We start from the raw sequence: 186,693 nt of genomic DNA, 5'->3' as shown, positions 1-186,693 counted from the left end.
AGGACATCTCATGTCGAGCATACTTACAAACACGTCCGCGATGACGGGGTTCGCGGCGCTTATGCACACACAATCGAATTTGGCCAAGATCCAGACACAGATTTCGACCGGCCTGCGCATTTCGACTGCCGCCGACAATTCTTCCTATTGGTCTGTTGCGACAAAAATGAATTCCAACATAGGCGCTCTCGGCGCTGTTTCGGACGCGCTAAGCGAAAGCTCATCGCTTGTATCGACGATGAGTTCGGCATTGACGAGCGCGCTTTCGGTCGTCAGCGTCATCAAGAACGATCTCGTGTCCGCGTCCAATCCTGGCGCCGACTTGACCAAGATCCAGAGCGACATCTCGGCGCAGCAGGCGATCTTGATCAGCATTGGCAGCTCGGCGAGTTTCAACGGCCAGAATTTTCTCCAGACCACTGGTGGGATCGTCAATCTTGTCTCTTCTTACGATCCGACGGCAGGCGTCAGCTTTCTCAGCGTCGACACGTCAAGCACCGCGCTCTTTGACGCGACTAACGGTGCGACGAGCGGCATTCTTGGCGCGAGCGGCGCAAATTTTTCGTCGGCGTCGATCTTAACGCTTAACGTTACCCAAGCGACGTCTGCCGACATCGCCAACATGTTGAAAGATGTCGATGCGGCCTATAGTTCAATTACGACCGCGGCGACCACGCTCGGCGCGATGACGACGAGTCTTTCGACGCAGCAAGCGTTCATCTCCAATTTGACCGATTCGCTGACGACAGGCGTCGGTTCGCTCGTCGACGCCAACATGGATGAAGCTGCGACCAAGCTTGCTGCGCTTCAGGTGCAGCAGCAACTCGGCGTACAGGCTCTGAGCATTTCGAACTCGAACACGCAGCTCATCTTGAAATTGTTTCAGTAGTCTTTCGGCGGCATGGTCTGATTGAAGGTGCGAAACCTGTAATTTTGTCAGCGCGGAGACAAATTGCGCCAAATGCTGGCAAAAAAGTGTGCCCGTCGGTTCTGGTGCAAACGGCACAAGCGCGGGATATTTAGAGTGACCACGCTTTTGGAGGACTGGAGCCCGGATGCTAAACTTTGACGATATTTTCAAAGGGCGCCATTTCGACCGCGAGATCATCGTCCTCTGCATCCGGTAGTATCTAAGGTTCAAGCTTAGCTTTCGGGATCTCGTGGAAATGATGGCCGAACGCGGGGTTTCCGTCGCCCATACGACAATCATGCGCTGGATCTAGCGCGATGTCCCAGAACTCGAAAAGCGGTGGAACCGCTTCGCATGACGAGTTGGCGCCTCTTGCCGCGTCGACGAAATCTACGTGAAGATTAAAGGCGGCCGGACATATCTTTACCGTGCCGTCGGTAAAGAGGGAAAAACTGTCGATTTCCTGCTCCGCGCCCAGCGGGATGTCGCCGCAGCCAAAGCATTCTTCCGGCGGGCGTTCAAGCGCCAGGGTCGGCTGCCGCGCGCCATCACGCTCGACGGCTACTAACCCATCTTATTCATGAGTGCCGAGTTTGAGGCTGGCGAGCGTGGCGCAATACGCTGATATAGCGTAGGATTCGGTTGCTTAGTCCAACCCTTCGCGCAAATCGCGGCAGCCACGCCCGCCATGAATGACACTACGATTCTCCCGTTCTTGTTTCCAGCTGTCGTGCGCAAGAAAGTCACAGCGGATTTCGATGGCGGCCGCCTGACTTCGGACGGCGGCGTCATGCTGCTTGCGATGGCGGAGCGGCGGCTCGGTCTCGCCGAGCGCCTGGCCCGTTGTTTTCCGGATCGGCGCGACCCGACGCGGATCACGCATACGCTGGAGGACATGATCCGCGCCCGCGTCTTCGCCATCGCCTGCGGTTACAAGGACGCCGACGACCTCGACTTTCTCCGCGCCGATCCGGCGTTCAAGCTGGCCTGCGGGCGTCTTCCTGACAGCGGCCGCGACCTGTGCTCGCAGCCGACCTTATCGCGGCTGGAGAACGCGCCGGGGCTGAAAGACGTGATCCGGCTGTCCTACGCCCTCGTCGATCAGTGGATGGATTCCTATGAAAAAGAACCGTCCTCGGTCACGCTCGATATCGACGACACCTGCGACGTCGCGCACGGCCATCAGCAACTCTCGCTGTTCAATGCCCATTATGACGAGCGATGCTTTCTGCCAATCCACGTCTATGACACGGAAAAATCACGACCCGTCGCCGTCGTGTTGCGGCCAGGCGAGACGCCCGGCGGCGTCGAGGTTCGCGCCCATTTGCGCCGCCTGACGCGCCGGATCCGCGCGCGCTGGAAGAAAACCCGCATCCAGTTCCGCGGCGACAGCCATTACGCCCGGCCCGAAGCGATGGCGTGGTGCGAAGACAACAACGTCGATTACGTCTTCGGGCTTGCCGGATCAAAGCCTTTGGCGCGCAAGGTCGAGGAAACGGCCGACGCCGTGCGCACCGACCGCGCGCAAGGCGACAAGCCCGTCGTGCGCGGCTATGCCGAAACCCGCCACAAGGCCAAGTCGTGGAGCAAGGAGCGACGCGCCATCGCCCGCATCGAAGCGACGAAGCTTGGCCTCGACATCCGCTCATCGTCACCAATCTGACCCATGGCTCAGCGAAGTGGCTCTACGACAGCCTTTATTGCGCGCGCGGGCAGGCGGAAAACCTGATCAAGCTGCACAAACGCCAGCTTGCCTCCGACCGCACGTCGTGCCGGTCCGCCGTCGCCAATCAGGTCCGGCTCGTCCTGCACACAGGAGCCTATTGGCTGATGCTCGCCATCCGCGACGCCATTCCCGCAGCGCGCGATTTGGCCCGAGCCGAGTTCAACACTTTGCGGCTGAGGTTGCTGAAAATCGCCGCACGCGTCATCGAAACGGCAAGCCGTGTGCGTCTGGCCTTTGCCGCCTCCTGCCCCGAGGCCGATCTCTTCCGCTCGATGCCCGCCGCGCTCATGCCAGCAGGGCCGTGACTCCCGCAGCCGAAGCCCCGATCGCCCGTCCCACTCTCCTCCAACGCGTAAAAAAAGTGCGATCCGGAAAACGGCCGAAAGCCGAATGATGGCGAGCGCCCAGCATCCCAGAAACGCGAAATCATCCCGTCAAGTTGCCGCCTCGTGAATAGGATGGGCTAAGCATCTCATCGGTCGGCGCGGGAAGTTCTCGGCGAACGTCCGCGCGGCGGACGGACCAAAATACGGTCCTCAAAATACTTGAATAACCTCATTGAACAGGATCATCGATCGATCAAACCTCGCTTGTGCCCGATGCTTGGCTTTAAGCGGTTCCGAAACGCCTCGATCACCATCGCGGGCATCGAACTCATGCATCGGATCAGAATAGGCCAGTTCAAACTCGGAAAGCTTCGCATCAAAGACAACCGGGCGCCCGAAATCTGGAAGGCAGTGCTCGCCGCATGACTTGGTTCATGCCCCTGCCGTGTCGTTGTGCTCTCCCGGAAACTTTGCCCCACAGCCTTCTGGCCGGGTCCGCCTTACGGTGATCGCCGACAACACGGCGGCCTCGATCGAGGCTTTCGTGCGAGCTAACGTAAAACCCGGCGCGACGTTGCTGACGGACGGCCAGGCCTCGCATCCAGGATTGACCGGCCACCAGCGCGATCCGCGCGTGGTTGGCAAGATGGCACGTCGCGCCGCCCTGGATGCATCGGGTCTTCGCCCTGGTGAAGCGTTGGGGATTGGGCACGTATTACGGACTACGCCGCAAGCACGCCGATACATATCTCAACGTGTTCATGTTCCGATACAGCTGCCGCTTTTACCGTCACGCTTCGTTCGAAACAGTGCTCTGCCTTACCGCGCGCCACGCGCCGGCAAGCTATTGGGACATCGTCGGCCGGGCCAACCCGCGAAAGGGAAACGCGGCGCCCCGCGGGGCGCCGAGAAGCAGAAAGACCGCGACCGGAATGCGTAGCGACGGCATCGGCGGCTCGGAAAACACCGGCCAGATCAAGCCGCTGTCATGTCCCGTTACTAAATATGGATGAGCCTGGGACAACGCGATAAGCCTCTTCAAGATCGTGATCATCATGCTCATCGTGATGATCTTCCTTTTTCACCTTCGGCTTGATCAGCGTCTTGGCCAGAAAGGTCTCGCAGCCCATCACGCCGTCGTCATCGATCACATGCCCAATCCCTATACGTGACATGCTTTTGACCGGCGCATCCAAAGCCTTCAAAGCCTCTTTCGTTTTGGTCATGGCGGCGAGCGGCGCGACGGGATCGGCGTCGCCATGAACGAGCAGAATTTGCGGCTTGGCCGCGATCTCGGCGCCCGCGGCTGCGCCGGCGCTATATGTGCCCGAAAAGGCGACGACGCCTCCCATGGTCTTGGGGCGGCGCAGGCCGACATGGAGCGCCATATCCGCACCTTGCGAGAATCCGACCAAGGCTAGATGATTGTCGTCGAGACGGCGTTTGGCCAGCATTTCATCCAGAAATATGTTCAAGGCCGCGGCGGCCTCCTCGATCCCGGCGCGGATCTCGTCAGGGCTTTTGCCTTCGGTTTCGAACCATTTCCAGCTATTGGGCTTTTTTCCAGGCAAGGGAGCCTCGGCCAGGAGAAAATCGGCCTTGAGCATGGTCGGCTGCCAGTTGATCGCTATGTCGACGAGCTTGGCCTCCGCCGCGCCCGGCTCATCGAGCAGCACGACAAGATAAGCAGGCTTGCCGCAGGACATGGCCGCGAGGCAGGTTCCTTCCTTGATTTCCATGTTCTTGATCCTCGCCGAACGCGCTCACAGCTTCTGATAGCGGCGATGGCATCTTTGGCCAATCCGCGTCAAAACCTCATAGCCGCTGACTCCGGCCGCGGCCGCAAAATCGTCGATCGTGATCGACGGGCCAATCAATTCGACAATGTCGCCGCGCTCGACATAGCCGGAATCGCTGGTGTCGACCGCGACGAGATCCATGCCGACCCCGCCTATATAGGGGCAGCGTTTGCCTTGCACGATCGCAGCACCGCCCGCGCCAGTCTTGGTTTTGGTGAGGCTTTGCGGAATGCCGTCGGCGGTTCCCGCGCTGATGGTCGAGATGCGCCTTGGCCCGCGCGCGACCCAACCCTGATCTTCGCCGACCCGCTCGCCAGGCTCCAGAATGCGCACTTGGATCACTTGCGATTGAAGCCTTACGACTGGCTTCATGGGATTGGGCCGTCCAGGCGCCGGATTGCCGCCGTAGAGCGCATAGCCCGGCCGCACCACATCGTAGAGAGAATTGGCTTCGAGAAAGATCGCCCCCGAATGGGCGATTGAGGCGCGCGCATTCGGCAATCTCGCCCGCATGATTTCGAACCTTTTGATCTGCTTGGCGATCATCTCCTCACGCTCGGCGCAGGCGAGCTGCGTCATGACGAGCTTCACATCGAAGAGGTGCGAAAGATGAATTCCATGCTCGAGATCGTAAGGCTTGAGACCAAGCTGATTTAGGCCGGTCTCGAGACGAAAGGCGGCAGGAAGCAAGCCGCCTTCCGGCGTGCGCCGCGCCGTCACCGCGCAATATTGCGCCCAATCCTCGATCTCCGGCACGGAGCAGAGCACTGGCGCGAGCGCGAAATCGGCGTAAAGGGGCGCGGTGTCTGGCCGCAATCCGCTCAGCACGAAGATTGCGGCGTCAGGCGCAATTGCGCGGGCGGCGCGGCCCTCGAAAGCATGAGCGACGAAAAACGTCTTGCAGCCGGCTTCATTGAGCGCCCCGACGACGGGACGCAGCCCGAGGCCATAGGCGTCGGCCTTGACCACGGCGGCACATTCGGCCTCGCCGCAGACGACCCGCAAGGTCCGCCAATTGGCCACGATCGCGGCGAGGTCGACCGTCAGGATCGTGCCGGCTTCGCTGGCGGTGACTTCCGTTGCGATGTCCATTCCTGTCCGCAGTTATGCTTTGGCCGACTGGGCGATACTTTACAGAGCAAAAACTCTGCCGGCTTATTCGTCGGCGCGGCGCCTCGGCCTCCCGAGCCGGCTGAGGACTGCCTGATTACCGGCAACTGAGCTGAGGATTGCTCAGTTTGCGTCCACAGAAACAACCCGACGAGATCGCCATGGTTCATCATCGGCGGTAAACGACGAGCTCCAAGGATCAATGAAGGGTCTCAATGGGAAAGCGCGCATCTGGTAGATCCAGAACGTCGAAGCCGAGCTCTCTCAACGCCGGGACGGGACCATCGAGCGCGCATCTGGGAAGCGGCCCCGAGAGAGAATACTCAGGCCCAAAAGGACGCGGATCACGGACGCGCTCGAAACGAAGGCGAAGCGGCCGAACCAATCGCGCCGGGCTTCGCGCTCTTTCGAGGCGGCGTTCGAGCCATCCGACGACGAGCCAAAGCGCGCCGTCGTGCAAGATCGCGGCGCGAAGCTCCATCTCCGGCGGGTTGTTGTAACGAATGAGCACGTTGAAGATTTTATCCGAACAGGCGCCCTGTGCGCTCATGTGCGCCGTCCTTCCGATAAAGGATAATTGCCGCGCAGCCCGCCGGGCGTTGGCGCGCTGCGCCAACTATGAATTCCCGCGCCCGCTCCCGCAAGAGGGAGGATTACGCTAAATCGCCGGCGGACTCTGCCGACCGCCGCGAGCCCGGCGCCGTTCGGGGCGCTGCCGCGCATAACGTCTTCGCTTATAAGGGAGGATGATTTCCAGCTTTTCGGAAGCCGGATATCTCATTCGTCGCTTGAGACCGTCTCAAACTTAGGGGTTGAACCGCCCCGGTGCTCCTGCACCATTCGAACCGCCCGAGCCCGGACTTCGGGTAAAAATTTGTTCGACGTCTGTTTCTTCGTTTCCATGACGCCATCCTCTCAAGAGTTGGGGCCTCCGGGAATCCCGGGGCGTGTGTGGATGCCCCCGCTTTTGCAAGGCGATATTTCGGCGATATTTCGGCGTGGCGCTTCTATCGGTCGTGTGTCAGGCCTCTCATCGTGGTCTGATATGCGCCGCGGGCCGGCATGCAGTTCGAAGAACAGGGTCCTCATCGGTTCAGAGATCTTGGGTGGCTCGAGCCCCGGGACTGATTTTCCCATTCCGAACATTGAAGTCCTTGCCGCATATATCGTCGGTCGATCTCGTTGCCCGAGCCGGCTCCAAGCCGGCCCTTTCAGCGCTTCTCCGCCTTTCTCCTTTCGGAAGCGAACGGATCACGCCATCCGATAATTCTGTTCGTGCGTCATCATGTCCCAGATGATACGGGCCATCTTGTTCGCCAATGCGACGGCCGCGACCATGCGCGGCTTGCGCCCGAGAATGCGGCCCAGCCAATTGTCGGGCAGCACGCCCTTGCGGACGATCCAGCGGATCCGGCTCATAGCGCCGACAATCAGCAGCTTTCGAATGTCGTGTTGCCCCATTTTGCTGACCGAGCCCAGCCGCGCTTTTCCGCCTGTCGAATGCTGCCGCGGCACGAGGCCGAGCCAGGCGGCGAAATTCCTGCCGCTGGAAAAAGCGCGCAGGTCGGGCGCGAAAGCGAGGACCGCGCCGGCCGTGATGGGACCGACGCCGGGAACCGTGCATAGACGCCGCATCTCGACGGTCTCGCGCACCGCATCGCGTAGGCGCAAGGTGAGCTCGTCGACCTTATGTGTGAGCAATTCGATCTGCTCGAGATAGAGCCGAACGATATCCCGCGCCGTCTCCGGCAAATCTACAGTTGCATCATCCATCATTTCCATGAGGCTCTTCAGGTTCGCTGGTCCCTTGGCGACGACGATCCCGAACTCCGCCAGATGGCGGCGCAGCGAATTGATCAATTGCGTTCGCCGTGTGACGAAACATTGATGCGTCCGAAACGCGACCGCCCGCGCCTGATGTTCGGCGCTTTTGACCGTCACGCAATGCATATTCGGTCGCAGAGCTGCCTCGGCGATAGCCGTTGCGTCCGCCGCGTCATTCTTCTGGCGCTTGACGAACGGCTTTACGTAAATCGGAGGAATAAGGCGGACCTCATGGCCGAAGGCATGCGCTACGCGACCCCAATAATGGCCAGTGGCGCAGGATTCCATCGCGACGATGCAGGGCGTCTGCCCCCGCAAGAGTTGCTCGAGCTTCGAACGCGAAACTGTGCGATTGAATAGTACCGCCCCGCCGCGAGCCGTTCCGGAGACCTGAAAGCTGCGCTTTGCCAAATCGATCGCCAAGACATGGACTTCCGCCATAATGACCTCCTTCCCCGCGCCTCCCTTCAGGGCGCCCTCCGACATCATACGATGCCGGCCGAAGGGGGCATCCACCCCATCAGTTCACTTCGCCTGAACGGCAAGTTTGGCGAAGTCCGCATCCGGGATTGCGGTCTCATCCGGTCCCGGCTGGGAATTGACTTCCGGTGGGCAGCAAAACCAGTTTCAGCGCTCCGATGTTCGCGCCAAAGTAGATTTCCGTTTTACCGCACTTGTCCTGGGTGTCTAGGTCCCGTTGACAAATAGGATTCCCATTAGGGTAAGGTTCTGATTCAAGGTCGCTTTCGGAAGGAGGCGGGCTTGATTCGGGGATTGATGTCGGATGAGGAATGGGCGTGTTTCGAGCCGTTCGTGACGGTTCGCGGCGCGCATAGCGGGCGACGGCCGAAGGACCACCGCCTCGTTCTCGATGGGATTTTCTGGATTGCCCGCACCGGCGCGCAATGGCGGGACCTGCACGAGCATTTCGGCAAATGGTCGTCGGTCTATCGGCAGTTCCGGCGCTGGACTCTCAGTGGGCTGTGGGAGCTCCTTCTGGAAGCCCTGAATGAAACCGAGGGCGTTGGCGAGACCGTCCAGATGATCGACTCGACCATCATCCGGGCGCATCACTGCGCCGCCGGCGCTAAAGGGGGACTCCGCGTCAGGGTCTTGGCCGCTCGAGAGGTGGCTTCACGACAAAGATTCACCTCCGCACGAACGGCGAAGGACTGCCGATAGCCGCAAAGATCACCGCAGGCGAGGTCTCGGATTATTCGGGCTTCGCCCCCTTGATGGAAGCGGAAGGACCTGAGGCCAAAGTCCTGCTCGCCGATCGTGGTTATGATTCCGATCATATTCGCGAAACGCTGGAGAAAACAGGCGCTGCGGCCATCATTCCGACGCGCCGAAACCGCAAGATCCAAATCCAGATCGACAGTCACATCTATGCCTTGCGCAACCGCGTCGAGCGTTGCTTCAACAAGCTCAAAAACTCTCGGCGCCTCGCAACCCGCTACGACAAAACCGCAGCCAGCTATCTCGGGTTCGTCCAAATCGCCGCGATCAGGATCTGGATGCGCATATTTGTCAACAGGACCTAGGCTGCTGCGAACGACATTACAATAAGCGCCACGCTTTGCGTCAAGGGATAAGCCAGCCGGCCGCTCGAAGCGAGAACCATGCGCGCTGGCCTGTTCCGCCGTGAGCTTCTCGCCTGTGGTCTATGCCGCGCGCAAGCGAGGGACGGCATTCTGATGCTTCATCGGCGTTGCAGCTCCGCCGCATCTGTGATTTGTGCGTTGAGGCCGGCGAACATGGCGCGCATCGGCTCGGCAATAGAGGCCGGGGTGGTCTTGAGTGTGCCGCCCGCGAAAGGAGGCTCGGGCCGGTATTCGGCCACGAGCATCTGCGCCTGCGCATTAAGACGCCCGCGCAGCGCCTCCACGACCGTGAGCGCCAAGTCGAGACCGGCGGTAACGCCCGCGCCGGTGATGAAGCGCCCGTCGGCCACGACGCGCGCGTCGACCGGGGTCGCGCCGAAAAGTGGCAGCAGTTCGCGGGTCGCCCAGTGCGACGTCGCCTGCCTGCCGTTGAGCAACCCCGCCTGGCCAAGCAACATCGAGCCGGTGCAGACGCTGGTCACGTACTTCGCCCGCCCGCCGCGATCGGCGAGCCACGTGACAATGTCCGCACGCCTCATCGCGTCGACCGTGCCATGGGAGCCGCCGGGGACGAACAGAAGGTCGAGGTCGGAGGGGACATCCGCCATCGTCACCGTCGGCCGGATTGCCATGCCCTGTTCCGAAGAGACGTCCGCGCCCGCTGTGCCGGCCGTCACCAAATGCACGGTAGCGCCCATCATGCCGGCGAAGAAACCATACGGTCCTACGAGATCGAGCGCAGTGAAACCCGGATAAACCAGCATAGCGATTTGCTCGTTGCCGCGCATGGCGAGGCCAGGCACCGCCGCTAACGCTTCGTGAGCGGCCATGGAACGGGCCTCTGCCTCGGCTACACGGTCGGCTACGGCCGCGGCCGCGCGTTCGAGCGGCAGAAGGGGGGCGAGCAGTGCCGCGGTCCCTAGCTCGGTTAGGTACAGAAAATCGCGGCGGTCCATTATCATATCCTCCATTGGAATTCGAGGTACAGGGTGGCCGGTGTGGGCCGCCGTTTGTCGGGCCTTCAACGTGATGACTTCGGACCCGCCAGCATGCAATGCGGTCCAGCCATGTCGAGAGCGGTGAATTGTGGATAGATGAGGAAGGCGATCTGCTCCCTACCGGTCCACGACGCCGGCAGCGACGACATATCATGCGTTAGGTTTTCTGGGGAGGCCGAGATCCTGCCTTGCACACGCGCATCGCTGGCCCGACCGCCGAGAAAGGCGAGAAGACCAACAAGGCCGAGCGTTCGCCTAGAGATATCCATCACGACCTCCCTATTGAAACTTCCAGGAGACTTTGCCGACAACGCTTCTGGTGTCGCCGGTCCAAACGCGTCCGCCATAGTAATTATACGGGACAAAATAATGCTCGCCGGTCAAATTCTTGACTGTAATCGAAGCTGAAAGATTATCCTTCACATACCCAAGGTTGGCGTCGACAGTGAAATAACCGTTCGTCTTGTACACATTGGCGAGGTCGACATAGGCGCCCGATGCGGCGTAGACGCCGGCGCCAATGCTCCAGCCGTCGAGCGGACCGGGGCCGAAACTATAATTGACCCACAGACGGCCGGAATGGGGCGGCACGATATTGAGCGTGCTTCCGGCAGGGGCCGTGCCCGGAATGTCGTTGAGGAGGATGGCGTTGACGTAGGCGTAACTGGCCAGCACCTTCCAGTGGCTGTCCGGTTGCCACAACAGATCCGTATCGGCTCCGCGTGACCGCTGCTTTCCGATGCCCTCATAGCCCACGCCGGTAAAGACCGGGACGCCGGTGCGGTTGATCTCGTACGCGGCGGCCGAACCGGTAAAGCCGTAACCCAGATCGAACTTGGCGCCCGCCTCGACCTGTTCGGAGTGCTCGGGCGTCGGAGCGCCGACATAGAAAGTGAACGGGTTGCCGTTCAGGCCCTGGCTATAGTCGGCGAAGAGGGAAAAGCCGCCCACGATGTCGATCACAGCTCCGGCCCGCGGAAGAATCGCGCTGGCGTTGGCATTCTGTGAAGTCTGTTGTGAAGTCGGTGTAGCCGGCGAGACATTCTCGATGTCAAGATTTGCGACCCGCAGCCCGCCAAGCAAATGGATGCGCTCCCATGCCGTCGTCTGAAGCTGCACATAGCCACCAGTACTAATATAGGTGTTTTCGCCGCCGATGATCAGATTGGCGTTGTTCACACCCGGTCCGGGATCGACATAAGTTGGAAAGGAGGGATTGAGCAGATTCACATAGCCGAGCGTGGAAAGGTCGTTATAATCGCCATACATATAGCCCGTATCTTCCACCCGGCTATAGTCGGCGCCGAGAAGCAGCTTGTTTTCAGTCGGGCCGAAGCTGAATTTGAAAAGAGAGCTTCCCACCAGCGTGACTTCTTTCGCCTGCTGGTAGAGAGATACATTTAGCAAATTCCAGTAGGCGACTGGCAAAGCCGGCGAATTGCCGGCAAAATCGTATCCGTTTGTGAAGTTCTGCACCAGGTCCTTGAATTGAGTATTGCTGACCCGGGCCTGGACGTTCGTGGACCAGACTTCGTTAAAGCGGTGATCGAAATTGGCTGTGACGCTCTCGACTCGCGAAGTGGACTTTGGAATATCCGAAGGGCCCACAAACAGATCAGGATTGAGCCTGAAAGACCCGGTCACCGTGCCCGTGGCGGGCAGGCCCTGATATTCCTGCTGCTCCCAGTTCGTAACGCGTCCCTGGAGCGTCAGCGTCGTATCCGACTTGTTGGTGAATGTCAGCGTCGGATTGAAAGAATATCGGTTCGTGTTGATAACATCAATGAAGGAATTCGTCGACGTATATTCTCCGGTTATCCGGAATAAAACGGTTCCGTCCTGGGTGACCGGCTCATTAATGTCGAAATAGGGCTGTAGAAAACTAAAGCTGCCGAAACGCATGCCGGTTTCGGCGAAGGCCTTGTCGGTCGGAAGCTTGGAGACCAGATTGATCGCGCCTCCTAGCGGTGTGCCCGAGCCGCCGCCGTAGAGAACGGCGTTCGGCCCCTTTAGCACCTCGATGCGCTCGACGTTTACGAGAGAGTCGCGGTCGCCACCGTTGTAGAAAGTCGTCAGGCCGTCCACCCACTGGTCGGCGGGAAAGCCCCGAATATAGGCGGAGTTATACGACGGGGTCTGCAGCGCGTTGGTGCCGACAACGCCGCTGACGTTGCGAAGCGCTTGCCCAACTGTAAGGCTATCCTGATCGTCAATGAGAGACCGTGGGATCACCTGTACCGACTGCGGAATTTCGTTGATCGGCGTGTTCGTGCGGGTCGCGCTTTCCGCGGATAGCGCGCGATAGCCCTGAACCGGGCCAGCCGTTGTCTGCTCGACCGGGGGGCCGCCTGCGCCGCCAGCCCCTTGCTGCGCGACGGTGACATCAATCGGCTGCAGGGCGACGCTGCCCGCGTCGCTCTGCGCGCCCGTGTCGTTCTGCGCCAGCATGATTGCAACCGATTTTTTGCCGGGCGCAAGCCTGTAGGCGAGGCCAGTTCCGGATAAAAGTTTCTCCAGCGCCTCATAGAGAGGGTGGGCGCCCTTGAGGCCCGCCGTCATCTTGTTCTTTGTGAGGTCTGAATCATAGACAAGGATCGTGCCGCTCTTCTCGGCAAAACGGTTCAGCGCCGCCGCGATCGGGCCCGCCGGAATCTCGTAGCTTTGCGTGGCGGCCGTGGCTTGCGCGGGCGAAGCGTCGAGAGCTGCGGCGCCTGCTCCTGAGCCGAGCGCCAGCAGACCCAGCGCGGTCGCGGCGCCTGCCGGCCTCCGGCCGCGGCGTGGCGCGGTCTTTTTTTCCTTTGTCATTTTAATTTTCCCCCTCGAGTCATCGGTGCGCCGGCGTCGCGCCCTATTTAATAAGACAGGCGTCGCCGAGGATTTTTGAGGTGAGGAAAACGAACTCCGTCTGGCTGTTGTTCTTTTGCCACAGAGTTGGGCGTTAGGCCGCGCAGAAACCGGGCGTTTCGGGTTCGATTTGGCGGAGGCGCGAGTTTCGTCCGTGATGAGAGAAGGCTAACCGCGCAGTAGGATCAAATAATCGCCGAGATAGGTTGCGTTGAGGCCGAGGGACAATTCGATGGTGCGAATGGATTCGAGGGGCTCAGCCGTGCGGAAGACGCCGGTCACCCGGCGGTCTCTGATCGACGGGTCGATGATGAGGCAAAAGCCGTGATGATAATGATCGATGGCCGCGATGACGTCGCCGAGCGGCTTGTCTTGAAAAATCAACAGACCCCGCCGCCAAGCGGTCTCGCTGCCGGCGTCGACGGAATAGGCAGCCAACTGCGGGACGTCGCGGCCGTAGGCGGTCTGTTGCCCGGCCTCGACCGTGACGTTTTGGCCGGCGACTGAGACTATGACGCGATGTTCGGTGACGGTGACCTCCGTCCTCGACCTCCCGATGGAAATGTCGAAACTCGTGCCAACCGCCGTCGTTTTGCCGCCGGCGGCCTCGACGGTGAAGGGCCGGGCGGGTTCGCGGGCGACCTCGAACCAGGCTTCGCCCTTGAGAAGAGTCACATATCTTTGCCGGCTGGAATAGTTCCGCGCGATCGCCGTATCGGCGTTGAGGTGGATGCGCGAGCCGTCCTCCAAGGTCAGGACTTTCACCTCGCCTATGCCTGTGGAAAAATCCGCCCGCCAGAGAAGCGAAAGCCTACCCAAGCCGAAGAAGAGAACCAGCACGGCGAAGAGAGATGCAGCCGCGAGCCGCCATGGGCGCTGCCTCGTGGGCGCGACCGCGGCTCGGATCGCGGGCCGCGAGATGGCTTTCAATTCTCTCCAGAGGGCAGCGGTTTCGGCGAAGGCGGAGCGATTAGCTTCGTCCTCCGCGAGCCAGGATTCGAGCGTTGCCTGCTCCGCGGCGGACAGCGTTCCGACCTTCATCCGCGTCCACCACTCTATCGCGGCGGCGCGGCGCTTCTTGTCGTCTGGAGAAGAGTTTTCCGCAAGCATTCAAGCGCCCGCCATGCTTTCGAAGGATGTGTCGCCCGCCATTCCATATCGGAACGGTGCGTCAAAGAATATGGCGCGCGGCGCTCGGAGAATGGGATGCCGTGACGAAAGATCAGTCCAATGCTTCATGGCAGCGCTTGAGGGCCAATTGCAAATGCTGTTGGACCATATTGCGGGAGATGCCTAGCTGTCGCGCGACTTCTTCGGGCGGAAGTTCGTCGAGGCGGAGCATCGTGAAAACTTGACGGCAGCGAGGAGGAAGAGCTTGGATCGCCTCATCGAGAAGGCGTAATCGCCGCCGAGCGTCGACTTGGTCGTCCTGCAGCGGGCGGGATTCGGGCAAGTCTTGGGGAAGCTCGCCGAATTCCAGATATTTTTGCTCCGTCGCGCGGCGACTACGATGGTTCTTGGCCAGGTTGACCGCGGTCGTAAAGAGAAGCGCTTGGGGTTCCGTAATGGATTTGCTTCCCGCGTGACGGAGAACCCGGAGATAGGTTTCCTGCAGCAAATCCGGCGCGTCCTGGGAGCCGACCCGACGCACAAGAAACCTGAGCAAGTCCGAGTGTCGGCGTGCGAACGCTTGGCTGAGAAGGCTGAACTTAATGTTGGACATAGCCGGTATGGCCTTGACGGACGCAAGGGAGATTGTTTGAACGGCGCGCGCCACGCGTGATGCAACGAGACAGTCGCAAAGCGTACAGTTCAAAAAACTGAAATGAATTGGTCCGGATCGCGCACTAGGAAATGTTCCGAAAAAGTCGGTCGACTTTTTCGATCAGATCAGGCTCCAACTTATCGAATTGGAGCGAGTCCTTTTCGATTGGGCAATCCCACCCAATCGGAACGCGCACTAGAATCCGGCGAACGCAGCGCGATCAGAGTCGGGGAGGGCCGCGCGCAAAAAAATTGAGTCCCAACGCCGGGAAATCGGCTGTCCTCCGCGTCAGGCCCCAATGGATGGTCGAATAGAGTTGAACCGGGAAAATGGCGACGTCTGATTCCGCCGCGACTAAGGCGCAGCCGCAAGACGCGCAAGCGAGGATGCAGCAAGCCCCGTGATGCAGGCGCGCGCCGCTCGCCGGCGCATCGGATTGAGATCCGCTTTGAGAGCAAGCTGCCTCGCCGAGAGAAACGAGCGTGGCTCGCGCTTCGGCTGCGGTGACGAAACCCTGCAGCAAAAGCGCATAAAGCGCGATCAGGCTGATCGCGGCGCGCTTTGCAACCGAGCTGTGACGAAACATTGCCATAAATTGAGGCTATCATGCTCGGCACGCAATGCAAACGACAGCGGCTCCGCGCACGGCTCTGAATTCTCGTTGACGCGGGTTAACGGATTGCCAATGGGTGATTCCATGGAGCGAACTGATTCTGGCGCCGCCGCCATGAGCCTTGCCTGCGACCGACAAAAAAGCATCGAGCTCCACCGCAAAATCGCCGGTTGGGACCCAAAATATTTGGCGCAGCGCTTGAGAGCTTTACCCCTTTAACCCGGATTTGTCGCCCTGACGGCGCTCCCAGATTGAACCGCGCGCTAGGATGCTGTCGTTTCGCGTCTCTACCTGCATCGTTGCGCACCGCCTCCGCGATCGAATCGTGGGCGCATTTTCTGTGGCGGATCGGCAACATGAATAGTGTATTCTTCCCGGGTTCTGATTTCTCGTTGACGGAAATCTCGAGCAACTTTTAATTGAACCCATGTCGAAGCTTTGGACCAGGTCGCAAAGAATACGCAGCGCGCTCGTTTCGAGCGTGGTCATCGGCCTGTTTCTTCTCCAGACTTTTGCTTTCGTGTTCGCGCAATTGGGGAGCGGCGCATTCGCCGCGGGCGGCGCGGGGTCGTTTCTTGCGACCGCTGGAGAAATTTGCGGCGAAAAGCCGAGCGCCGACCGTCAGGCCCCGGCCGTTCCGGATCACTCCGGCCATTGCAATCATTGCATTCTTTGTTCGGGCGGCGGCCACGCCTCGGTCTTGGCCGGCTTCATTGTCTTGGCTGCTGTTTTCGTTTTCCTCGCACCGAGATCGGACGTCGCGCCGGCTCGCATTCGCCCTGAAAGGCCCGCTGCGCGGCCTTCGGGCTTAGCCGGTTCTTGGGCTTCACGAGCGCCGCCGCTCGCCTAAACAAGTCCGTTGCGCGGCGCGCGCAGGCTTCTGCGATCTCACCCCTACGGCAGTCGCCCCATATTCCCGCGCTCGGGACATGGCCAACGAGCTCCAGAGGAGCCGGCGGCCTTGCGTCCCGGCTCATCTCCAACGCGCGAAGCCATCAGATTGCGCAAGCAGGCGAGCGCCGACGGCGAGCATCGCACATGTCTGACAAGAAATCGTCGATCATCCACGAGCTTTTCACGCGCAACAGGCGCGATCTGCTCAAGTTTTTTACCCGTCGGGTGGGTCGGGATGACGCTTCCGACTTGCTTCAGGAGACGTTCGCGCGCGCGCTTCGCTGCAGCGAGTTCGAGGCTGTCGCGAACCCTGCCGCCTATCTGCGCCAGACTGCCGGCAATCTTGCCACCGACTTCGCCCGCCGCCGCAAAATGGAATTCAAATATGTGATTTCCACGGACGCGGCTTGTGACGCGCCGTCGGAGGAGGCGTCGGCCGAACAGGTAGTCGAGGCCGACCAACGGTCGCAGATGCTTCGAGGGGCGATCGAAACGCTGCCGCCGCGCTGCCGGCAGGTCTTCGAGATGCGAATGTACGAGGACATCCCCCAGGACGAAATCGCAAAGCGTCTCGGGATCTCCAAAAACATGGTCGACAGGCATTTGCGCATCGCGATCGAGCGATGCCGGATGGCGGTGACGTAAAAATCACGCGGCGCAACATCCCTTTTTCCGGCCCGCGCTCGTCATATTATGCGAGGGTCGATTTTCTGATTTGCCGGGCGCGAAAGACGATGCGGCGGCGAGCGGACGCTCGCCGCGCCCGGAGGGGCTGCGCCAATGACGATTTTACGCATCGACCAGCAGGCGAAGGGCATATTTCATGCTTTGTAGGCGGCCGCCCGAATGAATGACGATCCAGCGCATTCCGCAAATAGCGACATCCACGCGACGGCGACGGCCTGGTGGGTGAAGGCGGACGCAGGCCCGCTGTCGCGCCAAGACCAAGCGGCCTTCGCGGCCTGGATGGCGGAAGACCCGGCGCATCGGGCAGCTTTCGACCTGGTTTCGGCGCTTTGCGGAGAATTGCGTGGTTTGCGTTCGGCGTCGACCTTGGTCGCCGCGACGCCGAGACCTCCGCGTCGATCTCAGCTTGCGCCGGCCGCCGCGCTCCTCGTTGGTTCTCTCGCGGCTATCCTTGTGATCGGCTATCTGTCAATTCGCCTGCGGACGGACTTCCGCACGAGCACAGGCGAAACCAGGCTCGTCGTCCTGGAGGACGGTTCGCAAGTGCAGATCGGTGCGAGATCGGCGCTCGCCGTCAATGACAAAGGCTCGGAACGCCGCCTGACCCTCATCGAAGGCGAGGCTTGGTTCCACCCCGCGCCGAACGCTTCTCGCCCTTTCGTCGTCGAGGCCGCGGGAGGGACCGTCACGGCGCTCGGCACCAGCTTCGACGTCGCATTGGAGGAGTCTGGCGCGGAAGTCGCCGTCTCCGAGCATCGCGTCGCTGTTTCGAGCGGTGGCCAGAGCGTGATTGTCGAGGAAGGGCGCCGGAGCGGCTTCAGCTGGGGCGCGCCGGCGACATTGCCGGCGCCAATAGACGTCGACAGCATAGCCGCCTGGCGGCGCGGCAAGCTGGCCTTTGTGGACAAGCCGCTGGGCGAAGTCGTCGCAACGCTCGGGCGCTATCATAACGGCTATGTCTTCATCCCCGATCCGGCTGTTCGGCGGCTTCGGGTGACCGGAATTTTCGACTCGGGCCGGCCTCTCGACGCGCTGCGCGCGATCGAAGCGTCTCTTGGCCTGCATGCGACCTATTTCACGAATTATCTTGTCGTCTTGCTGGAGTGATTTGACGCGCGACCTTCCTATTCATCGCCAGCCCCGGTGGGGATAGCCGCCGATCCGAAATCCCGTCCCCGAAAATTTTCAAATTTTTTTGCCGCGGCACGTCCCAGATCGCGCAGCCAGTTCGTCAAGCCTAGTAGAGGGACAATTCGGTCCCCATGAGGATTTGGGGAGCGGCCGATGGCGCCGAAGATTTCTTGTCCCAAGGACAAAGGCATGACTGGGCTTGTTGGAGCGATGGCGTTCAGCCTGCTCGCCTCCGGCGGCGAAGCGCCGGCCGAAGCGCATGTCGCGATTCCTCCTCAGGAACTGGCGGAGGCCGTCAAGGCTTATAAGATCCCAGCGGGCTCGATCGCCGCGGCGCTCAACCGTCTCGCCGAGGCGAACGGCGTCCAGATGGTCTATCGCGCCCAGCTGACGCGAGACGTCGCGACCCAAGGGCTGTCAGGCGCTTATGCGCTGGAGGACGCCCTCCATAGGCTCCTTGCCGGCACTGGCCTCAGCTATCGCTTCGCCAAAAATGGCCGCAGCGTTTCGATCGTGCTCGCGGAAAACGACGCGGGGACGCAGAGCGACGCGGGGAACGTCGTTCTGCCGGAGATCGACGTCGCCGGCGCGGGTACGAACAGGACGGGGTGCGGCCAATATGGCGGCGCGCCGTGCAGCGGCTACGGCGGCGCCGGTCTGGCGCAAGATCCGTTCAACACCACTTATGTCTTGCCCGATTCAAGCGTCGGCACCAAGACCGACACGCCGATCATGGACACGCCGCTGAACGTTCAGGTGATCCCCCAGCAGGTGTTGCGCGACCAGCAGGTCATCACCCTCGACCAGGCTTTGCAGAACGTCAGCGGCGTGACGGTCTCGCAAGGCGCGGCCAGCAATGGCAATCCCTTCGACGCCATCGTCCTGCGCGGATTTCCGGCCACAAATATCTACCGCGACGGGTTCCGGGTGGATGGCGGAAGTAATGCCGTAGCCTCCACCGTCTCCGCCCAGCAATTGGCCAACGTGGCGAGCATCGAGGTGCTCAAAGGCCCGGCAGCTATTCTTTACGGGCTCTCGGAGCCCGGAGGCATCGTCAATATCGTCACCAAGGAGCCGCTGAGCGCACCTTATTATTCCGTTCAGCAGCAGTTCGGCTCTTTCGCCAATTACCGCACAACGATCGACGCCACCGGCCCGGTCACCGAGGACAAGGCGTGGCTCTACCGGATGGACATGTCCTATCAGAACAATGGCGCGCCCTACGGCTCGCCCATTGATTTGACCCATTCGCAGGACGTCTTTTTCGCGCCGGTGCTCAAATGGAATATCGATGAGGCGACCTGGGTGAAGCTCGAAGCCCAATATGATGAGAACCGGTTCAACAATTACTTTCCGGACAACCCTGTCTACAACGGGGTTTTCGTGAACATTCCGCGGAGCACCAATTATCAGGAATCGACCCCCCTTGAACGGAAAACGCTGTTTACCGCGCTCACTTGGTCGCATCAATTCGACAATAACTGGTCGATCAAACACCAAATCGCCTATAACCGGGCGGACCTGGGCGTAAGCCAAACAAATGGCGCCGGCTACATTGATACGACGTCGGCCTCCGTCCCTGTCTATGACCGTGGTTATGGCGTCAACTCCTACAGCCAAAGGACGTATTCGACCAATGTCGACATCACCGGACACATCGACACCTTTGGCGTCAAGCATACCTTGCTGATAGGCGGCGATTTCTATAAATTCGACACGTACAGTCAATATTTCGCCAGCTACGGGACTTCCTTCATCGACGTCTGGAATCCGGTCCATCCCGGCACAACTCCCGCTTTCTTCAACCTTTTGCAACCTGCGTATGAATACACCAATCCACAAGACACCGCCGGCCTTTATGTGCAGGATCAAATCAAGCTGCCGTATAATCTCATCGTTCTGGCGGGGGCGCGATACCAATATATCCGCGAGAACGGCGGGATAAGCGGCAGCCCGACCTTCGTCGCGAATACGACCGTTAATCACGCGAATCAGGACCAGGCCGTAACGCCCCGTTTCGGCCTTTTGTGGCGGCCGGAACAATGGGTGAGCTTTTACGCCAATTACACCGAAGGGTTCGGCGCCAACAGCGGCGTAATTTACCCCAACACCCCCGTTCCTCCCACCAGCGCCCAGGAAAAGGAGGCCGGCGTCAAATTCGATCTTCTGGATGGCAAGCTGCGCATCACCGCGGATTATTACGATCTGACCAAAACTAATATTCCCACGGCCGATCCTCTCCATCCACAGGGCAACTACTATACCGTAACCGGTGCGGCGCGCAGCAAAGGCCCGGAGCTCGATATCCAGGGCACACTTCTGCCGGGTTGGAATGTGATCCTCGCCTATGCCAACCAGGATGTCCGCGTGATCCAGCAAAATCCCGGCGGGTACATTTCTACGGCGTTGGAAGGCCAGCGCGTTCCCGGCGTTCCGCAAAATCTCGGAAGCTTTTGGACAACTTACGAATTCCAGCCGGACAGCGCCTTGAAAGGCTGGAAAGTCGGCGGCGGCGTCGTCTACCATGGTTCACAACCGGCCTATGATTACTCGGGCTCAGGACAATCCTATCTGCTGCCCATGGTGTCCGGCTACGCTATCGTGAATGTGATGGCCGCCTATAGTTTCAAACTCGCCGGAACCGATATGACGGCGCAAGTCAATGTCACAAACCTTCTGAACCATACCTATTACACGGACGCCGGCTATTTGGCCCCGCTCGCATCCGGGCTCCAGGGAGGCTATCGCACCATCGGCGCGCCACTCACCGTCATGGGTTCGCTCAGCGCGCAATTCACCAGCTTTGCCGCCCTCGCCACTGCGGCCGGCTTTGCCCCGCCCGCCGCGCCGCCGCGCGCCTTCACCTGGACTGGCGTCCATATTGGCGGCCAGATCGGCTACGGCTGGGGCGACAATAAGGGCGATGTGACTTACGCAACACCCGGCGGCTTATTCGGGGTAAATTCGCTGAACGGGGATGCGTCAGGCGTGATCGGCGGCGCACATGTCGGCTACAATCTGCAGTTGAATGATTGGGTGGTCGGCCTGGAAAGCTCGGTCGACGGCACGACGTTGCACAAGACAACGACAATCGGCTTTGTTGATCCTTCCGGCGGTTCCGACCCCATCACCTTTCAGCCATACAGCGGTAGCGTGTCGGCCCGCGTGCAGTCCGCCATTCAAGGGTCGATCCGCGGCCGCGTGGGCTATGCCTTCGACCACCTCTTGGTTTACGGGACCGGCGGCGCCGCTTTGGGGAGCTTTTCCACCGGCCTCATCCTCGGCGCGGTCGACGCTACCGGATCTTATTACGCAATCGGCGGCCACCCGGCGGCCCGCGTCGGTTGGACCGGCGGCGGCGGCGTCGAATACGCCATCGACAACAATTGGTCGGTCCAAAGCGAATACCGCTATTCGGATTTCGGCCATCTCACGGATTTGCCCGTCTCGCCCGTCGCCGGCCTCGGCTACTCCGCCAGCCGCCACCTGGCGCAAAATCAGGTGCAGGTTGGCTTCAGCTACAAATTCGACGGATTCGCGCCGGAGCCTGTCATCGCCAAATATTGATGGCGCTCGGGCGTCTCCTCTGCGGGGGCGAACGCGCGAACGACCATCGTCCTGAGCACGAGGGCTTGGGATCGCCCCAAGCAGGTAAATAGGGTTCCAAACCATGACCCGTCATTTCTTCGTCTGGTTGCATCGCTGGACCGGGCTTTTTCTGGCGGGGTTCCTCATTCTCGAGGGCCTCACCGGCAGCCTGCTTGCCTTCAACGGTGAACTCACGCGGCTGCTAAACCCACAAATGCGCGCCGCGCCGCCGACGCCAGACGCGCCGTTGCTCGACCTCGCTGCGCTCGCCGAGCGCGCCGAGGCGCTGGTTCCGGAGGCGCGGGTTGATTATTTCGGCGCCGGCGGGCCCGATCCGGTCCTTATGAGGTGCAGTCCGCGCAAGAACCCGGCGACCGGCAAACCCTATGACATAGGGTTCAAATATCTTGTTCTCGATCCCTGGACCGGGAAGGAGCTCGGCCGCCTGCAAGACGGCCATTATGCGCAGGGCTTCGTCCGAAATATCATGCCCTTCGTCTACGACCTGCACATGTATCTCGCGCTGGGAGGAGCGGGAGCATGGGTTTTGGGCGTAGTTGCGCTGCTATGGACGCTCGATTGTTATGTCGGGTTCTATCTCACTCTGCCCGTCGCGCTCGCCGGCTTTTGGGGGCGCTGGCGGCCGTCTTGGCTCATCAAATGGCCGGCGGGTTTCTTCCGGCTCAATTTCGATCTGCATCGCGCCAGCGGCTTGTGGCTCTGGCCGATGCTATTCGTCTTCGCCTGGTCGAGCGTGATGCTCGAACTGCCTTCGGTCTATGAATGGACCACAAGCGCCCTATTCGACTATCGGTCGCCCATGGACGAATTCATGTCTGTTACGAAGCATCCGAACGACGCGCCGCGCCTCGGCTGGCGCGCGGCGCAGGAAATCGGCGCGCGGCTGATGGACGAGCAGGCTGCGCTCCATGGCTTCACCGTCAAAGGGCCGACTGGCCTCGGCTATATCTCGGAGATCGGGGTCTACACCTATGCCGCGCAGGGCAGCCGCGATGTGAGGGAACGGGGCTGGAACACGAGCCTATGGCTCGACGGGGATACAGGCGTCTTGCGCTCCCTGGATCTGCCGACGGGCGAACATCTCGGCAACACGGTCTCCAGCTGGCTTTGGGCGCTGCACTTCGGCGATGTCTTTGGATTGTTAGCTTACCGCATCTTCGTCTGCGCGCTGGGTCTCGTGATCACGATGCTCTCGGTCACTGGCATCTATATCTGGTGGAAGAAGCGCAGCGCGCGGATATTCTCCGCCGAGCATCGCGGCCTGGCTGCGAAAACCGAAGGCGCCACGGCTTACGTCGAGTCGAGCCGCGCGTGAGATTGAGATGGACTTTAGAGCGTGTTCCGAAAAAGTTGCACGACTTTTTCGATCGGAACATGCTCCAATCTATTGAATTGGAGCGGGTTCTTTTCGATTGGGCGATTCCGCCCAATCGGAACGCGCTCTAGCCTCGAGGAAAAATGAGCGATCCCGCGGCTGAACCCTTGCCCCGCGTTCTTGAACGTGATGCTCCGCGCGCACCGGCATCCGCAGCGCGGCCGCGGCGGTGGTTGGCAGCTCGGCTTCTCGCCGTGGCTTTTATGATCGCCGCGCTTGGGTGGCAGTATTTGAAGCCCACCGCAACGCCGGCTGGCAAGCCCGCCGACGCGCCGCGTCCGGTTCCGGTGAGCATCGTTGCGGTCAGCGGCGGCGACCTCCGCGTCACGTTGGCCGGGCTTGGCACAGTGACGCCGCTCGCGACCGTGTCGGTCAAATCGGAAATCAGCGGCAAGTTGGTGCAAATCGCCTATCAGGAAGGCCAGATGGTCAAGCAAGGCGACTTCCTCGCCGAGATCGATCCGCGCCCCTATCAGAACGCGCTGCATCAGGCCCAGGGCCAGCTCATGCGCGATCAGGCGCTCCTCGAGAATGCAAAACTCGATCTCGAGCGCTACCGCCGTCTGGTCAAGCAGGATTCGGCGCCGCGTCAGCAGCTCGATACGCAGGATTCGCTCGTCCATCAATATGAAGGCGTAGTGAAGATCGATCAGGCGCTGGTCGACAATGCCGAGCTCAATCTTGATTACTGCCGCATCAAGGCGCCGGTCTCGGGCCGGGTAGGGCTGCGCCTCGCCGACCTCGGCGCCTATGTGACGAGCGGCGACGCCAATGGCATTGTCGTCCTCGCGCAGCTGCAGCCGATCAGCGTGGTTTTCCCGGTGGCCGAGGATCATCTGCCGGCGGTCATGAAGCAAATCCAGGCCGGGAAAAAGCCGCCGGTCGAGGCTTATGATCGCAGCGGAGGCGCGCTTCTCGCCAAAGGTTTTTTGGCGACGGTGGACAATCAGGTCGATCCGACCACGGGAACGGTGAAGTTCAAGGCGCAATTCGATAATTCGGACCTTGCGTTGTTCCCCAACCAATTCGTCAATGCACGTCTGCTTGTTGACATGTTGCGCGATAGGATTGTGGTTCCTTCCGCCGCGATCCAATATGGCCCTGCAGGGCCATTCGTTTATGTCGTCGGCGTCGGCGACGCGGCGGCGATGACGCCGGTCAAGGTCGGTCCGAGCGAAGGCGACAGAACCGCCGTTCTGTCGGGGCTGTCGGCTGGAGCCCGCGTGGTGATCGCAGGCGCCGACCGGCTGCGCGACGGCGCCAAAGTGCGGGTTTTGGAGACCAAGGCGGCGGATGGGAAGCCGGCGGCCGAGGCCGCGCCTGGGACATCCGGCGAGCTGAGCGGACGATGAACCCTTCCGCGCTGTTCATCCGTCGGCCGGTCGCGACCACCCTGCTCATGATCGCGCTTTTGCTAACTGGGGCTGTCGGGTTCTTCTTCCTGCCCGTTTCGGCGCTGCCGCAGGTCGATGCGCCGACGATCCAGGTGCGGACTTTCTATCCCGGGACAAGCCCCGAGGTCATGGCCACGGCGGTGACCGCGCCCTTGGAGCGTCAACTTGGGCAGATGGCTGGCCTCGACCAGATGAGCTCGACGAGCTCGGCTGGGGCCTCCGTCGTCACCTTGCAATTTTCCCTCGACCTCGGCCTCGACATTGCCGAGCAGGAGGTTCAGGCGGCGATCAACGCCGCTGCGAGCCTCCTGCCGACCGACCTTCCGGCGCCCCCCGTCTACGCCAAGGTCAACCCCGCCGACGCGCCGGTCCTGACCCTCGCCGTCACCTCAAGAACATTGCCGCTGCCGAGGGTCCAGGAACTTGCCGATTCGCGCCTGGCGCAAAAAATATCGCAAATGCCGGGGGTAGGGCTCGTCGCGCTCGCCGGGGGGCAGCGGCCGGCGGTGCGCATCCGAGTGAATCCACGTGCAATCTCCGCCTATGGCCTCAACCTGGATGATCTTCGCACAACCATCGGCAGCGCCAATGTCAATCTCCCAAAGGGCGGCTTCGAAGGCCCGATGCGCGCTTATTCGATCAACGCCAACGATCAGCTGAAAAGCATAGAGGACTATAAGAAGATCATCATCGCCTATAGGAACGGCGCGCCGGTCCATTTGTCCGATGTCGCTGAAATCGTGGAGGGCACGGAGAACAGCGCGCTCGCCGCCTGGCATGACGCCTCGCCCGCCGTCATCCTCAACATCCAGCGCCAACCAGGCGCCAATATCATTGCGGTGGTGGACGCCATCAAGGAAGTGCTGCCGGCGCTGCAAGCTACAATGCCGGCCGGCGTCGACGTCGCCGCGCTGACCGACGGCGCCGTCACCATCCGCGCCTCCGTGCGCGACGTCGAATTCGAGCTCGCTTTCGCGATTCTGCTGGTCGTCCTGACGATCTTCCTGTTCCTGCGCGATTTCCGCGCGACGCTCATCCCGAGCCTTTCGGCGCCGCTCTCGCTCGTGGGGACCTTCGCGGTCATGCATCTTTTCGGCTTCAGTCTCAACAACCTGACCCTTATGGCGCTCGCCATCGCGACCGGCTTTGTCGTCGACGACGCCATCGTCATGATCGAGAATATCGAGCGGCATGTCGAAGCGGGCGAGGCGCCGCTCGAGGCGGCGCTCGTCGGCTCGAAGCAGATCGGCTTCACCATCGTCTCGTTGACCCTGTCGCTGATCGCCGTGCTGATCCCGCTTTTGTTCATGGCCGACGTGGTCGGCCGGCTATTTCGTGAATTCGCCGTCACACTCGCCGTAACCATACTCATCTCGGCTGTCGTCTCCCTAACCCTCGTCCCGATGCTCTGCGCCAAGCTGCTGCGCCGCCAACGGGTGAGCGAGCAAAACGCATTTGCGCGATCCGCCGGCCGATGGTTCGACGCCGCCATCGCCGTCTATGGCCGGGCGCTCGACGTGGTTCTCGAACATGAAGGGTTCACGCTCGCGATTGCGGCGGCGACCCTCGCGCTGACCGCTTATCTCTATGTAGCCATACCGAAAGGATTCTTCCCGACCCAAGATAATGGCGTCCTCCAGGGCGTCTCGGTCGCGCCGGACGGGATCTCCTTCGCGGCAATGGCTGAGCGCCAGCAGGCTTTGGCGCAAGCCATCCTACACGACACCGACGTTGAAAGCCTCTCCTCCTTCATCGGCGTCGACGGCGTGAACATGACGCTGAATTCGGGGCGCTTCCTCATCAACCTGAAGCCGCGCGCGCAACGCAGGGCGAGCGCCGTAGAGATCGGGCGCCGCCTCACCCGAAAGACGGAGGCGGTCGCCGGCATCTCGCTCTATCTCCAGCCTGCGCAGGATCTCGCCATCGATTCCAGCGCCGGCCGCACGCTATATCAGTTCATCCTGGAGGACGCCGATCCGGCGGAGCTCGACCTAGTCGTCCCCGAGCTGGTCGATCGGCTGCGACGCGAACCCCTGCTCGAGGACGTCAGCAGCGCTTTGGAGTCTCAAGGCCTTGCCGCCTATCTCGACGTCGATCGCGACACGGCCGCGCGGTTCGGGATCACCCTGGCCACGATCGACAACGCTCTTTATGATTCTTTCGGCCAGCGGATCGTCTCGACCATCTTCACCCAATCGAACCAATATCGCGTCATCCTGGAGGCAGACCCGGCATTCACGCCCTCGACCGAAGCGCTGATGCGGCTCTATCTGCCCTCTTCGACATCGAGCGGCGGTCAGGTGCCGCTGTCGGCGATCGCCTCGGTCAAGGTGAAGCCGGCGCCGCTCGAGATCAGCCATTTCGGCCCCTTTCCGGCGACCGCGATCTCCTTCAACCTCGCGCCCGGCGTCTCGCTCGGGCAGGCGGTGGAGGCGGTTCGCGCGGCGGAGCGCGAAGTGGATTTACCGGCCGGCATGATCACCCATTTCCAGGGCGCGGCGCTCGCCTTCGAGGCCTCGCTCGGCAATGAATTGGCGCTAATCCTGGCCGCGCTCGTCACCGTCTATATCGTGCTCGGCATTCTCTACGAGAGCTTCATTCATCCAATTACGATTCTCTCGACGCTGCCCTCGGCTGGGGTCGGCGCGCTCGCAGCCTTGATGCTGGCGGGGATGGATCTCGGATTGATCGGCGTCATCGGCATCGTGCTGTTGATCGGCATCGTGAAGAAGAACGCGATCATGATCATTGATTTCGCACTTGACGCCGAGCGCCGCGAGGGCCTTGCGCCCAAAGAGGCGATCCGCCGCGCCTGCCTGTTGCGGCTGCGGCCGATCCTGATGACGACATTTGCGGCCATGTTCGGCGCCCTGCCTTTGATGCTCGGAACCGGAGTTGGATCAGAGCTCCGCCAGCCGCTCGGCGTCTCGATCATCGGCGGGCTAGCCCTCTCACAAGTTCTGACGCTTTTCACCACGCCGGTCATCTATCTCGCTTTCGACCGCCTCGCCAAACGGTTCGGGCGTAGTCCGGCCGCGGCTCCCGAGCGGCCAGCGCCGGAGCCCAGGCGATGAACGTCTCGGCGCCTTTCATCAGGCGGCCGGTGGCGACGACGCTTTTGACCCTCGCCATCGTGCTGGCGGGCTGCTTCGCCTTCTTCAAGTTGCCTGTCGCTCCTCTGCCTCCGTTGGAGGTCCCTGTGGTCGCCGTAGAGGCTTCCATGCCAGGCGCAAGCCCCGAGCTGATGGCGAGCGCTGTCGCGACGCCGCTTGAGCGGCACTTGAGCGCGATCGCCGACGTGACCGAGATGAGCTCGGAGAGCAGGACAGGGACAACCTCCATCGTTCTCTTGTTCGGCTTCGGCCGAAATCTCGATGGCGCCGCCCGCGACGTGCAGGCGGCGATCAATGCGGCGCGCGCCGATCTGCCCGCGGCCATGAGCGGCAACCCGCAATATTACAAGGACGATAAGGCGGGAGGGCCTATCCTCTATGTCTCGCTGACTTCGGCGACCTTGAGCCCAGAGCGAATTTACGATTTCGCCAGCGCCCTGCTCGAGCAGACGTTGTCGTCGGTCCGAGGCGTCGGCAAGGCCTGGATCTTCGGCTCGTCCAAACCCGCCGTCCGCGTCGAGCTCAATCCGGACGCTCTTTCCAAATATGGCGTCGGCCTCGAGGACGTTCGCGCCGCGCTCGCCGCCGCCAACGCCAATAGCCCAAAGGGGGCTATCGAGGTCGGCGAGAAGCGGCTTCAGATCTACGCCAACGACCAGGCCCGCAGGGCGGCCGACTATCGCGGACTCGTCATCGCCTATCGCAACGGCCTCGCGGTAAAGCTGTCGGATGTCGCCGAGGTCGAGGATTCTGTCGAGACTCTGCGCACCATGGCGACGACCAATGGCGTCGCATCGGTCGTAGCGAAGGTTTACCGCAGGCCTGACGCCAATATTGTCGCCACGGTCGATCGCATCAAGGCGAGGCTGCCGCAGCTGCGCGCCGCCCTGCCGGCCGGCGTCGACCTGACCCTCCTGTCCGACCGAACCGTTGAGATTCGGGCGTCCTTGCGCGATCTCGAGCGGACCCTGCTCATCGCCGGCGCGCTGGTGATCCTGGTGGTTTTCGCCTTCCTGCGCAGCTTGCGCGCCACCCTGATTCCTGCGGTGGTGGTTCCGGTCTCCCTGATCGGCACTTTCACAGTCATGTTTCTCTTGGGCTACAGCCTGAACAACCTGTCCTTGTTGGCGCTCACCATCGTCACCGGACTTGTCGTCGACGACGCCATCATCGTGCTGGAGAATATCTCGCGCCACATCGAGACCGGCATGACGCGCATCGAGGCGGCGCTGCGAGGCGCGCGCGAGGTCGGCTTCACCGTCCTGTCGATGACTCTGTCGCTTATCGCCATTTTCATTCCATTTCTGCTGGCTGGCGGTATTGTCGGCCGCTTCTTCAATGAATTCGCGATGACCTTCACGGTCGCGATCCTGATCTCGCTCGCCGCCTCGCTCGCAACGGCGCCGATGCTTTGCGCGCTCATGCTCAAAGCGCCGTCCAGGCACATGCCCGGGCGGCTCAGCCTTGCGCTTGACCACGCCTATCAGGCGATGCTTCGCGCCTACGACCATACGCTGAGCGCCGCGCTGCGCCATCCCAGGGCTATGCTCCTGATCTTATTCGTTATGATTGGTTTGAATTTCTATCTCTTCGCCATCGTCCCGAAGGGCCTGCTTCCGCAGCAGGACGCCAGTCGCATCTTCGGACTTGTCGAGGCGGATCCGGGCGCAACCTTCGAGGCGACGCGGCGGAAGCTAGTCGAGGCCTCCGCGATCATTCAAGCCGATCCGGCGGTCGAAAGTCTCATCAGCGCGGCCGAAGCCAGCTTGAGTTTCGGCTCGATATATCTCGATCTGAAGCCTATGGCGCAACGAAAGGAAAGCTCGGACGCCGTCAAGCGCCGGCTCAGCCAGTCCGTGAACGACGCGAATGGCGCGTCAATCTCCTTCATCTCACTGGGAGACCTCCCCGATTTTTCCTTTAATCCCGAGGCCAATCGCGGCCAATATCAATATAAGTTGCAGGGCGACAACATAGCCGAGCTTCGCATCTGGTCGCACCGCCTTACGGATGCGCTGAAACACGTCCCGGAAATTCTCGATCCGTCATCCGCCCAAAATGGGGGCGGTCTCGAGACCAATCTCGTCATTGACCGCGCCACGGCGTCCCGACTGGGGATCACCGCTAGCCAGATCGACACGACTCTTTATGACGCCTTCGGCGAGCGGCAGGCGTCGACCATTTCCGCGCCGTTGAACCAATATCACGTCGTCATGGAAGTCGCGCCTCGCTACAGGCAAACGCCCGACACGCTGGATAAAATCTACATCAGCACCTCCGGCGGCGTGGCCGGCGGCGTGCAATCGACCAATGCGCCGGCGGGAACCGTGTCGCGAGGGACTGCGCAGGCGACGCGGTCGAACGCCGCCGCCATCGCGTCCGACGCCGCGCGCAATCGCAATCTTAACGCGCTGGCCAACACCGGTCGAGGTCCGGCCTCAACCGGGGCCGCGGTCAGCACCAAGCAGGAGACCATGATTCCGCTGTCCGCGATCGCGCGATTCGAGCAAGGGAGCGCACCCGTCTCGGTCGATCATAACGGCCGGTTCGTCAGCGCGACCATCTTTTTCAACCTGCCGCCGAAAATCCCGCTGAGCGAAGCCATGGCTGCGATCGAACAGACCGCTGCCGAAATCCATATGCCTGCGACTATCCATGCCGGCTTTTCGGGAGCCGCCAAGATCTTCCAGCAAATGCTGGTCAAGGAGTTGATTCTGATCGGAGCGGCGCTCGCCACGATCTACGTTGTGCTCGGCGTGCTCTATGAGAGCTTCCTGCATCCGCTCACCATCCTATCGACGCTGCCTTCAGCCGGGGTCGGCGCACTTCTGGCGCTGATAGCGTGCGGGGGCGAATTCAGCATCATCGCCTTTATAGGCGTTATTTTGCTCATTGGCATCGTCAAGAAGAACGCGATCATGATGATCGACGTTGCGATCCAATCGGAGCGCAACGAAGGCCTTTCTCCTCGCGACGCGATCCATCAAGCCTGCCTCTTGCGCTTCAGGCCCATCATGATGACGACATTCGCGGCATTGTTCGGGGCCTTGCCGCTCGCTCTTGGTTTGGGCGAGGGTGCGGAGCTCCGCCAGCCGCTCGGGATCGCTATCATCGGCGGCCTCATCGTCAGCCAGGCCCTGACGCTCTACACGACGCCGGTCGTCTACCTCTATCTCGACCGCCTGCGCCATCGGCGGAAACAGCCGTGCGACAACGCTTGAAACGCCGCGATTTCGTGTGATTCCGTTCAACAATTTGTCGCGTAGCTTCGAGTTGAAGCGCTCGCGGTAGCCGTTCTCCCACGGGCTGCCTGACTCGATATATGCGGTCTTTGGCCCCGAGGGCTTCGATCCAGTCTGGCGCCGCCGCGGTGACGAACTCAGGGTGCCGATTCCGACGAATCCGCCCGGACATAACGGGGATTAGCTCCAACACGGATGGTTTGATTTATCGGCGCTTCGCTTGCGCCAGTTTCGAGCGGGCTCATCAAGGGCCAACCCGCCCAGCAAGTCCTGGGCGGGTTGAAGGCCCCGTCCGATGAGCGGCCAGATTGGGAAGAATCGGGCGGGCTACAATTTCAGGTGGACGAAACAATTTGGGGCAGGTCAATCAGCGCGATGCGACAAATTGACCACAAATCGCGAAACATAGAGAATTATTGGCTTTAACTTGGCGGCTTCGGTCCCCGCAACTCGTTCCAATGAGTCGGGAGACTGCGGCGATGGTGCGCTGTGCGTGGGAACCGTCTCCCTCCCAGGCTCCCATGTGTTGGATCGACCAATCGCCGCAGCCTCTTTGCAGGGGCGCGAAGGAGAAAATGAAGCGCCGTGCGTCTCCCGCGTGGCGCGAATATTGATGCGACCTGTGCCATTATAAGTCACGGCGACAAAGTGACGACTGGACCAGCTTGGCGCCATGCCTGACGCGATCAAAAATGTATTCATTCCACAGCTTGAGATTATCGGTAACGCTCACGCTGGTAATCGTGGATGAATTCAAGAAAAGAGGCGGTGGAGAAATTTTGATCGGAATTGTCGGAAGTTTGAAGAACGATCGGCTTTTGTCGCGCCGAGCGTATCGCTTCGGGGTGGCGTATCCGTTATAGGATAGGCTGGAAATGAAGGGACAGGCATATGACGCTCAAGGCGCTGGGACTGGGGATTGGGCTCCTCATGCCGCCATTTTGCATTTTGACTGCGGCGGCAGATGACAATCTTGTGACGATACTCGCGCCGGCCGATGGGGCTACGCTCGAGGCGAAGCGCGCCTCCAAGCTCGAATTTGAAGTGAAGCCCGTCGTGAAGGCGGATCACGTGCATCTCTATGTCGATGGCGACGAGGCCGCCATGTCGCACACGTTGAAGGGCAAGTTCACGCTCGGGCCGCTCAAGCCCGGAGCGCATAAGGTCTGCGTCCGGCCGGTGAGCAAGGGTCATGCGCCGATCGGCGCCGAAAGCTGCATCACGGTGACGGCGCAATAGAAGCATGGAGCTGGAGAACGCGATCTATGCCGGCGTTCAGATCGCCCATAATTTTGGCGCGGCGACCGTCGCCGCGACGCCGCTCGCGGTGCTTTGGTTCGGCGAGGCCGAATCAGCCTTGCTGCGCCCGCTGGCATGGCTGACCTTCGCCGCCTGGCTGGTCCAGGCCGCAAGCGGGCTTGGCTTCGGCACTGTCAGCTATTTCATGGAAGGCGAACTGCCGGAAATTCACCATGTGGCGCTGGCTGCACTGATCGTGAAGATTCTTTGCGCGGGATTGGCGCTGGCGTTGCTTTCGATTCATTTTTTAAGGCGTGGCGGCGCGCCGCCCGGCGCCGCGACATGGCGCGGCCTGAGCGGCCTCGGCCTCACTGCCTTGACAGCCGCGGCCGTGCTGCGCTGGTTTTCATAAATCCGTCGATGCTCCCGCCTTGGGCTTTATCGCTGCACAGCCTGACGCCATAGATGTGCGGCTCAATGAGAACGCCGGCGCCGCCGAGTCACCTGCGCGGTGGCAACATCTTGCAATAAAAAGATCATTCTTCACCGCGCTACGCCCGATGGGCCTCGGCATTTCTGTGTTTGTCGCATCAAGGTTGTCGCGAACCTTTAGTTCGCGGGTCAACGCCATTAATTGCAGCCTGTTTCAGATTTTCCACCGCCAGATGGAATCGAGCGACGACAAATCTGTCAACAGGCTGCTTGGTTTGCAAGGGATCTGCGGCCGATCCAAGTTAATCGTCAGGCTGAGGCTTTCCGGCACTCTTCGGCGCATTTCTTACAGGACTCACCGCAGGCCTTGCATTCGGCGATGTGAGGAAACTTCTCGCATTCCTTCGCGCAGTCGTTGCAGAGCATTTCCACCACTTTGGCGAAATGCCCCGTATGGACCGAATTAACCGCCGCGAGCGTCTGAAGCGCGCCGCAGCCGGCGATGACCTGATAGGCCGCATCCGTGCAGCCCGCCATGCTCGTATCTTTCATGCTGAACATGCCGAAGCAATGCCTCAGGCAGTCCTCGCCGGTCGAGACGCAATGAGCAGCGGCCTCTTCGAGGCTTTTGAATTTCGGCGGATGCATGGGCTCTTCGCCGCCGGCTTGCGCAAAGACCGGCGAAGCCGCGGCGACCGCGGCAGCGGTTCCGACGACGGTGATGAATTCGCGGCGCTGCATGATTTTCTCCTGTATGATGGGAAATATATTCCCGTGAATGCGGAACATCGCTTGGAGGTTCAACTAAATCACGGGACGTGCAGCTAACACTATGCAGTTCTGCGTCCTCATTCAAGGGTAGTCGGTTGATTTATTATAGTGCTACACGTGCCCCATGGTGAGCATATATTTCATCGATTATATAGATATCTGATCTAAAAATGTTGCATCGCTGAAGTATTCCGATATCATCTATATTGGTAGAATATTATTCTTCTCCCATTACTGGCCATCTGGTCAAGCAGCTCGCCCGGCGACTTCGCCTCAACGATCGAACAGATCTCGAAGCGGGCACCCGAGCGCCGCGATCATCGACAGCCAAACCGCCAAGGCGGCTCAACCCTTCGACTTCGCTCAGGAGGGGCTCTGCGCTCAGCCCGCAGTGCAATGACGCGGGCAAGAAGGTCGCGGGCAGCGAAAGAGCGCCACACCCTCGTCGATGCGCTCGGTCTGCTCCTCGGCGTGAGCGGTCCGCCCGCCAAAACCAGGACCGCGTCGTCGCGCGCGGCTTGCTAGCTAAACGCGGCGGCGCTTTGTCCTTCATCGAACGGATTTGCGCCGACGACGGATACCAGGGACCAAAAATGGTGAAGACGATCGCTACGACAGGATGCTGGAAGATCGAGATCATCAAACGCTCTGATTTCCACCGATTTGTCGTCTTGCCAAAGTGATGGGTTGTTGAACGGACCTTCGCCTGGATCAGCCGAAACCGCCGCCTGATGCGAGACTTTGAACGCTACGCAGAAACCGCCGTGGCCTTCTTCCGCCTCGTGCTCAAATGTCTGGCCAAGGCAAGCCCTTGCTCTTGTATCCCTTCTTCTCGGATCGGCTCTAAGATAGCAGACGGATGGGCTCACCTCGCCCCTCCATCAGTTTCACCGCCTTCTTGTCGAACGTGACGAAGGTGTCCGCGCCAAGCCAGCTTCCCTCGTAAGCAATGACGCCATCTGCAAAATCGCCACCCGCGTCAAGTAGAGCCAATCCGGCTTCCGCCGCAGGTCGGTTCACCACGACATTCGCGCCGTTTATCAAACGTCGGATCGTTAACGCAATTTCGGCGGCAGAGATTTTGTAGCCCTGCGATAGTACCCAGACGAGTTCGCACAGCGCTGGTAGCGCCAGTGCAACGACATCTGCCTTCGCCAATTCCGCCTGAGCAATTTTGCTTTGCCGTTCGTCATCGCCCGTGATGGCCCGAACGAGCACGTTGGTGTCGGCCGTGATCTTCATCGCTTGCCGGCCCAGCCCCGGGCGGTGACTTCGTTGATTTCCTCAATCGTCAAGGAAGGGCCATCTTCCTTCTTCAAAAAATCGAAGACATCCGAGATCGTTCCGGTTGGTCGCGCGGCCTTCACCTCGATCCGGCCATCGGGAAGCTTGTCCACTGTGATTTTCTCCCCAGGCTGGACGCCTAAATGTTTCAGGAGATCCTTGCGGAGGGTGATCTGGCCTTTAGCGGTTACGGTGAGCGTATTCATAGCATGGCCCTATATTGAGCCTTATATGTAAGGAAAAAGCGCCTTACCATCAAGAGCTTTCGCATTTTTCCGGCAAGGGCTTCTCCAGCTCCCATCAAGGGTCAAGCGCAGGCACGAAGACAGTAGCGTAGATTTGGGAGGTGTGGGGAAAGGCGGCATCGCTCCTGCGACTCGAACCCCCAAAGCGAAACTCCAGTGCGGACCTTTGCAGTAGGCACTTCGGCGGCTCGCGCCGCCAGCCTATCGTCGCCGCGCGCCAAGGGGGAATGTCGACCGGACCTTTCAATCTGCTCATCCGTTAGGTTCCATAAGATAAATTATGCGAATAACAATATTTCATTTAAGTCAATCATTTAGACCAAAGAGGTTCCGTAATGCCGGGACATCGCAACCGCCGCCGCTGAATTGCCTATAGGCCCGACGACATGAACGCGGTTGAGCGCCCAGCTTGAACCGCGCCGACTCAGGATGGCATTTCACGGTCGCGGGCCGAATGGCATCAGGATGCCGATCTCAATCTTGTTTTTCCTTTCGGCGGACCATTGAAGGTGCTCGATCTCGCGCCTGGAGATCGCGTTCAGGTCGACATCCGGCGCGATCTTCAGAAGCTCACGGGCGCCCCGATGATTAATGTGCGCAAGGCACACGACGCCCTTCGCGAGGTAGTGACGCCGACCCGCCCAGGCGTCGTCGTTTTCGTCCGAAATCACGGTGAAAAGCGCCCAAACGACGTTCTTTGAACCACGGACCGGAATTGGAAGCCCCTTGTCGGCGGCACGCTCGAAATTCCGGACTATAAGTGACGCGGCGTCGAGGGCGCGTGTTGCCACCGGGGGGCCCCGCCGCGGTGCGAAGACCGGGAACAATTCGAGGAAGGTCTCGAAGACGCTCATGCCGCCCCGCGCGCGGCGACGACGCCCTCGAGGAGCAAGTCGACCAGTTCTAGGGCCTTGGTCAAATTGATCGCGTGATAAAATCTCTGCTCGAACAGATGGTCGACCCCGAGGAGTCCACGGCCCGGCTCCTCGGGGTCGACCAGCATCGCAAAGATCGCCGCGTTGCGGCGGAGTAGCGCGACGAAATGTTTTGCTTCGTCACGCGCCCAAACGGCCGGCGTCGCGCTGAAAATGTCAGCCCGCATTTGCTTCTTGCTCTGTTCATGCAGCTTGAAAATGAATTCATCGCTCGCTTTTGCGTGCGATCCGCCGCGCTTGAGACCGGCCGTCCGGGCGGCTTTGAACTCCCACTCGCGGGCGGCGCGTTCTTCATGGGAAAGAAGTTCGCCCCATCGCAACGATTGGATTTGCTTCCGCAGTTCGGCGCGCAACCGGACGCGAGTTGGATCGGATGAGCGCTCAAGCTGTGCATCGCAGGCGACAAAAATGGCGATGCTGTAGGCGTCGATGAAATGAAATACCCGCGCCACGCCGCTGAAGATGTCTTCCGCGATGAGCGACACGCGATGCCGCGAGACGGTGCTATTTAAAATCCACTTGTTCAGCTTGAATGGCAGACCGACGAAAGCGCGCTCAAGCTCGACTTGCGAAAAGCGTTGGCGCGAAAGCGCCAGGACGCGCGCTTGGCGCCGGTCCAAAACAGTATCCGGCATGAGTGCTCTCCTTGCGACTGTAATCAACGAAGCTCACCGAATGGAAGCGGAGTCGCATTAAAACAACACTTACCAATATGGGCTTAATATGCTTGCAACATGCTGTGTCATACATCGTGTGGCTGTGTGGGGCTCTGACGTGTACCGAAATCTTCTCCCATATCGACTTAAATAATTCTGTTAGGTGAGTTTCGATATGTTTCGGCCACGATATTCGCAACGCGTAATTAAACATCATGACCAGATATCAATGCGCCAATTTCCGAATCGATGCGCGCCCTCTAGCGTCGAACGACCTCAGGGAGCGGCAGTCGTCTTCGCGAATGGCTAATTCGCGCCACTTTAGACTTCTCCACAAAAGCGACAAATCTATTCACGGTTCCTTGTGTACCAAGTCACATACTCGCTCGCATGCAGAAACAATTTCTGCGAATTGACGGTTGCGTTCTGGCGCAAAAAGTTCGAACAGTACCGGATCTTGACCGTGGGCTTCGATTGATAGGGTATCCTCCACCGACTCCTTTTGCGAAGGATCCGTGATCAACACAAGTGCTCGATCAATTATTTGGGCCAATTGCTTGTTACCTCCGCTGGCTTCGGGCCAAGTCCGCGATCGCCCCGCTTTAACTAGTTCCTTTGCTTGGAGCAGCGTGAGGCGAGAATCAATATTTCCGGAGCCGCTGATGAGTGCACCTTTGACATAAGTCGCCGCCTGACCGTCCGAAAAAACTGTTGGAAATGCAAAGATGACATGATGAACATCGCACGAATAAGTGTGCATTAGCGCGCTTAGCGACGCCGTGCCTGCTGCACTGATAAGGAAGGGAAGGTCCTGCCGTTCGCGCTTTTCGGGATCATAGTATGCGCTAGCAGAATTGCGTTCTTGTGCGAGTTTGATTGCCCGAATTGCGGCATCAGTATCCATGTTTCTAACTAACATAACCGCATCCCGCCAGGGATCTAAATAAGTGAGATAACCAAACTCCTCCCGATAGCGTGCAGTCTTGATAGATGAATAGTGGAATCCTTGCTCAAGTCGTTCGGTTGGAACTGCGACATTACCGTCTTCACCAATGACCCAATCCATACCGGCCGCTGGGTCGAGATAAAATTCGAAGGGCGTAGTAGAGGGCCACCATGGTATTTTTTTGTACCAGCTGTGCGAGTCCGCCACATATTCAGCGAAAGCTTTCATTTGAGACAATGTAGGCCGCGGTAATTTGCGCGCCACAGAGCGATAATGGCTGACATCAGAATCCATGTGGAAATGCCTCGACTTCGGATGGTTTATTCGACTCTCATAAAGAATTCGACAGTCAATAAAAGAGTTATTTTCGAGGGGGAGTTCAGTTCAGTTCGGCGAGTACCGAACGACGCGTTTGGGTAGAGCTGCCGCTCGCCTGCGGGAGAACGACAAATTATCGATGTTCTTTTTCCGTTTGCGATTTCAACAAGAGACCGTCTCAAACTTGGGGGTGCTATGCGGCACGCCCTTGTAGGCAGCGTGTCGATCGAACGAACGCGATGTGGTCACGTTCGAATGTTCCGTTCATTACGGCGGTCCGAACCTTAAGCATGAAATGCGCTCCCCTCGGCGACCAGCGCATTTGCTGTTTTGCCGTCATCCGCCGATGCAGCAGCCTATGGACAGCGCTCTCGGTTGGGGCCGTCGAGATTGGCTCGGCTGAACGCCGCGCAGCGGCATAATTGATGATCGAGGAGAATTGCCCGGACACGTAAGTCTCACGATCTCGCAGGACGATTGTGAGCTTCTTGAGGTAGGCCACGGTCAGCTGGACTTGGCGCTTTGGCGTCTCGATGTCCTGCAAAATCTCGTCGATCAGGTCCAGAGCCCCTTTGGGGGCGGCCGCGCCATAGCCGCCAACGGATCCGCTCAATCTTTTTCGCCAGCATATCGCCTTGCTGAAGATCCTCTTTGGTCGCGCGCGGCCAGCTTCGGGCAGTTTGTGTCACATGCTGAACCCGCATCGAAAGATGAAACCAGTCCAAAACATGACGCGCCGGACCCGGGCCTGCGGATTCACCCAGTAAAGCGTGGACCGTCGGCGCCGTCGCTCAACACCGTCACCGGCGTCGCGGGCGTTGCGCCAAGGTCGCGCAAGACGGCATTGAGTTGCTGACGCTGCCGATCCGCCTCGACCGGGACGCTGCTGAACAGCTGCTGCTCCCCTCGGTCGTTACTGGCGCAAGCCAGCATGACCTCGAACGATCGCAGCTGATAGCTTCTGATCGACTTCACATGGCCGCCGTACGGCTTGACGGCCAGACTTTGCTGCTCCAATTTCGCGCCCACCTGCAGGGTTCGCCGACGCGCCGTCTCGATCGCAGGCGCTTCGCCCAGAGGAAGGAATTCCGCCATCAGCGCCGCCGCGCGGCCATACGCGGCTAGGCTCCCCATTTTGACGAGAATGCGCTCGTATTCTGGCGTGCATCGATCCGGCATGATTTCGCCCAAAGGGCTGACAATTTGGCGCGAGGCAAGGCCGCAACGGCAAGGATTGAAGCGAGGCGCCTCGATTTGCACGACCCCGAACAAGGTCGTCAGCCGCCGAGCCCGCCAGTCCTTGATGACGCGGCAGGACCCGCAATGCGAACAAATCCGCCTATCATCACAATATTCACCGGCCTGAGCTTGAATCAGCCGGGTCTGCATAGCGGCGAGAACGGATTTGCCTTCGGCCAAGGTCAGCCCAATGGCCTCCGGAGAAATCGCACTTGAAGGTCGCTGGCCGGTCGCCAGCTCGCGCGTCTCCACGTCCCCGTTTGCCTCCGCCAGCTCCAGCAAAACCCGCCACTTCATTACATTCCCCCGGTCTATAACGACCGGAAACCTATAGCACCCCCAAGTTTGAGACGGTCTCTTTGATGGAGGCGCGCGACGAGCGGTGGTTGCTCAAGCTCCAAGCCCAGCTCGCCGCCGTCAAGCTCCTCATTATTGACGAACTCGGCTATGTGCCCCTTTCGCAGACCGGCACGGAACTGCTCTTCGAGATCTTCAGCCAGCGTCACGAACGCGGCTCGACCATCGTTACGTCGAACCTGCCGTTCGAGGAATGGACCAGCGTCTTCGGCAGCCAGCGCCTCACCGACGCGTTGCTCGACCGGCTGACGCATCACGTCTACATTCTGGAATTGAACGGCGAGAGCTATCGGCTCAAGCAATCAAAGGCGAGGCGGTGCCGCGACCCACGCCCTTCCGACGAGACCGACGAAGCCGCCGACCCAGAAACTGACGAAATCGCAACCGCTTCCTGAAAGTTGCGTCCGCCCGGCCGCGAAACCCGACCATCTCCGCCGGAGAGGACGCGGCGGGTCGAGTTCTAAGCCCAGCCGCAAAATGGCCTGGTTTTGCACCGCCCTAATGGCCGGCTTTTACTCCGCCGTTGACATATCTTCGTCTGGTACACCAACGGACACTACGCCTGCGCCAACAGCGAAGTGCTCAAGGTCGCGGGAATCCTGGAGGATATCGGCGACCTGCCGGACGGCGGTCATTTCGGCCGAGGCGCTGACGGCAAGCTCAACGCCATCGTCAACGAGGAAAGCTCCAAATCCGTTGACTTGACGGCACCCCTCCCCTCCTGCGTTGGTGCATGATCATTGAGATAAGTTTTGCCCCAATCGCGCATCATCAACACAATCGGTTCAAGCGTCCTTCCAAATTTCGTCAACGAGTAATCCACTCGCGGTGGGACTTGCGCATAGACTTTGCGCTCGATGACGCCATCCCGCTCCAGCTCGCGCAGCTGCTGCGTCAACATTCGTTGAGTTACATCGGGCACGAGGCGGCGCAACTCCCCGAAACGCAATGTTCCGTTCAGCAAATGATAAAGCAGCACGCCCTTCCACTTGCCGCCAATCACTTCGAGAGTGGCTTCTACGGCGCAGCCGGGGGTTGTGTCATAGCGCGAGTGACGCATGGCGCCTCTTTAGGAACATCCTTGTAAGTATGCCACAAAATGATGCGTAGTTGCAATTATTGACTGTGAGAATGATTATCTGGACGCGAACCGAGCCTGAGTTCGCTCCTCCAGAAAGGGCAATTGATGTTGAATTTTGGAATCTTGGGCACCGGACGCATGGCCGTCCGCCTTGGGGACCTCGCGGCGAAAAGCGGGCATCGAGTCGTCATGGGTTCGCGCGACCCCGCTCGCGCGAGGGAGATAGCTGGAAAGCTTGGAGAACGGGTGACCGGCGGAGCCTACAGCGAAGCCGCGGCCTGCGACATAGTTATGCCGGCGCTTTTCATTCGGGACGGGGCCTTTGAAATCCTCAAGCCTTTCGCCGAAGACGTCGAGGGAAAAATCGCCGTCGACATCTTCAATCCATTCAACGACGCCTATGACGACTTCACCCTCCCTTGGGATACGAGCGCCGCCGAAGAGCTTCAGAGAATTTGGCCCGGCACGCGGATCGTCAGCACGTTCAAGTGGCCGTTCTGGGAAGCTTTCGAGAACCATGAGTTCGAGGGCGGTCCTATGGACGTCATCTACACGGGTAACGATCTGGCGGCGAAGGAAGTCGTGCTCGAACTTTTCCGCGCCTCGCCCTGGCGCTTTCTTGATGGCGGAGGATTGGAGCAAGCACGATTTACTGAACGTATGACCCTTTTTAGCGGACAGCTCGCAGCTCGATACGGCTACCTTCCGCGCGTCGGTTGGCGGCTTTTAGGGGAGCCTTGGGAAGCCGGCGTCAAGGACGCGTACCGTGATATCGTTCAGCGTTGGGACCGCGCCTAGAGCCTCTCGATCGTACAGGCGAAGCATGACCGCGGAGCGGCTTGCGAGGTCCGACCGTTCCGCATCCCGGAAATCGAGTGAACGACTATTCAGTTTGTGTCTCGAATGCGGGCCGGGTGATTTGACACACGTCTAGGGGACAATATCGGACGCAGTGAAAACTCCAGATCGCCACGGCGACATTGCAAAACTAATGGGCGCTGAGTGAGAGAATTCGCTATCCCGCGCAGCAAGACAGCTTTGCTAAGTCCTTATCGAAGGTCTCAGCGGCAAGCTTCAATCGTTCGACGTTTGTTTAGTAGGGGAAGATCGCCTCCGCGAGGTCTTCGATCGACAGCCCGTGCCGGATCGCAAGCGCCGCTGTTTGGAGGCTGTCGGCCCCTTCGGGCGCGAGGAGATGCGCCCCAAGAAGCCGCCGCGTCGTTCCCTCGTCGCGGAGCCCGCGATCGACAATGATGAAATACGGCGGCGCGTGTATCGGGAGAATTTGCTCAGCCTACGTCATGCTGATGAGGAGCTTGCAGCCGGAGGCGAAGAGCTCCTCGGCGACCAGGACCGCGAACGCACCGCCGATGGCGCAGCCGACAACGCCGTAACGTAGCCCCTCGTGCTCGAACGCATTCAGGTCGGTGTGATTGCACGCGCACGAGGTGAGGCGGCGAGCGCGATCGGTGGCTAGGAGGCGGCGCATATTGTCGCCGTCGGGATCGAGGATGCAAGTTTCGGGAACAGGGTCGGCGCCGATGCCCTTCTGCCGGCGCGCCTCCCTGAGCAGGGCGTCCGGCGTGAAGACCGAGGCCGCCCGATGGTTCTTGCGGCCGAGAATCGGTGGCCGTTCCCCTATGTTGTCATCCTTTGGCCCTGTCATCATGCTCGATCCACCCCATCTGCGCGCGCCCAGCGACCGCGGCAATCGGCGGCCCGGTCGTTATTCCGCGCCGGGCGCATCTCAGCGTCGTCAGAGCATGCTGAAGTCACGTTCGAGAGCATTCTATTGCCGGTGTTCGGTCATTACAGCGGCGACTACGGCCCCCGAAGCGAAAGTCAGCGCGCCGATGGCGATGATGGCCCAGGCGGCGCCGAACAGGTCGGCGATGACGCCCGCCGAGAGCGCGCCTATGGCGTAGCCCAGGTCGCGCCAGAACCGATAGACGCTGAGCGAGCGCGCTCGCCACAAGGGGTGGGAAGAATCAGAGACCGAGGCGATGAGCGTCGGGTACACCATGGCGGTGCCGAGTCCGAGCAGCACGCTGGCAAGGAGCCACCAGCCGAACCGGTGGGTGACCGCTGTTAGGAAAAGCGCGCCAGCCTGCACCCACATACCGGCCGCTATTAAGCCCTTGCGGCCCCAGCGGTCGCTCAATGGCCCGGTCGCTGTCTGAAGAACGCCCCAGACGGCGGGATAGATTGCCTTGAGGATGCCGATCCGCTCGACGCCGAGGCCAAAGGACGCAAAGAACAGCGGGAAGATTCCCCAGCTCATTCCGTCGTTCAGATTATTGACTAGTCCGGCTTGGGATGCAGCGAACAAATTGCGGTCGCCGAACGAGGCGCGACGAAAGATCTCCCAAAACCCAACTGCCGGCCCGGCCGACGCGTGACGCGAAACCTCCAAGGCCACGTGACGGCGCGTGTCGCGCACGAGAAGCGTCGAAAGGATGAGCCCAAGAGCCGCGTAGCCGATCCCGAGGTAGAAGGGCTCTGGCCGGAGACCGTAGCGCTCGGCTATGTAGCCGGTGAGAAAGGCTGTGAGACCGACGGAAAGATATCCGGCGAATTCATTGAGGCCCACGGCGAGTCCGCGCGATTTGGGGCCGACGAGGTCCACCTTCATGATGACCGTCATCGACCAGGCGAAGCCCTGGTTAACGCCGAGCAGCGCGTTCGCCGCGATGACCCAGCCCCAGCTCGGCCCCCAGCCGATCATGAAGGGCACTGGCAGCCCGATCAGCCAGCCTAGGACGAGCATGTGCTTGCGGCCGTAGACATCCGCGAAATGCCCCGAGACCAGATTGGCGACAGCCTTTACCACGCCGAAGCTGACGATGAAGGAGACGACGATCGTGGTCGAGGCGATCTTGAACTCTTCGGATCCGATCAGCGGGACTACCGTCCGTTCCAGCCCAACCATGCCGCCGACGAAGGCGTTAATGAGGACGAGCAGCAAAAACTGCCGCCAGTTCTCGCGCAGGCCGAGTTGGATGCTGGATGGAGCAACGGCGTGTGATTGTGCCGGCACGGTCACTCCTTCCGATGTTTGTTTCTCGAGACCGAACAGATCGCGATGAATGCAGCTCCGAGGTATTGTCACATTAAGCAAGCTTGGCATGCTGGCAGGAAACAGTGCAGGATGGTCGAATGAAAGCTTCACCCAATCCCCATTACCGTCACCGCTTCCTGGCCGAGATCATCAGCCATGCTGTTTTGCTCTATCATGCCTTCAGCCTGAGCTTCTTTGACGTCGAGCTAATCCTGGCGGAACGAGGCGCCGTCGTTTCCTAGGAAACGATCCACCGTTGGTGCTTGAAATTCGGCCAAAGCTTTGCCCAGAAACTTCGCCGCCGCCGTCCGCAGCCGGGCGATAAATGGCATTTAGACGAGGTTTTCATCCGAATTCACGGCGAGCTTCATTATCTTTGGCGCACTGTGGATGAGGATGGCGTCGTACTCGATATTTTGGTTCAGAACCGGCGGGACGGCAAGGCCGCTAAGCGCTTTTTCAAGCGCTTGTTGAAAGGCTTGCGTTACGAACCGCGTGTGATCGTGACCGACAAACTGAAGAGTTACGGCGTGGCAAAGCGGGCTCCGTTGGCGAATGTGGAACACGGCCGAAGCCGCTATCTGAACAATCGTGCCGAGAATTCGCTTCGACCTACCCGACGGCGGGAGCGGCAAATGCAGCGGTTCAAATCACCGCACCAGGCGCAGAGGTTCCCTTTTTGCTCATGCTTTCATCCGCGAACATTTTCATCCGCGCCGCCATCACATGTCCGCTACCAAATACCGAGGGGGGCGCACCAACGCGTTCAAGATCTGGGCGGATGAAACGTACGCGCAAAACGCGGCGCGATAACGATTCAACATACCCATAAATCAGAGCCTCGTAGCCATCATCCCTTAAGTTGACAATCCCGGTTCGGCGCTTAGGCCGGAGGCGCCGGCGTCAGGTTGGCGCGGAGCCAGTCGGCAAGGCGCCCAAGCTCGAATGTGCCGGTCGCATATAGGCCACTTATAAAACCATAGGTCGCGTCGGCGTCCGCCGTGATGCGCGCGCCATTGATGGCGAGAAAGGTATAGGTGACGGCAAAGGCCGTGCGCTTATTGCCGTCGATGAAAGGATGGTTCTGCGCCAGGCTTTCCCACAGCGCGGCGGCTTCCTCGATCAGATCGGCGTAATAACCTGTCTGGGGGCGGTATAGAGCCGCTTCCAGCAGGCCGCGATCGCGCATGCCGGCAGAGCCGCCGTAACGGTCAATTTGGTCGTCATGAATGGCAAGGACTTCAACAACGGTCAGATAGTCCGTCATTCAGCCAGCTTCTTGTAAAGTGACCCGAACTTCTCATGGCTCGCCTGATAGGCGGCCATGACATTGGCGCGAGGCTTACCCTGCTTCCGCTTTTCAATCAGATCAGCCAAGGCTTCATCGACAAGCGTCTGAAGCTGCCGACCCTCGCTCTGCGCAAGATTGCGGACAGTGGCCAGAATCTCCGAATTCACCTGGGTTGCGAATTTCTCGCGGGCCTGGGACGCCATGGCACACCTCCATTATCTGTTCTCAGCATTTCATGATATATCATGAAATGTCAAGAAAGCGAGGATGGACAGCTTCTGGCGGCAGCCCCCTGCCCTGTCACATGCCGACCTCGGCGACGGCGGCGAAGGCCATGTTGAGTTTTGCACCGAGGAAATGACGCTCGACGAGGTCGAGCGGATCGTCGTGCAAGGGAGGGGCAAGTTCCATACTGCAAAATTATGCGAACCAATACAATGCGCGTAATATCAATGCGATAATCGCCATCGTCGTAAAGCCTGGTCCGCCTTCCCTCTCTGCGTCTCCCGTCCCCGCTGCGGCGTCGTGGCGCCCTGTTTCATGAACTGAATTGGCGAGTTTGCGGCCGCCGTCGCGGACGGAGTCCGTTCTTCGTGGACTTTTCCGTTGATTGGGACGCGTAATTGTTTTTTGGAGGACGAACATCCTTCTTAGGGATTGCGCGGCGGATGCAGACTCGTATCGAGGGCGAAAGGCTCTTGGGACCTAAGGGCGTAGGCCCCAGCCGCTGTCGTTCCGACGAAAATCAGGCTCCAGCTATAGGTCGATACCGCGCTTGGGATCAGGACGAACTTGTGCCGAACAAGCAGCGCGTCGCCGAAGGCTTGCTGGCCGGCGCTGGGAATGCCCGGCCTCAGCCAATTTGGGTTTGGAACGGCCGCCGACTCCACGATGTGAACACTTGACGGCTCGGTTATGGTCACCGCTGTGAGGACGTGCGGAACCGTGTCCAGCGCCTTGAAGCCCTTGTGCACAGCGACTTCGAGGATCGCCGTCGCCGGGTCGATGGAGCAGTAGACCGCCCGCAGGCCCCTGCTGTTCCAGTGGCCGCCGACCCGATAGGCGCCTTCGCCACTGTCCCAGGCCGCGCGAAATGTCGCCTGTTCCAGCCGCCAGGCTACAAGCTCGCCGCCGCCAAGCGCCGCCGGAAGCGGGGTCACACGTAAACGCCGTACTCGAGACGCTCCAAGAAATCCTCGACCATCTCCACGCCGGCGGGCGTCGCCAAAAGATCAATCGGACGTCGCTGATTCAATCCCATGGCGGGACGCTCGAGCCATTGCTCCGCTTCTTCCTGCGACCCGAGCACCGCCGTCGCCTTGGCGAGGATCTCGGCGAACTTCCAGGTGCGCCCGCTCTGCTCTTGGCTGAGCGGCTTTCCGGGCGCATCCTTGCGGCGCTGAAAGGTGCGCAGGCTCATCCCGACAGCCTTCTCGAAGGCGCCAGTCCTCCCCAGGACCACGAGGTTGTGGATGAGGTGGCTGAGCGCCTTTCCCGGCAGCCCCTGGAGAAGCATCTCGTGGGCGTCGAGCGGGTTCTTCAGCTTGCGCCGAAGGATCCGGGATCCGCCCAGCAGGTCCGCCACACGCTGAAGCTCCACGGCTTCGGACGTGGGCGTCTCATGTTCAATCAGCTCCGCCACGAAAGGTCCTCTGACATCTGTCGTGTTTAATATGACAGATGACGCTGAAAGTTTCAAGGCGGCGCAGAACTTCTGCAACGGGACAGAGACGCAAAACGCGAGCGGTTCTTCAAGCCACGCGAATGAAAAAGATCCATTTTCAGCGCTTCTTCGGGCGTCCGAAGATTTTTCATGCTTGCCTCGACCCCGACCGGAGTGAACCCCGGCGGAGCGCGATGAAGTCCATGCTGCGACGACCCCGGTGGGTTTCCAAGGCGCCAGACCCTAAGCTAGAAGACGACCATGCGAATTCGATGGCGAACGCTGACGGCGAAATCCTGGATCGCGTCCCGATGGGTCTATCGGCTCCATGATTTGGAGCGGGTCGGACGTCCTTCGGATCGAGCGTGGTACTTCGCCTATGGCTCGAACATGCACGAGCGCGTCTTTCTTGATCGCCGCGGAATGCGGCCGCTGGAATCGCGGATCGGCAGGCTCGAGGGTTACCGGCTGCGGTTCAATCTCGACGGAAGGCCCAAAGGAAAAGCGGCTCCGGCGAACATCTGCGCGGATGCGTCCGCGGAAGTATGGGGCGTCCTCTATCAAATTACGGGCCGGGACATGCTTCACCTCAACGCGACGGAAGGCCTGCCGGGCGGGAGATATCATCCGAATTGGCTGAACGTCGAAGACGCCAACGGACGGTTGGTGAAGGCGATGACCTATATAGCCGAGGGAAACGCCAATGACGGACACCCGTCCTTGCGCTATCTTTCGCTCTTACGCGAGGGAGCGCGAGCGCACGGCCTGCCTGAAGCGTGGGTCCGGTACCTCGATAGCGTCGAGCCCGCCGTATGATTTAGGGCGCATTCTCCTTAAGCTGATGGGCCCGCGCCCGCAAAAGCTGCGCGGCCGCTCTCCCCCTCAGGCCTTGGTAAGCGTCTGGTCCTCGCCTTTGATGTCGTGGACGATCGCGGAGCCCGTCCGAGTCAAAAGCGACGCGGCCACGAGGCCAACGTCCTTGCCGGATCGGGGCGGGGCGAAACACAGAATGCGTTCCCGCCCATCATGGCGGAGATAGTTGCGCTTCAAGCTGCCCTGGACGACGCCGTCCAAGCTGAGCAGACCAGACCCTAGCGCACTTCATCTCGCTGGGCGGCGCGCCCATCTCGCCGAAACCTCAGGTCTTGACGTGCTTCGCCTCGCAGGGCGCGCCGGACCGACATTCCGATGGCAGCCATGATTGAGATGAACCAGCCGGATGCGGCGATTTAGGCGCCCTCGACGAAGATCGATGGAGCGTCGGCGTCTTGCCTCCAGAAGAATGCGGCCAGCGGATAAACAGGCGCGCCCCACCTACCTTGCGACCCTGAAGGCGACCTTTTGTCGCGCATTGATCTTGATGGGTTCGCTGGCGGCCGGATTGCGGCCCGTTCGCGCTGCGCTTCTTGACTTGGAGAATTCCTAGTCCGCTCAACCTGACATTGGCGCCCTTCGTCATGTGTGAGATTCACGCCGATCCGATTCTGCTCTTCTTAGATCGCCTTGCGGCGCACAGTTTGCTTCGCGTCATTGAAAGGCCGGCGCGAGGCCGAGGAAAGGCCCGAAGTGAGCCAAGATCAATTTGTTGTCGAAGCGGCCGACGAAACGCTTATTCGCATTTGCGATTTATCGACAAGCGCCCGATTTTTATTCGCGATCAAAGACAGAAAATTTGACTGTGTACCCGGCGTCAAAGCAAATCCGCTTGGCTTTGCGGGACGAAATCAGGCCCGTTCATTTGCTCTGGAAGAGGCTCGCAAACGAGGCCTGATAGATTAAGAGGCGGCGCCAGAGGAGTCCGACCGAAGGGCGCGAGGCTACGTATGATCCAGAGATAGATCAAATGCGCCGGCTCAACGGACGCCACCGCTCGGAATTGTCGGCCCGTGCCTACGCGCGCGGTAAAGCCGCCTATGTGACGTATGAACACGATCCTATAGTCGTTCCCGGTCGCCTGACCCCAGGGGGCGTCCCTATCATCCAAGGAAACTCATGGCCTATGCTGGGGGTAAAATCGTTTCGGACACACGCCCGGAGGACAGCTTCGGTCCCGATGGGGCCTCTGCTACGCAATTTTGTTCTTTCTTCGTTCTCATCAACGGGCTAGGCTGCAATCGGCTTTCGATGCGGCGTGAGCCATGGCGACTTTGATCATTACAGAAAAGGCCAGCCAAGCGCGGGATCTCCGCGCGGCGCTTGGCGCGCGGTTCGGAGAAATCCTTCCCGCCGAAGGCCACCTCCTCCGTCTGGCCGAGCCAGAGGAGGTCAATAGCGCCTGGAAGAGCTGGTCCTGCGACGTGCTCAAGCCCGATGGGCTATATCCTACCCGCCCGTCCAAGGAGGGCAATAAGCCGACGAAACTCAAGGCCATCGCCGCGGCGCTGAGGACCTGCGACGAAGTCATCCTGGCGACAGATTGCGATCGGGAAGGTCAGCTGATCGGGCAGGAAATCCTTGATCATGTCGGTTATCGCGGCCGGGTGCAGCGGGCTCTGTTCACGGCGCAAGATCCGAAGACGCTGCAGCAAGCCTTCGCCCGGCTGAAGCCAAACGCGGAGATGCGACCGCTTTATGAGGCGGCGGTGGCGCGCCAGCAGGCGGACCAGATCTTCAATCTTTCGCTCACCCGGACCGCGACGAAAACTTTGCTCGCGCCTGGGGTGCGCGGCGTGATCGGAATCGGCCGGGTCAAAACGCCGACGCTGGCCATTGTCTGCCTGCGCGAGCAGGAAATCCGCAACTTCCGGCCCGAGGATTATTTTGAGGTTGTCGCTACTGCGACCGTCGCGGGCGGCAGCTTCCTGATGCGCTGCGCCCCTCCCGCCAAAGCGAGGATCAAGGTGCGTCTTCGCGCCGAAGCGATCGCAAAGGCCGCGGCCGGACATCAGGGGCCATTATCGGTTGCGGTTGACGAAAAGCGGCAGGCGCCGCCGCGCCTGTTCGATCTTCCATCCTTGCAGAAGACCTGCGGCCAGCGCTGGGGCTGGACGGCCGACAAGACGCTTTCCGTGGCGCAGGAGCTCTATGACGGCGAGGGCAAGAAGCTGATCACCTATCCGCGCGCGTAAGCGCGCTACCTGACCGAAAATCAGATCAGCGACGCGCCTTCGATTGTCGCCGCGTTGACTCAACTGCGCGGTTTCGCTCACCTCGAAATCGCCCCGCCGGTGATCCGCCGCGGCAAGTCCGGCCACTTCTGCGACAAAGCGCTCGAGGGCGTGTCGCATCATGCCGTCGTTCCCAATGTCAACGTTCTGGACGACCTCGAAACACGCCTGACGCGCCTCAACGATGACGAAAAGCGGTTGTTCGCGCTCATCTGCCGCTCCTACTTGGCCGCCGTGATGCTCGATTACGAATATAGGCAGACGGTCGTCACGTTATCGGTTCCGGTTCCCGAGGGCAGCCCGGCGGAATTCCGGGCTGTGGGGCGCATTCCCTTGCGGCTCGGCTGGAAGGCCGTTTATCAGGCGGCTGATCTGGACAGTGAGGCGGAGGACGAGCAAACTTTGCCATCTCTTAGTGACGGAGAAACTGCCGTCCTGTCCGATGCGCGGGTCGAAGCGAAAAGAACTCAGCCTCCGCCCCGCTACAATGAGGGCACGCTGGTGGACGCCATGCAAAACGCCTGGCGATTTGTCGAAGACCCTGCCCTTCGCGATCGGCTCAAGGAAGCCAAGGGCATTGGCACTCCCGCGACCCGGGCTGAAATCATCAAGGGTTTGAAGCGTCAGAACTTGTTGGCTGCGGAGGGAAAGCTGGTCCTGCCGACCCCTGCGGGACTTCAGCTTTTTGAACTCTTGCGCGGCGCGGCGCCTGCGCTAGTAGATCCTGGGACGACGGCTTTATGGGAGATGCGGCTGGACGAGGTCGTCACCGGGAGAGCTGACTTTCGCGCCGTGATCGACGGCATCGCGGACGCGGCCCTCGAGTTGATTAAGGCATCGCTCGGACCATCGAGCGGAGCGGTCGATTTGACGGTTCCCGCGCCAGCTCTTCGATCGGGCCGTCGACGGCCCGGCGGACAAGGCGCTAGCCCCGCCGCGGTGAAGGAGGCTAAGCCGGTCGGAAGTCGTCTCGCGACGAAGGTTAGACGGCCGCTAACGAGGAAACCCAAGACGTCTCCCATTCCCGTCTCCGATGCGGAAGTTAAGCCGACCGCGGCGGCGCCGACCGCCAAAATGGTCGCCTATGCGCAAAGCCTTGCGCGTAGCAAGAACCTTCCCCTGCCCGCAGGCTATGACCGCGATTTTAAGGCGTGCCGCCGGTTTCTTGACGAGCACGCGCGGGAATAAAGCCATTGCTTCTGGCCTATTGACAGGAATTTGATGTCTGCGTCTGAACGTGGCGTCTTTTGGGCGGACGCTCGTCTGGGCCGTTCGATGGGGCCTAGCGCCTACAGCGCGTTCGCATTAACTTGGCAGCCGAGCCATGTCGTTGGATTGCAGAAGGGGTGACCTATGCCAAATCCAAGCGTCCCGGAAGCTGCTGCGATCGAAGCTGCGTACGAAGATCAGGTGAAGACGTTGTATAAGGTTCTGGTCGCCAACCTCATCGATGAACCGGATTCGCAGGAGAGCGATCAACTGAGCGTCGACAAGTTCAAGGTAGGCCTCAGAATTGCGAAGCGAGCGAGGGAATTGGCTCTGAATGCGCTCGATGGCGCCGCGCCCGTGAAAATTACTTCGACGCGGAAGAAGAAATAAGCGCCGTTCGATCTCGACAAAGTTTGACTCCTGCGAGGCCGAGCGTTTGGCATCATACATATCAAGGCGGCGGGATCAGCCCCAGGTTGTGTCTTGGGTTTGCGCCCAGCTCGTAACGCGTCGGCGAGCGCGCGCTGCATGTGCTGTCGCGCGAGATCGCAGCGCCCTCCAACCAGATTTTGCGCTTCCTGCCGCGCCCAATCCAGCATTCCGATCCGCGCCTCAAGCGCGCCATGTTCGGCCGTGCTGGCATCGAATTGTTGCCAGCGAGGATGATGCCCTCAATTAGTCGCCGCTCCACATAAAATGACGAAGACCCTCATCAAATGCCATCTGGCAAAGACGGCGGGGGATTGAAGATTGCCAGTGACTTGGCGGGGGGTGGGCTGGCATTTGCCATTTCCCGCCAGAATCTGCTCCTGACTTCGCTTGAGCTTGACGGAGCGTTCAGCCCGATTTCCCCTGTGCGTATATTTTGGACGTTTCGTTACTACTGGCCTTTCTCCCGGCAAGACCAGCCAAGTGTCTACCATGCGATCTTTACGCCGCCGGTACCCGCGACGGTCTCTCCTTTTCCTGAGAAATCGCCAATGAAGTTGGTGAATAACGCAAAATTGCTTGTTAGGTCGAGTTTGAGCCCCGCATTGACGCGTGCGGAATCGCGCGGCGCGAGGGCTCCATTTACCGAGAAATAGAAGCCAGGGGCCGCCAGGAACGCCGCCTGGATCGGTCTGTAGACCTCGAATTCGTGCATCCATGAGACCTGAAGCGATGTCGAAAGCGTCATGTTGCTCGGCAAGGCGAAGTCAGTCTCGAACTTTGCGCCGAGGAAGCTGGGCAACGAGGCAATCGTCTTGTCAGCGAAGGTGAGCCCAATCGCGCTTGGCTGGTGGTCCGCTGTTTCCGAGAAGCCGTGCATATTCAAACTGTCGAATTGAAAAGCAAGAAATGGAGTGACGTTCACCGCAGCGAAAGAGGTCTTCCAGCCCGCCTCGATCCGGCCGCTGAACGAGTCGGCGCGAAAATTTCCGATCAGATTCTCGGCGAATCCTGGCACTGGGACGATCGGCGCGTTCGTGCCCGGGATCATCGCGAAACGCCTCTCGTTCACATCGGACCAGTTGTAGGCGAAAACCGCGCTCGTATAGAACGACCCGGCGCGTCCCGCGCCATAAAGGGCGACATGACCGGTCTGCAATGAGCCGCTGGTTGCCCGGTCGGCTACGCCAAAGCCTGACGATCCGGCACCTGCCGCGAAGCCGATAAGGGCTTCAGGACGGAGTTGGTAGTCGAGCCCCGCTGAAATGCCGGATCCATTGTCCCGCAATGTCGCCGACCCAAGCGGAAGCTCCCCGCTGACTCGGGAACCGGCCCCGTAGCCGGCAAACCAAGCGCGCCAGGTCCGTTGCTCACAAGGGCGCGGCGCCTTCAACGTGTCGTAGGGCTCCTGCGCGGTGTCGCCCGACGGATAGGGCCAACTGTGCCGCTCGCACAGGGTGACGCCGCTCGGATCGACCTTATGATCGGAGAGCCAGAAATCCGTCTGTTGCATCACTGAGGACACGAAGAGGTCGTCAGCTTGGAAAGCCGTCTGCTCGAAACCGGAAACGCCTTCGCCTGAAAGGGAATCGTAGACCGCGCCGAGCGCCGCGACCGTGGGTTGGTAGAACAATGCCGCGGCGATCGGCACAAAGGCAGGGGAGCTGCGCGCTGTCTGGATTGCATTGACCGCGTAACCGACCGAATGCTCGTTGAGCGTTAGGCCCGCCGGCGAGAAGTTGATCGCGTAGTCGAGGTTGATGTCGGTTGGTGTATAGGCGAGGCCATAGGTGGCGACCGCCGTCGGCACAGAGGTCAGACCGAGCCCCGGATGAGTTTCCCCGCCTTCAGCATGCAGGATCGTCACGACATGGGAGCCAGGCACCGCCAAGCCGGGATTGAGGATGTTGACGTTGACTGCTCCGCCGACGGTCGCTTGCCCGCCGATTAGCCCGGTCTGCAGCACATTGATCCGATCCGACGTCTGGTCCTTGAATTCGAGATCCAGTCCATAAACCCCGGTCGGCGTTTGAAGGAAGTTGCCGGTCACATTGGTCGTCAACTCATTTAGATAGGCGCCGGGCGAGATCAGCCCGTCGTTCTGGAGCAAATTGGCGCCGCCGAGCCAGACGATGGCGCCCGAATTGAAGATGCCCGTCGTCAGGAAATTATCTGTAGTCGCTTCATTGTGGAAGGAATTGGCGCCGGCCGACAAATCGACCGAGCCATCGACGCGGCCGAAATTATCGACAGCATCGTCGCCGAGGCCGCCGGTGACGGTAAAGCCTGCGACGCCTGAAACGGTCGTCAGATAGCCATGGTTGGTCAGCTTGTTCGCCGCGCCGCCAATGAAGCGCACGGCGTTGGCGGGTTCATCGCCATTGCCGGGCGTGCCGCCCGAGCCGACGCCGCCGGCGACGATAGCGCCGGTCGCGACCGTGACAATGATGGGGCCGCCGCGCCCGGTCGCATCTGTAGAGGCCACGACAATTCCGGTGGAGTTTACGCCTAGCGCCATGATATTCGCGGTGGCGTCGACCTCGACGGCGCCGGCCGTGCCGGCGGCGCCCACGCTGCCGGCAAAGGAGCCGAACGTCGGCAAGGCAGTCGCAAATTCGCCTGCGCCGACCATGCCGCCGCCACCGCCGACCGACTGGGCGATGACGCCATGCGCGCCGGCGCCCGTCGTTTTGATGGCGGCCTGGACCTTAACGGTCACGTCGCCGCCATTGCCGCCGGCGCTGCCCGCGCCAGCCTGCACATTCAGCGCTAGCAGCGGTCCGTCGAACGCCTCGACGAAGCCGCCGCCGCCGCCGATCGACTGCGCCAGAATCGCATGCGCGCCCTCGCCGCTGGTTGTGATCGCAGCGGCGGATGACAGCGTCACCAGCCCGCCATTGCCGCCGGCGCCGCCGCTTGCGCCCAGGATCACCGGACCTACGCCGGACACGCCATAGGCCTGCGCTGTTCCACCGCCGCCGCCGATCGACTGGGCGATGATACCGAGCGCGCCCGCCTTCGTCGTCAGGATCGTGCTTTGATTGCCGAGGACGACGGACGAGCCATTGCCTGCCGCGCCGGCGGCGGCGCCGACAACGAAGCCCGCCAGGGCCGGCTTCTGTGCGCCGTCGCTGACGAAGCCGGCGAGCCCTCCGCCCGCGCCGATCGCCTGAGCGACGATCGCGTCCGAGAGCAGCCCATCCGTGCCTATCGTTCCGCTGTTGATCGCCCAGGTCGATCCGTTCGTGGGATCAGCGTTTCCGCCGACGCCGCCGGTCGAGCCCAGCTGGAACTGCACGCCAGAAGCGCTGATGCCGGACGAGGCGGTCACGGCGCCAAAGCCGCCGCCGCCGCCGATGGTTTGGCCGATGACGGCCGGCGCGAAACGTCCGAGCGTCGTGATCTGGCCGCCGCTCGTCAGCGTCAGCGGGCCGCCATTGGCGACGCCCGTCTCGGAACCGCCGAGCGTAAGCGTGACATGTCCCGCTGTTCCGCTCACGACGCCGAACGCATAAAGCGCACTGCCGCCGCCGCCGCCGATGGATTGGCCAAGCAGGCCGACCGCCGCGTCGCCGCTGGCTGGCGTCGCCGCGTCGCCGCCGGTTTGAATGAGGGACGCGGTGTTGGCGACGACCGCGGATCCGCCGGAACGTCCTCCAGCGCCGCTGGCGCTGCCGCCCACGGTCAGCGAAAGCGGTCCAGCCGCCGTGAAAGTCACGTCGCCTGTGACGCCGGACGTGCCGCCGCCGCCGCCGATCGACTGGCCGGCGAATCCGATCGAACCGGCGCCGGTCGTCCCGATCACATTCGCGTTTTGCGCATTGAGCGGATTGCCGTCGCCGGAAATCGTGCCCGAGGAGCCGACGTTTTGCGCACTGCCCAGAATGCCGATCGTCAGGGGATCGGGGACGGACAGGGCGCCATTGCCGCCGCCGCCGCCAATCGCCTGGGACAAAAGGCCGTAGGAGAGATCGCCGCCAGTCAGGATCGTGCCGCCGGAAATCTGCACGAGCACCGGTCCATTGGCGCCTTGCGTCCCTGCGCCGCCGCCGCCGACCTGAAGCGCCGATCCATCAAGGGAGCCGTCCTGCGCCGAGACGGAGAACGCGCCATTGCCGCCGCCGCCGCCGATGGATTGCGCAATGACCGCGACAGAATCCGCGCTAAGAGTCTGGATCGAGCCGGTGCTGATCACCGTCACCTTGCCGCCGTCTCCGCCCGCGCCGGCGCCGCCGACCGTGTTTGTCAATTGTCCGCCGCTGGTGAAATTCAAAGCGCCGCTGAACCCGCCAGCGCCGCCACCGCCGCCAACCGATTGCGCATAGATGCCGACTGAACCCGCGCCCTTGACGAGGATCGAGCCTGTATTCGTGACCCGGACCTCGCCGCCGTCGCCGCCCGCGCTGCCCGTGCCGCCGACGGTGGAGGTCGCCCCGCCGGAACTGGAATAGGCGCCCGCCACGCTGATGCCGCCGCTGCCGCCGCCGCCGCCGATCGACTGGGCATAAATGCCGTAGGACAAGGCCTTGTCGGTCTGAATGGAGCCGTCGTTGTTCACGATGACGAGGCCGCCCGCCCCGCCCGCCCCGCCATTGCCGCCGACGCTCTGCGCCATGCCATTGCCGCTGCCGGCGACGCCGCCGGAAATCGAAAATGCACCGTCGCCGCCGCCGCCGCCGATCGATTGGGCGAGGATGCCGGTCGAATTGGCCTCGAACGTGTGGATCACGGCGCCAAGGTGATTGGTGACTGTGACCGTGCTGGACGCTGCTCCGACGCCGCCGCTGTCGCCGCCGACCGAATTATTGACCTCGCCGCCGCTTGAGAAGCTGAGTCCGCCGGCAAAGCCGCCCGCGCCGCCGCCGCCGGCAACCGATTGTGCCAGAATGCCGACGCTGCTGGCGCCCTTCGTAACGATCTGATCGAAATTATCGACGGTCACGGCGGACGCCGCGCCGCCTGCGCCGCCCGCGCCGCCGCCAACTGTCGATTTCGCATCGCCGCCAAGGCTCACATTGGCGGCCGCCGAGAAGCCGCCATTGCCGCCGCCGCCGCCGATCGATTGCGCGATGATGCCATGGGCCATCGCGCCGTTGGTGGTGATCGCGCCGCCAAGATTATTGGCGACGATCACGACTCCGCCCTTGCCCGCCGCGCCGCCATTGCCGCCCGTGCCCAGGACTTCCGTGCTCGCCTGCGTGGATAAAGAGCCGGTCAGCGCGAAGGCGCCATTGCCGCCGCCGCCGCCGACCGATTGCGCAAGAATGCCGACGCCCTGATCGCCATTCGCGGTGATCGCCGCGCTATTCGTCACCTGCACCTGATCCGCGTCGCCGCCGCCGGCGCCGCTGCCGCCTACTGAATTGGTGACGGCCTTGCCGCCGGTGCTGATCGAAAGTCCGCCGGCGAAGCCGCCGTTGCCGCCGCCGCCGCCGATCGATTGCGCCAGAATGCCGATCGTGCCCGCCGCGTTGACGAAGATCGCCCCCGAATTGTCGACTGTAACCTTCCCGCCGTTCGATCCCGCGCCGCCCTGACCGCCTGTCGTGTTGGTCGTCGCGTCGCCGTTGAGATTCAGCGTCCCGCCGATCGCGAAACCGCCATTGCCACCGCCGCCGCCGATCGATTGCGCGATGATGCCGTCAGAGAGCAGTCCAAAGGTTGCGATCGTGCCGCGGTTGGTGACCTGAACCTCGCCGCCCGCGCCGCCGCCCGCCCCCGTGCCGCCGACGGAGTCGGTCGAACCCTTGGCGTCCGAGCCATTGGTGAAGCTCGCGCCGATGGTGAAGCCGCCATTCCCGCCGCCGCCGCCGACCGATTGTGCAAGAATGCCCGACGCATTGTCGCCGAAGGTCACGATCTGGCTGCCGATCAACGTGTCAACCGTAACTTTTTGCCCGTCTGATCCCGCGCCGCCCTTGCCACCGATGGTGTTAGTCGCGGCGTCGCCGCCCGTCGACAGAGAGATCGCGCCGGAGACGCCGCCGCTGCCGCCGCCGCCGCCGATCGATTGCGCGAGGATGCCGACGGAACCGGCGCCGCTGAGGGCGTTGACGAAGACGCCTCCAACGAAATTGGCGGTTCCTGTCATGATCAAGCCGCCGCTATTCACCGTGACGTTTCCGGCGAGATTGCCGCCGCCGGCGCCGCCGCCGGTCGCATTGGCCTTCACGTCCTTGTCGATGGAGAGTGCGCCCGAAATTGCGAAGGCGCCATTGCCGCCGCCGCCGCCGACGGACTGGGCGAAGATGCCAACCGACATATCGCCGGTGGTGGTGATCGCGCTGGTCGAATTGTCGACGTAATTGCTGACGACCTTGACGTCTCCGGCGGTGTTGCCCGCGCCGCCGTCGCCGCCAACTGTCTGCGCTTTGGCCGAGCCGCCGGAAATGGAGACTGAGCCCGCAACCGAGAAGCCGCCATTGCCGCCGCCGCCGCCGATCGACTGCGCCAGAATGGCGTCGGAGTTGTTTCCGCCCGTGGAAATGCCGCCGGAATTCGTAACGTTCACGATCCCGCCCTTTCCGCCGGCGCTGCCGGTGCCGCCAACGGTGGAAACGCTGGCGCTGTCATTGATGCTGAGGCTGCCGCCAACGGAGAAGCCGCCATTGCCGCCGCCGCCGCCGATCGACTGCGCCAGAATGCCAATGGAGCTGTCGGCGGTCGTCACAATGGAATAGCCCGGCACGGAAGAGGCCGCTGAGGCAGATGCATTGACGGTGACCTTGCCGCCGTCGTTGCCGGTCCCGCCATTGCCGCCGACCGAGTTGACGTCCGCCGATCCATTATAGGAAAGGCTTGCGCCAACGGAAAATCCGCCATTGCCGCCTCCGCCGCCGACCGATTGCGCCAGGATGCCGTCCGACAGGACGCCATGGGTCGCCACAGTGCCGATGCTAGTTACTGCAACGTCGCCGCCTGGGCTCGATGAGCCGCCATTGCCGCCGACGCTCTTTGGCGTGATCAGATTGGTTGTCGAGTTATAGGTCGCCTGGAGAAGCAACGAGAAAGCGCCATTGCCGCCTCCGCCGCCGACGCTCTGCGCGAAAATACCCGTGGAATTGGCCAGCTGCGTGGTGATGTTGCCGGTGCTCTCCACGTCGACGGCGCCGCCCTTGTTGCCGGATCCGCCATTGCCGCCGATGCTGCGCGCCACCGCCGCCCCGCCGTTTTGCAGCTGGAGAGCACCGCTGAAGCCGCCATTGCCGCCCGAGCCGCCGATCGATTGCGCGATAATGCCCGCCGACGACAAGCCCGCCGTCGAAATGTCGCCGACGCTGCCGACATGCACACTGCCGGAGGTGGCGCCGGTCCCGCCGTCTCCGCCGATGGCAAGGCTGGCGTTCAGCGAAGTGTCCGACGTCGTCAGGGTGCCCGACACGGCGAAGCCACCGTCGCCGCCGCCGCCGCCGAGAGATTGCGCGAATATGCCTGTCGACTGATCGCCTCGCGTCGCGATCACGCCTTGCGAATCGACGCTGACATCCCTGCCCTGGCCGCCATTGGCGCCGGAACCGCCCATCGACAGACTCAAGGCGCCATATTGCGCGCCGCCGGCCGCCACGGAGAATCCGCCGTTGCCGCCGCCGCCCCCAAGCGATTGTGCGAAAATGCCGTCCGACCTGCTGCCGAAGGTCGAAATGCCGCCGAAGCTGACGACCTTGACCACATCGCTATTGCCGCCCGAGCCGCCGCCACCGCCGAAACCGAGATTGACAGACACATAGGAGGAGGCGCCCGCCGCGACGGCGAAGCCGCCGGCGCCGCCGGCGCCGCCTATCGACTGCGCGAAAATGCCGTCCGACAGAGAGCCATAGGTCGTGATCTGATTGCCAAGCGTCGCCGGATTGTTGTTGTTCACGGTCACGGCCTTGCCGTCACCGCCTTTGCCGCCATTGCCGCCAAGGCCGAGGCTCAGATTGCCATAAACGCCGAAGCTGGCGGAAATCGCAAAGCCGCCGCTGCCGCCCGAGCCGCCGACGGACTCAGCGAAAATACCGTCCGAGTTGGCGCTGGCGACGCCGCTTCCCGGCACGCCAGTGGTCAGATTGCCGACGCTGGAGACATTCACCACGCCGCCATCGGCGCCGGCTCCGCCGGCGCCGCCAAACGTCAGGGCGAGACCGGCGCCGGCCGAGCCGGCGACCCCGACCGTGAAGCCGCCATTGCCGCCGCCGCCGCCAATGCTATGCGCTTCAATCGCTGAAGCATAAGCGCCATTGGTCGAAATATTCGTGGTGCTTGCGATAGTGACAGCGCCGCCGATATTTCCGGCGCCGCCGGACCCGCCAAAAGCCAAGGCGAGTGAGGCGTAGGTGGCGCCCCCGGTCGCGGAGATCGCAAAGCCGCCGTTGCCGCCGCCGCCGCCGACGGACGACGCGTCAATGCCGGCGGAATAATCGCCCACCGTCGTGATCTTGCCGGCGGAACCGACAAAGACATTGCCGCCGGTGCCGCCTGAGCCGCCGGTCCCGCCGATCGCGAGGGAAGCGCTCCCGTAGATGCCTACCGAGAATGCGCTCGCCGATCCGCCGGCGCCGCCGCCGCCGCCAACCGATTGCGCAAAGATGCCGGCCGAGCGGAAACCGTTCGTCTGAATGGTGACGGGGGCAAGGCCCGCGATCACCCCGTTGCACGCGCCATTGGCGTTGACGCAAACCGCGCCGCCACTGCCGCCTTTGGCGCCATTGCCGCCGACGGCGGCCGCCAGAAACGCACCCGCTGCGATCGCATAGCCGCCGTTGCCGCCACCGCCGCCGACGCTCTGCGCGAATATGCCGGCTGACATGCCGCCAGAGGCGGTGAGGTTGCCATTGTTATTGACCGTAACGAGATTTCCGAAGCCGCCGCCGCCGCCATTGCCGCCGACCGCAACGAGACCGGCAAACGACTTGCCGCCGTCGCCGCCGCCGCCGCCGATGGATTGCGCGAAAATGGTCGGCGCCTCAGTGCAATCGCCGCACGGGCTATGGATGATGTCGCCGCTGTTTTGAACGAGTACGGATTGACCGTTGCCCGCCTCGCCGCCGGTGCCGCCAACGCCAACCGGAGCAATGCCCAGGCCGAAACCGCCATTGCCGCCGCCGCCGCCAACCGATTGCGCATAGATGCCTGCCGCATCAATCGATTGCCCGCTTGACGGATTGAGCGAACCGCTGCCAGAGAGATTAATACGACCGGTGTTGAAGACCTGAACGACGCCGCCATCGCCGCCCGCGCCGCCCGCGCCGCCAACACCCGCCACGCCAACGCCGACGCCAATGCCGCCCGTGCCGCCGCCGCCGCCAACCGATTGCGCGAAAATACCAGACGAGAGGTCCTTCTCGAGCGTCAAGATCGCGGCATTGCTGACGATCACTTCGCCGCCCGTGCCACCGCTGGAACCTGATCCGCCAAAACCGACGATGCCGCCGCCGCCGCCGCCGGCGCCACCGCCGCCGCCAATGCTCTGGGCGAATATTGCGGTCGACCCGACGCCTGTCGTCGTGATCGCGCCACCCGTCGCCGTTACGGTGACCGGCCCGCCGTTGCCAGCGCTAGACGGGTTTCCACCAAAGGAAAACGCGCCGTACGCGCCGCCGCCCGACCCTGCGAACCCGCCAACGCTTTGCGCGAAGATGCCCACCGCATTTGTATTTTGAGTGAGAATCGTTCCTGAATTGGTGACCTGCACCGGGCTACCGCTGGCCGCGGCGGCGCCGCTCCCGCCATTGTTTACCGCACTACCGGCTGCGGTTCCGCCGTTGCCTCCAGCCCCACCGACGCTTTGCGCCCAAATGCCTGCGGCAGCACCCCCGGAGGTCGTAACATCAAGTGTATTCTTTACGGTCACCGAATTGGACGCCCCGCCATTGCCGCCGTTGCCACCGTTGCCGACAAAGCCAAGCAAAGCGTCGGCGTCGCCACCGGTCCCGCCTGCGCCACCAATGCTCAGCGCAAGAATCCCGTGATGGTTATCACCAGTTGTTGTGATAAGGCCGGATCCGCTGGTGGTAATGTTGACCGCCCCACCACTGCCGCCCGCGCCGCCTGTGCCGCCCGTTCCAAATGCAAAAAAGGGTGGCAGGAGCAGCGACGTGGCGAAATTCGTGCCGCCTGCGCCGCCGGTCCCGCCATGGCTCTCCGCATCGAGGCCGATGGCGTTGCCCGCATTTAGCTGAAAACCCGCCCCAGGGGGTGGGGCCGTGACGTTAATGGTGACGTCTCCGGCATTCGTCCCGCCATCGCCCGTACCCCCATCAATGAAGCCGACACCTATATGTCCAGATCCCGCCGTCCCGAAACTACTGGTGAGCTGCGCGCCGGTCTGGCCTACTATGTTGCTCGTCAGTCCGCTGAGATCCACTTCTGTCACTGGCGGATTAGTGAAAGTCGTGTTGACGCCCGTCAGATTGCCGGCACAATTCACCGTGCCCGTCAAAGGAGCGCACTGCGCCGCCGCGTCGCGCGGCATAAACACGGTTGGGACAAGCAGGAAAGGGGCGAGGCTCCCAGCCAGTTTCAGCATTGACCCAAAGTAGGGAGTTGGCGCCCCACGCGATAATGTTGACATGGAATGCCCCCTACTGCTAACACCCGTCGGGTCGTGATGCCGAAAGCCACATTGTTTCCGAAGGACCGCGAATATTGCCTCCGCTTTCATGGCGGAGACGGTCCATCTGTTCGTCTTATTGGTCGCCCTCGCCCGAACGATACAGGCATTTGTTCTCAGTGCTTGAACAAGGCGTCCAGCGCCTGGTCCAAGCCACGCAGATGAAATCTGTAGTGTGAATGTTTTTCCTGCACGATCTGTTAGAACGATTTGCCCCGAGGTTGTACGCCCACGAAAGGCTTTCAATTGATCGGCGGTGACGTCGTTTTCAGCGAAACAACCGGCGGGCGTACAGGTACGCTAGACCAGCGCTGCCGTACCTTATTCCCCCTTCGGCTTCGACTTTAGCTCCCGGCGTAAGATATCTCTTATAAAGCTGCATAAAGTGAGTTGACTGTTAACAAGTCAGCAAATCCCCTTAGCGGTCAAGAAGGCATGGCTATTTCGACGGCAATAGATCCTAGATGTGATATATTTGGTACACCTTGGGTGAGGGTAGGAAAGCAAGCTGTGGGCAACGCAAATGTGGTGCCCACGTGCCCACCGCAGGAGTAAAAGGCGCAGGCCAGGACTGCATAGTAGGATTTTGGAGAAGATCCTGAGCGGCTAGGGGTTTAACTGAAAATGTAGTTCAAGCGGTCCCGCTCCGGGATGAGATGCCGACTTTTGTCTCACGGCCATCGGCGTAGCGCTTGAGATAGGTGTCCTTGCGCTTCAAGAACCGTCTTTGCCGCTCGATGAAGACGTTGTCCGCATATGCCAGTGTTTTTGACCAGGCGGGGTGGGATAGCGCGCGCGGTGACGCGCTTTCCCCTCTTGCCTTCCGCGTTATCAAGCGCGTCTGTTCCCGAATAGAAAAGACTTTTCGCGGTTCGATGGCTGGCCTATGCGCTCCCCTACCGGCGCTTCGCCAGCCTCCTCGCGGAAATTGGCGCGCGGCTCGGGGCTGATGTGGATCGCTACTCCTTCATCGCGGCGGACTTTCACCCCCTGCTCCTTGCCTCTCGCGCCGTAGTATATGATAATGTCTTTTATTCTATGTTTGGAATAGGTATGATCGACGACGCGGAAATCAGAGGCTGGTTGCTCAAGCACTTTCACAGGTTGCGAGACGCCAACGACGGATGGTGTCAAACGGACGAGATTATTCTAAGCCCGCACCCGGTCAGCCGTCCGGCCATTTCAAACGCGTGCGAACATTTGGCCGACGCCGGGTATATCCGATGGGAGCTTTTCAACCATCCGATTGGGCGGCTTGCGATTGGGAGGGCGAAGATCACGGGCACTGGAATCGATGTCGTCACTGATGCCCGCGCGCCCAGCATAGATATTCGCTTTCCCGGTATGGGAGAGTGTGGCGTGGCCCCCAGCTACTTGGCTTCCGCGCGATCACCGCAAGCCGAAGAGAAGAAGAACGAACTGCTGACCTTGAAGCCTTCTTTCTGGGGCATGAGCCTTGATCTCAAGGAAGCGTGTCGGCGGGTGTTGAGTTGGTGGAAGGAGCAGAAATGAACCAGCTCGTCGCCTTCACCGACCGCGCCCCCGCTCTCATCGCCGCCTCCGGCGACCGCGCCGCCTATCGCTTCTTTGAATTCTTCACCGCCAATATCCGCAACCCAAACACGCGCCGCGCATGAATATTTCGACTGGCTGGCGGCGCATGGTGTGACGCGGCTCGCGGCGATCGAGAGCGTGCATGTCGCCGCTTATGTAGAAGAGCTTCACAAGGCGCGCTCCGCGCCGACCGCGAAGCTGCGTCTCGCCGCCTTGCGGCATTTGTTCGATTGGATGGTCATCGGTCAGATCATGCCGACAATTCCCGCCGCCGCCGTGCGCGGGCCGCGCCATATTGTCCGGCGCGGCAAGACGCCGGTGCTCGACCCCGCCGAGGCGCGCCAGCTCATCGACGCGATCGACGCCTCCACCGTCATCGGCCTGCGCGACCGCGCGCTCATCGGCCTCATGGTCTATTCCTTCGCGCGCATCGGCGCGGCGATCTCCATGCCCGTCGAGGACGCGTACCCGCAGAACCGGCGGCTTTGGGTGCGGCTACATGAGAAGGGCGGCAAGGAGCACGCCATGCCCTGCCATCACAATCTTGAGGCATACCTGCATGAATATCTGGACGGCGCGGGCCTCGCGCGCGACCCGAGGGCGCTTCTGTTCCAGACCTACAGCCGAAGCTCCGGCCAGCTCACCGGCAATGCCCTGCCCCAAGCCAACGCTTATGCAATGATCCAAAGGCGCGCCAAGGCCGCCGGGATCGCCACGCGTGTTGGCAACCACACCTTTCGGGCGACGAGCGTCGCCGCCAATCTGAAGAACGGAGGCACGCTCGAACGCGCCGCGCAGATGGCGGAACCATGCGAGCACGCGAACGACGCAGCTTTACGACCGCCGCGCCGAGAAAGTGACCCTCGACGAGGTCGAACGGATACTTGTTTGAGCCGATAGCTTAATTGCGCGGTGCGTTTTCCTGCTAAGCAGATGCCGAATATTTGAAGTGTGAAAGGTGACTCATGGAAAGCCGGACTATCGTTCTCATCGGCATAGCTTCTGTGTTCGCCATCACCCTGCTCTATATCGCTTTCGGATTTGCCCCTGACATTTACAAGGGCGTTTTGCCATGAGGCCGGAGCGTTTCGTCCGAGGGCGCGGCCCCAGTGGGCGCACTGGCCGCCTTGCGTGATGCGTCTGCCATCGCTCAGGCCACCTTGGGGAATGTTTTTGCATTCATTCTTCGTACAAACGACTCGATCAGTTCGCGGAGGCCTTCGTCTTTTATCATGGACAAGGCTTTACTGGGTTCGAACCACCGCGCTTCTCTTTCATGGGCTTCTGGCCAAGTATCAAGCTGCCGCTTGACCAACATCGGAAACACCCGCACTTCACACGGTACGACGGCGCTATTTTCTTCCAGACGTTTCTCGTAAGAGAAAATTCCAATCGATTTTGCGCCGACTGTGCCCCGGATCCCTGCTTCTTCATAGGCTTCCCGCGCGGCGGATTTCGGCGGCTTTAATCCTTTAATGGGCCAGCCCTTGGGGATGATCCAGCGTCTTGGTTTCTGTAAATCTATACGGTAATGCGCCATATTGTACTCGAATTGCCCGATCCGCTTTCTGGGATGCCCTCTTATTGCCACGCGGCGGGGTTATTTTTCTCTCTGCTTTCAACTCCATTTCCTGAGAGCCTGCTTTCTTGCGCCTCGCACAAGGCTGTTAATACAATATATTTTCGTTTTTTGCTCCACGCATGTCCTAAGCTAAGCAAGATAGGAGTGGAAATGATTATTTCCGGAAAGTCGGAACAGGTTCCGGACGAATTAAGCGAGCTTGACAATCTCTACGCAGAGGTCGCCGTCTTACGCGATGCCAACGCAGCTCTCACAAAAGCACGCGATCAGTTGCTCTCTGAACGTGATGATTTGCGTGCCGCACTGGCACATCAGGCTCGGCCCGCGCTGAACGTGTCCTCAATCGAGCTTTCACTGCAGAGGAGCCGTAATGAATAATTGCCTGCACAACTAGGCTTGCCTTTGCGCGGACATGTCGCATAAGCGCCATTCTATAAGATCGCGCCCAGCCGCAATAATGGCAGTGCGGCAGGTTCCATATTGCCGTGATTTGGCCGGCTCATCGGCATGCTCGGGCTCTTCAATCTGAAACTATTGGTCAGGAAAGCGATCGCGCAAGAGCACCTCTCCAAATACAGCCTCGAAGAATTCGAGGAGGACCTCGCCTATGCCAAAGCCCATCCAGGTCAGCCGCGGAATGACTATAACAACTATGCTCCTGTGACGGACGCTGTTTCCGAAATCGCCGCATGGCCCTGTTACGCTGCTACTTCTTAGGACAATTCCAGCCGAAAATGACGATAAGCTCTGGCGTAGCTCTTCAATGGGCAGACTGTGCAAGGCTCGCCTTCTGCCTACCTCTTACCCGCAGTCGGTTTTTCTGCTAGATTTCCTCGATGAGCGCGCTGCCCAAGATCCCGATCCGAATGACCGTCGCGGAGTTCTTCGCCTGGAACCCGCCCTCGCCCCAGCTCTGGCAGTTGGTCGACGGCGAGCCGCAGGCAATGGCGCCCGCCAGCATCACCCATGGCGCCATCCAAAACGAACTTGGCCGGTTGATTGCTAACCACTTCGGCGAACGAATGAGCCCATGCCGCGTCATTACGACGCCCGGCGTGATCCCCCACGTTCAATCCGAGACAAATGTCCGTATCCCGGACCTCGCTGTGACCTGTTCCGGCTATGACGCTGAAGAGAGCGCTCTTGCCAACCCTGTCTTGCTGATCGAGATCCTCTCCCCGAGCAATCAGGCGGAAACTTGGGCCAATGTCTGGGCCTACACGACCATCCCGAGCGTCCAGGAAATCCTTGTCCTCAAGACCGCCTCGATCGGCGCCGAGCTTCTCCGCCGCAATCAGGACGGATCCTGGCCGAGCAAGCCCTTGACCATCGAGACCGGCGAGCTGACCCTCGAGAGCATCACCTTCAGCATGCCTCTCGCCGCCGCCTATCGGACGACGCGGCTCGCGGCGAAGACATAGCAAAAGCTCCGATCACAGGATTCCCCAAGCTCGATAGCGCCCCCGCCCCGTGATCTCGCGGAGGCCAAGCTCGCCGACCATGTCTTGCGCCGCGCGCGGCGTCACGCCGAGTACGGCTGCGATCATGCCGGCCGAGGCGATCGGCCGCGCGAGAATGAAATCGACCAAAGCGGGCAAGCGGGAGCTGGAACGTTTGCTCTTGAGCTTGTTCTCCAAGCTCCGTCGGGCGAGCAGCCAGCGGTCATGATCCTTCATGCCGGCCTCGACCCGCATCGCAATCGCCTCCAGGAAGGCGTTGAGTCGCGTCAGTCGATCAGGGGACCGACGCTTCTCCCGCCGGATGTGGCGCAGCCCGGAATTCAGGCAAAGGAGATGCGCCCGCGTTTTCCGCCGCTCCCGAAGCAGCGCAGGAACCAGCAGATTGCCGAGCTAAACCTGACCCTCGAGCGGCGGATTGGTCTCCCAGGCGTCCCACAGCAGAGCCGCCGCCAGGAGGGGAGGATCGGATTGGGACGCCGCGGCGCCGCTCCGCCAGGCCGCCAGCTTCTCGCCATCCTCCCAATCCGGATCATAGATGAGCGGATCCCGCACGGGCCTCGCCACGGCTGGGCCTCCGGCGAGGAATCGGTTGTTGCTCTCGAACGCGCGATCCAGCGCTGCGAGCTCTTCTGCGAGTGGGTCTGCGCCGGCAGCGCCGGCTGAGTCCGGCGTTGTCGCTTCTCCACGCTTTGCCGCCTCATCCGCGCGCGTCGCGTCCGCGGACTTGCTATCGCCATCACCGCGAAGAATGGCGAGACCCTCTGCGCTCATGGCCCAATCCGGCGCGCCGCCGGCGATTCGCCGACGGGTCCGCAGCGCCGCCTGGGCGCGGGTCAATTCATGCGTCGGCGAACGGACGTCCATCCGCGCGTCATGCAGGACGAGATCCTCGAGGGTCACGAGCTCGCCGGCGAGCCAAAGGCTGGCGCAGGCGTCCTGGAAATGGGTCCGGCTGATCCAGCCCTCAACGATGGGGCTCGACCGCAGCCGTTCGTCGAGCCGGGCGAGCGCGTCTTCCGCGGCCGCGAGCGGACCCGAAATTTTATCCCAAGGGATCAAATCAGGAATTGCTTGCTCCCCCATCAGCTGCGTGTGCTTCTCGGGCTTCAGCGGCCGAGCGTTGGCGCCGGGTCAGTAGCCTGGGCCTCCGCCATTTGCCTGCGCGAAGTGGAAAGGACCTTCCATAGTCTCGAAAGGCCCCGGCGGACCTCCCCCGCCGCAATCTTCAAGCCACACCCTATCGCGTGGGCGCCTTTGACGCCAATGTTCCGGCAGCCAGATGTTCGAAGAAAGAGGATATCAATATTCGCAAGCTTTCCTCTTCAATCAAAGATATCGCCGCCGCCGGCTCAAACCATTGCGTCTCTCGCTGTTGAGACTCGGGCCAGGTCTTACTCAGCCGCTTTACCAGCAGGGGAAATACGCGCACCTCGCAGGGAATGATAATTCCATCCTCATCCAGGTGCTTGTCGTAGAAGAAAACTCCGATGGCCTTTGTCTTGATCGAGCCCCGCACCCCGGCCTCCTCAAAAGCTTCGCGGGCGGCCGACTTCGCCGGCGTCAGTCCTTTGATGGGCCAGCCTTTGGGAATGATCCACCGCTTTGTCTGCCTTGTGGTGACGAGAAGAATCTCAGGAGCTCCTGATTTGGTCAGGCGGTAAGGCAAAGCGCCATATTGAAGGCGGACCGCCAAGCTGGGCTTCGGAGCAGATTTGCTTCTGGAAATCGGTCTTCCCCTGATTGGGGCGCCACACCGTGGCGCGCCGCGGCGAAAATTTTGGGCTTTCAGATAAAGCCCCAAATGTCCGTCCGCTTCATCGTGACGTCTTCCAAAGCCAGCGGGACCGGAACATCATAGGAAGCGAGCGAGCAAAGTTTTTCTCGGGGCAGATAAGCGCGCCCCGGGTCGCCAATGAGAACCGGGGTTCCGCTCCTTGCGCGATCTTCCAGCCAGATTGTAATTCGCGCGGCCATATCAGGCTGATAGGAAACATCACCCGCCAAAATAAGATCCCATGGCTCCTCGGAGCCGACCAGGTCGCAGAGTCGCGTTTTGATGATCACCGCGTTTTCAATTGCATTCAGCGCAATCGCCGCCCCGGCGAAACAATCGAGATCATTGGCTTCAACTTCACTTGCCCCAGCTTGCGCCGCGGCGATTGCGACAAGGCCGGAGCCCGCCGCCAAATCGAGCACTCTTTTTCCCCTCACCAGTTCGGGATGATCGCAGATATAGCGTGCAAGCGCCTGGCCTCCGGCCCAGGCAAAAGCCCAGAAGGGTGGCGGGCCAAGCCCTCGCTCCATTTCATCCTCGGTCTTTCGCCATAGTTCCGTCCCCTCTTCAGCGAGATAGAGTTTTATACGCGGCGTCAGAGGGACCTGCGAGAGCCTGGTGTTGGCGCGGATGAAAGCGCTGCAATCTTTGTTCAAGCCAGGCCCAACCTAAATTAAATACACCTGGTCGTTATACGGCAGTCATTCGTTGGCCCTGTCAATGTTCACATCCGGGATAGACCTGTTGGAAGAGCGGAAATCGCATTCTGCTGTCCGTCGCCACAACAATATCCGGGTCACCTTAAAGCGCGACGCGCCACCATTATGTTTAGTTCGCTGCGCCACCGCCTTCACGCGACGCGCTGCGTCGCTCCAACACTCATTGCAGCGCCTCGCCAGTCTGAAAGACACGATCGAAATTCCGCCTAAACGCGTCGACCGCTTTGACGCTCTCAATGACCACGAGGTCATTGTCCTGCCGCTTCAGGCCGGACGGCGAGAAATTGGCGGAGCCGGTGCGCAGGACGCGCCCGTCGATCTGGAACGCTTTGAGGTGCATGAGCGGCCCGCCCGATTTCTTTCTCTTGATCACAACGCCAGGCGTCAGCTTCAAGTCATAAAAGGGCTGCTTGGGCTCGCGCGAGCCAAACTGTCCACCGTCCAGATAGACACGAATGGCGACGCCACGGTCAGCGGCTCCCGTAAGCGCCTGGATCACGGCAAAATCGGTCAGCACGTAGGCCGCCATATCGATGCTCGTCCTTGCCTGATCGATCAGGGCCACGTCTATATGCTCCAGGTTTTCGGCCGGCGCATAGTGGAGGGCGGACGCCTCGGCGACAATCTGCGCGGCGCCGTCATAATGCCGGCGCATGGCAGGGCCGGCCGTCGTCAAAGCGAGAAGGCTAGTCGCGGCCGCCATGACATAGAAAATGCGGCGATAAGCCATGTTAAAGGCGTGAATCGCCGCGGAATCGATGCGCGATCGGCTTTCCGCCATTTGGCGATACGCGAAAGCCTTCCGCCCCGCGCGCGTCGTGAATGGAGGGCCAGAGCTGATTTCCTTCGGCAACGGCGTCGTCGAGGCTTTCAAACGCGCCGGCGACAACGTGCAAGACTTCCGGCTCAGTAAATCCGTCCATGTGACGGATGAACTCGATCCGATATTCCGTTCGCGTGGGCTGACGCCACGCGCTTGTGATTATCCTCGCCATGGAATGTCCCCTCCTCGCCCGCGGCGTTTCATTCATGACCTTAAACTGCGCCCTGGACGATGAAATCGATCGCTTGACCTTGCGAGTCCGCACTTCGTGTTCGTTATTTGTTCTACAACTGGTTGGCAGCGGGCGCAAGAGCCGAGCGCTTGGTTGCAATCGTCAGCTCCGATAGGCCCGACTGTGAAGTGTCCCCGCTGTGCGCGCCCGCGTGCAGGGCGTCCGCCGCTATGTCCGGGGCATTCCCGCGTTCGCGCCGAGTCGCTCCGCCCGTAGAACCCGGTCTGAATGCGCCGGCATGCATCTGCCTTCGACACTTCGCCGCTGGACGTCAATGGTCTTGCCTCCAACGCCTTCGCCGCCAAACCGCGGGGCTTTGGCGCATTTGAGGTCTCGGAGCTGCCGGACCCATCAAGCGCTTCCGGGTCTTGTCGTGAGCATTGGTTCTCGGCTATCGATTCAACATGCCCATCCGCCCCCAATTTCGCTGGTTCTATCCGATCGATTGGCGGGAGCTTTCGATCGTGATCCGTTTCGAGCGGGCGAAAGGCCGCTGCGAACATTGCGCGCGGCCGCATGGCCGGATCGTCATCTGCCTCGGCGACGGGCGTTGGTGGGACGCAGAGCGCTCGGCGTGGCGCGACGGCCAAGGCCGGCTTTTGCGGAATGGGCTCGAGACAATCTCGTTGGCTGAAATCCGCTCCACACGCGTGTATTTGGCGACCGCGCATCTCGATCATGATCCAGCAAACAACGGTCCGCGCAATCTGAAGGCTCTCTGCCAGCGCTGCCACCTGCTGCATGATCGGGATGAGCATCGCCGCCAGCGCTGGCTCACGCTGCGCATGCGCAAAGCGCTCGGCGATCTGTTCCTCGGGCCTTACAAATTCGGGTAATCGTCTCAGCGCGCTTGATCATGCCTCCAGTCCGCGCCGGCCGATATGATCAACGCACGAATGCGCTAAAGGCCGAGTGCGTTGGCGGTGGGCGACTCTCGATTGCTATGCAGGTCTCATCATCCAACTGAAGCGCCGCCGCTTGCAGCCAACGACCAAACCCGGGGCATTTTCAGGGAGCCGCAATCCGGGCGCGCGCGGCCATCGAACGCAGCCGTCGCTCCGTAGGCCCGTTATTCAGGAAGCAGTCCGTCAGGTCCTGTGCGCCGTCTTCATCCACTCTTCCAGTTTCGTCCAGCGCCGCCGCCCTGCCCCGCTTCTCACCGCGATCGCCATCGCCCGGCGCTGGCCGACGATGACTACGAGGCGCTTGCCGCGCGTGACGGCTGTATAGACGAGGTTTCGCGCCAGCATCGTGTAATGCTGCGTCGCAAGGGTGATGACGACGGCCGGATATTCGGATCCTTGCAATTTGTGGATTGTCATCGCATAGGCGGGAAACAGCGCATCAAGCTCTCCGAAGGGATATTCCACCTCCCGCCCGTCGAAGCCGGCGATTAGCAGGCCTTCAGCCTCATCAATGCGCAGCACCGTCCCAAGGTCGCCGTTGAAGACGTCGCGGTCGTAATCGTTCTCGGTCTGCATGATCTTGTCGCCGGGGGCGAAGACCGAGCCGAATTTTTCGATGCGGACGGACGGGTTTGGATTGAGCGCCTTCTGGAGGTCGGCGTTGAGCGACCGCGCGCCGAGAACGCCGCGTTGCATGGGACAAAGAACCTGGATGTCGTGGATCGGGTCGAGGCCGAACCGCCTCGGAATGCGCTCGCGGACAAGCTCGACGACCTTGGCCGCGCCGTCCTCGGGATCTTTCGCCTCGACGAACCAGAAGTCCGACTCTTCGCCGCGTTTTGGCCATTCCGGCGTTTCGCTGCGATTGATCCGGTGGGCGTTGACGATGATGCGGCTCTCGGCGGCCTGGCGGAACACTTCGGTCAAGCGGGCGACGGGAATCGCTCCGGAAGCGATAATGTCGGAGAGGACCTGGCCGGGCCCGACCGAAGGAAGCTGGTCGACGTCGCCGACAAGCAGCAGGGCCGCTCTGGATGGGATCGCCTTCATGACGGCGAACATGAGCGAAATGTCGACCATGCTCGTCTCGTCGATCACGAGCAGGTCGCAGTCGAGCGGGTTCTCGGCGTTGCGCTTGAACCCGCCGTGCATGGGATCGATCTCGAGCAGGCGATGGATGGTCTTCGCCTCGAGGCCCGTCTGCTCGGTCATGCGTTTGGCGGCGCGTCCGGTCGGCGCGCCGAGCAGGATTTTCACGCCCTTGGCGGAAAGGATGCGCAGGATGGCGTCGAGCAGCGTCGTCTTGCCGACGCCGGGGCCGCCGGTGACGACCGCCACTTTCGCCTGAAGCGCCAGCCCGATCGCGGCGCGCTGCGAGGCGGCGAGCGTCTTGCCTGTCCTCTTTTCGACCCAGGGGATCGCCTTTTCGGCGTCGATCGGCGGCCATGACGGTGAGCCTTGGGCGAGAGAAAGAAGCCGGTCGGCGACGCCCCTTTCGGCGAGATAGAGGCCGCGCAGAAAAATGCAGGGCTCTCCGCCGATCGCGTCGGCGACGACCTCGTCATGAGCGAGCTCATGCTCCAGCGCCGATCTGACGATGGTCTTGTCGACCTCGAGGAGCTTGATCGCGAGCTCGACGAGCAACTCGATGGGAAGCCCGCAATGGCCTTCGTCAGTCGCCTCCTGCAGAGCGAAGGAGATCCCGGCCCGAACCCGCTGCGGCGCTTCGCGGGTCATGCCCATCTTCATGGCGATGGCGTCGGCTGTCCGAAAGCCGATCCCTTTAATGTCGCGGGCGAGCCGATAGGGATCCTCGGTCATCACCTGGATGGCGTCATGGCCATAGGTTTTGAAGATGCGGACCGCCCGCGACGTTCCGACGCCGTGCGAATGCAGGAAGAGCATGATGTCGCGGACGGCCTTCTGCTCGGCCCAGCCCGCGGCGATTTTCCCGGCGCGGAATTCGCCGATGCCGGACACCTCCCTCAGCTTCTCTGGATTGGCCTCGATGATTTCGAAGGTCCCTTCGCCGAATACGCCGACGATCCTGTTCGCGAGCTTCGGCCCGATGCCGCGGACCATGCCAAAGCCGAGATATTTCTCGATGCCTTCGGCCGTCGTCGGTGGAGTCATCTTAAGAAGATCAGCCTTGAACTGAAGCCCATGCGTGCGATCGGTGAGCCAGACGCCGACCGCGTGGATGAATTCGCCGGCGGAGATCGAAGCCGCATGGCCGACGACCGAGACGAGATCGCGCCGCCCACGCGCCTTCACCCTCAGGACCGCGAAGCCATTCTCCTCATTGTGAAAGGTCACCCGCTCGACCGAGCCGACGAGCGTTTCACGGGGAGGAGCAAACTGGGTGGCTGACTTCAAGGCTCCCTGCCTTTGTTGGAAGGAGATAGATAAATGACATCAAACGACTCTTCCGATCCCCTTGCAATAACGCCCAAGCCGTTGGCGGCGGCCGATGCGCTTCCGCTTCGTCATGGCCAGGGAGATGTTCAGCGCTAGGGATGGACAGCTGTCTCAGGTAGTCCGGGAAATTCCTATGACTGTTTGCGCGGAATTATGGGCTACCGAATAGGCCAGCCGCGAGATACTGCGACGGCGAATGCTCGTTGAGAAGCGGAAGCGGGGACGCCGGCGCCATCTCGCCAGTTTAAGTCGTTTGGCCGGCGCAGGTTGGATATCGCACGTCTAAAATTCTTGTGGACCCGGATCGGCGCGGTCAGCGGAGATCGAGTGGGCGCATCCTAAAGCTGCCGGAAAGTCTCATGTGGGGCGCCGACGTTTCGGCCATCGCCACCGCCCGGCCGACGGTCGCCGGATGAATCCACAGCTCGCGTAGCGTCAAGCAACTGCGCGATTGCGCAGCTGGGACTTCACATCTCAAGCGGCGGTGTTGGAAATCAACTGTTGACTTTTCGGCGTCTATATATTCGAAGACTCATCCGTGCGACTCACCGCGTCCTTTGGAAATGGTTTCCTGAAAGGGGCGCGAACTGGATAATTGATTCAGAGTAGGCGCTTCCCCATTTCATAGTTTGCAGGATCGGCCAACTCGGCTTGATTCGACTGCAAGCGTCCCCATCCCCCGATCAACAGGAGCAAATTGCCGATGGACACCGCACTCGAACGCATCCACGCGAAGATCGCCGAATTGGAGGCGAAGATCGGCGACCTGCGCATCGCCGAGCGGGAGCTCCTAGTTCTCGAAAAGGTTTCGGCGCGCCAGACAAAAACAACGTCGGAGCCGAAGGCGAAACAAAAGCCGGGGCCAAAGGCAGGTCGCCAGCCGAAGCTCAGAGGTAAGCCGGAGGCGAGTGAACCGGGCGAGGCGCGCCAGACCATCGGCGCCGCGATCTCCGCGGTCCTCGCCGAGCATGGCCCCCTTTCGGTCGCCGAGATCGCCGAGCAGGTCAAGGCCACAGGCCGGGACATCAATAATCGGACGGTGTCCTTCGCGCTTCAAGCGTTGAAGAAACGCGGCCTCGCCAAAAACGCCGACGGCAAGTGGGCGGCGCCAAAGGCGCGCGGTCGTCGACCTGCATCAGTGGCTGGCGCCAGCGCCGAGGAGACAAAGGCGGCGGCTTAAAGGCTGTTAGCAGAGTCGCCGGCCCTACCGGAAATCCCGCGCCTTCACCTTGATCGCATCGAGGCATAGAGGTGGGGCGCCGTGGCTTTTAAGTCCGTTGGGCGACGGACCGCCGGGACTTGTGCGATGGAGGTCGTCTCCGCGCCCATGCGGCGGCGGAGCAGCCAAGTCGCGATTGCCGATGCTCGCGAGGAGCCGCGAGAGGTCGGCAAGTCGCTGGGCGACGAGATGGGCGACCTCCCCTTCCCGCTGAATGCGGCCATGAACGGCCAGCATGCCGGCGGAGAGGATCACGCGGCGCTGCTTTTCAAAGAGCTTTGGCCAGATGACGAGATTGGCGACGCCCGTTTCGTCCTCGATGGTGATGAACATGACGCCCTTGGCGGAGCCGGGCATTTGCCGAATGAGGACAAGTCCTGCGGCGCGAACCCAGCGTCCGTCGCGCGCTTGCATCGCTTCGGCGCAGGTCGCGACGCCTTTGCGACGCAATTCTTCGCGGAGGAATGACACAGGGTGCGCGCGGAGCGACAGTCCGACATGGCCGTAGTCCTCGACGACGTCGCCGCCGGCGGTCATCGGGCGGAGCGCCACCGCAGGCTCATTTATTTCGGGCACAGTCTCGGCTTCGCGGGCCGCGGCGGCGGCGAAGAGAGGAAGCGGTTCATCGCGTAGCGCCTTGATCGCCCAGAGCGCCTCGCGCCGGGCGAGTTTTAACGACGGTTGGAAGGCGTCGGCCTCGGCGATTTGCACGAGACAGGCGGCCGGAACGCCGGCGCGACGCCAAAGATCGTCGACCGATGCGTAGGGCCGGTCGGCTCGCGCGCCAATGATGGCGGCCACGTTGGCGTTGGAGAGACCCCGCGCAATGCGCAGGCCAAGCCGCACGGCGAAGCGGTCTTCGTCGCCGGCCGGCTCAAGCGTGCAGTCCCAACGCGAGGCGTTGACGCAGATGGGGCGAACCTCGACGTCATGGTCGCGGGCATCCCTGACGATTTGCGCGGGCGCGTAAAAACCCATGGGCTGCGCGTTCAAGAGCGCCGCGCAGAACACATCCGGGTGATGGCGTTTGAGCCAGGACGATGCGTAGGCGAGCAGCGCGAATGAGGCGGCGTGGCTTTCGGGAAAGCCGTAACTGCCGAAGCCCTCCAGCTGGTTGAAGGTCTTTTCTGCAAATTCGCGTTCGTAGCCCTTGGCGACCATGCCGGAAATGAGCTTGTCGCGGAACTTTGAGACCCCGCCGGTATGTTTGAACGTCGCCATCGACCGGCGAAGCTGGTCGGCCTCGGCGGCTGTGAATCCGGCGCATTCGATCGCAACCCTCATCGCTTGTTCCTGGAACAAGGGCACGCCGAGCGTCTTGCCGAGCACTTTCTCGAGCTCGGGCTTCGGATAGACCACGTCTTCCTTGCCTTCGCGGCGGCGCAGATAGGGATGGACCATGTCGCCCTGAATGGGGCCGGGCCGGACGATCGCCACCTCGATGACCAGATCATAGAAGGTGCGGGGCTTGATCCGCGGCAGCATGGCCATCTGCGCGCGGCTCTCGATCTGGAAAACCCCGATCGTGTCGGCCTTGCGGATCATCGCATAGGTGCTGGGATCCTCGGCCGGGATGGTGGCGAGGTCGAGCGCGACGCCTTTATGCTCAGCCAGCAGATCGAGGCCGCGCTTCATGCAGGACAGCATGCCGAGCGCCAGGCAATCGACCTTCATGAATTTCAGCGCGTCGATGTCGTCCTTGTCCCATTCGATCACCTGCCGGTCTTTCATGGCCGCCGGCTCGATCGGAACGAGCTCGTCGAGCCGGTCATGGGTGAGGACGAAGCCGCCGGGATGTTGCGAGAGATGCCGTGGGGCGCCGATCAACTCGCGGGCGAGGTCCAGAGCAAGGCGTAGGCGTCGATCGCCGAGATTGAGGTTCAGCTCCTCCACGTGCTTTGGCTCGACGCCTTCCCTCGACCAGCCCCAGATCTGGGACGACAGCATTTTGATGAGGTCTTCCGGCAGGCCGAGCGCCTTGCCGACGTCGCGCAACGCGCCTTTGGCGCGATAGCGAATGACGGTCGAGCAAAGGGCGGCGTGATCGCGGCCATAGTGATCAAACACCCACTGCATGACGATCTCGCGCCGCTCGTGCTCGAAATCCACGTCGATGTCGGGCGGCTCACGTCGCGCCTCAGATACGAAGCGCTCGAAGAGAAGGTCGTTGCGCTCAGGATCGATCGAGGTGATCCCGAGCACGTAGCAGACGGCGCTGTTGGCGGCGGAGCCGCGGCCCTGGCAAAGAATGTCCTGACTGCGGGCGAAGCGGACGATTGCGTTCACAGTCAGGAAATAGGGAGCATAATGCAGCGTCTCGATCAGACGCAGTTCATGCTTGAGGAGCGCGGTCACCTTGTCGGGGACGCCCTCGGGGTAACGGTCGGCCGCGCCCTCCCAAACCAGTTTCTCCAAGGCCTGCTGCGGCGTCAGGCCGGGGATCGCAGCCTCGTGCGGATATTGATAAGCAAGCTCACTCAACGAGAAGCGGCAGCGATCGGCGATTTCGAGCGTGCGCGCCAGCGCCTCGGGATAACGGCCGAACAGCCGGGCCATTTCTTCCGGCGGCTTAAGATAGCGGTCCGCGTGCCGCTCGCGCCGGAACCCGGCGTCGTCGATGGCGCAATTGTGCCGGATGCAGGTGACGACATCCTGCAGCATGCGCCGCGCCGGGATATGGAAGAGCACGTCATTGCTGACGACGGTCGCGACCTCTGCCCGCGCCGCCATGTTCGACAGGCGATGCAGCCGCAGGGCGTCGTTGGGCCGGCGGCGGAGGGTCAGCGCCATATAGGCGCGGTCTCCGAACGCTTGCGCGAGCCGGCGCAGGCGCTGCGCGCAGGCCTCATCGGCCCCGTCGGGGACGAGGATCGCGATCAGGCCCTCGGCATAGGCGACGAGATCGGACCAGTCGAGCCGGCATTGGGCCTTGCCGCCGCGCCTTTTGCCGAGCGAAAGCAGCCGGCAAAGCCGGGCGTAGGCGGGTCGATCGATCGGATAGACGAGGACGGACATGCCGTCGGCGAGATCGAGGCGGCAGCCGACGATCAGACGGAGGCCCGTCGCCTTCGCCGCCTCATGGGCGCGAACGATTCCGGCCAGGCTGTTTCGGTCGACGATGGCGAGCGCCTCCATGCCGAGCTTTGCAGCTTGCGCGAACAGTTCATCGCAGGAACTCGCCCCGCGCAGGAAGCTGAAATGCGACGTGCATTGCAGTTCAACATAGCGGGGCGCGCTCATCCAAAAACCCCGTGCAGGAACCAGCGCTGCGAACCGGTTGCGGCGTCTTCGCCGTCGCCGGCGCGATAGATCCAGAACCGTTCGCCGGCCTCGTCCTCGACCTGAAAATAGTCGCGCACCGCAACCAGTTCGGCGTCGCGTTTCCACCATTCGCCAAAGACGCGCTCGGGACCGTCGGCGCGCTTCACCCGGCGGCGAACGCCGCGCCAGGTGAAGCTGACCGGCGGATGATCGGGAAGCAGCGCCATGGCGTCGATGGGTTCGGGGACTGGCAACAGGCGTGAAGGCCGCGGCCAATGGTCCGGCCACGCTTCACCCGTATCGGGCGCCAACGGCGCGATCCGCGTAACGGAGCGTTCCGGCACATCGCTGGCGACCGGGGCGAAGCGATAGATCCTGTCCTCGCCGACGCGGTTGGCGAGCGCATCGATCAGAGCCGAGACGTCGGCCTCCGGCTCCTCCGTCAGCGACGAAATCGTCTGTTTGTCCTCCAGAGGCTCGGCGACGGACGCCGCAAGCCGCATGATCTCGACGCCGAAGGCGGGATCGACGGTCTCGATCTTGTCGCAGAGCATCCGGGTCAGGCGCTTTACGTCGCGAACGGGCAGCGCCGTTCCGATGCGGATGGCCTCGATGCGGTTGTCGACCCGATGAAAGACAAGGTCCAGGCGTCGGGCTCCGAGGCCCTTCGCCTCGAGCGCTTGGCAAAGCTGGACGACAAGTTTGCCCGTGTAGCGGGCAATTGTTTCCGCAGCGCCGATCGGTTCGGCAAAGGCGCGGCGAACCTCGATAAGGTCCGGCGGCCGCAGGGGATCGATCTGCTCGCTGATCCTCCCGAAGGCCTGATCGAGGCGGCGGCCAAGTTCGGAACCAAAGCGCAGGGCGAGCGGCGCGCGGGGCGTCGCCGCCAGTTCCCCGATGCTCTCGAAGCCGAGGACGCGAAGACCGTCCACTATATCCTTCGGCAGGCGCAGGGCGCGAATCGGCAGCTCGAGGATCGCTTTCGCGCTCCCGCCAGGAGGAATGATGATGGCGGGACGCGCGGCGAAACGCGCCAACGCATGAGCGGCGCCCCAACTATCGGCGAGGGCGGCGCGCGCTGCGACGCCGGCGGCGGCGATCCGCTCGACTATCCCCTTTGCCATGGCGTCTTCTCCGCTATGAAGATGCGCCGCGCCGGCGACGTCCATCACGATCCCGTCCGGCAGGTCGGCCGCGGCGATCGGCGCATAGCGCTGCAGCGCCCAGAGGGCGAGGCGCTCAAGCGCTTCGGCGTCGCCCGCCGGATCGGCGTCCATGACGACCAGACCTTTCACCAGCGCCTGCGCCTTGGTCACGGGCATGCGGACGCGCAAGCCCGCGGCTTGAGCGGCTGCGTCGGCAGCCAGCACCACGCGCCGTCTTCCGTCCCTGCCTATGAGCACGAGCGGCGCTTCAGCTGACGGCGCGGCGGCGCCCAGCTTTCTTCTGATCCGGTCCGTGGGCCAGGTCGGAAGGAAGATGGAGACGACCCTTGCCATCGCAGGCCTCCACTTCGAAATCGGCGCTCTCGCCGGCCCGGCACCGGATCAATTCGAGCCGCCACCTTGCGCGTCCAACGCCTGGGACCGGCAAAGGGGCGGAGGGAAGCGCCGTCACGCGCCAGCGGGTGACGGAGGCGGTCGGCTGCCCGAATTCGGCGGCTTCGGCCTGCCTCCGCCAGCGACGGACGGCAAAGCCGATCGTGCCGGAGCTTTCGGCCGCGAGCTGCAGCCGGCGCGAGGCAGTCATGGACAGTCGGGCGACCTCTGCCACGACCCCGCCAAGCCCGCCATGGCGCAGACCTTCCTCGAAGCAGGCGAGAACCGACTTCTCATCGCCGGCCTCGACATAGATCACGCGGTCCGGCGCCAACCCCGCCTGCGCGAGTGCCGGGGCGAAAAGATCCTGGCGGGCGACGCACCACAGGATCTTGCCGCGCGTCCGCGCCGCGATCCCCGCCGCGAAAAGCGCGGCCGCCGCGCCGTCGATCGCGCCATTGCCGCCGCCCGCCGCCTCATGCAGCGCGCCGAACGCCAGCCCTCCGCCCGGCAGACGGCCGTCGATCTCCTTGATCCCGAATGGCAGCACCGTGCGACCGTGCGCGCGTCCGCCTTCGAGGCGCTGAATGCGCGCGCGAAGTTCGGCGACGATGGGGCTGGCGGCGGCTTCCTTCATAGGCAAAAAGGCCCTCTCAGAGGTCTTCCCAGCGGTTTCTTTGAATGTTATGTTCCCTAAATGTTCTTATCTGGCCGCGTGAGTCAATCCGTCGCATCAACCTTCATTGACGCAGCCGTGGAGCTTGAAGTGCGGTATGTAACAGGGGTCGGCGAATCGCTGAGGAATAACAGCAAGATATCGGGGCATTCGTGAGCGCGGCGCATCTGGAGACATTGAACAGCGAACAGCGCCGCGCCGTGGAGCATGGGGTTGGCCTTGCCGACGGAGCGATCGGCGGCCCGCTGCTGATCATTGCAGGTGCGGGTTCCGGCAAGACCAACACGCTGGCGCATCGTGTCGCCCATCTGATCGTCAGCGGCGCCGATCCGCGCCGCATCCTGCTGATGACCTTTTCCCGCCGGGCGGCGGCCGAAATGAGCCGACGCGTCGAGCGCATCTGCGCCAAGGTTCTTGGGAGCAAATCAGGCGTCATGACCAATGCGCTCGCATGGGCGGGGACGTTTCATGGGATCGGCGCAAGGCTTTTGCGCGACTATGCCGAACAGATCGGCCTCGATCCGGCTTTTACGATCCACGACCGGGAAGATAGCGCCGACCTCATGAACTTCGTCCGGCACGAGCTCGGCTTCTCAAAGATGGAAAGCCGGTTTCCGACCAAGGGGACGTGCCTCGCGATCTATTCCCGCGCCGTCAACGCGGAACTGCCGCTGGACGACGTGCTGCGCGGCTCCTACCCGTGGTGCGCCGGATGGAGCGAGCAATTGCGCGAGCTGTTCGCGGCATATGTCGAGGCCAAGCAGGCGCAGAATATTCTCGATTACGATGACCTCCTGCTCTACTGGGCGCAGACGGTCGGCGATCCGCTGCTCGCCGAGGATATCGGCGGCCGGTTTGACCATGTGCTGGTCGATGAATATCAGGACACCAACCGCCTGCAGGCCTCGATCCTGATGGCGCTGAAGCCCAGCGGCAGGGGTCTCACCGTCGTCGGCGACGATGCGCAGTCGATCTATTCCTTCCGCGCCGCATCGGTGCGCAACATCCTCGATTTTCCCGCCGAATTCAGCCCGCCGGCCGACGTCATCACGCTCGATCGCAATTACCGCTCGACCCAGCCGATCCTTGCGGCCGCCAATGGCGTCATCGATCTCGCCGCGGAGCGCTTCACCAAGAACCTCTGGACCGACCGCCCGTCGGCGGATCGCCCTCGGCTCGTCAATGTCCGCGACGAGGCCGATCAGGCGCGCTATGTCGTCGAGACGGTTCTGGAAAACCGGGAGGGCGGCGCGGCGCTGAAGCAGCAGGCCGTCTTGTTCCGCACGTCCCATCATAGCGGCCCGCTCGAGGTCGAACTGACCCGGCGCAACATTCCCTTCGTCAAATTCGGCGGTCTCAAATTCCTCGACAGCGCCCATGTCAAGGACATGCTGGCGCTGCTGCGCTTTGCGCAGAACCCGCGCGACCGGGTCGCTGGCTTCCGCCTCATGCAGCTCCTGCCAGGCGTCGGGCCGACCACGGCGCAGCGCGCGCTCGACCTGATGGCGGATGGGCCGGACCCGCTTGCCGCGCTCGCCGACAGTCCGTCGCCGCCGCGCGCCGGAGCCGCCTGGATGGAGTTCGTGGACATTTTGCTGCGCCTTCGCGCGGGCGAGGCCGGATGGCCCGCGGAGATCGAGCAGGCGCGGCTCTGGTATGAGCCGCATCTCACCCGCATCCATGAAGACGTCTCCATCCGACAGGCCGACCTCCTGCAGCTCGAACAGATCGCGTCCGGCTATCCGTCCCGGGAGCGCTTCTTGACGGAACTGACGCTGGACCCGCCGGACGCCACAAGCGATCAGGCCGGCGCGCCGCATTTGGACGAAGATTATCTGATCCTTTCCACCATCCATTCCGCGAAGGGGCAGGAATGGAAATCGGTGTTTCTGCTCAACACCGTCGACGGCTGCATTCCTTCCGACCTCGGCGCTGGAACGACCGCTGAAATCGAGGAGGAGCGGCGCCTTCTCTACGTCGCCATGACGCGGGCGAAAGACGATCTACATCTCGTCTTGCCGCAGCGTTTCTTCACCCATGGCCAGAACGCGCAGGGCGACCGTCATGTTTATGCCTCGCGCACGCGCTTCATTCCAGCGACGCTTCTTCAGCTCTTCGAGATCTGCGCATGGCCCGTCGCAGCGACTACGGCTGAGGGGCGGCTCGATCCGAGGCAGGTCCGCGTCGATGTCGGCGCGCGCATGCGCGGGATGTGGCGGTAGGAGGATCGCCGATGTGCAACCTTTACGCTTTGACCAAAGGCCAGCAGGCGATCCGCGAATTCGCCCGCGCCATGAGCGACCGCACGGGCAACCTACCGCCCTTTCCTGGGATCTTTCCTGACTATGCGGCCCCGATCGTGCGCAATCAGCCCGATGGACGCGAACTCACGATGGCGCGGTGGGGCATGCCGGCACCTGTCTTCGCGCTAAAGGGGAAGAAGTCCGATCCAGGCGTCACCAACGTCCGCAATGTGAAGTCGCCGCACTGGCGCCGATGGCTCGGCGTCGAGAATCGTTGTGTCGTTCCTTTCACAAGCTTTTCCGAGAACGAAGCGCTTCCTGACGGCACGCATCCGCCAGTCTGGTTTGCATTGAACGAAACCCGGCCTCTCGCTTTCTTCGCCGGAATCTGGACCAATTGGACATCGGTCAGGAAAGTGAAAGAAGGCGAGACGAACAATGACATCTTCGCGTTTCTGACGACCGAGCCCAACGCGGTCGTGGCTCAGATCCATCCGAAAGCCATGCCCGTCATTCTGATGACGCAGGAAGAAATCGACCTTTGGATGACCGCGCCTGCAGTGGAGGCTCTGAAGCTGCAGCGGCCGCTTCCCGACGACGCTCTTATCATCGTCGCAAGGGGCGAAAGGAAAGACGAGGGAGGCCTTGCGGCCTGATCGTCATGCTCGTGTCGGATGCTGATCGAAACCGGAGAACGACTCGGTCCGATCATCAGGATCGGGGCTTGCCGATCGAGCCCGCGCGGCGCCGTAAGATCCTCCATGTCGACATGGACGCCTTTTTCGCTTCCGTTGAGCAGCGCGACAATCCCTGGCTGCGCGGAAAGCCGGTCGCGGTCGGCGGGTCACGCGAACGCGGAGTTGTCGCGGCCGCGAGCTACGAGGCGCGGGAATTCGGCGTCCGATCGGCGATGCCCTCGATCATGGCCAAGCGGAAATGTCCGGACCTGATTTTCGTGAAGCCTCGGTTCGACGTCTACAGGGCAGTCTCCCAACAGATGCGCGCCATCTTCGCCGAATACACGGCCATCATCGAGCCGCTGTCGCTCGACGAAGCCTATTTGGACGTGACGGAAAATCTCAAGGGGATAGTCTCCGCAACCGAGATCGCGGAACAGATCCGGGCGAAGATCCGCGCCGAGACGAGCCTCACCGCCTCCGCTGGCGTGTCATACAACAAGTTTCTGGCGAAGCTCGCATCGGAGCATCGTAAGCCCGACGGAATATTTGTGATCACGCCAAAGATGGGGCCGGCCTTTGTCGAGACCCTGCCCGTCCGAAAATTCCATGGAGTCGGACCTGCGACCGCTGCGAAGATGAACAGGCTTGGGATCGCGACCGGGCTCGACCTGAAGGCCCATCCTCTCGCCTATTTACAGGAACAATTCGGGAAAGCAGGGCCATACTATTACTGGATCGCGCGCGGGATCGACGAACGGCCGGTTCGCTCCGATCGGATTCGGAAGTCGGTCGGTGCCGAAAACACCTTTTCAGCTGACATCTTCACCCTCGAGAGTGCGCGCGATGCGCTGCAGCCGATCGTGGAAAAGGTCTGGCGTCATTGCGAGAGCGCTGGAGCGCGTGGGCGGACGGTGACGCTGAAGGTCAAATACGCCGATTTCCAGCAGATCACGCGAAGCCGGACGAGCGCAGCGCCATTTGAGACGCGCGCCGACCTTGAACGGCAAACCCTCGAACTCCTCGAAAGCCTTTCTCCGCTCGCAAAAGGCATCCGGCTTCTCGGCGCGTCATTGTCGTCGCTGGGCGACGATCAGGCGAACGAGCCGCCCCAATTGAGCCTAGAGCTTTAGTCGATTTGTGAGCCGAAATGTCGCGACCGGCTATCCACTAGGCATATTGGGGCAATATTCAAATCCTCAATCGCCTTTACACCATTGCCGGCGATTCCAATTCCGTATTGAGGAGTTATGCGACAGCATGACATGTCTCTCGCGCAACGCGTGTACGGCAATATTTTCGAGGAGGGGTTGAAGCTCATTGACGTGGGGGCGTCAGGAGAGAACATGCACAATCCTTATGTCGAGATCATCAAATCATAAGAAGATTGTTTTGGAGAGCTTCCATCGCGCTTGGAGTCTTCCCGATTAATTTGGTCGGTTCTGGGTCGGGGAGCGGCGCCCCTGTCCATCGCTAGCGTATGTGATACGAAGCAAATATTTGGATTTTAAAATTGCCGGTACAAGGAGCTAACGCGTCCATGCAGGACGAGACCGAACAATCCCGCCTTGGGAAACTTTATGAGCAGCTTCGCCTGAAACTTCTCGACTTATCGAAAAGAAACCGAATGCTGAATTACAGCTTCGCCACGAGGTCGAAGAAGCATCTGCAAATCATCGATCATGTATTTGAGGATGTTTACCGCAAACTCGTCGCGGAAGAAGCCGCTCTCGAGATCCAGGGCCTCCCTGATCCCGACGACATCCCGGCGGATGAGAGAAGCGAAGAGTTTAAGTCGGCCTTGGAGCATGCCAGGGTGTCAGATGTTGAATACCTCGTTAAGCGCGAGGCCCTCGAGAGCGAGGGCAGGGACGACGAGATCGCCGTCGCAACTCTCGAACGTGAACTACGTGAAAAGGTTCGAAGTCAGCTAGGGCTACCGCCGCGGCCGTCTAGAAAAGAGATTAATCGGGCTGACCACGCGAGATCGATTGGGGTTGACCCCAGTCTCGAGCTCCGACCGAATCGACAAAAGGAAGTTCACCCCGATTCTGCGCTCCAGACTCTCATGTATTCGGACGAACTCGAAAGCATCCTCGAAAAAATCTCGAGCGATGCACGGCTTGCTGATCAAGAGATGGGGCTTTCAACACTGTTTCTCGCTTTCGGTTTCTTGGAATGGTATGAAGCCGACATTTCTGATAAAAAATTCTTCGCCCCATTGCTGCTCCTTCCGGTGCGACTTGAGGAGAAAAAGGTCAAGGGAAAATCCGTCTATTACCTCTCGATCCGTGAAGGTTCCGTCGAGGTAAATCTCAGCCTTCAGAAAGTTGTAGAAAAGGATTTCAACCGCGCCCTTCCCGACTTCGAATGCAGCGAAGACGATCCTGTCGGGTCCATCGAGTCCTATTTAGAGAAGACGCGCGCCGCCGTTAATGGACTGAAGCGATGGGGGATCCGGCGATGGCTCGTGCTTGGACATTTTGCATTCGGCCGGTTCGCGATGTATGCGGACCTCAATCCAGAAAATTGGACCGAGCACCCTTCCGCTCACAGTCTCGTAAACGCGATTTTGAGTGGAGTCGAGCGCACTGGCGAGGGGCCGGGACTGCTTGGCGTCCCAGCGGATTATCCAATTGACGATCCAGAATTCGAGAAGATCGCACCGATCCTGATCCATGACGCAGACGCATCGCAGCACAGCGCGCTTATCGATGTGATGAAAGAAAAAAATTTGGTGATTCAGGGACCGCCTGGCACCGGCAAATCGCAAACGATCACCAATATCGTAGCAAACGCGCTAGGGGCGGGCAAACGCGTCTTGTTCCTTGCTGAAAAGCAGGCTGCTCTCGACGTCGTCAAGCGCCGTCTCGATCAGGCTGGCCTCGGCGACTTTTGTCTTGAGCTCCATTCGGACAAGGCTTCACCAAAGTCGGTGATCGAGAGCCTTCAGGCGCGCGTGCAGCTCGGCCGGGAATCCACTCCAAGCGGCACAGTGACCGCTAAAGACCCAACTTGGGTTGAAAGCCGCGATGAGATTAGTCGCTATGTTGCTGCCCTGCATGCGGAGGACGCAGGTGGATTGACGCCTTTCAACCTCATCTGGAGGGCAGTGCGTGGCCGAAGTCGCAATAGCGATGTGATGGACTCGATGCGACCAATTGTTCTTTCATCCGACGTCCTCGATGACCCAAATCGACTCGCCGAGCTGCGCGGCCAGATCGAAATTTATGCTCACCTCTCGACAAGTTTTGCATCGAGCTTCGGCCATCCAGCCCATTCCCCTTGGGCGTGCGTTCAACTCGGGGATTTCCCAACCTTTGAGATTCCCCGGCTCATCGACACGTTGACGAAGCTGCATGACGCTGCGTCGGAGCTCACTAAGTATTTCGCTCGGAATGATGATCTGGGCGCCGGAACACTCGGGGGCATTGATCATCTTGTCGCGCTTAATGATCAAATCGCCGATGCGCCCGACGATCGCCTCATTGCGGAACTCGTCAATCTCGACCTCGCCGAACTTGAGCACGGTTTTGCATTGCGTCGTGACATTCTCGGCATCGAAGCTGAGTTGAGATCGCTGCCAGACCTTCGTTGCGAACCACTCGGCAGGCTCAACGTCGCAACATCTATCCTAAGACATCCTCTGGCAAATGAATTTCGAACATTGACAGCTCAGGACGCCTACGCGGCTGCCGGAGGACGATTGGCTCAGGCTCTGGCGGTTGTCGAAATCCTAAATGACTTCATGCCTCTTCTCGATCAGATCGGACTGGACCGCTCTCACCCAGCGAACGGTCTTGATGCTGTCGCCGCAGCGGCTATAATCGCTTCCAAGATAGATCCAGAACATCGGCCCTGGATTGGCGAGCTGCCGACTCTCCACGACGCCGCCTTTGGGCCACTATATGCCAGATGGGCAGCCCTCGTATCCTTGGAACAGGACTGGCGCGACAAGCTCCAGCGCTATGGCTCACGAAACTGGCCGCCAGCCGACGAGATCGACGCCGCGGCTCCGTTCTTTCGGAAAAAGGGAATAGGAAAAGGAATCGCTAGCCTGAGGGCAGCAGGGAAGGCGGCGCGCGCACTCGTTGCGAAGCTCTCACTGGACGAAACAAACGATACTGCGGATCATCTCGAGTCGTTAAGCCGACACGTCCAGGAATTATCCGCCTTCGTAAAGGATGTCGGCGCCGCCACGATGTTGGGCGTGCATTGGCGCGGCCTCGACAGCCCATTTGAAAATATCTCAATCGGTCTGAAGCTACGTGGCTTTATCGAAGCGAAAGTTTCGACGCTTCCGACCGGCGCGCGCGTGAGCGCCCGAATATTCTCTCTCAGCCCTAGCCAAATTGAGGCGATCGGCCTCTTTGCCGACCTAGGACAAACGTTGGGGACCCTAAGTCCGGAGATCAAGAGCCGATTAAGCTCAAAATCCATCGATCGCGCACTGGTCGAACTTGACGCCGAAATTGCGACCATACGACAATTCCTCTCACTGGATCCGCAACAAGAGCTCGCGCTGATTCACTTTCCGATCAAGCAAATCGCCGAGACGGCGGAGCGCATCGCCGGACTGGAGGATCTTGGTAAGCGGATCGCAGCTAAGCCGACGCGGGACGTTATTGAAGCGCTGGGGCACAGCGAGGCCGACATAGACTCCGCCTTTGCCGCAATCGCATGGATCCGGGATATTCGCCGATCCAATTGTCCCGAATTCTGGAAAAAACGCCTCGTCTCCCCAAATGCGAGTACCCAGCGCGATATATTACGCGAGGCCGCCCAAGATGGAGCATCGCTCAAATCACGTTACAAAGCGCTGTTGGCTGTTGTCACTGGCGAATTCGGGATGCGTGATTTCGAAACGCTTCCAGCGTCGTCCCTTGCCGAGCAAATCGATCTTTTGATCGAACACCAGGTAGAACTCAACGAATTGATCGCTATAGGCCGTCAACGGCAGATCCTCTCACAGGCCGGCCTTTCCGAATTCCTGACCAGCGCAGACAAGCTCTTGCTAGAAGGCATCCGCTTACAGAACGTGTTCGAAACGTTTGTCTCGGAGCGGCGCGCCGACCGCATACGCCGAACGACGCCAGCCCTCAGTAGCAACGGATCTACTCTTGAAGCGTGGCGGAAAATATTTGCTGAGAGGGATCATCGAAAAATTAAGAGCGATCGAAAGACGGTGAAGGACAAGCTCCTCCACGCTACGCCACCCAATGGTTCAAATTACGGACCGAAGTCAACTTGGACGGATGCGGCGCTTCTCCGCAATGAATTCGCAAAGCAGCGGCGCTTCGCACCAGTGAGGGACCTCCTGTCAAGAGGCGGGCAAGCCATCCAGACATTGAAGCCGTGTTTCATGATGTCGCCGCTCTCTCTTGCCAAGTTTCTCACGCCCGGAAAGCTCGCGTTCGATCTCATCGTGATCGATGAAGCCTCTCAGATGCAGCCTGAGGATGCTCTTGGTGGATTGTTGCGGGCCAAGCAAATTGTTGTGGTCGGTGATCCCAAGCAGTTGCCCCCGACCGATTTCTTTACGCGTTCCGACGACAGACCCTCCTCTGACGATGATTTCGAGGATATCGATGATGAATCGATCCTAGAGGCCTGCCAGAGAAGTTTCCGTGAACTCCGTCGTCTAAAATGGCATTACCGTAGTCGCTGCGAAAGCTTGATCGCATTCTCGAACGCCGAATTCTATGACAATGCCCTCATCACTTTTCCACAAGCAAGGCCCGCATCGTTTTCGGTGGACCTCGTGCGTGTTGATGGCTTCTATCAGGCTCGCAGAAACGTAATCGAAGCGGGCCGGCTCGCGGAAGAAGCCGTCGAATTCATGCGGCGTTTTGCAGAGGAGAGTGAAGAGTCGATCCCTACGCTCGGCATTGTGGCGGTCAACGCGACCCAGTTTGAATTGCTTCGCGAGGAGGTACATCGCCTTTCCGCCAATGATGTGCTGGTCGCCCGCTATCGGGAGAAGGTGAAATCAAAGGGAGAGGAAGTCTTCATAAAGAATCTTGAGAACGTTCAAGGAGACGAGCGAGACTTTATATTCATCTCCCTTACTTATGGCCGTGAGCCAGGCGCGACTGCGATGAAGCAGCGTTTCGGGCCCATAAATGGGAAGCAAGGCCATCGGCGTCTCAACGTCCTTTTTTCGCGAGCGCGCATTCGCGTTTGCATTTTCGCATCATTTGGATCGGCCGATGTGAAGCCGCCCGAAGGGAGCCACCAAGGCGTCCAGATTCTAAAACGCTATCTGGAATACGCTGAGACGCGGGGGCGCGCGGCGGTGCAGACGCTTGGGGGCGAGCCAGACAGCGACTTCGAGATTGAAGTGGCAGATCGTCTGCGCCGTAAGGGTTACGATATCGTCCGGCAGGTCGGCGTTTCCGGTTACAGGATCGATCTCGGTGTTCGCCATCCTGATCACCCCGAAATGTTTCTCGCCGGTGTCGAATGCGACGGCGCAAGCTATCATTCGAGCAAGAGCGCACGAGATCGTGACCGCCTGCGCGAGGAGATACTCCGAGGGCTCGGCTGGGATCTAATCCGCGTTTGGTCGACAGACTGGTTCGACAACCCGGCGCTTGAAACCGAAAAACTCGTAAAGAGGCTCGAGCAGCGTCGGTCACAACCGGTTCGCGGCTTCAACGACTATCGGTGGGTCACTTCGGTATTTCCGAATCCAGAGCAGACTGAAGACATATTACGGGTTGAATAGATTGCTTATCGCATGATATTTCGGGCGCCGCTAAAGATTGATCGCACACGGTATAAGATAATGTCTTTTATCATATAGAATAAGCGACAAGGGGTCGGCATGAATTTCGACGTGGATTTTGCGCGCACTATCTTGCTCAACGTCGAGGCAGACCCAAGCTTCAATGGTTGGCCACAGGATCGGCGCGCTGATGCAGCCCGCCTTGGCATCAGTGGCCACGACGAAGCGGAAGTGACCTATCACTTGGGCCAGTTGGTTGATGCTGGTCTGCTCGAAGGCAACACGAGGTTGGCTTCCTTGAACACGGTGATGATCAGCAAATTGACCCCCAAAGGGCATCAATTCTTGAATGACATTCGTGACGCGGACACGTGGCATAAGACGAAGGAGCGCGCCAAAGGTGTCACTAACATTGGCCTCAGCTTTTTGTGGGAGATCGCGAAGGCTGAAATTAAGGCCAAGCTCGGTTTGCCCTGAACCAGCTCGTACCCGTTACCGACCGCGCCCCCGCCCTCGTCGCCGCCTCCAGCGACCGCGCCTCCTATCGCTTCTTCGAATTCTTCACCGCCAACATCCGCAACTCGAACACGCGTCGCGCCTATGCGCGCGCGGCTGTGGAATTCTTCGACTGGCTTGAGGCGAAGGGCGTGACGCAGCTCACGGCGGTCGAGAGTGTCCATGTCGCCGCCTATATCGAGCAGCTGCAAAAGGCTCGCTCCGCGCCGACCGCGAAGCTGCGCTTGGCGGCCTTGCGGCATTTGTTCGATTGGATGGTGATCGGCCAGATCATGCCGGTCAATCCGGCCAGCGCCGTGCGCGGGCCGCGCCATATCGTCCGGCGCGGCAAGACGCCGGTGCTTGATCCGGCCGAGGCGCGCCAGCTCATCGACGCGATCGACGCCTCGACAGTCATTGGCCTCCGCGACCGCGCCCTCATCGGCCTCATGGTCTATTCCTTCGCCCGCATCGGCGCGGCGATCGCCATGCGGGTCGAGGACGCTTATCCGCAGAACCGGCGGCTCTGTGTGCGGCTGCACGAGAAAGGTGGCAAGGAGCACGCCATGCCGTGCCATCACAATTTAGAGCCCTACCTGCATGAATATCTGGACGGCGCGGGCCGCGCGGCCGACCTGACGGCTCTCCTATTCCAGACCTATCGCCGCACCACCGGCCAGCTGACCGGCAATCCCCTGCCCCAAGCGAACGCCTATGCGATGATCCAAAGGCGCGCCAAGGCCGCCGGCGTCACGACGCAGAGACCGTCTCGAAGTTGGGGGCGCTATGCGGCACGACGTTGCTGGCCGTGTTTTGATTGCGCGAGAGCGATGTGGTCTTGCTCGAATGTTCCGTTCATAACGGACGTCCGCACCTTGAGCATGAAGTGTGCTCCTCTCGGCGACCAGCGCATTTGTTGTTTGGCTGTCATCCTACGATGGAGGAGCCTATGGACCGCGCTCGCGGTTTGCGCGGTCGAGATTGGTTCGCCGGAACGCCGTGCGGCGGCATAATTGATAATCGAATTGAATTGCCCGGAGACATATGTATCAAGCTCCCGCAAAACGCCGGTGAGCTTTTTGGTGTAAACTGCGGTCAGCTGGATTTGGCGATTTGGCATCTCGAGTTCCTCCACAATTTCGTCGATCAGATCGAGAGCCCCTTGGGGGCGGCCGTGCCATAGCCGCCAGCGGATCCGGTCAATCTTTCTCGCGAGCAGATCGCCGTGCTGGAGATCCTCTTTCGTCCCGCGCGGCCAGCTTCGCGCTGTTTGTGTAACGTGCTGAACTCGCATCGAAAGGTGAAACCAATCCAGGACATGACGGGTCGGTCCTGGGCTTGCGGTCTCACCCAGAAAGCGTGGGCCTTCTGCTCCATCGCTCAACACCGTCACCGGCGTCGCGGCCGTTGCGCCAAGGTCGCGCAAGACGCCACTGAGCTGCTGACGCTGTCGATCCGCTTCGACCGGGACGCTGCTGAATAGCTGCTGCTCTCCTCGGTCGTTACTGGCGCAAGCCAACATGACCTCGAACGATCGCATCTGATAGCTTCTGATCGACTTCACATGGCCGCCGTCGAGCGAGACCGCGATCGACTGAGCCGATGGTGGGCCGGCCAACGGCTTGACGGCCAGAATCTCCTGCTCCAATTTCGCGCCCACCCGCAGGGTTCGCCGACGCGTCGTCTCGATCGCAGGCGCTTTGTCCAGAGGAAGGAATTCCGCCATCAGCGCCGCCGCGCGGCCATAAGCGGTCAGGCTCCCCATTTTGACGAGAATGCGCTCGTATTCTCGCGTGCAACGATCCGGCATGATCTCAGCCAGCGGGCTAACGATCCGGCGCGAGGCCACTCCACAGCGGCAGGGATTGAAACGAGGCGCCTCGACTTGCACGACCCCGAACAGGGTCGTCAGCTGCCGAGCGCGCCAGTCCTTAATGGCGCGACGGGAGCCGCAATGCGAACAAATCCGCCGATGATCACAATATTCATCGGCCTGGCCTGTCGATTTCCGCCGAGAATTGACCCGGGATTTCCATTTAGAACTGACCCCAGCTTGATGATGATTTGTGGATCAGGCGTTCGTCAAGTTTCGCGGTTTCTCCTTGGTGGATTTAGCGGGCTTCGCCGAGCTGTTTTTGAAGCGGAAGCTGTCATTTCCGGTTTCGAGGATGTGGCAGCGATGGGTGAGGCGGTCGAGCAGCGCCGTCGTCATCTTGGGATCGCCGAACACGCTCGCCCATTCGCCGAAGCTTAGGTTCGTCGTGATGGTGACGCTGGTTCGCTCGTAGAGCTTGCTCAAGAGATGGAAGAGCAGCGCTCCACCAGAGGCGCTGAACGGCAGGTAACCAAGCTCATCGAGGATGACGAGGTCGGAATAGGCGAGCCGCCCTGCGATCTGGCCATCTTTCCCTTGGCTCTTCTCCTGTTCGAGGGCGTTGACGAGTTCGACGGTGGAGAAGAACCGGACGAGCTTGCGGTGATGTTCGATGGCCTGGACGCCGATGGCCGTGGCCAGATGCGTTTTGCCCGTGCCTGGGCCGCCGACCAGGACGACGTTGTGCGCGTCCTCGAGAAACTCGCAGCGGTGAAGCTGGCGGACGAGCGCCTCGTTGACCTCGCTGCTGGCGAAGTCGAAGCCGGCAAGGTCACGGTAGTTCGGGAAGCGGGCCGCCTTCAATTGGTAGGCGATCGACCGCACCTCCCTGTCGGCGGTCTCCGCCTTCAGGAGTTGCGACAGGATCGGCAGAGCGGCCTCGAAGGCGGGAGAGCCTTGCTCGGTCAGTTCGCCGACCGCTTGAGCCATGCCGTGCATCTTGAGAGCCCGCAGCATGATGACGACGGCGCCGGCGGCGGGATTATGACGCATGACGCGCCTCCCGGGTCTTGCGCAGAGCGTCGTAGCGTTCAACGTTCGCCTGCGGCTCGGTGGTCAAGGTCAAAGCCTGCGGCGCCTTTATTGGAGGCGTGTCCATGGGCTTTCCGTCGACCAGCCTATGGAGCAGGTTCAGAATATGCGTCTTGGTTGGCGCGCCAGCCTCCAGCGCTAGTTCGACAGCCGTGAGCACGGCTTGCTCGTCGTGCTGGAGAACCAAGGCCAGAATTTCGACCATCTCGCGGTCGCCGCCCGGCGTCTTGAGCATGCGCTGTTGCAAAGCCCGGAAGGCAGGCGGGAGTTCGGCGAAGGGCGCGCCGTTACGCAGGGCTCCGGGCTTGCGCTGTATGACCGCCAGATAATGCCGCCAATCGAAAACGGTCGCCGTGCTCTTGCGATCGTGGGAGCGGGCGAAGACGCGGGCGTGCTCGCAGACGATCCGCCCTTCGGCGGCGACGACGATACGCTCGGGATAGACCCGCACGCTGACCGGGCGATTGGCGAAGGACGCCGGCACGCTGTAGCGATTGCGGTCGAGATGGACCAGGCACGTCGGCGAGACGCGCTTGGCGTATTCGACGAAACCGTCAAACGGCCTCGGAAGCTGCATCAGATGCAGCGTCTCTTCGGCCCAGGCGTCGGCTACTGAGCCCGGCTGCGAGCTGTGCGCCGTTTGCGCCCACAGTTCCCGGCAGCGCGTCTCCAGCCAATCGTTCAGCTCCCTCAGGGAGGGAAAGCTGGGCGTCGGCTGCCAAAGTCGATGGCGGGCGTCCTGGACGTTCTTCTCGATCTGCCCTTTCTCCCACCCAGACGCCGGATTGCAGAACTCCGCTTCGAACAGGAAATGGCCGACCATGGCCGAGAAGCGGGCGTTGACCCGCCGCTCCTTCCCGCGTCCGACTTTATCGACGGCCGTTCGCATGTTGTCGTAGATGCCCCGACGCGGCACGCCGCCCAACACGCGGAAGGCGTGATTGTGCGCGTCGAACAGCATCTCGTGGGTCTGCTGAGGATACGCCCGGAGGAAGAAGGCTCGGCTGTAGCTGAGCTTGAAGTGAGCGACCTGGAGCTTGGTCCGCTCGCCCGCGATGACCGCCCAGTCCTCTGACCAGTCGAACTGAAACGCCTCGCCGGCCATGAACGCCAGGGGCACGAAGACGCCGCGGCCCGTGGTCTTCTGCTCCAGCTGCCGCGCGGCCTTCCAGTCACGCGCAAAGGCCGCCACGCGATTGTAGGAGCCGCCATAGCCCAGCGCCGCCAGATCGGCGTGCAACTGCTTGATCGTGCGCTTCTGTGACACACGACAATTATGATGGCCGGTCATCGACAATTAAACTGGCCGGCAGGGGCCATCGTCGAGTAGCGCTGATAGAGGTATCAATCTAATTGTCGTTTGGCAACAGGTTAGCGCAGCGACAACTACATTAACTGTCGCTGATCAAAGCACGGGTTTATGTTGGCAGACGCTCTGTGGCCGGCGATTATGTTTCCATCATGCGAGGGTGTTTGGCCGCGCATGGCTATTCCGATGCGCCGGGTTCTTCCTTCGTTGTTCTGCGGACAGCGGAGCGCTTTCGGTAAGAGTCGCCATTCATCTCGATGATGGTTGCGTGATGGACCAATCGATCGACGGCCGCCGCGGTCATTGCGGCATCTGGAAAAACCTCGCACCAAGCCGAAAATGGCTGATTGGCGGTGATGGCGATGCTGCGGCGTTCGTATCGATGCGCGATGAGTTCGAACAAGACGCTGGTCTCGGCTTGATCTTTTCGAACATACGAGAGGTCGTCGAGCACGATGAGATCATACTTGTCGAGCTTCTCGAGGGCGCTGACCAAGGAGAGGTCACGGCGCGCGATCTGCAGCCGTTGAACGATGTCGATGGTTCGATTGAATAAAACCCGGGTTCCAGCATCAATGAGCGTATGGCATATGGCCGCCAGGGCATGGCTTTTGCCGGTGCCGCTTTGACCAAAAACCAAGAGATTGTCGCCATCCTTGATCCAGTCTCCGCCGGCGCCCAGCGCCAAAAGGTGCTGCTTGCGCACGCCCGGCGCGGCCTTGAAGTCGAAACTGGCGAAGGTTTTTCCGGCTGGCGCTTCGGACTGATCACGATAGCGCTGGATGCGCCGTGACGCCCGCTCGGTGACTTCGATCTCCATCAGCGTGGCAAGCAGCTTCTCGGCCGACCATCCATCTCGATTGGCGACCTCGGTGATCCGCTTCCAATTGCGGGCGATGCTGGGCAGCCGAAGGGTGGCCAGCAAGGAAGGAAGAATGGTCGTGTCGGTCATGGCCGCACCTCGCACGCGGAAGGCAGCAGCAGATTATAGTCATCGAGGTTTGGCGGAGGGATGGTGACGTCGCGGGACTGATGTGGCGCGGTCTGGAATTCCTTTTTGAGCTCGCCGAGGTCGGGTAGCAGGCCTGCGTCAAGGATGGCGTCGAGCCGGGCGGCCAAAGCCGTCTCGCAGGCTTCGCCGGATGCTGCCAGAACGAGCAATCCGACCATGGTTCGGCATGCATGCCTGGGGGCCAAGCCGGCGTCGAGAGCCGCCCACGAACGGGCATATGGGGCGCTCGGGAAGAGAGCTTCTTGATAGACGAGATATCGAAGGGCTTGCGGCTTGCGCCGGAGCGAGCCGATCAGGTGACGATAATTGATGGAGTGGGCGCGCTTGCCGTCCGTTCTCACCCGCGCCATGCGCATGACCGGATCCGGCCCAAGGAAACATTCAAGCCGATCGTCGAAGAGATGCACCTCGATCATGTGTCCGATCAGGCGAGACGGGACGGAGTAGATGACTCGATCGACATTGATGGTGCTATTGCGCGTCGCTTTCACCGTCACCGTAGCAAAGTCGGTCGTCCGGCGCTTGGGCAAGGGCTCGAGCTTCTCGCGCTCGATCGCGACGAGCGTCGCGCAACGGGCGTTGTAACGGCTGCAGACGCCGTCGACAAAGGCGCGGTAGGCTTCAAGGCTGACGAAATCTCGGCTCTCCCGCCGCCGGAGCCTTTGGTCGAGGCGGATCTTGATATGGCCGTTGGCCGCCTCGATGCTCCCGTTCTCATTGGCCACGCCTGGATTATTACGGGTCGCCTTCATGCCGTAATGCCGGCACAGCTCGTCATAACGCTTGGTGAAATCGAGCTGGGCGTCACGGTCAAGATTTTTGAAGGCGGCCGACAGCGAGTCGGTCCGATGCTCTTCCGGGACGCCTCCGAGCTTCCAAAGCGCATCTTGCAGCCCCTCGGCGACGGCTGAAAAGCTCTCGCCTCCAAGGATCACTTGCGCGTGCTCCCAACCGCTGAAGGCCAGCCGGAAATGATAAAGGCGATGCGGCAAGGGCTCGCCGACGATGGTGACCCCGAGGCTGTCGGCGACGGTGAAATCGGACAATGCCTGGCGGCCGGGATCATGGCGTTGAGGGAAGAAAACCTCCTTGTCCGCGCCGTGAAGGGCGCGCCATTTGGCGATGCGGCGTTCAAGCGTCCGGCGGACGCTGTCTGGGAGAACCTCGGCGCCGAGCTCATCCTGGAGCTCTTCGAAAATCGTCACCGCCATGATGCCGGGGATTTTGAGCATCTCCAGAACCCGCGGCCAGACAGTCTCCAGTGGATCCGGGCGGGTTCGCCAAGTTCGCGGCTGCTTCTTCTGGGACGGAAAACGCGGATCTTTGTCAATGCGGCGCGCTGAGCGCTCGCTGATGCCGGCCATTGCCGCGGCGGCTGCCTGATTATGGTGCTGTGAACGCGAAGCCATGTAGCGCATCACCTGTCTGTCGGAAATATGAGGGTTCGGCATCGAGCTCAATCTTTGGTTGATTGAGCCGCGATACCACCCTCGACGCCGAGCGGCAGATGCCCCCAGAAGGGAGTTTAACAGCGCCGTCGTCCGCCAGCGCCGATCTCCGGTCGGGGGCTCGCCCCTCCCTTCAACCGGCGCTGGCGGACGACCTTACCGGCCAAGATAGTTGTCGTTGAACCGGACAGTTTAATTGTCGGCGCGCAGCTTCTGCTTGCGCGACTTCCCTGCCTCTTGTCGCAGCATATGCGACAGCTTGTCGGCGTAGGGGTCAAGCCCGCTCGGCCGGTCAGGAAGATGAAACTTGGGCTCGATCCTGTCAGAGCGCAGGTGCTTGCGCACCGTGTTCCGCGACAGGCCCGTGCGCCGCGATATCTCCCGGATCGAGAAATGGTCTCGATAATGCCAGCGCCGGATGACGCTCAATAACTCCATGTCGATCACTCCGTTGCCCCCCGGCCAGGCCAAAGGGTAAGGTTCGAACATGGGTCAGTTCTCGGCGGAAAAACCCCGGCTGCCCGGGTCAGTTCTCAGTGGAAATCAACACTCCGGAGGATCGATGCCATCTCAACGGGATCGCGATGGAAGGCGGCCGCGCCCATTACGTTACCTGCTGCTCGACCACCGACAGCGTCGAGAGCTGGCGCGGCGGCCGGCGCGATGGCGGCGTGCTGATCGACATCGAGACGGATGCGATCATCGCCGACGGGCTGTCCATGCCGCATTCGCCGCGCGTCATGGGCGAGGCGATCTATTTTCTCGAATCCGGGCGCGGCGCGCTGGTGCGGCTTGATCGCAAATCAGGCCGGCGCGAGGACGTGACCTTCTGCCCGGGCTTTGCCCGCGGCCTGACTTTCGTGGGCCATTATGCGATCTTGACGATCTCCCTGCCGCGCATCGCCGCCTTCAACGGGCTCGCCGTCGCCGAGCAGATGCGCGCGCGGGGGGCGACGCCATGGCGGGGCCTTTTGATCGTCGATTTGCGCAATGGCGATATAGTTGAATGGTGGCGGCTCGAGGGTGACGTGACGGAGTTATTTGACGTGGGCGTTATAGAGAATATCCGCTCCCCGAGGGGGCTTGGGCCACATTCATCGGAACTGGCCGAGGCGATGCGCGGGGAGGAGATGTGATGTCGCCTTCTTCTTGAAAGCAATGGCACTGATGCCAACGAAACCATTTGTAGCGCTCTGTTTAAAGATACGTTAAAGTTAAGATAAAGATGAGACCGTAAATACAAGTCTTTAACATTCGAATAGGCGCGCTAATCAAATTAAGTCGTTCAATATATAGGATATAGGCCACGACATGTTGGTTTCTAAATCAAATTGCAGTAGCGAAATGCTATGCTGTTTCCTGATCATGGAGAGTGAATAAAAATGAAAATAAATATTTACTCTTCATGTATGTTATATCGGCTAATCGCTGATAGATTCCATAGCAGAATGTATTCAATTTATAAGGGGAAAGCGAGGCGGTTATTATACATATATACGATAATACTTATGAGTCACATTTGTAACTATACCGAAACGATTGCGTATGACGGTATTAGTTGTTCGAATAATTTTTATAAATACTACAATTTATGGGGACCGCAGGGTGCCTCAGACACTAAGTGGAATGTTACGAAATGGAAAAAGCCAATTCAATACGTAATCAACGACTTTACCGATGAACCTCAGGCATCATCCCACCTCCAGGAAGAAATAGCCAAAGAAATACAAAAATTCGCAGCCGCAGCTGGATTATCTATTACCTCTGATCCTGAGAATGGAAATGTACTTATTGTTATTTCTAACAATATTACCGAAACAGATTCGATAATATCAGGAGCAGTGAGGAATCTTTTGTTGGCAGCGATGGGATCAGGGGTGAATCTCAACGAGATGCTTGCATTTCACCACAAGCATATAGCGGAAATGACGCCTCGTTGCGGTGCCGCTCTGGCAGCGAATAAGTTTGAAGGTATCGTGGGTGCTTTTGTGTATTTGCAAACAGGCGAGGACGAACGATGCGTTACAATCGCGCTAACAGAAATGTTTGGGATCGGAAATAGCTGGAATGGCCTGCCTGGTCAAAACTTCACCACATCGGATATTCGTAGAATTAAATACGAGGCACTTACAACTGTACATGAGAAATATGACCCATCTGTATTACATGGTATGAAAAACGACGAAGTGATGTCTGTCATGGCGGAGCACTGTAAATGATTATTTTACGAAATATTTCAAGTGTTGGAAATGTCTACGCTCTGAATGTTGTCGATGTCGGGTTTAAATTCACCGCAACGTATGGAAATCCTACCGGTGCTGGTGTGCAAACACAGGTTGATCTGTCCAATGGCGCCGTCCAGGCTGGTGCAGAATATCAGCAAGCGTTCGATTTCGGCTTAGGCTTCGATTTGCAAGCGAGTGCATTGGCAGGTTCTAATGGAATCACAGTCACAGCTCCCGAAATAAGCCTCCATTTAGGTCCCGTAATCCAACTTTTCAATGAGGGAGTCGGAATATACGTATATTATACTGCGGCAAGTAGCGAATTGGGAATTGCGGGTACTTTTTTGGGAGGCACCGTTCAGCTTGGCCACTTTCCAAACGGCGCTTCAACTGAGATACAGGTGACCATTCCGTATAACAACATTTTAGCATCGGCAAATAATGGCGAGGACTCTGTTGCGAATGCGTTGACGTATCAGCCACTTTCCTACCAAACAATGGCGTATGTTGCGGGTATTTCGCTATCGGACACAGGCGGCGGCGTTTCCAGCCTGCAGGGTCCAACCGGCATCAATCCGAGTGTGGGCATCCTTCCCGGTTCGGCCATCATGCCGAATCTGCCGCTCAGCAATCCCTATGGGGTTGTGGTGCAAACTTCGGGAATCAACGTAACGAAACGTCGAGAGCTTGACTCGGCTCATGCGGCGAGAACTGCGTTCCAGATTTCGGGCGCCCTGTTGTCTTTGATGCGAAGCTTTCCGAGTTTGAACTGACCTTTTCTGACCCGATGTACGAGTTCAATACCGGCGATGGTGATAGAGGCGCTCCGAAACCGCTTCAATCCAAGCATTGGACCCAAACGAAGTTTGATCGATCGGTGATCCTGTTCTATCAGGGGCTCTGGTGCAAACGGCAGAAGCGGGGCATATTCGCCGCCAAGTCGGCTTTTGAGGAGGCGCACCGGGATGCTGAGTATGGATGATCTTTTCAAGGGGCGCCATTTCGACCGGGAGATCATCATCCTCTGCGTCCGCTGGTATCTTCGGTTCAAGCTCAGCTTCCGCGATCTTGTGGAAATGATGGCCGAGCGGGGCGTTTCACTGGCTCACACGACGATCATGCGCTGGATAACGCGCTATGTTCCGGAATTTGAAAAGCGTTGGAACCGCTTCGCCTGCCGAGCCGGCGTATCTTGGCGCGTCGACGAAACCTATGTGAAGATCAAAGGCAAGTGGACTTATCTTTACCGCGCTGTCGACAAGCAGGGAAAGACGGTGGATTTTCTGCTCCGCGCCAAGCGGGATGTCGCAGCCGCCAAAGCGTTTTTCCGGCGGGCGTTCAAAAGCCAGGGTCGACTGCCACAAAAGATCACGCTCGACGGTTACCAGGCTTCGCATCGGGCGGCGCGGGAAATACTCAACGAACATCAGCGCGGGAACCGAACCAAAGTTCGATCCTCGAAATATTTGAATAACCTGATAGAACAGGATCACCGATCGATCAAACTTCGTTTGGGTCCAATGCTTGGATTGAAGCGGTTTCGGAGCGCCTCTATCACCATCGCCGGTATTGAACTCGTACATCGGGTCAGAAAAGGTCAGTTCAAACTCGGAAAGCTTCGCATCAAAGACAACAGGGCGCCCGAAATCTGGAACGCAGTTCTCGCCGCATGAGCCGAGTCAAGCTCTCGACGTTTCGTTACGTTGATTCCCGAAGTTTGCACCACAACCCAATTACCGAGGGGTCGGATATTGTCTATCGTGTCATCATTGACGTTAAGCAGTGCAACCTGATAGCGGTATCGCTTAGTCAAACCTGCAAGTTGGACTTCAAAGACAACGCAACCGGCTGAATCGACGCGGTCACTGAATTGATCAACGTCACCACATCATCCCGAGAGACGGCGACTTCGTCGTTCCATCGCGAGACGCTGCCCTCGTAGCCATAGGCATCGCGAAGGGTAGCGGAAAATTTCTTCTCGAAGAGTGGAAAATAGATATCCTCGTTCTTTGGGTCGATCGTTCGCCACGCCTTAACCACTGCGCCGGAAAGGCAATAAGAACAGGCGTCGGCGCTGTTGAGGCCGACGGCGTCGCCACCAGCGCTTCGCGCCATGGCGAACCTGCTCCAGCCCTTCGTCTGAAGCAGCCGGCTCGCCTCGTGAAGCACGTCAACAAGGATCTTGTCGCCAAGGACAATGCCCATGCGACGCAACGGAATATCCATCATAAGTCCGACCTCCGGATCGAGCAAAATTGTTGCGCGCAATATTTCTTATGCGAGGCGCAGTCGTTCGATGACGCCGCATCGCGATTTTCAATTCAGTGTGTGAAAGACTTCAGGACAATGAGAGCCCGCAGGAGCGGCGACCCGAAAGCTGATCGGCGCCTCTGATCAGGTAATATTGGCAGGGCTGTGCGTCAGGATCGGACGTAGCTAGACCCCGAGCATGATTTTCCCATAGTAGAGCGATGACAACCGCGCGCCGCGTTGAGACGCCGCCGGCATGCAGTCCTGTTCAGCTTACTGTTCGATTGAATGAGGGCTGGCGAACCCGCGTTCGTCAGCGCCGATGGCTTCGTCACTGAGGCGTTTGGTGTCGGCCGACGCTGCGTTTCGAGGCATACGTCCTGATCCGTCGTATCGGGGTGGGATTGTCGTTGCATCGAATCAAATCATGCGGAGGCGTTCATGCGCAATGACCACAAGGACAGAAGTTTCCCCGTTGTTCGTTCGACCGACGGCCCGAGCGATGCTCCAGCCGACCTCTGCAAGCGCAAGCTCGAAGAGCTCGCCTCCCGCCTCGACCAGTTTCACGCCTTCGCCAAGGGCCAATTCGTCAAGTGGAAACCTGGCCTGAAAAACCGGAAATTCCCCGACTATGGCGAGCCAGCCATCGTGACCGGCGTTTTACCAATCCCGGTTTTTGACCCGTGTGAGAATGGCGCTGCGAGCCCTTATTTTCAGGAACCGCTGACGCTCATCATCGGAACATATCGGGAGGATGATCTGCTTGAGTTCCACGTCGACGGCCGCAGATTTGAACCGTTCGATCTCTGAACCAGGACGCGCTCGGGTTCTTCATTCAGGCGCGTCCGACCATACCGGCACGAAAATCGAACCTCCTGCTGGCGCAGCTGATAAAATTTGGCGCCGCTGCCGGAGAATGATTGCGAAGAATCACGCGGGCTGTCACGATCATTCAATGCGCTACCAACCCTCGCAACGACTGTTTCGTCTTGCCCTCAGCCTCGCTGCGAGTCGCACCGGGCTGACGCTCGACGAAATGGCGGCCGAGCTCGAAGTCGCGCGCCGGACGGCCGAGCGGCTGCGCGATTCCTTGGCGGCCATGTTCCATCAGATGACATGGTGGGAGGATGAAGAGCGGGTGCGCCGCTGGCGGCTGCCGGGAAGCGCCCTCGTCGGCGTCGTCGAGCCCCGGCCTGAGGCCGTGGCTGCGATCGAAACCGCAGCGCGCGAATGCGCCATGCGGGGCGAAGACGATCGCGCGGCGCTGCTGCGGGAGGCGTCGACCACATTGCGGGCCGTGATGGCGCCGGATGCGCTCCGCCGCGCCGAGCCCGATGTCGCTGCGCTGATGGAGGCCGAGGGCATCGCGATGCGGCCGGGGCCGCGGCCGATCATAGCCGCAGGCGTGCTGCCGACATTGCGCCGCGCGATCCTCGGGATGCAGCTCGTGGTCATTCGATACGATGGCCCAGACGCAGAGGAGCCGGCGACGCGCATCCTGTGCCCCTATGGCATTCTCTATGGGGGACGCGGGTGGCTCGTCGCCCATGCAGACCAGCGACCGGACATGCGTTTGTGGCGGCTGGACCGGATCGTCTCAATCGACTTGCTCGATCGCGGGTTCACGCGCCGCGAGGACTTCGATCTCTCGGCCTATGCGGCGCAATCTTTCGGGGTATTCCAGGAGGAGCCGATCGACGTGATGCTGCGCTTCGAGCCGGAGGCGGCTGATGACGCCGCCGGCTGGATGTTTCATCCGTCGCAAAGCACCGAGCGCGATTCGGACGGCGCCCTGATCGTGCGCTTCCGCGCGGGCGGCGCGCTGGAAACGTGCTGGCATTTGTTCACCTGGGGAACGGCGGTCACCGTCGTGGAGCCAGAGGAGTTGAGAGCGGAACTCGCGGGACAGGCTGCCGCCGTGGCCACGCACCACAGCGGACCAGTCATTCGGCTTGGCGGACCAAAGACTTGAATGACAAATCCCGGAGCAGCGGGAACGATACTGCCGCAAATAAATCGGTCACACGCGAAGCTGCCCCTTCCCTGACAAAAATATGACGATGGACGATAACGTAGGAGCACGTCGTGGTTGACAAGAATTTCGAGGAGTTTGGCCGGGATCGGTGGCCAAATTTTGAAACCTCGACCGACACCGGAAAAACCTCAACCGAGACCAGAAAATTTTCGACTGTCACGGGAATGAATCTGCTCGATTTGGTCGATTGGGTGCGGACATCCAACTGCGTGCTGAAGAAAAGTGAAAATCCGAATGGCATGCCGGTGATCGCCATGCCACCGGTGCAGCGCTCCGCAGTTTGGCGGCCCAAACAAGTACTCGATTTTTGGGATTCACTGATGCGCGGCTTGCCGATCGGGACTTTTTATCTTGTGAAGCAGGCCGAGAAGCGGAAAGTGACAATGGCGGACGGCGATGGAACCGGCGGTAAAACAATTGAAACCCCATTTCCGGGCTTCGATCTGCTGGATGGCCAGCAGCGGGTACGTGCTTTGTGGGTTGGTACCCATGGTTGTGCCGAAGAGGAACGATGCCTATGGGTCGATCTCGGCGAGGAAGCCGCCAAAGACTTTCCGCGTCTTTATCTGACCTCAAAGGCGCAGCCGTTCGGATATGATCCGCAGACCGGCAGAAAGCTTCCTTTGGATGACCGACGTAAGGCGCGGGAGGCTATCGAGCCTGATCCAAAAAGCCATCCGATCATGTTCGACGCGGGGACTTCAGAGGAACGGTTCGCCTACGATCTGGACCTTTTTATGGGCAGTTCGGTTACTCAGGATGGCAAACCAATAGAGCACCCCCCGCGTCCATACAGGGCTACCAAGGGCAAGACTTTCAAACTTCAAAACCTCCTCGCCGCTTGGCGCAAGCGTTCGCCGCGCGATACCGATGGGGGGATTAAAGCGCTCCGCCAGGTGATGGCGTATGGCATCGATCCGGATGCGCCTGTCGCGATCGATCCGGCGGCACTTCAGGTACTCGACAACGCCTTCCGCAAGGTCGAAGAAGCGCAAGTCGCGTTGCTGTGTGTAAATCCTGAAAATTTTCACGACAGCAGCAAAGACCTGCTCGCATTGTTCGGGAGGATCGGCGCAGGCGGTACTGCGCTCACAAACGAAGAGCAGCTATTTTCGATTTACAAATACTACGTGCCGGAGCTTCGCGACGCAGTCGAAAGGATTTATGATACGGCTGGCCGTATACTGCCGCCAACGAAGATCGCGGCGACGGCGTTGCGCATTGCCAACGCGCGTACACACGACGAGCCTGGAAATGGGAATTGGCTCCCAGGCGTTGATGTGTTCGCCAAGGAGATGGCCAAGCAAAAAAAGAGCGACCTCTGGTTCCAGCTTGAACAATTGATTCCCAGGACGTCAGTGCCGGATGGTCCCCGTGAACCAGGGCCCCTCTCCCGCAGCTTCGAGATGGTCAAAGGCCTGTTATCATATGACAAAGACGCCGGTAACTTTTGGATGCCGGATGTTCTGTTGACCGAGCTTCCTGCGGAATTGTGGCAGGTTCTGGTCTTCTGGGCAGCGAAGTGCCCCGATCCTACGAACCTAGAGTTTTGTCGAAAGGAAGCGGTGCGCTTCGCGCTGTTCTGGCATCTCTGCGTCTCGAATAACGACAAAGCGGCGAACTGGGCCTTCGAGTACATCAAGGACAATAAGATTACCAGCCGAGCGGACTTCCCCGGCGCCGCACTCTACCTGCGTCTTATCGAAGCCGGAGATGATGAGAGCTGTGCAACTCCTTTGATGCAGCCCTGCGAATTCAAACGGCTCCTATGCAAGAAAGTTGACCCTAGTTGGCAAACCGATGTTGAGCGGTTTGGGGAAGGCAACAAACGAAATGTCATCGGCTCGCATTGGTGGTGGTACGGCAAAAAAATACTGCCTTGGCTGCAGCGGGATTACATTAGAGACAAGTTCCCGGGATATGCGCCATTGACGAATAACGAAGATGATCTTCCCTACGACGTTGATCATATCTGCCCATGGAGCGACTGGGGGGAGGATTGGAGAAGGGTGACCCAACGCATTGATGTTGGCAATCCCGCAAGACAAAAAATGCGAGACAATAGAAATGCTGTTGGCAACGGAATCGGCAACTTGCGCCTCATCGCTTCTTGGGAAAATCGGCACGATCAGGACGTAGCAATTACCGTCAAGATGCCCTTTGTCGAGGGCCGCGCTGAACCCACTCCGGATGAACTGCGTGCAATGAAAGCATCGGCGTTCCCGCCCGACGACCGGGCCTTATGGCGGCTGGCGGCGGGAAAGGACAAGAGGTGGAACACAGGCAGACTTGCAGCATTCCAGCAGGCCGCAGAGCAGCGCGCCGCGTGGCTGTATGAGTGCTTCCACGATGATCTCGGTTATGAGGCCTGGACTTCCTGACTGCGGGATGGGATCATCTGACCTTGAGTATTCCGTCAAAGGAAGTGTGTCGCCATCGCGTCGGAGTACTCAATTTCGATCTCCGTGCAATTCGGTCGAACACTGAATTGGATTAGAACGATTCTGCCCAACTCAACAGGAAAAAATCTCCCAACGTCTTTGTGGATACGGATTTTGGCGCCGGCAAGGGTCATTGTCACAATTGGACGCGAATTCGTTAAGCTTAATGGTTGCGCCCAGATCTGACGTAGTAGGCCCTGATAATTCTTATTGTTCATTTTCGCGATGCGATTTTCTTTCGGATCAAGCATGACCAATGAGTATTTTGGCGGCGACGCCCGGCAAGGTGGCTACACGGAGCTTTCCTGCGGCGGCGAGATCGGCATCGACCGCGCGATCGGCGCGATGCTGGGCCTCACCGACGGAGACGCACTGGGCGCGACGCTCGAATTCTCGCGGCGGGATAGCAACCCGGAAGTCCGCGATATTCTCGGCGGCGCCCCGTTTCGCCTCCAGCCGGGCGAATGGACCGATGACATCACCATGACGCCCGCCCTTTTCATCACGATTTCTCGGATTGGAGAACGGTAATGCGCCGAACGATCGTCGTTCACACGCGACTGTCTGGCCACATGGCGCGGGTCGGCGCCGCCCGGCGCGGCGAGCATGGCGTTCAGATCCTCACCATGGCGCAGCTGGCGAGCCGGCTCGCCGGCGGCTTCCTGCAGCCGATCGACCCTGATGCTCTCCAGAGCGCCGTTCGAGAGGCGTTGTCTGTCGGCAGCCTCGGCGATCTCGACGCGATCAAGACGCTTCCAGGCATGGTTCGCGCCGTGGTCGATACGCTAGACAAGATCTGGCGCTCCGGGATCGATCTGTCCGCTTCGCTCGAACCTCGTCTTCGGGCGCTGCGCACGCTTGAAGTTGAAACGCTGCGGCGTCTGCCCGCCTCGATGAAGCGCCCGGCCGGACTCGTCGAACTCGCCTGCGCCCGCATCGGTCATGCGCCGGCGGTCATCGGACCCCTGGAGATCCATGGCCATAGCGAAATGTCGCCATGCTGGCGGCCCCTGCTTTTGGCGCTCGCCAACGCGGTTCCGGTCGTTTGGATCGCCGAGGCGAGGTCCGTTCCATCGTGGGTGGAGGAAACGGTGGTCGAGATCCGCCGGGAGATGCCCCCCGCCCCGACCGTGGCGCTGTTTTCATGCGCGACGCCGCAGCATGAGGCGCTCGAGGCGGTTCGGTGGATGCGCGAACTCATCGCCAGCGGCAAGGCTCGTCCCGAAGACATCGCCATCGCCGCCGCGAGCCCGGCCGACTTCGACGATCACATCATGGCGCTCTCGGCGGACGCCAATATTCCGATTCATTTCGTCCACGGCCTACGCGCGGTGACGACGCGGGACGGGCAGACCGCGGCGGCTCTGGCCGAAACGCTGCTGAAAGGCGTATCGCAGGAACGGATCGGCCGTCTGTTCAAGCTCCTGCCTGACACGACGCCGGCACTCGCAGGGCTCCCGAACGACTGGGCGCGAGTCCTGCCGAAGGACGCCCCGCTCACGACCGTCCAGCGCTGGCGGCAGGCGTTCGACCAGGTCCCGACTGAGGATTGGCCGGAGGGAATCGACCGCTCGAACCTCGTGATGGACGTCCTCCAGCTCATCGAGCGGGGACCCGAAGAAGCGGCGGACACAGGCGAAAGACTTCTTTCCGGGAAAGCGCTCGCGCTCTGGCGGAAGGCGCTCGCCGACGGGCCGGCCGCCGCGTTGACGGTGACCCTCGCGCAGCTCCGCATCCCCGATGGGCTCGAGCCGGCGGCGAACGTCATCTGGACGTCGGCGATTTCGCTCGCCTCCGCGACGCGGCCCTTTGTCCGACTGCTGGCGCTTAACTCCGGTCGTTGGCCCCGCCGGATTTCCGAAGACAGGCTGATTCCGGATCACATCATTCCAATCGAAGAGCTCGACCCCCTACCCGTCGCCGACGGCGACCGGCGGGATTTTCTGACAATCCTGAGCAGCGCGCAATCGGCTGCGATGTCCTTCAGCCGGCGCGACGTCGGCGGCCGGCTACTTGGCAAATCGCCTCTGATAAATGCCTTCGATGAGATCTATCTCAGCCGCGGGCGGACGCCCGAGCATGCCGCCAGCGAATCGGACCGGCTGCAGGCGCGGCCAGGCGAATTCAGGGAGACCCCGATCGCAATATCGGGCGCCGCCTGCTGGGAGGACTGGTCGCGGCCGGAGATCACCGCTCATGACGGCCTCGTTGGTCCCGGACGCCCGCGCCTCCAGGACGTGTTTCAGGGGCCGCTGTCGGCCACTTCCCTGAAACTTCTGTTGCGGGACCCGATCCGCTTCGTCTGGCGCTACGCCCTTGGCTGGAAGCAGCCGGACGTCGCTGAAGAGCCCCTGAACCTCGACGCTTTGGCCTTCGGCATTCTCGTCCACAGCATTCTGCAGGAAGCCGTACAATCGCTCGAGGCGTCCGGCGGCTTCGGACACGCGTCTGAGGCGACGTTGAAGCAAGCCGTCGATGAGGCCATTGCTTCGGTCAAACTGGCCTGGGAGCGCGAACAACCAACCCCGCCCCCCGTGATCTGGGGCGCCGCGCTCGAAAACGCGAAAAACCTCACGCTCAAAGCGCTCGCCTATCCGCTCCCGCTACTGCGCGGGCAGAAGAGCTGGACGGAAATACCGTTTGGACGGCAGGATGGGCCGCCGCAGGCCGATATGCCCTGGGATCCGACCCGCAGCGTCGAGATTCCCGGTACGGGGGTCTTCATTCAAGGCAATATCGACCGGCTGGATCTCGCCGGCGATTGCTCCGCGGCCCGGGTCGTCGATTACAAGACAGGGAAGCTGCCCGATGACATGGCGGATGTCGCGATAAGGGGCGGCGATGAGTTGCAGCGCTGTCTCTACGCCTTCGCCGTCAAAACGCTTATCGGGCCCGACATTAGAGTCGACGCCGCGCTGCTCTACCCGCGCGCCGCCGAAGACAAGCAGCCCCTGTGCCCCCTTTCGGACGTCGATGAGGCGCTGTCGCAACTCGCCGCTGCGATCGGCCTTGCGCGGGCGAATATTGAGTCCGGACTGGCCTTGCCGGGCATCGCCGCCGCGGACGCTTACAACGATTTTCTGTTCGCCTTGCCGGCCGGCGCCGCTTATCTGCCGCGAAAGAGCGTGCCGGCGGCGGAAAAACTCGGGCAAGCTACGAAGATTTGGGAGGCGCCGTGATGGATGGCAGGAAAGCAAAGCTCCCCGATCATGCGGCGCGCTTCGCCGCCCTCACCGAACTCGATCGCTCACTTCTCGTCGAGGCGGGGGCCGGATCGGGCAAGACATCAATCATGGCCGGCCGCGTCGCCATGCTACTCGCCCGCGGCGTTGAGCCGAAGCATATCGCGGCGATCACCTTCACCGAATTCGCAGCCAGCGAATTGACGAGCCGCATCTCGCGTTTCGTCACGGCCCTAGTGGACGAAAAGATCCCTGAGGATCTTGCCATCGCCTTTCCGCAAGGCATCTCCCCCGCGCAGAGGAAGAACCTGCACCGGGCGAACACGCTGATCGACCAACTGGTCTGCACGACAATCCATGGTTTTGCGCAGTCGGTGATCAAACCCTATCCGGTCGAAGCCGGGATCGATCCCGGCGCGGAGATCATCGATCCGGTTGAGGGGGACCTCGCCTTCGCCGAAATCTACGACGCCTGGATCCGCGAGCGGCTCTCCGGCGAGGCTGGCGACGACATCGTCGCCGAGCTCGTTCTCGCCGACGAAGATGGAGGGCTTAAGCTCATTCGGGAAGTCGCCGATTTTCGCCGGCGCAATCGCGACGCGCGTCCGGGCTCCATCGACTGGTCAGCAACGCTCATCGAGACATTCACAAAAGCGACGGAAAATTTTTCTGCTGAACTTGCCCGCATCGAGTTTCAGGAAGAGGAAACGGCGTCAAGGGCGCAGCATTTCGTCGATCTCGGTCAAACCGTCGTCGGTTTGGCCCGCGACGCATCTGCGCCCTGCCGCGGTCTGGTCGGGATACTGAACCTCGCCAATCCGTCCGCCTGCTTCACGCAGGCCGGCGGGGCTCGGCAACTTAGGACGCTGGGCCGATGGCAAACGGCCGCCGCTGCGGCGGGTAGACCGAAGGCAGCCGGGACAGAAGCCCATCAGGAAGCCAAATCCCGTTACGACGCGTGTCACGACGCCTTCGCCGCGCTCCGTACGCGGACCGCCGCCGAGGTCCTTGCGCGCGTCGCCCGATCGATGGACGGGCTCATCGCGAATTGGCAGACTTGGAAGCGCGACGCCGCGCTGCTCGATTTCGACGACCTGCTTTACACGGCGCGAGATCTCGTGCGCGAGCGTGAAACCGTCAGACAGGCTCTGGCCGGGCGGTTTCGCCATGTTCTGGTCGATGAGTTTCAGGACACGGACCCTTTGCAGATCGACCTCCTTTGGCGCCTGTGCGGCGAATCCGTCGAAGAGCCCGATGCTGCTCCTCTCAAACGAACGTTGCGGCCGGGGGCGCTGTTTCTCGTTGGCGATCCCAAACAGGCGATCTACCGTTTCCGCGGCGCCGACGTGAACGCCTATATCAGCGCGCGCGACGCCATCGGCGCCGATGCGCTGTTGAAAATCACGGCGAACTTCAGGTCGGTCGAACCGATCCTGACATTCGTAAACGCCGCTTTTGAAACCCCGTTGTCGACGGCCCTCGGCCAGCCGGGTTTCACGGAACTGGCCGCAACGCGCACCGCCGAGCCGAAAACTCTTGCGGTGGCGGCGCTCGAAATCGCGACCGAAGACGATGCGAAAGCCAGCGAAAAGCGCGACGCCGAGGCGGATCGGATCGCCGAACTCTGCCGCCGGCTCGTTGGCAATCGTCTTGTCCGAGATCGTGATGGCGCGCTGCGGCCGGCCCGGCTGGGCGATATCGCCCTGCTTGCGCCCGTGGGGACAGAGCTATGGCGATTCGAGGAGGCGCTCGAGAATTGCGGCATCGCCGTTTCGACCCAGGCGGGAAAGGGCTTCTTCCGGCGTCAGGAAATCAAGGATCTCATCGCTTTGACGCGAACGCTTGCCGATGGCCGCGACACGCTGGCGCTCGGCGCATTGCTGAGAGGGCCCCTGGTCGGGCTGACGGAAGCCGAATTGCTCGAGATCGCCGAAGGCCTGCCTGTCGATCCAGATCAACCGGATCGTCTGCGCCAGCTCAATCTCTGGACCGACCCGGACGAGATCGGCCATGAACTCGCGAGCGGACTTATCCGGTCGTTGCAATCTCTCGCCAGGCAAGCTCGCTCGACGACGCCTTACGCCTTGCTGAGCGACGCCGTCGGCATCCTGAACGTCCGGGCGCAGCTTCAGCGGCGTTTCAAGGCGGGCGCCGATCGCGCGCAAGCCAATATCGATGTTTTCCTCGACATGTCGCGCGCCTATGATGTTCGCGGTCTGCGCGCCTTTGCGCGCGACATGCGCGCGAATTGGGAGGACGCGGTTCGTCAGGTCGAGGGCCGTCCGGACGCCGAAGAGCAGTTCGTCGCCCTCATCACAATCCATGCGTCCAAGGGGCTCGAATGGCCCATCGTGATCCCGATCAACATGACAGGCCGCCCGAAATCGGATTCCGGGCTCATGCACGACCGCAGGGCCGATCTGTTCTCTATCCCCGTTCTCGGAATCGCGCCCGAGGTCTATGCAGATATACAGACCCGCAACGCGGAAGAACTCGATCGCGAACGGGTCCGGCTCTGGTATGTGGCCGCGACGCGGGCGCGCGATCTCCTTGTGATGCCGCGGCATTCACCGGATTTGCCGAACGGCGCCTGGGCGAAGCTTGTCGAATTCGACTTGCCATCGCAGCCAGCGATAGATCCCGAGGAGGTCGGCGACCCGATGCCGTCGCCTTCCCTTCCTCAGGAAAACCCTCAATCGCGCGAAATATTCGCCGAGGAAGCGCAGCGCATCACCGAGAGCCATCGCAAGATCGAATGGCGTCAGCCTAGCCGCAGTGAAACGAGCGAGGCTGCGGAACTCCGGCGCGAACCGGTTTTTGCAACCGTCGAATCTCTTGAGGAATTCCAGGATGCGCGGCAACCCGTCGCCGGTAGCGCGACCCGTGGAACGCTCCTTCACAAACTGATCGAGGAAGTGCTGAACGGAGAGACTCCGGACGACGCGCCTGCTCTCGTCGCGCGCACGAAGGAACTTCTGATACAGCTTGCGATTGCGCCATCTGAATCGGCGAAGGACGGGATTGCGCCCGAGGAGATTGCAGCGACCGTCGTCAGGACGTTGAACCTTCCTGAAATTGCCGAAATGCGTCCGCGGCTTGTCCCCGAACTCGTGGTCCTGGCGAGCCGCCAGGGCGATCAGCGCGAGATTATCATTTCCGGCATCGCCGACGCTGTCGCTTATGATCCCGAGGGGCATATCGAGGCGATCGTAGATTGGAAAAGTGACGTCGAGGTCGACGCCAGCCGACTCGCATCCTACCGCGCACAGATTGAAACCTATCGTCAGGAAACCGGCGCGAAGCAGGCTTTTCTGGTCCTCATGACGCAGGGCAAGGTGTTGCCCGGATAGCTACGGTGATTGCCGTCTCCGGCCGCCCGGCGCTGGCAAGAATGTGGATACGCGCGAAACAGGCGCCTCGCACCGGAAAGGCGCCTGACGCGTGCGCAGGCAAAAAAAAGCGCCCAACGTGGATAGCGAAGGGATTCATCGTGACGCCTTGAGCGGTTTTGAGAGTCCTGAAACATGCGCCGCGAATACGCCGCCAAAACAGATATTGCTTGTTGATTGTGCGCCGTCGGATGCCTTTAAAATGAACAGCGATCCATCCCTGTCCTGGCCGGTGTTCTTCGATTGTGAAGCGTCGAGCCTCGACGGCTATATCATTGAGATCGGCTGGGCTTTCGTCGCCATGGACAGCGAAGAAATCGTTTCCGCCGCTCATCTCGTTCGTCCCGCGCCCGACTGGAAAATCAGAGACGCGTGGAGCGCGAAATCGGAAAGGCTGCACGGCATTTCGCTGGCGCATTTGCGCGAGCATGGTCGGCGGGTCGAAGAAATCGCCCGGATCATGAATGCTGAACTTGCCGGCCGCGAGCTCTTCTCAGACGCCTGCTCCTATGACGAAAGGTGGCTCCGTCAGGTTTTTGATGCGGCCGGCGTCGAGCCGTCTTTCATTATTCGCCGCACCGACCCCGGAATCTTGCTCGAGCGGGCGGCCGCGGATCGAAATTTCGATCAGGTGCGTCTGCATCAGGCCAGGGAAGAGGCGGAGCAAAATCGCCGCCACCGCGCCGAAGCCGACGCCCTCGTCTGGGCGGAGCTGTGGCGGATGGTTGTGACGCAACGCCCCTAACGGCTCGCTCACTGGCGCAATGGACCGTTCCTTCGTGACAAGCGCGCGCTTTTGAGCCAATGCATATTTTAGCGCAAAATGTTTCGCAACTGACTGAAGAGTTATCATTGATTCCCTGGTCCCTGCTCGACAAGGCGCAAATGCCCGGCGGAGGCGGCGAACTCCGCCTGATGCAGCGCGGCGCCGAATTCTCCATCAGGCTGGGCCAAACCGAACTGATGAATAGTCGCCTCAGCGGATCCGAGGAGGCGCTCGCCACCCTCTCTTGCGCGAGAATTCAAACCCGCGAGCGGCCGCGGATACTGATCGGCGGGCTGGGCATGGGCTTCACGCTTCGGGCCGCGCTTGCCGCAGTCGTCGCCGAGGCCGAGATCATCGTCGCGGAACTGGCGCCCGCCGTCGTGGCATGGGCCCGTGGTCCAATGGCGGAGCTCTTCCAAAGCAGCCTGACGGATTCTCGCGTCAGCATCCTGGAATCGGATGTCGGCCGGCTGATACGGTCTGGCCGGTCGACTTACGATGCAATCTTGCTCGATGTCGATAACGGCCCCGAGGGGCTGAGCCGCAAAGCCAATGACGGGCTTTACGACATGGAAGGACTGCGGGCCGCCCGCGCGGCGCTGCGTCCCGGCGGCGTGCTGGCCGTATGGTCTTCGGGACCAGACAGGAATTTCACCCAGCGACTTCGCAAGACCGGTTTTGACGTGGATGAAGTCCGGGTGCGCGCCAACGGAGCGCGTGGCGGAGCACGGCACGTCATCTGGATCGCGTGTTTGGGAAAGGATGCGTCCGTTTCTGACGTATCCGCGGAACAATATTTGTTTCCGACGTAAGCATTCCCCTTAGACTGCCGGCCGTTGGACAAGCGATGCATCACCACTTGTAGGGGGATTTCAGCTCTTTGCGGATTTTGGTCAAATCAACGAAGTTTGCGAGTCCGAAGTCGGTGACGCCCACTGGCGGAAAGACGCCCTTCGAGGGACGATGGACGAAGCTAGTTCGCAACCGAATCAATGGCCGGAACAGCCTGTTCCAGAACTTCGCCAGATTGAAAAATTCGTAATAGATGTCGCGCTGTACGTAATGGTGAGACTGACCCGGTTGGTGAAAACTGCTGCAGTAAATTGTGAGACTCAACAACCATCCAGTCTCAGATATGCTGCAAATGTGAGATTGGAATAGACATTGTCAAGACTACGTCGACGAAGCGTGCTTAGAGGTTAAACGACTTCGCGCCGATGGCCACTATCGTATTTCTGACGCCGTGGTGAACGCGAATATTTCCCAACGTCAATGGCATACAATCTCATATAAACTGCATAAATCCGTTCCTTGTTTCACGATAAACTGCACAGTAGCAAATTATATGCAATCGTAAGCCATTGAAGTCGGGATGAATGGCCGTCTCGCGATTAACTGCAGCGTGACAGTTGACACCCGTCACGGAAAGGTCGAAGAGCCAGGTCAAGTCCATAATTTTTCAACGGGTAACATACGTGGTGAACCCTACAGTGACCTCCGCCATTTCACCCATAGAGGCACTCAGCTGGTCCGCCCCCCGTCTCGACAGCGGTGACTTCACCCCCGAGGATCCTCTCGCTATCGACCACCTTCAACAGCAAATTGGCAATGTCCTCTGGCCAGGATTCACCACCCGCACTAGCCGTGCCTTCTACTACGTGATGGTCTGCTACGGCCTCCGCACCGTTGACGATCTTCTCCACGAACACGGAGTGGTCGCGAACGACGACAACCGGCGCACGTGGTTCGAGCGATGGGAACGGCTCTGGGCGCTCGCCATATGCGCGTTCTTCGACGGCGCAATTCCGAACACTGACGCGATGCGGGGCAAGAACGGCGTGGTACGCGCTTGGCGGTCGCGCGGGGGCGGTCACCTCGCCCTCGACTACCCACTCATTTCCCGCCAGATCGAGCTGGGAGCGATGGGGGCCTACCGGAGTTCCCTGGTACAGCACGGTCTACTCTCGCCGGACGTCCTTCGCCCGACGCCTATCGGTGCCGAGTTGGCGGACTGGATGTGGGCGAAGGGCGAGGCGGGCGACGAGTTCGACAGCTTCGTCCGGGAATGCCTCAAGCCGGGCACGACCCACGCAATCGAAAGCCACGGTCGGACGACGTTGAAATCGCTCGGTCGTCGATGCCGCCTGTCCATGATATGGCAGCGAAAAGACTTGCAGGCGCGGCTCGGCGGGCTCCTGATCGACGAGCATCCGCCGCCGATCGCGCTCCGGGTGTTGCCGGAGATGGCGCGATGGCTGGTGGATGCACGCGCTGACGGCGTCGCCGACACACGCACCTTCATTGACGGGGTAGCATCAGGCCAGTGGGGCAAGCCCTCGCTGGAGGTCGCTCGGAACGCACGTGTCGCGGTCGTGTTTGGTGACCTCGCCTCCGCGCTCCGGGCATGCTTCGACCGCGCGTACCGCGCCGTGCTCGACGGCGGTTATCAGGCGCCGTTCGCTACGGTGGCAGCTGCGTGCCTGCTTGATGTGGATGCTGCTGCCCACGTCGCGAGCTGTTTGGCAGCGTGGCGTGACACACCCGATGCTGCGCGGATGGTGCGGGAAGAGGCGCATGGGGGGGCCTTCGCCGCGGCGGCGGCCAAGCTCGACCCCACTCGGCCGAACGACTTCCTGGTCCACCTCCTAGATCTGCACCGGCAGGTCCAGGTGGCGCGGGGAAAATCCGGGGCGTGGCTCGCCCTCGACGGAGACCGCGTGCTGCTGGAGGCGGGCAACTATCGATCATGGAGCCTCGACGGCCGGGTATGGGTTGTCGGCTACAAGGTCGGAACCATGACGGAGCTTTTGCACGACCTCGGGCGGGTGACCTGATGGGCAACATCGTTACGACGGATGCGCTCGGTCGCCTCGTTGGCGCGGCCGGTGCTTGTCACGGCGCAGTCTTCCTTTCCTATACGTTCGACGCGCGGTTTTTCGAGGAGGAGGTCCTGGCAGCCGTGCTTCAACTCCAAGAGGATCCGACCGAGGCCACTCGGCGCTTCCTCGACGAAGGACGGCGCAAATTGGTCGAGACGCCGGTGCTCGTTATCGCCGATCCGGGGATGCTGCGGGGCGGCCAGCGCCTGCCCTACGACCTGCTACGCGCAGATACCGCGCGGCTATTTCACCCAAAGCTCGCTCTCCTCCTCTACGGCCCATGTGCGCGGATGGTGGTCGGTTCCGGAAACCTCACACCAGGAGGCTATGGCGACAACGCCGAGCTTTCAGCGGTGCTTCCCCTCGACTACGCTCGTGATGCGGGGCTGCTCCGGCGGGTCGTGGCTTTCGTGGAAGCCTCTGGCGCACACGGCGAGGCCTGGAGCCGGTTCCTAGCCGAGCTTCGGCCGCGCCTCGGCCCGGAAGACGACGCGGACACGGCGGCGCCATGGCTGCTTCACACGTACGACAAGATGCCGCTCCTCGATGCGTTTCTCGCGCGGGTGCCTCCCGATGCGAAGGTCGAACGTATTGGCGTGCTCGCTCCTTTCCACCAGGAGGATGGGGCACCACCCGACGGCGCGATATTTGACCGCCTGCTTGACGCTACTGAGGGGCGGCGTGCGCACGGTTTCGTGCTCGACGTGGGCGTATCTTGGGAGGGAAACCCGGTCGCGCCGGGCGGCGACGATTCACGCGATCTGGACACACACATTGGAGATCTGTGGGGCGTCGTCGATGGGGCGCGAGGGAAGGAGACCACTTCGTGGTTCGTGCTCGGGAGACACGTTGGCCACAACTTCGAGTTCAATGACGGACGCGCGGGAGGCCGGCGGAGCACGCGCGAACTCAACGCACTGTGCGCTGAGGGCAAGGCGTGGCCCACCGGGCAGTTGGAAGCCTTCGCACCGGAGGACCTCCTAAACCGGGCCGCGCATCGTGCGTCGTTGCGGGTCTGGCTGTTCCCCGAGATCCACAGGCGCGAGGGGCGCATCTACCGGCAGCCGCTGCATGGCAAGCTCCTTGCGGTAGCCGTTACCGAGGGCAAGAAGAAGCGGACACACGTGATCGTCGGTTCCCCCAACGCCTCCGCGGCCGCGCTCCTACGTACCGGCGCCAACGTGGAATGCGCCTTGCACCTCGTGTTGGATGGGCACTACCACCTCGGCCTTCTTTGCGACGGGCTCGTGTGGGTGCCGCGGCAACAGGTGACCCTGCACGGTCGATCGTACACAGCTCTCGCGCCGTCACCTGCCCGCTGGGTGGACGACGCTGTCTTCGACGCGCGAGAGCGCCGCGTGCGAGTGACTTGGCGACCCGGCGCGCCGCGATTGATGCTCTCCTACCCAACAGCGGACCGTCGCATCCTGCTCGACAGCGTGCCCGCGACAGCATCCGTGTTCGATGAGTTCGACCTCGACCCTGTGTGCTGCGAGCTCGAGGTCACCGACCCCGAAGCCAGAGTGACCGCGCGGGTGCCGCTCCGGATCGAACACGTCCTTGATCTCCCCGTGGCTGGAATCACCGGCGAGCTCGACCTCCAGGAGCTGCTTTTGCTCCACGCGGGCCGGTACACCCCGGCGGGGATAGCGGCGCGGCGCGCGGCCGCAGCCGCCGCACGGGATGTGTCGTCGGATACCGCGTCGGTCTTCGGAACGGCTCTTAGCCCACGAGAGGTGTTCCGGGCGCTCCTGTCCATCGGCGCGGAACTCGTCCGTGCTCCGTCACTCGGCGCATTCCAGGCGCAGCTTCGGGGCCCCTGTGGGGTGTGTCGGCTGGCGGAGCGCATCGTGGAAGCCCCGGAGCGTGGGGAGCTGATGCGCGCAGAGGCCTGGATCTATGCCCAGGAGCTTGCGCGGGTGCTCAAGCGTGTCACCTTCGACGGCGACCCCACGGGAAGTGACAAGGCGACGTTGCGCGACGAAGTCGTGCAATGGATCCGAGAGAGCGTCTCGGTGCCCGCGCCTGGAACGCCGGGCATCACCGACCTGAGTAACTTCTACGAGGGGGGGTTATGACGCGCGACTTGACCTGGCTGCGGGGCTTCCTCCACCTTGATGCGCTGCAGCAACAGGAGCGGATCTCCGACACGGCGATCCGGCTGCAGGAGGACACCGTCCTCGCCGCGCTCAGCATCCTTGACCGCGAGCCGGGCGTCCTACTCGCCGACGAGGTCGGCATGGGGAAGACATACCAGGCGCTCGGGCTATTGGCCTGCGCGTTCGAGATTGCTCGTGGGGAGGACCGTAAGCCCCACGTCCTCGTGGTCACTCCCGGGCCGGACCTCAACCATCAGTGGCTCCGCTCCGCACAGACGTTCCAGCAGAAGGGATTCTACGGCGGCTTCCCGAAGGACACGTTCCATGAGGTTGGGCATATCACCGAACTGCCCGACGCGACGGCGCGGCATCGCGTCGTGTTCGCTCCAATAAACGTCTTCACGAGCGCACGCGGCCATGCCGAGCGCGGCTTCCTACTTGATTTGTGGTTCACACACCTCGAACTGGCCGGACCCACGCGCGCTGCGATCCGGCGCCGGATCGAGGCAAGCGGCGTCCAGGTGTGCGACGGGCACCACTTTCTTGGCCGGACAGCGGTCGATTTCGGGAGGCTGCCGACCGCCGCCTTCAAGGGGGAACGGGGAGGTCACGCGGGCCTCGACGACCTCTACAATTCGGATGGCGTCGACGCCTTCACAAACGCGTGGAGAGTGAAAAAGGCGTTGGATCGGGTAAGGTTCCAACTTGTGCGCAAAGTACTGCCGAAGTTCGACCTCCTCATCGTGGACGAGGCACACAAGCTGAAGAACCCTTGGACCGTCCAGGCGCAGGCGGTGGCGCAGGTACTCGGCGGCCGCTTCAAGGGTGCGACGTTCCTCACAGCCACGCCCTTCCAACTCGGCGTAGAGGAACTCCGGCGCGTGTTCGACTTGTTCGGCTGTGCCAGCGAGGTGCGGCCGGGCTTCCCCGACGACGTGAACGCCCTGTTCCACTCCATCGCAGACTATCAACGCACCTATGAAGCCTTCGAAGAGGCTTGGCGCTTCGCAGATTCGCGCCAGGCGTCGGCCTTTGCCGAATGGTATGCCTGTGCGGCAGTTGCCCCGCTAACCGCTGACCCGCGACAAGCGGTGCCGGGCCTCGAGTGCATCGACGACCCAAACGTGGCGACGCTCGCACGGTACGTCTGGGAGCTTCGGCGTTTGAAGGATCATGGCGTCGAGCACGGCTTCCGCCGGTGGGCGATCCGCAGCCTCAAGCCAGGGAAGCGGGAGCGACGTCACGATCGTCCCCTTCCAATTGCGCCCGAGGAGGGGGCAGTGGTGCCGCTGCTGATGTACCAGCGCTTGATGACGGCGCGCGCACGCAGCGGGGTCCGGTCTCATGTCGAGGCGGCTGAGACGAGCATTGCGTCCTCTTTCGCGGCGGCGCGTAAGGGCGCGATGGTGCAGGAGCAAGGCGCGTCTGATGAAGCCGTCGCGTACCAGAGCGTTTTGCAGAAGCTCCTGGTCGCGGCGGACGACGTACACCCCAAGGTCATTAGTGTCCTCGAAACGGCAATGTCTGCAGCGGACAAGTGGGAGAAATCCCTCCTTTTTTGTGAGCGCAATGCGACAATCGACAGCCTCCACGAGGAGATCGAGAAGCGTTGGATGGACCGACTCCACGCTCAGTGGGAGCGAATGTATCCGGGCTCAGACATGGAGGCGGTGTTCGGTGCCGGATCGGGTGACGAGCGGAAGGTCGGCATCTTCCAACGATGGGCGATGCGGTTCACGCGTGGACAGGATGAACTGTCCGTCGCCTTCCGCGAATCGTACCCGCACACGCTGTTCCTCAGGCCAGACGAATCGGCACTTCCGCTTGAGTTGTGGGGCGATGTCTCCATGCTCGTGGCCGATGCCAACGACGTGTTGCGGTCGCAGCGTTCGAGCGGCACCAACGCAACCCGCCTCGACTATCGGATGGCTGGGCGTTGCGTGGATGTCGCGGTCGCCCGCTGGTTCGAGCGCCGCCGCACGAAGGTTTTCGGTCAGTACGGCGGTCTTCCTCTGCGGATCCTCGACCCGAGCTACCCTCGTCTCGGGATCGGCCTCGTCGAGGATGCCGAAGAAAAAGACATGGCGGGTGCAACCGACCTGTCAATCGAGTGGACACTCTCGGAAGACACTCTCCGCACGCTCCTGGCCCCCTCCCGCCGATCCATCTGGTTCCCATTCCGGGAGCAGATGACGATGTGGGACGCGACGGAGCGCGTTGCCATCGTCGAGGCGGTACGGACCTTCTTTACGCGGCGGCAGGTCCCGTTCGTGGTGGACGTGCTTGAGCGGGCAGGCCGGTCGGAGGCCACGTCCGCTTCGTTCCGGGACGCACTGGAGGCGTGGTGGACGGACCCAACGTGTCCATGGCGCCGCCACCTTGGCGAGTTTCTGGAGTACCTCCCGCAACTCGGCAAGGAGGAACGCGCTGAGGTTCTTCGCTACGCACTGCCCCTCGGCGAGTTCGCGGCGCGAGGCAACCAGGGCGAACGGCGGCAGAAAATCCAGGACGCCTTCAACACGCCGTTCTTCCCGATGATCCTCGTCGGGAACCGGACGATGCAGGAAGGCCTCAACCTTCAGCGCCAGTGCCGACGCGTCGTGCACCACGACCTACGCTGGAACCCCGCAGACATGGAGCAACGCGTCGGGCGCGTTGATCGCCACGGCTCCCTCGCCGAGCGATGGCTGACCGAGACAGGCGGGGCCGATGGACACATCCTCATCGACACTCCGCTACTGGAGCGCACCATCGACCCATCGCGATACCGGCGCGTAAAGGAGCGAGAGAAGTGGCTCGACTTTCTACTCGGCGTGCCGCCGGAGATCGGTCGCGGGAATCTCGATGAGAGTGAGGTGCCTCCGCTACCCTCGGCGCTCACCGAGGACCTGCGCGTGCGGCTTGGACCACTCGTTGACGGCAGATCTGACATCGGCAGGTCCCCAGTGTGACGCGTAGCCGCACCGACCAAATATCTTGGCCAACTCGATGATGTCGACGGTCAGCGCTGCCCTCGTCCTCGTGGGCCTCACGATCTTCCGCTGTGCGGCGCGTGATGACCGAGGCCGGCGCAGGCCCGATGTTCGGAAACGCCCAGCTCGGCTGGTGCCTTCTCCACAGGGTGTTGATTTCCACTGAGAACTGGCTCTGACGCATTTTTGCTGAAGGCGATCAGCTACCCCGCGCCGATCAGTCGGGCTTGAAGCAGATCGATCTTGGCGCGCCCGTACATCTGGCGTTTGATAAGTTTCAGACGTGTGATTTGTCCCTCCGTCTGTCCATTGGACCAGGGCGAGATGATCGCATTTCGGACGGCGGCGCGATCCTTCTCAACACCATTGGCGAAAGATCCAACAAGGGTTCCCTTTCCAGCTTCGAGCCACGCATCCAGCTTGGCGGCCGCCTTTGATCGGATCATGGACTGGAACTCCATGATGGTCTCGCGAGCAGCAACCAGATCCTGGACATTTCCTTCAATGGCCGCCACCAGAATGGCTTCAGACTTTGTCAGGTCGTCACGGGCTGACGTCATTAGACGGGCGATGATCCGAGCTGACGGCGTTCGCGCCAGCGCGTTTCGACCCGCCTTTTCCGCAAGCCGTCGGCGCTGCGCCCATTGCGACACCACGCCGCTCCGCCCGGGAAAGCCCGCCGCCCGCATTTCGCGCCAAAGCGCCAGCGCATTGCGCTCCCCTTGCTCCCAGCGATCATTCAGCCAGGGCGACCAGCTATCCAGCGAACTGGCCTTGTCCGGAAGACATCCGTCCGCCGGTCGCGCAGGACGTCCCGAACAAGCTTGCGGCTGTGTCCCGTCTCCCTCACGATTTGCCTGATGGCGGCGCCTTGCTTCGACATTTTCAGAATGGCCTCATTTGTCTCCTGCCGACGCAGATATCCCTCGTACTGGAGGCGCTCAGCACAGGTGAGAAGCTTGGGGTCGATGACGCTGCTGCCGATGACCCTTCTGATCTGCCGCATAGATTTGCCGACCGCATCGAGAAAGGCTCGGCTCGAGTTCTCCAAGAGACGCCAACGATCCGCGACTTGCTCAGCGTGCGGCAAGGCTTTGGCGATGGCCTCGCCGTAGCCGCCGCCCCGGTCTCGGGCGACCGTAACTATTGAAGGCCGCTCAGCCAGCCACGCCCGAGAGGTATCCAGCGCACGATCTGGCAACAACGTCACGGGGCGACGGCGCTCAAGATCGCAGACGATCGTTCCGTAGGTCTGACCTCGACGAAACGCGAAGTCGTCAATGCCGATGACCGTAAGCTCAGCGCCACCGGTCTGGATGCTGCGGCGACGGACAACGCGTAGAAGCGTGTCGTTGCTGACGGGCATCATCAAGCGAAGGGCGAAAGCCGCTGCAGGTCTGCCACCCAACGCCAGACCGAGATGATGGACGATTGTCTCAAGTCTTCCGGTGCGCCGGCCGTATGGGGAAAGGACGCCAATCTCAAATCGTTCGCAAAAGATGCGTCGACCGCACAAAACCGCGTCGCACCAGAACCGGCGCGCAATAACGATCAGTTCGACTTGGCGGCCGCCAAGGGGAAGGTCGGCGGGGCGGCGCAAATACCGGCTCTGAATCCGGCGGCTTCTTCGACCGCAATCTGGACAATGACCAAACGATTGAAGAGACCGCAACCGGATCTGGACGCGGGCGCCTTCCACCGTGACGCCATCAACTGCAAAGCCGTCTGGCGCCAGGCTGGCCCGTTGAAATTGCTGACCCATTCACGGCTCCTCTGACGAATCAGCAAGAGCGTCCCGGCGAAACGCAGCAAATATGAGTCAGAGCCAGTTCTCAGTGAAAAATTCTGGCCTTCCAGGGTCACATCTCAGTGGAAATCAACACTCTGCGTCTGAATTCCATCGAGATCGCTCGCCCTGCTTCGCATGCCGAGGAAACCCTTCGGCGCCTACTTGCACGCATTTCTCGCGTGCGTCGACGATGGCGCGCGTCGAGATTGCGTCAAATTTAGCGTGGCGTCTAACAATATCTTCGAGTACCTGAAGCGTGGCCGTGGATCTATTTTCCGAAACGGCGAGACCGGCGACAATTCCTGAAGAGGCTCATTGGGATCTAATGTCTGGGCTTGTTCCAAAATCGGCTACCAGAGAGCTCCTTTCCGCTGCCGTTCGCGCCTCTTGTCCTGCGCTTTCACGGGTTCAAGCAAAGGAGATGGTGGACGCGACGCTCGACATTATCGTAGAGGCCTTGGCTCGTGGCGAAACCGTGAAATTGCCTGGCCTAGGGACGTTTACGGTGCGAGAGAAAAGGGCGCGCGCCGGGCGCAATCCGCGCACTGGAGTCGCTGCTCCGATCAGCGCCCGCCGCGTTCTGTCGTTCAAGCCCTCGAAGATTCTCTCCGACGCCGTCAATCATAGCGCCGGACCGAGTAAACGCCGTGCGACGGGCTCGCTAGCGGCGCCTGTCGATAGAAGCGACCATGGCCCAGACCCCTACCGCGGGGGGTAATCTGTCCCACCTTCGGATAAGTCCCTGTAAAGCCCAATAGCGCGTTGGGCCGATTTTTTTCTAATCAGGGCCGTGGCTCGGCGGCGGCGCGTGGCGATCCCAAATTCGCCAGCTTTGCTTTTTGTTGCTGGACCTAACTTGGGGCTAGGTCCTGTTGACAAATTGGTTTGTCCATAAGCGAATGGCGGCGATTTGGACGAAGCCGAGATAGCTGGCTGCGGTTTTGTCGTATCGGGTTGCGAGCCGACGCGCGTTCTTGAGCTTGTTGAAGCAGTGCTCGATGCGGTTGCGCAAGGCATAGATATAGCCGTCGACAGGGATTTGAGCTTTGCGGTTCCGGCGCGTCGGAATGACCGCCGCGGCGCCCTTTTCCTCCAGAGTTTCGCGAATATGATCAGAGTCGTAGCCGCGATCTGCGAGAAGGACTTTGGGCTGCGGCCCCTCCGCTTCCATCAATGGGCCGAAGCCGGAATAGTCCGAGACCTCGCCCGCGCTGATCTCGGCGGCTATCGGCAACCCTTCGCCGTTCGTGCGGAGGTGAATTTTTGTCGTGAAGCCACCTCTTGAGCGCCCAAGACCCTGAGGCGGAGTCCCCCTTTAGCGCCGGCGGCGCAGTGATGCGCCCGGATAATGGTCGAGTCGATCATCTGGACGCTCTCGCCGACGCCTTCGGTCTCGTTCAGGGCTTCCAGCAGGAGTTCCCATAATCCGGCGAGCGTCCAGCGCCGGAACTGTCGATAGACCGACGACCACTTGCCGAAATGCTCGTGCAGGTCCCGCCACTGCGCCCCGGTGCGGGCAATCCAGAAAATTCCATCCAGAACAAGCCGGTGATCTTTTGGGCGGCGTCCGCTGTGTGCGCCGCGAACCATCACGAAGGGTTCAAAGCAGGCCCATTCCTCATCCGACATCAATCCCCGAATCAAGCCCGCCTCCTTCCGAAAGCGAACTTGAATCAGAACCTTGCCCCAAGGGGAATCCTATTTGTCAACGCGGCCTAGATACATAGGAAACATAGCGGTTCAGGAACTCAACCTCTCCTTCGAGGGATTGGCGGGTGATTTCAGAAGACCTTAGAGCATCTCCTATTGCTGTAAGACCACGCTTAAGATCGGTGATCTGACCGGAAAGCTCATTAATTCTAGTGTTGGCATCGGTGAGCGCTCTGGCCTGAACGGCAGCACGTTCTTCGTCTCGGCCGCTTTGTATGTATGCCCCAAAACCACCAGCACCTCCGATCAGGGCAAGGATACCAGTGCCAAGAGCGACCGCTTGGCCGATCTTTAGGCGGCCCAAGAAGGCCGAGATCGTGATCGTCTCCGGGTTTGGCTTGGACCGAGGCGGCATGGGTCCTGTTGTCTCCGCGCTAGGCGTTCTATCCGGCGAGGATAGGTGACGTAGTGGCTTTCGTCAAAAGCCTTGGGTCTGTCTCAGAAATCAAGAATTATGCTAAAAAAATTAGAGTGTTGTTTGTAAAGGCCATTTCTGTTGAATAAATCATGAGCAGAAGTATGCCAATATTTGGGCTGTGCGCTCTACGGGTAGAACAGCTTGATAAGCCGTCGGACTTCCACGAACACAAACAATTCGTCTTCAGGCATCAACGGACGCGCGTGCATGGTGGCATTTCGCGGTAGATATAGCCGTTGTAATGATTCCCGAACATGTTCCTGGCGCTTGAAATACTTCCCGAATATTTTGTTCCAGTTGTCCCTCTTGCAGATAACAAGCTCATATTCGGTGAAATCGGCATAATAAACGAGTGGCCAATCGCGCCCTGATTTATCTTTCACCTGCTTTTCCACCCACGTGTCATACAGCCCATTCGGTAGCTGATGGCGCGGCCAATCGCTTCCGTAATGCTCCGTCATTAGCATATCGATGAAGCGGCGAATTTGACTCTCAAACCGCTGAAGCCAATCGTGAATGACGTTGTTCCGAAAGAATGACTCTTCTTCCTCATCATCGTCAGACCGCGGCACTGGATCGCCATAGGCCGCGACAAGCGGAGGCAGACCACTGCGCAGCCCGGCGATACCTTCCTCGAAAGTTTCGGAGGGAAACGTGGTAAGGGCCGGGTTGAAGCCGCGTTCGGCGTAAAGTGCGGTGCGGACGGTAACATCCGTTGCTGCGGTAATTGGCCAATTGATCCGATCCCGCCAATCGCCGAGATCGATCCTGAGGGCCGAGACTGCGTCCAGATCGAAGGGGGGCTTCGTGGCGATCAGGTGCCCGATGCCTTGCAGTTTTGCGACGCCTGTCAGTGAGCCTAGCTGATCCCGAACATCCAGCCATGGCTGACGAAACCCGCTGAGAATCGTTTCAAAGTGCGATTTTGGCAGGCCATATTGCAGCCAGATAGAATTCTGCACCTTTGGTAACAACCTCGACATTTCATCGAATTCAGGGACACGAAAGCGCTTGGCGAACTCGCTGAGGGATTGCGTGGCAAGATCATAAGCACTGCCCGGACCGGTTATCTTCCCGATCGCTGCCGCCGCATGGGCCATAGCCGAATGTGACTCCATTGCTTGTGCTTTTGCTGCCATGAGGGCGCTGCCCGGACCGGTTACTCCCCTGATCACTGCCGCCACATCGGCGATAGCCGGATTTGACTGCATTACTTTAAGAAAATTCGCCTGCTCCCGCATTTTGGCGATTGAGCGCAGCGTTTCGCTATCAAGGCCAAATGGTCGGGTCGACGCGGCGAATTCCCTTAGGCGTCGCATTTGCTCTTCATGTTCGCGCACGAAGCTGTTTGCCTCCGTCAGCCGCCGCTGCCAATCGTTCTCCATGTATCCCTCGTCGTCGCGCCCTGCTGGATATATAAACACAGATGGCCGCGCGTAACCTTGCCCGTCCTTTGCTGGACACCAAGAACATACGCAAACACGCGCCGAGAGGGTGGAAGCTGATTCGTGCCGCTTCCATTCTCTGTCTGGGCTCGCGTTCCCGATCCGGGAACGTCGCCGGAGGCGGTCCGGTAAGGAAGCCATAACCTTCGCGGTTGTCCGTCCCCATTAGTATATGATAATGTCTTTTATCAAATACTAAGGAGGGGCGCATGGGCTCGCTTATCAGCAAAGCAAGATGGCTTGAGCCCGTTGGTCAAACATTCGCCGTCCTGGCTTTCAGCGTGCAGTTCTTCGTCGTCGACCCTGCCTCAGCCGATCTCATGCGCGCTTATTTCAATTGGGAGCATGACAGCCTGAGCCGGATTGAAGGGCTCGTGTCAGGCCCGCAAAAAAAGACGTTGACTGAAACTCTCCTCAGGCCCGTGCGCGAGCAATTGGAAGAGCTGCCGGTCGTGATTGCAGACGAACGCAAGCGGCGCTGGCGGCCTTGGCTTTTCGCCTTGTTCGCCATTGGCGGTGCTCTGACTATCGCCGGAAAGGCTGCATCCGTGAGGTGTTCAACTCGATGACACCACTTCCAACTCTTGCTGCCTCGCATGCCCCCACTCTCGTTGCCGCCTCCGGCGAACGCGCCGCCTATCGCTTCCTTGAATTCTTCACCGCCAACATCCGCAACCAGAACACGCGCCGCGCCTATGCGCGTGCGGCGCATGAATTCTTTGACTGGCTGGCGGCCAAGGGCGTGACGCGGATTGCGGCCATCGAGAGCGTGCATGTCGCCGCCTATGTCGAAGAGCTTCAGAAGGCCCGCTCCGCGCCGACCGCGAAGCTGCGCCTCGCCGCCTTGCGGCATTTGTTCGACTGGATGGTGATCGGCCAGATCATGCCGGTCAATCCCGCCGCCGCCGTGCGCGGGCCGCGCCACATCGTCCGGCGCGGCAAGACGCCAGTGCTCGATCCGCAGGAGGCGCGCCAGCTCATCGACGCGATTAATGTCGCGACCGTCATCGGCCTCCGCGACCGCGCCCTCATCGGGCTTATGGTCTATTCCTTCGCCCGCATCGGCGCGGCCATCGCCATGCGCGTCGAGGACGCTTATCCGCAGAACCGGCGGCTTTGGGTGCGGCTTCACGAGAAGGGCGGCAAGGAGCACGCCATGCCGTGCCATCACAATTTAGAGGCTTATCTGCACGCGTATATCGAGGGCGCGGGCCTCGCGGCCGATCTCAAGGCGCTCTTGTTCCAGACCTATAACCGCGCAAGTCGCCAGCTCAGCGGCGCGCCCCTGCCCCAAGCGAACGCCTATGCGATGATCCAGAGGCGGGCCAAGGCCGCAGGCATCACCACGCATGTCGGCAACCACACCCTTCGGGCGACGGGCGTCTCCGCTTACCTGAAGAACGGCGGCACGCTCGAACGCGCCGCGCTGATGGCGAACCACGCCTCGACGCGCACGACGCAGCTCTATGACCGGCGCGCTGAGGAAGTCACGCTCGACGAGGTCGAGCGGATTCTTGTCTGAGCCCCGCAGATCCAGGACAAGGACCGCGCCTCAGCCGAGCTTGGTTTGAGGGTGATCGCTATATGAGCTGGAATTCGGCAATAGAATGCCGGCGTCAATCAATATTTCTACCTTGAACTTAGCTATGACATAACGAAAGCCAAGATCTGTCAGTCGAAGAACTTCGCGTGTAGTAGTGTTGTCGGCGAGTGTTATCATCCCGTTTGAGATCATATCCCTTCCTGCCCCATTCTCAATAATATACTCAACATTATCGATGTGAAGGCGCCGGGGAAGCAACGCGCCTGGTTCAAGCAGCACGCGGTTCGCGATCGCACTGGCAAGCAGAGCTCCGGCCTGCCGCGGTTTCATCCCGATAGTGTCATCGTTCTTCCAAAGACCGGCGGCTCTCTTGAATGTGTTGACCGGCTTAATAGGGACGGAACGGACAGGCGTCAGCTGCTGAAAGTAGCGGTTGGCAATCTGACGCTCTGGATCGGCGGCGTCGTTACCCCAGAGCGAATCCCGTCTGCGCTGCCTGCTCTCCTCCGATGGATTCGACGTGCCTTCGCCTCCATCGGTTTGATTTGTGAGGGGGCCCGCTTTTAGGTCATGCCGACCGATGCTCGCGATGAGATGCCGTTCTCTGGCCAAAGCGTCTGTCTCATCATCGAAAAAGCTGTCGATGCGATATCCAATGGAATGGCCGCGTGAATGCAGACTGCGGATGAGATTCAATTTGTGCGTAAGTAGCTTGGTATTGCGTGCCTCGGCCTCATGATCGAATACGCGTAGCCTCACGCCCTTGCCGACGTAGAATGGCGTCCCATCTGGCCGAATGAGGATATAGACGTAAAATGGTTTGCCGTTTCCGAGCGCACGTCTGACACCTGCGGCATCGAGCATCTGCAATGTCGTGAAGTCGAGTTCTTCAACAAGCGTTGGCCGTAGGTCTTGAAGTTGTTCATTCATCGCTGATGTCCTGTTCATCGCGGAGGAGTGCTTCGGCGGCCCGGAGATCGGATTCAAATTCCGAAATTTGATCAGCCGTTTGCGCTTGCATAGAAGACCTCCAATTTGCTTCGTATTTATCGAAGGATGAGCGGATATGTTCGATTGCGTCGCGGAGAGCTGACTCCAACCGCCCGTCGTTGACCGCAACCTCTACGTGATTTCCAATATATGGTCTGGGAAACCAAGTTCCGTATTTCGGGTTCTTTAGAGGAGCAACGTCTGGCATGGGTTCAATTGGTTGTGCATCTCCGCTAATCCGCTCCAGCCAGTGTTGGACATACGATCCATCAACTGCCGTCCATGAAATATAGTAATGCTCAACGCAATTTTTATCATCGGACAAAGGCTGAGTTGACCAATACTCCCAATCAGCAACGTCTTCGCCCACAATTACCGAAGTCACGCTTTTTATGACATCGCCTTTTTCGATCGTCGGGAGAGGCGTGAAGCGGTGCCAATTATTATCAAAGGATACAGCGAATGACTTTGTCTCCGTAAGTTGACCTGCATCATAAACATTCCTGACAACGCTTGACCTAACCGGTTCGCCCTCGCTGTTCAGAGTTGTGATTTCGAGGCATGGCCGGCTTTCGAACATCGGGGCGATGGTCGTTGCGTTAACGGTAGGTCCGAGCGCAAGCCTGATTTCACGAAAAAGAATGACCTCGGCACGACATTCGACGCCCTCAGTTTCGCTCACGGGATTGTCTAAAACGTCATCGTCATAAGGATGGCCGCTACCCTCGCGCGTCAGCCGCACAGGCCAGAGCCAGGTCCTATGTGGAATCCTTACAAGCGGAACAGATGGCAGTGGCGGCGCTTCCCCGTAGAACGCAAACCACGCTTGGTATGCGGTTTGGAACAATGCGGCCATACTGCTGTTCTCGAACTCTCGGGTGGAGATATTGTATTGTGCTGGTACGCGGCGCATGCGCGCGAGGAGTTCGTCGAGCCTTGTATCTCTGACAACGCGCTTTGCCATCGCCTCAAGCAGCCAAGCAACATGGTCCGATCCGTAACTTGCAGGAGACGCCTTTTCTCGCTTGGCTGTGGAGGAGTTCCAATGTTGCCAAAGGGCAGTTCCGCGTAAGCAGCGCATTTGACATTCGTCTGGAGCTGCATTGCCAGCTTTGGCGATGGCTTTTGCGGCATCAAGATATCCGCCGACTTTCTGGGTCATCGTCTTGGCCTTCGCGGCCATCTCCTCGGCAGTTGGGAAATCATCGGAAACAATAAACCGATGGAGTTTCTCGAAGTGTTTTTTCGCCTCCGCCACCTGCCCCCGCCGGGTCAGGAACTCTTCTTTGAGTTCGTAGAGAGCCTTTCCTGCTCGCGCGGCGTCATCACCCGCGAAGCGAAGTTGTGCCTTTTCCTTTTTGCACGCCTCTACAATCTGCTTCAAACGAAGCCGATCGCGATTTTGGTGCATGCGCTCGGCGGCAAGAGCGTCGGGGCGTTTGGACTGAGGACGAAAAGGAATAATATTGTCGTTCATAGTAAGCCTCAGCGGCGAGCGCGATAACGGCGGCCAGATTTGGCCTTATGAAGGTGCATCACAGACACAATTCTGGCGTTGCCATCGCTCCATATGACGGCGACGCGTTCAAGTCCGCGCGCTTCATCGAGATGTTTTGCGGTCCTTCGGCTGACCCGCAATACCGTGCAATTGTCGCCGATCTGTTTCTCGACGTCCGCGTATTCAAGAAGCCGCTTCCACCGCGTTGGAGTGATGCTCCGCTGTTGGCATCGCAACTCTGCATGTCTTGATAATTCGATCATTTGAACTTCTCCGTCGGATGATCATCATGCAGGCGGCGAAGGCTTTCGAGGCCAATCTGGCACTTTTAACTAAGATATTTTGGTACTATTTCTGGCGCCATTTTGGGTGCCTACGCCTTGTGTTGGAGGTCCAACCAGGGGGCGTGCGACGCAGATGAGACGTGACTTGAGTCGAAGAAGCGAACGCTATCGGGGGGATTTGGACGAATCGTGTGGCATGGCCACTAGGCCGGAGGCGCCGGCGTCACGTTGGCGCGGAGCCAGTCGTCTACTAATCGGCCAAACTCGAATGTGCCGGTCTCATAAAGGCCGTTGATGAAATCATAGATCGCGTCGGCGTCCGCCGTGATGCGCGCGCCATTGATGGCGAGAAAGGTATAGGTGACGGCAAAGGCCGTGCGCTTGTTGCCGTCGATGAAAGGATGGTTCTGCGCCAGGCTTTCCCAAAGCGCGGCGGCTTCCTCGATCAGATCGGCGTAATAACCTGTCTGGGGGCGGTATAGGGCCGCTTCCAGCAGGCCGCGATCGCGCATGCCGGCAGAGCCGCCGTAACGGTCAATTTGGTCGTCATGAATGGCAAGGACTTCAACAACGGTCAGATAGTCCGTCATTCAGCCAGCTTCTTGTAAAGTGACCCGAACTTCTTATGGCTCGCCTGATAGGCGGCCATGACATTGGCGCGAGGCTTACCCTGCTTCCGCTTTTCAATCAGATCAGCCAAGGCTTCATCGACAAGCGCCTGAAGCTGCCGACCCTCGCTCTGCGCAAGATTGCGGACAGTGGCCAGAATCTCCGAATTCACCTGGGTTGCGAATTTCTCGCGGGCCTGGGACGCCATGGCACACCTCCATTATCTGTTCTCAGCATTTCATGATATATCATGAAATGTCAAGAAAGCGAGGACGGACTGCTTCTGGCGGCAGCCCCCTGCCCTGTCACATGCCGACCTCGACGACGGCGGCGAACGCCATGTTGAGTGTCGCACGGAGGGAATGACACTCGACGAGGTCGAGCGGATGGTCGTGCAGGCTCTGATGGGGTGGACGCCCCCCGACGGCATCGATGTGCCAAAGTGGAGGTGTTGAACACCACTTGAGGGAGGCGTCCATGGAAAAAGCTAGCACTATCGGATTGGATCTGGCGAAGAATGTTTTTCAGGCGCATGGGGCGGATGCATCTGGCGCCGTCACGTTCCGCAAGAAGCTGCGGCGCGCGCAAGTGCTGGAGTTTTTCTCAAGCCAGCCGCCATGCACGGTGGCGATGGAGGCCTGCGGAGGGGCGCATTTCTGGGGTCGCGAACTCGGCAAGCTCGGCCATGCCGTGCGATTGATCCCACCGGCCTATGTCAAGCCTTTTGTAAAGCGGCAGAAGAACGACGCCGCTGACGCCGAGGCGATTTGTGAAGCCGTCCAGCGCCCGACTATGCGCTTCGTGGCGATCAAAAGCGAGGCCGCGCAAGCCGCGGCGGTGGTGTTTCGCACCCGTGATGTCCTGGTGCGTCAGCGTACGCAGATCATCAACGCCCTGCGGGGGCATCTTACCGAGTTCGGGCTGGTCGTCGCCCAAGGTCCGGCCCACGTCGCCAAGCTCGTTATGGCGGTGCAGGATCCGGAACATTCTCTCCCGGAGGCGGCGCGCCCAATTCTTTGCGTCTTGGTCGATATGCTGGGTTTGCTGGACCAACGGATCAAGCTCCTGGACGTCGAGATCGCTCGGCGCGCCAAAGAAGACGACCTGGCGCGCCGCCTGATGAGCGTCCCCGGCGTGGGGCCGGTGATCGCGACGGCGGTCGCGGCGCTGGCGCCGCCGGCTGACACGTTCAAACGGGGTCGCGACTTTGCGGCCTGGCTGGGGCTCACGCCGCTGCAACACTCCACAGGCGGGAAACAGAAACTCGGCGGAACCTCGAAGATGGGCGACCGAACGCTGCGGCGTCTGCTCATCATCGGCGCGAGCGCTGTCGTGCGTTGGGCGGCGCGAAAGGGGCCTCCGGCGGGATCGTGGCTTGCGGGCATGCTCGCGCGCAAGCCGCCAATGCTGGTGAGGGTTGCATTGGCGAACAAGATGGCCCGCATCATTTGGGCTTTGATGGCCAAGGGCGGGATTTACCGGGCTCCGGTCGCGGCGGCGTAACCGCGCTCGCGGTCGTGGGCAGTCGTAGGCGTAGGAAGGTCAAACGGAAAGTATGGCGCAACGGTCGGCGAGACGGGATCGGGAAAACCAGTTTGCACCGGCGTGCATAAAGCACGTGGCTCTGATTTGGACCCGATCCGCGAACTCCCATACGGGCCCGCGGCGCGTGAAGAGCTGCATTAGAGGCCGGACACATGTCAGCACCCGACGACGCGCTGCAGCTATCCAGAAGATTCTCCTTGCGCCGATGGGGGCGTCCACACATGGTGCAAATTTTCCATGAGAGCACAACGAAACGACAGGGGCCTGTGCGAGGTCATGCAGCGAGCACCGCATTCCAGATTTCGGGCGCCCGGTTATCTTTGATGCGAAGCCTTCCGAGTTTGAATTGACCTTTTCTGATCCGATGCATCAGTTCGATGCCGGCTATGGTGATTGAGGCGCTCCGGAAGCGCTTCAATCCAAGCATTGGACCCAATCGAAGTTTGATCGAACGATGGTCCCGCTCGATCAGATTGTTGAGATATTTCGAGGACCTGATTTTGGTTCGCTTGCCACGATGATGTTCGCCAAGGATTTCCCGGGCCGCCCGATGCGAAGCCTGATAGCCATCAAGCGTGATGGCGCGCGGCAGCCGCCCCTGGCTCTTGAACGCCCGACGGAAAAACGCCTTGGCGGCTGCGACATCCCGCTTGGCGCGGAGGAGGAAATCCACCGTCTTTCCTTGCTTGTCGACAGCGCGATAGAGGTAGGTCCAGCAGCCTTTGATCTTCACATAGGTCTCGTCGACGCGCCACGAGGCTCCGGCCCGGCAGGCGAAGCGGTTCCAGCGCTTTTCGAATTCCGGAACATAGCGCTGGATCCAGCGCATGATGGTCGTATGCGCCAGGGTCATTCCCCGCTCAGCCATCATTTCTACGAGATCTCGAAAGCTAAGCTTGAACCGAAGATACCACCGGACGCAGAGGATGATGATCTCCCGGTCGAAATGGCGGCCCTTGAAAAGATCATCCATGCTCAGCATCGGGGTTCGCTTGCTCCAAAGGCCAGTTTGCGGCGAATATGACCCGTCTCAGCGGTTCGCACCAGAGCCTCATTAACCAGTCGCTGACACATTGGCGATTCCATCGACGTGGCTGTGCGCATTGGAGCGTTGAGCGATAGCACCGCCGTCGCCCGCAAGGTCGGCGCAGTCCATCGGGTTCTTGTCGCCGCTCCCGCTTACCTCGCCCAAGTGGAAACGCCGCTCACGCCGTCCGATTTGTTGGGACACACGCTCATCATTGGGCCGGCGGGCCGCAGTTCTGAAGGCTGGTCATTCCGCAAAGGTGGAAAGACGACATCGGTTCGCGTTCAGGGGCGCCTTGTCATTGATGCCGCGGAAGCGGCGACGGCGGCAGCGATCGCAGGCTTGGGGGTGCTCTCCACCGGACAGGGAGGCGTCCAGGCCGAGCTTGAAGCGGGCTCTCTCGTGAGGCTTTTACCGGACTGGGAGATTGGGACATCCGATATCAATTTGATCCTGCCCGCCGGTCGCGCTGCGAGGGCGTCCGCGCGGGCCTTCGCGGATTTCATCGCCGCGCAGCTTCGCGAGATTAAGGCGACCGTACCTTGACGGAAAGCTAAGGGATCTGCGCTTCAATAACCATCGACGTTTTGACATCTGCGATCGCGCCCGATCCTCATGCGTCCGTCCCGTCGACGGCGGTCTCGTCCGCTTCGGGCCGATCGTCGCCTTCGTCGGCGTCGCCCGCCGCGGCGAATCCGCTCGGAAAATCCCCCGCCAAGAGATTCTCCTTGGCGAGCAGGCCGGCGTCCTCGAGGGCCTCCATATCCGGCAGGTCGCGCAGGCTCTCGAACCCGAATTGCGCCAGAAAGGTTTTCGTCGTCACCAAGGCGTAGGGCGCGCCGGGACGCGGGCTCCGCGGTCCCGGGGCGATGAAATTTTGCGCGCGCAGGCGGCCGATCAAGTCACGGCTTACTTCCTTCCCGAAAAATTCCGAAAGCTCGGCGCGGGCGATCGGCTGATAATAGGCGATCGCGGCGAGCACGAGCGCCTCGGCCTGGGACAGCGCCTTCCCCTCCTCGCTTATGCCTGAAGCGGCGCGAATGGCGTCAGCGAAACCTTTCCGAGTTTGGAGTCGCCAGCCGCCGGCGACGGAAGCGAGCTCATAGGGCCGCCCGGAGAGCTCGTCGCTGATGTCCGCGATGATGAGATCGAGGTTGCAGGCGCGGCCGACGAGCCGGGCCAGCATTTCCCGCGCGACGGGTTCCGCGGAAGCGAAGATGACGGCCTCGACGCGGCCCATCCAGGTCCGCCAGCGCAGCTCCGACGGGAGGTCCGCCAGCTCCGCATCGAACGCAGCTTCGCGTTTGGCGCGCCGGACCATCGCGTCACAACCCGTAGAGCCGGAACGTCGCCCGGCCGGTGAGCTCGCGCACGGCGCCAAGGGCGACGAGCCGCTCGAACAGCCGCCGGCTCGAGCGGTCGCTCGTCGTCTTCCCCGGTCCGCCGCAATTGGCGGCTTGCGCGTCTTCGCCGATCAGGATGGCCGCCATGATGTCGGCGTCCTTGCCGCGCAGCTTGGGCGCGACCGCCAAAAGCCGCTCGGCGCGGCGGGCGAGATCGGCGTAAAGATCCGCCGCGGCGGCCGCCGCCCGGGCGTAGCCGACGCAGCAGGCGGTCAGCCGGGCGTCGTCGTCGCCCTGCCGCTTCGCCGCGCGGAAAAAATCGCCGCGGCGGCGCTGGCCGGCCAGAACTTGGCCCGCCAGAACTTGGCCCGCCAGAACTTGGCCCGCCAGAACTTGGCCCGCCAGGACTTGGCCCGCCAGGACTTGGCCCGCCAGGACTTGGCCCGCCAGGACTTGGCCCGCCAGGACTTGGCCCGCCAGGACTTGGCCCGCCAGGACTTGGCCCGCAAGGAGCGGAACGGGCGCCGGCCAATTCAGGCGATGGGCGAGCACGGCGTCGGCGAGCCAGAGCGCGAGGGCGTCCGAATCCGGCCGGAAGCGCAGGCTGACCGCGGCGATCTCGGCCGCCGCCGCGACGGCGCTCCCCTGCCCTTTTGCGAGCTTGGCCGCGACGGAGAGGACGTCTTGCAGACCGTCATCGAGCCGCAACTCCAGCATGGCGGCGAGATGGAGCGTCCAGTCCTCCGATCGCAAGGCGGCGCGCTGGCTTAAGGCGCGCCAGGCTTCGAGGATCCGCCCGGCGGGGCCGGGATCGTCGCCGGCGCGGCGGAGATACCAGGCGTCGCGCAGCGCCGCCTCGTCTTCCGTGCGGCCGCCCCGCCTTGCGACGGCCGCGGCGCAGGCGAGCGCCAGGCGTTGGCGCCAGAGCGAAGCGAGGGGATGCTCGGCGCGGGCGATCGGATGGAGGGCGGCGAGCGCCGCGCCGGCGAGGAATGCGGCCTCCCCGGGCGATTCCGGCGGGGCGCCGACTCTCGCCCAGCTCGGAAAGGGCGGGAAGGCGGGCGGGTTTGGCGGAAGGGTCCGGCGGCGCGGAGGCATGGCGAAGCTTAGCTCGATGCGGCGCTTAATGCTACCTAAAATGGCAAAAACCGCCGCGCCTGTCCTTGCGTTATCATGTCCGATAAGATTGCATTATCGGACATAGATTCGCGGCGCAGGAAGGCGAGCTCGAAATGCGGGAAAATCCGCCCAAAAGCCCGGAAATCGGCCCGAATGCCGCGGGGAGCCCCGGCGAAATGACCGAAAATTCCCCCCGAGAAGCGCCTTTCGCGCCGCAGCCCCGCCCCGCCGCCGGGCCGCCAAAGGCCCCGGACCCCGCCAAGGAGGCGCGAAAGGACGATGCGCTTAAGACTTTGGCGCCCGCGCCCGAACACGCTTCGCGGCTTTCAACCCCTCTCGAAAAGCTCGCCGAGACGGCGAAGGATTACGCCCGCGGCGCCAAGGCGGAGAACACCAACCGCGCCTACGCCGCCGATTGGCGTCATTTTTCCGCCTGGGCGCGGCGCCGCGGCTTTTCTCCCCTGCCCCCGGACTCGCAAGTCGTTGGCCTCTATCTCGCCGCCTGCGCCTCCGACGCCGCCTTGGGCGCGCGCGGACAGGCCCTTGCCGTGCGGTCGATCGAGCGACGGCTTTCGGCGCTAGCCTGGCAGTTCGCCCAGCGCGGCCTAAAGCTGGACCGGCACGACCGACATATCGCCGAGGTCATGGCCGGGATTCGCCGCAAGCATGGTCGCCCGCCCGACCAGAAGGAGGCGGTGCTCGCCGTGGATCTCTTGGCCATGCTGGCGACGCTCGATCATGAGCTGCGCGGCTTGCGCGATCGCGCCATCCTCCTCGTCGGCTTCGCCGGCGGCTTGCGGCGGAGCGAGATCGTCGGCCTCGATTGCGGCCCAGGCCAGACGGAGGACGCTTCGGGCTGGGCGGCGATCGAGAAAAAGGGCCTTCTCGTCCAGATCAAAGGGAAGACCGGCTGGCGCGAGGTCGAGATCGGCCGCGGTTCGTCCGAGGCGACCTGTCCGGTCGCCGCCCTCGAACGCTGGCTCAAGTTCGCCCGGATCAGCCACGGGCCCCTCTTCCGCCGGGTCGGCGGGGCCAAAGTCGGCGCCGACCGCCTGACCGACAAACATGTCGCACGGCTCGTGCAGCGGACGGCGCTCGCCGCCGGCGTGCGCGGCGACCTCTCAGAGGGCGAGCGCAAGCGCAAATTCGCTGGCCACTCCCTGCGCGCCGGGCTCGCGAGCTCGGCCGAGGTCGACGAGCGCTATGTCCAAAAGCAGCTTGGCCACGCCTCCGCCGAGATGACGCGCCGCTATCAGCGGCGACGGGATAAGTTCCGGGTCAATCTCACCAAGGCTGCCGGGCTATGAGGCAAAAAAACTGATGAAGTCAAAGTGATCTTGAGCATGACGTCGAATCGCTAAGACAAAATCGAACACAGCGTTTTTAACTAAACGATTCAAATTGCCGTTTTTAAGCAAAAGCGACAGACAATGACGTCACCGCGGTCATCGCCGAGATTAAGGCCGGACGGAACGCCTTCGCGCTGGCTCCGGTCAGCCTGGACGAGATTCTGGACTGGAAAGCCGAGGGGCAGTGCTAAATGGCGTTCGTCGCTGACGCGTCGATGGTCGCCGCCAGGCTGATGCCGGACGAACAGGCGCCGGAGAGGGACGCGCTCCTGGATTTTTTGCGCGAGAGTCCGGCTTTGGTCCCTGATCTTTTGCGCCACGAGAACCGCAGCCTGTTTCTGGCGCCGTGAAGCGACAGGGCGTGCGCGAGAGTTTTTTGCCTCAGGCGATCGAGCGGTTCAACCTTTTGCCCCTGCGGCATTCGGGACGGGCGAAGATCATGCGGTTCTGACCTTGGCCAGAGTGCATCAGCTCAGCGCCTATGACGCCGCCTATCTCGCTCTGGCGATTGGCGAGGCCGCTCCGCTTGCGACCCTCGACCGCATCTCAAAGGCCCCGGCCGCTCGCGGCGACCGGAGGCCCTGCCCTGGCCGACGCCCCGAGGCGGCGCTCGCCTTGAAATTTCTAGCACATCATCTCTGGTACTCGGCCCAGCGCGAAACCAATCCGAACCATGGCATGCCAGCCGAGATCGCTGCGTTTTTGCGCGCGGAAGATCTGTTGCGGGTCGAGAGTCCGCATGCGCCTGCGACCGTGTGGCCGCCCGGTCGATCTGGACGGCGCTGCATCATTGGAAGGGGGCGAAGGGACCTTTCGCCTGGCCGGCGGTGCGGCCGGCAATCAGGCTCGCGGTCAGGGCGGCGGCGCGGCGGATGACGCGGAAGTGCAAAACCAAAAGCAAAACGGTAGTTACGGCGGACATGTTCGAGAAGCTCCTTGCGATCGGCAAGTTGGTTGCCTCGTTGACGCAGTGCCGCGGCGCTCATGGTTGTGGCCTTGACCTCGGGCGGAGGGAGCAGCCGTGAAACCCCGTGGCGATCTTCCGGAGAATCGATCGACGGAGCGCCCTCAAGGATAGAGGGCCCCCCCGCAGGCAGGCAACATGACCCTGAAGCCGTGGATCGGGATGGCTTGGCGCAATTCGAATGAGTTTTCTTATGGTTCGCAGACCGGCGGTCTCACTGAGGCGGCTCGGCGCGGAGCCGCGTTTCCTGAGGCGAAGCAGCAGTCACAACAGCGCGCGGCCCGAGATGCGCTAGCTATTACAAAGACACCGAGCAGCAGTCGGGCAAGGCCATATGGATGGTTTAATAGGGCAGGAGCTCAAGTCGAAGGATTTTCTGTGCTCCCGGTGCGCTTTGGGGCTCATTTGCGCAATGTCACGGCGTTACGCTAACTTTGCTAGTATCGGCGAACAAGGCCGAGTCTGAGGCTGAAGAGATTAGCGTGCTTCGGTGATCGGCGGAGCCCCAATTTAGCTCCCCCCAAAGGGCTGGTCTTAAGGACTAGGGTGAGGTGTCATGTACGTTACATCGCGTACGCTTGGAATGGACTGACGGTGTGTTTGGTTTGGGCGTTTTGGCGACGGACGTTGTCTGCTGACAACATTCGCATCGTGCGGGCGGGGGCTTTATCGATCCCACGCCATAATAGAGCCCTCCGCTGACCTTCGGGGATGAAAAGTGGTGTTTGTGACTGCGCATAGCCCCGATCGCCGCCGCTTACTTCTCGGTCAAAAGCCGACTTCACACGAAGCCAGAAGCAGTCACAATGAATGCTTTTCAAAGTACATTTGTTTCAGCAAAGTTGCCGAATTGAAAGTATGCGGGCAATTGTAGTCTGCTAAACGTCTGCTTGTTAACCTTTCGTAAACACATAATCGCTTGCCACGAACGCCGAATCGTGCGTCTCTTTCACGAGACGGAAACTAGGCGTCTGACGCCAGTCTACCGTCTGGCAAGGATACCGGCGGTGTTACCAGCTCAAGCAGAACGGCCCATAGAAACGTCTTCGACACATGTCGCCAGACATGCTGCTATTTTGTCCGGCCAGCTGCGGTCGCTTCGCTCAGCAATGTTCCCGCCATCTTCGGTCAAGAGCCTGCGCTCCTTTACTTCTGGTGAAGTAGCTCGCGTTCTCGGTGTTTCAGACGGCTATTTACGTCAACTCTCTCTCGATGGACTTGGCCCAAAGCCGGTCTTGTCGTCGGGCGGCCGCCGATCCTATAGTTTGGCACAGATTAACGATCTTCGCACATATTTAGCACGAGCTAGACCGAAGGAAGCGCTTCATTTTCAGCCTGGTCGACGGTCGGGCGATAAGCTTCAGGTGCTCGCTGTAGCGAACTTTAAAGGCGGTTCAGCTAAGACCACGACCAGTCTCTACCTGACGCAATACCTTGCTTTGCACGGGTTTCGTGTTCTGGCGATTGATCTTGATCCACAAGCCTCCTTGTCGGCAATGTTTGGCTATCAGCCCGAGTTTGAGATCGGAGAAAACGAGACCCTGTACGGCGCGATACGGTATGACGCGAGTCGAAGATCGATGCGAGACGTTATCCGCGCGACTTATTTTGATGGGGTCAGTTTGGTCCCGGGTAACCTGGAACTTATGGAGTTCGAGCACGATACCCCAAGGGCTATCGCAGATGGCAAGGCGCGGGGCTCCCAGATGTTTTTTCGGCGCGTCGCCGCTGCAATTGAGGAAGTTGCAGATGAGTTCGATGTCGTCGTAATCGACTGCCCGCCGCAGCTTGGGTATCTGACTCTCGGGGCGCTCAATGCTGCTACGGCAATGGTCGTTACGATCCATCCACAGATGGTCGATGTAGCGTCAATGAGCCAATTCCTGCTTATGACGGCCGATCTGATGTCAGTGATCGAAGACGCTGGCGGCCATATAGACCACGATTTTCTGCGATACGTCGTGACGCGCCATGACCCGAACGACGTGCCTGAAGCGCAGATTGTTGCTCTTTTGAGAGGTCTTTTTGTCAACGATGTATTGAGGGCGACGGCATGGAAATCGACGGCGATTGCTAACGCCGGACTTACTAAGCAGTCACTCTATGAACTTGATCGGGGTTCAGTTGGCAGGGCCGCTTACGATCGCGCTTTGGAATCGATCGATGCTGTCAATGCAGAGATCGTTGATCTTGTAAAAAGGGTTTGGGGTCGATGAGTAAGCGCACTGACACCATCCGGTCCCTGTTCACGGCCCCGCAGGCGGAGACGTTGTCAGCCGACAACAATGCCGCATTCCGGCCCAAGGTCTCTCCAGGTTCGGTTCGGTCAATGAAGGATTCGTTGACGGGGATCGAGCGAGAGAACGATGCGCTCCGTGAGGCCTTGGCGGGAGGGGCGGCGATCCTCGACATCGATCCGACACTGATCGATCCGTCTCCTGTTGCCGACCGGTTCGCCGACGTCGACGATCCGTCATTGGAGGCCCTCAAAGCCTCAATCAAAGCCAATGGGCAAGAAGTGCCAATTTTGGTTCGCCAGCATCCGGCGTCGCCGGGCCGATACCAAGTTGCGTATGGACATCGACGGGTTCGAGTTCTTCGCGAACTCGGCCAGCTGGTCAAAGCAGCCATTAGAACATTATCGGATCAAGATCTCGTCATCGCGCAGGGTATCGAAAATTCGGCCCGGCAAGATCTTTCCTTCATTGAGCGCGCAGTCTTCGCTATGCGCCTCGAAGATGCTGGTCACGACCGGTCCGTAATCCAAGAAGCTTTGTCTGTCGATCGTGCTGAGGCATCGAAGCTTGTCTCTGTGGCGCGAACGATTCCAGACGATCTAATAGCTGCTATTGGGCGGGCTCCGAAGGTGGGACGAGGTAGGTGGCAAGCACTTGCGGATGCCGCAAAGAACTTAGATTCCATTAAGAGAATGCGAGCAGCGATTAGAAATCCGGGCTTTAATGAAAATGATTCTGATACACGATTTTTAGTCTTGTTATCGGCCTCCAACTCGGAAGTAGAAGTCCGCAAAGAGCCGAATTGGACAGTCGCCACGATATCGGGTCATCAAGTTGCTCGGGTGACGCAATCAGAGAATGAAGTGAAAATCTTAATTGATCGCAAGGCGGACGCTGGATTTGCGGCCTATTTGATCAATCAACTTCCGGGCCTGTTCGAAACGTTCCAACAAACGAGCCCCGAGGATCGCCGGGAAGAGTAATCTTCTTACGAATCAACCACAAACCGAGGGATATAGCAAAGAAAAGGCCCCCGAAACATCAGCTCCGGAAGCCCTTCTCTTCAACTAGCACTTAAGAGAATCCCACTTCCGCGAATCGTAGTCAAGAGCTTTTAGCGCCGTTTCGGCGGGCGGATTTTCTTTGCCTGAAATAAGGTGAAGAAGATGCAACTAGAATTTTCAACGACGCTGTTTGAGCGGCGGCCACTGACTCGTGCCACTGATAATCAAGTTGGGGGCCGGTCGAACGACCTGTTGCCATTCACCTTCCACCGCTGTCCGGTGGCAGTGGCCAACGGGGGCTTGATGATCCTCCTCCGTGGCACCCCAAAAGGCATGCGCTACCTAGGAAAAGGGCAGGCCAGCGTGCCCGAGATCGTGCTCGGCTCCGATCCGCAGACGATCCTGGCAAAGACGGGCGAAGCCACGACATTGGTCGTAGTGGTGCAGAGGGAGCATCGCGCTTGGGCAGTGCCTCCGGAGAGGGCTATGCGTAGCCGACGTGACATCATCAAAATAGTCGGAACGCGGATTGGGGAGTGCTTCCTTAAACATGCACTCGTCAATTGCGGCTTGGTCACCCGACGCAAAGGCCCAAACGGGAAGCACCGCCGACAGATTGGGCAGGGGATGCAATTAACTCCCGACCCAACATTGTTTGTGCAAGCGCGAGGTTTGCTTTCATGCGCTAACCCAGCAACCACTCCGATTAGGCGGGAACGCCATCATCACATTCCAACTCTTTCGCGAGAGAATGACACTCCTGCCATAATTCGCAGTGTGTTCTGGTCGTGCTCGCCGCTGCTCAACAGTAGGCGATAGCAACGCTGTAATCCCGTCGTGGGGAAATTAGGGAGACACAAAGCAGTCCAAGGACTGAGATTCTGCCATAGTCGTCATCTCAAATCAGAGTTCCGCTTGGCCGTTGAAAGCCCTGAGGAAGAGTGAACCGCGTACCCAGTCGATCCAGGAGAAACAAAGGCAAAAGAAAAAGGCCCCCGAAACGTCACCGCCCAGGAAGCCCTAATCTCAAGAATTCGCAATCGAGAGATTCCACTTCCGGCCATTGTTGTCAAGACTAGCAACGCCGTTTCAGCGAGCGATTTTTCTTTGCCTAAAACAGGGTGAAGAACATGCAGCCAGATCTATCAACGACGCCCTTTGGGCGGCGGCCGCTGACGCTCGCCATGGTGGCGAGTCAGGCGGCAGCGAAAGCATGCCCGTCTGAAGCGGCTGTGCATAAATGGCAAGTCTTCCGCTCTATCTGCGAGGGCAAAGCTGCGATCGGGGTTTCCGACCGCGCGCTCGCGGTCCTCAACGCGCTTTTGACCTTTCATCCAGAGACTACTTTGACCGGGGAGAGGGGCGTCGTCGTCTTTCCGTCCAACGATCAGTTGATGCTTCGGGCGCATGGCATGGCGCCGACCACGCTCCGCCGCTATCTGGCTGCGTTGGTCGACTGTGGCCTGATCATTCGTCGCGATAGCCCCAACGGCAAGCGCTACGCCCGGAAAGGGCAGGGGGGAGTGATCGAAACCGCCTTCGGCTTTGACCTCACGCCTCTAGTGGCCCGTGCGGACGAGTTCGAGCGAATGGCCGAAGCGGCCAGGGTAGAGAGGCGCGCCCTTCTTCTCGTTCGTGAACGGATCACCCTTTGCCGCCGGGACATCGTGAAAATGATCGCGGCTGGCGTTGAAGAAGGCGCGCCGGGAGACTGGGCTGGCTTCCACAAGGCCTATGCGGCAATCGCAGCAAACATCCCTCGAACGGCAAGCGTGGCCCAACTCAAACCGCTGGCGGAGGATCTGGAGAGGCTCGCGGCGGAAATCCGTAAGCTCTTGGAGGACTATCTCGATTCAATAAAAAAAGACGCCAATGAGTCCCAAAGTGGACGGCACATACAAAATTCAAATCCAAACATCCAAATTGAATCTGAACATGGCTTACCAATAAGCCACGGGCCGACCATCCAGCCTTGTCCGGAACCTACGAGGCCTCCCCAACGATCCTATCCGCTTGGTATGGTCCTTGAGGCTTGCCCCGACATGATCGATTACGCCAAGCAAGGCATTGCGTCTTGGCGTGACTTTGTCGCCACGGCGACGCTGGTCCGATCCATGCTCGGGATCAGTCCAAGCGCCTTCGAGGAGGCTAGCAATGTTCTCGGCGCCGAAGATGCTGCCGTTGTGGTCGCGGCGATTCTGCAGCGCTCCGACTCGATCAAGAGTCCTGGCGGCTATTTGCGCAATTTGACTGAGAAGGCGAGGGCAGGGGAGTTCTCGCTTGGTCCCGTCCTCATGGCTTTGATCCGGACGAAATTGCGCGATGGCGCGCGAAAGCGAGGTTAATTCGTGTGTCCGCTTGATCAGCAAAGGTTTTGCATGCGCGCGTCGCTTAACTCGTTCATGATCATAGACAACCGCAAAACATCGTGCCTCTCGCCAAAAGCGAATGCCCAGGCGAAGTCTTTCGCGGCTGGATCGATAAGGGCAGCGCGCTTTTTCGTAGGACGTTTCCTTTTTTCGATCCGCACGCCCATGGAACGTCGCGACGAAAAAGGCGTCCTAGTCGCGCTGAGCGCGTTTCATGCTGAGCCAGCGATCCCATTCCGCTCTAAATTGGCGATGGCACTCGTCGCCAAGACGAGGATAGCGCCGTTCGATCGCGTCATAAATCTCTCTGCGAACGATGATGCGGGCGGCCATTCCGATATTTCCCTGCGGATACTGGGACCAACCAAGCCTCTCTTCGCAATCTTCGACTAGCAACATGACTCCCGCGCCAAACGCATCAAGAGGTCTTTCGGCGAGGCTTCGGCCGCTCCGCTCTTCCCATTGGCTCCACAACTTGAATGCAAGCCGCTCAAACTCTTCGAACGGCATTTCAACGACGTTTGCCAATGTGTTCCGCGCACGCTTCACCGTTTCAGACGCTAGATCCTCCTCCGAGGCTAGACCGGCGGCTAAGGTCATTAATTCGATCGATACCCTGTCGACTTCGTCCGTCCGCGACCAAGCCCCCTGAATTTCCTCAGGTCCAAATCCAACCTCTCGCAAGTCTTTCTCAAACGAGAGCCTGGCGGATTGCTGGGAAGCGAGACCCCTGTGCGCCGCTGACCGCGATGCACTTCTTTCATTTTGATTTTGCCGCGCCATCAAAGCCCTTCCACGAACCTGACCCAGTCCAATCAAACATAATATAGTGAGCAGAAATGGCGCGGAACTCGATGCAGGCTTGGTTTTTCATGAATTTTTGGATCTCGCGGTTGCTCTGACACAAAAAGGCTCATGCAGTTGCGGCGAGCTAAAGCCGAGACGAGACCGTCTCAGAGTTGGGAGTGCTATGCCGCAGTCAGTTAGTTTCACTGGAGATGGAGACGACGACTTCATCGAGCTGCCATTTATCGCCGCGCGCTGGAGCACGCCCGTAGTAGCGACGGCCAGCCGATTATCAGCGCGGCGGGATTTTCTCGCGGCATGCGTCTCGCCGCTTTCTCACAGCGCGTCTATGTCGGGACCGCGCGCGAAGTCTGGCGGCTCGAGATTGTGCTCGGGCCGGATGAACTCGCCAATGATCTGTTCGATCGCCTCTACGTCCGGCGCAATGCGCAGGTCACCGGGGAGCTCGACATTCATGAGATCGCCGTCGAGCCCTCGGGCCGCATCGTCTTCGCCAACACGAAATATTCCTGCCTCGCCATGCTCAGCGCGACACGCTCCTTCAAGCCGCTGTGTGTCGCGTTGCGCTTAATCATGAGATTCTATCGAATTTTGCAATTTATCGCACTTAATTGCGAGATAAAAGCTCGTTGGCGTCTCAGAATTGCAGCAATTGTGAGACAGTCCGGCGGGCGCGAATTTCGGCCTGCATTTGCGAAACGATCTTTTCGAACTGCAGGCGATGGCCAAAGATTGTCGCCTCCGACAGCGCTGAGATCGCAGGTGGGCCTTGGTCGATGACGATTGACACGGCGGCGAGGAGAGCCGGCCGAATAGGCAGGGGAACTATGGGTCGACCACCTCGGGGCGGCTCGATGCCGAGCTGCTGGACGGTCTCATCGAAGCCTGGAACTAAGAGATTGGCTGTTCTGCCGTGGTCAAACCCATTGTCCAGCTCGGTGCGACTGCAATGCCGTCGCACAAGGAGCATGCGGAAAACGTGAATGGGCGACGCCCACGGCCATTCATTGTGGATGATGGCGTTGTCAAAGAGCTGTTGTCCGTGAAGCGCCTTGTTCCATATTTCTGCGAACGGCGTCGACGGTACTTGAGGACATGGCGCCTTGTGCTGTTCAACTTCGACGAGTTTCGATCCGCAGACGGCGCAGGTGAACCGCCAGCCTTCAAGAGAACTTCGCAAAATTGCCGCGGCGGCGTCCCGTTGTTCATTCTTCTGGGCGCATGCAAGGCAAATCTGGATAGGCTTTGGCGTCAGGAACCGGACGGCGCTCTGCGGAACATCGGCGTGGGTCATGCGCCGGATGGTCTGCGCCCCTTGAAGTGATCCATCCGGTATGTTGGTCTGCGGACCATTTGGAAGGATGGAGCGATGGGAATAAAGCGCCACAAGCCGGAGGAGATTGTCGCCAAGCTGCGTCAGGTTGATGTCCTGACAGCACAAGGCAAGTCGATCGCCGAGGTGGTGAAAACGATCGCTGTGACGGAGACGACGTACTTCCGCTGGCGTGCGGAGTACGGCGGCCTGAAGAGCGACCAGGTCAAGCGGCTGAAGGACCTGGAGCTGGAGAACGCCCGGTTGCGGCGGGTGGCATCGGACCTGACCCTGGACAAGCTGATCCTGACCGAAGCCGCCCGGGGAAATGTATGGTCCGCTCCGTCTTTGCAAGGCTTTGGTTCCTGACGGCGTCGACAGTTTGCTTAAATGTATCCGGCCTCTCGCGAGCGAGCTGCGGTTGCAGCCAGGCCGTGATGAGATCCGCGCGCTTCGTTCCCAAATACTTTCGGCGGGCGCGAGGCCCTGTTTCCCCGAAGGGCTTACGAAGCGCCGATCGACTGTCTCGTCATCATTCCTCGAACCTCGCAAACTCGGCCTGGGTCGTCTCAGGCGGCGCTGAGGGAGCGCGGCTGGTAAATCGACCCCGGCCTATTCATAATGACCCATGCGACGCGCGCGATCTTGGCGGCGAGCGCCACAACGACCTTGTTGATGTGCATCCGACGCTCAAGCTGGTCGATCCATTGCCCCAATCGGTCTCTCGATCGATCCAGGTGCATGGCGCATGATCGCGCGCCGTGGATCAATAATCGGCGAACATACGAGTTTCCCCGCTTGCTAATGCCCAGGAGCGTCGGCTTTCCTCCGGTGGAATGCTGACGCGGAACAAGCCCAAGCCACGCCGCGAGGTCTCGGGCTTTCTGGAATTGCCTCGCATCGCCTGCGGCTGCCCGAAGCGCGCTGGCCCCCAGAGGCCCAATGCCGGGAACGCTCATCAGTCGTCTGGCGACTTCATCTTGTCCGACGGCCGCCTCGTTCTCCTTCGTGACGGCGGCGATCCGCTCTTCCAAGCGGCGTAAGTCGTCGAAGAGATCGCCAAGAAGACGTCGCATCGTTGGCGTGAGGTCATTTTGCTCGTCCGCCAAAACGCGGGGAAGATCGAGTTTGAAGACGCCGACGCCCTGACGGATGGCGACGCCGTATTCCAAACAAAACGCGCGCATCTGGCAGACCAAGCCGGTTCGGGCCGCAACCAATTGATCACGAATGCGATGCAGCGCCTGCATGTCCATCTGGTCGGGGGTCTTGATCTCCACGAACCGCATTGTCGGTCGCGTGACCGCCTCGGCGATCGCGGCGGCGTCGATCGCGTCGTTCTTGTTCGATTTGACATACGGCTTGACGAATTGCGCCGGCAGGATGCGAACCGTGTGGCCCATCGCACGGATTTTGCGGGCCAACCATTGTGAGCCGGGGCACGCCTCCATTCCGACGATCGCCTGCTTCGCTTGCGCGAAAAATTGCAACAACGTCTCGCGCCGAAACTTCACCTTCTGAATAGGCATGCCTGCGGCGTCGAGCCCGACCACGTGGAAGATGTTCTTGCCGAGGTCGACGCCGTAAACGGCGGCGTCGCGCGGTTTGTTCCGAATCATGGCGGTCCTCCTTGTCCAGACGCCCCATTCTGCGGCGGGGGAGCGGAGCGGACCATCCCATTACTTCTAAGCCCCGCCCGTCGCCGGGCCTGCGTCGATAAGGTTCGGTCGGAACTGAAGGTGTCGGAGCGTCGCGCCTGCGCGGTGCTCCGGCAGCCCCGGTCCACTCAGCGCGAGCCCGCCCGCGGCCGCGACGATGAGGCGGCTCTGACGGCCGACATCGTCGAACTCGCCAAGGCTTATGGCCGCTACGGCTATCGGCGGATCACGGCTTTGCTGCGCCACGCGGGCTGGATGGTGAACGCCAAGCGGGTGCAGCGGATCTGGCGACGGGAGGGGCTGAAAGTCCCACAAAAGCAACCGAAACGCGGCCGGCTGTGGCTGAACGACGGCTCCTGCGTGCGCCTGCGCGCCGAGCGGCCCAACCATGTATCGGCCTATGACTTCGTCGAGGATCGGACCCATGATGGACGGAAGTTCCGCATGCTCTGCATCATCGACGAGTTCACCCGCGAGGCCCTGGCGATCCGGGTCAAGCGGCGCCTCAACTCCACCGACGTGCTGGAGACCTTGGCCGATCTGATGATCCTGCGCGGGCCGCCAGCCTATGTCAGGTCGGACAATGGCCCGGAGTTCATCGCCAAGACCTTGCGCGAATGGATCGCCGCCATCGGGTCCCAGACGGCCTATATTGAGCCAGGCAGCCCGTGGGAGAATGGCCATTGCGAGAGCTTCAATTCGAAGCTCCGCGACGAGCTGCTTAACGGTGAGATGTTCTTCAGCCTGGCCGAGGCTCAGGTGATGATCGAGGCCTGGCGGCGGCATTTCAACGCCGTGCGCCCACACAGCTCTCTCAGCTATCGGCCGCCAGCGCCCGAGACAATTATCCCCCGAGGTGGAACCATCGCGCCATGGGCGAGCGCGCCAGCTATTGGAGGCGCGCGCTCGCCCAGCCCCAGCATAGCGTCAGCGGGTCAAATGCACTAACATTGAACCTGGATCACCCGCCAGGGGCAGGCCAACAGCCTTGTCGCTTCATTTGCCAACGGCATCGCGCGACGAGCTAGCTGTCCGCGCCGCCATCTCGTCAACCTGGTCAAACGGCCAGACCGAAGGCTAGGTCACTAAACTCAAGCTCGTTAAGCGACAGATGTATGGACGCGCAAAGATCGATCTTCTCCAGGCTCGCCGGATCGGCGCAGATTCAAACAGCCATCATCAAATTTGCGTCAGGCCCACATTTGCACGCCGAATAACAAGCTATCTCAGAAATCACTGCCATCGTGATTTGGACCCGCACAGTTGTCAGACGGACTAAAGAGGCTGTGCCTTTTTCGCAACTATGCTGATAATTGATTTCGCATAATCATATAGCGACTATGATTATGGCGAATTTGTGCTGAAATGCGTCTCAACAATTTAATTGCTCCTAAAAGGGCCTCATCGTCTGTCTCCGGCGCAAATCGTCTATATCAAGACAATCAAACGGGACATCCATGTCCAAACCAGTGTACGCCTTCTTAACATCGTTGTCTCAAGGCCGTCATAGGTGCTCAAATGAGCCAATAGATTGCTGCCTTTAAATGCAGAATATGCATTACTATATTACATTAAATAGTTATAGCTCTCCCATAGAAGCTTACTACAATGAAAACGACAATAGGCAACGCGGATGATATAATCGCTGTCGCGGCAGTATTATTTACAGAAATTGGCTATAGAACTACTTCGTTGAGCGATATATCAGACAGATGCCTTATTGGAACATGCAAGCAAAGCGAATTATTTAAAGATAAAGAAGCGCTAGCCCTCGAAGTGTTGGCGGCGGCCCAATTGCGTTTAGATACATTAGTATTTTGTCATGCATATTCCAACACTACCGTAATACAATCAAAACTAGTTGAAATGTATAACGCAAGTCGGTTACTATTTGTTAACGATAAAAGCAATTATGTTTTTGTAACCTTCATAATTGAGAATTTGCACCGCGTTTCCCCATTTGCAACCCCAATTAATAATTATATAGACTCATGCAACGCTGCATATTATGCTGTGTTTTCAGCAATATATGCAGACGTAAAAGCGCAGTCATTGGCCTGTGATTTCGTATCTGATCTGCAAGGCGCACTGATCATGATGCGAGTCTCCGGCTCCGTTGAGCCTCTACGTCAACTTTTTAAACGATCACTTCGGATGTTGGACAAAACTTCTGGCAAGCTGAATGCTCATGACAAAAATCCCGCGTGGTGACGGAACAGACGGACCGTGGCCAACTTCCTGACGAATGCGTCGATATCGTCGACTTGAGGAGCGACGATTCGGTTAGGTTAGGAACCCATACCGACAGTTGATTCTATGATATCTTTTTGCAATGATTTGAGTCGTGGGGGCGAATGTCATGGCGAGACCTTTGTTCTGGCTGTCAGATACGGCATGGGAAGCGCTGGAGCCGCACCTGCCGCGCAGCAAGCCGGAAAGGCCCACGCGTTGACGATCGGACAGTCATTTCCAGCATCCTGCATGTGTTGAAAACAGAATGTCGCTGGCGCAATGTTCCACCGGCCTATGGGCCGCGACGATTATCTACAATCACTACAATCGTTCGTCACAGCGCCGCGTCTGGCAGCCCACCTTCGAAACAGTAGCGGCCGCCGGTCCCGTATCGAACGAACTTTCAATCGACTCTCGCCATATTAAGGCGCATCGCGCGGCCGAAGAACAGGCAAAAATGCATGAGTTGGACGATGATCGTGGCAGACCGGGCGCTTTTGCGTTGACCCCAGGAAATGTCGCCGACATCTCGATGGTTATTCCGCTGTCTGGAGCCATCGCAAGGCCAAAGCGGCTGTGGCGGACAAAGCTTACAACGCTGCCAGCCTGCGCACATGGCTCAAGCACAGGAAGGCTAAGGCGGTCATTCTATCGACCGACTAAAGACTGACGCCTTACCCGCTCGACGCCAAAGCCTACAAACGCAGAAACTTTATCAAACGCATGTTCTGGAAGCTGAAGAAATTGCGACGCGTCGCAACAGGACATGATCACCACACACAAAACGATCTCCCCGGCCACGCACTTGCCGCCATAATGACTTCATGGATCTGAATGAGTCGCCAACCTAGATCTTAACGCTTTTAGCGATCGCGCAGACAGTCGTAACAAAGGCTCATTCGTGCCGACGACCCGCATCATTATGAGAGCTCCCTGAAGGTCAGAAACAAAATCGTTAGCTAATAAAGCAGCCTCATCAGTATCATAAACATTTGCAAAGATCACCTCGTATGCATTAGTCCAAGTATCAAAATAGTATTGTATTGGCGCTATAAAACGAGGTGTAGTGTCTAGCGCTTCTACCGCGAGCATCCCAAACACGCAACAAGGGTTATCGGTTGAAAAAAATTTCATGACTGCGCTATTAAAATTCAACAGCCGCATGTCAGGAGACTGCTTGTTTTCGTAGGCATAAATGAATATATTTCTATCGAAATACAATTGGAGTTTTTGCATGACGGCAAGTGCGATTTCTTGCGTCCCTCCGAATTGAAGTAAAATCTCCTCTTCTGGGATGTGGCATAGTTCGGCGATATCCTTAGACGTTGTCGCATGATACCCCTTAGCTCTGAACAATAATTCAGCCGTATTTAAAATATCATCGATATAATTCTGCTGTGATTGCATAGCGATGAATTTCTTTCCGCTTGTCTGCGTCTGCACACTACAATTCATATGCGTAAACAAATATTAAAAACCTACATTTGAGGTGCAGCACCGTATTGATATCTTCTAAATCAGCTATCAATCCTTGCTTATTTCAAAACACATTGACGCCCGCCTATCGGACTGCTGTATGCGTAAGACGCGGTTGAGCGCAAATGCGCTAGAGAATAAAAATGCCGCCCATTTGCTTACAAAGAAAACGATTTTCTGCAAAATCACGTATTATATAATTATAATTTACTATGTCATTTAAACATAAAACACGGCCAAGATAACAAAAGAAGCAAGATGTGTCTACATCCTTTTCGTCGAAACCTCGATAAGGTAACTGATTAAGACGCATATTAACACTCGTCACCCACTGAGGCTCATAAATTCAAAGATTTGGTTACGGGGCGTTGACAAATAAGAGACCATTTCACGTACTTCTCTCAAGTAGCGCCTAGCGGGAGCGCGCCCAAAGTCACGGATTTGCTTCAAATCGGATTTTCTGGATCGCCCGCACCACCGCGCAGTCATCGGACCTCAATGCCCCTTTTCGGCGAGATTGTACCGAAAGGATCCTTACACATGATCATGGCGGGCGCAGGGCATTAGAGACCGTTGGAAAGCTCCGCTCGCTTCATCCAAACGGTTGACCCCCGACGGCATCATCGTGCCAAACCTTACCGGTCGAATGAGTCGGACCAAGCAAGGAGGCCGCCTGCCGCGGAGCGGATCACGATCTGATTGTATATTGCGAAGAACGCTTTCCAATTTTAAGGGGCGCCGCCTCGATGAAGGAAGTCGTTTCGCCTCGCCTGCGGCACGAGCTAGAGCGGATTCGTCTTAAGCCGGCTCCTATCCTGCGGCGGCGAAGAAATTTGCGGATTCGGTGGGGGAGAACTCCTTCAGCAATGCGCCGATCCTGTTCCGTAGGGCGTCGATGGTCCGCTCGGCGGCTTTGCGGAGCAGCGCTTTGAGCTTGGAGAAGGCCTTCTCGATCGGATTGAAGTCTGGGCTGTAGGGCGGAAGATAGAGCGGCGTCGCGCCGACTGCTTCGATGGCCTTGCGCACGCGAGCGCCCTTGTGGCTTCCGAGATTGTCCATCACCACTATGTCGCCCGGCGAGAGCGTCGGAACGAGAATCTGATCGACATAGGCCTGGAACCATTGACCGTTGATCGGGCCGTCGAGAACCATCGGCGCCGTCATTCTGGTCAGTCGCAGGCCGGCGACGAATGTCGTTGTCTTCCAATGCCCATGCGGAACCCCGGCGCGCGGCCGTTCTTGCGCGCCATATTGGTCGTGGTCCAGGTCTCGTCGATGAAGACGAGCTTTTCGGGATCGAGATCGAGCTGGCTGTCGAATCAAGCCTCCCGCCGCTCCTTCACGTCCTCCCGATCCTGCTCGCTCGCATGGGGGGTCTCTTTTTGCAAGTCAGACCGCAACGGTCGAGAAAACTCCATAGTGTCGCGTGGCCGGCCTTTATCCCGCGTTCGGCGAGAAGACGCTCCGACAGCTCGCTGATGGTCAGGTCCGGCGTCGTCTCGATCAGCGTCAGCAGGAAACCACTATGCGGGTCGAGCTTGCAGCGCTTCGGTTGTCCCTGTTTGCTCGCCCCGCGCTCGCCGGTCTGACGCGCGCGGCGAACCCAGACGATCGCTGTCGCGTCGCCGAACCCGAAACGCGCCGCCGCCTGGCGCGCTGAAAAGCCCTTCAGCGCGACGTCGATCACTCGGTCACGCAAATCCTGGCTGTAATCTCCACCGCTTTGTCGTCTTGCCAAAGCGATGGGTAATCCAGCCGACCTTCACATGGATCAGTCGAATCCGCCGCTTGGTTCGAGACTTCGTACGCCGTTCTGGAGGCTTCCAAGCCATCATCCGCCTTTCCATGATCTGCCTCATGCTTAAGCCCCTGACCAAACCAAGCCCTTGCTCTCGAATCCGTTCTTCTTGGATCGGCTCTAACGAAATGATCGCTTCCGCACGCCCTTTTTGGCGACAAATTGAGTATCTCTACATCAATTTTATCCACCGTTCGGTTGCTAGATGTGTCTACAGCTGGCCGGCCGTTCGCCTAAGACAAAAGCACTGTGAAATAAAACCAATAAATTCGAGTTGCCGCGTCAACATAACTTACAAGGATCGGTGCTTCCCTTAGCGTCACCTCATCGTCGAGATCGCGTCTACAAAAGTAAGCCGACGCGTTGACTTGTAAGAAGGTCAAGAGTGAATGGAGGCGTTGATGCAAACACAAAACAACAGGCCGAGTAAGTTAGTGAAGTGGCCAACGCAGAGGATTGCGCGATGGATCAGTGGCGTCTGCGTTGCGCCACTGTTGCTTCTCGTTTCGTCCCACGCGGCCTCGGCGACGCCGATCATTTTCAACCAGCCCTTCTCGGCCAGTCCTGGCGACGTCATCAGCGTCACTGGAACCGGCTTCGGCGCGGCGCCGCAGGTCTTTTTCAAGTCGGTCCACGAATCCAAAACCGCACAGCTTGCGATCTTGCGCGGGCAGAGCACCGTCGCAGTGTTTCAAGTGCCCGCGACCCAATCCATCGACACTTACGAGTTTTGGATCTCAGACGGCGCGACCTCGAGCGCTCACGCCTACATCAATATGCCGCGCGCCATGCAGTTCAGCGGGCCGGACATCGCTCCCGGCCAAGTCTTCCGAATCTGGGGCCGAAACCTCTATTTGAACGGCGCAACGCCGCGAATCTACTTCATCGACGTCGCGACCAATTCCTGGCTCGCGCCCGTCACGCCGGACTTCACCGGACCCAACGACGCCTATCAGCTCTACTTCAAGGCGCCGAACGGCATAGCTGCCGGAAAGACCTATCAGGTCGTGGTGACCAACACCTTTGGCTCGGCGACCGCCGACAGCACGCTTCTCGGCCACGCCGCCGGAACCGACGCCTATGGCGTGGGGCAAGCCTGGGGGAGCGAATTCATCACCCAGAATGGACCAGGCTACAAGGCCGGCGTCGCCGGAACCAATGAGAACGACCACCACGTTTATGACGTGACCGGCGATCCGTCCCTAAGCGTCCACGCCAAGGGCGACGGCGTCACCGACGCGACTTGGGCGATCCAGCTCGCGATCAACACCGCCGCCTCGCATGGCGGCGGCCTCGTCTATCTTCCGGCCGGGACCTATCGCCTCGCCTCTCCGATTGGGGTTGGGCTCACCTTGAAATCCGGCGTGATGTTGAGGGGCCACAGCGCCGCCGACACCAAGATCGTCTATGGTCCGACGACGCCGCAAGGCTCCTCCTATCAATTCTTCGCCATCTACTGGCCGCCCGGAACCAGCCTCTCCGGGATCGCCGATCTTTCGCTTCAAAATGTCGACAAGACGAGCCAGGTCGTCGTCAGCACCACCGTCAACCATGGCTCGGTGAGCAAGATCGCCCTTTTGCGCGTCAATTGGGATGAAGGCAGCGGCCAGCCCATTTTTATGCAAGGCGACAGGGTCATGATCCGCGACTGCACGATCACCCAATCGCCTAACAATCAGGCCCGCTATTCCAACGGCGCAAGCGGTTTGGGTCCGATCAATTTCGGGCAAGTGAGCAATCTCTCCTTTCTGCACAATACTGTGTCCTGGTTCAGCGGCCAGAATTTGATGAACGATATGACCAATGCCGTGATCGACGGCAACCATTTCACCCGCAACGCCGACCAGATGGTCGCGACGGCGGCGCAGACGAGCTGGCCCTATGTCACCTGGCCCTGGCCCGGAACGCCGATCGCCGTCGGCGACGTCATCGAGCGGACGCCCGGCCGGCAGATGAGCATCAATTTCGGCAACAGAGTTGTGATTGAGAACAATATTTTCGACACCGCCGGCGCCGTGATGAAATTCAATTGGGACGACGGGGAGACTTTCCTTAGCGAGGGCGGCGGCGCCTCGCCGAGATCGGACGCTGGGACGGCGACCTCGGCGACCTCGCTGACCATCACGGACGACTCGCGTGGCTCGAGCGGCGCCTGGAATTATAATCCGAATTCGGTCGTGAGCGTCGTCAGCGGCGCGGGCGCGGGACAGATCCGAAATATCGTGTCCCGCAACAACAATACCTTCACGATCGATCGGTCATGGGACGTTATTCCGTCGTCGGGAGATCATTTCGCAATCGACGTGCCCTCGTTGCAAAATGCTCTTATCACCTACAATAACATGAGCGGCAATCGACGTGGGATCGTCCTGTATACAGGCACCTTTCTTAATACGTCCATCATCGAAAACTCGATGACCGACAATGGCGGAGTCCTGCTGCGCCCAGATCAATATGTAATGAATGGGCCCAATGGCGGCCAATTTCATTTCGGCAGAATGCGCAACATAGAAGTCAACCGCAATAAGCTGACAAATTCTTCCGGCCTATTCGACTCTTATATTTTCCTCAATTTCGCGCTCATTTCGCCGACCGCGCTTTGGGGCGCCAGCGTAGACGGCGTCGAGATGCGCGGCAATTCCATCGCCGGCTTTTCCGGAACCCCGATCGACGACGCGCCCGCGGATGGATATTTCAACTATGTCGCTTATCAAAATCCCAACGCCGATTTTGTCGACCAAGGGGTGAATGCGATCGTCGGCACTGTCATGCAAAGCAATGTCTGCGCGAGTTGCTCGCCAAGCTACACTCTGAGCACGGGCGATCTCGATACAGTGATTTGGAATTCCTCTGTAACGAAGAGCGGCGTGACGGCGGCTCTAAATTCGGTGTTGGCCTCGCAATTTGTGACCGATATAAAGATCTGGAAGACGACGACCAAAGCATCAACTGGTAGCGTTGTAGGCCCTTAATCTTGTTCGGTTACTTTTCCTCGACGCTTCGGTAGGCGTCGAGGAAATTGCGAGGCTATTGTGTTGATTTCCACTGAGATGTGACCCTGGAAGGCCAGAATTTTTCATTGAGAACTAACCCATGTTTTGACCTCCCCCTGGCTGATTGGTCGGGGGATCCAGGAGTGATCGACATGGCGTTATTGAGCGTAATCCGGCGCTGGCATTTCCGGCAGGACGTCCCGATCCGAGAGATCGAGCGGCGGACGGGATTGTCCCGGAACACGATCCGCAAATACCTGCGGGGGGACGCGGTGGAGCCAAAGTCCAAGGTTCCCGATCGGCCAAGCAAATTGGACCCATTCGCCGAGAAGCTGGCGGGTTGGCTGCGGCAGGAAGCAGTCAAATCGCGCAAGCAGAAGCGGACGGTGAAGCGCCTGCACGCCGACCTTGTCGCGCTCGGCTATGACGGCTCCTATGGCCGCGTCGCCGCCTTTGTTCGTCACTGGAAGACCGACCGACAGCGCGAGGAGCAGACCAGCGGTCGCGGAACATTCGTGCTGCTGGTCTTCCAGCCTGGGGAAGCGTTTCAGTTCGATTGGAGCGAGGACTGGGCCATTGTCGCCGGCGAGCGAACCAAGCTGCAGGTCGCCCATACCAAACTGTCTCACAGCCGGGTGTTTATCGTACGGGCCTATTTGCTTCAGACCCACGAGATGCTGTTCGACGTGCTGGCCGAGGCATTCCGGGTTCTGGGCGGCGTTCCTCAGCGCGGGATCTTTGATAATATGAAGACCGCGGTCGATCGCATCGGGTCGGGCAAAGCCCGGCAGTTCAATGCCGGGTTCGCCGCCATGGCCAGCCATTACCTGTTCGAGACGGATTTTTGCAATCCGGCCTCTGGCTGGGAGAAAGGGCAAGTCGAGAAGAACGTGCAGGATGCAAGGCGCCGGCTATGGCAGCCGATGCCCAGCTTCCCCGATCTGGAGGCGCTGAACGCCTGGCTCGAGGAGCGCTGCATCGAGTAATGGCGGCAAATCCAGCATGGCGTCCTGCCCGGCGCGATCGCCGATGTTCATGCCGAGGAAGTCGGGCGCATGATGCCGCTGGGGCGCCCCTTCGATGGCTTCGTGGAGCATACCAAGCGCGTATCGCCGACATGCCTCGTGACCTTCGAACGCAATCGCTATAGCGTGCCGGCCTCTTTCGCCAATCGGCCCGTCAGTTTGCGCATCTATCCGGAACGGATCGTGGCCGCCGCGGGAGGGCAAATCCTGTGCGAACACCCGCGGATCATCGATCGCTCCCATCAGAAGCCGGGGCGGACGGTTGACTGGCGTCATTATCTGGCGGTGATCCAGCGCAAGCCCGGCGCCCTGCGGAATGGCGCGCCGTTCGCCGAACTGCCGGAAGCCTTCAGGCAGTTGCAGAGCCAGCTCCTCAAGCGTCCTGGCGGGGACAGGGAAATGGCCGAGATCCTGGCCCTGGTCCTTTGCCATGACGAGCAGGCCGTACTCTGCGCGGTCGAACTGGCGATCGAGGCTGGCGTCGCTGCCAAGACCCATGTCCTCAATGTGCTGCACCGCCTGACCCGACGGCAAGGCGCCTGCGGCATCCCCGATCGACGCGCCTCAGGCTCTGGGCCTGAACCGGGAGCCGCGTGCCAATGTCGAGCGTTATGACGCCCTTCGCGACAGGGGGCTGCCCCATGCGTCATGATCCCGCCCGCGCCGCCGTCGTGGTCATGTTTGCGCGGCCTCAAGATGTATGGCATGGCGCAGGCCGTGGGCGACCTGATCGAGCAAGGGGCCCCGGCCTTCGAGGCCGCCGTGCCGATACTCGCTCAATTGCTCAAGGCGGAAATGGCCGAGCGCGAGGTCAGGTCCATCGCCTATCAGATCAAATCGGCCCGGTTCCTAGCCTACAAGGACCTCGCCGGCTTCGACTTCGCTGCCAGCAAAGTGAATGAAGCTCAGGTCCGGCAACGGCGCCGCGGCGAGTTTATGGGCGGCGCCGACAATGTCGTGCTGATCGGCGGGCCCGGAACCGGCAAATCTCACATCGCCACCGCCCTTGGCGTTCAGGCCGCCGAACATCACCGCAAAAAGGTCCGCTTCTTCGCCACGGTCGACCTCGTCAATGCGCTTGAGCAGGAAAAAGCCATGAACAAGGCGGGCCAGTTGGCCGAACGCCTGCTTCGGCTCGACCTCATTATCCTCGACGAGCTCGGCTATCAGCGGTTCAGCCCGTCAGGGGGCGCACTCTTGTTCCACCTGCTCAGCAAACTTTACGAGCGCGCCAGCGTCGTCATCACCACCAATCTCAGCTTCAGCGAGTGGGCTGGGGTGTTCGGCGACGCCAAGATGACCACCGCACTGCTGGACCGGCTTACCCACCATTGCCATATCCTTGAGAAAGGCAATGACAGCTACCAGTTCACAGCAAGCGCCGCAGCTCCCAAAACACGAAAGGGAAAATCCGCCGCTTGACCCTCGCCCACAACGCGGGACACAACTTCCACCCGGGTCACTTCTCAATGAAAATCCCGGGTCAGTTCGAAGCGGAAATCAACAGAACAATTTCTTTCACCGCGATGAAGCTCGCTTTCGCCTCCTCGCTCAATTTTTGCCAAGATTCCGCTTGACGGACTACCGATCGGTAGGTACCGTAACAATACATGATATAGGAACGCGGCATCTGAATATAACTATAACAATAGTTAATAGCGATGGCAATGATTCTATATTATCCACTAATAGCAATCTCGTACCTGAGGGTTACGCAATGTCGGCAGAATTAAGCGGTCAGAAACGTAGAAATGATGCTTGCGTTGATTCACATATCAATTATATCTCCGCAGAAGAGACGGCATCATATATTGCAGATATGTCCGCTGATTTAGCCCGCTTAGCGAAATCAAGCGGCCTTGAGCTTCTATGTAATTGTCTAAATAGTGCAAAGCTACAGGCTGAGATCGTCTGCTTTCACAGCAGCTCTCGACGGCAATCAAGAGATAATATTTAGTTACTATGATCTGGCTACAGCGTATTTGTCGCGCCTTATACGCCGAGCTGTCGTGATTTAGGCATGTGGGCTAATGCGTTAGGTCCTGTGGGTAAGTTTAAAATTGAAGCGTCATTTGAGTGTCGTAGACTGAATCGGGAGAGTGTCACAGACATCCGACCCAATTCGGGGTGCAGAAATCATTGTCGACGAGGTTGGATGAAGATGACGGAGCGCGTATACTTGCGGTATTTAACGTCTGTCTTCGTCGCCGTGGCTGCAAAGCGTAGACGGCGAGGCTGCGCGCCACTTCGAAACCGTGCTCGACATTGGACCAGACCATAAGACCTCGGGCTGTCGTTCGCGACTAAGGCTACGCCAGCAAGGTGGACCACGAAGCTGCGCGAAAGCTTTGCATCGCTTCCGTGATGTGTCGCGCATGCCTAACCAAAAGAATAGGCCTGCCTTCTTCGCGAAAGGCCTCTACAAGGCCGATGCCCGAATCGAACACGGCTTCAGCCGATTGAAGCACGTCAATAGAATTGCTCTACGACGCGAAAGTATAGAACTTGACTTCAGATCGGTCGTCGGTTTCGGCGCTGGACTATGCTTGATTAAAGCCGTCTGCACGATCTAAATGCCGGAGGGGGCCGGCCTTCTCGAGCATTGCCAAGTTGGGCGGCTGTCTCTCAAAATGATGTTATTGAAACGGAGTCCTAGCGATCGGCTCGAAGCATCATGTGAAGAACAGCTATGAAATATTATACGGGAATCGATATGTCTTTGAAAAAAGTGCAGCGTGTGCGTTGGGGACGGGACTGACAAGATCGTCCACGAGATGAAGGTCCCCTGCGAGCCTGAGGTGCTTGTTCGCTATTTCGGCGAGCTGGAATTGCCTGTCAGCCGCATCGGGCTTGAGGCCGGACCATTGTCGCAGTGGCTGTATGGCCCGGCTTGTGGCCTCCGGACGTGATGCGGTTTTGCTTGAGACGCGTCACGTGAATGCAGCGCTCTACAGATGAGCAGGACCAACCTCGTCTACAACATGCGCCGCTCGTCTGCCTCAAAAGAACGTCGGCCGCGACCGGGTGAACCAGCGCGCCGCGCGTTTGGGCCGCGTGAGCTGAGCGGACAAAGTCGCCACACCCGCCTGAGAAACCGGGGGGCGATTTCAGGCAGCCTCGACGAGAGGCCAAGGATTGAGCGATCAGCCCCGCAGCGAACTCGAACGCCAATCATCACATAATAAGTCAAATTTTGTAGAGGCGCTCCATAGCCGGCATCGAATTGATGCACAGAGTCAGGAAAAGTCAGTTCAAACTCGGCAAGTTTGGCGTCAAAGGCAAGACTGCGCTCGAGATCTGGAGCGCTGTTCTCGCTTCGTGTACCGACTCACGCCTTCGACGTTTCGTCGCGTCGATTCCAAAAGTTTGCACCATAGCCTTCGAAAGGATGCCGGCCGCCCTTCGAATGGTCGCCACGTGGAACAGCCGTTTCGAGCGGCGCCTGGAACATCTCGAATTCGACCAGCGCCTTCACACGCTCCAGATCGTCGCCTTTGGCCGACAATTCCGCCCATCGTTTAACTACGTCAAAAAATCCGGGCGTCCCCTTCGCCATAGCCCTACTTTGATCGCGACTTGACCGAGTGAAGCAAGTCAACGACGATTTGGCCAGCGGTTTTTGGAGGCGTCCAGCCATGCTCCAAATCCGGGGTCGCTCTCTCCAAACGGCGCGTGCCCCGCCTCAACCGCTTGCATCAGAGCCAAAATTGACCCGTTTACAGATGGCGATAGCAATGTATTTTCAAATGTGGTTTTATAATTATGATAAAAACATGTTCGAAATTCGGGCGATGAAGGATCCGAAATATGACTCAAGCGCGCATATGCCGCGTACTTCAATTTTTAGCTGCACTCGACGCTGCAATTGGCAGATTTGATTTTGACGAGACAGCCGACTTCAGGATCTCCCGCACGATCGCAATCACGTAATTTAGCGTACGTGGTTTCCTCTCTCTTTCGAACTCTCCCAGTCTCTATGGTGTTTCGCGCAGATCTAATGAGGCGACCGAGACTTAGAGTTACCAAGTCTTCACCCATAGCAAAAGCACAAACGATAGATCGCCGACAATGGAAAACGAACCAATTACATTAGATGAAATTTTATCGGTCGCGGCGGTCTTATTCCGGGCAAGAGGCTATCACGAGACGTCAATGAATGACGTTGCAAAGATGTGTAAGATAAGTGTGCCCTATTTATATAGGCATTTTCTCGACAAAGAAGAGCTTGCAATTGCGGTAATGAATAAGGTGCAGACCTATTTTGATAGAAATATATTTGAGCATGCCTGCAACGAAGCGATTGAATCAGAGGTACGTCTCGCGAAATTGAATGAGGCTGTTGAGAGGTACTTCTCTATTGAAAATAGCGGGTGTGTGTTTGTAAATTTTGTTATTGAAACCATAGATTATGTCCCTGCATTCGCGGCTTCAATTAACGGCTATTTTCGTTCTTTCTCAAATGCATATAGAGCAATTTTCGCCTCCGCCTACGAGCCCAGCGTAGCCCAGTCTCTGGCGGATGACTTCGTGTCGGATTTGCAGGGTGCGCTCATTATGACGCGCGTCACGGGAACAACTTTGCCGCTCCGTAGATTATCTGCGCGCCTATTCCAAGTGCTAAACGCTAATCAAATGGCGTTGCCGTTGTGATGTTAAAGAGCCTGTAGTCGTCTGGGGCCGATTGCTTCGATCGAGACGAGATGAACGCGGGAGGAGCGAATATCCTCGAGCAGGCTTTGGCGCCAACGGCTAAGGCGTGGCGTATTGGATGCAAACTCGTCGTTTGGAGATAGCGAACCCGGATGCAGAGCATAGCTGACCTTTTCAAGGGTTGTCATGTCGACCGGGAGATCATTGTCCTCTGTGTCCACCGGCATCTCCGGTTCAAGCTCAGCTTTCGCAATTTCGTGGAGATGATGGCGAGCGGGGCGTTGTGCTCGCCCATACGACGATCATGCGCTGGGTCCAGCGCCATGTTCCGGAGTTTGAACGGCGCTGCGACCGCTTCGAGCGCCCGAGCCGGCTCCTCTTGGCGCGTCGACGAAACCTGCGCGAAGATCGAGGGCCTCTGGACCTACCTCTATCGCGCGGTCGACAGCGCGGGAAAGACGGTCGATTTCCGGCTCCGCGCCAAACGGGATGTCGTGGCGAAGCGGTAAGCGATTTTCCTGAGCGCAAGTCTCAGACTCGCACGCCGCATCCATCCAGGGAACGCCTTCAGGAATTCAAAAGTCAGGTGCAATCCACCGGTTGTCCAGAATATCCCCAATCTGGGGGGTATCCTTAATCAACCGGAGGTGGCAGATTGCATCGAATGCTGCGACTCGGTAGGTAGGTCAAATAGGTGCTTTTGGCACGTTTCTCGAAGCTTAAAACGCTTAGCTTTCGGCGGCATACTTTTTTATCGGAGCGCATTTTGAACATTGATGCCAGCAAGAGTCCTAGAATATGGTAATAGATGTTAGGCGAACCGATGATATTGTGTCGGTTGCGGCTTCACTCTTTAGAGCAAAAGGATATCATGCGACGTCAATGAGTGACGTCGCAGAAGCTTGCCGTATCCAGAAGCCTAGTTTATACTATCACTTTGCGAGTAAGGAGGATCTTGCGATTGCTGTTATGAAAAGGACTCAAGAGTTTTTCGACAGCCACATATTTATTTATGCATATGACGAATCCTTGTCGTCGCAAAGTCGTCTTCTAAAACTTAACAAGGCACTTGAGCAATACTTTTCAATTAAGGATAGTGGTTGTGTGTTCGCTAATTTTGCGATTGAGACAATGGAGTCGATCCCAGACTTTTCAGATCCTATTCGACATTATTTTAACTGTTGGTCGAAGGCATATCAGGCAATTTTCCATAAACTATATAAAAAGGACGAGCTTGAAGCGCTTGCCGACGGCTTTGTGTCAGACTTACAAGGTGCGCTTATCATGATGAGGGTTACGGGGAAGGATGCTCCTCTCCGTAGATTATCAGCCCGCCTACTCGAGGCGTCACACTTCGATGCATCGGCTAAAAAGAAGGCTTCTTTGAAGCTTTCCGTATGATGCATATACAGGGTGTCGACCAGTGACTATCAGGATACATTGAATTGGATCTGCGGTACTTTGAGCGACTATGGTGCAAACAGTGGAGGTGGGGCATACCGGGCGAAAACTCGCCGTTTGGAGAGAGCGACCGAGCTGCTGCCGGTTTCGTGGACAGGCAGTTAAGCTAATCCCACCTTCCTTTCGAACTCAACCGGGCTGAGGCAGCCGATCGTCGAATGTCTGCGGACCGTGCTGTAGAAGCGCTCAATGTAGTCGAAGTCGTCGGCCCTGGCGGCATCGCGCGTGCGGGAGACCTTCCTGCCGAACCGCTCGGTTTTGAGCAACGAAAAGACGCTTTCCATCGCGGCGTCGTCGGCCATCAGGCGCTGGAACTGTTCGCTCGTATATTGGCTGCCGCGATCCGAGTGATATAGCAGGGCGTCCGGCTTGCCGCGACGCCAGATCGCCATCATACGGGCGTCGGTGACGAGTTGGGCGGTCATCTCGGCCTTCATCGACCAGCTGACGACCTTTCGCGAGAAGAGATCGATGACGGCCGCCACGTAGAGCGAGCCCTCGGCCGTCCAGACATATGTGAAGTCGGCAATCTATTTGCGGTTCGGCTGATCGGCCGTGAACTGCCGGTCGAGCGCGTTCGGCCCCGCGACCGAATACGAACGTTCGCCCTCGTCCTTCGGCAAGCCCCGGCGGCGCGGCCGCGCCCGCAAGGCGTTCGCCCGCATCAGCCGCTCGATCGTATAGCAGGCCGCAAGAAACGCCTTCCGCCAGCGCGTCGCGCCAGACGCGGCGAGCGCCGTAGGTCCGGGCGCTGCCGACAAAGCTCGCGCGGATCTTCGGCGTCAGCTCTTCGTCGGCTTTCGTCCGCGCGCTCGGCCCGCGTCGCAGCCAGGCGTGAAAGCCCGAGCGGGATACGTCCAGCGATTCGCAGAGCCACGCCACCGGCCAGACATTCCGGTGCTTCGCGATGAAAACGAACCTTGTCTCGCCTCCCTCGCAAAGAAGGCTGCGGCCTTTTTTAGGATGTCGCGCTCCGCCCGCAGTTTGGCGACTTCACATCGCAGGCGCTCGATCTCGATCTGTTCGGGCTTCGCCTGACCGTGGCCCGGGAAGGCCTGCGCGGGATCGGCGCTCGGCGCCTTCGCCCAACGGCGCAACATGTTCTCGTGAATGTCCAGATCGCGGGCCTCCTGCGCAACGCTCACAACCCGTTCGCGAACGAGACGAACCGCCTCGACCTTGAACTCTCGAATGAACTGGCGCCGCTCCATACTCCACCTCCGGCTTCGTAAAACACCTCATCTCAGTGTCCACGAAGCCGGCAGCAGCTCAGTCGCCGTCTGCAGAAGCCCGACGACGGATCCGACTGGAAAATGAGTGGCCGAACAAGCTGGCCAATCGACACAGGGCATTGCGCTTGCGAAAGCGCTCTGCACTTCCAGCATCTCCTCGGCCATCCGGTGGCGCAACGGAAACAGAATAAAGCCAGCTCCCCATATCGCCGATTTTAGGCGGACAGCGATCGCGGCGATAATCGAAGCGCGAGCAGTTTAAATTTAGCGCCCTACCAGACTTTGCGCGTCTTTCCTGTTAAGGTGACTCGGCCTGTCGTCAAAGCCAATTATTTCGAATTTGATGATGGTGAATTATGGATCAGGGACGGCTGAATTGACGGAGATAGATGAACAAAAGAAATTTTTACGAGCGCAGATCCACAGCCTTTTGACGCGCTGTTCCAAGTGGAGCAGGGGGGGCAAGATTGGCCTTGTGTTCGGCGGTTTATTTGTCGCGGCCATTGCGGAGGCCGCAACGACTCTGCTCGACCCAGCTGAAAAATGGGTAGTTTACATCTTCCAAATTATTGTCTTCGCCCCGGTCTTCGCGGGCGGCTTCCTGATGGGCTTCCCGAATGAAGGCCACACACCCGTTATCAAAAGCGCCCGAAAACTTGTCGGCGCAATCAATGACCGCGACGAAAGTACTTCTTCGGTGGGAGAGAACTCTGAACGTGTTGCACATATCTACGCGATTGCAGCTGCATTGCGCATGGTAGTTGAGGGTGTCGCTGCATCAGGGTCCGACAGGGAGAATGAGCAGGAACGCCGTTTCGCAGCAATGTTTGACACGATCGTCGCCGACAAGGCCACCCTTGTCGTGGCTAGCGAGGTACGGGACCGGTCCCGCTTCCGCGACTGCGGCGAAGAGACCGCTCGATGCCCAGAGGAGTCCCTGATAGCTTTGGCCAAAGCCCTTGCTTTGGTTATCAGAACCGCCGATCAATTAAAGGAAGAGGCGGGACCCTCGGATCATTCTCAGCTAATCCTTAAGGAGTGACCAAAATCAGCCGATCGAAGTGCGGCCGCTGAACATCACCACAAAAAAGTCTGCATCTTCGCCTGGGTCGACCTCATCAACGCACTCGAGCAGGAAAAAGCCCTGAACAAGGCAGGCCAGTTGGTCGAACGCCTGCTGCGCCTCGACCTCATTATCCTCGACGAGCTCAGATATCTCCCGTTCAGTCCATCTGGGGACGCCCTCCTGTTCCACCTGCTCAGAAAACCGGGCACCTCCAAGAACCGATGCTTTCAAGCGATCGAAGGAGGTCAGCGGCTTCCTGCGCCGATCGGATTGATGCGGGTTGGTTTACTCGAAGCGGCCTTGGCCGCCCGCCTTCGGGCAAGGCCGAGGCGATTTTGCTTTGCAGCCAGACCGCGCGGCGCATGTTGTTGGAGATATCGGCGAGCCCGATCTTCACCTGGGCTCTGGCGATGCCAATGGTTCGCACGACGAGCCTCATAGGTCTCTTCCGATGCGCAAAGACGTGCTCGACCTTGGAGCGGACTTTCGATTTCTGCGCTTTGGCGATGTGCTGCGATCCGGCATCTGCTTGCCCTGGGGCTTCTTGGGGCGGAACAAGGCCGTCGATCGCAGCAGCCTGCATCGGCGCCTCGCGAAAGGCCCAGATCGTGTTGGCGCTCGGCACCGCATCGGCCAGGCCCATGCCCGACAAACGTATAAACGACAGCCGGTCCTAGTTCAAATACTCGGCGCGCTCATCAGAAAGCGAATGCGGCGCCGGCAGGATCAGTACTTTCAACATCAGGACGTGATCGAACGGCAGGAGTCCGCCTTTCGAGCGATCGGCGCGGGGCATTGCCGCTTTCGACTCGGGCCAAAACGTGGGGAAGATCGAGTTTGAAGACGCCGACGCCTTGACGGATGGCGACGCCGTATTCGAAACAAAACGCGCACGTCTGGCAGAGCAAGCCGGTTCGGGCAGCAACCAATTGATCACGAATGCGATGCAGCGTCCGCATGTCCACCTGCTCTGGGGTCTTGATCTCGACGAACCGCTTTGTCGGTCGCGTCGTTCTTGTTCGATTTTACATACGGCTTGACGAATTGCTCCGGCAGGATGCGAACCGTGTGGCCCATCGCACGGATTTTGCGGGCCAACCATTGCAAGCCCCCACATGCCTCCATTCCGACGATCGTCTGCTTCGTTCGCGCAAAAAATTGCAACAAGGTCTCGCGCCGAAATTTCGCCTTTTGAATAGGCATGCGTGCGGTGTCGACCCCAAGGACGTAGAAGATATTCTTGCCAAGGTCGACGCGGTAAACGGCGGCGTCGCGCGGCTTGTTCCGAATCATGCCGGTCCTTCTCGTCCAGACGCCTCATTCTGCGGCGGGGGAACAAAGCGGACGATCCCATTACATCTAAGCCCCGTCCGACGCCGGGCCTGCGTCGTTAAGGTGGGGTCGGAACTGAAGGTGTCGGAGCGTCGCGCCTGCGCGGTGCTCCGGCGGCCCCGGTCCGCTCAGCGCAAGCCCGCGCGCGGCCGCGACGCCGAGGCGACCTGACCGCCGACATCGTCGAATTCGCTAAGCCTTATGGCCGCTACGGCTATCGGCGGATCACGGCTTTGCTGCGCTGCGCGAGCTGGACGGTGAACGCCGACAATGGCCCGGAATTCATCGACGAGACCTTGCGTGAATGGATCGCCGCCGTCGGCTCCCAGATGGCCTATATCGAGCCTGGGAGCCCGTGGAAAACGGCTACTGCGAGAGCTTCAACAGCAAGCTGTGGGACGAACTGCTCAATAACGAATTGTTCTTCAGGCTCTCCGAAGCACAAGTCCTGATCGAAGCCTGGCGGCGCCACTACTACGCCTTCCGCCCGCGCAGCTCGCTCAACTATCGACCTCCGACGCCCGAGACAATCGTCCCCCGGCGCTGCGCGCTCAAGCCATGGGCGAGCGCGCCAGCTATTGAAGGCGCGCTCTCGCCCAGCCCAACTATCGTGTCAGCTAGCCCAATGCACTAACGTTGTGCCTGAATCATCCGCCGGGGGCGGACCACCCGAATTCCGTCCCCTACGCTTTCGAACTGATTCCTATAACTGGGCCTTCCACCTCAAAGCAAGGCACACCGAAATTATTTATACCTTCTTCGGAAAGGAAACGCCGCAGCACAATCAGACAGTCAGCTGCTTGTGTTAGCTCGCGTAGATCGAGCGAAGCACGGATATCCGCAATGATCGCTTCGCAAACAGACTTCCGCCCCCGCTTACTATGAAGCATGTAGCTAGCATAGAGGGATTCATGCACGATGGTTGGAGTGACGCCCAATATCATTTCATTCGAATCCAAACCGCAAAGAGCTGCGCATTCCGCGATCGTGATTTGGTTATAGGTCGTGACCGACCGTTCGATGGCGACAGGTTGCATTGAAATCTCTCGTGTGCTGGAATTGCGAACGGCCGTAGCGTGGGATTGGGCCATTGCGTTTGCTATCCTACCACTCCCCAAAGCGAGTTTGGCAGAGCATTTTCTTGCAAAATTAACACGCATAGATGACCCGATGTAAAAATGCCCCTCAATTAGTGAAGCATACATCGTTCGAGAACGGCAAATGAGCCTGGAGCTGGAAACAAAGTCAGGGAACGAAGGGCTAAATATAATTTAGCGATGTCTCAGGCCAGCGGGCAACAGTCTATAATTGTCGTCCGCTAGGCCGACGCCTCCGCGCTGTATCAGTGAGGTGGCGAGCTAATCAAAGATCCATCAAGATTGAAACGTGGATGATAATCAACGCCAATCCAGGAATGAATCATATCAGCCCAAAGGGCTATCCCTTCCAGCGCTTTGGCAAGAATATGCCGCGCCCGCACAGAAGATGGGTCTTGAACCTGAATGAAGTCAAGGCCCATGATGCTATGATGTTCATCTGCTTCAACGTGTATATCGAAATAGGCATCGCCGGCGCCGATCTCACGCATTTTGGGGGCAACCGCCTTAAAGAAATCATTCGAGCAGCGTTCAATTCCGCTGTTGATTGCAGCCAACCATTTGTCGCGATCCTGCTCGGCAGCCAGTCGATAGGCGAGATTTATGCAGGCGTTAGTTTCCAGACCAATAATAGTTGCATCAATTTCGTCTGGACTTGCAATTATTTTGTGCCGCAACATCCATCGCAGAAGCATCTGATGATGATCCGCTTCTCCAAATGCATGTTTTGCATAAAACGGCATCATGTAGTTTTCAGAAATTGGAGTTAGGCCGAGCATCAAACCCATCACCTTCGGAAAGGTTGCCGAATGGAAATACAATTGGGTTGCAATCGGCTTAAATTCCATTGGCGACCGCATCCGGGAGATATGATCGTAAAATGGCATTTTGCTCACTAAGGCGCTTGCCCGGAAAATGGGTGCCACTATCCATTCATGGCGCGCTTCCAATTCACTAATCTTCGTGAAATCGGCATTCTGATAGATTGCGAGTTCTCTATTTCCAACTTGCATATTTGTGCTTCCTTGCGCTTAATCATATGTCTGAAGTGTTAAAGCCAATGTTTAGGATATGCGCGGTTCACAATAAAATTATTGTAGACAAATGCCACGGTGACTAGCGCGCATGCTCCAAGCAGAGTCGGGATTATTAAGAACGACCAATTGGGAGTGCTCAACATTACGATAGCGGCATTTGAACCCGCTGGAGGGTGCGCTGTGCGCGTGAGCTGCATCAGCGCAATCGAAGCAGCGACGGCCAAAGCCATGCTCCACCAATGAGCGCCAAATAGCGATAGAACGATAAGTCCGGTCGCCGACGCGAGAAAGTGGCCGCCGATAACGCAGCGCGGTTGTGCGAACGGTGAGTCTGGAAACCCGAAAAGGATAAAACAGGATGCACCAAAGGAACCTAATACCCAAGGGAGCTGGCTAGCTGCCGCCGCGAACGCGACAACAGAAATTGCGATGAAGGCGCCGAGGAAGGCGATTGCCACCTGCCGCAGAGGAGGTCTCGATGGGTAGGCCTCATTTCCGATTGGAACCTTTGCGTTCACTGGAAATGTGCTCCAACCTCTACTATCTATACCCGTTAGTATGCCTTTGTTTAGCATGGTTATTATATTCCTCACTACGTAGGGGCCGAATGAGAATAGGTTCGTTTAGAAAGCCTGCGCGAACCTTGCCACGTCAAAGCATCCATGAGGCAGTACAAGCGGGATTGAAAGGGTGCATGAGGGGAAGATCGGTTTCGGTGGCCAATCTTTTTGCTCCATGACTTCTAACCGACGCAATGTACCGATTGGTACATTACAAATTGAAGCTCATCTCGAGACGCCATTACGGCTCAGACCAATAAGGTAGTAGCCATGCAGCGCTTGCGCGATGCATGGCATTCTAAAGGGAGCGCCGACAATTCCGGTCGGCGCCCATTGAAGCAATTCATCCAGTATGTCTGACCGCGGATCATTTGGAATGATGGAGCGATGGGAATAAAGAGCCACAAGCCCGAGGAGATTGTCGCCGAGCTCCGTCAGGTTGATGTCCTTACGGCGCAGGGCAACTCGATCGCCGGGGCAGTGAAGGCGATCGCAGTGACGGAGATGACCTATTTCCGTTGGCGTCCGGATACGGAGGCCTGAAGAGGGAGCAGGTCACGCCGCAATGGTAGCCACGCCTTACGCTTGAGCAATCAACTCCGACCCATGATAGTAAGCGTTGGCGCTAAGCGGCCTGCCGTAGTGAAACTGAACGAACGGCAGATCTCAGGAAATTCGTGAGCGCTCATAAACGGCCGGGATGGTGAAGGTTTTCGGCTGCCTTCAGGCGTACGAAAACCGCCCAAGCACGAACCCGCGGGCCTGCGGCAACGGTCTATGGGGATTTCAGGTTTTGCCTGAGGGCGATGACCGCGCCGCCGAGGCGGTGACGACGCGGACGAGGACGCGGCGAGTGAGACTTTGCGCCGGACGGTCGCTGGATTGGGAGCTGGCCGCATGCGAGGTTCAAGTCTTTTGTCACGGAGTTGGCGAAGGGCGTGCAGATGGCGGTCGCCGGAACAAGGGACGTTGCGGCGGGAGGTAAGCGTAGGCCGTGCCGGGTCACGACGGGGGCCCGGGCGCCGCGGGAGCGCGGGGCGGCGCGCGCGGCTGCATCCAGCGCTCGAAGGTCTCGATGATGCGCATTCGCCCGCCGCAGCAGGGACACGGCAGGAGCCAATCGAGCGGTTCTGGCGCTTCGACAGGTTCTGGTGGCGCCGGCGCCACGGTAAGGAGATCGCGGGCGCACGCTATATTGGCCTTCCGTGCGGAGCTGGCGAGCAAGCCGTAATGGCGGATGCGGTGGAAGCCATGTGGCAGGACATGGAGCAGGAAACGGCGGATGAACTCGTGCGGCGCGAGCGTCATCACGCGCTGCCGCTCCGGACCATCGCGGCGGTAGTCCTTGTAGCGGAAGGTGACGCCGGTCTCATCGTAGGCGATCAGACGTTGATTAGAAATGGCGACCCGGTGGGTGTAGCGCGAGAGATAGGCGAGCACAGCCTCGGGGCCGGCGAACGGCGCCTTGGCATAGACCACCCATCGCTTCTTCCAGACTGGCGCAAGATGGCGCAGGAAGCGGCGCTGGTCGGCTAGATCGGCGTGAGCGCCGAAGAAGACGAGCTTGCCGGCATCGTGCAACTCGATCAGCCGGGTGAGAAAAAGGCGGCGGAAGAGCGCGCCCAGCACCCGCACCGGCAGGAGGAAGGCCGGACGCGACGATATCCATCGCCGCCCATCGAGTGAGATGCCGCCGCCTGGCACGATCATGTGGATATGGGGATGATGCGTCATCGCCGATCCCCAGGTGTGGAGCACGGCGGTGATGCCGATCCGGGCGCCAAGATGTCTGGGATCGGCCGCGATCGTCATCATCGTCTCCGACGCCGCCCGGAACAGCAGGTCGTAGACGACCGCCTTGTTCTGCCAAGCGATGTCGACGATCTCGGCCGGCAGCGTGAAGACGACGTGGAAATAGCCGACCGGCAACAGGTCGGCCTCGCGCTCGGCGAGCCAGGCTCGCGCGGCGGCGCCTTGGCACTTGGGGCAATGCCGGTTGCGACAACTGTTATAGGCGACCCGAAGGTAGCCGCAGTCGTCGCAGCCCTCGACATGGCCGCCAAGCGCCGCCGTCCGGCAGTTCTCGATCGCCGACATGACCTTGAGCTGGGTAAGGCTCAGGTGACCGGCCTGAACGGCGCGATAGCCGGCCCCTTCCGCTCGGAAGATATCGGCGACCTCAAGCGAGGCGCCCAAGCCGGTTCAGTCGCTATGCTCCTCGCCCTGCATCAGCGCCGCCAAATGTTCGAGAGGACTGGTCACTGAGTGGATCGTCTTGGTCGCGACGCGAGCGTAGAGCGCGGTCGTATCGAGCTTGCTGTGCCCCAACAGGACTTGGATCACACGGATATCGACATCCTGTTCCAGCAGATGGGTGGCGAAGCTATGGCGCAGCGTATGGGGCGACACCCGTTTCCTGATGCCAGCCGCTTCGGCCGCCTCGTGGATCGCGCGGTTGATCTGCCGGGTTGAGATCGGATCGCCGTGACTGCGTCCAGGGAACAGCCAGCCATGCGGCAGCATGACGCCGCGTCGTTTGCCTTCCTTCCACCACAGCCGCAACAGCGTGAGTAGCTGGGGTGAAAGCATGGCGTTGCGGTCCTTGCGTCCCTTGCCCCGTTCGACCCGGATCAGCATGCGCGTGCTGTCGATATCGTCGACCTTGAGGGTGGCCACTTCGGACACACGCAGGCCCGCGCCGTAGGCGGCGCCGAGTATGGCCTTGTATTTTATCCCTGGCGCCGACTCGAGTAGTTGGCCGACTTCCTCGACGCTCAGCACCGCTGGCAACTTCCGCGGATAGCGCGCCAGGACCAGGCGCCGCGACAGATCCGGCCGATCGAGCGTCACGGTGAAGAAGAAGCGCAGCGCCGAAACGGAGCAGTTGATGGTTGGCGGCTGCACCCCGCTCTCACGCTGGTGAACCTGAAACCGGCGAATATCCCCGGCCGTCGCGGTATCCGGCGCCTGTCCGAGGAAGGCTGCGAAGCTGCGCACAAAGCGAATATAGTCGCGCTGCGTATCCGATTGCGCGCCGACAATTAAACTGTCCGGTTCAACGACAACTATCTTGGCCGGTAAGGTCGTCCGCCAGCGCCGGTTGAAGGGAGGGGCGAGCCCCCGACCGGAGATCGGCGCTGGCGGACGACGGCGCTGTTAAACTCCCTTCTGGGGGCATCTGCCGCTCGGCGTCGAGGGTGGTATCGCGGCTCAATCAACCAAAGATTGAGCTCGATGCCGAACCCTCATATTTCCGACAGACAGGTGATGCGCTACATGGCTTCGCGTTCACAGCACCATAATCAGGCAGCCGCCGCGGCAATGGCCGGCATCAGCGAGCGCTCAGCGCGCCGCATTGACAAAGATCCGCGTTTTCCGTCCCAGAAGAAGCAGCCGCGAACTTGGCGAACCCGCCCGGATCCACTGGAGACTGTCTGGCCGCGGGTTCTGGAGATGCTCAAAATCCCCGGCATCATGGCGGTGACGATTTTCGAAGAGCTCCAGGATGAGCTCGGCGCCGAGGTTCTCCCAGACAGCGTCCGCCGGACGCTTGAACGCCGCATCGCCAAATGGCGCGCCCTTCACGGCGCGGACAAGGAGGTTTTCTTCCCTCAACGCCATGATCCCGGCCGCCAGGCATTGTCCGATTTCACCGTCGCCGACAGCCTCGGGGTCACCATCGTCGGCGAGCCCTTGCCGCATCGCCTTTATCATTTCCGGCTGGCCTTCAGCGGTTGGGAGCACGCGCAAGTGATCCTTGGAGGCGAGAGCTTTTCAGCCGTCGCCGAGGGGCTGCAAGATGCGCTTTGGAAGCTCGGAGGCGTCCCGGAAGAGCATCGGACCGACTCGCTGTCGGCCGCCTTCAAAAATCTTGACCGTGACGCCCAGCTCGATTTCACCAAGCGTTATGACGAGCTGTGCCGGCATTACGGCATGAAGGCGACCCGTAATAATCCAGGCGTGGCCAATGAGAACGGGAGCATCGAGGCGGCCAACGGCCATATCAAGATCCGCCTCGACCAAAGGCTCCGGCGGCGGGAGAGCCGAGATTTCGTCAGCCTTGAAGCCTACCGCGCCTTTGTCGACGGCGTCTGCAGCCGTTACAACGCCCGTTGCGCGACGCTCGTCGCGATCGAGCGCGAGAAGCTCGAGCCCTTGCCCAAGCGCCGGACGACCGACTTTGCTACGGTGACGGTGAAAGCGACGCGCAATAGCACCATCAATGTCGATCGAGTCATCTACTCCGTCCCGTCTCGCCTGATCGGACACATGATCGAGGTGCATCTCTTCGACGATCGGCTTGAATGTTTCCTTGGGCCGGATCCGGTCATGCGCATGGCGCGGGTGAGAACGGACGGCAAGCGCGCCCACTCCATCAATTATCGTCACCTGATCGGCTCGCTCCGGCGCAAGCCGCAAGCCCTTCGATATCTCGTCTATCAAGAAGCTCTCTTCCCGAGCGCCCCATATGCCCGTTCGTGGGCGGCTCTCGACGCCGGCTTGGCCCCCAGGCATGCATGCCGAACCATGGTCGGATTGCTCGTTCTGGCAGCATCCGGCGAAGCCTGCGAGACGGCTTTGGCCGCCCGGCTCGACGCCATCCTTGACGCAGGCCTGCTACCCGACCTCGGCGAGCTCAAAAAGGAATTCCAGACCGCGCCACATCAGTCCCGCGACGTCACCATCCCTCCGCCAAACCTCGATGACTATAATCTGCTGCTGCCTTCCGCGTGCGAGGTGCGGCCATGACCGACACGACCATTCTTCCTTCCTTGCTGGCCACCCTTCGGCTGCCCAGCATCGCCCGCAATTGGAAGCGGATCACCGAGGTCGCCAATCGAGATGGATGGTCGGCCGAGAAGCTGCTTGCCACGCTGATGGAGATCGAAGTCACCGAGCGGGCGTCACGGCGCATCCAGCGCTATCGTGATCAGTCCGAAGCGCCAGCCGGAAAAACCTTCGCCAGTTTCGACTTCAAGGCCGCGCCGGGCGTGCGCAAGCAGCACCTTTTGGCGCTGGGCGCCGGCGGAGACTGGATCAAGGATGGCGACAATCTCTTGGTTTTTGGTCAAAGCGGCACCGGCAAAAGCCATGCCCTGGCGGCCATATGCCATACGCTCATTGATGCTGGAACCCGGGTTTTATTCAATCGAACCATCGACATCGTTCAACGGCTGCAGATCGCGCGCCGTGACCTCTCCTTGGTCAGCGCCCTCGAGAAGCTCGACAAGTATGATCTCATCGTGCTCGACGACCTCTCGTATGTTCGAAAAGATCAAGCCGAGACCAGCGTCTTGTTCGAACTCATCGCGCATCGATACGAACGCCGCAGCATCGCCATCACCGCCAATCAGCCATTTTCGGCTTGGTGCGAGGTTTTTCCAGATGCCGCAATGACCGCGGCGGCCGTCGATCGATTGGTCCATCACGCAACCATCATCGAGATGAATGGCGACTCTTACCGAAAGCGCTCCGCTGTCCGCAGAACAACGAAGGAAGAACCCGGCGCATCGGAATAGCCATGCGCGGCCAAACACCCTCGCATGATGGAAACATAATCGCCGGCCACAGAGCGTCTGCCAACATAAACCCGTGCTTTGATCAGCGACAGTTAATGTAGTTGTCGCTGCGCTAACCTGTTGCCAAACGACAATTAGATTGATACCTCTATCAGCGCTACTCGACGATGGCCCCTGCCGGCCAGTTTAATTGTCGATGACCGGCCATCATAATTGTCGTGTGTCAATCCGATCGCAGGCCGCGCATCGCCATATCTTCGAGCATGCGCTGCCGCAGCGCGCTGACGGGGCGTTCGACAGATGAAACGGACATCGGAAGTTCCTTTCATGATGAAGGGAACTCCATGCTCAAGGCGCCGCCACGCCTCGCTCAAGATCTTATGGAAAACGCGCTACCTTGCCAGCTCGGGCAATCCCGCGAAGCGGGTTCGTGCATGGGCGCAATCGCGACGTCATTCACGTCGCCCCCGTGCTTAGCCAGGCGCATCGTCGTTCTTGCATCCAAAGCCCGGGAGCTTTGACGTGTAAAGTCGCATCGTCCGGCAAAGCCGGCCTCACCGTTTAGATTTGCGAATATGAGCTCTGCGATAGCTTGTTTGCCTTGCAAATGTGTGATGGGTCGTATGCGACGCAGTTCGGACAGTCCCAGAATGAGTGGATCTGTTTGAAATTATCCCACGTCGTCACTAGATTTTCATCTGCGGTCGTGGTCTTTCGCCCACACCAATCGAGAATTACGCCAGCGGCTCGCGCGACCTGGGGATCGCGAATTTCATCAATATCTTGCAGCGGGCGCGTAGCGCTCGCTGCGTCATTATATGCACCAAGAAGATCCTGAAGCTGGGTGATTTCTCGGATGTAAGTTCGAGCGCCAAAAAAATGAGCTGAAGAATCCCACGGCATAGCGGAGGTTCTTCAGGACCAATCGGAGCCCGTGTCGTTCTTCGGGCGACTTCAGCGCCAAGTGCCTACCTCGTTTGAGAATACGCCTGTGAAGTCGCTCCAAGGCCTTACAAGCGAAAGGTGCTGCCGTCCCGCCAGGCTACTGTTGGCCAGCGCCCGACAAGCCGCGCGGCCGAGAACAGCGCACCATGGCCGCTTGCAAGTTCAGCACGAATCGGGTCGTGTCCGAGTCATTAATTGCATCTCGGGTGTTAGCGTATGCAGCTGAGCGCCGGCTGTCGACATTGCTCAACAAGGCTTTGAAACTATTCGCTAGCGCATGCTGAGCGAGGGGGCGGTCTTCGATCAACTCTCGACGCGCGTCCAAAACGCGGGCAGGCCCCAGGCCCGAAGCGATGTGCTGTGCCGCGGCCCGGAAAATGTCGAATTCAGCCCAAGTCAGAACCCGATCGAAAAACCGCGGAGCAGTGCGCGATCGACGACAGCCACGTGCATTTGGTGGATTGACTCAGGGTGAGAGGTTTCCGTCATCGCGGGCCAGTTTGCGACAAACTGCCCAAGTGCGTTCGCGATGACCGTCTGGATGACCTCGCCGAGCGTTGCGTCGGTGGAAAACTGAACATTTTCCTCCCGGACAGGTGGTGGGTTGTCGCCCGTCGCGAGCATAAAGCTGCGGGCAGACTTGCTCATGATTTCAAGTCAGACCGGCAACGAGTCCGCAAGACGGTCCGCCAACTCATAGAGCGCCGTCGCTTCACCGGACTTCAGCTCCAGTTCGATTACCGTCAATTTCTGCCGGCGACCGTCTTGGTCCGCTTGCGAATTCAAAATCTCGTATTCGGCCGAAAATCACATTCATTGAATTTCACTCGGCCAAGCTTTGCATTGTTGCAAACACATTCAAATCCGGATAGCCGAAAGAAAGGCGTCTTTATTCCTCGCACTCCGATCGAGAGGCAAGCGACAAGCAGGTTGCTTCTTTCTCTATCCGGTTTCGTAGGCCAGCCGCTCTTTCCGCGCGCCGTCATGCCGCCCAGTCCGTCACCACGAGGCCCTGCACGCGCTCGAATTCGCGCCCATTCGCCGTGACGAGCGTCGCGCCGCGCCTGCGTGCCTGCGCCGCGATCAGCACATCGTAGGGGCCAATCGGCGTGCCGGCGCGCTTCAAATAGGCCCGGATGTCTCCGGCATGTCCGGCGTCGTCGGCGTCGAAGGATAGGATCTCGATGCCGCTTGCGACCAGCATCGCGATCTTCTCTTCATTGCCTTGGCGCCGCTGGCTCGCCGCCGCGCCGAACATGAGCTCATGGAGCACGATGCTGGACATGAAGAGCGCGGCGCCATCGGAACGCGCAGCGTCGAATCTGTCGCGCACGACCGGCGGCTGGGCATTGAGGAGCGCGATGGCGACATTGGCGTCAAGATGAATCATTGGTCGAAGACGCGCCGCTCATCGGCCGGCAAGGCCGGTTGTTCGCGTCCTCCGGGCATGAATTGCTGGTCGCCGAGCGAGTCGATGATGGTCCATGGCGTCGCCTTGCTCTCCGGCGTTATCGGCTCGAGCACGACGCGGTTGCCGATTTTCGTCACGCGGACCTCGTTGCCCGGCATGCGGAATTCTTTTGGTAAGCGCACGGCCTGGCTGCGGCCATGCATGAACAGCTTTGCGGTGTCGGCCATAGGGTCTCGCCTCACGAAATATCTATCATTTGATAGATACCATTCCGCGGGGGCGTCGGTCAATGCAAATCGTTCATGAGTGGGGGGCTCCTTGAAGGGGAGAGATCCTCTGCAGCCGTCTATGATGCAAGCCGTGCCGAGAGCTCGCCAGCTCACCGCAGAACGGGCAGGGGAGCTCCCCAGCGCCACGCGCCGAAAGGATCCAGCGGCCCGCGCGCAACTCGACGACTCCGACTTCAATTTCAGGACCAAAGGCCAGCTTGATTTTCTTTCGCATGCCTTCCTCTGCACGGAAGACACGACCTTAGCAATTCGCTCCGCAGAAAGTGACGAAGACCCTCATTAACTGCCATCTGACATGCGCCTCCGCATGCTCCTTGAATCGTTTTCAGGGGAAGGCGTTGAAAGCGAAAAATATGTCGCTCAAGCGAACGAAAGCGCAATGTTCGGCCAATGAGCAAACTATTCTCATTTTGTCGGTTGGAAGAACTAACGAAAAGTCAAATTGCACCGCTTTAGTTACTGCAGCGTAAATCACAAATCGTTTTGGACATAGATCACATCAATTTCATAATCGTCGGCGATTTCCGAGGCTTTTCGTATAGCGACATCTGGCGCCAAGTGCCTGTCCGTTATTGTTTTTACAGGCGTGTCGTCTTTGATACAAATTATGTCCGTGACGACGCTATTATTGGGGGCAAGTCGCGTGTTGACGACGACGCGGTCTCCAGTTGGATACTCGTCATCGCGCGAAAGTATTTTAATTTCCGGCACGATATATTGCTCCGACAAAAGCCAAACTTGGCGATAGCTGATCGTTGCGATAACCGCCTTAATTTCATTCTTTGCTATCGCCGTTAAATTTGGCGCGATCGTCGACCTTCAGCAACATATTACCGTAGCAAGCCTGAAGCCATTCGGCGAACATGGATCGTGTCAAATAATTGGGGCTGGCGCATCGCGGTTGGCGCGAAGGTTCCGGCCAATAGGAAGCCTTAACGTAAATCTGCCGGCGAGGTTCATATGGCCACAATTGGAAATCAAACCAATGCCCGAAGCCCGTTTCCAACACGCCGTGCCCGCTATGCGGAATGAAAGACACGTCGTATCCGAGCAATAATGTAGATCCGGCGCAATGTCGTCCAAACCGTCCCCCGATGATCGACGGGGCGGGGTCGACCGCCGAAACGATCGCCTTTGCGAAGAGACGGGGAGGAATCAGGGACGTCAAGTCGCGGCCGGGATATGATTGCGATCTCGCGGCAGCCGCCGTTTTATCGATCAAGGTCCTCGACGAGAGGAGGATTGCCCAGTTCGGCGGCCGCCTCTGGTAAAGCGATTGCGGTTGCCATCGACCTCGCCGTTGCGGGCGTTCGGATTCGCGACTTGAGTTTCAATGTGGAACTCATGGACGCGGCCCGCGGGCTTCCCGCCGCCAGACGCTCGCAAGCCAGGGTTGTCTTTCCCGCGGCTGGCCGGTCGGGCGGTAATAATGGGTCAGTTCAGCGAAGCCGGCCGCCGACAGGTACCGGCGCCAAGCCTCCAGGTCATGATATGCGCCATAGCTCCCACGGCTCCAGCCTTCTTCATTTCGTCCGTGCGGATTCGAGCTAAACAGCACGCCGCCGGGTTTCAGACAGGCATGCAGCTCCAGCAAGACGCGCGGCAACTCCTGGCTGGGGACGTGAAAAAGCGTCGCGTTGGCGAATACGCCATCGAAATGGTTCTCTGGCAAATCGAGCTTGAGAAAATCTTGCCGCCAAACTTCGCAGCCGCTGTGGGCGCGCGCCATGGCGGCGAAGCGTGGGGCGCCTTCCAAACCTATCGCGATATGGCCGAGTTTGGCGAAGACCATCAGGTCGCGCCCGGGCCCGCAGCCAAAATCGAGGAGCCTGAAGGGCCGTTCGCCCTCGATATATTGCAACATTGTCGCGACGTTCTGGCTGACGTCGTGACCGCGCGTGCCTTCCCAGAAATCTTCGGCGCGTCGGTCGTAATCCTCCAGCGTGAAGGCGGCAATCTTTTCCAGGTCTTGAGGCGTTTGCTTCATGTTGGGTTCGGACCCGTCATCTTGAATGGGCCTTGATGATAGGCTTGGCGCGTCCTCATGGCTATTTTGTTCGCTCCTGACGGGCCACTTGTCCGGAAGCGCTGGCCGAAGGCGCCGGCCATTTAGCGGTGAGCCAAAAATCTGGTGCGGTCGAGCGGCTGTCTCGAAGACGAATGGCATCGCAACGTTGAGGTCATCTGGCTGTTGCGGAGCTTTAAGCCGAATTTCACGACCATCGCCGATTTCAGGAACAACAATCGCGCCGCATTCAAGAAGATTTTCCGGCAGTTCGTGATCCTGTGCGGACGGCTCGATCTGTTCCGACGTGAGTTGCGGGCGGTTGACGGCACGCGCATCAAGGAGGTCAACAATATAGACCGGAGCTTCCCGACGAAATCGCTGCAAAAATTCATTGAGACCGCCGATAAGAAGCTAGCGGACTATCTGAAACGGCTCGACGCGGACGACGCCCGGGAGCGCGCGACTGGCGGTTCGCGGGGCAAGAATCTGGGGGAAAAGATCGAGACGCCGAGAAAGAAGCAGTCAGCTTGATTTTTGCTAGCGTCCATTCCATTGCAGGCAATCCATGAAGCCTTGATTTGCGAGTATCGAAATGGCGGCGACGGCAGTAGAGGCAATCAATCATTTCATCAAAGCCAGAGGCTTTCGAGAAGGGGAAACCTTTTTATTCGCGTCTCTGCAAATCCGCTATCCTCACCCAGACGAGTTGCGCGCCGTTTTGAAGCAGATGGGCGAAGAGGGTGTGATCGTAAACACCTCTGAAGGCTCTTACAAAATGACGATGGCTGGATATGTCAAATTCTTTGGCGCGCCGCCGTCGGAAGACGATACGATCCAAGCGATCATGACCGAAATCGGTACGCGCGGCATAAAAATCGGAAAATCGTTCATTTGGGCGCCCGTGCAAGAGAGCCTGGTCCTCAAACGCTTTCGCGACGGCGACCTCAAACCAGCTTTGGAAAAAATCTTGACGAACCGCTGGCTGGAAAACGCCTCAATGCCCGGTTTCTACCGGCTGACGGACGCTGGTTTTACGGCACTCAACACGGGCAACGCCGAGTAGCGAAGATCTTACCCTGAGGTGACAAAGCCATCGTTTCGAAGGGCGATTGGCGCTCGGCGTCATGAATCGCTCAAATCGCGCGTACTTCGAGACGGGCTCGGCGGGACGGGTCGAGGCGGAAGAGTTCAGTGTGCTCTTTTGCAAAGCCGCTTCATAGCAAAAATCTTGCAGCCCGGGTGAGAGTGGCGTCGGGTTGACAATCGCCAGTGGCTTGGTCGGGATTTTGGCTTGGGTTCGTGATTTCCCGCCAAAATCTGCTTCTGACCTCGCTTGAACTTCGAGGACCGACCTGAAGCGGCCCATGCCTCCCGATCTGGCGCTAGTCAAGGCTTTTTCACACCGCCGCGACCGCCCTCACCATGCCCTAGACGCTGATAATATTCAGCGCTGGTCGTAGATTGTAGGCGAGCGCCCTTTTGCAGGCCGTGCATGAGGAAGGCTCTCTGATTCATCCATTGCTTGATTGCGCCGAAGGGATGCTCGCTGATCTCGCGGCGCCGGCAGAGAATCCTCGGCCTCGCCTTCAGCCGCTCCGCCATGCGATCGTGCGCCTCCTCGTTTTCGAGGCGCGAGACAGCGCGAACATCCTTGGTGCAGCGCGGACGCAGGGCGCAGGCGCGGCGGGGTTTGGCATTGCCGTAGGCGACCTTTTCAATTCGCGCAGCTTGCCTTCGCGGATCGGCGTCAGCGCCTGCCCGGTCGGACAAATGTAGGCATTCTGTTGCGCGTCGTAATGGAATTCGTGCTTGGGGAAAAGCCGGTCTTCACTACCGGCCCGCGTTGCGGGCGCGGCACATGCGGCATCAGGCCGGCTTGCTCGCCATACATGAACAGCTTTGCGGTGTCGGCCATGGGGGCTCGCCTCAGGAAATATCTATCATCCGATAGAGATCATTCCACGGCCGCGTCGGTCAATTCAACGAACAACCCATCGAGCTTCGCGCCGAAAAGGACTGGGAGAGGTGGCCGTAATGCCGCATGGCGACAAATTGGACGCAACCCGCCGGAAGCGATCTGCTCGGACGCGAGAACGCCACGGCCTCTTTTTTCCTCGCTCCTTCGAAAATCACTGGATTCTCGCGCTTCACCGTGACGTCGGCCCGTCAAGGCGGCCCCTTCAAAAATGGTCGCCGCCGCCGATCGCGGCGACTGCGGAAAGCCGCCGTAGGCGGCGACGACGATCTCGCGAAACGGCGCGCCGTCGGGAACTCCGAGGATGGCCTTCGCAGGTGGCGGAGTTGGTCGAAGAGATTGCCGCCGCCCGGAATGACCGGGAGGTAGCCGATCTCATCGACGATGAGCAGGCGAGGCGGCAGAAGAACCTGATTTTCTCGCGCAGAACTCCCTCGCGCTCCGCCTTGGCGGGCGCGCCGATGATGTCGGCGAGGCTGCCGAAGTAGACGCTGCGTCCGGCCTTCACGGCTTCGACGCCGAGCGCCAGGCTCAAGTGGCTTTTGCCGGTTCCAGGCGGCCCGATTAGATGCAGGGCCTCGGCGCGATCGATGAACTGCAGCTCGGCGATCGCCATGATGCGGTTCCTGTCGAGCGAGGGCTGGAACGAGAAGTCGAAGCCGGCGAGGGTCTTGATGGCGGAGAGCCGGGCCATGACGAGGGCCATTTTCACGCGCCGGTTCTCACGCAGAGTGAGCTCCTCGGCGAGCAAGGCGTCGATGGCTTCGAGCGCGTTCATTTCGCCGCGCTCGATCCGGCGCAAGGTGGCGTCGAGGATTTCGATGGCGCGCGGCATTTTCAGGCCGACCAGGCTCCGTTTGATGCGGTCGACGACGGAGGGGACGATCTCGGCATGCGCGGTCATCGCGTCCTCCCCTGGCCGGCGAGGCGGCGGCCGACCGCCTCATAGAAGTCGAGGGAGCGTCGAGCGACGCGATCGCCGGCGCGGCGGCAAGGGCTTGCGGTGGGCGGGATCGAGGCGCCTCTGGTCGCGCCCCTCGAGCGGCGCGTGGCTGGCGATGAGAACGCCGGCCACGAAGATGCGGATCTCGTCAGCTAGGACATGAATGTCGAGGACGCCGCGGCGCGTCGTATTCGGCACGCTGTACAGATTGCCGCCGGCGCTCACCGTGCCCTCGTGCGAGACCCGCCTTTCGAGCTTGAGGACAGTTCGATAAGGGGCGAGCGGCAAGGGCTTTAGGGCCGCCTTCTCCCCGGCGAAGGCCTCGTTGACGACGCGCTACGTGGTCGCATGCACGCGCGGATTGGCGACCGCATCGAGCCAATGCCCGCAATAGGGCGTTGAGATCGTCGAGATTGCGAAAGGAGCCGCCGAGGAAGAAGTCTTCGCGAATATAACGGAACGGCCGTTCCACCTTCCCTTTGTTTTCGGCCGGTAAGGCTGGCAAGCGCGGGGCTGGAAACCATAATGGCGGGCGAGATCGACAAGCGCGCGATTATAGACGACGAGGCCGTCAGCGTCTTCGCCGATGACCGCTGTCTTCATCCGATCGTAGAGGATTTCGTGCGGCGCGCCGCCGATCGCCTCGAGAGCGGCGATATGACAGCGCAGGACGCTCTGCGTAGCGAGCGCCGCCCTCTCTTTACGGACAATGTAGGAGAATTCCGCCGCGCCCGCGGCCTGAGAGTGGAGAATTGGCTCAGTTGAGGCAAACGTTTCGTAAATTCCAAAACCCGTATGTGAGGGGGACCCTTTCTTAGGGGCTGTCAGGACCTATCTTCCAAAATACAAATTTAGTTGGGGCGCGTTGCTCCAGTTTAGCTTAAGCATAGGCATTCCAATACGCGTAGCGATTTAGATCCATTTTAGGTGTAAGAAATTACAATATGAAATAATATTAACTTGAATGCGTACTTTTGCGAATCCATATGGATATGATATATTTCTTCCCGAAAAGGGTGATTGTTTTTTCATTTAAGTTTTTGAGATGGACATCATGAAGGCGTTAAGCGCTCAGAGAGAAGTCAGTACGCAACTCAATATAGTTGAGGTGGCTGAGCGCCTCTTTCGCCAGATCGGCTTTCAAAAAACCACGGTAGCCGACATCGCTGGCGAGCTCCAGATGTCGCCAGCCAATATTTATCGCTTTTTTTCAGCAAAAAACGCAATCAACGAGGCGGTAGGCCGCAACATCCTGCGCGAGATCGAAAGAGCCGTCGCGGAAATCGCAAGACGGCCGGGTCCTGCCAGCAAGAAATTGCGGGATGTCGTCTTAGCGATCGAAAATCTCAACGCGCAGCGCTTCCATTCGGATCACAAGCTTCATAAATTGGTCGAGACGGCCTATAATGAAAACTGGGCGATCTTACGCGAACACTTCGACGCTCTCGATGAGGCTATAACGCAAATTGTTCGTCAGGGCATGTCGGCGGGGGAGTTCCTACCCGGAGACGGCGAGCTCGCCGCAATTCTTATCCGCAGCGTCTGCATTCAATTCTTCCATCCGAGCTTGCTGGCGAACGCCGCGCAAGTTCCTAAGCCAACGGTTGATCAGATGGTCGATTTTTGCCTCAGGGCGCTTTCGAGGGACGAATGAACCGAAATGACATTTAGTGCAATATATCAGGCAATATAGGACTCATATAACAAAGTCTGATTTGATCGCGAGCGTCTCATAGTCAGCAACGCCTGTCACTCTGCTAAGCTGAGACGGAAGACTGCGGGGACGTTATGGCGAGCACACTTCATGGCGGCTTCCGAACAACGCCGGGAGTTCGAGCCTAACTGCAAGCGTCGAAAGAGGTGGCGAGCGTCCTCGCCAAACGGTATAGGCGTGAGCGTGTTTTCACCGCCGCAAGATTTTATACTGCTTGATGCTGAGAGCTTTGGCTCCGCCTTCATGGCATGAGTTCGTCTATGCGGGTGTTTGCCCATCCTCTGGCAATTTTTTCATGACACCGGTAATGTAGGCGAATGGCTCGATGCCTTTCAGCTTGCAGCGCTCGATGATGGAATAGATGGCCGCGGCACGTTGGCTGCCGGCTCGTGATCTGGCGAACAGCCAGTTGCGTGGCCCGATGGCGACGTCTCGCAACGCTCGTTCGGCGATGGCCTGCGCGCGGATGCGCGTCGACCCAAAGGTAGTATACTACTTGGCCGAGAGATCGCGCTTGAGCCCCCGCTCAAGTTCGTTGGCAAAAATTTCTTTCAAATCAAATGGGCGTTGGTCGATGCCGACAGACCCGTGGCGTCGCGACCGACGAGTGCGGGGAGGCCGCGGCGAAAGTGCCCTTAGAAATGTCCTTCAGATGCAAGGCCGGGATCAGCACCTCGAGACTCTTCGAGCGGCGGACGTAGGACGACTGGATTGATGGCAAGAAGCGAATGCACTCTGCCCGTCGCGCGCGCCGGTCGCGGACACGCGGTTGAGCACGCCAACCCGGCCGATGCCGGTTGAGATCATGCGCTCAAGCAAATCGCTGTGGCGGACTAGCCGCCGCTGCCCGTCCTTGATCAGTTTGTCGGCACGGATTTCGAAGAAAACTCGCGACCTCAACGTCGACGGTATGGACGATTAAGTTTTGTGTAGCCCCGCTGCAACATCTCGTTCAGCGCATCACAGAAGGCTCCTGGCTGAGCCAGCTTGAGGACATTATCCTGGAACACGGCGTAGCGCTCCTTCGGTGGAGAAGTGGCGGCTGGCCCCCCATGATACGCGGCCTTTCTCCTACGCCGTCACCAACTTCCGCGCATAGCTCTGACGGGTCGGCAACTTGGGTCTGCTGAAACTTGGAGATGTGCCCATAGTAAAGCCGCTGCTTCCTCGTAAGCGCTAGCAATGCACTCAAATGCGCGCCGCTCTGCAGTTGGTCTCGGCTCTTGCCCGTCATATTGAATTATCGCCGCTCGCTCCTCCCAAGCGTCCCGAAGATCATCAGGAAATTTGGCAAGAACCTTACGCCAATCCGCAGGAATGGCGTGTCGCTCTTCCGCTTCAATCGTTTTGAAGGTCACGGTTGCGCCTCCGCGTCATAGAAGATGTTCTTATTGTGTTCTCAATCTCTTGTCAAATCTCAGATGGGCGCTAACCGATCCTTTTTGGTCAAATTGTCTTTGGCTGCCATTTGGGAGCAAAGAACCCGACAATCGCGTCGAGACGAATCGCATTGGGGGCGAACTCGACTGAGGTACGGCTTTTTTTGGGAGATCAACCCGGCAATCTGAGTGCGTCTGGTGAGCAGCACCTAATTGATGCGGTCTTCCGCCATGAGCTGCCTCCATCTCGGACAAATTCAAATTGATCATCCCCGGGTGGCCTAGGACTTTTCAGTCCGACGATAGGTGTGTTGGCGCCACGAAGTCGGACGAACGAGCGAGTTGGCATGCTCTCAACGAAGGTCCTCAAGGCCTGCGCAAGGGCGCTTTGGTAGCGAAGAGGCGACGATAGGTTGGAGGCGATAGCGATCCAAAGGCATGATGGCGCCCTGCAGCCCTGGCGCGAAGTCGGTTCGCTTGGGCGTCTATCATTCAATCAA

At 59.9% G+C, this 186,693-nt stretch carries 141 protein-coding genes and 31 pseudogenes; 87 read left to right on the top strand and 85 right to left on the bottom strand.

What is annotated here, in order from left to right; genetic code table 11:
* The 5 genes and pseudogenes from METAC_RS0101015 to METAC_RS25565 all read left to right on the top strand — a co-directional run.
* Positions 1–889, top strand: an 889-nt coding sequence (locus METAC_RS0101015) for a flagellin N-terminal helical domain-containing protein (protein ID WP_245257387.1), incomplete at its 5' end; no start/stop codon positions are given.
* A gap of 403 nt (positions 890–1,292) precedes the next feature.
* Positions 1,293–1,478: pseudogene (locus METAC_RS26685) on the top strand (DDE-type integrase/transposase/recombinase); the annotation flags it as partial.
* 120 nt (positions 1,479–1,598) lie between these two features.
* Positions 1,599–2,941 (top strand): annotated as a pseudogene (locus METAC_RS21765) (IS1380 family transposase).
* A 225-nt stretch (positions 2,942–3,166) separates the two neighbouring features.
* A pseudogene (locus METAC_RS25570) lies at positions 3,167–3,388 on the top strand (DDE-type integrase/transposase/recombinase); the annotation flags it as partial.
* A gap of 212 nt (positions 3,389–3,600) precedes the next feature.
* A complete protein-coding gene (locus tag METAC_RS25565; protein ID WP_084143367.1) occupies positions 3,601–3,975 on the top strand; it encodes a transposase in 375 nt (124 codons plus the stop codon).
* Here METAC_RS25565 and METAC_RS21760 read toward each other — a convergent pair.
* From METAC_RS21760 to METAC_RS0100975, 4 genes are all read right to left on the bottom strand, one after another.
* Entirely contained in the window at positions 3,949–4,701 is a 753-nt protein-coding gene (locus tag METAC_RS21760; RefSeq protein ID WP_051335279.1) for an alpha/beta hydrolase, read from the bottom strand. The genes METAC_RS25565 and METAC_RS21760 overlap by 27 nt on opposite strands.
* A gap of 24 nt (positions 4,702–4,725) precedes the next feature.
* Positions 4,726–5,853 (bottom strand): alanine racemase, encoded by a 1,128-nt coding sequence (gene alr, locus METAC_RS0100985; RefSeq protein WP_026605604.1) that lies wholly within the window; start codon positions 5,851–5,853, stop codon positions 4,726–4,728.
* Between the two features lie 217 nt (positions 5,854–6,070).
* The gene (locus tag METAC_RS0100980) at positions 6,071–6,421 is read right to left on the bottom strand and encodes a hypothetical protein (protein ID WP_156898054.1); all 351 of its coding nucleotides are present in this window, start codon (positions 6,419–6,421) and stop codon (positions 6,071–6,073) included.
* Between the two features lie 701 nt (positions 6,422–7,122).
* On the bottom strand, positions 7,123–8,136 hold the full coding sequence (locus METAC_RS0100975; protein WP_026605602.1) for an IS110 family RNA-guided transposase: 1,014 nt from the start codon (positions 8,134–8,136) through the stop codon (positions 7,123–7,125).
* A gap of 336 nt (positions 8,137–8,472) precedes the next feature.
* Between METAC_RS0100975 and METAC_RS25560 the strand changes: the two genes are divergently transcribed.
* Positions 8,473–9,239, top strand: a protein-coding gene (locus METAC_RS25560) for an IS5 family transposase (RefSeq protein ID WP_245257393.1) whose coding sequence is annotated in 2 segments (ribosomal slippage) — positions 8,473–8,785 and positions 8,785–9,239 — 768 coding nt in all. Because the reading frame shifts where the segments join, the coding sequence is not laid out codon by codon here.
* A 158-nt stretch (positions 9,240–9,397) separates the two neighbouring features.
* Here METAC_RS25560 and METAC_RS21755 read toward each other — a convergent pair.
* The 5 genes from METAC_RS21755 to METAC_RS0100940 form a co-directional block, all read right to left on the bottom strand.
* Positions 9,398–10,255, bottom strand: coding sequence for a DJ-1/PfpI family protein (locus METAC_RS21755; protein WP_051335285.1), 858 nt, complete (start codon positions 10,253–10,255; stop codon positions 9,398–9,400).
* A gap of 65 nt (positions 10,256–10,320) precedes the next feature.
* Positions 10,321–10,566 carry a hypothetical protein gene (locus tag METAC_RS26945; RefSeq protein WP_026605599.1) on the bottom strand — a complete coding sequence of 82 codons (246 nt, stop codon included), beginning with the start codon at positions 10,564–10,566 and terminating at the stop codon, positions 10,321–10,323.
* Positions 10,567–10,576: 10 nt separating this feature from the next.
* Positions 10,577–12,856 (bottom strand): TonB-dependent siderophore receptor, encoded by a 2,280-nt coding sequence (locus METAC_RS21750; protein WP_198017143.1) that lies wholly within the window; start codon positions 12,854–12,856, stop codon positions 10,577–10,579.
* Positions 12,857–13,309: 453 nt separating this feature from the next.
* Positions 13,310–14,251 carry a FecR family protein gene (locus METAC_RS0100945; protein WP_026605598.1) on the bottom strand — a complete coding sequence of 314 codons (942 nt, stop codon included), beginning with the start codon at positions 14,249–14,251 and terminating at the stop codon, positions 13,310–13,312.
* 112 nt (positions 14,252–14,363) lie between these two features.
* A complete protein-coding gene (locus METAC_RS0100940) occupies positions 14,364–14,864 on the bottom strand; it encodes an RNA polymerase sigma factor (protein ID WP_026605597.1) in 501 nt (166 codons plus the stop codon).
* A gap of 442 nt (positions 14,865–15,306) precedes the next feature.
* Here METAC_RS0100940 and METAC_RS26190 point away from each other — a divergent pair, with 442 nt between their 5' ends.
* The 9 genes from METAC_RS26190 to METAC_RS0100875 all read left to right on the top strand — a co-directional run bounded on the left by METAC_RS26190 (position 15,307) and on the right by METAC_RS0100875 (position 30,943).
* Positions 15,307–15,738 carry a hypothetical protein gene (locus METAC_RS26190; RefSeq protein WP_156898053.1) on the top strand — a complete coding sequence of 144 codons (432 nt, stop codon included), beginning with the start codon at positions 15,307–15,309 and terminating at the stop codon, positions 15,736–15,738.
* A 208-nt stretch (positions 15,739–15,946) separates the two neighbouring features.
* Positions 15,947–16,369, top strand: coding sequence for a DUF2946 family protein (locus METAC_RS27400; protein WP_026605596.1), 423 nt, complete (start codon positions 15,947–15,949; stop codon positions 16,367–16,369).
* A 188-nt stretch (positions 16,370–16,557) separates the two neighbouring features.
* A complete protein-coding gene (locus METAC_RS0100915; RefSeq protein ID WP_026605595.1) occupies positions 16,558–17,058 on the top strand; it encodes an RNA polymerase sigma factor in 501 nt (166 codons plus the stop codon).
* Between the two features lie 201 nt (positions 17,059–17,259).
* A complete protein-coding gene (locus tag METAC_RS0100905; protein WP_026605593.1) occupies positions 17,260–18,207 on the top strand; it encodes a FecR family protein in 948 nt (315 codons plus the stop codon).
* A gap of 177 nt (positions 18,208–18,384) precedes the next feature.
* Positions 18,385–21,798, top strand: coding sequence for a TonB-dependent siderophore receptor (locus METAC_RS21740; RefSeq protein ID WP_051335276.1), 3,414 nt, complete (start codon positions 18,385–18,387; stop codon positions 21,796–21,798).
* 103 nt (positions 21,799–21,901) lie between these two features.
* Complete coding sequence (locus METAC_RS21735; RefSeq protein WP_084143363.1) at positions 21,902–23,155, top strand: PepSY-associated TM helix domain-containing protein; 1,254 nt, start codon at positions 21,902–21,904, stop codon at positions 23,153–23,155.
* Between the two features lie 263 nt (positions 23,156–23,418).
* A complete protein-coding gene (locus METAC_RS21730) occupies positions 23,419–24,567 on the top strand; it encodes an MdtA/MuxA family multidrug efflux RND transporter periplasmic adaptor subunit (protein ID WP_245257392.1) in 1,149 nt (382 codons plus the stop codon).
* A complete protein-coding gene (locus METAC_RS0100880; protein ID WP_026605592.1) occupies positions 24,564–27,683 on the top strand; it encodes a multidrug efflux RND transporter permease subunit in 3,120 nt (1,039 codons plus the stop codon). Before METAC_RS21730 ends, METAC_RS0100880 begins: the two co-directional genes overlap by 4 nt.
* A complete protein-coding gene (locus tag METAC_RS0100875; RefSeq protein ID WP_026605591.1) occupies positions 27,680–30,943 on the top strand; it encodes an efflux RND transporter permease subunit in 3,264 nt (1,087 codons plus the stop codon). Before METAC_RS0100880 ends, METAC_RS0100875 begins: the two co-directional genes overlap by 4 nt.
* Positions 30,944–30,964: 21 nt before the next feature.
* Here METAC_RS0100875 and METAC_RS26185 read toward each other — a convergent pair.
* Positions 30,965–31,124: pseudogene (locus METAC_RS26185) on the bottom strand (integrase core domain-containing protein); the annotation flags it as partial.
* A gap of 731 nt (positions 31,125–31,855) precedes the next feature.
* Here METAC_RS26185 and METAC_RS21725 point away from each other — a divergent pair.
* Together METAC_RS21725 and METAC_RS0100865 are read left to right on the top strand one after the other, a co-directional pair.
* Positions 31,856–32,203 carry a hypothetical protein gene (locus METAC_RS21725; RefSeq protein WP_051335275.1) on the top strand — a complete coding sequence of 116 codons (348 nt, stop codon included), beginning with the start codon at positions 31,856–31,858 and terminating at the stop codon, positions 32,201–32,203.
* A 4-nt stretch (positions 32,204–32,207) separates the two neighbouring features.
* Positions 32,208–32,615 carry a hypothetical protein gene (locus METAC_RS0100865; protein WP_026605590.1) on the top strand — a complete coding sequence of 136 codons (408 nt, stop codon included), beginning with the start codon at positions 32,208–32,210 and terminating at the stop codon, positions 32,613–32,615.
* 329 nt (positions 32,616–32,944) lie between these two features.
* On the opposite strand, the gene METAC_RS0100860 is transcribed toward METAC_RS0100865, so the two are convergent.
* The 8 genes and pseudogenes from METAC_RS0100860 to METAC_RS27395 form a co-directional block, all read right to left on the bottom strand.
* Positions 32,945–33,376: a four-helix bundle copper-binding protein gene (locus tag METAC_RS0100860; RefSeq protein ID WP_026605589.1), complete on the bottom strand. Its 432-nt coding sequence runs from the start codon at positions 33,374–33,376 to the stop codon at positions 32,945–32,947.
* 551 nt (positions 33,377–33,927) lie between these two features.
* Positions 33,928–34,275 (bottom strand): hypothetical protein, encoded by a 348-nt coding sequence (locus METAC_RS26180; RefSeq protein ID WP_156898052.1) that lies wholly within the window; start codon positions 34,273–34,275, stop codon positions 33,928–33,930.
* Positions 34,250–34,648 carry a type II toxin-antitoxin system VapC family toxin gene (locus METAC_RS0100850; protein ID WP_026605588.1) on the bottom strand — a complete coding sequence of 133 codons (399 nt, stop codon included), beginning with the start codon at positions 34,646–34,648 and terminating at the stop codon, positions 34,250–34,252. The genes METAC_RS26180 and METAC_RS0100850 overlap by 26 nt, the downstream gene beginning before the upstream one ends.
* Positions 34,645–34,896: an AbrB/MazE/SpoVT family DNA-binding domain-containing protein gene (locus METAC_RS0100845; protein ID WP_026605587.1), complete on the bottom strand. Its 252-nt coding sequence runs from the start codon at positions 34,894–34,896 to the stop codon at positions 34,645–34,647. Before METAC_RS0100845 ends, METAC_RS0100850 begins: the two co-directional genes overlap by 4 nt.
* A 476-nt stretch (positions 34,897–35,372) precedes the next feature.
* Positions 35,373–35,789, bottom strand: a complete 417-nt coding sequence (locus tag METAC_RS0100840) for a hypothetical protein (RefSeq protein WP_026605586.1) — start codon at positions 35,787–35,789, stop codon at positions 35,373–35,375.
* Positions 35,786–36,505: a hypothetical protein gene (locus METAC_RS0100835; RefSeq protein WP_026605585.1), complete on the bottom strand. Its 720-nt coding sequence runs from the start codon at positions 36,503–36,505 to the stop codon at positions 35,786–35,788. Before METAC_RS0100835 ends, METAC_RS0100840 begins: the two co-directional genes overlap by 4 nt.
* A 373-nt stretch (positions 36,506–36,878) precedes the next feature.
* On the bottom strand, positions 36,879–37,766 hold the full coding sequence (locus METAC_RS0100830; protein WP_156898051.1) for a hypothetical protein: 888 nt from the start codon (positions 37,764–37,766) through the stop codon (positions 36,879–36,881).
* A gap of 217 nt (positions 37,767–37,983) precedes the next feature.
* Positions 37,984–39,326, bottom strand: a pseudogene (locus tag METAC_RS27395) (ISKra4 family transposase).
* A 62-nt stretch (positions 39,327–39,388) separates the two neighbouring features.
* Between METAC_RS27395 and METAC_RS21715 the strand changes: the two are divergent.
* A pseudogene (locus METAC_RS21715) lies at positions 39,389–39,781 on the top strand (ATP-binding protein); the annotation flags it as partial.
* 236 nt (positions 39,782–40,017) lie between these two features.
* Here the strand turns inward: METAC_RS21715 and METAC_RS21710 are convergent.
* Complete coding sequence (locus METAC_RS21710; RefSeq protein WP_084143359.1) at positions 40,018–40,446, bottom strand: winged helix-turn-helix transcriptional regulator; 429 nt, start codon at positions 40,444–40,446, stop codon at positions 40,018–40,020.
* 126 nt (positions 40,447–40,572) lie between these two features.
* Between METAC_RS21710 and METAC_RS0100800 the strand changes: the two genes are divergently transcribed.
* Positions 40,573–41,265, top strand: a complete 693-nt coding sequence (locus METAC_RS0100800) for an NADPH-dependent F420 reductase (protein WP_026605581.1) — start codon at positions 40,573–40,575, stop codon at positions 41,263–41,265.
* A 295-nt stretch (positions 41,266–41,560) separates the two neighbouring features.
* On the opposite strand, the gene METAC_RS27390 is transcribed toward METAC_RS0100800, so the two are convergent.
* From METAC_RS27390 to METAC_RS0100790, 3 genes are all read right to left on the bottom strand, one after another.
* A complete protein-coding gene (locus tag METAC_RS27390; RefSeq protein WP_425338897.1) occupies positions 41,561–41,719 on the bottom strand; it encodes a hypothetical protein in 159 nt (52 codons plus the stop codon).
* Between the two features lie 42 nt (positions 41,720–41,761).
* Complete coding sequence (locus METAC_RS21705) at positions 41,762–42,136, bottom strand: nucleoside phosphorylase-I family protein (RefSeq protein WP_051335274.1); 375 nt, start codon at positions 42,134–42,136, stop codon at positions 41,762–41,764.
* Between the two features lie 120 nt (positions 42,137–42,256).
* A complete protein-coding gene (locus METAC_RS0100790; protein ID WP_026605580.1) occupies positions 42,257–43,504 on the bottom strand; it encodes an MFS transporter in 1,248 nt (415 codons plus the stop codon).
* 119 nt (positions 43,505–43,623) lie between these two features.
* Between METAC_RS0100790 and METAC_RS21700 the strand changes: the two are divergent.
* Positions 43,624–44,338 (top strand): annotated as a pseudogene (locus METAC_RS21700) (IS6 family transposase).
* Between the two features lie 70 nt (positions 44,339–44,408).
* On the opposite strand, the gene METAC_RS0100780 reads toward METAC_RS21700, so the two are convergent.
* From METAC_RS0100780 to parS, 4 genes are all read right to left on the bottom strand, one after another.
* Positions 44,409–44,792 carry a type II toxin-antitoxin system death-on-curing family toxin gene (locus METAC_RS0100780; RefSeq protein WP_026605579.1) on the bottom strand — a complete coding sequence of 128 codons (384 nt, stop codon included), beginning with the start codon at positions 44,790–44,792 and terminating at the stop codon, positions 44,409–44,411.
* A complete protein-coding gene (locus tag METAC_RS0100775; protein ID WP_026605578.1) occupies positions 44,789–45,019 on the bottom strand; it encodes a hypothetical protein in 231 nt (76 codons plus the stop codon). The genes METAC_RS0100780 and METAC_RS0100775 overlap by 4 nt, the downstream gene beginning before the upstream one ends.
* A gap of 447 nt (positions 45,020–45,466) precedes the next feature.
* A complete protein-coding gene (locus tag METAC_RS0100765; RefSeq protein ID WP_026605577.1) occupies positions 45,467–45,976 on the bottom strand; it encodes an RES family NAD+ phosphorylase in 510 nt (169 codons plus the stop codon).
* On the bottom strand, positions 45,973–46,458 hold the full coding sequence (gene parS, locus METAC_RS0100760; RefSeq protein WP_245257385.1) for a type II RES/Xre toxin-antitoxin system antitoxin: 486 nt from the start codon (positions 46,456–46,458) through the stop codon (positions 45,973–45,975). The genes METAC_RS0100765 and parS overlap by 4 nt, the downstream gene beginning before the upstream one ends.
* A 282-nt stretch (positions 46,459–46,740) precedes the next feature.
* Here parS and METAC_RS0100755 point away from each other — a divergent pair, with 282 nt between their 5' ends.
* Positions 46,741–47,295: a gamma-glutamylcyclotransferase family protein gene (locus tag METAC_RS0100755; RefSeq protein ID WP_026605575.1), complete on the top strand. Its 555-nt coding sequence runs from the start codon at positions 46,741–46,743 to the stop codon at positions 47,293–47,295.
* A gap of 66 nt (positions 47,296–47,361) precedes the next feature.
* On the opposite strand, the gene METAC_RS26940 is transcribed toward METAC_RS0100755, so the two are convergent.
* Together METAC_RS26940 and METAC_RS27385 are read right to left on the bottom strand one after the other, a co-directional pair.
* On the bottom strand, positions 47,362–47,529 hold the full coding sequence (locus tag METAC_RS26940) for a type IV secretory system conjugative DNA transfer family protein (protein ID WP_245257391.1): 168 nt from the start codon (positions 47,527–47,529) through the stop codon (positions 47,362–47,364).
* Between the two features lie 264 nt (positions 47,530–47,793).
* A pseudogene (locus tag METAC_RS27385) lies at positions 47,794–47,941 on the bottom strand (HU family DNA-binding protein); the annotation flags it as partial.
* 104 nt (positions 47,942–48,045) lie between these two features.
* Between METAC_RS27385 and METAC_RS0100740 the strand changes: the two are divergent.
* From METAC_RS0100740 to METAC_RS0100730, 3 genes and pseudogenes are all read left to right on the top strand, one after another.
* Positions 48,046–48,258: a hypothetical protein gene (locus METAC_RS0100740; protein WP_156898049.1), complete on the top strand. Its 213-nt coding sequence runs from the start codon at positions 48,046–48,048 to the stop codon at positions 48,256–48,258.
* Between the two features lie 359 nt (positions 48,259–48,617).
* A pseudogene (locus tag METAC_RS21695) lies at positions 48,618–50,774 on the top strand (DNA topoisomerase).
* A gap of 165 nt (positions 50,775–50,939) precedes the next feature.
* Positions 50,940–51,185: a hypothetical protein gene (locus METAC_RS0100730; protein WP_026605572.1), complete on the top strand. Its 246-nt coding sequence runs from the start codon at positions 50,940–50,942 to the stop codon at positions 51,183–51,185.
* Between the two features lie 526 nt (positions 51,186–51,711).
* Here the strand turns inward: METAC_RS0100730 and METAC_RS21690 are convergent.
* Complete coding sequence (locus tag METAC_RS21690; protein WP_156898048.1) at positions 51,712–61,731, bottom strand: hypothetical protein; 10,020 nt, start codon at positions 61,729–61,731, stop codon at positions 51,712–51,714.
* A 1,137-nt stretch (positions 61,732–62,868) separates the two neighbouring features.
* Here METAC_RS21690 and METAC_RS0100715 point away from each other — a divergent pair.
* Genes METAC_RS0100715 through METAC_RS21680 form a run of 3 tightly spaced genes read left to right on the top strand, consistent with a single transcriptional unit; the run spans position 62,869 to position 64,269 of the window.
* The gene (locus METAC_RS0100715; RefSeq protein ID WP_156898047.1) at positions 62,869–63,327 is read left to right on the top strand and encodes a hypothetical protein; all 459 of its coding nucleotides are present in this window, start codon (positions 62,869–62,871) and stop codon (positions 63,325–63,327) included.
* Positions 63,324–63,452 carry a hypothetical protein gene (locus METAC_RS27285; protein WP_280642937.1) on the top strand — a complete coding sequence of 43 codons (129 nt, stop codon included), beginning with the start codon at positions 63,324–63,326 and terminating at the stop codon, positions 63,450–63,452. The genes METAC_RS0100715 and METAC_RS27285 overlap by 4 nt, the downstream gene beginning before the upstream one ends.
* A gap of 28 nt (positions 63,453–63,480) precedes the next feature.
* Entirely contained in the window at positions 63,481–64,269 is a 789-nt protein-coding gene (locus METAC_RS21680) for a tyrosine-type recombinase/integrase (protein WP_245257384.1), read from the top strand.
* Between the two features lie 250 nt (positions 64,270–64,519).
* Here METAC_RS21680 and METAC_RS0100700 read toward each other — a convergent pair whose 3' ends face one another.
* Positions 64,520–64,909, bottom strand: coding sequence for an NUDIX hydrolase (locus tag METAC_RS0100700; RefSeq protein WP_051335272.1), 390 nt, complete (start codon positions 64,907–64,909; stop codon positions 64,520–64,522).
* 192 nt (positions 64,910–65,101) lie between these two features.
* Here METAC_RS0100700 and METAC_RS0100695 point away from each other — a divergent pair, with 192 nt between their 5' ends.
* Positions 65,102–65,329, top strand: a complete 228-nt coding sequence (locus METAC_RS0100695; RefSeq protein ID WP_036255121.1) for a hypothetical protein — start codon at positions 65,102–65,104, stop codon at positions 65,327–65,329.
* A gap of 458 nt (positions 65,330–65,787) precedes the next feature.
* Positions 65,788–66,372 carry a Uma2 family endonuclease gene (locus tag METAC_RS0100685; RefSeq protein ID WP_026605567.1) on the top strand — a complete coding sequence of 195 codons (585 nt, stop codon included), beginning with the start codon at positions 65,788–65,790 and terminating at the stop codon, positions 66,370–66,372.
* A 12-nt stretch (positions 66,373–66,384) separates the two neighbouring features.
* Here the strand turns inward: METAC_RS0100685 and METAC_RS27340 are convergent, their stop codons facing one another.
* The 6 genes and pseudogenes from METAC_RS27340 to METAC_RS26680 form a co-directional block, all read right to left on the bottom strand.
* Positions 66,385–66,540 carry a helix-turn-helix domain-containing protein gene (locus tag METAC_RS27340; RefSeq protein ID WP_342446930.1) on the bottom strand — a complete coding sequence of 52 codons (156 nt, stop codon included), beginning with the start codon at positions 66,538–66,540 and terminating at the stop codon, positions 66,385–66,387.
* Between the two features lie 42 nt (positions 66,541–66,582).
* Positions 66,583–67,275, bottom strand: a pseudogene (locus tag METAC_RS27335) (DUF1612 domain-containing protein); the annotation flags it as partial.
* 373 nt (positions 67,276–67,648) lie between these two features.
* The gene (locus tag METAC_RS0100675; RefSeq protein WP_026605566.1) at positions 67,649–68,104 is read right to left on the bottom strand and encodes an NUDIX hydrolase; all 456 of its coding nucleotides are present in this window, start codon (positions 68,102–68,104) and stop codon (positions 67,649–67,651) included.
* A 92-nt stretch (positions 68,105–68,196) separates the two neighbouring features.
* A complete protein-coding gene (locus tag METAC_RS0100670) occupies positions 68,197–68,841 on the bottom strand; it encodes a class I SAM-dependent methyltransferase (RefSeq protein ID WP_026605565.1) in 645 nt (214 codons plus the stop codon).
* 223 nt (positions 68,842–69,064) lie between these two features.
* On the bottom strand, positions 69,065–69,469 hold the full coding sequence (locus tag METAC_RS21670; protein ID WP_198017140.1) for a phospholipase D-like domain-containing protein: 405 nt from the start codon (positions 69,467–69,469) through the stop codon (positions 69,065–69,067).
* Positions 69,470–69,635: 166 nt separating this feature from the next.
* On the bottom strand, positions 69,636–69,899 hold the full coding sequence (locus tag METAC_RS26680; RefSeq protein ID WP_198017139.1) for a hypothetical protein: 264 nt from the start codon (positions 69,897–69,899) through the stop codon (positions 69,636–69,638).
* 464 nt (positions 69,900–70,363) lie between these two features.
* Here METAC_RS26680 and METAC_RS0100655 point away from each other — a divergent pair, with 464 nt between their 5' ends.
* A complete protein-coding gene (locus tag METAC_RS0100655) occupies positions 70,364–70,795 on the top strand; it encodes a hypothetical protein (protein WP_026605562.1) in 432 nt (143 codons plus the stop codon).
* A gap of 252 nt (positions 70,796–71,047) precedes the next feature.
* Here METAC_RS0100655 and recD2 read toward each other — a convergent pair whose 3' ends face one another.
* Positions 71,048–73,240 carry an SF1B family DNA helicase RecD2 gene (gene recD2 / locus METAC_RS0100650; RefSeq protein ID WP_026605561.1) on the bottom strand — a complete coding sequence of 731 codons (2,193 nt, stop codon included), beginning with the start codon at positions 73,238–73,240 and terminating at the stop codon, positions 71,048–71,050.
* A gap of 745 nt (positions 73,241–73,985) precedes the next feature.
* Between recD2 and METAC_RS0100645 the strand changes: the two genes are divergently transcribed.
* Positions 73,986–74,462 (top strand): winged-helix domain-containing protein, encoded by a 477-nt coding sequence (locus tag METAC_RS0100645; RefSeq protein ID WP_026605560.1) that lies wholly within the window; start codon positions 73,986–73,988, stop codon positions 74,460–74,462.
* Between the two features lie 24 nt (positions 74,463–74,486).
* Here METAC_RS0100645 and METAC_RS0100640 read toward each other — a convergent pair whose 3' ends face one another.
* Genes METAC_RS0100640 through METAC_RS0100630 form a run of 3 tightly spaced genes read right to left on the bottom strand, consistent with a single transcriptional unit; the run spans position 74,487 to position 79,937 of the window.
* On the bottom strand, positions 74,487–77,741 hold the full coding sequence (locus tag METAC_RS0100640; protein WP_026605559.1) for an error-prone DNA polymerase: 3,255 nt from the start codon (positions 77,739–77,741) through the stop codon (positions 74,487–74,489).
* A complete protein-coding gene (locus METAC_RS0100635) occupies positions 77,738–79,261 on the bottom strand; it encodes a DUF6504 family protein (RefSeq protein ID WP_026605558.1) in 1,524 nt (507 codons plus the stop codon). Before METAC_RS0100635 ends, METAC_RS0100640 begins: the two co-directional genes overlap by 4 nt.
* The gene (locus METAC_RS0100630; protein WP_026605557.1) at positions 79,176–79,937 is read right to left on the bottom strand and encodes an ImuA family protein; all 762 of its coding nucleotides are present in this window, start codon (positions 79,935–79,937) and stop codon (positions 79,176–79,178) included. Before METAC_RS0100630 ends, METAC_RS0100635 begins: the two co-directional genes overlap by 86 nt.
* 191 nt (positions 79,938–80,128) lie before the next feature.
* Here METAC_RS0100630 and METAC_RS0100625 point away from each other — a divergent pair, with 191 nt between their 5' ends.
* The 7 genes from METAC_RS0100625 to METAC_RS25525 all read left to right on the top strand — a co-directional run bounded on the left by METAC_RS0100625 (position 80,129) and on the right by METAC_RS25525 (position 91,131).
* Positions 80,129–82,198 carry an ATP-dependent helicase gene (locus tag METAC_RS0100625; RefSeq protein WP_026605556.1) on the top strand — a complete coding sequence of 690 codons (2,070 nt, stop codon included), beginning with the start codon at positions 80,129–80,131 and terminating at the stop codon, positions 82,196–82,198.
* An 11-nt stretch (positions 82,199–82,209) separates the two neighbouring features.
* Positions 82,210–82,875, top strand: a complete 666-nt coding sequence (locus METAC_RS0100620) for an SOS response-associated peptidase (protein WP_026605555.1) — start codon at positions 82,210–82,212, stop codon at positions 82,873–82,875.
* A 74-nt stretch (positions 82,876–82,949) separates the two neighbouring features.
* Entirely contained in the window at positions 82,950–84,029 is a 1,080-nt protein-coding gene (dinB, locus tag METAC_RS21665) for a DNA polymerase IV (protein ID WP_036255160.1), read from the top strand.
* A 117-nt stretch (positions 84,030–84,146) separates the two neighbouring features.
* Positions 84,147–84,278, top strand: coding sequence for a hypothetical protein (locus METAC_RS27280; protein ID WP_280642935.1), 132 nt, complete (start codon positions 84,147–84,149; stop codon positions 84,276–84,278).
* Positions 84,279–84,436: 158 nt separating this feature from the next.
* Complete coding sequence (locus METAC_RS24955; RefSeq protein WP_026605554.1) at positions 84,437–89,623, top strand: DUF4011 domain-containing protein; 5,187 nt, start codon at positions 84,437–84,439, stop codon at positions 89,621–89,623.
* Between the two features lie 99 nt (positions 89,624–89,722).
* Positions 89,723–90,100 carry a DUF2513 domain-containing protein gene (locus tag METAC_RS24950; RefSeq protein ID WP_051335270.1) on the top strand — a complete coding sequence of 126 codons (378 nt, stop codon included), beginning with the start codon at positions 89,723–89,725 and terminating at the stop codon, positions 90,098–90,100.
* On the top strand, positions 90,097–91,131 hold the full coding sequence (locus METAC_RS25525; RefSeq protein ID WP_084143345.1) for a tyrosine-type recombinase/integrase: 1,035 nt from the start codon (positions 90,097–90,099) through the stop codon (positions 91,129–91,131). The genes METAC_RS24950 and METAC_RS25525 overlap by 4 nt, the downstream gene beginning before the upstream one ends.
* Here the strand turns inward: METAC_RS25525 and METAC_RS27380 are convergent.
* From METAC_RS27380 to METAC_RS21645, 6 genes and pseudogenes are all read right to left on the bottom strand, one after another.
* Positions 91,026–92,114, bottom strand: a pseudogene (locus METAC_RS27380) (ISKra4 family transposase); the annotation flags it as partial. The gene METAC_RS25525 and the pseudogene METAC_RS27380 overlap by 106 nt on opposite strands.
* Before the next feature lie 75 nt (positions 92,115–92,189).
* Positions 92,190–92,984 carry an IS21-like element helper ATPase IstB gene (gene istB / locus METAC_RS0100580; RefSeq protein WP_026605553.1) on the bottom strand — a complete coding sequence of 265 codons (795 nt, stop codon included), beginning with the start codon at positions 92,982–92,984 and terminating at the stop codon, positions 92,190–92,192.
* A pseudogene (gene istA / locus METAC_RS0100575) lies at positions 92,974–94,284 on the bottom strand (IS21 family transposase); the annotation flags it as partial. The pseudogene istA (METAC_RS0100575) and the gene istB (METAC_RS0100580), both read right to left, overlap by 11 nt.
* Before the next feature lie 226 nt (positions 94,285–94,510).
* Positions 94,511–95,284, bottom strand: coding sequence for an IS21-like element helper ATPase IstB (gene istB / locus METAC_RS0100570; RefSeq protein ID WP_026605502.1), 774 nt, complete (start codon positions 95,282–95,284; stop codon positions 94,511–94,513).
* Positions 95,281–96,795 (bottom strand): IS21 family transposase, encoded by a 1,515-nt coding sequence (gene istA / locus METAC_RS0100565; protein ID WP_026605503.1) that lies wholly within the window; start codon positions 96,793–96,795, stop codon positions 95,281–95,283. Before istA (METAC_RS0100565) ends, istB (METAC_RS0100570) begins: the two co-directional genes overlap by 4 nt.
* Before the next feature lie 198 nt (positions 96,796–96,993).
* A pseudogene (locus METAC_RS21645) lies at positions 96,994–97,230 on the bottom strand (IS21 family transposase); the annotation flags it as partial.
* A 98-nt stretch (positions 97,231–97,328) separates the two neighbouring features.
* Between METAC_RS21645 and METAC_RS21640 the strand changes: the two are divergent.
* The 3 genes from METAC_RS21640 (at position 97,329) to METAC_RS26150 (ending at position 99,790) form a co-directional block, all read left to right on the top strand.
* Entirely contained in the window at positions 97,329–97,928 is a 600-nt protein-coding gene (locus METAC_RS21640) for a DUF4915 domain-containing protein (protein WP_051335268.1), read from the top strand.
* A gap of 372 nt (positions 97,929–98,300) precedes the next feature.
* Entirely contained in the window at positions 98,301–99,011 is a 711-nt protein-coding gene (locus METAC_RS26155; protein WP_156898045.1) for a hypothetical protein, read from the top strand.
* The gene (locus METAC_RS26150; RefSeq protein WP_156898044.1) at positions 99,008–99,790 is read left to right on the top strand and encodes a hypothetical protein; all 783 of its coding nucleotides are present in this window, start codon (positions 99,008–99,010) and stop codon (positions 99,788–99,790) included. The genes METAC_RS26155 and METAC_RS26150 overlap by 4 nt, the downstream gene beginning before the upstream one ends.
* On the opposite strand, the pseudogene METAC_RS26145 reads toward METAC_RS26150, so the two are convergent.
* A pseudogene (locus tag METAC_RS26145) lies at positions 99,715–99,912 on the bottom strand (DDE-type integrase/transposase/recombinase); the annotation flags it as partial. The gene METAC_RS26150 and the pseudogene METAC_RS26145 sit on opposite strands and share 76 nt — an antisense overlap.
* 79 nt (positions 99,913–99,991) lie before the next feature.
* Between METAC_RS26145 and METAC_RS0100545 the strand changes: the two are divergent.
* Positions 99,992–100,690, top strand: coding sequence for an IS6 family transposase (locus METAC_RS0100545; RefSeq protein WP_425338896.1), 699 nt, complete (start codon positions 99,992–99,994; stop codon positions 100,688–100,690).
* A 136-nt stretch (positions 100,691–100,826) separates the two neighbouring features.
* Here the strand turns inward: METAC_RS0100545 and METAC_RS0100540 are convergent, their stop codons facing one another.
* Positions 100,827–101,246, bottom strand: a complete 420-nt coding sequence (locus METAC_RS0100540; RefSeq protein WP_026605549.1) for a DUF6197 family protein — start codon at positions 101,244–101,246, stop codon at positions 100,827–100,829.
* Between the two features lie 462 nt (positions 101,247–101,708).
* Here METAC_RS0100540 and METAC_RS21630 point away from each other — a divergent pair, with 462 nt between their 5' ends.
* The 11 genes from METAC_RS21630 to METAC_RS26675 all read left to right on the top strand — a co-directional run bounded on the left by METAC_RS21630 (position 101,709) and on the right by METAC_RS26675 (position 121,009).
* Complete coding sequence (locus METAC_RS21630) at positions 101,709–102,077, top strand: hypothetical protein (protein WP_051335267.1); 369 nt, start codon at positions 101,709–101,711, stop codon at positions 102,075–102,077.
* A gap of 145 nt (positions 102,078–102,222) precedes the next feature.
* Positions 102,223–103,239, top strand: a complete 1,017-nt coding sequence (locus METAC_RS21625; RefSeq protein ID WP_198017138.1) for a helix-turn-helix transcriptional regulator — start codon at positions 102,223–102,225, stop codon at positions 103,237–103,239.
* 113 nt (positions 103,240–103,352) lie between these two features.
* Positions 103,353–105,683, top strand: a complete 2,331-nt coding sequence (locus METAC_RS0100520) for a DUF262 domain-containing protein (protein ID WP_156898043.1) — start codon at positions 103,353–103,355, stop codon at positions 105,681–105,683.
* A gap of 309 nt (positions 105,684–105,992) precedes the next feature.
* Positions 105,993–106,274 carry an ADP-ribosylglycohydrolase family protein gene (locus METAC_RS0100510; protein WP_245257383.1) on the top strand — a complete coding sequence of 94 codons (282 nt, stop codon included), beginning with the start codon at positions 105,993–105,995 and terminating at the stop codon, positions 106,272–106,274.
* The gene (locus METAC_RS0100505) at positions 106,274–108,922 is read left to right on the top strand and encodes a PD-(D/E)XK nuclease family protein (RefSeq protein ID WP_026605545.1); all 2,649 of its coding nucleotides are present in this window, start codon (positions 106,274–106,276) and stop codon (positions 108,920–108,922) included. Before METAC_RS0100510 ends, METAC_RS0100505 begins: the two co-directional genes overlap by 1 nt.
* Positions 108,922–112,275, top strand: a complete 3,354-nt coding sequence (locus tag METAC_RS0100500) for a UvrD-helicase domain-containing protein (RefSeq protein WP_026605544.1) — start codon at positions 108,922–108,924, stop codon at positions 112,273–112,275. The genes METAC_RS0100505 and METAC_RS0100500 overlap by 1 nt, the downstream gene beginning before the upstream one ends.
* A 241-nt stretch (positions 112,276–112,516) precedes the next feature.
* Positions 112,517–113,059, top strand: coding sequence for a 3'-5' exonuclease (locus METAC_RS21620; protein ID WP_051335264.1), 543 nt, complete (start codon positions 112,517–112,519; stop codon positions 113,057–113,059).
* 107 nt (positions 113,060–113,166) lie between these two features.
* On the top strand, positions 113,167–113,892 hold the full coding sequence (locus METAC_RS21615) for a spermidine synthase family protein (RefSeq protein ID WP_051335283.1): 726 nt from the start codon (positions 113,167–113,169) through the stop codon (positions 113,890–113,892).
* Between the two features lie 678 nt (positions 113,893–114,570).
* Positions 114,571–115,914 (top strand): hypothetical protein, encoded by a 1,344-nt coding sequence (locus tag METAC_RS24945; RefSeq protein WP_051335263.1) that lies wholly within the window; start codon positions 114,571–114,573, stop codon positions 115,912–115,914.
* Positions 115,914–118,037: a phospholipase D family protein gene (locus METAC_RS0100475; protein ID WP_026605542.1), complete on the top strand. Its 2,124-nt coding sequence runs from the start codon at positions 115,914–115,916 to the stop codon at positions 118,035–118,037. Before METAC_RS24945 ends, METAC_RS0100475 begins: the two co-directional genes overlap by 1 nt.
* Positions 118,034–121,009: an SNF2-related protein gene (locus tag METAC_RS26675; protein WP_026605541.1), complete on the top strand. Its 2,976-nt coding sequence runs from the start codon at positions 118,034–118,036 to the stop codon at positions 121,007–121,009. Before METAC_RS0100475 ends, METAC_RS26675 begins: the two co-directional genes overlap by 4 nt.
* 224 nt (positions 121,010–121,233) lie before the next feature.
* On the opposite strand, the pseudogene METAC_RS25515 reads toward METAC_RS26675, so the two are convergent.
* A pseudogene (locus tag METAC_RS25515) lies at positions 121,234–122,792 on the bottom strand (ISL3 family transposase).
* A 352-nt stretch (positions 122,793–123,144) separates the two neighbouring features.
* Between METAC_RS25515 and METAC_RS21595 the strand changes: the two are divergent.
* Positions 123,145–123,537, top strand: coding sequence for an integration host factor subunit alpha (locus tag METAC_RS21595; protein ID WP_084143342.1), 393 nt, complete (start codon positions 123,145–123,147; stop codon positions 123,535–123,537).
* Positions 123,538–123,681: 144 nt separating this feature from the next.
* Here the strand turns inward: METAC_RS21595 and METAC_RS25510 are convergent.
* Both METAC_RS25510 and METAC_RS0100435 read right to left on the bottom strand, forming a co-directional pair.
* Positions 123,682–124,448 (bottom strand): IS5 family transposase gene (locus tag METAC_RS25510; protein ID WP_245257389.1). Its coding sequence is split into 2 segments (ribosomal slippage): positions 123,682–124,136 and positions 124,136–124,448, totalling 768 coding nucleotides; the frame shifts between segments, so codons are not numbered across the junction.
* 624 nt (positions 124,449–125,072) lie between these two features.
* A complete protein-coding gene (locus METAC_RS0100435) occupies positions 125,073–126,332 on the bottom strand; it encodes a Swt1 family HEPN domain-containing protein (RefSeq protein WP_026605538.1) in 1,260 nt (419 codons plus the stop codon).
* A 269-nt stretch (positions 126,333–126,601) separates the two neighbouring features.
* Between METAC_RS0100435 and METAC_RS0100430 the strand changes: the two genes are divergently transcribed.
* Both METAC_RS0100430 and METAC_RS0100425 read left to right on the top strand, forming a co-directional pair.
* Positions 126,602–126,961, top strand: a complete 360-nt coding sequence (locus tag METAC_RS0100430) for a hypothetical protein (RefSeq protein WP_026605537.1) — start codon at positions 126,602–126,604, stop codon at positions 126,959–126,961.
* The gene (locus tag METAC_RS0100425) at positions 126,958–127,914 is read left to right on the top strand and encodes a tyrosine-type recombinase/integrase (RefSeq protein ID WP_026605536.1); all 957 of its coding nucleotides are present in this window, start codon (positions 126,958–126,960) and stop codon (positions 127,912–127,914) included. Before METAC_RS0100430 ends, METAC_RS0100425 begins: the two co-directional genes overlap by 4 nt.
* Positions 127,915–127,944: 30 nt before the next feature.
* Here the strand turns inward: METAC_RS0100425 and METAC_RS21590 are convergent, their stop codons facing one another.
* The 5 genes from METAC_RS21590 to METAC_RS0100390 form a co-directional block, all read right to left on the bottom strand.
* Complete coding sequence (locus tag METAC_RS21590; RefSeq protein WP_156898042.1) at positions 127,945–128,865, bottom strand: GIY-YIG nuclease family protein; 921 nt, start codon at positions 128,863–128,865, stop codon at positions 127,945–127,947.
* The gene (locus METAC_RS0100415; RefSeq protein WP_156898041.1) at positions 128,858–130,402 is read right to left on the bottom strand and encodes a hypothetical protein; all 1,545 of its coding nucleotides are present in this window, start codon (positions 130,400–130,402) and stop codon (positions 128,858–128,860) included. The genes METAC_RS21590 and METAC_RS0100415 overlap by 8 nt, the downstream gene beginning before the upstream one ends.
* A gap of 8 nt (positions 130,403–130,410) precedes the next feature.
* Positions 130,411–130,686 carry a hypothetical protein gene (locus tag METAC_RS26135; protein ID WP_156898040.1) on the bottom strand — a complete coding sequence of 92 codons (276 nt, stop codon included), beginning with the start codon at positions 130,684–130,686 and terminating at the stop codon, positions 130,411–130,413.
* Between the two features lie 224 nt (positions 130,687–130,910).
* Positions 130,911–131,297 carry a type II toxin-antitoxin system death-on-curing family toxin gene (locus tag METAC_RS0100395; RefSeq protein WP_026605532.1) on the bottom strand — a complete coding sequence of 129 codons (387 nt, stop codon included), beginning with the start codon at positions 131,295–131,297 and terminating at the stop codon, positions 130,911–130,913.
* Entirely contained in the window at positions 131,294–131,524 is a 231-nt protein-coding gene (locus tag METAC_RS0100390; protein ID WP_026605531.1) for a hypothetical protein, read from the bottom strand. The genes METAC_RS0100395 and METAC_RS0100390 overlap by 4 nt, the downstream gene beginning before the upstream one ends.
* 269 nt (positions 131,525–131,793) lie before the next feature.
* Here METAC_RS0100390 and METAC_RS0100380 point away from each other — a divergent pair, with 269 nt between their 5' ends.
* Positions 131,794–132,819: an IS110 family RNA-guided transposase gene (locus tag METAC_RS0100380; RefSeq protein WP_026605530.1), complete on the top strand. Its 1,026-nt coding sequence runs from the start codon at positions 131,794–131,796 to the stop codon at positions 132,817–132,819.
* A 316-nt stretch (positions 132,820–133,135) separates the two neighbouring features.
* Here the strand turns inward: METAC_RS0100380 and METAC_RS0100375 are convergent, their stop codons facing one another.
* Complete coding sequence (locus tag METAC_RS0100375; RefSeq protein ID WP_026605529.1) at positions 133,136–133,843, bottom strand: IS6 family transposase; 708 nt, start codon at positions 133,841–133,843, stop codon at positions 133,136–133,138.
* Positions 133,844–133,951: 108 nt separating this feature from the next.
* Here METAC_RS0100375 and METAC_RS21585 point away from each other — a divergent pair, with 108 nt between their 5' ends.
* Positions 133,952–134,434: a LysR substrate-binding domain-containing protein gene (locus METAC_RS21585; protein ID WP_198017137.1), complete on the top strand. Its 483-nt coding sequence runs from the start codon at positions 133,952–133,954 to the stop codon at positions 134,432–134,434.
* A 67-nt stretch (positions 134,435–134,501) separates the two neighbouring features.
* Here METAC_RS21585 and scpB read toward each other — a convergent pair whose 3' ends face one another.
* Entirely contained in the window at positions 134,502–135,209 is a 708-nt protein-coding gene (gene scpB / locus METAC_RS0100365) for an SMC-Scp complex subunit ScpB (RefSeq protein ID WP_026605528.1), read from the bottom strand.
* 4 nt (positions 135,210–135,213) lie between these two features.
* Positions 135,214–136,329 (bottom strand): DUF1403 family protein, encoded by a 1,116-nt coding sequence (locus tag METAC_RS0100360; protein WP_026605527.1) that lies wholly within the window; start codon positions 136,327–136,329, stop codon positions 135,214–135,216.
* A 197-nt stretch (positions 136,330–136,526) separates the two neighbouring features.
* On the opposite strand from METAC_RS0100360, the gene METAC_RS0100355 reads away from it, so the two are divergent.
* Both METAC_RS0100355 and METAC_RS26130 read left to right on the top strand, forming a co-directional pair.
* Positions 136,527–137,657 (top strand): tyrosine-type recombinase/integrase, encoded by a 1,131-nt coding sequence (locus METAC_RS0100355; RefSeq protein WP_156898039.1) that lies wholly within the window; start codon positions 136,527–136,529, stop codon positions 137,655–137,657.
* Positions 137,658–137,890: 233 nt separating this feature from the next.
* On the top strand, positions 137,891–138,049 hold the full coding sequence (locus METAC_RS26130) for a PIN domain-containing protein (protein ID WP_156898038.1): 159 nt from the start codon (positions 137,891–137,893) through the stop codon (positions 138,047–138,049).
* Positions 138,050–138,486: 437 nt separating this feature from the next.
* Here METAC_RS26130 and METAC_RS27275 read toward each other — a convergent pair whose 3' ends face one another.
* Positions 138,487–138,621: a hypothetical protein gene (locus METAC_RS27275; RefSeq protein WP_280642934.1), complete on the bottom strand. Its 135-nt coding sequence runs from the start codon at positions 138,619–138,621 to the stop codon at positions 138,487–138,489.
* 1,040 nt (positions 138,622–139,661) lie between these two features.
* Between METAC_RS27275 and repA the strand changes: the two genes are divergently transcribed.
* From repA to repC, 3 genes are all read left to right on the top strand, one after another.
* Positions 139,662–140,879 (top strand): plasmid partitioning protein RepA, encoded by a 1,218-nt coding sequence (repA, locus tag METAC_RS0100340; RefSeq protein ID WP_156898055.1) that lies wholly within the window; start codon positions 139,662–139,664, stop codon positions 140,877–140,879.
* Positions 140,876–141,883, top strand: a complete 1,008-nt coding sequence (gene repB / locus METAC_RS0100335; RefSeq protein ID WP_026605524.1) for a plasmid partitioning protein RepB — start codon at positions 140,876–140,878, stop codon at positions 141,881–141,883. Before repA ends, repB begins: the two co-directional genes overlap by 4 nt.
* 1,151 nt (positions 141,884–143,034) lie before the next feature.
* Complete coding sequence (gene repC, locus METAC_RS0100330; protein ID WP_026605523.1) at positions 143,035–144,249, top strand: plasmid replication protein RepC; 1,215 nt, start codon at positions 143,035–143,037, stop codon at positions 144,247–144,249.
* Between the two features lie 216 nt (positions 144,250–144,465).
* Here the strand turns inward: repC and METAC_RS0100320 are convergent, their stop codons facing one another.
* Positions 144,466–145,056: a hypothetical protein gene (locus tag METAC_RS0100320; RefSeq protein WP_026605522.1), complete on the bottom strand. Its 591-nt coding sequence runs from the start codon at positions 145,054–145,056 to the stop codon at positions 144,466–144,468.
* A 321-nt stretch (positions 145,057–145,377) separates the two neighbouring features.
* Between METAC_RS0100320 and METAC_RS26930 the strand changes: the two are divergent.
* Positions 145,378–145,572, top strand: a pseudogene (locus METAC_RS26930) (DUF4915 domain-containing protein); the annotation flags it as partial.
* On the opposite strand, the gene METAC_RS27270 reads toward METAC_RS26930, so the two are convergent.
* Both METAC_RS27270 and METAC_RS26925 read right to left on the bottom strand, forming a co-directional pair.
* Positions 145,533–145,655: a hypothetical protein gene (locus METAC_RS27270; RefSeq protein WP_280642939.1), complete on the bottom strand. Its 123-nt coding sequence runs from the start codon at positions 145,653–145,655 to the stop codon at positions 145,533–145,535. The pseudogene METAC_RS26930 and the gene METAC_RS27270 sit on opposite strands and share 40 nt — an antisense overlap.
* A gap of 62 nt (positions 145,656–145,717) precedes the next feature.
* Positions 145,718–146,260 carry a hypothetical protein gene (locus tag METAC_RS26925; RefSeq protein ID WP_245257394.1) on the bottom strand — a complete coding sequence of 181 codons (543 nt, stop codon included), beginning with the start codon at positions 146,258–146,260 and terminating at the stop codon, positions 145,718–145,720.
* A gap of 189 nt (positions 146,261–146,449) precedes the next feature.
* On the opposite strand from METAC_RS26925, the pseudogene METAC_RS0100305 reads away from it, so the two are divergent.
* Positions 146,450–146,731: pseudogene (locus METAC_RS0100305) on the top strand (transposase); the annotation flags it as partial.
* A gap of 230 nt (positions 146,732–146,961) precedes the next feature.
* Here METAC_RS0100305 and METAC_RS0100300 read toward each other — a convergent pair.
* Positions 146,962–148,011 carry an IS110 family RNA-guided transposase gene (locus METAC_RS0100300; protein WP_026605518.1) on the bottom strand — a complete coding sequence of 350 codons (1,050 nt, stop codon included), beginning with the start codon at positions 148,009–148,011 and terminating at the stop codon, positions 146,962–146,964.
* A 63-nt stretch (positions 148,012–148,074) separates the two neighbouring features.
* Here METAC_RS0100300 and METAC_RS0100295 point away from each other — a divergent pair.
* The 4 genes and pseudogenes from METAC_RS0100295 to METAC_RS26120 all read left to right on the top strand — a co-directional run.
* Positions 148,075–148,998: pseudogene (locus tag METAC_RS0100295) on the top strand (IS3 family transposase); the annotation flags it as partial.
* Between the two features lie 36 nt (positions 148,999–149,034).
* Positions 149,035–149,209: pseudogene (locus METAC_RS27375) on the top strand (transposase); the annotation flags it as partial.
* A 449-nt stretch (positions 149,210–149,658) separates the two neighbouring features.
* Positions 149,659–150,261 carry a TetR family transcriptional regulator gene (locus tag METAC_RS26125; protein ID WP_156898037.1) on the top strand — a complete coding sequence of 201 codons (603 nt, stop codon included), beginning with the start codon at positions 149,659–149,661 and terminating at the stop codon, positions 150,259–150,261.
* A 148-nt stretch (positions 150,262–150,409) separates the two neighbouring features.
* A pseudogene (locus METAC_RS26120) lies at positions 150,410–151,116 on the top strand (IS5 family transposase).
* Here the strand turns inward: METAC_RS26120 and METAC_RS0100280 are convergent.
* Both METAC_RS0100280 and METAC_RS25495 read right to left on the bottom strand, forming a co-directional pair.
* Complete coding sequence (locus tag METAC_RS0100280) at positions 151,105–151,725, bottom strand: TetR/AcrR family transcriptional regulator (protein WP_198017136.1); 621 nt, start codon at positions 151,723–151,725, stop codon at positions 151,105–151,107. The pseudogene METAC_RS26120 and the gene METAC_RS0100280 sit on opposite strands and share 12 nt — an antisense overlap.
* Positions 151,726–152,568: 843 nt before the next feature.
* A pseudogene (locus METAC_RS25495) lies at positions 152,569–153,496 on the bottom strand (IS630 family transposase).
* Between the two features lie 554 nt (positions 153,497–154,050).
* Between METAC_RS25495 and METAC_RS0100265 the strand changes: the two are divergent.
* From METAC_RS0100265 to METAC_RS27530, 4 genes and pseudogenes are all read left to right on the top strand, one after another.
* A complete protein-coding gene (locus METAC_RS0100265) occupies positions 154,051–156,528 on the top strand; it encodes a glycosyl hydrolase family 28-related protein (RefSeq protein WP_026605514.1) in 2,478 nt (825 codons plus the stop codon).
* 173 nt (positions 156,529–156,701) lie between these two features.
* Positions 156,702–158,226 (top strand): annotated as a pseudogene (gene istA / locus METAC_RS21570) (IS21 family transposase).
* Positions 158,223–158,996 (top strand): IS21-like element helper ATPase IstB, encoded by a 774-nt coding sequence (gene istB, locus METAC_RS21565; RefSeq protein ID WP_156898035.1) that lies wholly within the window; start codon positions 158,223–158,225, stop codon positions 158,994–158,996. Before istA (METAC_RS21570) ends, istB (METAC_RS21565) begins: the two are co-directional and overlap by 4 nt.
* Before the next feature lie 1,267 nt (positions 158,997–160,263).
* A pseudogene (locus METAC_RS27530) lies at positions 160,264–160,523 on the top strand (IS110 family transposase); the annotation flags it as partial.
* Between the two features lie 379 nt (positions 160,524–160,902).
* Here METAC_RS27530 and METAC_RS21560 read toward each other — a convergent pair.
* Positions 160,903–161,079 carry a hypothetical protein gene (locus METAC_RS21560; RefSeq protein ID WP_198017135.1) on the bottom strand — a complete coding sequence of 59 codons (177 nt, stop codon included), beginning with the start codon at positions 161,077–161,079 and terminating at the stop codon, positions 160,903–160,905.
* 563 nt (positions 161,080–161,642) lie between these two features.
* Between METAC_RS21560 and METAC_RS24935 the strand changes: the two genes are divergently transcribed.
* The gene (locus METAC_RS24935) at positions 161,643–162,224 is read left to right on the top strand and encodes a TetR/AcrR family transcriptional regulator (protein ID WP_026605513.1); all 582 of its coding nucleotides are present in this window, start codon (positions 161,643–161,645) and stop codon (positions 162,222–162,224) included.
* Positions 162,225–162,226: 2 nt separating this feature from the next.
* Here METAC_RS24935 and METAC_RS26670 read toward each other — a convergent pair whose 3' ends face one another.
* Positions 162,227–162,451 (bottom strand): hypothetical protein, encoded by a 225-nt coding sequence (locus tag METAC_RS26670; protein WP_026605512.1) that lies wholly within the window; start codon positions 162,449–162,451, stop codon positions 162,227–162,229.
* Between the two features lie 96 nt (positions 162,452–162,547).
* Between METAC_RS26670 and METAC_RS26665 the strand changes: the two genes are divergently transcribed.
* Together METAC_RS26665 and METAC_RS0100210 are read left to right on the top strand one after the other, a co-directional pair.
* A complete protein-coding gene (locus METAC_RS26665; protein ID WP_026605511.1) occupies positions 162,548–162,733 on the top strand; it encodes a DDE-type integrase/transposase/recombinase in 186 nt (61 codons plus the stop codon).
* Between the two features lie 289 nt (positions 162,734–163,022).
* On the top strand, positions 163,023–163,625 hold the full coding sequence (locus METAC_RS0100210; protein ID WP_084143334.1) for a TetR/AcrR family transcriptional regulator: 603 nt from the start codon (positions 163,023–163,025) through the stop codon (positions 163,623–163,625).
* A 161-nt stretch (positions 163,626–163,786) separates the two neighbouring features.
* Here the strand turns inward: METAC_RS0100210 and METAC_RS21545 are convergent.
* Positions 163,787–164,896, bottom strand: a pseudogene (locus METAC_RS21545) (IS3 family transposase).
* A 397-nt stretch (positions 164,897–165,293) separates the two neighbouring features.
* Here METAC_RS21545 and METAC_RS0100190 point away from each other — a divergent pair.
* From METAC_RS0100190 to METAC_RS26105, 4 genes and pseudogenes are all read left to right on the top strand, one after another.
* Positions 165,294–165,959 (top strand): hypothetical protein, encoded by a 666-nt coding sequence (locus tag METAC_RS0100190; RefSeq protein ID WP_036255104.1) that lies wholly within the window; start codon positions 165,294–165,296, stop codon positions 165,957–165,959.
* Between the two features lie 57 nt (positions 165,960–166,016).
* Positions 166,017–166,184: pseudogene (locus tag METAC_RS26115) on the top strand (ATP-binding protein); the annotation flags it as partial.
* 139 nt (positions 166,185–166,323) lie between these two features.
* Positions 166,324–166,824 (top strand): hypothetical protein, encoded by a 501-nt coding sequence (locus METAC_RS26110; RefSeq protein WP_156898034.1) that lies wholly within the window; start codon positions 166,324–166,326, stop codon positions 166,822–166,824.
* Positions 166,805–167,023, top strand: a complete 219-nt coding sequence (locus METAC_RS26105; RefSeq protein WP_156898033.1) for a hypothetical protein — start codon at positions 166,805–166,807, stop codon at positions 167,021–167,023. Before METAC_RS26110 ends, METAC_RS26105 begins: the two co-directional genes overlap by 20 nt.
* Here the strand turns inward: METAC_RS26105 and METAC_RS26660 are convergent.
* Positions 166,917–167,276 carry an IS110 family transposase gene (locus tag METAC_RS26660; RefSeq protein ID WP_026605506.1) on the bottom strand — a complete coding sequence of 120 codons (360 nt, stop codon included), beginning with the start codon at positions 167,274–167,276 and terminating at the stop codon, positions 166,917–166,919. The two genes, METAC_RS26105 and METAC_RS26660, sit on opposite strands and share 107 nt — an antisense overlap.
* 66 nt (positions 167,277–167,342) lie before the next feature.
* On the opposite strand from METAC_RS26660, the pseudogene METAC_RS25475 reads away from it, so the two are divergent.
* Positions 167,343–167,949 (top strand): annotated as a pseudogene (locus tag METAC_RS25475) (integrase core domain-containing protein); the annotation flags it as partial.
* Positions 167,950–167,998: 49 nt separating this feature from the next.
* Here METAC_RS25475 and METAC_RS21515 read toward each other — a convergent pair.
* The 3 genes from METAC_RS21515 to METAC_RS25465 form a co-directional block, all read right to left on the bottom strand.
* Entirely contained in the window at positions 167,999–168,352 is a 354-nt protein-coding gene (locus METAC_RS21515; protein WP_036255101.1) for a hypothetical protein, read from the bottom strand.
* A gap of 305 nt (positions 168,353–168,657) precedes the next feature.
* Positions 168,658–169,425, bottom strand: coding sequence for an iron-containing redox enzyme family protein (locus METAC_RS25470; RefSeq protein WP_084143332.1), 768 nt, complete (start codon positions 169,423–169,425; stop codon positions 168,658–168,660).
* A gap of 38 nt (positions 169,426–169,463) precedes the next feature.
* The gene (locus METAC_RS25465) at positions 169,464–170,024 is read right to left on the bottom strand and encodes an HPP family protein (protein WP_084143330.1); all 561 of its coding nucleotides are present in this window, start codon (positions 170,022–170,024) and stop codon (positions 169,464–169,466) included.
* A 372-nt stretch (positions 170,025–170,396) separates the two neighbouring features.
* Between METAC_RS25465 and METAC_RS26100 the strand changes: the two are divergent.
* Positions 170,397–170,566 (top strand): annotated as a pseudogene (locus METAC_RS26100) (IS3 family transposase); the annotation flags it as partial.
* A 445-nt stretch (positions 170,567–171,011) separates the two neighbouring features.
* Here the strand turns inward: METAC_RS26100 and METAC_RS0100145 are convergent.
* On the bottom strand, positions 171,012–172,205 hold the full coding sequence (locus METAC_RS0100145; RefSeq protein ID WP_026605504.1) for an IS91 family transposase: 1,194 nt from the start codon (positions 172,203–172,205) through the stop codon (positions 171,012–171,014).
* A gap of 6 nt (positions 172,206–172,211) precedes the next feature.
* Positions 172,212–173,078 carry a tyrosine-type recombinase/integrase gene (locus tag METAC_RS21505; RefSeq protein WP_051335257.1) on the bottom strand — a complete coding sequence of 289 codons (867 nt, stop codon included), beginning with the start codon at positions 173,076–173,078 and terminating at the stop codon, positions 172,212–172,214.
* A gap of 165 nt (positions 173,079–173,243) precedes the next feature.
* On the opposite strand from METAC_RS21505, the gene istA (METAC_RS0100135) reads away from it, so the two are divergent.
* Both istA (METAC_RS0100135) and istB (METAC_RS0100130) read left to right on the top strand, forming a co-directional pair.
* Complete coding sequence (istA, locus tag METAC_RS0100135) at positions 173,244–174,758, top strand: IS21 family transposase (RefSeq protein WP_026605503.1); 1,515 nt, start codon at positions 173,244–173,246, stop codon at positions 174,756–174,758.
* On the top strand, positions 174,755–175,528 hold the full coding sequence (istB, locus tag METAC_RS0100130) for an IS21-like element helper ATPase IstB (protein WP_026605502.1): 774 nt from the start codon (positions 174,755–174,757) through the stop codon (positions 175,526–175,528). Before istA (METAC_RS0100135) ends, istB (METAC_RS0100130) begins: the two co-directional genes overlap by 4 nt.
* 814 nt (positions 175,529–176,342) lie before the next feature.
* On the opposite strand, the pseudogene METAC_RS27370 reads toward istB (METAC_RS0100130), so the two are convergent.
* The 6 genes and pseudogenes from METAC_RS27370 to METAC_RS0100070 all read right to left on the bottom strand — a co-directional run bounded on the left by METAC_RS27370 (position 176,343) and on the right by METAC_RS0100070 (position 180,161).
* Positions 176,343–176,873: pseudogene (locus METAC_RS27370) on the bottom strand (CHAD domain-containing protein).
* Positions 176,870–177,121: a CYTH domain-containing protein gene (locus METAC_RS0100115; protein WP_026605501.1), complete on the bottom strand. Its 252-nt coding sequence runs from the start codon at positions 177,119–177,121 to the stop codon at positions 176,870–176,872. Before METAC_RS0100115 ends, METAC_RS27370 begins: the two are co-directional and overlap by 4 nt.
* Before the next feature lie 334 nt (positions 177,122–177,455).
* On the bottom strand, positions 177,456–177,863 hold the full coding sequence (locus METAC_RS0100105) for a type II toxin-antitoxin system VapC family toxin (RefSeq protein ID WP_026605500.1): 408 nt from the start codon (positions 177,861–177,863) through the stop codon (positions 177,456–177,458).
* Complete coding sequence (locus METAC_RS0100100) at positions 177,860–178,111, bottom strand: antitoxin (RefSeq protein ID WP_026605499.1); 252 nt, start codon at positions 178,109–178,111, stop codon at positions 177,860–177,862. The genes METAC_RS0100105 and METAC_RS0100100 overlap by 4 nt, the downstream gene beginning before the upstream one ends.
* A 534-nt stretch (positions 178,112–178,645) precedes the next feature.
* Entirely contained in the window at positions 178,646–178,885 is a 240-nt protein-coding gene (locus tag METAC_RS0100085) for a hypothetical protein (protein ID WP_026605497.1), read from the bottom strand.
* Positions 178,886–179,516: 631 nt separating this feature from the next.
* Complete coding sequence (locus tag METAC_RS0100070) at positions 179,517–180,161, bottom strand: class I SAM-dependent methyltransferase (protein WP_026605495.1); 645 nt, start codon at positions 180,159–180,161, stop codon at positions 179,517–179,519.
* A 144-nt stretch (positions 180,162–180,305) separates the two neighbouring features.
* On the opposite strand from METAC_RS0100070, the gene METAC_RS0100065 reads away from it, so the two are divergent.
* Complete coding sequence (locus tag METAC_RS0100065; RefSeq protein ID WP_026605494.1) at positions 180,306–180,713, top strand: transposase; 408 nt, start codon at positions 180,306–180,308, stop codon at positions 180,711–180,713.
* Between the two features lie 61 nt (positions 180,714–180,774).
* The gene (locus METAC_RS0100060; RefSeq protein WP_026605493.1) at positions 180,775–181,245 is read left to right on the top strand and encodes a hypothetical protein; all 471 of its coding nucleotides are present in this window, start codon (positions 180,775–180,777) and stop codon (positions 181,243–181,245) included.
* 684 nt (positions 181,246–181,929) lie between these two features.
* Here the strand turns inward: METAC_RS0100060 and METAC_RS26095 are convergent.
* From METAC_RS26095 to METAC_RS25450, 3 genes and pseudogenes are all read right to left on the bottom strand, one after another.
* A complete protein-coding gene (locus tag METAC_RS26095; protein ID WP_156898031.1) occupies positions 181,930–182,097 on the bottom strand; it encodes a hypothetical protein in 168 nt (55 codons plus the stop codon).
* Between the two features lie 371 nt (positions 182,098–182,468).
* Positions 182,469–183,061, bottom strand: a pseudogene (locus tag METAC_RS21500) (ATP-binding protein); the annotation flags it as partial.
* A pseudogene (locus tag METAC_RS25450) lies at positions 183,058–183,778 on the bottom strand (Mu transposase domain-containing protein); the annotation flags it as partial. The pseudogenes METAC_RS21500 and METAC_RS25450, both read right to left, overlap by 4 nt.
* A gap of 367 nt (positions 183,779–184,145) precedes the next feature.
* On the opposite strand from METAC_RS25450, the gene METAC_RS0100025 reads away from it, so the two are divergent.
* A complete protein-coding gene (locus METAC_RS0100025; protein WP_156898030.1) occupies positions 184,146–184,754 on the top strand; it encodes a TetR/AcrR family transcriptional regulator in 609 nt (202 codons plus the stop codon).
* Positions 184,755–185,055: 301 nt separating this feature from the next.
* Here the strand turns inward: METAC_RS0100025 and METAC_RS0100020 are convergent.
* Positions 185,056–185,261, bottom strand: a pseudogene (locus METAC_RS0100020) (transposase domain-containing protein); the annotation flags it as partial.
* Between the last annotated feature and the right edge of the window lie 1,432 nt (positions 185,262–186,693).

The sequence above is a fragment of the Methylocapsa acidiphila B2 genome (assembly GCF_000427445.1).
Lineage (GTDB): Bacteria > Pseudomonadota > Alphaproteobacteria > Rhizobiales > Beijerinckiaceae > Methylocapsa > Methylocapsa acidiphila.
The sequence above is the reverse complement of the archived record's forward strand: the minus strand, read 5'-3'. Positions and strand labels throughout refer to the sequence as shown.

Coding starts and splice junctions, on each gene's coding strand:
- METAC_RS21760 (WP_051335279.1), bottom strand. CDS start 4,701: ATGGAAATCAAGGAAGGAACCTGCCTCGCGGCCATGTCCTGCGGCAAG.
- alr (WP_026605604.1), bottom strand. CDS start 5,853: ATGGACATCGCAACGGAAGTCACCGCCAGCGAAGCCGGCACGATCCTG.
- METAC_RS0100980 (WP_156898054.1), bottom strand. CDS start 6,421: ATGAGCGCACAGGGCGCCTGTTCGGATAAAATCTTCAACGTGCTCATT.
- METAC_RS0100975 (WP_026605602.1), bottom strand. CDS start 8,136: ATGGCGGAAGTCCATGTCTTGGCGATCGATTTGGCAAAGCGCAGCTTT.
- METAC_RS21755 (WP_051335285.1), bottom strand. CDS start 10,255: ATGGACCGCCGCGATTTTCTGTACCTAACCGAGCTAGGGACCGCGGCA.
- METAC_RS26945 (WP_026605599.1), bottom strand. CDS start 10,566: ATGGATATCTCTAGGCGAACGCTCGGCCTTGTTGGTCTTCTCGCCTTT.
- METAC_RS21750 (WP_198017143.1), bottom strand. CDS start 12,856: ATGACGGCGGGCCTCAAGGGCGCCCACCCTCTCTATGAGGCGCTGGAG.
- METAC_RS0100945 (WP_026605598.1), bottom strand. CDS start 14,251: ATGCTTGCGGAAAACTCTTCTCCAGACGACAAGAAGCGCCGCGCCGCC.
- METAC_RS0100940 (WP_026605597.1), bottom strand. CDS start 14,864: ATGTCCAACATTAAGTTCAGCCTTCTCAGCCAAGCGTTCGCACGCCGA.
- METAC_RS27400 (WP_026605596.1), top strand. CDS start 15,947: ATGTCGAAGCTTTGGACCAGGTCGCAAAGAATACGCAGCGCGCTCGTT.
- METAC_RS0100915 (WP_026605595.1), top strand. CDS start 16,558: ATGTCTGACAAGAAATCGTCGATCATCCACGAGCTTTTCACGCGCAAC.
- METAC_RS0100905 (WP_026605593.1), top strand. CDS start 17,260: ATGAATGACGATCCAGCGCATTCCGCAAATAGCGACATCCACGCGACG.
- METAC_RS21740 (WP_051335276.1), top strand. CDS start 18,385: ATGGCGCCGAAGATTTCTTGTCCCAAGGACAAAGGCATGACTGGGCTT.
- METAC_RS21735 (WP_084143363.1), top strand. CDS start 21,902: ATGACCCGTCATTTCTTCGTCTGGTTGCATCGCTGGACCGGGCTTTTT.
- METAC_RS21730 (WP_245257392.1), top strand. CDS start 23,419: ATGATCGCCGCGCTTGGGTGGCAGTATTTGAAGCCCACCGCAACGCCG.
- METAC_RS0100880 (WP_026605592.1), top strand. CDS start 24,564: ATGAACCCTTCCGCGCTGTTCATCCGTCGGCCGGTCGCGACCACCCTG.
- METAC_RS0100875 (WP_026605591.1), top strand. CDS start 27,680: ATGAACGTCTCGGCGCCTTTCATCAGGCGGCCGGTGGCGACGACGCTT.
- METAC_RS21725 (WP_051335275.1), top strand. CDS start 31,856: ATGACGCTCAAGGCGCTGGGACTGGGGATTGGGCTCCTCATGCCGCCA.
- METAC_RS0100865 (WP_026605590.1), top strand. CDS start 32,208: ATGGAGCTGGAGAACGCGATCTATGCCGGCGTTCAGATCGCCCATAAT.
- METAC_RS0100860 (WP_026605589.1), bottom strand. CDS start 33,376: ATGCAGCGCCGCGAATTCATCACCGTCGTCGGAACCGCTGCCGCGGTC.
- METAC_RS0100850 (WP_026605588.1), bottom strand. CDS start 34,648: ATGAAGATCACGGCCGACACCAACGTGCTCGTTCGGGCCATCACGGGC.
- METAC_RS0100845 (WP_026605587.1), bottom strand. CDS start 34,896: ATGAATACGCTCACCGTAACCGCTAAAGGCCAGATCACCCTCCGCAAG.
- METAC_RS0100840 (WP_026605586.1), bottom strand. CDS start 35,789: ATGAGCGTCTTCGAGACCTTCCTCGAATTGTTCCCGGTCTTCGCACCG.
- METAC_RS0100835 (WP_026605585.1), bottom strand. CDS start 36,505: ATGCCGGATACTGTTTTGGACCGGCGCCAAGCGCGCGTCCTGGCGCTT.
- METAC_RS0100830 (WP_156898051.1), bottom strand. CDS start 37,766: ATGGATTCTGATGTCAGCCATTATCGCTCTGTGGCGCGCAAATTACCG.
- METAC_RS21710 (WP_084143359.1), bottom strand. CDS start 40,446: ATGCGTCACTCGCGCTATGACACAACCCCCGGCTGCGCCGTAGAAGCC.
- METAC_RS0100800 (WP_026605581.1), top strand. CDS start 40,573: ATGTTGAATTTTGGAATCTTGGGCACCGGACGCATGGCCGTCCGCCTT.
- METAC_RS21705 (WP_051335274.1), bottom strand. CDS start 42,136: ATGATGACAGGGCCAAAGGATGACAACATAGGGGAACGGCCACCGATT.
- METAC_RS0100780 (WP_026605579.1), bottom strand. CDS start 44,792: ATGACGGACTATCTGACCGTTGTTGAAGTCCTTGCCATTCATGACGAC.
- METAC_RS0100775 (WP_026605578.1), bottom strand. CDS start 45,019: ATGGCGTCCCAGGCCCGCGAGAAATTCGCAACCCAGGTGAATTCGGAG.
- METAC_RS0100755 (WP_026605575.1), top strand. CDS start 46,741: ATGCGAATTCGATGGCGAACGCTGACGGCGAAATCCTGGATCGCGTCC.
- METAC_RS0100730 (WP_026605572.1), top strand. CDS start 50,940: ATGCCAAATCCAAGCGTCCCGGAAGCTGCTGCGATCGAAGCTGCGTAC.
- METAC_RS21690 (WP_156898048.1), bottom strand. CDS start 61,731: ATGCTGAAACTGGCTGGGAGCCTCGCCCCTTTCCTGCTTGTCCCAACC.
- METAC_RS0100715 (WP_156898047.1), top strand. CDS start 62,869: ATGATCGACGACGCGGAAATCAGAGGCTGGTTGCTCAAGCACTTTCAC.
- METAC_RS27285 (WP_280642937.1), top strand. CDS start 63,324: ATGAACCAGCTCGTCGCCTTCACCGACCGCGCCCCCGCTCTCATCGCC.
- METAC_RS0100700 (WP_051335272.1), bottom strand. CDS start 64,909: ATGGCGCATTACCGTATAGATTTACAGAAACCAAGACGCTGGATCATC.
- METAC_RS0100695 (WP_036255121.1), top strand. CDS start 65,102: ATGATTATTTCCGGAAAGTCGGAACAGGTTCCGGACGAATTAAGCGAG.
- METAC_RS0100685 (WP_026605567.1), top strand. CDS start 65,788: ATGAGCGCGCTGCCCAAGATCCCGATCCGAATGACCGTCGCGGAGTTC.
- METAC_RS26680 (WP_198017139.1), bottom strand. CDS start 69,899: ATGGCGAGGATAATCACAAGCGCGTGGCGTCAGCCCACGCGAACGGAA.
- METAC_RS0100655 (WP_026605562.1), top strand. CDS start 70,364: ATGCCCATCCGCCCCCAATTTCGCTGGTTCTATCCGATCGATTGGCGG.
- METAC_RS0100645 (WP_026605560.1), top strand. CDS start 73,986: ATGGACACCGCACTCGAACGCATCCACGCGAAGATCGCCGAATTGGAG.
- METAC_RS0100640 (WP_026605559.1), bottom strand. CDS start 77,741: ATGAGCGCGCCCCGCTATGTTGAACTGCAATGCACGTCGCATTTCAGC.
- METAC_RS0100635 (WP_026605558.1), bottom strand. CDS start 79,261: ATGGCAAGGGTCGTCTCCATCTTCCTTCCGACCTGGCCCACGGACCGG.
- METAC_RS0100630 (WP_026605557.1), bottom strand. CDS start 79,937: ATGAAGGAAGCCGCCGCCAGCCCCATCGTCGCCGAACTTCGCGCGCGC.
- METAC_RS0100620 (WP_026605555.1), top strand. CDS start 82,210: ATGTGCAACCTTTACGCTTTGACCAAAGGCCAGCAGGCGATCCGCGAA.
- METAC_RS27280 (WP_280642935.1), top strand. CDS start 84,147: ATGCGACAGCATGACATGTCTCTCGCGCAACGCGTGTACGGCAATATT.
- METAC_RS24955 (WP_026605554.1), top strand. CDS start 84,437: ATGCAGGACGAGACCGAACAATCCCGCCTTGGGAAACTTTATGAGCAG.
- METAC_RS24950 (WP_051335270.1), top strand. CDS start 89,723: ATGAATTTCGACGTGGATTTTGCGCGCACTATCTTGCTCAACGTCGAG.
- istB (WP_026605553.1), bottom strand. CDS start 92,984: ATGCGTCATAATCCCGCCGCCGGCGCCGTCGTCATCATGCTGCGGGCT.
- istB (WP_026605502.1), bottom strand. CDS start 95,284: ATGACCGACACGACCATTCTTCCTTCCTTGCTGGCCACCCTTCGGCTG.
- istA (WP_026605503.1), bottom strand. CDS start 96,795: ATGCCGAACCCTCATATTTCCGACAGACAGGTGATGCGCTACATGGCT.
- METAC_RS26155 (WP_156898045.1), top strand. CDS start 98,301: ATGAGTCACATTTGTAACTATACCGAAACGATTGCGTATGACGGTATT.
- METAC_RS26150 (WP_156898044.1), top strand. CDS start 99,008: ATGATTATTTTACGAAATATTTCAAGTGTTGGAAATGTCTACGCTCTG.
- METAC_RS0100545 (WP_425338896.1), top strand. CDS start 99,992: ATGGATGATCTTTTCAAGGGGCGCCATTTCGACCGGGAGATCATCATC.
- METAC_RS0100540 (WP_026605549.1), bottom strand. CDS start 101,246: ATGATGGATATTCCGTTGCGTCGCATGGGCATTGTCCTTGGCGACAAG.
- METAC_RS21630 (WP_051335267.1), top strand. CDS start 101,709: ATGCGCAATGACCACAAGGACAGAAGTTTCCCCGTTGTTCGTTCGACC.
- METAC_RS21625 (WP_198017138.1), top strand. CDS start 102,223: ATGCGCTACCAACCCTCGCAACGACTGTTTCGTCTTGCCCTCAGCCTC.
- METAC_RS0100510 (WP_245257383.1), top strand. CDS start 105,993: ATGACCAATGAGTATTTTGGCGGCGACGCCCGGCAAGGTGGCTACACG.
- METAC_RS0100505 (WP_026605545.1), top strand. CDS start 106,274: ATGCGCCGAACGATCGTCGTTCACACGCGACTGTCTGGCCACATGGCG.
- METAC_RS0100500 (WP_026605544.1), top strand. CDS start 108,922: ATGGATGGCAGGAAAGCAAAGCTCCCCGATCATGCGGCGCGCTTCGCC.
- METAC_RS21620 (WP_051335264.1), top strand. CDS start 112,517: ATGAACAGCGATCCATCCCTGTCCTGGCCGGTGTTCTTCGATTGTGAA.
- METAC_RS0100475 (WP_026605542.1), top strand. CDS start 115,914: ATGGGCAACATCGTTACGACGGATGCGCTCGGTCGCCTCGTTGGCGCG.
- METAC_RS26675 (WP_026605541.1), top strand. CDS start 118,034: ATGACGCGCGACTTGACCTGGCTGCGGGGCTTCCTCCACCTTGATGCG.
- METAC_RS21595 (WP_084143342.1), top strand. CDS start 123,145: ATGTCTGGGCTTGTTCCAAAATCGGCTACCAGAGAGCTCCTTTCCGCT.
- METAC_RS0100435 (WP_026605538.1), bottom strand. CDS start 126,332: ATGGAGAACGATTGGCAGCGGCGGCTGACGGAGGCAAACAGCTTCGTG.
- METAC_RS0100430 (WP_026605537.1), top strand. CDS start 126,602: ATGGGCTCGCTTATCAGCAAAGCAAGATGGCTTGAGCCCGTTGGTCAA.
- METAC_RS0100425 (WP_026605536.1), top strand. CDS start 126,958: ATGACACCACTTCCAACTCTTGCTGCCTCGCATGCCCCCACTCTCGTT.
- METAC_RS21590 (WP_156898042.1), bottom strand. CDS start 128,865: ATGAATGAACAACTTCAAGACCTACGGCCAACGCTTGTTGAAGAACTC.
- METAC_RS0100415 (WP_156898041.1), bottom strand. CDS start 130,402: ATGAACGACAATATTATTCCTTTTCGTCCTCAGTCCAAACGCCCCGAC.
- METAC_RS26135 (WP_156898040.1), bottom strand. CDS start 130,686: ATGATCGAATTATCAAGACATGCAGAGTTGCGATGCCAACAGCGGAGC.
- METAC_RS0100395 (WP_026605532.1), bottom strand. CDS start 131,297: ATGACGGACTATCTGACCGTTGTTGAAGTCCTTGCCATTCATGACGAC.
- METAC_RS0100390 (WP_026605531.1), bottom strand. CDS start 131,524: ATGGCGTCCCAGGCCCGCGAGAAATTCGCAACCCAGGTGAATTCGGAG.
- METAC_RS0100380 (WP_026605530.1), top strand. CDS start 131,794: ATGGAAAAAGCTAGCACTATCGGATTGGATCTGGCGAAGAATGTTTTT.
- METAC_RS0100375 (WP_026605529.1), bottom strand. CDS start 133,843: ATGCTGAGCATGGATGATCTTTTCAAGGGCCGCCATTTCGACCGGGAG.
- scpB (WP_026605528.1), bottom strand. CDS start 135,209: ATGGTCCGGCGCGCCAAACGCGAAGCTGCGTTCGATGCGGAGCTGGCG.
- METAC_RS0100360 (WP_026605527.1), bottom strand. CDS start 136,329: ATGCCTCCGCGCCGCCGGACCCTTCCGCCAAACCCGCCCGCCTTCCCG.
- METAC_RS0100355 (WP_156898039.1), top strand. CDS start 136,527: ATGACCGAAAATTCCCCCCGAGAAGCGCCTTTCGCGCCGCAGCCCCGC.
- METAC_RS26130 (WP_156898038.1), top strand. CDS start 137,891: ATGGCGTTCGTCGCTGACGCGTCGATGGTCGCCGCCAGGCTGATGCCG.
- METAC_RS27275 (WP_280642934.1), bottom strand. CDS start 138,621: ATGTCCGCCGTAACTACCGTTTTGCTTTTGGTTTTGCACTTCCGCGTC.
- repB (WP_026605524.1), top strand. CDS start 140,876: ATGAGTAAGCGCACTGACACCATCCGGTCCCTGTTCACGGCCCCGCAG.
- repC (WP_026605523.1), top strand. CDS start 143,035: ATGCAGCCAGATCTATCAACGACGCCCTTTGGGCGGCGGCCGCTGACG.
- METAC_RS0100320 (WP_026605522.1), bottom strand. CDS start 145,056: ATGGCGCGGCAAAATCAAAATGAAAGAAGTGCATCGCGGTCAGCGGCG.
- METAC_RS27270 (WP_280642939.1), bottom strand. CDS start 145,655: ATGATTAAGCGCAACGCGACACACAGCGGCTTGAAGGAGCGTGTCGCG.
- METAC_RS0100300 (WP_026605518.1), bottom strand. CDS start 148,011: ATGATTCGGAACAAACCGCGCGACGCCGCCGTTTACGGCGTCGACCTC.
- METAC_RS26125 (WP_156898037.1), top strand. CDS start 149,659: ATGAAAACGACAATAGGCAACGCGGATGATATAATCGCTGTCGCGGCA.
- istB (WP_156898035.1), top strand. CDS start 158,223: ATGATCCCGCCCGCGCCGCCGTCGTGGTCATGTTTGCGCGGCCTCAAG.
- METAC_RS24935 (WP_026605513.1), top strand. CDS start 161,643: ATGGAAAACGAACCAATTACATTAGATGAAATTTTATCGGTCGCGGCG.
- METAC_RS26670 (WP_026605512.1), bottom strand. CDS start 162,451: ATGCCGGTGGACACAGAGGACAATGATCTCCCGGTCGACATGACAACC.
- METAC_RS26665 (WP_026605511.1), top strand. CDS start 162,548: ATGTTCCGGAGTTTGAACGGCGCTGCGACCGCTTCGAGCGCCCGAGCC.
- METAC_RS0100210 (WP_084143334.1), top strand. CDS start 163,023: ATGGTAATAGATGTTAGGCGAACCGATGATATTGTGTCGGTTGCGGCT.
- METAC_RS26660 (WP_026605506.1), bottom strand. CDS start 167,276: ATGATTCGGAACAAGCCGCGCGACGCCGCCGTTTACCGCGTCGACCTT.
- METAC_RS21515 (WP_036255101.1), bottom strand. CDS start 168,352: ATGCAACCTGTCGCCATCGAACGGTCGGTCACGACCTATAACCAAATC.
- METAC_RS25470 (WP_084143332.1), bottom strand. CDS start 169,425: ATGCAAGTTGGAAATAGAGAACTCGCAATCTATCAGAATGCCGATTTC.
- METAC_RS25465 (WP_084143330.1), bottom strand. CDS start 170,024: ATGCTAAACAAAGGCATACTAACGGGTATAGATAGTAGAGGTTGGAGC.
- istA (WP_026605503.1), top strand. CDS start 173,244: ATGCCGAACCCTCATATTTCCGACAGACAGGTGATGCGCTACATGGCT.
- istB (WP_026605502.1), top strand. CDS start 174,755: ATGACCGACACGACCATTCTTCCTTCCTTGCTGGCCACCCTTCGGCTG.
- METAC_RS0100115 (WP_026605501.1), bottom strand. CDS start 177,121: ATGAGCAAGTCTGCCCGCAGCTTTATGCTCGCGACGGGCGACAACCCA.
- METAC_RS0100105 (WP_026605500.1), bottom strand. CDS start 177,863: ATGATTCATCTTGACGCCAATGTCGCCATCGCGCTCCTCAATGCCCAG.
- METAC_RS0100100 (WP_026605499.1), bottom strand. CDS start 178,111: ATGGCCGACACCGCAAAGCTGTTCATGCATGGCCGCAGCCAGGCCGTG.
- METAC_RS0100070 (WP_026605495.1), bottom strand. CDS start 180,161: ATGAAGCAAACGCCTCAAGACCTGGAAAAGATTGCCGCCTTCACGCTG.
- METAC_RS0100060 (WP_026605493.1), top strand. CDS start 180,775: ATGGCGGCGACGGCAGTAGAGGCAATCAATCATTTCATCAAAGCCAGA.
- METAC_RS26095 (WP_156898031.1), bottom strand. CDS start 182,097: ATGGCCGACACCGCAAAGCTGTTCATGTATGGCGAGCAAGCCGGCCTG.
- METAC_RS0100025 (WP_156898030.1), top strand. CDS start 184,146: ATGGACATCATGAAGGCGTTAAGCGCTCAGAGAGAAGTCAGTACGCAA.